The following is a 225,666-nucleotide window of genomic DNA, read 5'->3' as shown; positions in this document are numbered from 1 at the left end:
GTGGTTGAAGTGCATGGCACTGGGTTGCCGAGCAGCCTCCCAATAAACAGGTTATCCACGATGTTGATGTGAGCTAGATGCCAGAGAGCATCTGCCAGATTTGGCGCAGTGAACGTACTGGGCGACTCGGCCAAGATTTTGAACAGTTCAGATTCAGACCAAGCTTTGTACTGGAACAGTGAGTGGAAAGCGCCTGCTGCAGTCATTTCTTCTCCTTCGCGCTCACGGGGCTGGGGCCCTTGCCGTCCTGGCAAAGGCTGGATGGTGAGGCGACGGTCAGTATATTGACTTTTTCGGTCGATGGCACGAAGCTGTGGCGGTGACCGATGAGCAACGCCGGGTGCTGCGCATCCTGGCTGCCCGTTGGTTCCTACGCTCCAAGGGTCACCCTTGTCGTGATTGCTGGTTTGCCTCAGTCGATCTCTAGGGATGAAGCTTTGAGGCATCTGAATAAAAATTATGTGTGAGTGATTGCTTTACGCGATCCGGAGGTGGCGATGAAACGCACTTTGGACAAAGTCGATGAAAAAATAATCGAAGAACTTACTAGGAATTCGCGTTTAGCACACAATGATATCGCGATGAAAGTTAATCTTTCTCGAAATGCTGTTCGACTCAGAATTGAGCGTTTGGAACGAGATGGGTATATCAAGGGGTACACTATTGTAAAAGGATCTGCTTCATCAGAACATCCCCCGATTAGGGCTTTGGTATTTGTATACAGACAAGATCGTATGAGGGGGGCTGAGGTGGTTCGCTCTGTGGCAGCTATTCCTGAAGTTGTTGCCTGCAATGTGATGAGTGGTGATCTTGATATTGTTCTGACTGTTGAGGCGTCCTCTCCGGATAGAATAAACAAGGTCTGGACTGATATTTCAAGTTTGCCCGGTGTCGTGAATACGGTTACTTCTTTTGTTTTGTCGAACACGAAATAACTCACAGGCAAATTGGCATGCAAGGCGAGCGTTTTGCCAGCAAAATCAGTCTGTTTGGCATATTCGGTAAAGCACGGTTGCGGCTTACGATTTCCTCCAGTGGTGAACAACAAAATGAGGCCGTTGCTGTGACTGAATATAAAATTGCTTTGCTGGGTTTCGGCGGTGTAAACCGTGCTCTGGCTCAACTGGTTGCTGAAAAGAATGAGCTGTGGGCTGAAGAGCTGGGCTTCACCTTGAAAATCGTTGGCGTCAGCGACATCTTCTTGGGCTCTGTAATTGGCAAGGACGGCCTGGATCCCAGAAAACTGGTAGCTGTGCCTGCAGCCAAAGGCGCCTTTGCAGCCCTGGAAAATGGTAGCGCTGAGCCGGCCAACGAGACGGTCATTCGTTTTTCTGGCGCAGATATTGTTGCTGAGGCCACCTTCACTAATCCGGTTGATGGTGAGCCAGCAACCACTTTCTGTCGCTGGGCTCTGGAAAAGGGCATTAGCGTTGTGACTACAAACAAAGGCCCAGTGGCTCTCCACTCGGCTGCGCTGAAGAAGCTGGCTGCGACGAATGGTGCAGCCTTTGAGTTTGAAGGTGCCGTGATGAGCGGTACTCCAGTGATCCGTCTGGCACAGGAAACATTGGCCGGTTCGGAAATCACTGGCTTCAAGGGCATTCTGAACGGCACTTCCAATTTCATTCTCAGCAGCATGCAAGCCGGTCTCGACTTCGGTGACGCATTGTCGGAGGCTCAGGAGCTGGGCTATGCCGAAGCAGATCCAACTGCAGACGTTGAAGGTCATGATGTACGTCTGAAGGTAGTGATCCTGGCAAATGAACTGCTGGGTGCGAAGCTGACTCCGAACGATGTGGGCTGTGAAGGCATCTCGAACATCACTGCCCAAGACATTCAGAAGGCTGCTCAAAATGATTCCCGCTGGAAGCTGATTGGCAGTGCACAGCGCACCCCGGCTGGTACTGTGACTGCTTCGGTCAGCCCGCAACTTCTCCCGAACACTGATGCATTGGCCGGGGTAAGTGGCGCCACGAATGCTGTGAGCTTCGAAACCAACCTCCTGGGCCCGGTCACTGTTGTAGGTGCTGGGGCTGGCCGTATTGAAACCGCCTACGCACTGCTGTCCGACATCATCAGCATCCACAAGAACAAAATCAAACAGGCGATCTGAATATGAATAGCTTGAGTATTGCTCTGTCTACAGATTACGAAGAGATCACAGTATTCAACCCGTTTGATGGTTCTGTGGTTGGTGAAGTGGCTAAGGTACCAGCGACCTCTGCTCACCTGGTGATCGATGCTGCCAAGCACGGTGCTGTGACCGCTCGCAGCCTTTCTCGCGCCGAGCGTTCTCGTATACTGGAGCACGCAGCTGCACTGGTGGAGAAGGATAAGGATGATTTCGCGAAACTCATTTCAGCGGAGTCTGGTAAAACAATTCGCCAAGCGCGCAAAGAAGTCCTCCGCTGTGTAAACACGCTCAAGCTTTCGGCTGAAGAGGCCAAGCGTAACGCGGGAGAGGTGATTCCATTCGACTCCTATGTTGGCTCCGAATCTCGCCAAGGGTGGTTTACTCGCGAGCCACTGGGCGTGATCCTGGCTATTACTCCTTATAACGACCCACTGAACTTGGTTGCTCATAAGCTGGGCCCGGCCATCGCCGGCGGCAACTCGGTAGTGCTGAAGCCTTCCGAGCTCGCTCCGCTGTCCGCCGTCAAGCTGGTTAGTTACCTGAACAAGGCTGGTTTGCCTACTGAAGTTGTTTCGGTGGCTACCGGTGATGCTGACCTGGGTAAGGCGCTGGTTGCTCACCGTGCAGTGCGAATGATTTCGTTCACTGGTGGCTTCGCTACAGGCGAGCAGATCACTAAGACTGCCGGTTTGAAAAAAATGGCCATGGATCTAGGCGGTAATGCGCCAGTGATCGTAATGGGCGATTGTGACCTTGAGTCTACTGTGGAGTCCTGTGTGTCCGGTGCTTACTGGGCTGCAGGGCAAAACTGTATTGGTACTCAACGAATTCTGATTGATAGCAAAATCTATCAGTCCTTCAAGGAGAAATTCGTAGAGCAGTCGCGCGCGTTGGTAGTGGGTAACCAGGCAAACGAGGCGACTGACGTCGGCCCAATGATCTCTGAGGCAGCGGCCAAACGTGCAGAAGAATCTGTGCAGGAGGCCGTCAGCAAGGGTGCCAAGGTTCTGCTCGGTAACAAGCGGGAGGGTACCCTGTTCTACCCAACTGTCCTGGAAGACGTGAGCTTTGAGTGCAAGGTCTGGCAGGAAGAGGTGTTCAGTCCGATCGTCATCTTGCAGGAGATCGACACACTTGAAGATGCTCTGGCGCTTGCCAACCAGCCAGAGTACAGCCTGCATGCTGGCATCTTCACCAGCAATCTGAACACCGCCATGAAGGCCGCGAAGCTGCTTGAGGCGGGTGGCGTGATGATTAACGACTCGTCTGATTATCGTTTCGATGCGATGCCATTCGGTGGCTTCAAATACGGCAGCATGGGACGTGAAGGTGTGCGTTTCGCCTACGAAGACATGACCCAGCCTAAGGTCATTTGTCTTAACGGCCCTAGCGAATAAGGCCTAAGATTCTCTAAGGCTCTGATATTCGATAGGTAGGGAAGAGGGGGGCGTCAGCTCCCCTTCATTCAGGATCAGGGGGTGAAAATGAGCGGTCTTATTCAACGATACCCTAGTCAGGCACCTCTGCCTCTTTCCAGGGCTGTTAGGGCGGGTGGTTTTCTGTTCCTTTCAGGTCAAATTCCTGTCAGTCCGACTGGTGAAGTAATTAGAGGTGACATCCGAGTTCAAACCAGAGCCGTATGCCAGCGAATTGGTGAAAGTCTCGCTGCTTGCGGGGCCAGTTTTGAGCAAGTAGTAAAGGCAACTGTTTGGCTTTCGGACTTGAATCATTTTGATGGTTTAAATGAAGTCTATAAGGAGTTTTTTGGCTCCCACCTTCCTGCACGTTCTACGGTAGTCTCGGAGCTGGTTTTGGGTGTTGATGTGGAAATTGAAGTTCAAGTCTTTTTTGGGCAGCCTTAGGAATATTGTTGGATCTCTCAAGGCTTTTCGCTCCTGTGAATGAGGCGCATTCTAGCCTTGGTGGAGTAGAAAGCTGAAGAAATTTATATGTGAGTATGCTGCTTATGTAAGGCGTGCATTAGCTTCGTCTTGCCGTAATACAATAACAAGGTGTTGGCGTATGAGCTTTAAAGAAGTTGTATCTGCTGGCTCGGCTACTGAGAGTACCGGTAGGGCTAAATATGTGGGTGCAGAGGATGTAGGTTACAAAAAGACCTTACGTGCTCGCCAAATACAGATGATTGCCATTGGTGGTGCTGTTGGCAGTGGTTTATTCCTAGGTGCGGGTGCTCGGCTTTCTGAGGCAGGCCCATCGCTTGTTTTCGCATTTGCTGTGTGCGGTGTGTTCGCATGGTTCATCATTCGCGCTCTCGGTGAGTTGGTTCTCCACAGACCGTCCACCGGGTCATTTGTGTCTTATGCCCGAGAGTTCTATGGTGAAAAACTGGCTTATGCAGCGGGTTGGATGTATTGGACAAACTGGGTAACGGTGGCGATTGCTGAGCTCACTGCGACGGCGCTTTACCTGAATTTCTTCAAAGCGTATGTTCCATTCCTCGGAGACGTCCCACAATGGGCCTCTGCACTGGGTGTGCTAGCGATTATTACTGGTATTAACCTGGTATCTGTGAAAATTTTCGGCGAGCTGGAATTCTGGTTTGCCTTTTTTAAAGTAGCAGCCTTGGTTACATTCCTCTGCGTGGGGGTTTACATGGTTGTCTTTGGTACACCCATTGACGGTCATGTTCCGGGATTCCAGTTGATTTCAGATCATGGGGGGTGGTTCCCTTATGGCGTGATGCCGGCTGTAATTTTGATACAGGGTGTGGTGTTTGCTTACGGTAGTATTGAACTTGTTGGCACAGCAGCAGGGGAGGCCAAAGATGTTGAAAAGGTCATGCCTAAAGCCATTCGTGCAGTTGTCTTCCGTATTGTTGTTTTCTATGTTGGCACTATATTGCTGCTTTCATTGCTTATGCCGAGCTCCTCTTATATCCCAGGAGTGAGCCCACTGGTGACCTTCTTCGGTGCCATAGGGGTGCGCGGTGCTGATGCAATCATGAACATGGTGTTGTTCACTGCGGCCATTTCATCCCTCAATGCTGGGATTTACACCACCGGACGTATTCTTCGCTCGCTTGCTGTAACAGGGTCTGCGCCGCCATTCCTTGTGAAAATGAACAGCAATGGGGTGCCGTTTGCAGGGATTATGTTCACGACAATTGCTTCCTTGGTTGGCGTTGCAATGAACGCATTTCTGCCCGGCCAGGCTTTTGAAATTGCCATGTCGTTGACGGCGATTTTGATGCTTGGTGCCTGGGGGGTGATTATTCTCTGTCAGCTCAAGCTCTTCAAGCTTTCCCAACAAGGCCTTATTGAACGACCTAAATTCAGGATGATGTTCGCGCCTTATAGCGGTTACGCAACGCTGGCATTTTTCGTTCTGGTCTTCATTCTGATTGCTTGCGACTATCCAGTGGGTACGTACTCCGCAGCTTCTATTCCCTTCTATGCAGCGGTTCTTGTGATTGGCTGGTATGTGGTTCGAGGTCGAGTTTACGGGATCGCAAACGGTAAATTGAGGTTTGATGAAAATCAGGAGTTAGTTTCAACCACTGCTGCTGAACCAAACGATGAGTCGGCTGTTAAGTCCACACTAAAAGAAGCTCAATAAGCAAGAGGGTATTAAGATGCGTCCTGATAAAGAAAACCTGGCCACGTTGGGCGTTAGCAGCCAGGCAGTTCATGGTGGCAACGTCATGGATGTCACCACCGGCGCCGTGCGCACCCCGCTGGTCATGGCAAACTCTTATCGTCTTCCTGATGACCCAGAAGACATGGACTGGTCGAGCCCTGATGGCTTGGTTTACACCCGTAACGCAGGCCACAACCAGGTGTGCCTGGAGAAGAAACTCGCAGCTATCGAGGGCGGTGAGGCTGCAGCTGCGTTTGCGACCGGTGTTGCTGCCCTGCACTCGGTGTTCTTCACATTTCTGAAAAGTGGAGATCACATTGTTGTCGGCGACGTGACCTACGAAGCGGTGTGGCGTCTGTTCGCAGAGCTGCTTCCTGAGCGCTATGGCATTCAAGCGACCTTCGTCAACATGGGTGATTTGGACGCGGTGAATAAGGCGATGAAGCCTAACACCAAGCTGATCCACACCGAGTCCATTGGGAATCCGACCACCAAGGTCGCTGATATCGAAGGCTTGGCAGAAATTGCCAAAGCCCATGGTGCTCTGCTGTCGGTCGACGCAACCTTCACTCCGCCGCCGTTCTTCCACGCCTTGAGCAAAGGGGCTGATCTGGTTGTTCACTCCCTGACCAAGTACATCAATGGTCATGGTGACGCCATGGGGGGGGTTGTGATTGGCAGCAAAGAATTGATCGGCAAGATCAAGCATGATGCTTTGGTTGACCTGGGTGCTGTCATCTCCCCATTCAATGCCTGGCTGATCATGCGTGGTTCAGTAACCTTGCCCCTGCGCATCCGTCAGCATCTCGCGACGGCTGAGAAGGTGGCTGCGTTCCTGGATTCCGATGACCGCATTGCCTACGTTTACTACCCGGGTCTGCCGTCCCATCCTCAGCACGAGCTGGCCCGTCGTCAGTTCGAAGGCAAAGGGTTTGGCGGTGTGATGGCGTTTGCTGTGAAAGGCAATTCTGACAAGCAGAACCGCTTCGTGGCGAAGCTGAGGGTTATTACTTCAGCCGTTTCCATCGGTCATGATGAATCGCTCATCGTTCATGTGGGCCCTGAAGCCCGTGGTGGCTCCGAGCACTATCCAAAAGAGTTCCTTGAGTATGGTCACCTGCGTCTTTCGATTGGTCTCGAAGATGCTGACGACCTGATCAAGGACATTTCGGCGGCCCTGGACGAGACCTTCAGTAACTGAAATTCATTCGGGAGACCTCATGCAATCTCCCGAATCACTGATCTTCGTAGGTAACCCTCTTTGCCTCCCTACCCGGGAGGCTTTTTTTTCTTAAGAAAAAATTACTGATGAAGCTCGGCTACGGTCATGGCGAAAACGACGGCCTTTTTTCCATTGTTGATGTAGCGGTGTGGGACATCTGTTTTCGCAATTGCTGAGCAACCCTGCTCAATGATAAGCGTTGTTTCGCTGATCTCCAGGGTCAACGTACCTTGTTCAACATGAAACAGCTCGAAGGTGCCAGTGGGATGGCCGCTGGACTCGAAAACTTCACCAGGTTTGATTTCCCACTTCCACAGCTCAATCATGTTAGGCCCACTGGTGCCTGCGAGTAAGCGGGCTGTGCCACCTTCAGGCCCATTCCAGAGCGTCGGGATCTCCTGCGCCTCAATTAGGCGGGCCGTGGGGGTACTCGCCACATTCACGACGTCAGCGACGGACAACCCAAGGGCTGCTGAGATCTTGCACAGGATGCCAATACTTGGGTTCGCTTTGCAGTTTTCAATCTCCACTACCATTCCCTTGCTGACGCCAGAGCGACGGGCAAGCTCATCAAGAGAGATTTTCTGCTGCTTGCGTACCTCCCTAAGCCGCTTGGCCACTGCCTCGCTGACCTGTTGGACGTGGATTTCTGGATCGGTCGTTATATTGACTTTTTTGGTCATCGGTCAGTAAAATGCTCTAAATTGGTCAGTTTAGGAGATTCTCTGATGCTTTCTGTACATCCGTCAATTGACCCAAGGATTGCCGAGCTCACTCCAGGATTTCGAGCCGTCAGCGTCGTCGTAGAGGCGGCTCCTATCATCAATCCTGGTGTAGCTGCTGAAGCGATGGAGCGTGCGTATCAGGTTGTTGAGGCAGGCACTGCACATTGGGCTGATGCTCATCTCGCTGCTTGGGGTGATGCGTTCCGTAAGTTTGGTGTGAAGCCGCAGCGCACCCCGTGCTCTGCCGAGGCGCTCCTGAAGCGGGTCAAAAAAGATGGGAAGCTTCCAACAATTGATCCGGTTGTCGACCTTTACAATGCAATCAGCATTCAATATGCCATTCCAGTGGGTGGCGAGAATTTTGCCGCCTACGTTGGCATGCCCCGGTTGACCATCGCTGATGGTAGTGAAGAGTTTGACACGATGAAAAGTGGCGAGCCTGCGAATGAACCACCTGATGCTGGTGAGGTCATTTGGCGCGATGATCGGGGTGTCACCTGTCGTCGTTGGAACTGGCGTCAAGGTGTCCGAACCCGTCTGGATGCCGAGGCGAAGCAGATGTGGTTCATTCTCGAAAGCTTGCCTGAAATGCCAATTGAGGCACTGAACGCAGCAGCAGATGATCTTGTCACCGGCTTGTCGAAAATGATGCCGGGCGCTGTAATTACTAGTGAGCTCATCGAAGCTTGAGTTAACTTCAGAGTTCTGGTGCCCAGGGGACGACCCCTTGAAATTGGGTTAATCTTGCCGGGACGACCCGGCTTCTTAATGGAACCGTCGATGGCTTGGGTTAGTTTGATAATTGCAGGAATTCTCGAGGTTGTGTGGGCCTTTTCGATGAAACAATCAGAAGGCTTCACAAAGGTCGGAGCTTCAGTTGTAACTATCATTACAGTTGTTGCAAGCTTTGTTTTGCTTTCCTATTCGATGAAGAGTTTGCCATTAGGTACGGCCTATACTATCTGGACAGGGATAGGCGCTGTTGGCGCTTTCGCTGTAGGTATTGCATTTCTTGGCGAGCCGGCAGGCTCGCTCAGGATCCTAGCTGCCATTATGATTATAGGTGGCTTGTTGCTTATGAAATTTTCGTCGGCAGCATGAGCTAGATTAATGACAAAAGGCCGCCATTGGGCGGCCTTTTTTGTATCCAAAACGAGCATGCTTTTTCGATTTGCATGGTTCGCCATCAAAATGCTCTTATTTTGGTGTTTTTACCATGAAATAATACGATTTGTTCTATTCAGTTGCGAATGCTTCGTGCATAAAGTGGTTTTAGGGCTGCTTGACAAATTCTCTTGCAGCACGGAATGGTCGCTTGATTATTATTTGGAGTAAATATGGACTACGTAAGCACTCGTGGTTCTGCTGAGCCTGCCAATTTTCGTAGCGTTGTTCTCTCAGGCATGGCATCTGATGGAGGGCTCTACGTGCCGGAGAGCCTCCCACACTTTGATAGTGAAGCCATTGCCAGCTGGTCATGGCTTCCCTTTGATGAGCTCGCGTTTCGTGTAATTTCCCCATTTGTTGGCGGTGAAATTGAAAGCTCTGCCTTGAGGACGATACTGAAGGACTGCTACCAATGCTTTGACCACCGAGCGGTAGCTCCTCTTCAGCAGATTGGCCCAAATGAATGGGTTTTGCAGCTGCACCATGGGCCCACGCAGGCTTCCAAGGATTTCGCAGCCCAACTCCAATCTCGGCTTGTTACATATTTTCTGACCCCGCCCAGCCAAGCATTCGTTATTGGGGCGACCAATGGTGATACGGGGCTTGCAGCTGTCGAAGCCTTCAAAGATGTGCCCAATGTAAAGGTGTTGGCCCTCTATCCCCAGGACGGTGTGCCTGCCGATCGGTTGGCTGGTTTGATGGGATCCAGCTCAGATCATGTTCGGTTGATTGAGGTTAGCGGTAGCTTCGATGATTGCCAGACACTGGTTTCCAAAGTGCTCAGAGCCTGGCCGGTGAAAGATGTCCTTCCAATCAGTTTCAACTCTACGAATTGGGTGGGGGTCTTAGCTCAGATCGTCTTCTTTTTCCACAGTGCCTTGCAGCTTGGTGGAGGCGTGCGCCCGGTTGGTTTCAGCATACCGGGTGCGAGCTTCGCCGAGATCTATGCTTGCTTCATTGCCCAAAAAATGGGTCTGGCAATCAATCAGGTCATTGTGTCAACCAACACCAATGACTCTCTGCATCGCTTCATCAATCAAAACAGCTACTCTACCCGAGAGGTCAGCCATTCGCTGTCCCCCTCTATGGACTTTTCACTCTTTTCAAACCTCGAGCGCTTTATCTGGGAACTCTATGATCATGACGGCAGTACCGTGCAGCGCCTGATGGCTGCTTTCGAGGACTCCGGTAAGCTGAGTATTGGGAACAAGCAGTGGCTGCAGGCACGGATGTTGTTTGACTCGTATGCCGTTGCTGATGAGCAAGTCAAAGCGGAGATGGTCACCTTGTACAAAGAGGCGGGAACAGCTGTCGATCCGCAGACTGCAACGGGCGCCCTCGCAGCAAGGCTGCATCGTCGGAGCATTGCGAGCCCAATGGTCACCCTGGCGCAGCTTGCTCCCAGCAAGTCTTCGCAACTTTTGGCGGAGCTGGACATGTGGAAAGGTGAAGTGACTGAGACGGCCAGTCTGTCTGTGGATCATCTTGTGCTGAGCAAAGGAGATATCGATGGCCTTTCCAGCTTTATTCGAGGCATATAGGGATACTGCATGAAAAAACGTCTGCTCGACCCACAAGGTGAGCGGATCCTGATTGAGCTCATCGCCAACGCCAAAATTGCCCATGCAGAGCTAGGTATCAAGGTAACTTTTTGCGCAACGCAGTCCGTCAGTGTATTGAACACATGTAGCGCGATGGAGTAATTCACTGATACACAGTTAGGGTGGGGGATGGACTTAAGCCTCCAGCACCCATAAGCCCCATCATCTTCTTGTATCGGCATGACCGGATACATGGAGGTGACGTGGTGACGGGGGTGAAGGGTATTCCCGAAGTCACCATTCGTGAAGTCATGAGCGGTGAGTTCGATTTGATGGTGGGGATTAAAGCGGCCCACTCCGCGGGTTCACACGGTTTGGAAGCTAATTGCAGCCATGCCTAGCGTTGAAAATACAGTCCTACATTTTTGCTGAGCAAGCTCATCTAGCAAAACACTGAAAGTAAAGGGGCTACCGGAGCATGACCTGGTAGCTCCTTTATGTTAGGAGGCGGAGGGCTCGTTAGCCAGCTGCGGTGCCTGACGTTTTCGACGGTAGGCTATAGCCAGGATGGCAAACCAGATTGGCATGCAGAGCATGGCGTGTGCCGTGTTTGGGTCTATGGCCAGAAACATAGTCACAAAGGCGAAGGCGGCGATAGGCACTGCAAAGCCAAAGCATAGCTCGGTTGGAGCATCCGTATGACCTTATCCTGGCCCTACCAGCTTGTAAGCTGAGAAGCATGAACTCTTTCTGCATATGGAATTCGCAATGAACAGGTCTAAATTTTGGGCGTTTGCTCTAGTGCTTGTCACAGCTATTTGGGGCTGGAGCTTTGTCGCAAAGCATAATCTCCAAGGCATGGCGGCCTCGTGCCTCAATAGCTGGTTATTTTTGCTTGGAGGGGCCAGTCTGTTGCCGTTCGCTTTGAACTCGTTGCTCAGAATAGGACGAAAGGATTGGTTAGTCGGCGTGGCGGCGGGCGTTGTGCTGTTCGTTGCGTTTGCATTTCAAACGACAGGCATCCAGCTCACGTCGCCCTCGAATGCTGGATTCATAACCGGGCTTGCAGTGGTTTTCACTCCTTTGATCCTGTATTTCGTGAGTGGTGAAAAGACCAGTAGCATCCAGCTGACAGGAGCTGTCATTGCCTTGGCGGGCTTGGGCCTATTGAGCGCCAGAGGGTTTGAGTTTCACGTGGGTGATCTGCTGATCCTGTTGTGTGCTGTCTTCTTTGCGGCTCACATTGTGGTTCTCGCTAAAGGACGCTTTTCGGGCTCGCCACAGGCTTTCGCGGTGATCCAGTTGTTCACGGTTGGCGTGCTTTCCTTGGCTTGGAGCTTGGGAGCGGGTGAGTTCTCAGTGCCTGCTGACGTGGAGAGTCAGATGGTTGTGGTGCTGCTTGCATTACTGAGCACGGCCCTCGCGTACGTAGTCCAAACCAAAGCACAAACAGTGATTCCAGCCCAGAAGGTTGCATTGATTCTTTTAGCTGAACCGGTGTTTGGTGGTGTATTCGGCTATTTCCTTGCAGGAGATAGGTTAACCAGCGTTAACTTGCTCGGAGGGGCTCTCATCGTCTTTGGGATGTTGATCAGTGAGTTACGTTCGGCCAATCAGCTCAAATCGTTGATATTTAGAGTAATAAGTAGAAAGCCCCACTTGAAAAACGAGCAGAATGCCAGTTGACGCTTGCGTTCGTGAGCGGCGATTATTCTCCAAGACTTACGCAACGAGCATTTACAATGACTCAATTCAATCACGCAGGAATTGCTTTTGGCCTAAAGGCCTTCGCACGTCTGTGCGTTGCCGTTGCTAAGAAATCCAAGAAACAGCCGCTCATCTGACTGAGGCGCGCTGTCTCGTCAGGTGGGCTGACGAGACAGATGGCGCTAGGTATCCCTACCAGACCTCTTTCGACTCTTACCCCTCTGACGGTCACTTTCTGTCAGTAATAGGAGTTTTGCATGTCGAGTTTTCGTGGAATCTGGATTGCCCTGGTTACGCCATTCCGGTCATCTGAGATTGATTTTGATGCTTTAGAGCGTCTGGTAAAGAAGCTCATCGCTGATGGCATTGCCGGGTTTGTGGTCTGCGGCACCACGGGAGAGGCAGCTGCACTTTCAAAAGCTGAGCAGTTATCGGTGCTCGATGCTGTGCTCACTTGGGTGCGGCCATCGCAGGTCGTGATGGGGCTTTCGGGCAACAACATGCGCGAGATGCTGGCATTCCAGTTGGAAATTCAGAAGCGTGAGATCGCAGGCCTACTGGTACCGGCACCGTATTACATCAGACCCTCGCAAATAGGTATTGAATCCTTTTTTACCGCGATTGCGGATGCAGCTTCCGTTCCGGTCATTGTTTACGACATCCCTTACAGGACTGGAGCTCGGATCGAACGGGAAACGCTTAGAAGGATCGTCCTGCATCCACGTATCAACGCGGTCAAGGATTGCGGCGGCGATAGCGAAACCACGATGGCCTTGATCCAGGATGGCCATGCTCAAGTGCTGGCTGGTGAAGACTCACAGCTGTTCAACAGTCTGTGTCTGGGCGGGGCGGGAGCTATATCCGCCTCGGCCCATGTCAGGGCTGATCTCTACGTAAAAATGCAGGAGCAACTGGAGGAGGGCGATGTGTTTGGAGGTCGAGAGACGTTCTATCGCCTTTTGCCTTGGATGCAGATGGCCTTTGCCGAGCCAAATCCGGCTGTTGTAAAGGCTGCTCTTGAGGTTCAGGGAATACTGAATGGCGAGCTGCGCGAGCCGATGCAGCGTTGTACTGCCGTTACACGGCAGAGACTGGTTCACATACTGAGCGAGCTTGAAATCTAGGACAGCACGCGGGTCTCTATTCGGAGCATCGGTGGCCGTCGTGATGGCGAGCCCCCGATGTAACAGGTGTAAGCTTTTTACAACGGCTGCATTAATGGCTTTTGTAGCCGCAAGGGTACAGGCTTGGTCGTTGTTGCTGGCTTCGGCTGAGCACACCCTTTGCTGAGTGCGAAGAGCTAAATTGTGGCGCATGAAGCCAAGGCAATTTAGATATGGAAAGACCTCAGAAACGAGTAAACAGCAACTTTAGCCCTGCAGCGCCAAACACCATAGCCAGAGAGCCTTCAATGAGGCGACGGGCACGCTGGTAGGCACGAATCATTGGTACCGTCGAAAAAACAATCGCATAACCACAGAAAATCGTGACACTTAGGAATGCGCACCCTGTAAGGATGATAGCTACGGTTGATTGTGAGGCCTCTGCACCCAGGCCTAGGCTCATGGTTGCGATCCAACCCAGGAGAGCTTTGGGGTTGGTCAAGTGCATCAGGAGGCCTCGTTGATAAAGCAGGAGTCCAGATGCTCTCCGTGGGACGCTAGCCCCATTAGCAAGCTGCTCATCGGTCTTCAACGCGGATCGAGCTGCTTTGAACCCCAGGTACAACAGATAAGCCCCGCCCAAAATCTTCATGATCACTAGGGCCTGGGCATATTTTGCCAGCACTGCTGATATCCCAGTGGCTGCCAGGCTTCCCCAGAACAGTGATCCGCTTACCACGCCGACAGCAAGGCACAGCGCTGATTTGCGCCCATCCTGCATAGCGACCCCCATTATCCGCATGTTGCTTGGCCCTGGACTCGCAGCACCAATGATGTAGACCAAGAAAACTAGCAACATGTGATGGAGATCAGCTTGCATGATGGGCTCGCGTGGGGCGGTTAGGTCTGTAACTATAGATTTCATTGACCGATACGGTCAATATAACGACCTTGACGCTGACGGGGAATGGGCAGCCAGTTGAATCAGGCGGTATCAAGACGCGCAGGATCCCTAGCTGTCTTGGTGACTTCTTGGTGCAGCACATTTCCTAAGGCGCCTCAGCCTTGTGGTGAGGGAGGCTGGCTGCCGTGCCCAAGGGTCGGCCTGCGTGCGCCGTTGTTGGTGGGCGTAGGAATGGCTGCGCTGGGTCATGCGAGCCTTGTGCTGCCCATTTTGAAGCGGCGCTCAGAGAAACTTCGAAGATAGGCCGGATCTGGTAGCTGTAGCATTGCCGAGTAGAAATTTGCCAATCCAGTGCGGCATAGAGGTTAACTCTTGAAACCGCGGTGTGATTTGGGATCAATGAGAGGTAATTGGTATGTTTACTGGCTTGTGTGCTTTTCCATTAACCCCAATGAACGAGGATCAAGTCGATGAAGCATCATATGTTCATTTGATCTCACGCCTCGTCAAGGCTGGTGTCGACTCGATTGGCGCACTTGGTTCGACTGGTAGCTATGCCTACTTATCGAGAGCTGAAAGGGCGCGCTTAGCACAATTGGCTGTTGAGCATGCCGAGTCCACGCCTGTCATGGTCAGCATTGGCTCTTTGCGTACGAAGCTCGTCTTGGAGCTCGCTGAGGATGCTCAGAAGGCAGGGGTTACCGCTGTCCTACTGCCTCCTTTGTCATACCAAGCGCTGAATGAAACTGAGGTTTTTGACTTTTACAAAACAGTCACATCAAATTTGTCCGTGCCACTTTGTGTATACGACAACCCAGGCACTAATCATTTTACGTTCTCGGATGAATTGCACGGTCGCATTGCTCATCTCCCTAACGTGCGTTCGATCAAGATTCCAGGTGTGCCAGCTTCGCTCCCTGAGGCGAAGGCTCGCGTGGATCGGCTTAGGGCGCTGATTCCGGCACACGTGAGTATTGGTGTGAGTGGAGATGCCTCTGCCGCTACCGGCCTCAATGCTGGATGTGAGGCTTGGTACTCGGTGATCGGGGGGGTGTTCCCTGAAATATCGCTGGCCATCACACGAGCAGCCCTGCGCGGTGATGCTGAGGAGGCCGAGAAACTTTCAAATCGTCTGCTGCCGCTTTGGCAAATTTTTGGCCGTAGCGGTGGGAGCTTGAGGGTGGTTGCCGCAGCGGCGGAGCTCCTATCATTGGTGTCTGCCCCAAGTCTTCCTCAGCCACTCAGAAGTGTCGAAGGCCAGGCAAGGGAAGAACTCAATGCACTACTCGAAGCGCTTGAACTGAGCTAGGTTGCCCACTGGCTCAGCGCCCCGCAATGTGCGGGGCGCTGAAGGTCGAATTGTGTAGACCCTTGCGGACAAGGGTCTATTAATGACGTGGGTACTGCGTTTAGGCGTTATACCAAGTCTACTGGCTGCATCGTCAGAATGATCTTGCCGACGTTTTCAGATGACTCCATTCGGCGGTGGGCATCTGCCGCACGCGACAGCGGGAAGGTGCTATCAACGACCGGCTCCAGGCTGCCCCCTCCCTCGAAACGCTTCAGCCAGCTTTCCCGGAAACGCCGGATCATGTCGTGCTTCTCGGGCTGAGTCCGTGACTTCATGACGGTGCCAATGATCTGCACATGTCGGTACAGAATATCTTCCAGCTTCAAATTCACGTTCCCGCCGCCTCCAAGGATCCCGACCTGAACGAGACGACCTCCTTTAGCCAACGACGCCAAGTTACGCGTAAAATAAGGCTCACCCACAAAATCGATGATGACATCTACACCACGACCATTTGTAGTGGTCGCGATCACATCGGCAAAATCCTGTGTTTTGTAATCAATGGCGTAATCGGCTCCGAGGTGTTCGATCCGGGACAGCTTGCTGGAGTCGGTAGTGGCAAACACCGTTGCACCCGACGCATAAGCCAACTGGACTGCCGCCGAGCCAACGCCCCCCGCAGCCGCGTGGATCAGCACCGAATCGCCGGCTTTTAACTGCCCTAGGTGCAGCATCGCCTCATGAGCGGTGACGAACACCTCAGGAATAGCTGCCGCATGCACGTAATCCAACTGCGCCGGGATGGGCATAGCCATGCGGTAATCGATACGTGCCAGCTCTGCATAAGCACCACCGCCGACGACACCCATGACCCGATCACCGACCGTATAACCGGTGACGGCGCTGCCTAGTTCGATAACCTCTCCAGCGATCTCCAGCCCAATGATGGGAGAGTCACCGAAGTTTGGGCGTCCGTAGCCACCGGTTCGATGAGTCAGATCAGCTCGATTGACCCCAGCTGCGTATACCCTCACAAGCAGATCGCTGGGTCGCACTTCGGGCTTGGGAGCATCTCCCAGTTGCAGCACATCGGCACCACCAAACGTTTCGAATTGAATGGCTTTCATGGTTGGATACTCTCTCCGGAATTCAGGGTAGCGTTGGCAATAGCGGACGCCGTGATAGCGCCTGGAAATCCGACGTAAAACGCCAAGTGAGTGATGGCGGCAGCGATTTCCTCATGGGTGACGCCATTTGCCACCGCACGACGCAGATGCGCAGGCAGCTCGTCTGCGTGTCCGCCAGTAATCAGAGCCGTGATGGTGATCAGGCTACGGTCACGTGGGGATAGCGCCGGATCGCTCCAGACCTGCGGATACAGCGTTGAATCCACGAATTGAGAGAGTTTTGGGGTAAAGGCCCGGGCAGCCTCACGTGGACTGCTGAAGTTGATGCTCGACATGGAATCGCCTTCAGATCTGGCTGATGAATTTGTTGGTGAGATAATGCTCGATACCCTCAATACCGCCCTCGGAGCCATGGCCGCTTTCCTTCAGGCCTCCAAACGGCAGTTCAGTTGCGACGATGCGGTATTGGTTGATGCCGATCATTCCGGCCTCCAGACCATCGGCTACATCGATTGCCGTGCGTGCGCTGGAGGTGAAGGCGTAGGCGGACAATCCGTATGGCAGCCGGTTGGCTTCCGCCAGGCCGTCGGCGAGTTCGTCAAAGGGCATCAGGATCGCGATAGGCCCGAAAGGCTCCTCCTGCATAACCCGAGCATCCATGGGCACATCGATCAGCACCGTGGGCTCGAAGAAGAAACCCTGCCCCGGTAAACGCTCACCACCGGCCAAAACGCGTGCGCCTTTTGCCATGGCGTCAGCAATCAGATCTTCCATTTTTGCCAACTGTCGTGGGTTTGCGAGTGGCCCTACTTGAGTGTGAGGGTGCAGGCCATTACCAATTCGCAGCGCCTTGGTCGCCTTAACGAAGGATTCGACAAAGCGGTCGTAGGCCGCTCGCTGAATAAGAAAGCGAGTAGATGAAATGCAGACCTGACCTGTACCCCGGAACCGGTTAGCAACACCTTCGACGGCAGCCTTTTCGATGTCGGCGTCATCGAACACAAGTACCGGGCCGTGCCCACCTAACTCGAGCGTGATGGGCTTAACACCCTCAGCCGCTCGGGCAGATAGCAGGCGACCAATGGGTACAGAGCCGGTGAATGTCACCTTGCGAATGACCGGCGAGGCGATCAGGTGGCTGGAGACTTGGTCAGGCACACCGAACACCACCTGGAGCACCCCCTTGGGCAGCCCAGCGTCGTCGAGCGCCCGCGCTAAGGCCAGTGCGGTAGAAGGGCTTTCTTCGCCCGGTTTGAGGATCACACTGCATCCTGCCGCGAGAGCGGCTGACAACTTACGAGCTGGCGTGATGGCCGGGAAGTTCCAAGGCGTAAACGCCGCCACTGGGCCGATCGCTTGGCGCTTCACCATTTGCAGCACACCTGGTCGGTTGGCCGGGACGACGCGGCCATCAATACGCCGAGCGCTCTCTGCAAACCACTCGAAATACTCGGCGGCACGAGTGACTTCGTCCATCGCCTCGCTGATAGGCTTACCCTCTTCCAGAGTCATCTGGGCGGCAATGTGGGGAGCGCGCTCCAGGATCAGATCAGCAGCACGCTTCAGGATTTTCGCACGCTGGTCGGGTACCGTCTGACGCCACTGCTGGAAGCTGTGCTCAGCCACGTCAAGGGCGTGATCAAGATCCTCAGCAGTAGCAAGAGGGACACGCCCGATCTCGTTCTCGGTGGCCGGGTTGATGACCGCAGCGGTATCGCGCCCTTGTGTACCAATCCACTCACCGCCGATAAACAGGTAAAGCGAATCGTAGAATGCGTTCATTTGTGCCTCTCATTGATTGTCAGGAATTTCATTACCGCTGAGGCGGGTGTCGCTTGTGGCGAGTCCGCTTCAGTCGGCCTGTGCAATCAAGTCTATGGAGGGCAGCAGCTTTGATTTAGTCCGAAGAATGGGAAGCAATGTTGTGCACAGAGGAAATATCGTGAAGCTGTTTTGAGGTACGCTCTGGCCTAACCTTGCTGCCCAGCTCTTACATCAGGCGTGCGCAAAGCACGCATAGGAAATGCCCTGAGGACTGTTAAATTGGACAAGCTTGCCAACATGTCTGTGTACGTAAAAGTCGTCGAAATGGGGAGCTTCACTGCCGTTGCCAATCACCTCGACTCGACCGTGGGCAATGTGTCGCGCGCCGTTTCAGCGCTGGAAACGATGCTCAATACCCGCCTGCTGCAACGTTCAACCAGACGGCTATCAGTGACCGACGCTGGTCGTAGATTCTACGAGCGCTGCCGTACCATCCTGGCTGACCTTGAACATGCCGAAGCTGAAGCGAGCGATACGCTCCAAGAGCCAAAAGGTATGTTGCGGGTGCACTGTGTCCCTGGCCTCGCGCGCCACCTGATCACACGCGCTGTACTTGATTACCGGAAGGAATATCCGGAGGTTTCAGTCAATCTTGTGCTGTCCCAACGGATGCCCAACCTGCTGGAAGATCAGTTGGATCTTTCGATTCTGATTGCCCGGACACTGCCTGACTCTGCGTACGTCAGCCAGAAAATCGGAGTCAGCCACTGCGTTCTGGTCGCTTCGCCTGAGTACCTCGCGCAGTATCCTATTCCGACTCATCCCGACGACCTGAGCGATCATCAATGCCTGCTACTGAGTACGGTTGATTACGCCCGGGATGAATGGCAGTTGATGAGCAAGTCAGGCTCCGTGACATTCGCACCCACCGGGCCCAGTTTCAGCGTGAACGATATGGAAGCCATGGCCGTCGCCGTGCGTGACGGTGCCGGGATTGGATTGCTGGCGGGTTTTTCGGCAATCGACGATCTGCGGTCTGGAACACTTGTGCGAGTGCTACCGGACTACTACACCCAAGAGCGCAACGTATATGCCGTGTACTCATCGCGCCAGTTTGTGGACGCAAAAATTTCCCGATTTGTCGAAGCTCTGAAAGTGCAGGCCGGTGGTCAGCTGTCTGCCATCACAACCGAACTCGTTAAGTAAGATCCTGGATAACCTAACGGCTCTTACAACCGCTTTGCCGATGGCCACTTCCTTACTCGCGGTATGATGAAATGGTTCTGGGACAACTACACCACCGACTCCAAACAGCGACGTGACATACACGCCTCACCACTGCGCGCTACCTTGGAGCAGCTGCAAGGCCTACCACCAGCTTTGGTACAGACTGCCGAAATGGATGTACTGCGGGACGAGGGTGAAGCTTACGCCCGTAAGCTCAATGCGGCAGGCGTGCCGGTTACTGCCGTTCGATACAACGGCATGATTCACGACTACGGCTTACTCAATGTACTCGCCCCGGTTCCCAGCGTCCGTGATGCGATGAGTCAAGCCGCTCAGGCGGTCAAGCAGCACCTGAAGTAATCGCAAAAATCAGTCGAAGACAGCCAGTCAGATAGCGAATGCTGCTGCTCCGCTTGGCTTCCATATGTGAACTAGGCAGCAAGCGGAGCGCACCGGCCCCGGAGGGGCCAGAGGCGTGCGGAGGGAAGCCCGGAGGGCCGCAACCTAGCAAGGCCAGGCTCCGGTTTTCGACAGCCGCCTCATCACGAGCACGTCCAGTTCTCGTCTTCCTGTTCATTGGCTGGATCGGCTATTCGCTTTCTCAGGTGTCGATGTGGCGGGCTGATGCAGATGAGCACCGGTTGGATCGGTGATCTGAATGACGTTGCCGTGCTGCCAACCATCCGCCTTCGGATCAGCCGCAGGGATTTGAATGTCAGCCCGCTGAGCTTTGGTCTTTGCCGCATCCACTCTCAGACGCCGATTCCGCTGCTCGACCATCGTTGGATCAGCCTGGCCATCCGCTGTGAACCCCATCATCAACTGCGGAACGCCCACCGGTAGGGCTTTGTCCTGGTCGGTGTGCCACGTGTGCCATGTCTTCCCGTAGGTATGGGCAAGCCGCTCCATCAGCGCATGTTCTGCAGCTGCAGGGATACCCGGCGCGATCAACTGCCCGGATGAAACCTCATAGCCATGGCTGTGCCACATCGCCTTCTCCTTGGCCGGCAGACCAGCAAACAGCTGCACGTCGATGATGTACTCGACACCCATGATCTTCGCTTCCTTGGTGTTACCGTCGAAGATGACGCACTGGATGACATCCTCATTCAGGATGGAGCAGTAGTGATGCGCTTCCATCTGCACATCAGGATGTCCGTTGTAAAAGTGGAAGCCACCCAGGTAGGCGTTAATAGCCTCAATGGGCGGCTTGGCCTGCAAGGTCGCGGCTCCGGCTTCCAGCAGCTGAGTCTTTGCTGATTCGGGCCTACCAGGTGTCTCCACTGGCGAATTTGTCTCAGGGGCAGAGCAAGCCCACAGAAAACTACAGGCCAGGGGAAGGGTTATGAATCTGATGAGTTGTGGCATGAGATTGGCTCTAGCTAGTGTCCTTGAGGGACAGCCTGGGCCAGCAGAACGGACAATTCAGAAGACAAACGGCCTGGGTCGGACTAATTTCAGGCAAAAGAAAGCCCGCTGCTAGGCGGGCTAATGGGAGCTGCTATCACACGTAGGGATAGGGCAAGTGTTGCCTAGGTGTCGTGAAAATTGAGTGAAAGAAGAGTCCCGACAATGTCATCAGCGGATTCTCCTAACACAAAGCCAGCCATATGCGCGTGATCTGCGGCTGAGATTTGCGACGGTTCACGTGGTTGAATCTTGTGGTCAAAAAGGCAAGCGGAGCGCGCCGGCCCAAAGGGCCAGAGGCGTGAGGATGGAAGCCCGTTAGGGCCGATCCCTGGCGACGCCAGGGATCGGTTCTCGACAGCCGTATTAGGGGCACGCTCACATCCAGCAGATTCAGATAGGCACCTGGTTACTGCGGGGAGGGTCGGTTAAGAGCTCAACGGATACCCCCAAATTTTGGGCAGTGGGGCAATCGCCGGGCCCGGGAAGATTGAAGGGAGTAGTGCGTGACGTACGGCACGGCTGTCGTGAACCGAGCCTAGGTTTACTTAATCTCGGCCCTGCGGGGCTTCCATCCTCACGGCTGCGCGCACCGCTTACTCAGCCGCTTCGCGGAAAATGCGACGCTCTGAATTGATTGAGCGTGATGAGCCTGCCATCGATGAGATTTGACAGATAGGGCAGCACAGAGCCATTCCGGTTTCTCAACTGAATTTTTCTCGCATTCGACACCTCCATAGGGCATGACCTATAGGAAGGGATTCTTGTGTCAGCACTACAACTGTACGTGATCGAGTATGAACTGCACGGCGATCACCGGACATTCATCATCCGTCTCGAGAAGATGGATAACGCTACTGCTTGGCACTGGGCGAGCTGCGATGCTGGTGTCGGCATTATTCCGAGGTTTGGTCAGCACAACGTCAAGCTGGTGAGCCGGCCTTTGGCCGAGCGCTATGGCATTTCCGAAGTGCGATGGAGGTTAGCGGGGCAGGGGCCGGAGTTCATACCTACCCCTGTTGATTTTAAGAAGTTTTCGGAAGGGGCAGGTGGCGCGTAGCGCCAGGGAGATCAAACTGGAGGTAGCTATGCAACCTATGATTGAGGGCCCGGAAGAAAAAGGGCCAAGCGATGTCCCATTTATCAACGACCCGGAAAAGCCCACGTCGCCGCCTTTGAATGATGCCGATGCTACGGACGCAGCAGAGGCGGAGGAAGACATTCAAGACGACGCAGAGTCGATCTAGATCCGAGGAGCTACGCATGGATACCTATCACCTGAGCCCAACCGCCGATGGCTGGGAACTCAAAAAAGCCGGCGCTGAACGTGCTTCGAAGCGTGCAGCCACCAAGCAAGAACTGGTTAGCTCACTGTCCGACTTCTTTAACGGCACAACAGTATCGGTGAAGATCCACAAGGCGGATGGCACCATCGAAGAAGAACGCACCTACCCGCGTTCTGCTGATCCGAGGCGTTCAAAGGGGTGATCCCAGTCACCGCTAGTGACCTTGGAATTGAGCTCAGCGACACGAGCAGTCACGGTTTGTACAAGTGGCTGCTCGCAAGCTTTCTTATCGGTAAAAGGATTCGCTCAACTGTCGCGGTGGAGACCTATCGGAGCTTGGTTGATCGGCATGGCCTGGACACCCCCGCCAAGCTCGCCCGATGCTCTCACCAACAGCTGGTCGTATGGCTTGGCCAAGCGGGTTATGCCAGATATGACCAGTCCACTGCGAGACGACTGCATGCGTTGGGGACGGGGCTGTCCAGTGATTTGGATGCTCAGCTCAGCTTTTTACGCCAGGGTCTCATTGACCTGCCCACATTCCAACGCTGGCTTTTAAGTTTTGAGGGAATTGGCATTAAAACTTTGGAGATTTTCATGCGAGAAGCTGCCGCACTGCTCGATAACGAGAAGCTGTAAGGACTCTTGGAAGGGCACGACTGAGACCGCCGCCCTAGGCTATCAGTGCGAGCCTAAGTGCATGCCAGCGTTGGAACTTTACGCAATCAACTGCCACCTCCAGGGCGAGCCCGGCCGATACTATCCTCAAGGTGAACAGACCCAACGGCAGAGCACTACGGCGTTTCCGCAGTGCGGAGGTGCGTTTCGAGCGGCGTATGCTCCTGATTGTGTGCGGATGGCCATATGCCTTCATCGACCCGATGCCTTTAGCATGGAACACTGGAAGATCTCAGGACGGGAGGTTCCATGAAGCTCGAGGCCGAAGGACTATCGCTACGCGGACACACAGTGCTGGTCGTTGAAGACGATGTAACACTCAGAACGCTGCTCGTAGACATCCTGATTGAGCTCGGTGCTCATGCGTGTGGTTTTGGTAATGCGGAGGATGCCCTCATCCATCTTCTTGAAAACCACGGCAACTGTTCGTTGATAATCGCCGACCACGGTGTGCCTGGCACACTGAAGGGAGTGGAGTTCCTGCAGATGGTGGGGGGAAAGTGGCCCGACATTCCCACTATTCTGACTTCCGGTTTCCAGTTGGAGAGCTTAGGTGAAGGTCTATCCAGTGAATTCTTATTCAAACCATGGTCGGTCGAAGAGCTGACTGCGACAATCGCCAAGGCCTTGGTTCGCAAGCCCGGTATTACGCAGCAGGACGTTGATCAACATCCTGCATGAGATAAGGCTTCACGCACTCTATGAAACGTTCTAGCGGCCAGGGTTTTTGGAGGAAGTGGATGCCTTGAGGTAGTGCCTCACTCATTTCAGGATGATAGCCGCTGGATACGATGACGTCGGTGTCTGGCAGTTCCTTACGTGCGATCCAAGCCAGGTTCAATCCTGTCGAGACTCCCGGAGTCCGGACATCGGTAATCACCAGTGACCATGGTTGCAGTCTCAGCATCGCAATGCCTTCATCGGCAGTCGCCAGCGCAGTCACGGCTGCGCCTAGATCTTCCAGCAGCATCGTGATCATTTCTCGGAGGGCGGGTTCATCCTCCACCAGAAGAACTGAGGGAGGCATATCGGGGAGTTTTGGCTCAATCATCAGGGTACTCTCATCCAAGCGCACGTGAATAAAGCCATCCAACCTTGAACCGCCGCAACGGCATGGCGACGCGCGATATCATTCCGACATCGCTTTCGCCGGGAAAATTCACTCGCACTATCTGAAAGAAATTTCACATCATTTTATAGCGGCTTCGCTGGGGGCTTGAGCGGGATCGGCGTCGGCCGTAGGTAATTCCTGATCACATTTCTCGCCCATCGCCCGGTACTCCTTTCGCAGCGCATGCAACTGCTTGTTGTCCAGTGCTTCGAGGTCAAGGACGGATCGCTCGGCAGACTTTGTCGCCCGGATCAGCTCGTCCAGCTTGAGATGGATGATGTCGTTGTCCCGGTTTTGAGTGTTCTGAATTAGGAAGACCATCAGGAATGTGATGATCGTGGTAGAAGTGTTGATAATCAGCTGCCACGTATCGTTGTAATGAAACCAAGGCCCGGAGGCTGCCCACATCGTGATTAGTACGATGGCGATGAGAAAGGTGCTTGGCCTGCCTGCTTGGTCTGACAGCCGTTGGCAGAATTGCGCGAATTTCATGATGCTCTCCCTCTGATACGTTGCGCTTACTCAGTTGACCGCCCGCGTGATCAGAAATCATTTTTTACATTTGGCGGATGCTGCGAAAGGTGGGCACGATCACTTTGAACAGCAGCGGCGCAAGCAGGGTCAACCGCTACGACTTTGCTTTGGAGGGTAGTCATGGAAGTCGAGCCGCTGTTGACAGAGCTCTTGATGGCGCGTGGCCCAGGTGGGCAGGAAGATGAGGTACGTTCGATTTGTCTGCGAGAGCTCACTGCATTCTGTGATGACTTGAAAGTCGACAGGGCGGGGAACGTCATAGGCCTGATCAAGGCTGCGCATGACAGTGATCCTGACGAGGCAATCAGGGTTATGGCGCACCTGGATGAGATCGCCATGATCGTAAAAGCGGTCGAGGCTGACGGGACGCTTAAGGTTGTCGCGCTTGGTGGAGCTCAGCCGATCTGCTTTGGTGCCTGTCCAGTCGACATGCTGGGCGACCGAACGACACTTCCGGGCGTTCTGTCCTACGGCTCGATGCACAACAGTGGCAGCACCCCCACGGGCCGAGACGTATTGGCCGGCGACGTCCACTGGAATGATGTTCATGTGGTTACTCGCCTAACCAAAGCCGCCTTGGAAGAAGCGGGTGTTCGACCAGGGTCGCGCGTGGTGCTGAGTCAGCACTGGCGCAGGCCATTCATCGTCAACGACTGCATTGCCGCGCATTTCCTTGATGATCGAGCGCCTGTCACCGCCGTGATTCATTCCGCTGCCTTGCTCAGCAAGCGTCGGCATTTGCTCAAGCAGGATGTCTGGGTGGTGTTGACCACACTCGAGGAGGAGTCCAACGCTGGGGCAATGTATGCAGCCCGTACGTTACCGGGAGATACCACCATCGCGGTTGAAGTAGGGCCCGTACTAACTGAGTACGACACGCGGCTATGCGCAGACCCGATTATCAATACCGGCGATCAGAAGGGCTACTACAGCCGGACGGTGATCCACGGTTTGCTCGAGGCTTCCCGTCGTGCCGGTTACGAACCCCAGGCAGCTTTACTGTTGGACTTCGCCTCGGATGCCAGTGCTGTAATGAGCGCAGGAGTCTGCGCGCGCGCGGGCTGCATTGCCATTCCAACTGAAAACACGCATGGGTTCGAGTTGATCCATTCGCAGGGGATTTCAGCCTGCGCCGCGACGCTCGTCGAGTATCTGATCGACCCTTAGACTACCTGTTTCAAGCTGGTCATGACCGCAGTTCGGCTGCTGTGTTCTTCCTCCAACCCCTGAGGTTCATAAGACACAGCACTACCTGAAGCACAATCAATGCCCACGCTTGTGCATGCCATCCCCAGACCGTCCATAAAATGTTGCTTGCGATAAAGCAACAGAAGCCCACTTTGCGCCGCCCAGGGCGATGCGATCCAATACACCAGGCTGCCAGCACTGTGACCGCCATCGCTGGCCATTCCAGCAGAACAACCCAACTTTCCATCAAATCATTCCAGACCGTTTCCATAAACCTAGAGCCATTTTCCGTCGGTCAAGCCGCTTGTGAGTAATCCGGATCCCTTTGGATTTGGAGTTCACCCTAAAGGACTGGGTTCCGCACACGATAGGGCAGGTGAGCCGGCCCATTTAACGCTCTGGGCCGTAACCGCTGATTGCCAGGGTGGCGCGCATCGCAGCAAGATGCGTAAGCCCTTGCGGCAGGTTTCCGAGGAAGTTTCCTGTACTAGGATCGATCATTTCTGAGTAGATCCCCACGCCATGTTCGAGGCCTTTCACGGCGGCGTGGAGCGCTGACTCGCTCCGCTCGCACTCCCCAAGAAGCGCCCAAGCTTCAATGATCCAGAACGTACAAGCCAGGAAGCAGCCTTCTTCCTCGTAGGCTTGGCTATATCGGTAGTGGAAAGCCCCCGCGCCGAGCTCGACCTGGACAGCTTCCAGGGTGCTACGCAGTCGTTTTGGTGAGGGATAGCCTATGCGCACGGCAAGTGCTACTGACGCATCGAGTCGATCTGTCCCAGGATAAAAAACGTAGGCCTGACGTCGTTCACTCCAACAGTGTTGCTCGATCCAAGCCTGGATGCGTTGCCGTTCTCGATCCCACCGTTCTCGGCATGTGGTTGGGAGGTGACCACCATCAGCAAGTTCGATGGCGCAACTCAAAGCCTGCCAGCAACTGATCTTGGACATCGTGTAGTGACGCGTATCCTGCGATTCCCATATCCCTGCGTCAGCCTGCCTCCAGCAATCGGCGCATTGATCAGCAAGACCCGCTAGGAGCATTGCGCTGGGGGAGTCGAGGATATTGCCGCTGTCGATGAAACAGCGAGCGGTCTCGAAGATGTCGCCGAAGACACCATGTTGGAGTTGGTCACGCGCGTCGTTTCCCACTACTGGAGGTGAATTCTTGTAGCCAGGGAGGTTAACCCTGCGCGCGCAATCACCGAGCGCCCCATCCAGCGTATAAAACACCCTTGGGCCATGCTCGCCCAGTCGATTCAAAAGCCAGGTGAAAGCTGCCTTGGCTTCTGGCTGTGCCCCGATAGCCAGGAATGCCTCGATGGTATATCCAGCGTCCCGGATCCAGGCGAAGCGGTAGTCGAAGTTCTTTGTACCACCTATCCGCTCGGGCAGGGACGAGGTGCCTGCAGCCATGATCGCGCCGCTCGGTGAGGATAAAAGAAGCTTTAGGGCGAGTGCATTGCGCACAACCAGTGGTTTGAGTGGGCCGTCATAGATGAGGCTCTTCGACCATTGGCACCACTCTCGATGCGAACCGTCAATACGCTCGTCGATGAGCTCCAGTGGTGGGAGCACCAGTGGCTCATCTCGCCCAGCCACGATCGCCAAAACAGTCCGTTGCCCCCGGCCTATCCTGATGAATGCCCGGACGCCCATGTCATCCTTGCGATCAATCCGCAACTGGGCGTCGTGCATAAACATTCCTAGGATGCGACCGGCATGAAACACGCAGCCGTTGTCATTCGGCGTCAGATAAGGGCTTACGGTATCGGCCTGTGTACCGAAATCAATGGCGATGTCGAAATCGACAAAACCGTCCATCCCCTCTATACGCCTGGCGAGTTCTGCCCAAGGTAAACGACCAGCTGGGCCACTGTTGAGCGATTCGGTCACTCGCGCTTTCCCGCTTGAAGTGACAAAGCACGTCTCCAGTACGTTGCTGCCTGGGAGATAACGACGTTCAGCACGATACTTTTCGCGAGGGGTGATGGAAAAGAAGCCACCTGAGTGAGGTGCCAACAACCGGTCGAACAGTGGTGGAGAGTCCATCTGCGGAACGCACCACCAATCAATAGAGCCGTCCAAACCTATCAACGCCACCGAGCGCCCATCACCCAGAGCACCGTATTGCTCCAGCAGCAACCATCCGCCGTCGTCGCGTTGGGGTTCAGCGTGCTGCATGCCATCGGCGAATTGGTTTTCCACGAGACGTTACCCTGCTGGAGTGTCCAGTTGGGACAGGCTTGTCGAGCTGATGGTTCGCTCCGACTTTCAGCTGGAAGTCTTTTCTCAGATGATTTAACAATCGGAATTTCGAGTTGCCGCTGAACTCTCAGTCGACGGTAGGTGCATCTTTTTCTCGGCTCCAATCCTCCCAACCAACAAGACCAACAGAGGGTTTTATGACTTGTCTGATTTGCGCAGGGCATGCGCACTCCGTGGAATGTGCGACGGGGTGGGAAGAGCGGCATCGTTCGGAGTGCGGAGGCTATCGCATCTCCCAATCACTCATTTTGGCGATGATGGATCAGGGGCAGATCTTTGACACCAGTAAAATGTGAGAATGGCTGACCACCCAGCGGAGTCTGATGCCTACTCCAATAATTGAGCCTCACCACGCCATTCTCCTTAGTTAAATAGGCGGGGCGCCGTGGCCTGCCCGAGGCTCCTAGAGAATGTCACTTGTTGGGAATGATCGAGATCTTGCCGTTGCGCTCGACAATGGCAAATTTGATCTGCTCCACTTTTTCGATTCCCTGGCTATCGCGTGCAGATTCAAGAATATCGTCTTCAGTGAGTCGCGCTCGGTGCATACGGTGGTGCAGAAAACGGCCATGCTCAACGACCAGCGTAGCGTGGCCGTCCAGCAGTCGCGCCAAAGGCTTGGAATTGAGTTTCGCGAGCGACAGTCCGACATCCAGGACGATCAGCGTCGCGATGACCAACATGGCATTGGTGAAGGAAAAATCATCGCCCAGCAAAGCCTGTTGGGTCGCTTCGCCGATGATTAACAGCAGCACAAAATCAAAGGTCGTCAAGTCAGCTAAGGAACGTCTGCCTGCAACGCGAAACAACAGCATGAGGGCGATGTACATGCCGGCTGCGCGAAGGATTGAATCCATTGCTCGCTCCTAAGGGAATAGGAAGGTAGAGAAGCGGACTGCACTGGATGGGCCTGCGCGCACCGCGCATTCCAGTGTTCCAACATACTCGCTGCGTAAGGTCAGATAGAGCGTGGCAATGCCATCCTCGCTGGTTCCCAGTTGCAGCAAGATGGCCTTGCCCTGTGAGAGCGAGGCTTGTGGTTGAGGTTGTATAGTTTCGATGCTGGCTTCGCGCAGTAGTGAACCATCGAGCTGCACCATGATGGGTTCTCGGGCGCTGCCGCGTACCGTGATGCGCAAGCTGTCAGTTGTGCCACTGCGGCTGAGGCGTTGATACTCAACATGCAGACGGCCATCAGCGCTCGTGACCTGAGCATTGCTGAGTGGGCCATTACCGAATACGCCGGCCAATCCAAGTAAGACAATGACGACCAACAGGTACCAACCCACGCGTTCGAAGCGCCAGACGCGCTGCTGCATGGTCATGTCTTCCTGGACAGGCTGCTGTCTCGACACCAGTTCATCATCCGCCATAGCCCTAAACCTCAGGCGCGCTCCCCACGAAGCCAGCGCTCGTGATAATGGATCAGGCGGGTCAGTCCGTAGACAGCCCCGTCATGCATGACTTGCGCTCGCTCTCCAAAAAAACGCTGGGTACCGGTAAATACGGCAATTGGTTCCCCGGCAAATGCCCACGCAAAGCACAGCGTGCCGGGTAGAACTCCAGATGCTGGGCTAGGCCCGGCTACACCGGTAGTTGCAATAACGACATTGGCATCGCTGTCCTTCAAAGCCCCTAGAGCCATCTCCCAGGCGACTGGTTCGCTAGTCAGCCCGTACCGTTCGATGGTCTCCGCGCTTACACCTAGCAGACGCTTCTTGGCGGAGGGGGAATACACTACGTAGCCGCTTTCGAGCACCTCACCCGTACCTGGGAAGGCCGCTAGCAGAGCGACCATGCAGCCTGCTGTGCAGGACTCGGCAGTGGTAAGTACCAGATGGTGGTCTTTGAGGTATCCAAGCACGGCCAATACGGGTTCACTTGCCATTTTGATGTCGACTCGTTGTTCTTTTGTGGTGGACGTGTCAGCTATGTTAATGGTTCACCGGTTCAGCGTAGGTTCGCTTGGGTTCTTGACTTGAACTTCATTCCCCGCGTCAGCATCAATCTAGGTAGCACGGAGCCGGGCTCCGAAGTGTTATTTGAATGACAGAGATAAGGATAGGGTAGCCATGAAAAAGCACACCGACACGGGGCATAGGCCAAAGGCCCCGTCAAAATCCCAGGGTGAAGAAGAACGCGACAACGATGCTCATCGACCGGATGGCTCATCAGGCACCGATCATGATTCGACCGCACAGAAAGCAGCGCGTAATGAAGGGGAGAAGAAGCACTGAGGCCAGCAACAGCTGGCCTCAGTGCTTTCATCAGAGGATGGGTTTGCCGCCGGTTATCCCGTAGCGTGAACCCGAGATGTAGCTGGCCTCATCAGAACCCAGCAAGACATAAATCGGCGCGACCTCCACCGGTTGCCCTGGTCGCCCCATTGGGTAGCTCGAACCGAAGTTCTTCACGGCTTCATCCGGCATGGTGGCAGGAATCAGCGGCGTCCAGATCGGGCCGGGTGCTACGCTGTTGACCCGAATGCCTTTCTTGCCCAACAGTTGGGCAAGGCCTGCGGTGAAATTGGCAATGGCCCCTTTGGTGGCGGCATACGCCAGCAGGCTGGGTGACGGGTCGTCAGAGTTGACCGAGCTGGTGTTGATGATCGAACCGCCTTTTGGCATCGAGGGCAACGCGCGCTGGCAGATGCGGAAAATGGCGGTGATGTTGGTATCGAAGGTCTTCACCCATTCATCATCGTCAATCTCGTCCAAGCCCTCATGAGCCATCTGGAACGCGGCGTTGTTGACCAGAATATCGATACGACCGAACTGCGCCACGGTCTTGTCGACGATGTCGTAGCAGTGCTGTTTCTGCGCCAGGTCACCTGGTAGCAGCAGGCACTGCCGGCCAGCAGCTTCCACCCAACGCGCCGTTTCCTGCGCATCTTCGTGCTCATTCAGGTAGGAAATCGCAACGTCGGCGCCCTCGCGGGCGTAGGCAATGGCCACTGCGCGCCCGATGCCGCTGTCGGCGCCGGTGATCAGGGCGATTTTGCCTTCGAGCCGGTTGTTGCCGCTGTAGGTCTGCTCACCGCAGTCTGGATACGGCTCCATCTTGCGTTGTGAGCCTGGCACGCTTTGCGGCTGAGAGGGAAACGGGGGGTGGGGTAGTCGCTCATGGGGGAAGCTCCTGCAGTTAAGAACGCTCATTACCGTTCGAAACGTACGAGAGGCTGGTGTTGAGGTGAATTCAGGAATAGTACGACGGACGGTCAGCTTGCCATCGCCGATGACTCACGAGGATTGAATCTAACAATCGCTATCAGTCTCACCGAGTCACGGGCAGGGCTTAACTAGGAACAGCCCTCCGGTAGGACTCAACCTATGAACTCAAAGTACCCCGTCATCATCGTCATATGAGTCTGGGATATTGGTGGTGAGCGACCCAGTCCAAACCCGGAACAATCAGCAGACCTCTGATCCTAACGTCACAGAGTGCCCAATCATCTTTACCCATTCGTCTCGAGAACCTCGTCCAGGCCACTGACACTGCTGCTCTGAACCTTTGAGGCATTGACGACTCAACCGGGCATCCGACGTGAGAGGGCTATTGATGCGCACCTTTGAGAAAGACCTCTCTGCACCTCAACTGTTAAAGCTCAACTGTTTGGCCGGATGGTTTCGGGTGCTAGAGGACAGAGCATTGCGTATGGATTCGCCGGACGACTATCACGAGGAACTGCTTCGCCGGGCGGATGAGATGGATCGTCAAGGAATCATCTCTTGGCAGGAGTGGCGTGATTTACGTCGAGAGGCTGACGCTGCTTACCTTAGAGCCGTAGCAGGGGACGATTATCCCTCAGGGTTTCTCAGGAGCTGAGTTAGGGAATGCCGCTACGCTGCGCCCTGAGGCAGGGCAGGGCCCCATAGGCGCCGCGCAGGTATCCGTGCAGCTCGGTTTGAATGAGAATGTCAGCCCTTGCTGTGTTCGTCTGACGTCGGCCCAGTCCCGCGTTTAATCCCACGCGGCCCAGCTATTCCCCAAACGGCCAGTCCAACCAGCGGTAGAGCCAGGATCAGCAAGGCCCACATGGCTTTGGTCGCATCGGTCTTGTCGCTTCGGAACACGCTGACAATTGCCCACAGGTCGATCAACAAAAGAATGGTTGCTACCGCGATCCAGAAGTACGTACCAAGGTCGTTCATGAGTTTGTCCTCCGGTGGCTTACACGTAATCACTCCCTAACGTTCCAGAGGCCGCCCCTGGAACGAGGATGACTTTCCGGCAGTTATCCTGTTTTTGATCGAACATTTTGTAGCCCATGGCAGCCTCTTCCAGGGCTAGGCGGTGAGTAACGATCAGTTCCGGTTGCAGACGCCCGGCTTCTATGTGTTCGAGCAATTCCGGTAGGTATTTCTGCACATGGGTCTGGCCCATCTTGAACGTCAGCCCCTTGTCGAACGCATCGCCAAACATGAAGGCGTGAATGAAGCCGGCATACACGCCCGGCACACTGACTACGCCCCCGCGCCGCACGGCGGCAATGCTTTGGCGCAGGGCCTTGCCGCTGCTGCCTTCGATCTTGAGTGCCGTCATGACTGTTTCTGCAGTGCTGCCCTTGGCCTCGAAGCCAACGGCGTCGATAACGGCGTCGACGCCCCGCATACCCGATGTTTGTCGGATGATGCTGTCGGCGGGATCATCATCCTGCTCAAAGTTGATTGGAATTACGCCGTAGGCGTCGCGGGCGTAGGCTAGGCGGTAGTCGTTGTCATCCACCATGAAGATGGTCTGCGCGCCGAGCATTCGCGCGCACGCCGCGCTGAGTAGACCCACTGGCCCCGCGCCGTAAATGGCGACTGAGGAACCTTGGCCGATCTCGGCGTTGGTGACGGCCTGCCAGGCGGTCGGCAATATGTCGGAAAGAAAAAGCACTTTATCGTCAGCTAGGGCGGTGGGCACCTTGAAGGGGCCAACATTGGCTTTGGGTACACGCACGTAATCGGCCTGGCCGCCTGGAATGCCACCATACAAATGGCTGTAGCCAAACAATGCGGCGCCTGGCGGAATGCCTTTCTTGTTAATGATGGAACCGCGTCCAGTGTTAGTGGTTTCGCAGGCGGCGAACAGATCGTGCTGGCAGAAGAAGCAACTGCCGCAAGCGATGACAAAGGGGATCACTACACGGTCGCCTACCTGCAGATTGGTTACGTCCTTCCCTATGTCTTCGACGATGCCCATAAACTCGTGGCCGAAGATATCGCCCGACTCTGTTTCCGGAATCTTTCCTCGGTACAGATGAAGATCAGAGCCACAAATGGCAGTCGCGGTGACCCTGAGGATGATGTCGTCGGGGTCTTTAATAATGGGGTCGGGGACGGTATCGACTCTGACATCGTTAGCTCCGTGGTAAGTCAATGCTCTCATTGTCTCAAGCTCCTGCAACCGTGGATTTCGATAGAGGTATGCAGGGGAAGCCTCATTGAGGGCCAAAGTTCAGCTGAACCTGTCGAGTGGTGCTGCCCTTAATTACCTGAGCTCTCACGGAGCCCCGATTCTGGTCTGAACGATAATCCGGTTGCTTGAATCAAATCAGGAAGGCTAATCCCGGGGAGTGAAACTCAAGTGGACGACACTTCGCTTGCTTTCATGATCTTTGCAGCTGACCACCCAGATGCGCTTCAGCAAATTCGTGCATTAGGCGAAGCCGAGGCCCTGGAGGCAGGTGAACCGTTGCCAGAGCTTCGCAATACGATGGTCAATCAGATCCTTACCGGGGAAGCCACCCATCGAGGCATTTCGCTAGAAGCCCTTGTAGAGGAGCTTATTGGAAGGCTTGACGAATCAGTTCACGACTCAACCCTGCCTGGCCTTGAAAAATACAACCAAATGCGGAATTTCGATGCCACACCCGAACCATCAGGTGAGCCAAGAATTTCGAGGCGTTCAAAGCGTGCCGCTCCTCAAGCCTTACAGTTCTGTGTTCAGAAACATGATGCCACCCGGCTGCACTACGATTTCCGTCTGGAGCTTGATGGCACCCTTAAAAGCTGGGCCATACCCAAGGGGCCTTGCTTCGATCCAAAAGTGAAGCGCCTCTCGGTGCATGTCGAAGATCACCCACTCGATTACGCCTCGTTCGAAGGCACCATCCCCGAAGGGCACTACGGCGCTGGGGATGTGATCGTTTGGGATCGCGGTGTCTGGCTTCCTCGAGGTGATCCAGCGGAGGCCTATAAGAACGGCCGCATGAAGTTCGAGTTGCAGGGTGAAAAGCTATGTGGTGAGTGGAACCTCGTTCGAACGAACATAGAGGGAAAGCAGGAGCAGTGGTTTCTGATCAAGCACCAAGACGAGGCCGCTAAACCGCTTGCCGATTTCGACGTTGTGGTCGATCTGCCCAACAGTGTGCTGAGCGACCGTACCATCATCCCCAAGAAGCGCGGTCGGGTGAAAGCAACGTCATCCAATCCGACCCCTCCTACAACCGTCACCGGGCCGAGCACAGAAGACGCTGTGGCTGCAGCACTGCCAGAGAAGCTGTCTCCGCAGCTAGCGACCTTGGTGGACTCCAGCCCTCGAAGCGAAGAGTGGCGCTACGAAATCAAGTTCGATGGTTACCGCATGCTGTGCCGCGTCGATGGAGATGAAGTCCGGCTGTTCACCCGCAATGGTCACGATTGGACTATGAAGTTGCCCAAGCAGGCGGCTGCAATTGCCTCGCTTGGGCTTGCAACGGCTTGGCTGGACGGCGAGATCGTCATCCTAGATGAGAACGGCGTGCCGAATTTCCAACTGCTACAAAATGCTTTCGACGCCGGTAGGAGTCAAGGAATTGTCTACTACCTGTTCGACTTGCCGTACCTCAATGGCGCGGATCTTCGGCAGGTGCCGGTAGAGAATCGTCGAGGTTTGTTGAAGCAGATTTTCGATGACTCGACCGACCCGCTGCTGAGGTTCTCCGAAGACTTCACCGAAGACGTCGACGCATTGATGAACAGTGCCTGCCAGATGCGCATGGAGGGGTTGATTGGCAAACGCTTGGGCAGTCCCTACGTCTCCCGGCGCAGTGATACGTGGGTCAAGCTCAAGTGCCAACATCGCCAAGAGTTTGTGATCGTCGGCTACACCGACCCGAAAGGTGCAAGGAGTGGCTTTGGCGCCCTCGTCCTTGCCCTCAATGATGAAGACAGTGGGAAGTTGCGGTACGCCGGCAAGGTCGGCACTGGTTTTACTGAATCGACTCTCGCCACCATCCTGGAAACGCTACTGCCGCTGGAGCAGAAACAGGTGCCGGTGATGAACCCACCGAAAGGTGTCGACGGCAAAGGCATTCACTGGTTGCGGCCTACCCTGCTGGCCGAGGTCACCTTCGCCGAGATCACCTCGGACGGTGTGGTCAGGCACGCGGTGTTCCAAGGTATCCGGACGGACAAGCCTGTCCAGGAGATTACGGAGGAGAAGCCGGCGCCTGCGCCGAAGGGGGGAGGGTCAGCTAAAGCGAAGTCGGAAGACAAAACCTCCGCGACCAAGGTGCGGATCACCCATCCTGAGCGTGTTATTGATCCCAGCAGCGGCCTCACCAAACGAGACCTGGCCGAATACTACGCGCAGGTTTCACCTTGGCTCCTGCCTCACCTGAAAGACCGGCCAATTGCTCTGGTCAGGACACCAGAGGGGATCACCGGAGAGCTGTTTTTCCAGAAGAATGCAGATCGCCTGGCCATCCCGAATATCACCACGGTGCCCAAGGCCGAAGCCGGCAAAGCGGGCATGGTCATCAACAACGTCGAGGCTCTTGTCGGTGCTGTGCAAATGAGCACCATTGAACTGCATTCCTGGAACGGTACGACTGACCACATCGACAAGCCAGACCGCTTCGTGTTGGATCTCGATCCTGATCCCGCGCTGCCTTGGAAGGCCATGGTCGAAGCCACTCAGCTGACCTTGGTAGTGCTCGATGAGTTGGGTCTGCAGTCGTTTCTCAAAACCAGTGGAGGAAAGGGTATCCACATCATGGTGCCGCTCACGCCTAAGGCTTCGTGGGAAGAGGTGAAAGCCTTCAGCCAGGCCATCGTAAAGTACATCGCGAAGCTTATCCCGAATCGGTTCGCGGCCGTAATGGGCCCTAAGAACCGCATTGGCAAGATCTTCATCGATTACCTGCGGAACGGTAAGGGAGCTACGACCGCCAACGTCTTTTCGGCGCGGGCGAGGGAAGGGCTGCCCGTGTCAGTGCCGATCTTCCGGGAGGAAATCATAGAGCTGCAGTCGGCAGCCAGATGGAACATCAAAAATTTGCAGGAGCGTCTGGATGAGCTTGGTGGCGATGATCCATGGGGTGATATGGTTGAGGTTGACCAGCGCATCACGATGGAGATGCAACAGCAAATCGGGATGAAATCATGAGCGCGTGACAGGATTCAGCGGCATGCGGCGCCGGGCGATATACGAAGAACGTAAGGGAATGCGATGCCAAGACAAAACAAGGAACAAGCCGAGCTTAGCCGAGGTACTGACTGCGGCTTGCTTAGTGATTAGGGGAAGACGAGCTCTTCGCAAGATAAAAGCTTCGCGAGACGGGTTTTGCAGCGGGCCGATGAGGCGCTATGTCTCCTGCAAATCTCGGTGTACAGCCATGTAGTTCGTGAAGCGCTGCTTATCCAGCTGCCGTGCAAAGAATTGTGATGAGGAAAAGTAGGCGACAGAGGGTTCTGGTTTGCCTCGGCTCCTATGCTATGGGGCAATCATACGGATAGAGACGTGGGTAAGTCGGCACTCAGAACCAACCTACTGAAGGCTTATAAAATCCATAACTGGCCGGTACTTGGCTAGTCTCAGCTCAACACCATCCCTCGTCATGTCCTGTCATATTGAACCCCATAATCCGCCAAGCGGCGATTGCATTGCCGCTTCGCTGCGCTATGGTGAGAGCACCCCACTAATAAGACTAAAGTCGTAGGAGGTCGGCATGCGGATTCGCGGTGATGTTTTCTGGAGATGGGCAGATCCAACGCTTCACCACAGGTCTCACGATGAGACGCTCGACGATGGGACGACCATGGACATCCAGGTGCGACTGTCGCGCACGGGCAGTACCCAATTGTTCATCGGGGTATATGCCGGGACGGGGATGGCGCTGCATGAAGAGGCTTTCTACTCGCGTCCAGGTGAGTCGATGACTCGGGCCCTGGCATGGGGCGTCGCACGTGCACGATGCCTTGCGACCAATCAGCAGCCTGCTGAACGGCAAGTGGCATAAGAATTATGTAAGGCTGGTGGCGGCCATTGCTGGCCGCCATCCTGGTGATCCCATACCCTGAGGCAGGGCGATACAGCTGCATTCCGTGGGACTACAGCGCCCACCAGCCTCGGAGCGCTTTACTACCCGTGATAGATCAAGCCTTCTCGCTTCAGCAGCTTGATGTTGGTTTGTTTCACCATCGCTCCTGTCAGTTCATGACCACTGAACCAGCGGCATTCCACGATTTCGTGACCCGCGCTCGGCAGCATCGTGGGTTCGATAGACATTTGATAGAGGTAGTGTTCTTCGTCATCGAAGATGTAATGGCCCAGAAACCGAGCGCCAGTGAAGGGCAGGCTTGTCTCCTCCTTCAGCTCTCGTTTTGCCGCGTCAACATGCCCTTCGCCAGGATCAATCTTGCCGCCTGGGAGTGACCATTCAGGAGCGTCTTTGCGGACAAGAAGAATCTTCCCCTCCTGCAAGCAGATTACTGTCGAATGCATCTCTCGTAGGTTGGTCATGTTCAGTCCTCCTCTATGTACGGAGGGCTTGAAAATCAGGGGGAAAGTTCACGTTAAACGACGGTGTGAGCATTGGCGCCTGCCAGCATTTGTCAGACCAGCACGCCGATGCATGGATCTTGAGTTAAATTTATAGGTCTCCCCCCGTGGTGCTTTGTCCTATGGATTACGGTGATCAACGCTCAGCAATCGAATCGTTCGTGACGAACGACGGCCAGATTGGTACCCAGATGCGTCGAGTAGATTGGGCCAGTACTACCCTAGGTGATCCAGGGTGCTGGCCAGTTCAGCTGCAGCACGCCGTGAATTTCTTGCTCAGCTCGGATCTGCCCACTGCGCTTCTTTGGGGTGCCGACAGAACACTGCTCTACAACGACACCTGGATCCCTGCCATGGGACACCGTCATCCCCTAGGGCTGGGCAGGCCCGCGCACGAGGTCTGGACGGCGGTGTGGGGGCGGGTCGGTCTGCAGCTCGAAGCGGTAATGGATAAGGCAAGCCTGTTATTACTTTCCGATTCGGAGTTTCCGGTTCGCCTGGATCGAGAAAAGGCGTGGGCGTTCAGCTTGAGTCCTTTGAGAGCCCCTGAGGGGCACATCGTTGCTGTCCTGGTGCAAGGGCAAGAAGTACAGCCGTCAGCCCTTGAACCCGTACCGTCGCACATTATGCTGGGTCGGGATCGCCGTATGTTCGACCAGGCACCGGGGTTCATCACCATCTTCCGAGGCCCTGACCACATCTTTGAATTCGTCAACGAGGCCTTCAGGCGGAGCTTTGGTGATCGAGGCTATCTCAACCGCTCTGTACGTGATGTATTCCCCGATCTTGAAGGGCAGGGTTATTTTTCCTGGCTGGATGAGGTGTTCAAGTCGGGCGAGCGGTTTGTCGCTACCGGCACACCTATTTCGCTGCTCTGGCAATCAGAGGGGGCCGAGATCCGCTACCTCGATTTCGTGTATGAGCCTGTATTCGACGATGCCGGTGTAGTGACCGGTATTTTCTGCGAAGGCTTCGATGTCACGAAACGGGTGGAAACCGAGCGAGCGCTTAAAGAGGAAAGCCGCACGCTTGAGATCCTTCGAGACATTAACGCGGCGTTCGCCAGTGACCTGAACCTTGAACGGATCGTGCAGAACCTGACGGATGCAGCAACGTCGCTCACAGGAGCAGCTTTTGGCTCTTACTTTGCCAACGAGGTCGACGATGCCGGCGCGCATCTGAAGCTTTATACCTTGTCAGGGGCTGATCGCTCGGCATTTGAAAAGTTGGGTCATCCTCGCGCCACTCCGGTGTTTGCACCCACTTTCCGGAATGAAGGTGTCGTTCGATCCTTGGACATCCTGGCTGACCCTCGCTATGGCCAGTTCGAGCCCCATCATGGAATGCCTAAGGGGCATCTGCCCGTACGCAGTTACTTGGCGATCTCAGTGGTATCGAGAACAGGCGATGTCCTGGGAGGGTTGTTTTTCGGTCATCCTGAACCGGGAAAATTCACTGAGCGGCACGAACGGCTGGTAGTTGCCCTGGCCGCCCAGGCAGCAGTGGCCATCGATAACGCCCAGCTTTATCGGCAGGTACAGCAGGCGAAAGCCACACTTGAAGAGCGGGTCGCTCAACGCACAGATGAGCTTTCACAGGCCAACGAAGCCCTTCGCCAAGCTCAAAAAATGGAAGCTCTTGGGCAGTTAACGGGCGGAATTGCGCACGACTTCAACAACATCCTGGCGGCGATTCTGGGAAGCGCCGATTTACTATCACGGCGATTGAAACAGGGGAAAGGGGAAGCTACGGCGCGGCTGTTGGAGGGAATTCAAGTCAGCGCCAAGCGAGCAGCATCGCTGACTCAGCGCCTGCTCGCATTCTCTCGACGGCAGACCCTCGATCCCCGGCCTACGGACGTCAACATACTTATCGATGGTCTGGTCGACCTGATCAATCGCTCGGTGGGGCCGGCAATTGCTGTCATCACGCATCTGGAGCCGGATCTCGGGTTGTCCCGGATTGACCCTGCCCAGCTGGAGAGTTCGCTGCTCAACCTGGCGATCAACTCGCGAGATGCCATGCCCGAGGGGCGCGGTGCGATCTCCATCACCACGCAGACAATCGAACTCGACGACCTGGTGGCAGCTCGTGCCGACCTGCCTGCAGGCGAGTACATCGCGATTTCTGTCACTGACTCGGGAAGCGGCATCTCTCCCGAGAACATCCAGCGGATATTTGACCCGTTCTTCACCACTAAGCCACTTGGCCAGGGCACCGGACTGGGGCTATCCATGGTGCACGGTTTTGTACTGCAGTCCGGTGGCCAGATTGATGTGCATTCCCAAGAGGGTGTGGGCACGACGATCCGCCTCTTGCTGCCAAAATTCGAAGGGCAACTGGAATTACTCGAGGGCGAGGCCAGGCAGAGTGCGCTTAGCGGTCAAGGGGGCGGGAGAATTCTAGTAGTCGATGACGAACCAATCGTGCGCATGTCCATAGTGGAAGCCTTGATGGAGGCCGGATATGAAGTTGATGAGGCTGAAGATGGATCTAGCGCCATGCATACGCTTCGTTCGTGCCCGCCTTATGATCTGCTCGTCACCGATGTCGGGCTTCCAGGTGCGCTGAATGGACGGCAGGTGGCAGATGCCGCTCGTGAGGCTTTTCCAGACCTTCTGGTTCTATTCGTGACCGGTTTTGCAGAGGCATCGGTTTTGAAAGGTGGATTCCTGACACCTAGCACGGCAGTGATCACAAAACCGTTCGACATTCAGGTACTCCTGAACAAGGTGACTGTAATGCTGCACCAGCCCCAGACTTGAGCAGGGTGCCGGAACTCAGCTTGCACCCCGGCAGTCATCAGCATAAGGAAGTTCGTCCCAGCGTTCAGGATGTCGCGCGTTCTTTAGGTGCGATCCCTCATGAGCGTCATCAAGCATCGTCCAGCAAGGGCAAAAGTAACGATCATCTGTACTCGAAATGACCAGGTTCTTCTTGTTCGCAGGAAGGGTGCCAAATGGAAGTTTCCAAACGGTCTCCTTGAGAGAGGAGAGGCCCCAACCGTGGCTGCCGCTAGAGAGCTTTGGAATGCCCTATCGTTGCACTGCTCAGGCTTGCATCTCGTGGGCACCATTGAGGTAGGCAATGTGCTCCACCATATCTTCACCACTGACTTCACTGATGGCTGCAGCGTTGCGCTGGGGAGAGGCATTGTCGCGTGTAAGTGGAACGGCTGGGAGGAGCTGAGTTCCACCATGCTAAAGCCTACAGCCGCGGCCTTGCTTTCCCGGGGCCTGCCACAACTTATCCATCTCGATGAAGTGGAAGCGCTGACATCGGAACCCGCTGAAATTTGAACGGACGTATGGAGTTTGCGGTGGCTCTAACGTAAGCGTCCGCCCAACAGGCCATGCGCGAGCACGACCGGAATCCAGGTACGTGTAGCAGCCGCTCATCACTGGTCTTTTGTCGGCACCGATTCCCTATCGAGACTGCACTGCTTGTTGAAGGGAGGTCGTTGCAGCACACTGAGCATCCATCGTAAGGAAACGGCCGCATATGAAGGCTACGCCTCACACCCCCCTGATTATCCTAGATGTTCAAGATGCTATTGATCAGCCTATCTGGAATGGCAAGAGCCACCCTGGTTATTTGTCTGTCATCCAGCGCCTTTTGCGGCACTGGCGATCAAATGGCTGGCCTGTCCTTCATGTGAAGCATGATGAAAAGAATCCTACCTCTAGCTATCACGTGCACGGCCCCTGGAATGGAATCAAGAAAGAAGTGGCTCCGATAGAGGGCGAGGCTGTCATCATCAAGCATGAGAACTGTGCATTCATAGCAACCCGATTGGATGCCATTCTGAGAAGCATGCAAGTAAAACGTATTGTTCTGGCTGGCGTTGTGATTCATAACAGCATGGATGCGACTATCCGAGCGGGGAAGGCACTTGGATACGAAATTATTCTCCCAGCGGATGCCACAACTGCCGTACCCGTCAACAGGTCAAACGGAACGTGTTGGGACGCCTTTACCGTTTATGAGCTGACCTTAGCAATATTGGGCACTGAATATGCCCAAGTTATGTCATCAGAAGATGTGATCGCACAGTTCTGCTTGTGAAGCAGTTCCTGGCACCCACTCATTCGACAGCACGACTGCAGTGGCCAGTTCGCCTTGAGCGCGGCTAAACTGCCCAAAACCTGTGAGGATGGAAGCCCGGAGGGCCGCAACTTAGCGAAGCCAGGTTGCGGTTTACGACAGCGTCCCTGATAGGGGCACGTTCAGTCTTTCCTGCCGGTGCCTCGAGGCGAAGCTCTAAGGCTACTGGCTTGATCAGCTGTTCGCTTTCTCAGGTGTCGATGTAGCGGGCTGATGGAAATGAGCGCCGGTCGGATCGGTGATTTGAATGACATTGCCATGCTGCCAACCATCCGCCTTGGGATCAGCCGCAGGGATTTGAATGTCAGCCCGCTGAGCTTTCGTTTTTGCCGCATCCACTCTCAGACGCTGATTCCGCTGCTTGACCATCGTTGGATCAGCCTGGCCATCCACTGTGAACCCCATCATCAACTGCGGAACGCCCACCGGTAGGGCTTTGTCCTGGTCGGTGTGCCACGTGTGCCATGTCTTCCCGTAGGTATGGGCAAGCCGCTCCATCAGCGCATGTTCTGCAGGTGCAGGGATACCCGGCGCGATCAACTGCCCGGATGAAACCTCATAGCCATGGCTGTGCCACATCGCCTTCTCCTTGGCAGGCAGACCAGCAAACAGCTTTTCGTCGATGATGTACTCGACACCCATAATCTTCGCTTCTTTGGTATTACCGTCGAAGATAACGCACTGGATGACATCCTCATTCAGGATGGAGCAGTAGTGATGCGCTTCCATCTGCACATCAGGATGTCCATTGTAAAAGTGGAAGCCATCCAGGTACGCGTTAATAGCCTCAATGGGCGGCTTGGCCTGCAAGGTCGCGGCTCCGGCTTCCAGCAGCTGAGTCTTTGCTGATTCGGGCCTACCAGGTGTCTCCACTGGCGACTTTGTCTCAGGAGCAGCGCAAGCCCACAGCAGACTACAGGCCAGGGGAAGGGTTATGAATCTGATGAGTTGTGGCATGAGATTGGCTCTAGCTAGTGTCCTTGAGGGACAGCCTGGGCCAGCAGAACGGACAATTCAGAAGACAAACGGCCTGTGTTGATGACGGATTCCAGGCAAAAGAAAGCCCGCTGCTAGGCGGGCTAATGGGAGCTGCTATCACACGTAGGGATAGGGCAAGTGTTGCCTAGGTGTCGTGAAAATTGGGTGAAAGAAAAGTACCGACAATGTCATCACCAAACTCTACCAACGCGGCCAGCCATGTGCACGTGATCTGCGACAGAGATTTTGCGACGGTTCACGTCGTTCAATCTTGTGGTCAAATGGCAAGCGGAGCGCGCCGGCCCAATGGGCCAGAGGCGTGAGCATGGAAGCCCGGTAGGGCCGCCCCAGGGCGACGTCAGGGGTCGGTTCACGACAGCCGTCCCCGATTAGGGGCACGCCCAGGAGCATGATTGGATCAAGCAGTTTCAGGCAGGCCTGAGGCTATGAGGCTACCGCCTGAATCGCATTTAAGATGCCAAGCGGATGCCACTAGAGTGGGGGACTTCTTGCAAGCGAGGTAAGCCACCATCACGCTCCAGGCTCTCAATTTCCAAGCGAAGATCATCGATGAGCTCCGCTGAGGATTTCCCAGATTCCAAGCTCAAGGTCAGTGTCAGCAGTGTCAGTGAGCTCACCTCCAGTCGCTGACTTACCTGTTCGAACTTATCTAGCGTCAGGCTGGACTTGCCGCCTTCGAGCTTTGAAAGAAACGTCCGACTCGTGTCACCAAAGTCCCGCTGCGTGATTTTTCGCTGACTGCGTAGCGCCCGAAGGACGATGGCGAAAGACGAATTCAGTGACATATGCGATATCTCCACTTGAGCGTGTCTCCGGTGAAGTCCACGTGGGATTTCCGCGCAGCCTCGAAGCCTGTGGGCTGGGCTAGCCCTGCGGACAGGAGGAGCTACCGTTCCGTCGAAACACTGTTGATGCATCCAGTATATCTCGCTAAGCTCGTCAGGAGAACATTTGTACTACTCTCGGTGATAAGTGCTATGAACAAGCCCGACCAGACCCCTGATGATCGCTTTACGTTTTTCTCGCGCGAGGAGCTGCTCGAGCAGCAGTGCCTGTTGCTTGAGAGCGAGTTGGCGGTGATGGGCGAGGAATTGACGGCCTCTCGCGAAAAGATCGCGACGTTGGTTTTGATGTGGACGGGCGTCAAAGCTGAGCTGCAGCAAGCGGAGTCAGAATTGACACAAGCGAGGTATGAGCTTCAGGTCAGCAGCTTGGCTCATTGAGCATACCGCACCCCTAAATATCGCTCCGCACGTTACCCGGGTTTAGGGCGGATTCAGGCTGCCCCGGTGCAGGTCAAGCTCACGGTGTCCAAGCAAGGGATATGGGAAGGGCAACTGCGTGCTGGTCGAGTCCCCCGGCAAATCAGTCATAGGTGAACGCGCCATACCGAACTGACGATACGCGTTTGCTGACAAAGGCGGCGAAGGAGGGCGTGGAGCGGGTGCACCGGGAGGGCTTCCGTTACAGCAAGCCAGAGCTTCGGCTGCTCGGCCTCAGCCAACTGAACGAAATCACGGGTGATTTGTTTGCGGCGGCTCAGCCGGTGGCAAGTGAGAAGCGGGTAGGGGGACGATACGTTTAGCGTGTGTCGGTCGATCCTAGCTGGGGCATGCGCCGGGAGATGATGAGCCAAAGCTTTACTACCCGGGTGGATGAGCTTTGGACTGTTTACTGTAAATGATGCTGTTCCAATCTTTTAGCGCGAAGCGATCAAAAAAATGCGCGTAGGCGACGGAGACTCACCATCTGGCTCGCGAATTAGTCAATGACCTGTCGCGCAGCTCGGAGCGCCTCAGCTGATGCAGGAACGTCAGCAGATCGCGCATAGCAGCTGCACCTCACGAATTGTGGCCTGGACGGCCAGCATGATTTCACTGGTAACCTTTAACGCCAGCCCAGCCCTGACCGACACGCTGACTTTCCGAGTGGTAAGGATCAAGGCGTGCTAGGAGTAATGGCGGTGGCATTTGACCGCAGCTCTGCAATATCGCGTTTGGGAGGCGTCCCGAATTGACGCCCGTATTCGCGACTGAACTGAGAAGGGCTTTCGTAACCAACCTTGAAGGCCGCTGTAGCAGCATCCAGATGCTCGTTGAGCATCAGTCGTTTAGCCTCGTTCAACCTTAACCATTTCTGATACTGCAGTGGACTCATTGCGGTCAGCTGTCGGAAATGCTGATGGAATGTAGATAGCCCCATCTGAACTTGAGAGGCGAGTTCTTCTACCCGCAAAGGGGCGGCGTAGTTCAGCTTCATCCAGTCGATCGCCTTGGCAATCCGATGACCCTTGCTGCCCACGGAGGCTATATGCCTCAGTAAAGGGGCCTGGTCACTCAACAGTAACCGATAGTGGATCTCTCGCTGCAGCAGGGGCCATAACACAGGTATCGCTTCCGGCTCCTCCAGTAGTTGGATCAGCCGTGCGAAGCTTTCCATTAATTTCGAGTTCAGTTGACCTACTCCAGCGCTTGTGCGGAAAGACTGTCCACTCACAGGAAGACGCCCATCTTGCGCTATTAGCTCTGCAAGTGTGCGAAGGTCGAGCTTGAACACAAGGCCAAGGCAGGGCGAGGCATCGCTTGCGACCGTCACCGCTGAGTTAGCGGGAATTTTCAGCGAGGTGACCAGGAAGCGCGTCGTGTCGTAAGGGAAAACATTGCTGCCGATGACCATTTCCTTGGCGCCTTGCACCACCAGCACGATGCTTGGTTCGACAATACACATCATTGGGGGAGCTGGGGCAATACGCCTGTACACGCAGAGGTCGGCAATGGCTGTCGCGAAATCTCCAGCAGTGGGCGCGTGGGCGCTAATCACCCTGCACAGCGTGGTCATCTGGTTCGTGTTTGCAGGTAGTGGTGTGGTGGCGACCATGGCGAGGATTCCGATCATCGTGTAGCTAACACTACTTGCTCGTCGATTTAGCTGTCCATGTCCGATGAGTAGGGGCTGGACATTTAGGCAAGAAAACTAGCGGTTTGCTCTACTGATGCACCCCTTTACGCGAAGAAGATTAGGGCCAGGCGAGATGGCCAGTGTTCTCAGCGACGAAGGCCGCTCGTTTCACTTCCATTTTGAGCAGACAGGAAGATGTGCATGAAGTCTTTGTTCGTTGCGTTTGCCTTGATGGCCAGTTCAATCACTGCTGGAGCCGCCGACATGTCCCATGGGGCCGACAATTTCTACAAGAGTGATCAGGTTTCACTGCAACGGGTTTCCTTCAAAAACCAGTTCCAGATGAGCACGGTCGGGAACCTGTTTGTACCTAAGAATCTCAACCGCAATACCCGCTATCCCGCCATCATCGTCGGCCACCCAATGGGGGCAGTGAAAGAGCAAAGCTCGAATCTCTATGCCCAGAAACTGGCAGAGCAGGGATTCGTCACACTGGCCATCGATCTGTCCTTTTGGGGTGAAAGCGAGGGGCGTCCCCGCAACCTGGTATCGCCGGACATCTATGCCGAAGATTTCAATGCTGCGGTCGATTATCTCGGCGCCCAAGGCTTTATTGATCGTGACCGTATTGGCGTGTTGGGCATCTGCGGCAGCGGTAGCTTTGCCATCAGTGCCGCGAAGATCGATCCACGCATGAAAGCCATTGCCACGGTTAGCATGTACGACATGGGTGCTGCGAATCGTGATGGACTCAAACATGGTGTCACGGTCGAGAAACGCAAGCAGATTATTGCCGAAGCGGCCGCTCAGCGTGATGTTGAGTTTGCCGGCGGGGACACACTCCACACCAGCGGCACGGTCGATCAGTTGACAGAGCATTCCAACGCTATCGAGCGAGAATTCTACGACTTCTACCGCACGCCACGTGGTGAGTTCACCCCACAGGGGCTGTCGCCGCTTCTGACGACACACCCCACACTGACCAGTAATGTCAGGTTCATGAACTTCTATCCGTTCAATGATATCGAGACGATTTCGCCCCGTCCCATGCTGTTCATCGCCGGGGAGGATGCTCATTCCCGTGAGTTTAGCGAAGAGGCGTATCGCCTGGCTGGCGAACCCAAAGAGCTAATGATCGTTCCAGGCGCCGGCCATGTGGATTTGTATGACCGCGTGGAGCTAATCCCCTTCAGCAAACTGGCGACGTTCTTCCGCGAAAACCTCAAGTAGCTGCTGCTGTTTCCAGGCCCTGCTCCTGCTAGCTGGGCCTGGGCACCCGTGTGTTTTGAAATTGATTCAACGAGAAGCGCCATGACAAGCCCTGCAATACCCATTCGACATTCCAGCCGTCAGGTGTGGAGCGCTGTCCTAGCGATGTCGCTCTGTGCTTTCGCCCTGGTGGCATCAGAGTTCGTGCCGGTGAGTTTACTCACGCCCATTGCATCCGATCTCTCACTTACTGAGGGCCAAGCAGGACAGGCAATTTCCATCTCAGGTTTCTTTGCCGTAATCACCAGTTTGCTGCTCTCCACTTTGACTCAGGGTATAGACCGCAAGCCCATTCTCTTGACCACAACGGCACTCATGCTGGTTTCCGGAGGCATGGTGGCCTTCGCTCCGAACTATCTGACGTTGATGGTTGGGCGAGCCATACTCGGAATCGCTATAGGCGGATACTGGTCAATGTCCACCGCCGTGATGATACGCATCGCCCCCGAGGGACTTGTACCGAAGGCTATCGCTGTGATGCAGGGCGGTACTGCGTTGGCTACGGCAATCGCAGCACCTGTGGGGAGCTACTTGGGTGGCATGATTGGCTGGAGAGGAGCATTTTTTTGCGTAGTGCCCTTAGCCGCATTAGCGTTGATCTGGCAATTCTTCACCCTGTCGGCAATGCCGAGTGAGCGCACTCGAGTCTCGGCCAGCGGATCGTTGCGCTTGCTTGGGAACAAAAAAATTGCCCTTGGCATGGCAGCTGTAGCGTTTCTCTTCATGGGGCAGTTCACGCTCTTTACTTATCTTCGACCCTTCCTGGAGGCAGTCACCTATGTCGATGTGCCCACGCTCTCGCTCCTGCTCTTGATTATCGGTGTGGCAGGATTGGTGGGCACAATGTTGGCTGGCTCTCTCGTCAGCCAGAGCATGAACAAGGTTCTGGTTGGGATACCCTTGATCATGACGGCCATAGCATTCGCCGTGATCGTGGTGGGTAGCTGGGTTGTTCCTGTTGCTGCGCTGCTAGGCGTGTGGGGGCTAGTCGCGACTTGTGCGCCTGTAGGGTGGTTCACCTGGTTGGCCAGAGTGCTGCCGCATAACGCAGAAGCCGGTGGTGGTTTGATGGTCGCGGTGATTCAGTTGGCTATCACCGCTGGTGCAACAATAGGCGGTGTGCTGTACGACGGGATAGGTTACCAAGCGACTTTCATCGCCAGCGGCGTATGTTTACTCATTGCAACCGCGCTGAGTGTGATAACAAGTCGGAGTTAGCCTGGGAAAGGCTGCGGCAGGCAGTTCGGTGGTTATCTAGCGCAGGCGTGCGGGCTCAGATCATTATCCGTAAGACCCGATGAAAAGGTTTTGCGAGCTACCTCAACTGGCTTCACCACGGGGAGTCTAAGTTGACCTTTTCGCAGGCGATTGTCCTGGGTTACGGCAATACGAGCGCCAGAACGCCGGCTCGAGCAGGCCATCGAAGACTACAGCAGGTGGTTTCTGTCATGGTTGCGCGCGGTGGAGATTCGCTCGGTGGACAGGACTCACCTCTGTGGGAACAAGCTCACCATGGCCCACATTTCCGTGGGTATGCCCTGTCTCCAGAAAATCCTACGGTAGAACTCGGTATTGAATGATTGACGGTTCAGAGGCAAGCAGATGAAACGAACACTGCTGGGAATGGCGGAAGCAGGTGAGCCTCTACTGAAGCAGGCGCTGGAGGCCATCAGGGCCTATAACGAGGCAATGGCCGAAGGCAGACCTGACACTGAGATCGAGCGCCTTCGCATCGAGGCGGATCACTTGTACCAGACCGTGATCGACTACCAACTGCACAAAGCCGGTGCTCTCGGCGAACCAGTACACTAATTCGAAAAGTGCCGTAGTCAGGCCGTTTGCGTAGAAATCCTGATTCAAAGACTGTTTCTGTTTAGCTCTCACCTCCGAGTTCCCATACCGCCACTGCCGAAGCTAGCGTATTTGAGGTTATGGTTGAGCTAATCCCATAGACCAGAGGACAATCATGATGGCGAAGGATCTCAACAGCGTTCTGCCTCCTGATCATCCAATGTACTCGGACGCTGTAGAGGCTATGAAGCGGTATCACCAGGCACAAACTGAAGGGATCATCGGGGCCGAGCTCGAGCGTTTGCGGATGCTGGCTGAACATCAGTTTCAGGCTGTTACTGACTATCAGCTTCGCGTCCTTGGCGGCCCAGCCAAGCCCAATCATTAGCAATAGGTTAAACGCCATAGCGTTTGTTTCCCCCAGATGTGATGCAGTAGCGGCCGCCTCTTGGGCCTATGCAGACACGACCAGAAGAGCAGGGGCACGATGATCCATATTCAGGTGTTGAGCTTCGAACTGGCTGCGGAGCAGGGCGCTCCCTTTTGGGCTGCGGGGTGACAAAGCAGTTCGAGCCGCTGCACAGGTTTTTGTAGGAGATCCATCGTTCTGGTTGGCCGTCGAGGCTGATGCGCCCATTCCGCTTTCTGCTCATAGACCTGAACCTTCTCACCGCGCTTGAGGCTGGAGATCACTGTCCCACCCGGTTGAGCGCGCAGATTCAGCTTGTCCGCGTTGACGAAATGCTCGGGTGCTGAGGCTTGTGAAGGTTCTGGTGCTGGTGATGAGGTTGAGGCCAAAGTGCTAACCGGCGCCTGGATAACTGGTGGCTCAGTTTTCGGCGAATCCTTCCTGCCAATGGCCCAGACCATTACGAAGAGAACTAGAAGCGGCAGAAACCATGATTGACCTTTCTTGCGCATATCCTTTGCACCCTCGAAATGATTTCTGTCCTTTTTAGCAGTGGCCAGCTGGGGCCTAGCGAGCAATTTTCCATCTGCCACCGCCGATGCTATAGAGGTTAGCCGAGTGAGGCGGGTGTGAGCGGCAGCAGCCTTAGCGGCATCAAGCCGTCTTCGAGATATCACTAAATGAGAGACACCCAGCGGAGCGCGCCGGGCTGATGGAAGGTCGCCCGAGAGGCGAGACTTCAGCTTACGACGTGGCTCGATTCACGAAAGCCGGGCCTTGCCCTACAGAGCGTTCAACATCCGCTTCAGAGTCTGATGTTTCCACATGGATAACAGAGCAACCGGATCTGCCCGACTACCTGGATCGAATTCCCAGCGCAGCCCATCGGGACTCTCACAGCTCGCGCAGTAGTCCGGCTCATCTCCGTCGTTGTAAATCGTGATCAGCCAGCCCTCTACATCGACCTGGCAATGACTGGCGTACAGCTGCTCTGTGAACAGGCGGCCTACCTTCCTCATTGTCCGACGCCCGAGCACAACCTCTCGCAACACCTGGCTGACGTCCCGGGCCGTTAACTCGTCGGATGATATGTCGTGCCGGCTATTCAGCCATACGCTGCCCGAGCCTCTCAGTGATCAGACATCCGAAATACCCTGTGTCAAAGGTGTTCCAAAAAGCACGCCGGGTCTGGCAGGTTGTTGGTTGCGGCGTTAGGAAGAGGTTTGAGTACAAATGTGCTCCGTGGCGCTAGTGAAAGCTGATTTGTTTCATGGTGCAGCCGGCAGGTTGCGCTGCCTGCCCGAATGACAGTTCCGGTCATGTGACGATCTGTCTCTCCTACATGCAGCCAATGAGTCATCTCTGGTGTCTTTGATGTATCGCTCACGAGATCAGCGCTATGCATCCAACGACGCCAGACGTACGCTATTTTGTTGTCAAAGGTCAGCTCTGGCGCTGCACGAACCCTTCATTGAATGAGCAGGAGCGGGAACGCCTTGTACGTGACCTGATGGATGCTCGACGAGATGTCAAAAAGGCCAAGCGCGCTGACGATTCGAGGATGCTCAGCTCTGCGCGTGCGCGAGTGGATGCTGCCAAAGTGGGTCTGGGCGAGCGGGGGCCTGTTTGGTGGGGCGACGGCAGCCGTGACTACAATCGTTGTCGAGTAGACCTCTCGCCATACGCTGATTGGTACAACGCTTTGGATACCACAAAGGATGAGTGATGTACGTCGAAAAGACCTTCACACCTCAACAGCTATTTGAAATGGTGTGGGAGCGACCTGTTCTCATCATCGCAAAGGAAATAGGTGTCTCGGATGTGGGCTTGTCGAAGGCCTGCCGCAAAGCGGGAATCACATTGCCTGCCCGGGGCCACTGGGCCAAGCCGGTCTCGGAGCGCCCGCGTCGTCCAAAGCCTCCAGCCTCTACCACGCCTGTCACGTTTCACGTTCTGAATGTCGAGAAGGCTGCCAGGCTGAGGCCAGAAAATGTAATCAAAGACCCTAAAATCTTGATCGTGCCAACGGAGTTATCTGACCCTCATCCGTTGGTAAAAAAATGGCTAAGTGCAGCGAGGAAGGCCAAGGAGCTCAACAGTGCACTGGTATTGGACAAAACCAAGGTATTGAACTCGCACATATCCCGGAATGAGGTGGATCGCTGCGCGCGTCTCTACGACGGCTTGATCAAAGCCAGTGAGTCGTTGGGGTACACCTGGGGCGTAGGTAGTAAAGGTAGTTTCGTGCGAGTCGACCGGGAAGAGCTACTGATCACGATCCAGGAGCGGATAAAACGCTTCGATATTCCACCGCCCCCTCCGAAACCTTTTAAGCCTGGGCAGCAATGGAGGCCTGACGTTACTGCGATGAGAGCGGCTCGCTTTGGGTGGGAGCCCACTGGTGTATTTTCCCTCATCGTCGACGCACGATCCGAGGTTCTCACTCAAAAAACTTGGACTGACAGCAAGACAGGAAAACTTGAGTCGAAGCTCGGTCAGATCCTCGCAGGTTTCGCTCGTATCGCCCTATCTGTGAAAGCCCAACGATCATCCGAAGAAGCTAGTCATCGTCGACGGGCTGATGAGGAGCGAGTGCGCAAAGAGAGGATTGAACAGCAGCATCGTCTGGACAAGCTGCGTCAGAATTTGACGGAAAATCTAGAAAGCTGGGAGCGCGCTCAGCGGCTGCAAGCATTCATCCAGGCGACGGTCAAAGCTTCGTCTAAGGATGAAGCAACTCAAATGACATTGGCGATGTGGGTTAGCTGGGCTAGACAACAAGTTGAGCTCCTTGATCCATTAAAAGTGGATATTTATAAAGTTATTGAGATGTCCGTGGATTTGCCGAACTCAGAATACGGCTACTGGAGCAGCAGTAAGCAAGGCGATGACTGGTGGCCATGAATTTTTCATTTGGTTTTGAACTTCAATTGCGCTAATCTTATCTTAAGACTATCTACACATTACGGAGTATGCACATGTCGCGTTTGGCAGAGTTTCGTCAGCTTGAGCAAAAATTGGCAGCCCAGTTGGCTGAGCTAGAAGCTATGAAGGGCAGCAGTGAGCTTCAGAAAGAGATCGAGTTTGAGACAAAACTGCGTGATCTGTTGAGTAAGTACGGCTTTAGCCTTCGTGACATCATCAACCTGCTCGATCCGCAGTCGGGTCGCCGCGCCGCCGCTCCTGCGGCTGTGGAAAAGGCGCCGCGTCGTGCTCGTCAGGTGAAGCAGTACAAAAACCCACACAACGGGGAAATCATCGAGACTAAGGGCGGCAATCATAAGCTGCTGAAAGAGTGGAAAGCCCAGTACGGCGCCGATGAGGTTGAAGGCTGGGTAGCCAAGTAAGATCAAGGCTGGCCATCAAAAGCCCCTGAGAGCAGGGGCTTTTGGGCGAGGTTAGATTTCTTGCCCGGTGAGTTTGCTCGATGCACCTGCTGACACGCGTTACTGCAGCTGATCTGGACATGCTTTGGGTTCTGCGTCGACCTAACGAGTGTCGCCAATTTCTCATTCTTGAAGTAGCAAGTCTGACTGAGTTGATTGCGCTCCAGTCGAAAGCCTGCGTGGAGCGGATGAAGTTGGGGGCGCAATTATCCGGCGCATTTCTTTCAGGCTAATGGATCCACTATGGCAGTCAAACCGACCATTGCAGACCATTCCAATGCACATCGTTATTGATGACATGTGCCAAGAACTCGAGGTGATTTAGGGCCAGCCCCGGGGAGACAATACTCATTTCTTTATCTGGCGTGAGGATCCCGAAGTAGAAGGCGGATGTTGTATTGATCATATGACCAAATGGCGGCATCTTGCGCTCAAATTCCTCTTTCCATCGCTTGTTCATGATCGACTTCATCAGCGATCTAGCTGCTTCCGGACGAACCAGCCAATAGCATTCCACCCCATACCGAGCGTAGCGCTCTTGCCGACGGACATAATCGCGCAGGTGTTGGTACGATCGCTGAAGCTCAATCGCTATCTTTCGCTCCCCAACCTCAAAATAGATGTCTGCCCTCCATCGATCTTTAGCTGTACCGCCAGGCACCTCACTTCTTGGGTTCACCCCAAAAAACCTCAGGGCGCCAAAAACTAAATCCTTGCCTTCAATGTGCCAGACCGTTTCGGGGGCGGTGGCGCACTCGTCAGAATAGTGTGCGAAGAACTGGAGACCATTGATGCTGGTTTTGAGCACCGCTCTGGCGCTGCAGCAGGCCATCTTGAAAGCAAAAGGGTCAGCAAGGCTCCGGGCTTTCAGGCCTTCCCATTCCTCATGGCTGAATTCGCCAGCCCAGACGGGCTCCTCGTTACGATTTAATGCATCTGGAAGCACTGTTGATATCCTGTTCCGTGGAGCATTGGCGTAGCTGGGCATTCCAAGGTAGCGTGTGTCGTTCAATGAGGCGCTTGGCCACCATTAGAGGCCGTAGTCAGACAGTTTTGGGGAGTCGTCCTGGATCAGCGCGCCGATCAATTCCGGGCAACCTACAGGGCCTATTTGTGCTCTTATAACAGGAGATGAAGGTACATGGATATGATGAAGTTTCACGACCTTTATCTGCGTCTGTACACCGAAGACCTTCAGGCTAAAGGCGAGGAATTGTTAGACCAGTTCCTTGCCCTCTGGGGCGAAGCAGAGGAGAGCGGGATTGACCTCGACACCCTCAATGAAGAGGCCGACAACTGCTTCCATCGCATCGCCGAGACGAGGCTCTTTCCTCTGGCAGCTTGTAGATGGATCGGGGAGCTGGGGCGCGTGGAGATCAGTAGGCAATTGCTGCATCATGTCAGTGTCCGCTACCTGCAGCACCCAGAATTGCTGAGGTTTCAGTTGCCTAAGGGGCTGGAGCTATCCGCCTTAAGTGCAGCCAGCCGCATGTGCGTAATGAATGTGCCGGTGCCTGTGTCGCTCGGCTGGATTCTCAGTCTGAATGAAGATCTACCCACTAGCTCGCGGCTCACAAGCACAACCGCAAAGATTGTCGGTCTCCTGACTACGGAGTATCCAGGCACATGCATGCGCCTTCTTAAGTCGGAAAACTCACCGTTCGCTCATTCACAGATCGCGCAGGACGCGTTGAAGCGACTTGTCGCTGCCGGTACCGCACTGGAAGACCTTCCTTATCTAACCGAGCTTGAGATGCCCCCTGCGATGGAGCGCAGCTTCCGATATTTACGCCGCAACGAAAGCCGCACGGTGACAGACCATGCGCATGAGCATTCGTTGATCGGTACGGTCACTGCTCAGCACTTCAAATACGCATCCAGCATCGCCATGGAGTGCGTGGCGAATGGCGAGGCTACTGACATGACAGTCCCCATGTTCACTCATGAGATGAGTCTTGAGTTGCCGCAAACCTGGATCGCCGACCCACTGCGCTACGCGCTGATGATGAACTCACTCTGGAACGGATCTGACGAATGAGCATCCAGCTAGTCCTCTCTCATTACCTATCAGGCCTACGCGAACGAGAAGAACTGGACGCGCTTCTGCCCGATCTACTGCTGGCCATGGGGCACGCGGTGGAAAGCCGCCCACAGGTGGGCGTCAATCAAGGCGGCGTAGACGTTCTGTCTACACTTACCGACGCTGACGGAACAGTGGAAGCATTCCTGTACGTGATCAAATTTGGCAACGTAAGCCGGAATGACTTTTACAGTGGGCAGCAGGCTATCCAGCCCAGCGTTCGCCAGGCTGCCTCGGAATACATTCAGAATCGATTGCCGGCGAACCTGCGCAGGTGCAAGAAAACGATCGTCGTGGTTTCAAACGGTGAGCTTAAGCAAGACGCACAGTCAGATTATGCCGCGCTCACCAAAGAGGTTTCGGAGATCAACCCGCTGTGCTCGCTGGATTTTTGGGGCATGGATCGACTAAGTCCGCTCATAGAGCAGCATTTGTTTGATGATGCCTTACTCCTAGAGAAGGGCAAATCGGATCTCAGAGCTGCCTTGGCGGGCCTGGAAGATACGCAAGCGTCCTTCAGTCGCTTCATCAGGTTTGTGGAGGACTGTGTAGCAGCACCTGAAGGAGCCGCTGACGGTTCCGTGAACACCAGAAAAAAACGCTTTCTCAAACGTGCTGCCGCAGCGGCAATGGGTTGGGCTGTGCTTTTGGTGTGGGGCCAGTCCGAAAATAATCAGAAGCCTGGTGTGCTCGCCGGCGAATACCTGCTGTTAAGACTGTGGAGCGAAGCGATAACGCTCGGCGTCCAGCAGGATAAACAGTTTCTCAAGCGCTTTGAGACCCTGGCGAGGCTTCACTTAAGCGCGCTAAACCGGTATTACGAACGGATATTCTCCTCACTCCTTAACCTTCGGAAGGTTCTTCGGTACCGCCCTGATCATGTGCTGTATATGGACTTGGCGTGCGAGGAGCTTGGACGTTTGAGTACAGCCTTACTCCTGGCCCAGGCAATCGATGCCGACGAATCGGAGCGTGCATTACTCCATGTACAGCTGATCAGCTTCATGAGCGTACATCCATCGTGCCAATTGCCTGTCTACGACGGTCAAGCTATCGACATGTCCCTCGCGATGGCCGCCTTGTTCGCAGAAGGCGATACAGCCAACACAAGGACGATCTTGGGCGAGTGCGTCGACCGATTCAGCACGGCGCTCCGAAATAATCACTACATGCCCGTGGACACAGACGATATGGAAGACGCAATGGGGCTCCACACTGGCAAGGAAGGGCGTCACGGTCGCTTCTTTAAAACCACGACCTGGATACCGCTTTTGGGCACCGTCGCAGCAATGCTGGGCGACCGGGAAACCCTTCACAAGCTATCGAACCGCATCGTGCCCCAGCTCAAAGGGGTGACCATGGAGCGCTGGTACCCCCGTACCGGGTTGCAAACACTCACGGGCTCGAGAACGGTACTGAATACGGTTGGCGTATCCAGGGCCATTTCGGATTATCGCGAAACGCCGGAGGAGGAGGTGATCGCATCGTTGCACCTGCCAACACACAGCGCGGCGGCGAATGAGTTTGAGTGGAACAACACGCCATGGGATGTGCTGGTCGCTATTTCCGCCAGGATGCATCGTCATCCGCTGCCAACGTGGTATCTCCAGCAGTGCGCTACCAACCAGGCTATTCCCTGAGTCGACCAAAAAACTAGGAAAGTTGACGGGGGTAATCTAGGCGCGAGGGCCTGACTTGAGAAATTACTCAGGCTCGAGGTGAGCTCTCAGCGCTTCCGCCAAGGTGAGGAGGGCATTCTCCAAACGACGGTCTTCCCGAGCGTCGTCCGATTGAGGGATGAATTGCTCGCAATGGCGGAGCAGGGCCTCGGTGTCGTTTGTGTTCGAATCGAAAGTGATCATGGTTAGTTCTCGACGTCCCGGAAGATATAAAGTGAGTTGTGGGTATCGGTTGAGTCGTTTTCGGCGCAATGTTTCGAGTGCGCGCTGACATAACCCGCATTATGCATCCAGGGTGACTCAGGAGGCGGTCGCGGCATTGAACAGCAGCGCGATCTGCGAGATCAACTCTAAATGGATTGCTGGGGCTCGATGGGGCTCAGGTTTTGATGCACGAAGGACTTGGGAATGAACAAGAACATGTTCACGATTTTGGAGCCGGATAATCCGCTGATGACCCAGGCATTGGATGCGATGAAGCGCTACTACGAGGCTCAGGCTGCGAAGGCTTCGGAGGTCGAGCTTGAACGTCTGCGCCTAGAGGCTGAAAGTCTCTTTCAGGCGGTCTCTGAATTCCAGCCGCGAGTGATGGAGCGGTGCGACGACACTCTTCATTGATGGCTCAGCAGGTAATTGGATGCTTACGGATCAGCTGTATGAGCGCGATATGAAAATTGGCGAGAAGAGAATTGGAAGGAATCGCTTGGTCAAACGAGAATATTGTACTTTTCACAATAGTCTACTCAAGATGGATGCTTCTATTACTTATCACTTAATCAAGAGTCCTACGATTGCTGCTGATTGGGCGCGCCTTCATATGGAAGTTGAGCGAGCCAAAGGATAGTCGGAGTAGGAGGCTTCATCCTTGTACTGGTTGCTCAACAGGGGGCTTTTATGGGAATGGCCAGAAGGGCAAGGCCATTCCCATATCATTTCATTTGCCTGCTCGATTGTTTTTTGGCGTTGTTTTTTTGATCAATCCGGTGATTTGGTCGATTTGGTGGTTAAGCTTTTCTTTAGCTTCAATGATTGCGCACTTTTTCTTCTTTTTGTATTCTTCAAATAAAGCATTGCCAAGTCGCTGAAATTTTATGATCTCTATTGGTTTTACTGCGGTGCTGAATGGCCCGCCTGGAAAAGATCTTTTAAAATGCCAGTGATTAAAAGTGACAAATCCAAAGTACTCCCCAATGGTCTCTTCAGTAAACAACGATTCGGTAGAATTTGAGCGGATTCGGGTGAGCTGTTCGACGTACAAGTCTGGTGTTGTTGTAAGTTTGCTATACGCCCACTCATGTAAATCATCAGTGACAAAGTTACGTTCACCGAGGGCGTATTCGTACCGGACTCCGGCGTTTAAAGGGCTGCACTCTTCCTCCCACCATTTAGTGAAAAGCCTAGGGTAGAGGTCGATCTCTAAAAGCGTGTTAATATAGTTGTGCTCGCTCAGATCCATGTGGAAACTAAAATCGAATTTTATATTGCGAAGGCTAGCATAACTATGACAGACATGATCCAACAACGCAGCGGAAAAACCAGATGCCAATTCATAGACGTCCGTCATTTCCGGCTCGTTGTTTTTCCCCACTTTGCTAGGTAAATTAAAATACCACTTGCGAGTGATGCCTAAGCACTCTGAGAGGGCGGAGTGCTCCAAATCCATATACATCAGGCTGGAGAGTGCTAACATCTCGTGAAATATTTCAGAAGTGTCTTTTAGAGCGATCTCTGTGATGTACTTTGCGGGCTTGTCGTGATCGCCGATACCTATTTTAAGTTTGTATTCTGTTGATGATTTTATTCGAAATAAGCCAGTGACTAATGATTCCTCAGGAATAATAAGTTTCTGGTGGGAGCTGGCGTTTCTTAGCCATAAGAGTTTGTTAAATCGTTCTTGGTTTTCAGATATGAAGCTCGTTACTGATTCTTTTAGCCACTGAGCTGGTGGGTTCTTTTTTGAGAATTCAACAAAAAAACCAAGGCTTCTGAGTAGATTGTTTAGGTGTAAGATAAAGTGCTTTGGTGAGTGGAAGGATATATCAAGGGCTTTGGAGTTTTCAAATACGATTTCAATATTTTGGACGATAGAGCTGTGCTCTTGATCCATTTGTTCGAAGAATAAAGAGGAGCGCTGTAGCTGAAACATGTTATTTGCTCATGTTGAAGTGGGTGGCCTCGTTGTTAGTGAGGTCTAGTAGAAAATTAGATTTCCGGATTCTTTTTGACGTTATAGATAATTCGAGTGCTTGGCATCTTAGCGGCTTGATTCTCGTGCTTCAGAGATAATAAAGCCCTGAGAAGCGCTCGAGTGTTAATGCATTTTCCTCACCCCAAAGAGTATTTGGCATCAGGTGTAGGAGAAAGGACCAGAATTTATTGGCTGAGTTGGATGAATCCAGCAGCCAGGGCTTTCGCAATCAAAAAAATCAACGAGGACGGGCCCCAAATATTGTTGAATAAGTTCGTAGGCTCGATTGCAATACCCTTGATCCTTTTTGAATACCGATACGGCGACCCTATAAATACCAGTCCCTTGTAGTCTCTGCAATAGATGAATATCTTGATCGCCCATGGCCCACCCCAAAATTGTGAGTTTTATTCGGGGGGTCTTCAAGATTTCTCTGTAAACCGTGGAAAGGTAGAAGCTGCTGTGAATGGATCTAATTTTTTGCCGCAGCGTTCCCTCGCTCACGAACAACGGTACGCGGGTTCCGCTTACCCATGAATTCAAGATCTCGTCAAGGAGATTGTTTCCTTTACCCTTGATCTTGAACTCCTGCTCGGTGATATCACGACACAGGGCCAGATTTCCGTGTGGATAGAACACAAGCGTGTTAGATGTTTCACCTATTCGCTCACGATAAATTCGCCAGTTCTCAGCGAATGAACCATCTTTGAAGCAGTCTTTGAAGGCGTGTGAACGCTGCATTTCAAAACCATACATCATGGCCCAGTAAACCAGCAGGTCATAGTTCAGCGAAAAGACAGTATTGAATTCTTTCAGGAAGCTGTGCATTTGTGGCAGGTGCTTGACGACATCCTCATGCAGAGGGTGGATGGCGCGCACAGCCTGGATCAGACAGTCGCGGACATTTAAATAGGCCTTGCGTGTTCGTAGATCTTGTATTGCAAGAGTTTTGTTCACCCTTGCTGCTTGCCAAACTAGGCGGAGAATCAGCTCGAAGTCATCGGTCTCAAAGTGTCGGAAAAGCGTCTGCACGTCGTCGTCGAAAAGGCCATTCTCACGGGCATGGCCCAGTAGCGAGCTGTATCCGAAACTTCCTGAAATTGCCATGCTTGCCCCATTACCCATCAGTAATGCGCCATGGCGGTAGTTGCTAACGATGCTTTGCCATTGATGAATGACGTGAGCCACTGATGAACTCCTTCTCTGAAAGTGCGTGTGGCGAGAAGAATACAACTGTAGCGGGGCATAATGCCATCATTCAGGGCACCTGCTTTCATCGCAACAATGTATGAAGGCCGTTCGTCTATTAGGTGGCATGACGACAATCCACTTCGTTAGAGATCAGGGAGCCTTGGAGGACTTGATGAGGTGTTGACAAAGATCGGGCATGGGTACGCTTGCTGACGTCAGGGCCTTCCATAGGCGAATGCGGTGTGAGGGAGCGTGTGCAGCTTGCTTGGCATGCGGCCCTGTTAGGACATACAGTAGTCCTGATCGAGTCGTGAGTCCTGGGGGATTACAATGAAGGTGTTTGTTAGCTCCGTCGTCAGTGGGTTTGAGCACTATCGAGCCGCAGCCAGGAAGGCCATCACACTCCTGGGCCACACCCCCGTGATGTGCGAAGACTTTGGCGCTCGTCCGTATTCATCGCAGCATGCGTGCATGACTGAGGTCGACCAGGCTGATGTAGTAGTGCTGATGTTAGGTGCCAATTTCGGCTATCAGACTGAGACGGGGGAGTCCGTTACCCAGCAGGAGTTTCGGCGTGCAAAGGCATTAGGTAAACCCATCCTGGCCTTCCTCGAAACCGTGGAAATGGAGGAGCGCCAGAAGGCATTTTCATGGGAAGTATCGGACTACCTCGATGGCCTATTTCGAGTGACATTCTCCGATCAGTACCAACTCTCGGATGGCATCGTGCAGAGCCTGAATCAGATGTCCGTGAACCGTAAGGCCATCTCTGAGCAAGAATTTGTGCAGCGTCTGCAGCAAAGGAATGGCAATGGTCGGTGGGGCGGATATGATCATGAAGCCCGCTTGGAGGTGGCCTTCCTTCCGCAGCCGGAAACCCTGGGCACACTGCGCATAGCACATACTCAGCATGAGCCTTTTTTTCTCAAGCTGTGCCAGGCTGGGTTGGGTTCGATCAAGGACGGCTACAAGGATTTTGACTCTGCTGACCAGACCGGGATTGATACCGCAGAGGTGAAATGGCGGCATCATGAGAGCGGGCTGAGTTGGTTGACGGTATCTCTAGCAAACACTTCCAGTTCGCGAAACATCATGGACTCCTTCTACCTTTCGCCCTCCAGAGTCAGGCAGGGAGCGGAGGCCGCTTTCAGTTTGTTGAGCGAAGGGAAGAGTGGATGGTTCCAGATAGGTCTCTATGGTGTCGGCCACAAGCTTTTTGCTGAGCCTCCAACGACTCCGGTCAACAGCATCTCGGCTCCATTCCGCTCAACCGAGAACCTGGAAGAGCGAAGCCTCTTGATTCCTGCCACGCCGGCGGCTTTTCGGCACTGGCTGGATGAGGTTGTGTTCCGTTTTGAGCGCAAAATGTCCATGTGAGGGAGCACTGGGCTACGGGTCAGCTTGATAGGCTGGCTCGTCCCCTTGCAGACTAGCAGGACTTGAATGTTCTCTGGGATGCTTGGTTTGAGTGTTTTTGGGGGTGAGAGTAAGCTGCGATCAGCGACCTGATGAAGCCCTGCCATGTGGGACTGCCTGGGCGAGCAGTTTTAGGTGACTCGCGCAAGTGAGTCCGCAGGTGAGCTGCAGTGGCTTGGTACCGCGAGCGCCGCCCAGGTCGTGTTTGCCTTGAGCGTGATGCAGCTCGTGAATGGGGCGCGCGGCGTCGCGTATCCTGCCGCCGGGAAAGCTCGCGAAGCTCTGTACAATAGGCTAACTCCAGGGGGCGTTGCCTGTCGGCTGCATCTCAAGAGCAGGCATCAGGACTGCCACGGCTCGCTGTGCCTATTTGAGGCCCAGCAGTGTATGAAGCCGAGCCATTGTTTCAGGGATCACGGCTGTCGCACGCAAAGCCGAGTAGGTGATTTGTCGGTTCAACCCTGCCATCGGGCCCCACGTGCTGACCAACCTGCAAATCAAATGTGCGGGCACAGGTAAATTCTGATCTCGCTTAGATGGAAAGAGATATGAGCCAGGCTGTAAGCATCCGGCGCGTGTGTACGCCGACACATCTGGAGACATTAGATTACGGTAGCGGGCGCGTGAAGTTTTCAAGCTCACAGGAATCTTGACTCCTCCTTCAATCACCAGGCTGCGCTCTACTTCGCTCAGTCGTACCCCGCACATCACTAAACTAAAAAGGGCGAGGTGGCGTAAGTCGCCTGACTTTTCCAAGGCTTTCTTGATGGCCAGTATCTCGTCTGGTGTCACTAGTTTTATCTTGTCGGGCCACGCGACATTGCCCTCATTTCCTTTTTCCCGCTCGAGAAAGCCTAAACGCCGTCTTTTAGGCTCGGTAAATGTAGGGCTGGGCGCAGAAAGAGCCTCGGGAGAGGGTTTAGCATCGGAGAGATGCCTTAGTGCCGTTAGGACATTGAGTGGCAACGAGCTCAAGGCCGATTCCACGTTGATCGGTTCATAACCATCGGCCTCATCATGCGAGATCGCTTTACGAACAGCTTCTGCCAGATTGAGAAGAACTTCAGACTGGCTGAGCTCTAGGAATTTGCATGGAGCTACATGGATCGACTGCCGGACATCGTGGTAATTCCGGTACCCCAGACCCTTCGCGAGAACCTCATAGGATTGCGAAAGCGAGATCGGCGGATTGCCTGGCCAGTTGCGCTTAAGGTTTTTGGCAAGCCGCTTGAAGCCGCTTTGGGATTCCAGATCGGCGGGATAAAGCGGGACGCGCATCGCAATTCTCCAATAATCGTCAGGGTGCTGGCTGTCCGCTGACTATTGTCGAATGCGTACAAGGGGGGAGGGTAAAGCGCCTGTGACACCGTCTTCGCGAGCCAGCCGCACGATCCAGGCAAATCGTTAACCGAGTTTATCATTTGCGGTAGGGGCCTGTCTAACAAACTAGGAGAAGCTCGCAGCCCTAGTTGACAAAGTGCCGAGAAGCTACGGGCGTCATGCTTCATTTAGCGGATTACGTTGACTTGTGGCACAGTGCTATTGCATGGGTTTGGCCTGCGATTAAGTCCTGTGCTGGGTAGGAGTTTGTGCCAGCAATACAATTCGAGTTAGAGCTCAGAAAGGAGGTTGTCTTGCTTGATGCTTCGCAGTTGCGAATAGAGGCCGCACACAAGAAAGTCGCGGAGGTTTTTTCCAAAGAGTACGCGTTCACTATCCCGGCATATCAGCGCCCTTATGCTTGGGAAGCGACCCAGGCTGAGGAGTTGCTGGCAGACTTAAAGGATGCCATGGCGCGGGATTCCGCGGCGGGTGGCTTTTACTTTTTGGGTAGCATCGTTCTGGTCAAAAGCCATGGAAATCCGGCATCGCGCGTGGTCGATGGTCAGCAGCGCCTAACCACGCTGACACTCCTGTTTAGCGTTATTCGCGACTTGACGACAGGCGCTGAGAGGCAAGCGCAGCGCGAACGATACATCAAGCAGGTAGCCAATGATGATGAAGGCATTCCGGAGGCGCTGCGTCTGCAGCTGCGGCCTAAGGATCAAGGCTTCTTTGAAAAACAAATTCAGAAGCGTGGCGCGACTGATCAACTGCCGTCGCTGGATAGCCTGACAGATTCCAAGGCACGAATCGTTGAGAACGCTAAGCTCATTCGCGACAGGTTAATCGCGATGGGTGAGGAAGCACGCGATGAGCTGCTGCGCTTCCTGCTGCAAAACTGCTATCTCGTGGTTGTTGAGGTACCCTCTGATACAGCTGCCCGACGTATTTTCACGGTTTTGAATGCACGAGGTCTCGATCTCTCAGCCACTGACATACTCAAAGCCGATCTGCTGGAGAGAGCAGGTGTGGAAAAAGAGTCGTACCTATCCCAGCGCTGGGAAGAGGTAGAAACAGCACTGGGTCGCGACAGGTTCAGTGCGTTGTTCACTCAAATCCGCATGATCCATGAGCGTGACAAGCCTCGCTCTGCGCTTGAAAGCGGCTTTGCCATGCATGTTCCCGTGTTTCGTGACAACCCGAGCGAATTCATCGATTCGGTGCTGGAGCCCTATGCTGACGCTCTCATGTTGGCGATGGATGAACAGGAGCTGCGCAAGCGCTTCGGTGCCAAGTGTGCCGACCTGGTGCGATCCTTGGAGCGATTGGATAATAGGGACTGGTTACCACCCTTGCTGCTCTGCCTGCGCCAGTGCAATGGCGGAGTTGAAATCAACGTACCAGAGCTTGTATTTAAACTCGAAAGGCTTGCCTACTTCCTCTTCGTTACTCGCGCTGATGTAAACTCACGCATGTCGCGCTATGTCGACGTGATAGACGATCTCGACCCGCCTACCGATCCGAAAGCTCGCTACACCCATCGAGGGCGCTCCACTGGGCTAGAAATTGAGCAGGCTGAGGCTTCGATGCTGTTCGATGCACTGGATGGCAACGTGTACTTGGTCTCGAAGGTAGTTAAACCGCTTTTGCTTCGCCTGGAACAAGCTTCCACCGATGGCACGGCGAATTACGACTATCCAGTGATTTCTGTTGAGCACGTATGCCCTCAAACGATGGCACCTGGATCACAGTGGGCGCAGTGGTTTTCCGATGTCGATGACCATGCGGCATGGGTGCATACCCTAGCGAATCTCGTACTGCTCAACTCGCGTAAAAACTCTGCCGCGCAGAACTACGACTTCGACAAGAAGAAGACCAAGTATTTCACATCTGGCGATACCTGCGCCTTCACGCTCACCAACGAAGTGCGCAGTTACCCCCGGTGGACACTTGAGGAGCTAGAGGCTCGAAGAGTCGAATTGCTTCAGCGATTCGCCAAGGCCTGGCGCTTGGAGTCGAACCTTGAGAAGTGGTGGAGAGAGTAATGACGAGGGCGTGACCCGCGCCTTGTAGTAAGCTGTCGGTCATGCACGCGTCAGTTCAGGGTGTCCCTATCGACGAGTAGAAGCTTTCACGGGTGATTGATTGCACGCGACTGCGGCCTGACAGAGTCCAGATGACGGCAGTAGGAACGTTATGATCGATCTCCCGAAGGACATCCTCGCAGCTTCGACCTTGGTCTGCGTGATTCTCTGTGTATCGAGCTGATCGATGAGATGGTCGTGCTAACACCTCTCCGTGACAGGGACGAAGAACATTGAGAATACTGGGTGCCTGTGAGCAGGGGCCGTCAGTCGGCTTCCCACAGGTTGCATAGGTCTGACGGCTGTTTCGCATCGTACGAGGTCTCGCCTCGGGCCATTGGAAGCAATAGGAAAACATGTATCAACCCATATCCGAATCTCAATTTGAGACGCTTTTTGACCGTTACATAGATGTCCTTGTGGGCTACCTGGATGACCTGTCTGAGGGCGCAGGAAGCGCTGACGCCTATCCCTGGTTTTCCTGTTTTGTACCTGATGCCATCTATGAACTGGTGAGCGTAGCGGGGATAAGGGACAAGCTCTCGATACAATTAGTCGAGAAGCTGTGGCACCTCGCCGCACGGAACTACTCGCGTTTGGAAATCTCTCAGTTCTTCTACGAGACCATAGGCACTCGGGGCCTAAGTGAATTGCACGCCCCGATCATGGTGAAGATTGCCAGGAAAAGCCCTGAGCTGGATGCTGGATCCAGTCTGTTCGACCTTTTCTCTGTCCTGGGAAGCCTTCTTTATTCAGCGTCACTCAGGGCAGAAGAGGTGGGATGCAGGAGGCAGGCGGTTGCGCCGTTGTTATGGGGTGATTTTAACCAAGCGCTGCTCCGAAAGCTGGTGTTCGATGGCCATCTTGGCGAGCCAGAGCAAGATCTTCTGCTGTCACGTGATCTTGGGCTTTGATCATCTGGAAGGGCTGGAGGGTTCTTACTGCCTGATCAACCTCTGCGGTCGTATCCTGACAGTCTCGATTCAATGGGGGGTGGATCATGCCAAGTCCTCTTCGAAATACGTTTTACGCATCTCCTCAAGGGACTCTTCCCGCTCATCGCTTTGCGCTTTCAAATCCTCCTGGCGCTGACGCTTCAGCTCTTGGAGGCGCATGGCATACTCCGAGGTCGGGAGACCCTTTTGCAGTTCATCGAGAAGCTCTTCTTCAGCACGGTCGTAGATCCTATTGACGCGGATCATATGCACGGAGGCGACCGTCTCTTCATAGCCATCCAAGCGCGCAAACGCTAGATGAATGTAGCCTTCGACTGATGATGGCTCTTTGTGGCCCGTCCACATCATAACTTCAGCAATAAATTTCCCGCTGCTTAGTAGGGCATTGCGAAATTCGTCCTGATTCTTAAACTTGTGACGCTTGATGAGCAGCACAAAGAGATTTGTGATGAAGGCGTGGCGGAACATGTGCCCGCAGGTCTGGTGGTCAATGCCGGCCTCTAAACGAAGTACTCTAATTTCACTCGTGAGAGATGCATGGCTGAGCGGTTTGCCCGTAGTCTCTTGCACGAAAAGCATTCCATGATCCGGGCCACCCTTGTAGCGACGCATCGTTTTGGCGCGCGCCATTTTTATGTACTTACTGGCTTCCGTGAGCACGGCTCGAGAGATGGGAATTTGTCTGTCCTCAGGATCTCCGAGCTTGAGCGTATCAAGGCGAAGCAATGGCTTCTGCATGGCCAGTGCATTTTTGATATCTTCCACACGGATGTCTCCGATTTCGCCACGTCTGGCGCCCGTATGCTCATACAGTGACAACATGAGATTCCTCCGTAACTGCAGATGCCTGGATGAGCCAACGCTGTTAACTGCCGCTCGTAGCAATTTCACGTCGTGTGCCGTGATTGGATCCCTTGTGTGGTGCCTAAGTCCCGCCATGGTCAAGGAATGGTGATGCAGGTAAAACCGCTTGATGCTTTTCCCAGATCTGTTCGCTACCAGAAATTCCTTTTCTTGAACCCGTATGCTCCCTTCTGCAGAAACGAATTCTGGTTCGCCATAGAGTCGACCAACAAACTGTAAGAAATCGATGCAGGCACGCCCGATGCCCAGCAAGGATGTCTCGGTACGTGCGCGAACTGCAGGGTTGGTCGCAGAGCTTTCCGTGCGTAGCTCTTGAATCATGGCCGTGAACAACTGATCGTTGAGTTCGATGAAGTCCAACTTATGAGCAAAGCAAAACCGAATAAGGGGGCTTATTTTCGCGGCATAGGAGCCAATTGTTCCGCCATGGGTCACGTTGCGTGACAACCCGCGGCTGCGTCCTCGCCCTGGTCTGTCACGAAGGGAAAGCATGTAAATGTTCGCAACTGAACAAGGAGCCCCGTTCGGCCAAGTCATGAAAGGTAACCCGGCAGCATCCTTCGTCTCTACCCGGCCCAATAATCCAACCCCGAACAGCTTCAGGCCGGGTAGGGGGGAGTAGAGTTGTCGCGTATTTGCGTTTTTCATATCGGATACTGCCTGACTAATGGTTGCCGTGCTTTCGAATGTACTGCTTTCAGAGTGTTGCCTTGTTCAAGAGCGCCTGAGACAATACATAACGTCAGGAATGTTCATTTCCTGTAGTCCTCCATATCTGCCACCTTGCCATGGGTTTCAGTCGCGCCTTCCTCAGTCATCGGGAGCGGGTTGGGTGAGGGGCCGTCAAACGGAGGAGGGTTGATACTGAGAAGTGCCAAGAGTGTTTCTACCGCGTCCTTCGCTCGCTTCTCCAAGACGGCGGGCTTGACGCTCTGCCGAATTGTGCGGAGTTCTGAGATTGCTATGGACAAGCCCTGCAAAAGCACCATGTTGATCTTCTGGTGATGTTCCAGTTGCGCTTCGAGTTCTTCGGTACGCTTAGCAAGCCCTATCTTTGTGCGCTTATTGGACGAGGTCTTGCGCGCGTTGAAGGTTTGAATTGCATCTGAAGCGCCTTTGCGCAGCGCATCAAGCCCTTCAAAACCACGTTCAAAGACGTTTTCCGAATGAGCCTTCAGTGTGTTGACGCTCATTCGCTCCTTAGTCTTAGTTTCGCCATCATCTTCAAAGCTTAATTCCAAGCTTGCAACGCCCCCTTGACTGTTGAGGGCTTTGAGTAGCTCTGTATTCTCAGCAAAACGCGCTGGTTGGCGAACAACGAGATGCAGCAAGTCCCGCAAGGCTTGTAACGACTTCGCATTCTTTTCATAAGCGATCTTGACTTTGCTCATGCCGCATCCTCAAAAATTTTCACAACGATACGCATTTGTTCGCCGTTTTCGTCTTCGAAAAATTCAGGCTCAATTGCCACTTTGCCTTCCTTCATCAATTCTGTGATTTCATCTTCCAGTTCGTCAATATCCACCAGTGCGAAATTTTCAGTGCCATAACGGTCTTTCAATAATTTGGCCAAGTGTTCATAACTCTTCGAGCCTTTATGGTGGAGGTATTCCGCCACGAACTGGGCTTTCGGCCCCATTAGCGTCGCACCGCTTTGGCTTTCAGTGATATAATACCAGACATGACGCCGGTTGGTGTGCGCCAGCATCCACTGCAGGGTTTCCAGCCCGCCAAAGGTGCTGGAATGGAAAAAAAGCATTGCAAAAAAACGCCTGAGTTGGTGTTGGCGGATATAGTAACGATGGCCGTCCTTGTTGGTAGTGATCTCAAAGTAGTCGCAGAAAAAATCCATGTTCCTGTTGAACAAGCCTTTAGTGCATTTCGAGAATTTCCGAGTTCCAGCTAGGCAAGGGCTGGCAAACAAACTTGTTTCTTCTGAGATATAACCAATCCGCTTGAGGATTTTCTGCATCCTGATCAAATTTTTAATCATTTGTACGGCGATGGGCTCAATGGGCCGCGCTTGAGGGTGACGGATGCCAAAGGTGTGGGTGGTGCTCTTCCTGTTGAGGAACAGCAACCATTGCTCAGTTGAATCTAGGCAGGTAAGTGCTTGCAAATCGATCATTTCACCTGAGCGCCGCGCCATTAACGCACCCACGACAATTTGTACGCCACCGATGTAGACTCGGACAAGCTCCATCAGCGAAGCGTTGCTCCTCATGTCCGTAAAGTATTCCAGCTTCACTCGTTCAGTGTTTTTCAATGCCATAGTCACTTGCTTCACTCCTGCAGCAATCGTTTCTTTACGAAGGATTGTCTGCAGTTCATCGTGATCAAACTGCCCGGGTGGCTTGTTTTTGTGCATGCTATGGAGCGCTAGTAGGCAAAAGCTGCTAATTAGGTGCTCGCCATGCTTCAGATGGAATTCTATGGAGTCTTTAACCGCGCCAAGTACCGCGGGGCTAGGAAGGCTGCGATACCTGCCGCTTTTGGCTGTCTCAGGCTCATACAGCAAAATGCCCTTTAGATTCGGAATGTCTGGAGCCGGCACTCCTGTCTCATGAAGAGCCCCAAGTCGGTACAGTGCTGTCTGATAATTGAAAAAACGATCAATCAGGACGTGTTCTTGGGAGTTGGTGGTCAGTCGTACTGCAGGGAACTCCCTCCACTGCTTCGTATCGTCCACAGGCACGGACAGGGATTTGATCGAGCGCCGATAGCCATTTTTCGCGAACAAACTATGGCTGTATACGATTGACGTGAGCTTACGTGTCCTGATGTGCCATCCGCTCGCCTGTCGCTCGAAAAGTTCGTGAGCGTAAAGAGCTGCACGTGCATAGGGAATCTCCTCTAGGGTAATGCCGAGGCCATTCTCGTCCTCCTGCTCTGGTGTGATTTCCTTCAGTTCTGGGAATTTTGTTAGAATCTCCTCAAGCAACATGCGGGGCGTCACATTGATCAAGTGTTTGCAATGGTCACCCACCAACGCTTCCCAGTCCAAAAAACCTTCAAGATCAAAGGAGATCGCGATTTTCCTCAGAATTTCGGTCAGATTTTTGGTGCTAAGCCCCTCCAGCCCGCAATCTGCAAGCTGAAAATGGGCTGCATTCATAATCAGGTGATCAACAATGTGGCTGGCAAGGAGGAAGGACTGGTATTGTGTTCCAATCGCATTCGTTTCGGATAATTGGTCTGACGCATTCCGTGTTGAGACGACAAGGTACTGCTTCAATCCTTCCAGGAGATCCTTGTGCTTAGGGTGAAGTAGACTCTCGCCGTCATCCAGTATTACATTCCAGTCCAGGAAGTGGTTGTTCGCTGTCCCGAAGTTGTACTCCCAAACGGGCGCCTCAAAACTACTCAGCAGCCACTGAGCGCTACGGTAAATCGTCGCGCTATCACTGAGGTAACTTTCAAGGAACTCAAGTTCCGGCGGGAGGCTGTAGGGTTGCATTGTTTGCATCGCTCATGAGTGTATGGTTGGAGGCCGCGATCGGGGTGCTTTGGTCGCGCTAGGCAAGTTTTTGCGCAGGCTCATGTGACATGATGCTCTTGCGCGGCTGTGTTTCGTTAGTGGTGTTTAGATGCTCCTGGCGCTTCGGGTGCACCTGCTGCACCTGTTGCGATAAGGGTTCATCTGGGCCTGAGTTCGGGCCTTAGTGCATCCCGATAGCATGAGCATAGTCAGGGCGCTGAAAGTTAGGCGGCGTCATAGATGAGCTTTTCCATGCGCGATGGGTCGCAATGCTGGCGAGCGGTCGCTAAGTGCTCGTGGAGCAATCCGTCGTTATCGCGCTCAATCTCTGCGACCATGAGGTTGGTAAGATCAGCCCAGTACCTCGCCTTGCCACTTACTGCCGTCGGCGCGGTGGCTTGATTGACTGCGGACTCAAGAGACAGGAGCGTCGTGAGTACCCCGACGCCCACAGCCAAATAAACTTGGCTGGGAGTATTGGGGTTTACGGGTTTGACGCTGTCTCTGCCTTCGGGGTCTACCAGGTGAGATGGGATCTCTTTGATTGCATGGTTCTGCAAGAACATATGCAACTCGGCCATACCCCCAAAGGATGTCGCTTCCAGAAGAAAAGGGCTGTCCTTCATCGCTAGGCAAATCACTCCTCGCTGGAAGATGCGAATCCATCGTGACTGAAAGAAAGCGAGGAGCGACTGAGGAAGATAATGGGCCAGTAGTTGTGGGTCGTACTCCGCGTGACCGAGTGCCTTCGCCATTTCACGGACATCACGGGTTTTTAGGTAGACAGATACCCCGCAAGACGCGCGCAGGCGTGACAGCGACACTCGCTCAATAAAGCTCAAGAGAGCGGTGTCTCGCAGAGGCGTACACGCTTCGAACTGCCGCATAAGGCGTGCAGTCAGGGAGGGTTTCTTGCGCAGTTCCATCGGCGTCCAAGCCTTTTTAGATGATGGCGAAGGATTGGTGAACGATGCGCCGCACGTTAAGAACAGCTTCCTCCAGCGGTCGTCATTCTGCTCCCGGAGCCACCGGCGCAGTGGCTCTGTAATTTCGATCACTTGTCTGATCCAATTAGTAGAACGCTCTGTGAGATCTATTTTCATTTCGCTTAGGGCTGCCCCTCTGCGGTCTTTGTAACCGATCAATTGACAGCCGGTGTCGGTGGCTAAGAAGCCGCTGAGATCCCCCTTCGTGTTGTATAGATCTAGGCCATGTAGAAAGTGGGGTGTGATCCTCGGATGTTCAGTTACTAATAAACACTGATGCGGAAAAAATGCGCAAACGGTCGGGATTCCCATTTCGAACGCAAGTTCGACCTTGTTTTTGATCGAGCCATACTGTCGCGCGAAATTGTGTTTATCTGGAATAAGACCGTACTGTTCAAACGTTGCGCAATGATTCTCGAGCGTTGGAGTTATGTAAGATCTGTCGTTGGGGTTTGACTTTTCATCGGGTGCGTCTGAGGATATTTGGCTATGGGGTTTGCCTACTTTAGCGAGTTCTTTGCGCCGGCATGCTCTGCGGTAAAGATCATTCGCTTCGGCTTCAGCCCAAGAGGTGACCGTTGCAATATCCGCGTCTACCTCCTTGAAGAGGAGCTCAATAGCTTGGTCATCCGTTACATGGAGTGGGATTTCAGTGAGAAGTTGGTCTTGGACTTCAATGCCATCGTTATTGGATTTGATTTTTCCGGCTGGCGCGCCAAGTACGTTTCTAGATGGCAAGCGAGGGAGTGGGGTGAAGGGGCGCGCCCAATAGCCAGGGGCAATAAACGCTTGTTCAACATTGCTGAGAAAAGCGTTCCAGTGATCAATCAAGTTTTTTCGTTTGGCCGCAGTGCCCTCGATGAAGTACACCCTCATCCAGGCAGTAAATATTTTTTTGATTTTGAGTGGGTCTTTGAATGACTCTGGTGTCCACTCGTCTTTTGAATCGACAAGGAATCTGAGAAAGCGTTTTAGTTCTGTGCTCGTGGCGTTAGCCCCTTTTGCGATGAAATTCTCCCAGGCTAAGTAAAGCTCTTCTGTAAATTCAGGGCCGAAAGCGTGCCACACATTACCTAGGGAGAGGAAAGCCGTCGCTCCTTTTGCTGATGTTATCTTCCAACCTGACCAGTAGCGCAAGGCAGCTCGATCCAAGTCCGCATAATCATTTTTGGAGATTTCACTCCAAATCAAAGTGCATTGCGAGATGTCGGCAATAATTTCTTCGGGGCTAGGCATCGCTGGGATGCGCTCACGAAGATGGGTTAGCACTTTTGTGATTTTATCCAGCCAAGCCATTCTTGTCTCAAGAGTGCCCGCGACGAAGTTATTGGAATGTAAGGCTCCGGCAAATCCCTGTAAAACCTTCGTGAATAATTTTCTTCTAGATATGGATGTGTAGCTAAGCTGTACGCCAGTCACATCGCAATAGCATTCAAACAGTTTTATAGGTGTTTCAAATGCCGGGATCCTTAGATCCTCCGCCTGCGAATACGCTGCCTTCACAAAGCTGGCTGGTAGCGTGCGGTGTGCATATGCAGTCAGGTAGGCAGGAGACGAAATAATCATATCAATGTTTTCTAAGCCTGGTCGGGTGTTCACGTATGAGTCACGGAGCTAGATAAACCCCTGTCCGAGAATGCCTGGGAGGCGCCTGGATCGGTCATCGCGCGTACAAGGTTCCCATCCGAGACTGAAATTCGCAGAAGACAGAGGGGAAGTTGCGCGTCGTCACGTTCCGGGCGCAATTGCAATCACGGAACTTCAGGCGTACGTGTTCGATAGCTCGTTTGCCCTACTGAGAGTTCGTCATCGCTTGGTCTTCATGTGTAGCTACTGGGCGTATTCGTGGAGAGGAGGTGTGGAAGCATGCGGGCGCTGAGGAGCGGTATGGGGCTTTGGGAAGGTCGTTGGCACCTATTGTCCCCCGTTTGTGCTGCGAGAGGGCTTAAAAAGCTAGTATTGATGATTGTCAGCATTATTATTTGAGGTTCTGATAGGATTTTATCAATCTACTATAGGCCATACGGTCGATGGTGACAAGATTGTGCATTATGCAATTCACAGCAAGTAGTCGTAGTCGATGGGGGCCGGCAGGCCGGGCAGCAGCGCGAAGCCCGGTGTGCCGGGGACGCAGTGGCTGACCCAGGTCAGGTCGGCGTTGGCCAGTTGCAGGGGTTGCAGCATGTGCGCAGGGTCGGCGACCACCCAGGCGGCGTTGGCCGGGTGCGCGTCCTTGCTGCCCAGGCGCAGGTCGGCGCGCAAGGCCATGGCGTTCAGGTCAGCCGCAATTTCGTCGCCTTCGGGCACGGGCAGCTCCAGCGGGGCGTTGGCAGTGAAGCCGTTTTGCGCGTCGACATCGAAACTGGCGATCTTCATGGCAGTTCTCCTTGCTGGAATGACTATATAATTCACCTGGTGTATTAAGTATGTCAAGTGGCAAACGATATGGGGTTGGCGGTTGCCTTACTTAGATGCTCTGGTGGATTATTGTGCTACTGAACAAGGAGCTGCACGGTGAGTACAGTCGAAGTCCTGGCCAGTGTCGACATTGTCGCCCTGCGCCTGGCCCCTGATGCCCAGCATCTGCAAGTGTTGTTGCACCGTCGTGAGCGCGAGCCGCATGCCGGGCAATGGGCCTTGCCCGGGGTCATCGTGAATGGGCGTACCCCCGACACCAGTCTGGAAGATGCCGCCAGCCGGGCCCTGCACGAGAAGGCCCGGGTGCAACCCTGCTACATGGAGCAGGTGGGTACCGAGGGCAATGCATTCCGCGATCCACGAGGGTGGTCGTTGAGCACCTATTACCTAGCGTTGCTCGACCCCGCGCAGGCCGTCGAAGGCGAGCAACTGGCGTTTTTCGATCTGGACAGTGTGCTGGGGCGCAAGGTGCTGTTGCCCTTTGACCACAACTTGCTGGTGGAGCGGGCCCGCGAACGCCTGGCGGCAAAGACGGTGTACAGCAGCCTGCCGCTTTACCTATTGGCGCAGAAGTTTACTGTGCAGGATGCGCTCGGGGCGGTGCAGGCCTGCCTGGGACAGGGGGTGAACGGTACCTCTGTGCGCAAACGCCTGGAGCGTTTACGCGAGCTGGGTTGGGTAAGGGATACCGGCGAGAAGCACCAGCCAAAGCTGGGCAGGCCGCAGCAGTTGTATCAGTACACGCCGCAAGGGGAGCGGGCATTCATGTTTGACCGCAGTTTGTTACCTGAAGGCGGATAAGTGAGGCGCTAGCTGACCTGGCAGAAGTGCCAATGTCTAAACACTTGCCTTAGGCGATAGCTGCCACTCAACAGCGTTCAGTAACTGGTCAACCGTCCAGGGTTTGGACAGGAACGTTGAACACTCAGGCAGGCGAACGCCGGGATCAAGTTGGCCGGCCGACATCACGATCACGGCGGTAGCAGGCCAACGATCAATGATCAGGTGGGCAAGATCCACTCCATCGAGTTGGCCAGGCATCTGGATATCGGTCAAGACGAGGTCCAGGTGGGGCATTGTTTCCAGCACCGTTATCGCCTCATCAACACAACTGCAGCTGTGCACGTCGAGTTCGAGCGATTCCAGCGCCTCACAGGCGAGCATTCGGATCAACTCGTCGTCCTCTACTACCAATACACTGCGAGCCATAATAAAAACCCCGATCATGTAGCCATACGGCCAGCGGCCATGACCAGTGGTTTCACGCGGCTGACGGGTGGCGCTTGGGTTGCTGGCAAGCACAGCGATCTATACTTGCCCATTACCGTCGGGCTTAGATGGTTTTTGTCATTGCCATCGATCCAGGATCGTTGGTAAATGAAGCCACGAAACTTTTTCGATCCCGGTCCGGCACGTGCGCAGGGGCCACGGTGTCAAAAGGCACGCTCGAAAATAATCTTCCATATTGGCCAGCTGTGGATGAGAACCCATGCATCAACTGCCTCCCGATGAAATGATCAGGCTTGCACTACAGAAGTCACAGGCCCGTTTACACAAGCAGCATCAGTTGGTGGTGGAGTATGGCGTGTCGTCGCTCAGGTCGACGAACCTCGATACTTTGCTCACGCAGGCTTGTACCGTGGTGGCCAACGGCATGAACACGCGTTTTGCCAAAGTGTTGATGCCTTTGCCGGGGAGTGACGATTTTTTGCTGACCCACGGCGTCGGTTGGGATCCCTCGGATATCGGCCACGCCAAGGTCGGTGGGGATGTGGCCAGTCCGGCGGGTTATGCCATTTCCACCTACCGGCCGGTGCTTTCCAACCATCTGGGCCAGGAGCAACGCTTCCGCACGCCGGACCTGTTGAAAAAATACGGTATCGAACGCGCCATCAACGTGCCTATCCGGGGGGCGCTCAGGCCCTTTGGTGTACTGGAGGCGGATAGCACCGACGGTGACGACTTCATCGAAAGCGACCTGGTCTTCCTCGAGGGTATCTCCAACGTCATCTCCATGGCCGTGGAGCGCCTGGCCAATGCGGCGGATGATCAGTTACCGGATCGCTATTCCGAGAGCATGCTCAATGCCAGTCCGGACTGCGTAAAGATCCTCACCACCCACGGCGACATCGAATTCATGAATGATGCCGGCATGTGCCTCATGCACATCGGCGAGCTGGCAGAGGTGCGGGGCAAACCATGGGCCCAGCTGTGGCCTGATGACTCCAAGGCGGTGGTGCGTGATGCCATGGCGCGTTCCGTGGCCGGCGAGTCGGCAAGGTTTGAAGCCTATTGCCCTACGGCCACCGATGAGCCGAGATGGTGGGACGTCACCATCGCCCCCATTCTGACTACCGAGGGCAAGGTGGACAGACTGATTGCGGTGTCGCGGGACATCACCGAGCGGCACCAGCATGAGGCTCAGTTGCTGTCGCTGATTGCCGTGCAGAATACCAAGCTGAGCGACAGCGATCTCTATCTCGAAGAGATTCACCATCGGGTGAAGAACAGCCTGCACCTGGTGAACACCCTGCTGCAGCTTCAGGCCAACTTGTCGGCGGATGAGGCGGTCAAGATCCAGCTGCAGACGGCGGCGAGCCGTGTGCTGACGATAGCCAGTGTGCATGAACGCCTCTATCAGACCGCAGAAACCCAGGGTGTCCTGGCATCAGAGTATCTTGGCGCCTTGTTGAGTGACCTGGGGTCGGCGCTGGCTGAGCGAAAGATCGTTCTCGATGCCGACGCTTTCATTCTTCCTCCACAGCGGATGGCGCCGTTGGGCCTGGTCATTTCCGAGCTGATTACCAATGCCCTCAAGTACGGCAAGGGCACCATAGGCGTGAGCGTCCAGGATGCAGGCGACCATGCTGTCATTACGGTCAGGGACGAGGGGGAGGGCTTTCCGGAGTCTTATCCCGAACCAAGCGGAACAGGCCTGGGCATGCGGCTGGTGAAAAGCTATTCAGGGTATGGGGCCAATGCAATTACGCTGGACCGGCTAGCCGAGAACAGTACGATTTGTGTGAAGTTCAAGCTGTAGGGGCCACTTGGATCCGCCTTGGCCCGCACCGCGCTCCCCGAGTGGTCAGTCGATTTCCCCTTCACTGCTGCCGGAAAGACGCTCCATAAGCAGATGATGGCAGTCGGCTCGAGCGGTCATCTCTGAGGCGAGACCGGAAGGTGCCGGTTTGCGCTTGCGTGCGATAAAGCCCGCGTTTTTGGAGTTCAGGCACAATCAGCTCGACGAAGTCCTCCAAAGTGCCAGGACTGGTGAGCGGGTTCAGCATGTAACCACTGGTTCCCGAAATGCGGGCGTGCTCCTCGATACGATCGGCGACTTGCTCAGGCGTTCCTACCAGTATCAAATCTGTACCGCGTGTGACGTTGGCAAAACGCTTCCTGACGTCACCTGCCGTCAACGGCTTGCCGCTGCCGTCTGGTCGCATCATGTAGGAGGTCAAACCTTCGGTATGGGTCGAGAGCGCATCGCCGTCCGCGTAGCGGCTAAGGTCGATGCCTGTATCGCCGGCATAGCTGACCAATTGTGCTTCCAGGTGATAGTTGCTCTGAAGCTCGTCGTACTTTCTCTGGGCCTCAATCTCGGTTTTCGCCGTGACGATCCGCAGCACCGTAAGCGATTTCACGTCATCCCGATCACGTCCACGAGCCTGTGCCATCGTCCAGATTTCTTCCAGACCCTGGCGGATTTCATGTGGGTTGGATTTGGCGATGAAAATCAGCTCTGCATGCTTGGCTGCGAACTCGCGGCCCCGGCCTGACCAACCTGCCTGGATAAGCAGCGGGGTTCGTTGCGGGGAAGGCGCTGTCAGGTGAGGGCCTGCCACGCGGTAGCGCTCCCCGCAGTGATTGATCGCTTTCACTCGCTCGCCATGGGCGTAGCGCTGACCCGCTTTGTCCTGCACCACTGCGTCGTCTGCCCAGCTGCCCTCCCAGAGCTTGTAGGCCACGTCCATGAACTCTTCGGCGCGTTCGTAGCGGTCGGCATGCTTGACCATCTCTTCCAGGCCGAAGTTGCGAGCAGCACTGGAAAGGTAGGACGTGACGATGTTCCAGGCGATCCGGCCATTGGTCATGTGATCGAGCGTGCTGAAGCGCCGGGCATGGGTGAAGGGATGCTCGTAGGTCGTGGTAACGGTAGCGCCGAATGCCAGATTCCTGGTGATCGCAGCTAGCCCCGGAATGATCATCAACGGGTCGTTCGCAGGCGCTTCTACCGCCCACTTCACTGCTGCTTCAGCGCTCCCGCCGAAGACGTCGTAGAAGCCCAGGACATCTGCGAAGAAGAGCATGTCGAGGTTAGCCTGTTCGGCGATACGGGCTTGGTTCGACCAGAAATCAAACGTGTTGGCGGCCAGGCGCTCATCCGCTGGATGAGTCCATAGGCTGGGTGCGCCACCGCAGCCAACGCTCGCTTGTTCGTATAGCGCAAACAACAGGGGTTTGGGGTCGGACATCATTTTTCCTGTCTTCATTGATATCAGCTGGCAGCTCACCGCTGATGCTGGAACCCTTTGCCGAAGTGGCGTTCAAGCCGGTGCTGAATAAGCTCCAGCCCAATGGACAGCAGCCAGTAGATGAGCGCGGCAGTGGCGAGCATTTCGATATAACGGTACGAGGAGCGCCCGTAGGACTGCGCCAGGAACATTACTTCCCAGACCCCCATTACCGAAATGAGCGACGAGTCCTTCAGCATCGAGATGAACTGGCTGGTGGTCGGGGGGATAATCGTCCTCATCGCCTGCGGGAGCACAACATGGAGGAACGCCGAGGTCGGCCTCAAGCCAAGCGCAGCAGCCGCTTCTCGCTGCCCGGGTGGGACAGCCATGATGCCGGCACGAAAAATTTCGCTGAGGTAGGCGCCGTAGTTGAGCGACAGTGCGATGATCCCTGCGCTAATCGCTCCCGGCACCACACCCAGTTGCGGCAAGCCCAGGTAAATGAGCAGGATCTGGATCAGCAGCGGCGTACCGCGAAAAAACGATGCATAGAAGCTCGCCACGCCGAACGCCACAGCACTGCGGGATAACCGCGCCAGCGCCGTAACAAAGCCCAGCAGCAACGAAAACCCTATCGAGCAAATGCAGAGAAACAGCGTCAGTGCTGCACCCTGAAGGAAGCCGTTTGGTCCCAGTCGCAGGCCTACAAGGTTGGGCCATTTATCCAGGATGATCGAGAACTTCAGGTCAAAGCTCAGGAAGAAGAAGACGCAAAGGCCAAGCAACGCCCCCCAGGTCAGGTACAGGCGGGTCTTGAACCCAAAGGTTCGACCCAGCAGGCTCGATTTCACCTTGGGTGCGATAACGGACTTTGCGGGGTGTGGGTTAAGGACTGTCATTTACTGATATCGGCGCCGATCCACTTCTGGGAAATCTTGGCCAGTGTTCCATCGGCCTTGAGTGCTGTGATGACCTCAGTGACCTTTTCATTCCACTGCGGATCGCCTTTCTCAATAGCGATTACGTTGGGTTCGGCGTACAAAGTCTCGCCTGTGATTTTGAAGCGTGGATCCTGGGCAATACGCTCCTTGGCAGTGATCAGATTGGTGACCATTGCGTCCAGGCGCACGCCGGCACCCAGTGCCAGATCCTGGAAGGCGACAGTTTCGTTGTCATAGGGCGCAGCCTGGGCATTATCAAACGGGTAGATGAGAGGTTTGTCTTCTGCCCCTTCGATGGTGAGATCTTTGTTCAGGTAAGCCTCGTAGGTCGAGGCGCTGATGACGCCAACTTTCTTGCCCGACAGATCTTTTCCCGAGGTGATGGCGGTGTCCTTGGCGTTGACCACGATTACCGCTGGCGACTGGTAATACTCGACCGGGAAGTCGAACACCTCAGCACGCGCCTTGCTCGGTGTCATCGAGCAGACACAGATATCGTAACGGCCCCCCCAGCGGCCTGCGGCGATCACATCCCAAGAGGGCGTTTCGAGCTTGAGCTTCACCCCAAGACGCTCGGCTACGGCCTTGGCGACATCCACGTCAAAGCCATCCAGCTGGTTTTGCTCATTCAAGAACGAGAATGGCGGGTAGTTCTCCATCAGCACCCCGGTAAGCTCACCCTTGCCCTGGACACGATCAAGCGTTGAGCCCGCAAGGGCCGTTGAGCAAGCCACCAGTAAGGCAATGCCCAAAGGTAAAAGTGGGAAGGCTTTCAACGGCTGCTACTCCATAGGAATTGATTTTTAATATTAAAACGCAATATAAAATCAGTTGATACAAACATTATGGAATATGCTTGGTTCCGGGCGCTATATCTACCGTGCTTTGATCAATGCGCGCAGCGGCTGGGATCGCCTTGCTCGGCCGGTGCCTTGCGCGCCGCAGCCAGAAGGGTAGCCAGCACGATGAGCGCAGCACCAGCGGCCATGCGCAGGCTCGGCTGATCACCAAACAGCCACCACGCGCCGATGATCGCGTACACCGGCTCCAGCGCGATGATCATGCCGGCCGTGCGCGCTTCCAGCCCTTCCAGGCTTTTGACGAAAAGAAATTGCGAGAGCCCGGTGCAGAACACGCCCAGCAGCGCCAGGTTGACCCAGTCACTGCCCGCCAGGCTGGTGCTGCCCAAGTGGGCGAAGGCAAACGGCGCCACCAGCGCGGCCACCACCACGTTCTGCCAGAAGGCCACCTGCATGGCGTTCATGCTTGATGCATTGCGGCGGTTGGCCACGGTCAGCAGGGCGAATGCCAGGCCCGAGCCCAGGCCCCAGAGCAGGCCGATGGTGCCGTTGTCCAGCAGGTCGAAAGTCGGCACCACCAACACCAGGCCGGCGGTAACCATCAGCAGAAGCAAACCTTGCACGGCCCCGATACGCTGGCCAAATACACCGCGCTCGAGCATGGCAATGAACGCCGGGAAGCTGGCGAAGCCCAAGGTGGCCACCGCCACGCCGCCGACTTTGACGGCAATGAAGAAGGTCACCCAGTGGGCTGCCAGCAGGGCGCCGGTCAGGCCCAGCACCGGCAGGTTGCGCAGCGTAAGCGCATCGAGCAGGCGGGTGCCCTTGAGGCCGGCGACAAAGCCCAGGGCAATGAAGGCAAAGGTGGCGCGACCGAAGGTGATGATGCTGGCATCGGCGCTGATCAAGTGACCAAGGATGCCGGTCAGGCCGAACAGTACAGCGGCGATATGGGCAACGCACAGGGCGTTACGGTGGCCGGTGGCAGCACCGGCTACGGGGATTGAAGTCGCGATCATGGCAGTCAAGTCTTCACACTGTGGCGCGCGCAAACACTCCCGGCTGGCGCTGCGCAGGTCTGTGATACTGGGAGTTTTATCGTTATGAGCCCGGACGAATTGCCCGGTGCAAAAAGGCGCCACAGCGTTGGAATTGTGAAGCGAGGCTGTTTTACTCGCGGCTACCACGTCGGCCAGCCCACGGCGCGGGGCTGGTCGATGTGTGTATTATTTTTGTATACAGGGTTTTGCAGCCGATTGCGGGCGACGTGTGCTTGTCTGATCGCGACATCGGCGGTTGCCTTGCAGCGCCGCGTCATTCGTCGCCGTAGTTCATGATCGACAGCAGGCGTATGGGCACCTGCACCAGCTGCTCCGGGCCGTGCGGGGTTTCGCCGTCGAAGGTCAGGCTGTCGCCGGCGTGCATGTGGTAGAGCTGGTTGCCATGGCGGTACACCAGCTCGCCCTCCAGCAAATGGAGGAACTCGGTACCGGGGTGGGCGAAGGTCGGGAACTCCTCGCTGGCGTCGTCCATGCTCACCATATAGGCCTCGAAGTTCTTCTTCGGCCCCCTGGCGTGATTGAGCAAGTGGTAGGTGTGGCCCTTCTCGGTGCCGCGGCGTACCACTTCCAGCCCTTCACCGGCCTTCACCAGCAGGGCATTGCCGTCGGGCTGGTCGTATTGGCTGAACAGCTTGGCCATCGGCATGCCCAGTACGTCGCACAGGCGGCTGAGGGTGTCGAGGCTGGTCGACACCTGGGCGTTCTCGATCTTGCTCAGCATGCCCTGGCTGATGCCGGCGATGCGTGCCACATCGGCGAGCTTGAGGGACTGGGCCTGGCGCTGGCGCTTGATCTGCAGGCCCAGGTACTGCTCCAGGCGAAGGCGCGGTTCGGTTTCGGTCGACATCGAATGTCCTGCACGGTTTCAGTTCAAGAATAAAGTTTTCGCACTGGGAAAGTGCGAAATGCAGCTGCGCTGGCCGCTTCTTTCCTCAGGTGAAAACAAGTTTCCCATAAATAGAACAGAAAAACCTGACTGGGTTTTGTCTTGCCTGTGCCGGCCTCTTCGCGGGCAAGTCCACTCCCACAAGGCTTTGCGGCGAATCCTGTGGGAGCGAGCTTGCCCGCGGAGGGGCCCAACAGACACCCCAAGGTCGCACCCTGAACAAACTTGGCAAGCGCATTGCATTCCTGAGAGGAAAGTAAGTTTCCCTTGCGGAATCATTGCCCCTTGCCCAGGAGTGTTCAACCCATGTTGCCAGCAGAAACCCAGCGCACCCTCGACCAGCACGGCATCAAGTACGTACTGGCGCAGTTCGTCGATATCCATGGTTCGGCGAAGACCAAATCGGTGCCGGTCTCGGGCCTGAAGATGGTAGCCGAGGAGGGCGCCGGCTTTGCCGGGTTCGCCATCTGCGGCATGGGCATGGAGCCCCACGGCCCGGACTTCATGGCCCGCGGCGACCTGTCCACGCTGGTGCCGGTGCCTTGGCAGCCGGGCTATGGCCGGGTGGTGTGCGTGGGCCATGTCAACGGCCAGCCTTGGCCCTATGACACCCGCTACGTGTTGCAGCAACAGGTGCAGCGCCTGGCCGACAAAGGCTGGACCCTGAACACCGGCCTCGAGCCTGAGTTCAGCCTGTTCCGCCGCGACGATGGGGGCAAGCTGCAACTGGTGGACGCCTCCGACAACCTCGACAAGCCATGCTATGACTACAAGGGCCTGTCGCGCTCGCGGCTGTTCCTCGAGCGCCTGACCGAAGCGCTGCAGCCGGTGGGCTTCGACATCTACCAGATCGACCACGAAGACGCCAACGGCCAGTTCGAGATCAACTACACCTACAGCGACGCCATGGAATCGGCCGACCGCTTCACCTTCTTTCGCATGGCTGCCGGTGAGATCGCCAACGATCTGGGCATGATTTGCTCGTTCATGCCCAAGCCCGACCCCAAACGCGCCGGCAACGGCATGCACTTTCACCTGTCGCTGGCCAGCAGCACCCACAAGAACCTGTTCCACGACCCGTCCGACACCAGCGGGATGGGCCTGTCGAAGCTGGCCTACCACTTTGCCGCAGGGCTGATGGCACACGGCCCGGCGCTGTGTGCCTTTGCGGCGCCGACGGTCAACTCCTACAAGCGTCTGGTGGTGGGCCGGTCGTTGTCGGGTTCGACGTGGGCCCCGGCCTTCGTAGCCTGGGGGGCCAACAACCGTTCGGCGATGGTGCGGATTCCTTATGGTCGCCTGGAGTTCCGCCTGCCGGACGCCGGTTGCAACCCCTACCTGGTCACCGCGGCGATCATTGCTGCCGGCCTCGACGGCATCGACCGCCAGCTGGAACCGGGCGAGATGTGCAATGAAAACCTCTACACCCTCAGCCTTGAAGAAATTGCCGCACGCGGCATCAAGACCCTGCCGCAATCGCTGAAGGAGGCCGCCGACGCGCTCGAAGCCGACCCGTTGTTCCGCGAGGTGCTGGGCGCCGAGATCGTCGACGAGTTCATCAAGCTCAAGCGCATGGAGTGGGTGGAGTACTGCCGCCACGTCTCCGACTGGGAAATCCAGCGTTACACCGAGTTCTTCTGACCGCCCCCAATCCCCTGGGCGGCCAACACGAGAGCGGTCGCCCACTGCCTAGTAAGGAGCATCACCATGTGTGGAATTGTAGGCCTGTACCTGAAAAAGCCCGAGCTGGAAGCCCAGCTTGGCAAGCTGTTCGAACCCATGCTCCAAGCCATGACCGACCGCGGCCCGGACAGCGCCGGCTTCGCCATCTACGGCGATGAAGTGGCCGAAGGCTGGGTCAAGCTGACCCTGCAAGCGACTGACACAAATTACCCCTGGACCACCTTGATGGGCCAGCTGGAAGGGCATCTGGGCTGCTCGCTGGACTGGTTCCAGAATGCCAGCGCCGCGGTGCTCAAGGTGCACACCGATGAAGCCGCTGCCCGCGCCGCGTTGGCGGAGCTGGCGCCCGACGTGCGCATCATGAGCGCCGGGCAGAGCATCGAAATCCTCAAGGGCATGGGCTTGCCAGCAGAAATTTCCAGCCGCTTCGGCCTGGCCAGCATGAAGGGCAGCCACATCATCGGCCACACCCGCATGGCCACCGAAAGCGCCGTGACCATGGAAGGCAGCCACCCGTTCTCCACCGGCGCCGACCTGTGCCTGGTGCACAACGGCTCACTGTCCAACCACTTTCGCCTGCGCCAGGAGCTCAAGCGCGAAGGCGTCAGTTTCGAAACCGACAACGACACCGAAGTGGCCGCCGGCTACCTGACCTGGCGCCTGCAGCAGGGTGACAGCCTGGCCCAGGCCCTGGATGGCGCACTGGAAGACCTGGACGGCTTCTTCACCTTTGCCATCGGCACCCGCAACGGCTTTGCAGTGATCCGCGACCCGATTGCCTGCAAACCGGCGGTACTGGCCGAGACCGAAGACTACGTGGCCATGGCCTCGGAATACCAGGCACTGGCCGGCCTGCCAGGCATCGAGCACGCCAAGGTCTGGGAACCGGCCCCGGCCACGCTGTACGTCTGGGAACGCGAAAGCGCCTGACCTGCCACCGAACCCCTGGAGAACCTTATGAAGACGATCGACCTTTCCAGCACTTCGGTGCGTGTGCTCAACCAGTCCCTGCACGGCGAGGTGCAGGACCTTGAATGGCAAGTGACCCACCCTGGCGGCAAGCACAACCTGGCTGTGGGCATCAACGCTGCCGTGGCGGTGGATATCGAAGGCCACGCCGGCTACTACTGCGCCGGCATGAACCAGCAGGCCAGTGTCACCGTGCACGGCAACGTCGGTGTGGGTGTGGCCGAGAACATGATGTCCGGCTTGGTGCGGGTCAAGGGCAGTGCTTCCCAGGCAGCCGGTGCCACCGCCCATGGCGGGCTGCTGGTGATCGAAGGTGACGCCGGTGCCCGTTGCGGTATTTCCATGAAAGGCGTGGACATTGTGGTCGGCGGCAGCATCGGCCACATGAGCTGCTTCATGGGCCAGGCCGGGCGCCTGGTGGTGTGTGGTGACGCCGGCGACGCGCTGGGCGACTCGCTGTATGAGGTGCGCATCTACGTCAAGGGCTCGGTGCAGTCACTGGGCTCGGACTGCATCGAAAAGGACATGCGCGCCGAACACCTGCAAGAGCTGCAGGAGCTGCTGAACAAGGCTGGCCTGGACCACAGGGCCGCCGATTTCAAACGCTACGGCTCGGCCCGCCAGCTGTACAACTTCAAAGTCGACAACGCCAGCGCGTACTGATCCAGGAGCATTCCCATGAGCGAGCAATTCCCCCCGGTACTGCGTGAGTCGGCCACCTTCGATCGCCTGACCATCCAGGAAATCCAGCGTGCCGCCGAAACCGGCATCTACGACATTCGCGGTGGTGGCACCAAGCGCCGTGTGCCGCATTTCGACGACCTGCTGCTGCTGGGCGCCAGCGTGTCGCGTTACCCCCTGGAAGGCTACCGCGAGAAGTGCGGCACCGACGTGGTGCTGGGCAACCGCTTTGCGAAAAAGCCGATTCACCTGAAAATCCCGGTGACCATAGCCGGCATGAGCTTCGGCGCGCTGTCGGCCAATGCCAAGGAAGCGCTGGGCCGTGGGGCGACCATCGCGGGCACCAGCACCACCACCGGCGACGGCGGCATGACCCCGGAAGAGCGCGGCCAGTCGCAGCATCTGGTGTATCAGTATCTGCCATCGCGCTACGGTATGAACCCCGATGACCTGCGCAAGGCCGACGCCATCGAGATCGTCCTCGGTCAGGGCGCCAAGCCGGGCGGTGGCGGCATGCTGCTGGGCATGAAGGTGACCGAGCGGGTAGCCGGCATGCGCACCTTGCCGATCGGCGTCGACCAGCGCAGTGCCTGCCGCCACCCGGACTGGACTGGCCCTGATGACCTGGCGATCAAGATTGCCGAGATCCGCGAGATCACCGACTGGGAAAAACCCATCTACGTGAAGATCGGTGCCAGCCGCCCGTACTACGACGTCAAGCTGGCGGTGAAGGCCGGTGCGGATGTGATCGTGCTCGACGGCATGCAGGGTGGTACCGCAGCGACTCAGGAGGTGTTCATCGAGCACGTCGGCATCCCGATCTTGCCGGCCATCCCGCAGGCGGTACAGGCGCTTCAGGAAATGGGCATGCACCGCAAGGTGCAGCTGATTGTCTCTGGCGGTATCCGCAACGGTGCCGACGTGGCCAAGGCCATGGCCCTGGGGGCTGACGCGGTGGCCATTGGTACGGCGGCGCTGATCGCCCTGGGTGACAACCACCCCCGCCTGGACAGCGAGCTGAAGAAGATTGGCTCGGCCGCCGGCTTCTATGACGACTGGCAAAACGGCCGCGACCCGGCCGGCATCACCACCCAGGACCCGGAGCTGGCCAAGCGCCTGAACCCGGAAGAGGCGGGGCGACGGCTGGCGAATTACCTGCGGGTGCTGGTGCTGGAGGCGCAGACCATGGCGCGGGCGTGTGGCAAGTCGCACCTGCACAACCTTGACCCGGAGGACCTGGTGGCCTTGACCGTGGAGGCGGCGGCGATGGCGCGGGTGCCCCTGGCGGGGACGGCCTGGGTGCCGGGGCAGGCGCAGTACTGATCCATTGGTTAATGGGGCCGCTTTGCGGCCCATTCGCGGCACAAGGCCGCCCCTACAGGGGGATCGCATTGCCTGAGCTTGCGCGCTCCCCTGTAGGAGCGGCCTTGTGTCGCGATGGGCTGCAAAGCAGCCCCAAGGCCCCCCATTCCCACAGGAGTGACTCCATGAAGCACCTCACCCTAGCTGTAATGTTGTTAGCCCTGGCCACCCAGGCCACTGCCGCCGAAACCACCCTGGACACCGGCAACACTGCCTGGATGATCTGCGCCGCGATGTTCGTGCTGATGATGTGCATCCCTGGCCTGGCGCTGTTCTACGGCGGCATGGTGCGTGCCAAGAACTTCCTCTCCGTGTTCACCCAGCTGTTCGCCGTGGCCGGGGTTATCGGCATTCTCTGGGTACTGTTCGGTTACAGCCTGGTGGTCGATACCACCGGCATGGTCGAGGGCCAGCTCAGCGTCAACAGTTTCATCGGCGGGCTGGACAAGGCTCTGATGCTGGATATCGGCCATGACAGCCTGGTCGGCACCATCCCCGAAGGCGTGTTTGCGGTGTTCCAGCTGACGTTCGCCATCATCACCCCGGCGCTGATTGCCGGCGGCTTTGCCGAGCGCATGAAGTTCAGCGCTTCGTTGCTGTTCATGGCAGCGTGGTTCGTGCTGGTGTACGCGCCAATCGCCCATATGGTGTGGGGCGGGCCGGGGGCGTTGATGGTCAACTGGGGCGTGCTGGATTTCGCCGGTGGTACTGCGGTGCATATCAACTCTGGCGTGGCTGCCTTGGCTGCGGCGTTGATGCTGGGCAAGCGCAAGGGCTACCCGCAGGTGGCAATGCCGCCGCACAACCTCGGCTTTACCCTGGTGGGTGCGGGGTTGCTGTGGGTGGGCTGGTTCGGCTTCAACGTGGGGTCGGGGCTGGCGGCCAACGAGGGGGCCGGGGTGGTGATGCTGGCGACCATGGTGGCGGCCTGTGCGGGGATTGTCGGTTGGTTGCTGACCGAGAAGGTGATGCATGGCCGGCCGACTGCCTTGGGTGCAGCGTCGGGGGCATTGGCCGGGTTGGTGGGCATCACACCGGCTTGCGCGTTCGTCGGGCCGCTGGGGGCGCTGGTGATCGGTGTGCTGACGGGGGCCATCTGCTTCTTTGCCGTGACCCGGCTCAAGCAGGCGCTGGGGTATGACGACAGCCTCGATGTGTTCGGGCTGCATGGCGTTGGCGGGATGGTCGGGGCGGTGCTGACCGGGGTGTTCGCAGCGCCATCGCTGGGGGGCTATGTCGAGGGCGTATCGCCCATTGGGCAGGCACTGGTGCAGCTCAAGGGGGTGGCGTTCACCTTCGTGTACTGCTTCGTGGTGAGCTGGGCGATTCTCGGCGCGATCAAGCTGACTGTCGGGCTAAGGGCCAGCCGGGAGGAGGAAGAGCAGGGGCTGGACCTGGCGGAGCACAATGAGCGGGCTTACAACCTCTGATGGATTTGCCTCCTGCCTGGCATCGCCTTCAAGCCATGTACAGGAGTTGTAGGAGCAGCCTTGTGCTGCGAAGAGGCCATTTCTGCTGAAGAAGATCTTGTTCCTTACTGGCCTCTTCGCAGCACAAGGCTGCTCCTACAGGTACTGAACTAGCCTGGGGAGGGAGCGGGCTTGCCCGCGAAGAGGCCGGTACAGGTTGAATCAGTGCCCCATGGCCAACTTGGCACTCGTCTGCCGGCGACGGTAGGCACTGTCACGGCTGGCCAGCCACCAGTACAGCGGCGAGGTGATTGCCAGCCCTACCAGCCACGACAGGTCAGCCCCGTTGATGTGCTCGGAAATCGGCCCGACATACAGCGGCGTGTTCATGAACGGGATCTGCACCACGATACCTACCGCATAGGCAATCAACGCCTGTGGGTTGTAACGCCCGTAGATACCGCCATCGACCTGGAAGATCGACTGGATGTCGTAGTCACCTTTGTGGATGACATAAAAGTCGATCAGGTTGATCGCTGTCCACGGCACCAGCACCACCAGCAGCACCAGCACCATGTCGACGAAGTGGCCGATGAAGTCTGCCGAGGCGAACACCGCCACCACGCAGCAGGCCGACAGCACGATCAGCGACAGCACCGCACGGCTCTTGGCAGTAGGAATCCAGCGATAAGCGAAGGTTTGCACCAGGGTGATGATCGACAGCACCGCGCCATACAGGTTGAGGGCGTTGTGGCTGATGACGCTGAGCAGGAACAGCACCAGCATGATCGGGCCCAGGGTGCCGGTGGCCAGCTTGACCGCATCCATGGTGTCCATGCCTGCCGGGATCGCCAGTACCGCCACGGCACCGAAGATGAACGACAGGCTCGAGCCCAGGGCAGAGCCCAGGTAGGTGGTCCAGAACGTCGAGCTGACTTTCACATCCGCAGGCAGGTAGCGCGAGTAGTCCGACACGTAGGGCGCAAAGGCGATCTGCCACAGCGCCGCCAGCGACACGGTGGCCAGCCAGCCGGCCAGGTTGAAGCTGCCACGGGTCAGGAAGTCGTCGCTTTGCACGTGGGTGAAGATGTAGCCGAAGCCGACCACGATGCCGATGCCCAGCACCCAGGTGCCGATACGGTTGAGCACGTGGATGAAGCGGTAGCCGATGATGCCGATGATGCCCGACCCCAGCGCACCGATGACGATGCCCACCGGTACCGGCACGGTGTCTACCACACCATGTAGCGACTTGCCGGCGAGCACGATGTTGGAAGCGAAGAAGCCGATATACATGACGCCGGCGATCACTACCACCAGCAGCGCGCCGAGGGTGCCGAACTGGGCGCGGCTCTGGATCATCTGCGGGATGCCCATTTGCGGGCCCTGGGCCGAGTGCAGGGCCATCAGTACCCCGCCGACCAGGTGGCCGACCAGGATGGCGACGATGCCCCATATCAGGTTCAGGTGAAACAGCTGCACGCCCAGCGCGCCGGTGACGATGGGCAGCGGCGCGATATTGCCGCCGAACCACAGTGTGAACAGATCCCTTACCTTTCCATGGCGGTCTTGCGGGGGCACGTAGCCGATTGTGTGTTTTTCTATCAGGGGTGCCGAATTGGCTGCACTGGTCATGACTGACTCCAAGGCAAGGTAGGGCATCGGGAGCTGCCCGGGGGCGTGCCGGCGATGGGCGACGCGTTCTTGTTGGAGGGATGATGCGGGGCGCGGGGATAACGAGAAATTAGTAAATATGTACCCATAAACCTTAAAAAACCTAAGGCTGACAAAAGCTTAAGCGGGTGACGGTAGCAAGGACGGTGCCAGTGGGCGGCAGGGCCTGGGATAGAGGGGTTGAGCCCTGTATCGGTAGAAAGCGGTGGGCTTTGATGGTGCGTGATGCACGTTTTCAGGGCGGCTGAATGGTTGCCTGTATAGGCCCTTTCCCACAGGTATGGCGCAGCTTTCAGTACCTGTGGTGAACCTGTGGGAGCGGGCGAGCCCACGAAAGGGCCAGTACAGGCAATAGAGCTACATCGGCAGCAACCGGTCCTGAATCACTTCTTTCATTACCAGGGTCGAGCTCAGGCGCTTCACGTTGGGAATGCTGGTCAGTTTCTCGTCGTACAGCTTCTGAAATGCCGGCAGGTCCTTGGCCACCACATGCAGCAGGTAATCCGGGTCACCGAACAACCGCTGCGCTTCGACAATCTGCGGGATCTCCGAAAGTGCCGCTTCAAAATCCGCCACTGGCTGGCGGGTGACCTCGCGCAGGGTCACGAACACCAGCGCAGCAAAGTTCAGCCCCAGGGCGCTCGGCGCCAGGCGGGCGTGGTAGCCGAGTATCGCCCCGGACTCCTCCAGTGCCTTCAAGCGCCGATGGCACGGCGACAGGCTGAGCCCCACACGCTCGGCCAGCTCGGTTACCGACAGCCGACCGTCTTTTTGCAGCTCGGCAAGTATTTTCCTATCCGTCCTGTCCATTGAGAAGGATTTTCCAGTAATTGAACGATTGCAGGGAATATACGAAAGAAAATCCCCGAGCGGAATCCGTAATCTTTCGACATCCCAAGGCAGTAGATAAGGAAGATTCAAGTGGCTATCAGTGTGCTGACGGCATTTTGGGCCGTGTCGATGCTGTTTGTGATTACCCCGGGTGCAGACTGGGCTTACGCCATTTCGGCAGGCATGCGCGGGCGCTGGGTAATGCCCGCAGTGGCGGGGATGTTGTCGGGGCATTTCCTGGCGACACTGGTGGTGGCTGCGGGTGTCGGTAGCCTGTTGGCAGGCCACCCGCTGGCGCTGACCCTGCTGACCTTGGCAGGGTGCAGCTACCTGCTGTGGCTGGGCGGCAACCTGTTGCTGAGCCCGGCATTGCCCGAAGCCGGGCAGGGTGGTGAGGGGGAGTCGGGTTCGCGTTGGGCGTTGAAAGGGTTTTGCGTCAGCGGGTTGAATCCCAAGGTTTTCCTGCTGTTCCTGGCCTTGCTGCCGCAGTTCACCGACCCGCAGTCGAGCTGGCCGGTGCCTTTGCAGATCTTGCTGCTGGGCCTGGTGCACCTGTGCAGTTCGCTGGTGATCTATTCGCTGGTCGGCTATGGCGCCAAAGCCGTGCTGAGCACCCGACCGGGCGCGGCGAAGCTGGTCGGGCGGGTGTCGGGGGTGGCGATGATTACCGTTGCCCTTGGTTTGATAGCGGGGCAAATCAACTGATTTCACCCGTGACAAATGGCTTCAGATACACTCGCCGCAAACCCACGCACAACCAGGATGTGCCCCATGCCTGAAACCACCCAACTGCTCACCTTCGCCCTGATCTGCCTCGGCATGGTGCTGACCCCGGGGCCGAACATGATCTACCTGATATCCCGTTCGATCTGCCAGGGCCGCAAGGCCGGGTTGATTTCCCTGGGGGGTGTGGCTCTGGGCTTTGTCATCTACATGTTTTGCGCGGCCCTGGGCATCACGGCGCTGGTAATGGCAGTTCCCTTTGCCTACGACGCTCTGCGTATCGGTGGCGCGCTGTACCTGCTGTACCTGGCCTGGCAGGCGCTGCGGCCCGGTGGCCGTTCACCCTTCCAGGTCCGTGAGCTGCCCGCCGACAGCCCGCGGCGGCTGTTCACCATGGGGTTTGCCACCAGCCTGCTCAACCCCAAGATCGCCGTCATGTACCTGTCGCTGATGCCGCAGTTCATTGAGCCGGGCCATGGCAGCGTGCTGGTGCAGTCGCTGGTGCTGGGTTCGACACAGATCGCCATCAGCGTCACGGTGAATGCATTGATTGCGGTCATGGCTGGGTCCATCGCCGTGTTTCTGGCTGGCAGGCCGCTGTGGCAACAGGTTCAGCGGTGGTTGATGGGTACCGTGCTGGCAGGGCTTGCGCTGCGCATGCTGGCAGAAGGGCGCCGTTGATCGTTCATTGCGTTGCAAGGTATCAGTGGCTGCTGGCCGAGGCGTCTTCGGCCGGGGCTGCAGGCGGATCCTCCTGTGGCAGGTAAAGGGTGAAGGTGGTGCCCTGGCCGGGGATGCTTGCTACCTGTACATCGCCCCCGGACTGTTTGGCAAAACCGAACACCTGCGACAACCCCAGCCCCGTACCTTCACCCGGGGCTTTTGTGGTGAAAAACGGGTCGAAGATACGTTCCAGCAGTTCGGCGGCAATACCCACACCGCTGTCGCTCACCGATATCGCCGCGAACCGGGCTGGCGGTGAAGGCTGGTCGCGCAGGGCAGGCAGGCGCCGGTCAGCCTGCAGGCGCAGCAGCAAGGTGCCTTCGCCGGCCATGGCGTCGCGCCCGTTGAGCATCAGGTTGATCACCGCGGTTTCCAGCTGACTGACGTCGGCGCGGATGTGGCACGCCGTCTGCGGTAGTTGCAGCTCGACCTGGATGCGCGCCCCGGTGGCGGTGTCGAGCATGTCGGCCATGGCCTCCAGCCGTGGCCCGGCCTCGAACACTTCGGGGCTGAGGGCCTGGCGGCGGGCGAAGGCCAGTAGCTGGCCGGTCAGTTTGGCACCACGGTGGACCGTATCAGATATGGTCTTGATGTAGCGCTCGCGGCGTTTTTCATCAAGGTTGGGGCGCTGCAGAAAGTGCAACGACGAGCGAATGATGGTCAGCAGGTTGTTGAAGTCGTGTGCCACACCACCGGTCAGCTGGCCGATGGCTTCCAGCTTCTGGGCCTGGCGCAACGCTGCCTCGGTGTGCACCAACTGGGTGGTGCGCTCGTCGACGCGGTGTTCGAGGGTGGCATTCAGCGCCTCCAGTGCGGCCATGGCCTCACGCACTTCGGCATGGGCCTGAACCCGCTGAATATGCGCCCAGCAACGCTCGGTCACTTCGCTGATCAGCGCCTGTTCGTAGTCTGTCCATGTGCGCGGTGCGTTGTCATGGATCGCCATCAGTGCGATGAGGCGGCCGCCTTTGATCAGCGGCATGCAGATGGTGGCGGTAATGCCGATGGCCTGGAAGGTGGCGGCTTCGTCGGCGGCCAGTTCACTGAGGTTGTCGTTGATCACCAGTGGCAGGCCGCTGCGCAGGCGGCTGAGTGCCAGGCGGCCAAAGTCGTGCAGTTGGTACTGGCCCACCAGCCTCGGCGAGCCGGGGGCCACCGCGTCGCCACAGATGGTAAAACCGTCCTCGTCAGCGTCCATCACCGCATACGCGCAACTGGAAAGGCTCAGGTGCTCCACCATCATGCGCGTGGTGGTGTCCAGGATCTGGTCCGCGGCGGTGGCGTCGGCTATGGCACGGCCGAGTGCGTCGAGAAAGTTGAGGCGCCTGTTGGCGAGCACGCTGGTGGTGGTTTCGGTGACCGTGTCGAGCATGCCCAGCACCTCGCCATCAAGGCCGCGAATCGGGCTGTAGCAGAAGGTGAAATAGGCCCGCTCCGGGCCGCCGTTGCGTTCGATGATCAGCGGAAAGTCTTCTATATACACCGCTTCGCCAGCCAGGGCACGGTCAGCCATGCTGCCAATGTCAGCCCATGCTTCCTGCCACACGTCGCGGAAGGGGATGCCAAGGGCCAAGGGCTTGCGCCCGAGAATCGGGGTGAAGGCATCGTTGTGCAGGGTGAGCAGGTCAGGGCCCCAGAGTACGGCCTGCGGGAAGCGCGAGGCCAGGCACAGGGCCATGGTGGTCTTCAGCGCATCGGGCCAATGTTCCAGTGGGCCCAAGGGGGTGTCTGCCCAGTCGTGGTTGCGGATGCGTTCGGCCATCAGCCCGCCGCCGTCTAGCCATTTCGCCATGTGCTCTTTCGGTCCTTTAACTCAAGGCTTTTAGGGTGCACCGAGAATAGACGGTTGGCGAGGATTTTGTGGTGGTCTGTGCTAGCGAATGAAGTGCACCTTGCCGGTGTCATCATTGCCCATGTAGATGCCATACACCCCAGCCTGCCGCTCAAGGATGTAGCGCTCGAGAATTTGCCGGATCGCCGGGTAGTAGATCTCGTCCCACGGAATCTCGTCGGGTTCGAAGAACTTGTACGCCAGGGTCTCCGGCCCGTACTGCCCGGTTTCTTCGGTGACGCTGGCGCGGAAGATGATGTACACCTCGCTGATTTTCGGCACGCTGAAGATGGAGTAGGGCGAGACGATGTCGGCGCGCACGCCGCTTTCTTCCCAGACCTCGCGCAGCGCCGCCTGCTCGGTGGTTTCGCCAGCCTCCATGAATCCGGCCGGCAAGGTCCAGGTGCCGGGGCGCGGCGGGATGGCGCGCTGGCACAACAGGTACTTGCCATCGCGCTCGATGATGCAGCCGGCGATGATCTTCGGGTTGATGTAGTGGATGTAGCCGCAGCCGGTGCAGTGCAGGCGTTCGTGGGTGTCGCCTGTGGGAACGCCCCGGGCCAGTTCCGTGGTGCAGTGCGGGCAATAGCGCGGGGCGGTAGGCATGATCAGCGACCTATGCGGGGTTCCTTCAGGGCCAGGGGCTCGACGATGTCGCGCACCTTGGGGTTGTCATCCTGCTTCTGGCGCAGGTAGTCCAGGGCCACCTTGGCGGCAGCGCGGACGTGGTCGACCGAAGCCTGATGGGCCACCAGCGGGTCGCCACCCTTGATCGCTTCGACGATCTTTTCCATTTCGCGGTTGCTGGCGCCACGGCGGTTTTCCTGCGAGACCGAGGTGGCGCGCAGGTAGCTGATACGCGCCTGCAACTGGCGCAGCTGCTGAGCGGCCACCTGGTTGCCGGAGCCTTCCAGCAGCACATCGTAGAAACCTTGTACCGAATCCAGCACCTGCTGCAGCTCGCCTTCTTCCAGGGCTTCGCGGTTCACCTCCAGCGCGCGTTCCAGGGCACGGATGTCCTTGGCCTTGGCGTTGAGGGTGAACAGCTGCACGATCAGGCCTTCGAGCACGCAACGCAGCTCGTAGATGTCGCGGGCGTCTTCCAGGGTGATGATGGCCACGCGTGGGCCCTTGGCGTCGGCGAACTCCACCAGGCCTTCAGACTCCAGATGACGCAGGGCTTCGCGCACCGAGGTGCGGCTGACGCCAAGGCGGTCACAGAGGTCGCGCTCGACCAGGCGGTCGCCCGGGAGCAGGTGGAAGTTCATGATCGCCGCGCGCAGCTTGTCTAGCACGATTTCGCGCAGGGTAACGGGGTTGCGGTTGACCTTGAAGCTGTCGTCGAGTGGCTGGCGTTTCATCAGGTGCGCTCTTTATGAGGCTGTTGCGCCAACATCGCGGAACGCCCCGAACCGAGGCTTTCCATGCAGTGGTTCGAACAGCCCGTTGTTAACGGGTTGACTCCGCATCGGCTTCGGCAAACGCTTCACGGGCCAGGCGGAAACTGTCCACCGCCGCGGGTACGCCGCAATAAATGCCGACCTGGAGCAGAATTTCGCGAATCTGTTCACGGCTCAGGCCATTGCGCAATGCGCCGCGAATGTGCAGCTTGAGCTCGTGGGGCCGGTTGAGCGCGGAAATCATGGCCAAGTTTATCATGCTGCGCTCTTTGAGCGACAAGCCTTCGCGGCCCCAGACGTGGCCCCAGCAGTATTCAGTGACCAGTTCCTGCAACGGCTTGGTGAACTCGTCGGCGTTCTGGATCGAGCGGTTGACGTAATCCTCGCCCAGCACCTGGGTGCGGATCTTCAGGCCTTTTTCGTACTTTTCGTTGCTCATTGCCTGGCTCCGAATCAAAACAGGGGCCGCAACCAAGGGTGAGAGGGTCGCGCGACCCCTAAAAAGGGGTTATTGGGGCCGCTTTGCGACCCTTTCGCGACACAAGGCCGCTCCTACAGAAGACCGCGATCCTTTGTAGGAGCGGCCTTGTGTCGCGAAAGGGTCGCGCAGCGGCCCCAGCATTTTCAAAATTCAGCCAAGCGGCGGCAGGGCGCCGAGCTTGCCTTTGTGGTAAACCATCGGCGTCACCGGCTCGGCCGGCAGCACCAGGTTCTTCACCGCGCCGACGATGATCGCGTGGTCTCCGCCGTCATACTCGCGCCACAGTTCGCATTCGATGATCGCCGTCGCCTTGGCCAGCAGCGGGTTGCCCAGCTCGCTCAAGTGCCACTCGACGCCCTTGGCCTTGTCCTTGCCCTTGCCGGCGAAGGCATAGGCCTCGGCGGTCTGTTCGGCGGACAGCAGGTGAATCGCGAACTGCTTGCTGTCACGCAGGATCGGGTAGGTGTCTGAGGCGTAGTTGGGGCAGAACAGTACCAGCGCCGGGTCGATCGACAGCGCGCTGAAGGCGCTGGCGGTGATGCCGACAATGGCGCCGTCGGCGTCCAGGGTGGTGACTACCGTGACGCCGGACGGGAAAGAGCCCATCACGTCTTTGTAGATGCCGGGTTCGATCATCTCGTGTTCCTCCTAGCGCATCACGAACGGGTCGGGCATCGGCGCGGTGGACAGGTTGATCCACACGGTCTTCAGCTCGGTATAGGCCAGCACCGAATCGATGCCGCTCTCACGGCCGTAGCCGCTGTTCTTGAAACCACCGATCGGCGCCATGGCCGAAACGGCGCGGTAAGTGTTGACCCAGATGATCCCCGAACGCACGTCGCGGGCCAGGCGATGGGCACGGCCCAGGTCGCGCGTCCAGATGCCGGCTGCCAGGCCGAACTGCGAGTCGTTGGCGATGGCCAGGGCTTCCTCTTCGGTCTTGAAGCGGATGACCGCAGCGACCGGGCCGAACACTTCTTCCTGCATGATGGTCATCGAGTTGCTGTCGCACTCGAACAGGGTCGGTTCGTAGAACCAGCCGTCACCCTCGACCTCGGCACGCTTGCCGCCCATGTGCAATTTGGCGCCTTCGGCCTTGGCCGCAGCCACCAGGCCTTCGACCACGGCCAGCTGCTGTGCGGTGGCCATGGGGCCCATTTCGCTGGCGTCGTCTTGCGGGTTACCGATGCGGATGCGCTTGGCGCGGGTAATCAGGCGCTCTACGAATTCGTCGAAGATCTCGTCCTGCACCAGCAGGCGCGAACCGGCCACGCAGCTTTGCCCGGAGGCGGCATAGATGCCGGCCACGGCACCGTTGATGGCGCTGTCCAGGTCGGCGTCGGCAAAGATGATGTTCGGCGACTTGCCGCCCAGCTCCAGCGACAGCTTGGCGAAGTTCTCGGCACTGCTGCGTACCACGTGGCGGGCGGTGGCAGCGCCGCCGGTGAAGGCAATTTTGCGCACCAGTGGGTGGCGGGTGAGTGCTGCGCCGGTGGTTGGGCCGTAGCCGGTGATCACGTTGACCACACCGGCCGGGAAGCCGGCTTCAAGCGCCAGGCGGGCCAGCTCGAGGATGGTCGCCGAGGCGTGCTCGGAAGGTTTGAGCACGATGGTGTTGCCGGCGGCCAGGGCTGGGGCCAGCTTGATCGCGGTGAGGTACAGCGGGCTGTTCCACGGGATGATCCCGGCAACCACGCCGATGGGCTCGTGCACGGTGTAGGCGAACAGGTCGGGCTTGTCCAGCGGCAGGGTGCCGCCTTCAAGTTTGTCGGCCAGGCCTGCGGTGTAGTGGAAGAATTCTGGCAGGTAGCCGACCTGGCCGCGGGTTTCGCGGATCAGCTTGCCGTTGTCACGGCTTTCCAGCTGGGCCAGGTGTTCCTTGTTCTCGGTAATCAGGTCACCCAGGCGACGCAGCAGCTTGCCACGCGCAGTGGCGGTTATGCTGCGCCATTCCTTGCTTTCGAAGGCACGCTGGGCGGCCTGCACGGCCAGCTCGACGTCGGTTTCATCAGCGTCGGGTAGCTGCGCCCAGGCTTGGGCGGTGGCCGGGTTGAGGCTGTCGAAGGTCTTGCCGCTCTGGGCATCGCGCCATTGGCCGTCGATGCACATCTGGAAACGAACGAGGGTCATGCAACAATCCCCTTGGCGGATTCGGTGAGGGTGCGGGCTTGCGCGAGGAAGTCCAGCAGCATCTTGTTGACTTCACGGGGTGCTTCTACCGGCATCATATGCCGTTGCTCGGCGAGGACCACACTGTGCGCACCCGGAATGCTGGCGGCGAGCTGGCGGGTCATGGCCGGGGTGGAGCCCGAGTCGAGTTCGCCCGTGGCGATCAGCGTCGGCACCTGAATGCTGCCCAGGTCGCCGGCGCGGTACATGTCCTGGGTGGCAAACAGCGAATACGTGGTGTGGTAGCCCTGCGGGTCGTTGCTCGCCAGCACCTGGCGAATGGCGGCGACCTGCGCCGGGTTGGCAGCCTTGTACTCACGGCTGAACCAGCGGTCGAGGGCAGCATCGACGTTGGCGTCGGGGCCCAGCTCTGCCGCCTGGGCAGCGCGGGCGATCACGCCGGCACTCTGCTCGGGGGTGCGGTTGAACACGCTGTTGAGCACGACCAGTGCAGCCAGGCGCTGCGGGTAGTTAAGGGCAAAGGCACGGGCAACCAGCCCGCCCATGGAGAAGCCGATCACGGTCGCTTGTTGAATTTGCAGGTGGTCGAGCAGTTCGGCGAGCTGGTCGGCGTAGCCTTCCAGCGGCGTGTCGGCAGCCGGTACGCGGCTTTGACCATGGCCGAGCATGTCGTAGGCGATGACACGGTAGTCGTTGGCCAGGCCAACGATCTGACCGCCCCACATTTCCTTGTTCAGGCCCACGCCGTGGATCAGTACCACGGGTTGGCCCTGGCCTACGGACAGGTAGCTGGTGCCGGCAGGTGTACGTTCAGCGACAGGCTGAATCATGGAGGGCGCTCCTTGAAGGTCGGGCACGGCGGGAAAGCACGCCACGCCCCGGCCCGTCTTGGTTGTTGTTATTGAGCGTTGGCTTTTTCGGCAGCCAGTTCTTCCAGGTCGATGTAGCGGTTGCCGATGCGCGGGTGCAGGCGGCCGCCGTCGGCAGCGCCCAGCACCACGACGATTTCATCGGCGCGCGGGGCGTCTTCGATCTGCATTTCCAGGGTGATGTAGTGCGAACGCAGGCCTTCGTCGTCCTTTTGCATCATCGGGATCTGGATCGAGGTGCCAGGGCCGCCGCGCTTGTTGGTGAAGCTCAGGTAGCTCTTGGCCTGTACCGCTTCGCGGTAGTGGTTGCCGAAGCGCAAGGTGTGGATCACGGCCGAGGCGTGCTCGATTTCGCCGTCGGCGCCGACCACGGCAGCTTTACCGTAGGCTTCGATCTTGTCGGCACCGCCGATGGCAGCGGTGAGGCGCTCGACCATCAATGCACCCAGCTCCGAGCAGTTGGCGCGGATTTCCGGCTTCAGATCTTCAACAAAACCGCGACCGGCCCATGGGTTCTTGATCACCACGGCCAGGCCGACCATGGTCACCGGTTTGTCGGTGGCCTTGCCGCCTTCGATGCGGGTCTCTTCGGAGTAGGTGACGATCTTGCGGATTTCGAAACTCATGGGTGGCTCCTGGTGAGGGTTATCAGCTCTTGTTGTCTGATGGTATACCATAATATTTGTTGTGCAAGAGGTGTCTGGAAATTTCTCTTGATGGGGGGACGAAAGGTGGCCTGATGCCTTGATTTCTCTGCTGTCTGTACTGGCCTCTTCGCGGGCTTGCCCGCTCCCACAGGGACTGCACAGGTTTCAAAAAAAAGCCCGCTCACGCAGGCCGAAGGGGCCCACGGGAGCGGGCGCGTCCCGCAATGATTCAGGCAATGGGAATTCAGGCGAACGCCGGCACCACTTCCTTGATGAACAGCTCCAGCGACTTCTTCTTCTCGGCGTGGGGCAGGCTGTTGTCGCACCAGAAGCTGAACTCGTCGACGCCGAGCTCCTGGTAGTACTTGATGCGTGCGATGATTTCTTCCGGGGTGCCGATCATGGTGTTCTTGCGGATGTTCTCCAGCTGGAACGCCGGCACCTCGGCAAACTTCGATTCCGGGCTCGGCTCCAGAAAGCCGTTGACCGGAACGGTCTTGTTGCCGAACCAGGCATCGAACGTCCGGTAGAAGCGCGATATGGCCTGGGCGCCGATTTTCCAGCCTTCAGGTTCCGCCGGGCTGTGCACGTGGGTGTGGCGCAGCACCATCAGTTGTGGGCGCGGCACGTCCGGGTTGTTGTCCAGGGCGGCCTGGAACTTGTTCTTCAGGTCCAGCACTTCTTCGTCACCCTTCATCAGCGGGGTGACCATGACATTGCAGCCGTTGGCCACGGCGAAGTTGTGCGAGTCCGGGTCGCGGGCAGCGATCCACATCGGCGGCGTTGCGTTGAACGGTTTCGGCACGCTGGTGGAGGTGGGGAACTTGTAGACTTCGCCGTCATGGGCGTAGTCGCCTTCCCACAACTTGCGTACCACCGGCACCATCTCGCGCAGCGCCTTGCCGCCGTCGGTGGCCGGCATGCCATTGGCCATGCGGTCGAACTCGAACTGGTAGGCGCCACGGGCCAGGCCCACTTCCATGCGGCCGTTGCTGATCACGTCGAGCAGGGCGCATTCGCCGGCGACGCGGATCGGGTTCCAGAACGGTGCAATGATGGTGCCGGCACCCAGGCGGATCTTCTCGGTGCGTGCGGCCAGGTAGGCCAGCAGCGGCATCGGGCTTGGCGAAATGGTGTACTCCATGGCGTGGTGTTCGCCAATCCACACGGTGCTGAAACCGCCGTCTTCGGCCATCAGGGTCAGTTCGGTCAGGTCTTCGAACAACTGGCGGTGGCTGACCTGTTCATCCCAACGTTCCATGTGTACGAACAACGAAAATTTCATGGGGCTTTCCTCAACGCTTGAAAGGGGCTGGCGCCTGGCAGGGTGGGCACCAGTGGTCTCGATTCAGAATAGGCTTCAGGCAAAGGCCGGCAGGCTGGCCATCTTGCCGCGGCAGTACACCATCGGCCGGGGCGCTTCTTCGGGCACGATCAGGTTGTGCACCTTGCCGACCATGATGGCGTGGTCGCCACCTTCATATTCACGCCACAGTTCGCATTCGATAACGGCGGTGGCGCCGGCCAGGATCGGGTTGCCCAATTGGCTCATGGACCACTCGATACCGCTGGCCTTGTCCTTGCCCTTCTTGGCAAACGCATAGGCTTCGGCTTGCTGTTCACCGGACAGCAGGTGAATGGCAAAGCGCTTTTGCTTGATCAGCACCGGGTAGGAGTCGGAGGTGTAGTTGGGGCAGAACAGCACCAGCGGCGGGTCCATCGACAGGGAGGAGAAGGCGCTGGCGGTCAGGCCGACAACCGAGCCGTCGTCGTCCAGGGTGGTGATGACGGTAACGCCGGACGGGAAGGAGCCCAGGACGTTCTTGTAGACGGTTGCGTCGATCATCGGGAGTACCTCTAAAAGGCTGCGGTGGTCCGCGGTTTTTATCGTTGATGTGTCTGATGGTATACCGTAATACCTATTTTGCAAGCGGAATTTTCAAGCATGGGTATTGCGCGATGAACGGCTCTAAGCCACGTGGAACGTGGCTTAGAGCGGTGAGGCGGTTTGTCGCAGGGGTTTCCAAAGCAGATCAGTGGACGCTTTTTCATGCGGATCAGTGTTGTCAAAAGTTTGGAATACCATAATATGGTCCGCAGCTGAGAGGCCGCCTAGATGCGGTTTCCTTACAAAGATAAAAACGACCTTTCGAGCTGAATCCTATGTCCCAACCGTCATCGCAACACCAGTTTGTCGAGAATCACACGGTCGATTACGTTCCACCTGCCGAGCGCCACGGGAAGGCGCGCGACCTGTTCACCCTCTGGTTCAGTACCAACATTGCGCCACTGCCTATCGTTACCGGCGCCATGGTGGTCCAGGTGTTCCACCTGAACCTGCTGTGGGGGCTGATCGCCATTGTGCTGGGCCATCTGGTCGGGGGCGTGGTCATCGCCCTGGCCTCTGCGCAGGGACCGCAGCTGGGCATTCCACAGATGGTGCAAAGCCGTGGCCAGTTCGGCCGCTATGGCGCCTTGCTGATCGTGTTCTTCACTGCGCTGATCTATGTCGGCTTCTTTATTTCCAACATCGTGCTGGCGGGCAAGACCATTCACGGCATTGCCCCGAGCATGCCGATGCCGGGCGCTATCGTGATCGGTGCCCTGAGCGCCACGGCCATTGGCGTGATCGGCTACCGCTTCATCCATGTCCTGAACCGCATCGGTACCTGGGTGATGGGCTCTGCGCTGCTGGCGGGGTTCATCATGATGTTCGCCCAGGAGCTGCCGGCCGACTTCTTCAGCCGTGGTGCATTCAATCTGTCGGGCTTTATCGCCACGGTGTCGCTGGGCACCATCTGGCAGATCAGCTTCTCGCCGTACACGTCCGACTATTCGCGTTACCTGCCGCGTGAAGTGGGCATTGCCAGGCCGTTCTGGGCCACTTACTTCGGCGCGACCCTGGGCACTATCCTGTGCTTCAGCTTTGGTACGGTGGCGGTGCTGTGCGTGCCGGAAGGTACCGACGCCATGGACGCGGTGAAGCAGGCTACGGGCTGGCTGGGCCCGATCCTGATGGTGCTGTTCCTGCTCAACATCATCAGCCACAATGCCCTCAACCTGTATGGCGCAGTGCTGTCGATCGTTACCGCGATCCAGACCTTCATCGCCGAATGGACGCCGAGCATCAAGGTGCGGGTGATTCTGGCCACGGTGATTCTGGTGGGCTGCGGGATGGTTGCCCTGAACGCCTCTGCGGACTTCATCGGCCACTTCATCGGCCTGATCCTGGCGCTGCTGCTGGTGCTGGTGCCGTGGGCTTCGATCAACCTGATCGACTTCTACCTGATCAAGAAGGGCCAGTACGACATCGCTTCGATCTTCAGTGCGGACGGCGGCATCTATGGCCGCTTCAACCACCACGCGATCATTGCTTATGCTTGCGGCATCGTGGTGCAGCTGCCGTTTGCCAATACGGCGCTTTATGTGGGGCCGTATTCGAACATTGTCGAAGGGGCGGACTTGTCCTGGCTGTTCGGGCTGATTGTTACGGTGCCGTTGTATTACTGCCTGGCGACCCGCGGCAAGGCTGCCGAGCAGGCGGGGCGGGTTGTGAGTGTCAACGACTGATAGATTGAGGTTGCGGTAACAGGGGCCGCTTTGCGGCCCTTTCGCGACACGAGGCCGCTCCTACAGGGCGTACGCGGTTCTTTGTAGGAGCAGCCTTGTGCTGCGAATGGGCCGCAAGGCGGCCCCAGCTGTGTTGGATCAAACCTTGAACTGCGCCACCATGCCGTTCAAATCTACCGCCAACCGCGACAGATCCTGCGCCGCCGCACTGGTCTGGTTAGCCCCTGCCGATGTCTGCATCGCCAAGTCGCGAATGTTCACCAAATTGCGGTCCACTTCGCGCGCCACCTGCGCCTGCTCCTCCGAAGCGCTGGCAATCACCAGGTTGCGCTGGTTGATCGAAGCAATCGCCTCGGCAATCACTTCCAATGCCTGACCGGCGCCCTGTGCCACTTCCAGCGTGCCCGTCGCACGCCCCTGGCTGCTGTGCATCGCCGTCACGGCCCGCTCCGTACCGTTCTGGATGCCGGCAATCATCTGCTCGATCTCGGCGGTCGACTGCTGGGTGCGGTGGGCGAGGGCGCGGACTTCGTCGGCGACCACGGCAAAGCCACGGCCTGCCTCGCCAGCGCGGGCTGCCTCGATGGCGGCGTTCAGTGCCAGTAGGTTGGTCTGCCCGGCAATCGCGCCGATCACATCCAGCACACGGCTGATCTCATTGGCATTATTGGCCAGCTGTTCGATCTCGGCCGAGGTGCCGGTCACATCGGCCACCAGGTGCTGGATGGACGCCAGTGCCTGGTTGACCCGGTCGCGGCCGTCGCGGGTGGTCTGGTCGGCGCCTTTCGAGGCATCGGCGGTGCTGACCGCATTGTTCGCCACTTCCTCGACCGCTGCGGTCATCTGGTTGACAGCCGTGGCGGCCTGGTCGATTTCGGCGCTCTGCTGGTGCAGGCCGCGGCTGGTGTCTTCGGTGACGGTGTGCAGTTCTTCCGAGGCTGAGGCCAACTGGTCGGACGAGGCGGCGATCTTGCGGATGGTGTCGCGCAGGCTGCCTTGCATGCGGCTCAGGGCACGCAGCAGCAACGCGGGCTCGTCGCGGCCGGTAACGCGTATTTCCTGGGTAAGGTCGCCGGTGGCCACACGCTCGGCGACGGCCACCGCATCGGCCAGGGGCACCACGATGCTGCGAGTCAGCACGGTAGCCACCGCGGCCAGGGCAAGCATGATCACAAGCAACGAGAAGATGATGGCGTTGAAAGCTTCGTCTGCTACATCGCTGCTGCGCTGTGAGGCATCTTCGGCTCCCTTGCTGTTGTAGTCGATCAGCGCCGTCAAGGCCTTCATCATACTGTCGGCGCGCTGGGTGAGCGGGCCGCTGATCTGCTGCTTCGCTTCATCCATGCGGCCTGCGGCAATGTCCTGCAGCACTTCTACTTGCAGTTTGAGGTACTGCTGATACGCGTCATTGAAGGTGTTGAACAGGGCGCGGTCGTCGGCGGCGATGATGGTGTCGGCGTAGTCTTTCAAACCGTCCTTGAGCTCGGCATTAATGCCATCGAGCATCTGCAGGTTGCGAGAACGTTCGGCGGGGTTGTCGTCCAGCGCGGCGCGCAGGGTAACGGCGCGGGCGCGCCCCAGGTTGCTGCTGATGTCACCCAGTGCTACCACGGCTGGCATCCAGGTGACCCGGATTTCGTCGGTGGCCTTGTCCATCTGGCGGGTTTCGTAGAGTGCGATAAGGCCCATGACCAGGACCAGGATGCCCAACAGGGCGAATACGCCGGCAGCGCGAATGCCGATCTTCAAATTCCTTAACTGCATGGAATGCTCCTTGACGGTGGCGTGCAGGCGTCAGGAGCTGGCTGCAAAGCCATGACACCGAGGTGGCGCCAGGCTCTTGATGCACTGCGGGTTAGTAGATTTTTCTCACCCTCTTGCATGGTTTTTCTTTGAATGATGCCATATGGCCATCATTGTTGAACAGTCATTCAATGTAACGAAATAATTGACAAAACCGCCATTTTTGACGGTTTTGTCAGGTTTTTCACATCAAGCGATCGGAATCATCGGGTCGGCGGCAGCCAGCGCCAAGCTCCGGTCGGCTGCCGGCGGGTAGATCCACACCGAGTTGATCTGACGCTTCAGTTCCTTGCCTTCCTGGCCCTGCAGTTTCAATTCTCGCTCCCAACCTTCGCTGTACGCCGCGCCCCACTCACCCAGGTCGAGGCAGGTGACGTACTTGGGCTGGCGGTACACCACAGGTGCCACCCCAAGCAGGTCGGCCATGGCGTTGTTGCCACTGTGGCGACCCATCGGGATGGCGTGCTGGCAGGTCATCAGGGCGTGGTTGCCAACGTCGTCGACAGCAGCCCAGGCGGTATCGCCGGTCGCATAGATGTGGTCCTGGCCAATTACCTTGAGGTGCCCGTCGACCTTGAGCCGGCCGAAGTTGTCACGCTCGCCGGCAACCTGCGCGGTCAGCGGGCTGGCCTTGACGCCGACGGTCCAGATCACGGTGTTGCTGGCGATGTATTCGCCGTTGTCCAGGGTTACGCCACCGGCATCGACAGCCACCACCGAGGTGCCAGTCAACCACTGCACGCCAGCAACCTGCGAGGCGGCAACAATCGACGGCTTGATGCCTGCACCCAGTGCCGCGCCGATGCTGGCGCCACGGTCTACCAGCAGCACCCGCACATCGGCGTCTGCGAGGATGGCGCGCAGCCGGGCGGGCATTTCGGTGGCCGTTTCGATGCCGGTGAAACCACCGCCGCATACCACCACGGTATTACGGGCAGGTGAAGCGGGCAGGGCGGCCAGGCCCGTCAGATGCTGCTCGAGGCGTACGGCCGACTCCATCTTGTCGACGTCGAAGGTGTGCTCTGCAAGGCCCGGGACTGCCGGGCGCGCTACCTGACTGCCAGCGGCGAGGATGAGGCGGTCGTAGCTGATCTGCTGGCGCTGGCCTTGGCTGTCGATGTAGCTCACGGTGCGCGCATCGGCGTCGATGGCTTCGGCGTTACCGGTGATGAAGTGCACGCCCACCGCACTGAACAGCTCACCTACGGGGGCCTTCAACGTGTGTGCGTTGGCCTCGTAGAAGCGCGGGCGAATGTGCAGTTCCGCTTGCGGCGCGAGCACGCTGATGCTCAGGTCGTCGCGCTGGGCCTGGTCGAGGAGCCGGGCGGCGCTCAGGGCGCTCCACACACCGGCAAAGCCGGCACCGATGATCAGGATGTTGGATTTCATGCAGGTGCTCCGCAGAGGTCGGGGATGAAAAGGTGGCTTCGATCACACGATAGGTGCTGCTCGAATAACTACGACTCTATTGGTCGCAGTTTGTCTCTGCAAGTTTTTTTTCATCATTGCGATGAGGCGAGCCCGAGGACGGGCGTACGCAAAGGCCCTATTTCATGCTGCCGTGACTGCCGCGGCCAGGGCCGCAAACCTTGCTATCCCCACCCCCATCCGTTATAGATAAAAAAGAAACCATAAAGAAAAGAGGCCATTTCAGCCCCCCATGCACGAGATCACACGTATCTTCCGCCCCTCAGGCCCCCATTTCGCGCCCTGCGCAGATGGATACGGGCCCGCCCCCATGACCCACTCTCCGCTTTCGAGCCTGTACCACGTGTTGTCGATCCCACCGGTCAAGCTCTTGCTGACCCAGATGCGCAAACGCCCCGTCCCTCCACCTGCACCGTAGCGCCTGAATTCCATCACCCCCGGTCTTTTGCCGTTCGGGGTTGGGGGGCCTTTGCATTTTTCAGCGTTCAACTGTTCAGGAATCACTATGACTCTTCGTGTCGCTATCATCGGTGCCGGCCCGTCCGGCCTTGCGCAACTGCGTGCCTTCCAATCCGCCCATGCCCAGGGCGCACCCATGCCCGAAATCGTATGCTTCGAAAAGCAGGCCGACTGGGGCGGTATGTGGAACTACACCTGGCGCACCGGCCTCGACCAGCATGGCGAGCCGGTGCACGGCAGCATGTACCGCTACCTGTGGTCCAACGGCCCCAAGGAATGCCTGGAGTTCGCCGACTACAGCTTCGATGAGCACTTTGGTCGACCGATTTCCTCGTACCCGCCGCGCGAGGTGCTGTGGGACTACATTCAGGGCCGCGTGAAGAAGGCCGGGGTGCGCGACTACATCCGCTTCAATACTGCGGTCAAAAACGTCAGCTTCGATGAAAACACCCGCGAGTTCACCGTCAGCGCCCACGACTACAGCGCGGGGCTTGGCATCGAGCAGGTGTTTGATTATGTGGTGGTGGCCAGCGGGCACTTCTCTACCCCGCACGTGCCGGAGTTCGAAGGCTTCGAGCGTTTCACCGGGCGTATCCTGCACGCTCACGACTTTCGCGAAGCGATGGAATTCAACGGCCAGGACCTGCTCATCGTCGGCAGCAGCTACTCGGCCGAAGACATCGGCTCGCAGTGTTACAAGTACGGCGCGCGCTCGATCACCACGGCTTACCGTACCCAACCGATGGGCTACAAATGGCCAAAGGGCTGGGAAGAGCGCCCGCAACTGGTGCGCGTTGAAAACGACCTGGCGTTTTTCGCCGATGGGTCGAGCAAGCGGGTAGATGCGATCATCCTGTGCACGGGCTACCAGCATCACTTCCCGTTCCTGCCGGATGAACTCACCCTCAAGACCAACAACCGCCTGTGGCCTGCCGGGTTGTACCAAGGCGTGGTGTGGGAGCAAAACCCGCAACTGCTTTACCTGGGCATGCAGGACCTGTGGTACAGCTTCAACCTGTTCGATGCACAGGCCTGGTTTGCTCGCGACTACATGCTGGGGCGCATCAAGCTGCCGACCAAGGCTGGCATGCAGGCCGACAGTGCGCGCTGGCGCGAGGATGAGGAGCAGCTGGCAACCACTGCTTCGATGTATGAATTCCAGGGCCGATACATCAAGCACCTGATCGAGCAGACGGATTACCCGCGCTTCGACATCGATGCGGTGAACCGCATCTTCCTGCAATGGAAGACCGACAAGAAGCACGACATCATGGGCTACCGTGACAAATCTTACCGCTCGGTGATCACCGGCACCAAAGCGGTACCTCACCATACCCGCTGGATGCAGGCCATGGACGACTCGCTGCAGGAGTACCTGCGCGAAACGGATGGCAAGCAAGGCGAGGTGAAGGTGCTGCGCGGGTAGCTGCCGGACCGGCCAGCACGATCAGGATGCGTGCAAGCGGGGAAGTGTTTTGCCGTACCGACGCTCCCCGCGTATCATTTGCGATATGGTTGGTCGGAGATTGATATGTCGCTTTACAGTGCTGGCGTCGAATACGGCATCCATTGCCTGCTGTTTCTGGTAGGCGAGGGCGGTGACAGCCGTGATTCCAGTGTGCGCGACCTGGCCGAGTTGCAGGGCGTGCCGCAGGAATACCTGGCCAAGGTCTTCACCAAGCTGGCGCGTGCCGGGTTGGTGGCCGCCACCGAAGGCGTGCGCGGTGGCTTCCGCCTGGCACGACCGGCGGCTGAAATCAACGTGCTGGATATCGTCAACGCCATCGACGGGCCGAAGAAGATTTTCGATTGCCGCGAGATTCGTGAGCGCTGCACGCTGTTCGAAGGCTCGCCGCCCGCTTGGGCGACGGAGGGCACCTGTGCGATTCATGCCGTGATGCTGGGGGCGCAGAAGCGCATGGAAGAGGCGTTGGCGCAGCAGACCATCCTCGATCTGGCGCGGCGTTTCGGGCGCAAGGCCCCGGCCGAGTTCGGCCAACAGGTGAACAGCTGGATGGGGGAGCGGCGCGAGGGTAAAGGGGGCGGGGACATACCCGTCAGCCAGGTCTGAATGTGTTATCTGTACCGGCCTATTCGCGGGTGAACCCGCTCCCACAGGTACTTCACAGGCCTTGAAAGCTGTGGTGACCCTGTGAGAGCGGGTTCACCCGCGAATAGGCCGGTACAGGAGTCACGCTTTCAGCGCCCTTCATGCTGGCGCCGATAGGCCCCCGGCTGCACCCCCACCGCCTTGGCAAACGCCCTGGTAAACGCTGCCACCGACTGATACCCCACCTGCGCACCCACTTGCTCCACGGTATTCCCCGCCCGCAGCAACTGGCTGGCATGGCGCATGCGCAGCGCCAGCAGCACTTGCCCCGGCGATTGCCCGGCCAGTTCATTGAAGCGCTTGAAAAATGCCGACCGCGACAAGCCGGTGCAGGCGGCCATGCTCTCCAGTGTCCAGGCTCGCCCCGGTTGTTCGATCAACTGTTCCAGCAGCCCGGCAAACGCTGGCTGGCGGGCGAGGGCGACCAGCCCGCCCAATGGCTGCCCGGCAATGACCTGCTGGCGCAGCACGTAGAGGAACAACAGGTGCGTCAGGCGCTCCAGCAACGTCTGTGAAGGGCCAGCGGCACGCCGGCATTCTTCCAGAATCAGCTCGAACAGCGCCCGCGCCGCACTGCCAGCGGGATCTTCGGCGCGCAGCAGGATCCAGTCAGCCAAGCCCTCGACAATCAGCGAGGACAGGCCGGACTGGAAATGAAAGAAGCCACAAACCAGCCCGACACCGTCGCTGGCTTCGCTATCCAGCGCCTGCATGGCCTGGCGGGGTTGCGCACAGGCGTCGACCGGGTCCTGATCGCTGGACAAACGATAGGCAAGGTCGCGCAACAGGAACACGGCATCTCCCTTTTCCAGGCGCACCGCTTGCGGCTGGCCATCGATGTGCAGCCAGCAATGGCCCTGCACCACCAGGTGGAAACTGGCGCGGCCCATGCCCTGGGTGCTGGCGTGCCAGCCACCGCAGTAGCGGCCGACATGAAACAGGCTGGCATCAAGCTCCAGGCCCTCTAATAACCAATCGACAAGGTGGCTGGACGAAATCATCTAATACAAAGACTCAGGAACAAGGAAAGGCGACTGATGAATATGGAGGGTAATTCTTATAACCAACAGACTGTAGTGACACCCATCAAAGGAGACCACTCCATGTCCTCGCGCATTACTTTACACACGCTGCAGAGTGCTCCGGAAGCGGCCCGGCCGTTTCTCGAGAATGCCCAGAAGAATTCCGGTTTCATCCCCAATCTGCTGGGCGTGCTGGCCAACGCCCCGGCGGCGCTGGAAACCTACGTGACCGTTTCGGCACTCAATGGCAAGTCCGACCTGAGCCTGGCCGAGCGTGAAGTGGTACAGCTGATTGCCGCCACCCGGCATGGCTGCGACTTCTGTGTGGCCGGCCACACCGCCGTGGCGCTGAACAAGGCCAAGCTACCGCAGGAAGTAGTCGATGCCCTGCGTGCCCGCGGCGAACTGCCCGATGCCCGTTACGAAACCCTGGCCGCCTTCGCCCGTGAAGTGATCGACACTCGCGGCAACGTCGGCGAAGCCACCTACCAGGCCTTCCGTGAAGCTGGCTTCAGCGAAGGCAACGCGCTGGAAGTGATTTTGGGGGTTAGCCTCGCAACCCTGTGCAACTTTGCTAATGTTTTCGCCCAGACGCCGCTCAACGAAGAGCTTGGCAAGTACCGCTGGCAGCCTTCTGCATAGCCCACGTGTGAGCGCGGCCCTGACGCGGCCGTTGTAGGAGCGGCCTTGTGCCGCGAATGGGCCGCCAGGCGGCCCCGGCGTTCAAAAGGAGCAAGACCATGCAAGATTGTGCATTTCGACACTGGCTGGATGCCAATGCCGAGGCCATCGACCGGGGCCTGTGCGAACCGCAGCAGGTGCTGGCGCAGATCGCCGAATCACAGCTGTTGCGCATTGGTGTCGACCCGGCCCTGGGCGGCACGGGCGGGCAGGTGACCGACGCGGTCGAGGCGATTGCCGCCATCGCCAGCCGCTCGTTGGCCGCAGCCTTCGTCTGCTGGGGCCAGCGTGCCTTTATCGAATACCTGCTGCACAGCCCCAACCAGCCCCTGCGCGAGCGCCTGCTGCCGCGCTTGCTGACAGGCGAGCTGGCCGGCGCCACCGGGCTGTCCAACGCCATGAAGTTCCTTTCCGGCATTGAAGCGTTGCAGGTGCGTGGCCGGCCGGCAGCCGATGGCTGGCACCTGGAAGGGCGCCTGCACTGGGTGACCAACCTGCGTAAAAGTGGTTTCGTGGTGGCAGCGGCCATCGAGGATGAGAACGGCGGGGCACCGTTTGTGCTGGCCATTCCTTCTGACGCCCAAGGGTTGGAACGCTCCGACGACTTGCAACTGATGGGCCTGCAGTCGAGCAACACGGCGGCACTGGCCTTCCACCAGGTGCCGTTGGCGCGGGACTGGCTGCTGCACGAGAATGCGCGCGAGTTCCTGCCACGGGTACGCCCGGCCTTCCTGGCGCTGCAGTGCGGTATGGCCATCGGCCTGGCGCGACGGGCGCTGGACGAGGTTCAGGCGCACCTGCACGGCCGCGCCTCTTTCCTCGACGAAGCCCGACAGGTGCTCAGCGAGCGGCTGGAAAACACCGTCAGCGAGCTCAAGCAGGGCCTGCTCGAAGGCCGCTTCCAGCAACAGCCGGCCGCCCTGTTCAAGCTGCGCATCACCCTGGCTGAAAGTGCCGCCGACGCGGTGCAGCTGGAGCTGCAGGCCAGTGGTGGCAAGGCCTACCTCAGCGAGTATGGCGAAGGCTTCGCCCGCCGCTGGCGCGAGTCGGCGTTCGTGCCGATCGTGACGCCGAGCCTGGTGCAACTGCGCGCCGAACTGCAACGCCAGGCGGGCGCGGCATGAGTGAAGTGTTGCTCGAAGCTCGCGACATCAGCCTGGGCTACCCGCGCGAGGGTGGCTGGCAGCAGGTGCTGGCGCAATTCGACCTGCAGTTGGCGCCAGGCGAAGTGGTGAGCATTCTTGGCCCAAGTGGCGTCGGCAAGTCCAGCCTGCTGCGGGTGCTGGCCGGCCTGCAACAACCCGGGGGCGGCAGCGTGAGCCTGCACGGCCAGCCGCTGCAAGGGCCGCACCCGCGCCTGGCGGTGGCCTTTCAGGACCCGAGCCTGCTGCCCTGGCTTAACCTGGAAAAGAACGTCGCCTTCGGCCTCGACTTTGCCCGCCAGCCCAAGCTGGCCGCTGACGAGCGGCGCGCGCGCATCGACCATGCGATTGCCGCCGTGGGCCTGGCCCACGCCCGTGGCCAGTACCCGGCGCAGTTGTCCGGTGGCATGGCCCAGCGCACCGCACTGGCCCGCTGCCTGGCCCGCCAGCCCGAGGTGCTGCTGCTGGACGAGCCGTTCGGAGCGCTGGATGAAGTGACCCGGGCCGACATGCAGCAACTGCTGCTGCAACTGATCGCCACCCACAACACGGCGGCGGTACTGATCACCCACGATATTGACGAAGCCCTGCTGCTGTCCGACCGGGTCCTGCTACTGGGCAACCACCCAGCGCACATCCTCGGCCAGTGGCACATCGACCTGCCGCAACCGCGCACGCAACGGGTCGAAGAACTGGGCGCCCTGCGCATCGAGATCCTCAAAACCCTTCGGCGGGCAAGCCGCACAGTCGAACCTACCTCAACCCCGTTGCCCTCGGAGGCTGTCCATGTGCATGGATGACTGCTGTTCCTCTTCATCGCGTCGTGATTTTCTCAAGCTCGGTGCCATGCTCACGGCCGCTGGTGCGCTGCCATTGCTCTCGAGCCTGCAAGCCCGTGCCGCTTCCGAGCCCGACGCGCCAGTGCGTATCGGCTACCTGCCAATCACCGACGCCACGCCATTGCTGGTGGCGCATAACAACGGCCTGTTCGAGGCCGAAGGCATCAAGGCCGAGCGCCCGGTGTTGCTGCGCAGCTGGGCGCAGGTGATCGAGGCGTTCATCTCCGGGCAGGTCAACGTCATCCACCTGCTGTCGCCGATGACCGTATGGGCGCGCTACGGCAGCAAGGTGCCAGCCAAGGTAGTGGCCTGGAACCATGTGGGCGGCTCGGGCCTGACCGTGGCGCCCGACATAAGCGACATGAAACAGCTCGGGGGCAAGACCGTGGCCATCCCGTTCTGGTATTCGATCCATAACGTGGTGTTGCAGCAGATGCTCAACGACAATGGCCTGACGCCTGTGTCGAAGCCTGCCAATGCGCAGTTGGCCGCCAACGAAGTCAACCTGCTGGTGCTGCCACCATCCGACATGCCGCCAGCCTTGGCCAGCAAGCGCATTGCCGGCTACATCGTCGCCGAGCCGTTTAACGCCCTGGCCGAGAACCTCAAGGTTGGCCGCGTGCAGCGCTTTACCGGCGATGTGTGGCGCAACCACGCGTGCTGCGTGGTGTTCATGCATGAGCATGACCTGAACAACCGCCCCGAATGGTCGCAGAAGGTGGTCAATGCCATCGTCAAGGCCCAGCACTGGACCCGCGACAACCGCGCCAAAGCCGCTGCGTTGCTGTCCAAGGCCGGCCCCAACAAGTACACCCCGCACGAGCTCGCGGTGCTGGCCAAGGTGCTGGCGCCGGACGCCAAGGACCGTGACGGCTACGTTGCCAGTGGCGCCATTCGCCATCAGCAGTGGGACGAAAAGCGCATCGACTTCCAGCCATACCCGTTCCCCAGTTACACCGAAGAGCTGGTCAAGCGCCTGAAAACCACCCTGATCGAAGGTGATAACGCGTTCCTTGCCGGGCTTGATCCGGCGCAGACCGCCCGCGACCTGGTCGACGATCGCTTCGTGCGCAATGCCATCGCGGCGGTCGGGGGGCCGTCGGTGTTTGGCATCGCTGACAACTTCGAGCGCAGCGAGGAGTTCGCGGTCTGATGCGCACGCATGTCGTACATGCCGGCCTTGGGCTGGCCGGGTTGCTGGGTTTGTTGCTGTTGTGGTGGGCTGGCGTTGCCGTGTTCGGCCAGGCGGACGGCCTGTCGGCGCGCTTTTCACCGGCGGCAACCTTGGCCAGCCTGGTCGAGCTGTTGGGGCAGGGCGAGGTTTACGGGCACATCTGGGTCAGCCTCAAGCGCATCCTGGTCGGGTTGCTGCTGGCGCTGCTGATCGGCGTGCCGCTGGGCTTGCTGGTGGGCAGCTACCGGCACCTGGAGGCGGCAACCACCCCGGCGTTCCAGTTTCTGCGCATGATCTCGCCGTTGTCGTGGATGCCGGTGGTGGTGATGCTGATGGGCGTGGGTGACCAGCCGATCTACTTCCTGCTGGCGTTTGCCGCCTTGTGGCCGATCTTGCTGAACACGGCGGCAGGAGTGCGGCAACTGGACCCACGCTGGCTGCAACTGAGCCGCAGCTTGAGCGCCACGCGCTGGGAAACCTTGTGCAAGGTGATCGTGCCGGGGGTGATCGGCCACGTGCTGACCGGCGTGCGCCTGGCCATCGGCATTCTGTGGATCGTGCTGGTGCCGTGCGAAATGCTCGGGGTGAGTGCGGGATTGGGGTATTTCATCCTCGATACCCGCGACCGGCTGGCGTATTCCGAACTGATGGCGATGGTGCTGCTGATTGGCGTGCTGGGGTTTGTGCTGGACGCGTTGGCGCGTGCGCTGCATCGGCGCTGGGTGCATGGCTGAGGGGCCAGTGAGGCGCCTTCGCGGGTGAACCCGCTCCCACAGGGATAACGCAGGTTTTGAAGACTGTGGTGTACCTGTGGGAGCGGGTTTACCCGCGAATAGGCCCTTGGATCAATGCACGGTCTTGCGCTGCCGTACACATTCGAGCGCCTGGGCGGCCAGCTCATCCAGCCGCTCATCGCGCATCTGCTCCGCTTCGATCATTGCATCCTCACCCTGCTGGTTAAGCAGGTAGGTGTGAATCTGCATCACTTCAGCGGTCTGATAAATCGGCGCAATGTCCAGGCGCCCGATCAGCGCACCACTGGCATGGCCGGTACTGCTCATCAGCACCTGCGGCCCATTGGCGGCCACCACCTGCATGCCCATCGCCTCGAACCACGGCACCTGGCTGGCAAAGGCGTTCAGTTCCACGCAGGCATGGCGAGCCTGCAGGTCGCCCAGCAGGGCGCGGGCGATGCCCTGGCGGCGATGGCTGGCGCGCACGGCAAGAAATGCCAATGAACACGCCTGCTCATCGTCCTCGGCCGGCAGCGACAGGGCAAAGCCCAGCAACTGGTCCGGCGCCTCGGCATCCAGTGCAAGGGTCAGCGCCACGGCAAGGCCGCGGGTGCCATCCAGCGCTTGCAGGTACTGGTGCACCTCCATGCCGACGCCGTACTGGTACAGCGGGTACAGCGGGTTGTCGGCGGTAATGGCGACGCTGCTCAGTTCGCCGACATGGTGGATCACCAGCTCGCGGATCTGGTTCTGGAAAGATTCGGGCGGCACGCTGTCGAGGCGGCTCAGGATGAACATCTGGGGGCGGGCTCCGGCGGGTGGGAATACAGCCCGGGCTAGGTTGGCGCGGGCTGTACAGTTTAACCGGTTTTGCCGTGTCAGCCTTGCTGCTCTATTGCACCCAGCATCAGATCGAGGTTTTGCACTGCCGCGCCGGAGGCGCCTTTGCCCAGGTTGTCGAATACCGCAGTCAGCAGTACCTGGCCATGCTCGGGGTTGGCATACAGCGCCAGGCGCAGGTCATTGCTGTCGTTCAATGCCTCGGGGTCAAGGTTTGCTGCTGCACCTTGCTGATGCAGCGGCATTACCTGCACGTGGCGAGCCCCCTGGTAATGCTGTTCCAGGCTGGCCTGCAGCTGTTCGGCGCTGACCTGGCCGGGCAGCAGGCGCAATTGCAGCGGGATACTCAAAACGATGCCCTGGCGGTAGGCACCGTAGCCGGGCATGAACACCGGCCGCGCCGACAGCCCTGCGTGTTGCTGGATTTCGGGTACGTGCTTGTGCGCCAGCTCCAGCCCATAAAGTTGCAAGACCGGGGCATTACCGGCACCGGGTTGTTCGTGGCGCTCGACCGACGCGCGGCCACCGCCGGAGTAGCCGGAGATGGCATGGATGCCCAGCGGGTAGTCGGCTGGCAGTAACCCGGCCTTGACCAGCGGGCGTAGCAGGGCGATGGCGCCAGTGGGGTAGCAGCCCGGGTTGCTGACGCGCTTGCTTTGGGCAATGCGTTCGGCCTGCTGGTCGTCCAGTTCTGGCAGGCCATAGACCCAGCCCGGGGTGGTGCGGTGCGCCGAACTGGCGTCGATCACCCGAACCTGCGGGTTGTGGATCGCTGCCACGGCCTCACGAGCGGCGTCGTCGGGCAGACACAGCAGGGCGATGTCGGCGCTGTTGATGGCCTCGCGGCGGCGCTGCGGGTCTTTGCGCTCGGCCTCGGGCAGGGTGAGCAGGCGCAGGTCGCTGCGGCCTTGCAGGCGGGCATGGATTTGCAGGCCGGTGGTGCCTTGGTCGCCGTCGATGAAGACAACAGGAGTGTGCATGTTCGGGTCCGGTTTGGGAAAGATGGCCTATGCTCGCCTGTGGCTTTGGTAATGAAAATTTGAATATGATGATCGATGTATTCAGGTTTTCTGAACAAGCCAGTCAGTGCCGGCCTATTCGCGGGTAAACCCGCTCCCACAAGGTTGGTGCTGGTGTTGATAAAAGTGGTGAACCTGTGGGTTTACCCGCGAATAGGCCGGCACTGACCATGCGCGAAATCAGCCTCGACCGCCTCCGCACCCTGGTGGTCATCGCCGACCTGGGTTCTTTTGCCGAGGCCGCCCGCCAGCTCAACCTGGCACCGCCGACCATCAGCCTGCATGTGGCCGAACTGGAGGCACGTATCGGCGCCCCCTTGCTCAGCCGCACCCGTGGCCAGGTGCGCCCCACGGCCATTGGTGAAACGCTGCTGGCCCGTGCCCGCCGCCTGCTGGCCGACGCCGACCTGGCGCTGGACGAAGTACGCCGTCAGGTCGAGGGGCTGACCGGCCGGGTACGCCTTGGCGCGTCTACCGGTGCTATCGCCCACTTGCTACCGCAGGCACTGGAGCACCTGCGTGTGGACCATCCGGGGATCGACGTGCAGGTGCAGGTGCTGACCTCCCAGGCGTCGCTGGGGCGATTGCGTGAAGGGACGCTGGATATCGGCCTGGTGGCCTTGCCGCAGGTGGCCGGCAAAGGACTGACCGTTACCCCCTGGCGGCGCGACCCGATCCTGGCCTACGTACCGGCCGACTGGCAGCCGCCGGCGAAGGTGACACCGGCCTGGCTGGCGCAGCGGGCGTTGATTCTCAACGACAGCAGTACCCAGCTGTCACGGGTTACCGGCGAGTGGTTCGCGGCAGCAGGGTTGTACCCCGAGCCGCGGATCGAGCTGAATTACAACGATGCTATCAAGAGCCTGGTCGGGGCCGGGTACGGCGCGACGTTGTTACCGCAGGAAGGCGAGGCCGCCGAACTGGACCGGCGCATCGCGCGCCGGCCGCTGCGACCAGGGTTATGGCGGCAGTTGGGTATCGCCTGCCGGGAGGGCCAGGTGGAACGGGCCACGGGGTATGTGTTGCAGGCGTTGGAGCGGTTACGGCAGTGAGGGCACAGGGGGCTGCAAGGCAGCCCCTTGGTTCATCGCCGTTCTCGCACCCGGACCGCGGTCACCGTCTCCCCACCTACACCCCAGTTGTCGGTGGGCACCTCTTCGATCACCACAAAAGTACTGGCCGGTGGCTTGCCCAGCACTTCTTGGAGCAGGCGTGTCGTGCCTTCGATGAGCTGGCGCTTGTGCTCGGCGCTCACCCCTTCATCGGTCACGCGGATATGTACATAAGGCATGGCTGCGCGCTCCTCTGATCAGTGCCAGGTGCCAGCGGTGCTACCGCCATCCACAGGCAGAATCACACCGCTGACAAAGCGTGAGTCGGCCAGATAAAGTACCGCGTCAACCACGTCCTGGGGCGAGCCGGTGCGGCCACTGGGCGACAACGCGCCCATCCCCTGAATATTGCCGCCATGCAGCGGTGTTTCGATGATCCCCGGTGCCACGGCATTCACCTGCACGCCACTGGCCGCCAGCTCCAGTGCCAGGCCTTTAACCGCCTGGTTGAGGCCTCCCTTGACCAGTACCGGCAGCAGGGCGGGCACGCGGGTGTCCGGTTGCAGGGCGATGGAGGCAGTGATGGCGATGATCTGCCCATACCCTTGCCGGGTCATGATCCGCGCCGCTTCCTGGGCCGGGTAAAAGAAGCCCTTGAGGTTGGTGCCGACCAGGGCGTCGACATCAGCCTCGCTGTACTCGACAAACGGTTTGGCAATGAAGATGCCGGCGTTGTTGATCAGGATGTCTACGCCGCCAAAGGTTTGCAGGGCGGTAGCGAACAGCCGCTGCGCCGTGTCGGCCTCGGCAATGTCGCCCGCCACGCCAATGAAGCGCGAGGCGTTGCCCAGGCGTGCGGCGGCCTGCTCCAGGCGCGCCTGGCTGCGGGCATTACCGATCACGTTGTCGCCGCGTTCGAGGAAGGCCTCGGCCATGGCGAAACCCAGGCCGCTGGAAGCTCCAGTGATAATGACGGTGCTTGGCTTGTTCATGTGCGTGTTCTCCAGTGATGTGAGCCATGGGCTCGGTGTGGCGTCACTGTAGGCCGCTACCAGTGCTTGAAAAATGAGGCGCAAAGCATTTCAATCGATACATCATGTAATCAATAAGGCTGTTATGAGCCGCCATTTCGATGACCTGCAACTGGGCAGCCTGGAGCTGTTCTGCCTTGCCGCTGACAGCGGCAGCTTCACTGCCGCAGCCACCGAGGCCGGCGTCACCCCGGCGGCGGTCAGCCGCAGCGTGGCGCGTCTGGAGGAGCGCCTGGGGGTACGCCTGTTCGTCCGGACAACGCGGCAGATGCGCCTGTCGAGCGCAGGCCAGGCCTATTACCAGCAATGCCGACAGGCGCTTGGGCAACTGGTCGAGGCCGAGCGCCAGGTGACCGGCGGGCAGGTCGAGCCGAGCGGCCGCCTGCGCATCAGCGTGCCCACGCCTTATGCCCACCACCGGCTTTTGCCACTGCTGCCGACATTTCGCCAACGTTACCCGAAGGTGCAGGTGGACGTGCATGTCAGCAACCGCAACGTAGACTTTGCCGAGGAACCGTTCGACCTGGCCGTCCGTGGCCGCGAACCGGCCGATTCACGTTTGGTGGCACGCCGCCTGGAGGATGCTGAACTGGTGGTAGTGGCCACGCCAGGCTATCTGGCCAGGGCAGGTGTGCCTCGGGTACCGGAAGATTTGCTGCGGCACGAATGCATCCAGTTTGAAATGCCCAGCAGTGGCCGCCGCCCGCCGTGGAGCTTTCGCCAGAATGGCCGCCAGGTGGAACTCGAAACCCAGGGCGCGTTCACCTGCCAGGGCGATTTTCTCGCCACTGCCACGCTGGTGCGCCATGGCGGTGGGCTGATGCAGGCCTACCGGTTTACCGTGCAAGATGCATTGGCCAAGGGTGAACTGGTGGAGGTGCTCACCGAGTTTGGCGGGACTTCGCGGCCGTTCCTGCTGATCTACCCACAGGCGCGGCACATGCCGCAACGGGTGCGGGTTTTCATCGATTTCCTGTTTGCCGAGACCGGGCGGCCGCTCCCATGAGGGGGCGGGGCAGGCAAGGGCCTACTATGCTTTTGGCTGCGTCGAGCCAACGCGCCTCGACAAACCCTATGGTTTCCAGGAGAACGCTCCATGAAATCCACGAAATGCATACCCTTGTTGGTGATTGCGTCCGTCCTCAGCTTTGCCGTGCACGCAGACCCTGCGAGCAACTGTGAGGCCAAGATCAAGGAACTTGAAGATTTCCACAAGGCCAGTGGCCAGGCGATGCATGGCGGCATGGCCCATGACTTCAAAGTCCACCTGCAAAATGCCAAGGATGCTCAGATCAAGGGTGATTTTACCCAGTGCCAGGCCTCGGCGGACCAAGCCAAGACCATCTATAACAAGGCGCGTAGCAAGTAAGCCTTGGTCGGCCCCTTCGCGGCGTTACCCGCGAAGGGGCCGGTGCAGGACAGCCCTGCTGTCAGAACCAGCGATCGTTCTTCTTCCGCCCACGGGTCAACGCCGGCAAGATCAGCCCGGCCAGCAAGCCCGCACCGGCAATGCTGCCGCCATACACCATGTAGCGCATCATCACCTGCTTGTTCTCGTCACCCAGGCGCGCCTGGGTGTCGCGCAGCTCCGACTGGCTCTGGTCGAACTGTTCATTCAGCGCCTTGTTGCGCGCCTCCAGTTCGTCGATCAGCTTTTTCCGTGAGTCGAGGGTTTCCTGCATGCCCTGCACGCGGCTCTTCCAGCTGTCGTCGATGGTCTTCAACTGCCCGGTCAGCTCCGAGACCTGGGCGTCGAGTTGCGGCAGGCGCTCGTTCTGGCCCGGCACCGCTTGCAAGTCGTTGCTGAGTATCCACACCACATCGCCATTCTGCCCACGCACCTGGCTGTAATTGCCCTGGGTGCCGAGCAGGGTCAGCTGTTGCCCCGACTTCAGGGTACCGACGATGCGGTGGCCGTCGGTGGGGCCGCTGCGCACATAGGTACTCAGGCTGTCGCTGACCCAGCGTGCATCGCTGGCGGGCTCTTCGGCGTGCACCGGCGCGGCAAGGGCCACCAAGGCGGCAATCAGGCCGCCGCGCAGGGCAGGGAGGACGGAAGCGGTTGGGCGGGATTCGGGCATGTTGGGTCTTCGCTGAAACAGGACAAAAGTAGGCCCGGTGACTGGGCCGATGAACCGGTCGCTGAGTTGACCGTCAGCCAAAGACCGTTTTTTTGTCAGCAGGTTCACTACCTCATATCGGAAATGTCTGCAGGATATTGCAGAACTCGCCCCTGAGCGCTTCACCGCCGATCATCCTGTGAATTCAACCGGGCGGCCGTTTTTCATGCACAACGGTGGGGCTAGACTCAAAGGTCCATACCCTTCATGGAGCAAGGCCATGACTGCCAAAAACACCATCTGCCTCTGGTACGACAACGATGCCGAAGAAGCCGCCAACTTCTACGCCAGCCTCTTCCCGGACAGCAAGGTGGTCGCACTGCACCAGGCGCCAGCTGACTACCCATCGGGCAAGGAGGGCGATGTGATTACCGTCGAATTCACTGTCATGGGCATACCCTGTGTGGGGCTAAATGGCGGCTCGACGTTCAAGCACTGTGAGGCGTTTTCGTTCCAGGTCAGTACCGAAGACCAGGCCGAAACCGACCGCTTGTGGGATGCGATCATCGCGAATGGCGGCGAGGCCAGCGTATGCGGCTGGTGCAAGGACAAATGGGGGATTTCCTGGCAGATCACCCCCCGTATCCTGATCGAGGCCATCGGCCACAGCGACCGCGCGGCGGCCAAGCGGGCGTTCGAGGCCATGATGCAGATGGGCAAGATCGATGTGGCCAAGATAGCGGCGGCATTGAAGGGATAACCCCTCAGGTGTGTCATACGGTGTGGCTATCGATTTGCCCTGGAAAATATCGCTTATCGAGGGCCCGCCGTTCCTAAACTCAGGTGGAGGGCCCCGAACCAAACGCTGTAACAGCCCGCTCCTGCAAGGGACCGCACAGACCTGGCGGGTCAGGTTTCGGACACTTCGCCCGCTGCTGCCGCCACCTTCACCGCAGCCTTCTTCTCCTGCACCACGATGTAGAACTCCTCGCCATGCTTCACCGCCCCATACAACACGGCCTTCTCGATCAGCTCGTTGCCGCGCAGGTGACGCAGCATCATCGGGTCTTTGCGCAGGTCGCGGTACAGCGCCAGGCACAGCAGCACCATCACCACCACAAAGGGCAGGGCCACGACGATGGTCAGGTTCTGCAAGCCGGTCAGCGCCTCGCCCGGGTCACGCGGGTCGCCGATCGCCAGCATGATCGCCGCCACCGTCCCGGTCAGCGCGCCCCAGAAAATCACCGTGCGCCGCGATGGCGCGGTGGTGCCGTGCTCCGACAGCGTGCCCATCACCAGTGACGCCGCATCGGCACCGGAAACGAAGAAGATGCCCACCAGGATCATCACCAGCACCGAGGAAGCCGACGCCAGCGGGTAGCTGTCCAGCAACTGGTACAGCGCGTGATTGCTGTTGACCGCACCGTTGGCCAACTGGAAGGCGCCCTCGCGCAGGGCATCGATGGATGCACCGCCGAAAATGGTGAACCACACCAGGCTGACCAGGCTCGGCACCAGCAGCACACCGGTGACAAACTGGCGGATGGTGCGGCCGCGGCTGATGCGGGCGATGAACATGCCCACGAACGGTGTCCAGGAAATCCACCAGGCCCAGTAGAACACGGTCCAGCCGGCCAGCCAGCTGTTCATCTGATCGCCGCCACTGGCGTTGGTGCGGGCCATCATTTCCGGCAGCATCTTGATGTAGATACCGATCGAGGTCGGCAGCAGGTTGAGCATGAGCAGGGTAGGGCCGACCATGAACACGAACGCCGCCAGCATCAGTGCCAGCACCATGTTGGTGTTAGACAGCCACTGGATGCCCTTGCCGATGCCTGACACCGCCGAGGTGACGAAGGCAATGGTCAGCAGGGTGATGATGGCGATGTAGAACAGCTTGCCGGGGCTTTCGACCCAGCCATTGTATTCCAGCCCGCCGGCAATCTGCAGTGCACCCAGGCCAAGCGAGGCCGCCGAGCCGAACAGCGTGGCAAAGATTGCCATCATGTCGATCAGGCGGCCGAGCGGGCCGTTGGCGTGCTTGCCGATAAGCGGCCGGAATGCGGCGGATATCAGCTGCGAGCGGCCTCGGCGGTAGGTGCCGTAGGCAATCACCAGGCCGACGATGGCGTACATGGCCCAGGGGTGCAGGGTCCAGTGGAACAGGGTGGTGGCCATAGCCACCTGCATCGCTTCGCTCGTCTGCGCGGTGGCCGAGCCGGGTGGCGGCGTCACATAGTGCGACAGCGGCTCGGCAACGCCGAAGAACATCAGGCCGATGCCCATGCCGGCGCTGAACATCATTGCCACCCAGGACACCGTGCGGAATTCTGGCTGTTCGCCATCACGGCCCAGTGGCACCCGGCCATAACGGCTGGCGGCCAGCCACAGCACGAACACCACGAAAAGCGTGGAGGTGAGCACGAAGAACCAGCCAAAGTTGAGAATGACCCAGGATTGCGCGCTGGAGGCGCTGCTGGCGAGGCTGGCCTGGTTGAGGAAGCCCCAGAGGACGAACGCGATGGCCAGGAGGCTGGTGAAACCAAATACGATCCAGTCAAGCTTACCCTCGAAGTGCCGGTCCTGGCGGGCTTCTGCGGTTTTCGAGGGGTCCGTCACGCCAAGGTCGAGTGTTTCGGTGATGTGTTCCTTTGCCATGAATTAGAGGCCCTTGCAGGATTACCTGCACGCGCAGGCTTGTTGTTGTGTGGGCTACCGAGTTCGATGACGGCCTCGGCGGGGAGAATGCCGGGCGATTATCCTGTGCCCGAAACCGCTGAGCCTGTCCCGTAAACGCCCTGGGGCGTCCATTGCGCGACTTGCCAAATACTTTTAGTTCTGGGGGCGATGGCCCTTTCTGCCTCGCGTTCTGGTACCCTGTGGGCATTACCCTGGCCTGCACATCCGGGCACCGTAGAAGCGTTGCTGCTTGTGGGCCAGGCCGCACCAGGAAACGGAGATTCGTCAATGGCCACTGACCGTGTGAGCCTGATTCATTTCGATAAATTGAGCATGAGCCCTGCCGCCGCCGATCGGTTCCAGAAAGCCCTCGATGCGCTGGCAGCGCTCAAGCTGCAGGACCGTTACGTGTACCTCATCGCTCCTTATCTGGGTGATATCGCTGACGCCTCTGACGCTGAGCAACTGGACACCGCCCTGGGCCAGTGCATTCGTGTGGTCGATGAACTGCTGGCCGCCAGGTCGGTCACCAAAGCCAAGTCTGAAGAAGTACGCCAGGTGTTCCAGAGCGCTGCCGAACGTGCACGGGCAGAAATGCCCGGCTGAGTGGTGGCATGGCCAAAGATATCGACAACCCCTGCGTCTCGTTATGCCAGCTCAACAGCGAGCTGTGCGTGAGCTGTGGCCGTACCCGTGACGAAATTCGCAAATGGCGGGGCATGAAACGCCCGGAAAAGATGGCCACCGTGCAGCGCGCGGCAACGCGCATGAAAGCTATCGCCAAGAAGGCAGCCAAGCGGCAGAATGCTGGCTGATCCTGCGTGCCCTGCACGCGGCCTAGCCTGATTTGCCTGACGAGCCTGAAATGGATTCTCACTCGCTGTTTGCGTTTACCCTGGTCGCCGCCATCGCGATCGCCAGCCCTGGCCCCGCCACGCTGATGGCCATCAACAACAGCCTGGCCCACGGCCAACGCAGCGCGGTCTGGTCGTCGCTGGGCAATGGCTCTGGCCTGTTCTGCCTGTCGGCTGCGGCCATGCTTGGGCTGGGCGCGTTGCTGGCCAGTTCCGAAGTACTGTTCAACGCCGTGAAGATCCTGGGGGCAGGCTATCTGTTCTACCTCGGTGCGCGGCAGTTGCTGAAAAAGAGCCCGATGCTGGAGCAGGGCGCTGCTGAGGGTGCTGTCAAGGTACGGCCCACACCGCTGAAGTTGTACAAATCGGCTTTCCTCACAGCGGTGACCAACCCCAAGGCAACCATGTTCTTCACTGCGCTGTTCCCGCAGTTCATCGACCAGGGGGCGGCACTGTTGCCGCAGTTCCTGACCCTGACCGGCATTTTCGTGGGCTTGTCGCTTGCTTCGCTGAGCTTGTATGCCGCACTGGCGGCACGGGCCAAGGGTGTGTTGACCCGGCCGTCGATGTCACGCTGGGTGAGCCGCGTGGTGGGCACCACCTTTATCGGCTTTGGCGCGGCGATTCTGGCAATGCGTCGGCAGGGCGCCTAGGCCCTGGGGCCACAACGCGGCCCCGTTCTCAAGCCTTGGTACGCATCTGCAGCAAACACCCCGAATCTGGTGCACTACCCAGCACCTCCAGCTTCAATGCCTGCCGCGCACTGGTAATGAAAAGTGTGGTGCCATCTTCCCCGCCAAAACACAGGTCGGTCGGGCAGGGCACCGGCAGGCCGATCATGCGCTCCAGGTTGCCGTCGGCATCGAAGCGGGCCACGCTCCAGCCGTCCAGCTGGGTAGTCCACACGCCGCCTGTGGCATCCAGCGCCAAGCCGCCCAGCCGGCCACCACCACGCGGCAGCGAGGCCAGCCTGCGTACGCTGCTGCTGCCAGGCTGCAGCAACAGGATGTCGCCAGACTCCGGTGCCAAGGCATACACCGCGCTGCCCTTGGCGTCCCAGCGAAAGGCACTGACCTGCTCTGGTAACATCCAGCCATGGCGTAGTTCGCCTTCGGCGCTCAGCTCGCCGATCAGGCAGCCACTGGCCGTTTTCCCACACGCCCACAGCGCGCCCGAAGGGTGTGTGGCCAAGGCCAGCAGGCGACTGCCGAGCAAATCCTGCCGGGGGTGTTCGTGGCCGTCCCAGCCGATCAGCGACCAACCGCCAGCCTGGGCCACCAGCAAACCGTCGGGGTGCAGTTCCATACCGCGTACGGGCAGGTCCAGGCGGGTCAACAGCCGGCTGCTGTGGCCATCCCAGCAATGGATGGCCGGTGCTAGGGTGTCTGCCCAGTACAACAGCCGCTGACCGGCATGCCAGCGCGGGAACGCCCCGTGGAATGCCCAGGGCCCAGGTAGCACGCTGATTTCGCCCCCAGCTTGTGGTGCGTTGTCCGGGCGTAGCTGTTCACCCACCCGGCGTGCGGCCTCGGCCAGCTCCGGGCCGAGCAAGGTCAGGCGCTCCAGAGTCAGGCGGTACGCCGGCCCGGCGACGCTCAGGGCGCCACGTACCTGGCCTTGCTTGTCGATGATCGGCGCGGCGACGCAGCGAATGCCCAGGCGGATTTCTTCATCGTCCAGCGCGTAGCCGCGGGCCTGGGTGATCTGCAATTCGGCCAGCAGCCTGCGGCGGTCGGTGATGGTCAGTGGCGTCAGCGGGGCCAGCACCAGGCCTTTGAGGATTTCGTCGCGTGCCGAGGGCGCCAATGCCGAGAGAATTGCCTTGCCTTGCCCCGTGCAGTACACCGGCTTGCCTTGGCCCAGGCTGGCTGCCGAGCGTTGTGTGTGGGCGCCTTCACAGCGCTCCAGTGACAACACCTGGTTACCGTCGAGCACTGCCAGGTATGAGGTTTCGCCGGTCAGGTCGCGCAAGGCGCGCAGTTCTTCGCTGGCTGCCGCCACCAGGTCGGGCTCCAGGTAGGCATTGCGCACCATTTCCAGATAGTTGAAGCCCAGCCGATAGACCTTGCGGGTCGGGTCGCGGCGGATCATGCCTCGCTCCACCAGCGTGGCGATGATGCGGTACAGCGTGGTGCGTGGTAGCCGCACCTGTTCGGCCAGTCCGGTCTGGCTGACGCCGCTCGCGCTTGCACCAATGGCCTGGAGCACGTCCAGGGCTTTTTCAAGTGCTGCGGTGCCTTCACCCGTTTTCATTGTTTTCCCACCCCTTGGAACATGGCCGCGTACGCGTACAGAATGCCCCTTTCTCGTGGGAAATTCCGCCATAGAATCGCCCTCAGCAGGGCTTGCAATGAACATGAGTCCCACATCGTGGGAATTCACGCTTGCAGCCCATCGGATGAACCCGCGAGGAGAACCTACAACAATGTCCGTCATCCACAACTACGCCGATGCCCACGAGAGCGTCTCCGGCAAGCAGGTCGAAGTCAGCGACGAAGTGCTGGCCAAGCTCGCCACCTGCAGCAGCGGCTCGCTGACCACCCAGTTGTTCAAGCGCGGTTTCCGCCAACCGGCGCTGGTCGGCCTGCGTGCCATGACCCATGACGTCAAACCGTTCGCCGGCCGTGCCTTCACCATGCGTTTCATCCCGGCCCGGGAAGACATCGACACCTATTCGACCATGACCACCAAGCCCAACGACGACAACCTGCAATGGGTGGGCGTGGAGCAGATCAAACCCGGCGATGTATTGGTCATCGACAGCCGCAATGACCCGGCAGCCGCCTCGGCTGGCAACATCCTGGTAACCCGCCTGCTGGCCCGTGGTGCCAAGGCCATCGTTACGGATGGCGCCCTGCGCGACGGCAGTGAGATCGCCAGCATGAGCCTACCGGCCTATGCCCGCGAAATCACTGCCACCACACGTATTTCCTACCACCACGTGGCCGACTTGCAGGTGCCGATTGGTTGCGCCGGTGTGGCTGTGTACCCGGGTGACATCATCGTCGGCGACGCAGATGGCCTCACCGTGGTACCGGCGAACCTGGCTGAAGAACTGGCCGAGGTGTGCAGCGTGCAGGACGACATCGAAAACTACCTGGCCATGCGCATCGCCTCCGGGGAAGCGCTGTGGGGCGTGTACCCGCCGAGCCCGGCGTCGGTGTCCGACTATCACGCCTGGGTCGCGGCCGGGCGCCCGACGATACCTTCGATCATCGACAAACAGGAGGGCTGAGGCATGGCCGAGCACAAGCATGCGCAACTGATTCGTCGCTATTTCGAAGCGTGCAACGAAGGCGACTACGACAAGCTGGTGTCCTGCTTCACCCCGGACGCGGTGCATTACTTCCCGTCCGGGCTGCCGGAAATTCCGTGGCGCACGGCCGACACCATCGCCCGCAAGTGGGTGTGGTGCGTGGAGAACCTGGGGTCGCAGTGGACCATCGAGAAGATTCTGGTCAGCCACGACAGCAACGAAGCGGTGATCGAGTGGACCCACTGGAAAAGCAAGCTGGGCACCGCGCTGCGCGGGGATGAGTGGTACGTGTTCGATGAGCAGAGCGGGTTGATCAAGGAGATCCGTGCCTACTACGCGTCACCTGCTGATAAAGACGTGGCGATCAACGAACTGGTCGATTTCGACTATGTCGGCCGCGGGTATCACCTCGAGCCGAAGGCGCGTTAACGCCACTGGCCTCTTCGCGGGTAAACCCGCTCCTACAAGGCCCGCGCTGTAACTGTGGGAGCGGGTTCACCCGCGAATGGCCGCACCGCAATGTTGAAGGAGATACCCATGACCACCTCGCAAAACCCAGACTTCATAGCTATCGACGCAGTCGTCGCCCAAGCGTCCGCCGCCGCCGACTTTTGGGCCGACTCCAGTGCCACCCAGCGCGCAACTCTGCTGCGCGGCCTGGCCGATGCCCTGGAACAGCAGCAAGCCGAACTGGTCGCAATCGCCGACCGCGAAAGCGGCCTCGGTGAAACTCGCCTGAACGGTGAAGTGGCGCGCACCGCCTTCCAGCTACGCGGCTTCGCCAGCGAAGTGGAAGCCGGAGTGCCGTATCGCCAGATCGATGACCAGGCCATTGCCGGCGCTCCGCCCGCCGGCCGCCCCCGCCTGACCCGGGTGCAGCGCGCACTGGGCCCGGTGGCGATGTTCTCGGCCAGCAACTTCCCCTTCGCCTTCTCGGTGCTGGGCGGTGATACTGCCTCGGCCTTGGCTGCCGGTTGCCCGGTGGTGGTCAAGCCGCATTCGGGTCACCCCGAGCTGTCCCGCGCCGTATTCGCCCTGGCCGCTGGCGTGGTCCGCGCCCAGGGCCTGCCGGAAGGCCTGCTGACCCTGGCCGAAGCGCCTGACCGCGCCACCGGCACCTACCTGGTGCAGCACCCGATGATTGCAGCGGTGGCTTTCACCGGATCCTACCAGGGCGGTAAAGCCCTGTGGCAGGCGGCCAATGCGCGCGCTCGCCCTGTGCCGTTCTTTGGCGAGCTGGGTTCGATCAACCCGCTGGTGGCCTTGCCTGCCGCGCTGGAAAAAGACAGCGAAAACCTGGCCAGGACCCTGGCGGCGTCGATCACCCTCGGTTGCGGGCAGTTTTGCACCAGCCCAGGCGTGATCGTGCTGCTCGATTCGCCGCACAGCCAGCGCTTCGTCGCCCAACTGGGCGAAGCCATTGCGCCGATCGCCACGCACCGTATGCTCACCCCGGGCATCCAGCAGGGGTTCGAAGCCGCTGCCGCCACGGTGGCCGCCAACGCCACGCCGGTGTTCACCGCGCATGCCGATGCCGCCGGTCCGGCACCGCGCCTGTTCGCCACCGGCGCCGCTGCGTTCATCGCCAATGCGCACCTGCGTGAAGAGATGTTCGGCCCGGCCGCGCTCATTGTCACTGCGCAGTCAGTAGCCCAGATCGCCGAAGTACTCGACGCCGTGGGAGGCACGCTGACTACCACGCTGTGGGGCCTGGACGCCGAAAGCGAAGACAACCGCCAACTGCTGCGTGCTGCCCAGCGTGTGTCCGGACGCGTGCTGTTCACGGGTGTGCCGACTGGTGTTGCCGTGTGCCACGCCCAGCAGCACGGTGGCCCGTGGCCGTCGTCCACCGCCCCGCAGACCACCTCGGTTGGCTATGCCGCCATCGAGCGATTCCTGCGCCCGGTGGCCCTGCAGGACGCGCCGGCCTGGGTGCTGGGCTGAGGAGGGCAGGGCGATGATGCGACATATCGTGCTGTTCCGCCGCCTGCCTGGCGTCGACGCGCAGCCTGAACGGGAAGCGGCACTGGTGGCGCAGATGCGCGACCTTGCGCAGCAAATTGACTTCATCCGCGACTGGAGGGTCGCCGCTAACGAGCTGGACCGGCCGATATGCTGGGACTACATCCTCGAGTCCGCCTTTGACGATGCCGATGCGGTACAGCGCTACCTGCCACACCCGGCGCACCAGGCCTTGGTCGCCGACCTCAAGCAGTACTTCGAGTGGGTGGCGGTGGATTACAGCGTCTAGCCCCCTGATCAGCGCCTGGCCCGCTGGCTGGGGCCAGGCGCTATAACAAAAAAGATCCGGCATCACAGGTGCCGGGCGGAGTCGTACATGAACAAGAAAAAGAATTACCGCTGGACGATCCTGACCATGTTGTTTCTGGCCATGATCATCAACTATGTGGATCGCGCTGCCTTGTCGATCGCCATGCCCTTCATTACCCAGGAATACCACCTCACGCCCGCCGAAAAGGGCATGATCTTCAGCAGCTTCTTCTTCGGTTATGCCTTGTTCTGCTTCGTCGGTGGTTACCTGGCGGACCGCTTCGGCCCCAAGCGCGTGCTGACCTGGTCGATGGGATTCTGGTCGGTGCTGTGCGGTTCTACCGCACTGGCGTTCAACTTCTGGTCGTTGTTGATCGTGCGTGCACTGTTTGGCGTGGGCGAAGGGCCGGTGTCCACTACCGCCAACAAGACCGTAAACAGTTGGTTCCCGATCAAGGAGCGTGCGCGCGCCATCGGCATCAACCAGGCCGGTGGCCCGCTGGGTGGCGCCCTGGCCGGCCCGATCGTAGGCTTTCTCGCCCTCTGGCTGGGCTGGCGCGTGGCCTTCGTGGTGATCGCCGTGATCGGCGTGCTGTGGGCCATCGCCTGGTGGCGCATGGCAGCGTCAACGCCCAAGGAGCACCCGCTGGTGTCGGCCGAAGAGCTGGCGCTGATCAACGAGGGCCGCGAGGTACCGGTCACTGCGGTGGCGGACGCGCCACGCACCCCAGTGCTGCAGATCGTCCTGCAGCGTTCGGTGCTGGTCACCGGTGTGTCGCTGTTCTGCTACAACTACATCCTCTATTTCTTCATGACCTGGTTCCCCAGCTACCTGATTGACGCCAAGGGCATCGACCTGAAGGCCATGAGCATCGTCACCGCGCTGCCCTGGCTGGTGGGTACCGTGGGCTTCATCTGTGGTGGCCTGCTGATCGACTGGGTGTTCAAGCGCACCGGCAAGCAGTTGTTCTCGCGCAAGGTGGTGCTGGTGACCTGCCTGCTGATCGCCGCCGTGTGCATCGGGTTGACCGGCCAGGTGCAGAGCGTGACCAGCACCGTGACAGTGATGACCGTGGCCATCGGCTTCCTGATGCTGACCGCACCGGCCTACTGGTCGCTGATCCAGGATGCCGTACCGGATCACCAGGTGGGCACCGCAGGTGGCTTCATGCATGGGCTGGCCAACCTCAGCGGCATCGTCGCGCCCACCGTAACCGGCTTCATCATCCAGTCCACCGGCACTTACGCCAGCGGCTTCGGCCTGGCGGCGGCCCTGGGTATCCTGGGGGCGCTAATCGTTGCCTTGTTCGTCGGCCAGAAACCGGCCAAGCAGGCCGCCGTGGTCGCCACCGCCTAAGCTGCGCGCATGCCTGGTGGCGGAATGCTGCCAGGCCTTTGCACTACCTTTGTTTTTCGGGAATTCGCCATGCCTACGCTACTTGTCACCGGCGCCGCCGGTATTGTTGGGACCGCTCTGCGCCCTTACTTGCGCGAACGCTTCAACCTGCGCCTGCTGGACCGTCGCCCCGTCACCGACCTGGCTGCCGGGGAAACCGTGCTGGTCGGCGATTTGACCGACCCGGCCTTTGTCCGCCAGGCAGCCGAAGGAGTCGATGCGGTGCTGCACCTGGCCTGTGCCCACGGCACTGATATCCAGTTCCAGAGCACCGTGGAGCCCAACTACCACGCCACCCTGTACCTGCTGGAAGCTGCCCAGCGCGCCGGTGCCAAGCGTTTTGTGTTCGCCAGCAGCCACCATGTGCTTGGCCAGTACCACAGCGAGGCGGCGACCCACTTCGATGACAGCCCGGTAGCACCGGACAGCTACTACGCCCTGAGCAAAGTGTTTGGCGAGGCGGCTTGCGCGACCTTCTCGCAGCGCAGCGAGCTGGCCACCTTCATCGTGCGTATTGGCAATGCCGATGCCAAGGTGGCCGATGCCCGCCGCCTGCGCTTGTGGACCAGCGCCCGCGACCTGGCCCAGCTGGTGCTGATCGGCCTGGAGCACCCGCAGGTGCGTCACGAGATCGTCTACGGTGTGTCGGAATGCCCAGACGCCTTCTTCCACAACCGCCGCGCGCGCGAATTGGGTTACCGGCCGCAGGACAATGCGGCCGATAACCTGGCAGATAATTTCCTGGCCTATGAGGCCATGGCACCGGTCGGGTCCGGCCGTGATCACGTAGGTGGCGCTTACGCCGGGGTTCCTTTGGCCAGTGTGCTGGAGCAAGCATGAAGATCGTCCGTATCGATACGCAGATCGTCGAAATTCCCTTTCACGATGGCGGCAAAGGGCAAGGCATCACCCCGACCACCTGGCACACCCTGGAAAACGTGCTCATTCGGCTGGAGGACGAACACGGCAATGTCGGGTGGGGTGAAGCTTTCGGCTATTTTGTCGCTGATGCCACCAAGGCCCTGATCGACCGCCTGATCGCACCTTTGCTGGTGGGGCGGCAGGTGGATGATATCGCCGGGTTCAACCGCGAGCTGCAGCTGCGCCTGCACCTGTTTGGGCGCTATGGGGTGACGATGTTCGCCATCTCCGGGGTCGATATTGCCCTGTGGGACCTGGCGGCGCGCCGCGGAGGCGTGCCGTTGCACAAACTGCTGGGCCAGGCCCGGCGCGAGCAGGTGGCAGCCTATGCCAGTCTGGTGCGCTACGCCGACGATGAGGTTGCCCCGGTAATCTGTGAAAAGGCTCTGGCGATGGGCTTTCGCGATATCAAACTGCATGAGGTCACGGTGCCGGAAGTTGCCGCCTGCCGCCGGGCTATTGGCTTCGATGTGCCGTTGGCCACCGATGTGAACTGCAGCTGGAGCGTGGCCGATACGCGCGAATGGTTGCCGGCGTTGGCAGAGCTGCAGCTGGCCTGGCTGGAAGAGCCGATCTTCCCGCCCGAGGACTTCGCCACCCTGGCCAGCCTGCGCGGGCATGGCGTGCCGTTATCGGCGGGCGAGAACTGGTGCACCGCAGTGCAGTTCGAGCAAGCCCTGCTGGCCGGCGCGGTGGATTCGATCCAGCCCAGCGTGACCAAGGTCGGCGGTATTTCCGAATGCCTGCGCATTGCTGCACTGGCCGAGCGGCATGACGCGGTAGTGCTGCCGCATTGTCCGTATTTCGGCCCCGGGCTGGTCGCCACCTTGCACCTGGCTGCGGTACAGCCACGGGTCCCGCAAGTGGAATACCTGTTCGTCGAACCGGCCGGCTGGCTGTACCCGGTGGAGCAGCTGCGTCAGGGCAATCAGCTGCAAATCCCGCAGGGGCCGGGCCTGGGCCTGGACATTGACCTTGCAGTGGCCGAGCGCTTCCGCCGCTAAGCCCTACACCATCACTCGTTGAGCTTCCCTCTGCCGCGCCCCGGCGCGGCGGCAGGGCAATGCCGTGCCCGAAAAAAGGGCACAGGAGGTTCCATGCAACCTTTGCTGCTGAGCAATGCCACCTGGTCACTTGGCCTGCTTCCCGCCTGGGGCGGGCGTATCGCCCACCTGCGTGCCGACGGGCTCGACCTGCTGCTGCCGATTGCTGCCGAGTCGTTCGACCCGCTGGACTGGCCCCGGGCCGGTGCTTATCCGCTGATGCCGTACTCCAACCGTATCCGCAATGCCCACCTGCATTTCGAGGGCTGCGATTACGCTCTGCCAGTGCACCCCGCCGCGCAGCCGCACACCTTGCACGGCGTGGCTCATGCCGTGCCGTGGCAGGTCGTGGAGCAGGGGGATCAATGGCTGACCCTCGCCTGCGACTACCAGGGCGAACACTGGCCCTGGGCATTCCGGGCTGAGCAACGCTTCGTGCTTGACGGCAAGCGCCTGCGTATCGAGCTGGCGCTGGTCAACCGGGGGGAGACACCGATGCCCGCGGGGCTGGGGCTGCACCCTTACTTCCAGCGTCACCCCGGCATGAAAGTCCGCTACCAGGCAGGCCGCGAATGGCAAATCGACGACCAGTACCTAGCCACCGGCGATTTCCGGGAGGTGACCCAAGCGCTGTTGATCGATGCCGACGCCGCCCATGGCCTGGCGCACTACCAGTCGTGCTGGGATGGTCAGCTGCAGCTCGACTACACAAGCGCCACCCTGTGCCTGCAGGCTAGCGAGCCGCTGAGCCATTTTGTTGCCTTCGCCCCAGCTGGCAGCCCCTACCTGTGCCTGGAGCCGGTTTCGCACCTGGCCGATGCCTTCAATCAGCCGCGGGACAGTTGGGAGCAGACCGGTACCCATGAGCTGGCCCCCGGTCAACGCCTGCAGGCATCCCTCGATCTCACCTGGCAACGACGCTGACTTACTGCCCGACCGCTGTACCCGACACAAACCATGAAGAGAACAACAAAAATGAAACACTCCTCGACTGGAGCGGGCTTCGCTCGCGCTGCAAAACCGTTGTCGCTGCTGCTGGGCCTGGGGCCGCTATGTGCCCAGGCGGCCTTTCTGGACGACAGCAAGGCTAACCTGACCTTTCGCAACTTCTACTACAACCACGATCTGCGCGACTCGACCAAGCCGGCCCAGTCCAAGCTGGAGGAGTGGGCCCAGGGCTTCATTCTCAAGGGTGAATCCGGCTACACCGACACCACGGTCGGGGTGGGCGTGGATGTGTACGCGGGGCTTGGGTTGAAGCTTGATTCATCGCCTTCCCGCAGCGGCACTGCCTTGCTGCCCGGTGCCTATGACCGCGCGGGCGGGCCGCGCAATGCCGATCCGCGCTCGGTCGATGAGTACTCCGAAGCCACAGCAGCGCTCAAGCTCAAGTACTCGAAGAGCGAGCTGAAAGTGGGCGGGCTGTTCCCCAAAATTCCGTTGGTCAGCTCAGGTGATGCCCGTTTGCTGCCGCAGTTCTTTGAAGGCGCGATGCTAGATATCCGCGAGCTGGACAACATCGACATCGGCCTGGGCCAGATGCGCAAGGTCAACCAGCGCGAGTTCGCCGGTGCCCGTGATATCCAGGTGGGCAACTACTACAGCGTGTTCAGCGACCGCTTCGACTACCTGGGTGGCACCTGGCGCGCCACTCCGCAGACCTCGCTGGGGTTGTGGAGCGGCCGTTTGCAGGACGTCTACCAGCAGACGCTATACACCGCTACTCAAGGCTTCAAGGCAGGAGACTGGAACCTGTCTGGCACCCTCAACTACCTTGACACTGGCGAGTCTGGCAGCGAGAAGGCCGGCACCCTGGACAGCCGCATGACCTCGGCCATGCTCAGTGCCAATCTGCGGGCGCAGACATTGCGCCTCGGTTATCAGTACAACGCTGGCGACAGTGCCCTGCCGTTCATCCATGACACCGACCTGCCGGGGGTTGCCAATGCCGTGCAGGTGCTGCGGTTCGACCGTGCGCAGGAGCGCTCCTGGCAGCTGCGTTACGATGTGGATTTTGCAGCGTTGGGCGTGCCGGGGCTGACCGCGTTCGCCCGTTATGTGCGTGGGGACAATTTCAAGGTGGCGGGGGAGGATGGCAGTGAGTGGGAGCGTAATCTTGATGTCACGTACGTGATCCAGAGCGGGCCGCTGAAGAACCTGGCGTTACGCTGGCGCAACGTTGAACTGCGCGGGGATGCGACCGGGCGGCGCGACGAGAACCGCGTGATCATTGCCTATACCTTGCCGCTGTTTTGAGTCTTTGGCCTGGGGCTGCGTTGCAGCCCTGTGGGAGCGGTCGTTCACCGCCCAGGTCCGCGGAGAATCATCATCCCCCTACAAAAAACCCAGGAAGACACCAATGCTCCAGCCCTTGGACCCTGCCATGCAGGCCTATATCGACAACAGTAAACGCTTCACCCCGGCCGACAGCAGCCTGGCCGCCCGGCGCTCAGCATTCCTCCAAGCCTGCCGCCATTGCACCCCGCCACCGCCTGAAGGCTGGCGGATCGAGGACATCGACTTGCAGGGCCTGCGCCTTCGCTGCTATCAACCTGCTGGCCCGGCACCCGAAGGTGGCTGGGCAACGCTGCTGTACATCCACGGCGGCGGCTGGGACCTGGGCAATCTCGACACCCACGACTGGTTTGCCTACACCTTGGCGCAACGGGTTCGGTTGGCCATCGTCGCAGTCGAATACCGCCTCGCCCCCGAACATGCCTACCCCGCACCCCTGGAGGATTGCCTGAAGGCGTGGGCGGCACTGCGCACCGGAAAAGTCGACGCCAACCTTAGTCAAACCACGCTTATGGTCGCTGGCGACAGCGCTGGCGGCACCTTGGCAGCGGGGCTGTGCAGGGCACTGCTCAATGCTGGCCAGGCGCAGCCCTTGGGCCAGTTGCTGGCCTACCCGGTGCTCACGGCCAGCCAGCACCTGCCGTCGATGCAGGAGCATGCGCAAGCACCCATGTTGACGGTGGCGGGGCTGATGCAGTCGCTGCAAGGATTTTTGCCCAACCAGGCCGAGCGTACCGACCCCTGTGCCATGCCACTGGAGGCTGATGACTTTGCCGGGTTAGCGCCGGCGCTGGTGGTGGTCGCACGGGTCGATCCACTGTGTGACCACGGCATCGGCTATTGCCAGGCGCTTTCGGCACATGGGGTGCCTGCCGAGCTGTGGGTGGGCGAGGGGATGGTGCATTCCAGCCTGCGTGCGTTCGGCGTGGCCGAGGTCGAGCAGGCCTGGGTGCGCATGGCCGCGCAACTGCAGCGCTGGGCGCAAGGCTGATACATTCAGGTACTTTCGCGCACCACCAGGCGGAATCCGACATCCTCCACGCATTGGCCACGCCCTAGGCTGCCATCCATGCGCTGCAACAGCAACTCAGCAGTACGCAGGCCGATGCGCTCGCCGTCAATGCTCACCGTGCTCAGGCGCGGGTGGGTGTGGGCGGCGAACTCCAGGTCGCCGAAGCCCATCACGGCGATATTCGTCGGGATTTGCAACCCCTGGGCCTGGGCTTCGGCCATGGCGCCCTGCGCCAACAGGTCAATGCTGCAGATCACCGCGTCCATTTTCACATTGGCGGCCAGCAGGCGGGCCATGGCCTGGCGACCGTGGCCCATGTTCACCGGAGCCGACTGCAACTCGCAGGCAACAATCTCTACACCCGCTTGTTGCAAGCAGGCCACACACGCCTGGCGGCGTCGGTTGGCACGGTCGTCGTCGCTCCACACCAGGCCGACCCGACGATGGCCGCGCTCGATGATGTGCTCTGCCATGGCACGGCCAACGGCCTCATGGGAAAACCCCACCACCGTGTCGATCGGCTGCTCGGTCAGTTCCCAGGTCTCAACCACGGGGATGCCCCGGATCAGCAGTTTTTCCCGCGCGGCATCGCTTTGCAGGCGGCGGGTGAGGACGATGCCATCTGGGCGGCGGGCGAGGATCGTGTCGATCAGTTCGTATTCATGGCTTTCGTTGAGATCCGACTGGCTCAGCAGCAGTTGGTAACGCGCCGCTGCCAGGCGCTTGCCCAGTTCGGTGATGGTGTCGACGAACGCGCGATTGGCCAGGTTAGGCACCACCACGATGACCAGCCGGCTGCGCTGCGAGACCAGCGCACCCGCGAGCATGTTGGGCACGTAGCCGGTCTTGCGGATGGCGTTGCGCACTTTTTTCTGGGTTTTTTCCGACACCAGTTCCGGCCGGTTGATCACCCGGGAAACAGTGATCGGCGACACCTTGGCCATTTTCGCCACGTCATCAAGAGTGGCAGGGGTGGCTACAAGGGGCTTGGGATCAGCGACGGTAGCGGGCGTTTCCAGCATCGAGGGCCTCTGCGCAGGAGCTTTGAGCGGGTTGCCAATTCTACCGCAATGGTCGCGCTTTTTTGCATTTCCTGCGTATTCCCAAAGCATGGGAATTCACCTTCATTTGCGATTTGCAAAGCCCGCTAGCTCAGGCCTAGGATAAATGACAGCGCTGTCATTTGATAGCGCTGTCATTGATCGGAGGCAGCCCGGCAAAGGGCTGCCAGCTGACAGAATTCAAGCAGGCGCCGGTGCAAGGCCCTGTACGACGCCAATAAAAACAATGAGGCAACCGCGATGCACAACCACGACACATACGCCGCTGGGCCTGCTCCTGGCGCCGTGGCCGCGTCCAGCACGGCCACCCGTTATCGCTATCTGATCCTGGCTTTGATCACCATGGTCCTCGCGCTTAGCAGCGGGGATCGCGCTGCGCTGTCGGTGGCCGGTTCAGATATGAGCAAGGAGCTTGGCATCAGCTCGGTGGAAATGGGCTACCTGTTTTCCATCTTCAGTTGGGCCTACGTGATCTGCCTGATCCCGTCGGGTTGGCTGGCTGACCGTTTCGGTTCCAAGAAAACCATGGCGCTGGCCATTTGCGTCTGGTCGGTATTCACGGTGTGCATGGGCCTGGTGCATTTCATCGGCATGATCGTGCCGCTGTTGCTGGCCCTGCGTTTTCTCTTGGGCATGGCCGAGGCCCCCGTAGGACCGGCGTCTACACGAGTAATCGCGTCCTGGTTCCCGTCGACGGAGCGGGGTATGGCCGGGGCGATCTTCAACAGCGCGCAGTACATCTCGCTGGCGTTCTTCACGCCCTTCATGGGTTGGCTTTGCTACGCCTTCGGCTGGGAGTACGTGTTCATCGTCATGGGCACCGTCGGTTTCGGCGTTGCCGCGATCTGGTGGAAAAATTATTACCTGCCAGTCAGCCACCCAAAAATGAACGGCGAAGAGCTGGATTACCTGCGCAAAGGCGAAGCACTGGTCGACCTCGAAGCCCAGGCCGCGCTGCCCAAGGAAAAGCGCCGCAGTTCGCTGGCCGAAGTGGGCCTGCTGTTCAAGAGCCGCATGCTGTTGGGCATGTTCATCAGCCAGTACTGCGTCAGCGCGGTCACCTGGTTCTATGTCACCTGGTTCCCCATCTATCTGGTCAAGGAGCGTGGATTCGACATCCTTCAGGCCGGCCTGGTGGCTTCGATCCCGGCCATGTGCGGGCTGATCGGTGCGGTGTCGTCGGGCTTCTTCTCCGACTACCTGTTGCGCCGCACCAAGTCCCTGAGCATCGCCCGTAAGACCCCGATCATCACAGGCGTGCTGCTGAGCTCGACCATGATGCTGTGCAACTACGTCGACGCCCAGTGGTTAGTGATTGCGGTGATGAGCCTAGCGTTCTTCGGCAAGGGCTTCGGCAACCTCGGCTTCAGCGTGGTAGCCGACACCGCCCCGCGGGAAATGATCGGCATGACCGGCGGGGTGTTCAACGCCCTGGGTAACACTGCCGGCATCGTAACCCCCGTGGTCATTGGCTACTTGCTGCACTCAAGCGGCTCGTTCAGCAGCGCACTGATTTACGTCGGCGCACACGGCCTGCTTGCTGCGTTTTCATACCTGGTCATCGTCGGTCGCATACAGCGCCTGCATCTGTCCGACCTGACCGGCAAATCTTCCACTGCCCAGCGATAACAAGGACTACAACATGATCGAAAGTAACGTCTACATCGACCCGAAAATCGCCGCCCTGCAACCCGGGCCAGCGACCACCGACAGCATTGCCTGGATCAAGCTGTCCTACACCGTGCTGCCACTGGGGGCGCCGATCAGCGATGCCAAGGTGCTGACCGGACGGCAGAAGCCGCTGACCGAGATTGCCTTCATCTTCGCCGAGATCCGCACCCGCGAGGGCCATGAAGGCATCGGTTTCGGCTACTCCAAGCGCGCCGGTGGCCCTGGTATGTACTCTCATGCCCAGGAAATCGCCCCGACGCTGCTCGGGGAGGATCCCAACGATATCGCCAAACTCTACAACAAGCTGCTCTGGGCCGGCGCGTCGATGGGCCGCAGCGGTCTCACCACCCAGGCCATCGCGCCGTTCGACATCGCCCTGTGGGACTTGAAAGCCAAACGTGCTGGCCTGCCATTGGCCAAACTGCTCGGTGCTCACCGCGATTCGGTGCAGTGCTACAACACCTCCGGCGGCTACCTGTCGACGCCGCTCGAGAAGGTCCTGGATAACGTCCAGACCTCCCGCGGCAACGGCATCGGCGGCATCAAGATCAAGGTTGGCCAGCCAGACACCAGCATCGATTTCAAACGTGTACAGGCGGTACGCGAGCGGCTGGGCGAAGGCTTCCCGCTGATGGTCGACGCCAACCAACAATGGGACCGGGTGACCGCCCAGCGCTTCTGCCGCAAGCTTGAGCAGTTCGACCTGACCTGGATCGAAGAGCCGCTGGACAGCGCCGATGTGGAAGGCCACGCCGCCCTGGCCGCGTCGCTGGACACCGCGATTGCCACCGGCGAGATGCTCACCAGCTTCAACGAGCACGCCCAGCTGATCAACGCCAACGCCTGCGATTTCGTCCAGCCCGATGCGCCGCGGGTCGGCGGTATTACGCCGTTCCTGCAAATCATGAACCTGGCCAGTTTCAAGGGCCTGAAGCTGGCGCCGCACTTCGCCATGGAGATCCACCTGCACCTGGCCGCGGCCTATCCGGAAGAGCCATGGCTGGAGCACTTCGAATGGCTTGAGCCGATGTTCAATGAGCGCCTGGAGCTCCGTGAAGGGCGCATGTGGGTACCCAATCGTCCAGGGCTGGGTTTCTCGCTCAGTGAACAGGCCCTGGCCTGGACCCAGAACAGCGTCGAATTCGGCAAACGCCCCTGAGCAAGCCTCGGCGGTGGCGCTTCTGTCGCCATCGCCGTGTATGACATACCCATAGGAAAACACCATGAGTCACCGTGAAGTGAGCCCCGTCATTCGCCTCGATGCCGCTGACAACGTGGTTGTCGCGCGCGTCGAAATCCCCGCCGACACCGCCATCCCCGGTGAAGGCGTGACTACTCTGCAGCCGGTGCCGCTGGGGCACAAGGTCGCTGCCCGGCTGATCGCCAAGGGCGAGCCGGTACTCAAGTACAACACAGTGATCGGCTATGCCAGCGAAGACCTGCCGCCAGGCACCTGGATGCACAGCCACAACATCGCCTTTGGTGAAACCGACCGCGACTATCGCTACGGCCTGGACTATGTGCCTACCGAGATGCTCCCGCTAGAGCAGCGTGCCATGTTCCAGGGCATCGTCCGCGACGACGGTCGAGTGGCCACCCGTAACTACCTGGGTGTCTTCGTGGTCGGCAACTGCGGTGCGACCGTGGCGCGCAAGATCGCCAACCACTTCGACGAGCGCCGCCTGGCCGGCTTCCCGCACATCGACGGGGTGGTGCCCTACGTGCACGAAATCGGCTGCGGCATGGAAATGACCGGCGAGCCGATGGACCTGCTGCGCCGCACTATCGGTGGCTACATCAAGCACCCTAACACCGTGGGTGCGGTAGTTATCGCCCTAGGCTGCGAGCGCAACAACATCCACGGCTTCTTCGAGCAGGAAGGGCTGGTGGAAGGCGACATGCTGAAGAAGCTGGTGATCCAGGACGTCGGCGGGGTGAAGAGCGCCACCGACCAGGGTATTGCGCTGATCGAAGGCATGCTGCCCCAGGCCGATCGGGCTCGGCGCCAACCGGTGTCCGCCGAGCACTTGATGATCGGCATGCAGTGCGGCGGTTCTGATGGTTTCTCCGGCCTCTCGGCCAACCCGGCGCTGGGCGCGGCGGTGGATATTCTGGTGCGCCATGGTGGCACCGCGATCCTTTCGGAAACTTCGGAAATCTTCGGCGTCGAGCACACGCTGACCGCCCGCGCCGCCACCCCGGCGGTGGGACGCAAGCTGATCGAGCGCATCGAATGGTGGCTGGAGTACAACCGCGGCCGCGATACCCAGATCAATGGCCGCGTCAGCCCCGGCAACAACGCCGGCGGCCTGGTCAACGTGCTGGAAAAATCCCTGGGTGGCGCGAAGAAGGGCGGTAATGCGCCGCTGATGGATGTGTACGAGTACGCCCACCCGGTGAGAACCCACGGCCTGGTGTTCATGGACACCCCCGGCTACGACCCGGTCTCGGCCACCGGCCAGATCGCCGGCGGCGCCAACCTGATCGCCTTCACCACGGGCCGTGGCTCCTGCTTCGGCTCAGTGCCGGCGCCGACCTTCAAGCTGGCCAGCAACTCGCCCATGTACCAGCGCATGAGCGACGACATGGACATCAACTGCGGGCAGATCATCGACGGCGACAAGACCATTGCCGAAATGGGCCAGGAGATCTTCGAGCGTTTGCTGGCGCATGCTTCGGGAGAGGCGACCAAGAGCGAGCTAAATGGCCTGGGTGAGGATGAGTTCTGCCCATGGCAGATAGGCGTGCTTGCCTGATCGGTTTACCTGTACTGGCCTGTTCGCGGGCTTTTCAGCGAACAGGCCCTCCCAAACGACCACAACAATAACGGCCAGCGCCCAGCTGGTCGAGCGGACCAGCCATGTACAAAAACAACAAAATCCTGCCTGCCGTCTCACTGCTTTGTTTTACCCTTCCGGCCCATGCCGAAAGCTTTCTGGAAGACAGCCAAGCCTCGCTGAAGGCCCAGAATTTCTATCTCAACCGCGACTTTCGTGAAGGCCTGGGCATTTCCAAACGCGAAGAATGGGCTCAGGGCTTTGTCCTTGATTTCCGCTCCGGCTATACACCCGGCATCGTCGGCTTTGGCGTCGATGCCTTGGGTATGCTTGGCCTGAAGCTCGACTCCTCTGCGGGCCGCAGCGGCACCGGCCTCTTGCCGGTTGGCAATGATGGCCGGGCTCCGGACGAATACAGTAAATTCGGCTTCACCGCGAAGGCGCGCCTGTCGAAGACCGAGCTGAAGATTGGTACCCAGCTGCTCAAGTATCCGACCATCGCCTCCAGCTCCGGTCGTATCTTGCCGCAGACCTTCCAAGGCGGCGTTATCTCCTCCAAAGAGCTGGACAGCCTGACCTTCACCTACGCGCAGATCGACCGTACCACCAAGCGTGACTATTCACACAGTGAGGCCATGAGCCTGGTCAACAAGAATGGACGCTTTCGTGGCACGCCCGCAGCCGATGACTTCCGCATGAGCGGGGTGGACTATGTGCTCGACCCACACGTGAGCCTCAGTTACCAGTACGGCGAGCTTGACGAAATCTACGGTCAGCATTACTTCAGCCTGCTTGGCAGTACACCTCTGGGCGCAGGTAAGCTGGCGCTGGATGCGCGCTACTTCATCAGCGACGACAAGGGCCAGGCCGTGGCCGGGCAGGTCGACAATCGCACGCTCAACGTGCTGCTCAGCTACAGCCAGGCCGGGCACACTGTCGGCATCGCCTACCAGGGCCTGTCAGGCAGCACGGCAATGCCGTACCTGATCGGCACCGATGCCTACCTGACCAATTACATGATGGCCGCCGATTTCATGGAAACCGGCGAACGCAGCTGGCAATTGCGCTATGCCTACGACCTCGCGGCCCTGGGTATCCCCGGGCTGACGTTCTCGACCCGCTACAACAATGGCGCGCATGCCAACCCAGCCAACTTCGCAGGGGAAGGGCGTGAGTGGGAGCGGGACACCGACCTGGGCTACACCGTACAGTCCGGCCCGCTGAAGAACGTCAATGTCCTGTGGCGCAATGCGGCGCTGCGCTCCAACTACCAGCGAGATATCGATGAGAACCGGCTGATCGTGACTTATACCCTGCCGTTGTTGTGATAGCTGCCGCTGTTTTAGGGGTCATGTACGAGGAATGATCGCCCATCATTGGCGATAAGGCCGGCAAAGGTTTTTGCCGGCCTGTTTTTTCTGGCCGATGAAAGGACAGCCTGCCATCCGCTTATAGTCCAGACTGTCTACAGCACGCGCAGATGAATGCTGCGGTCGAGCACAGGATGTGGCAGCCTTTGGCCACCACGCCGGGTCGCCGGATGTTATATGTGCCGAGGGTTGTAGATGATCGAGCGTTGCTTGCGCCAAGCCTTGCTGCTGTTGCCTTGCCTGCTGCTGCCTCTGGCGGGCGTAGCCGACGAGCCATGCCGACGGCTGACCGCTACCGGCAACCCCGAATACCCCCCTTACCTGTGGCGCGACCCGCAAAACCCTCAGCAACTGATCGGTGCCAACGCCGACCTGCTCAAGTACCTGGGCAAGCAACTGGGGCTGGACATCGAGTTTGTTTACGTTGGGCCGTGGTCGCGTGCGCAGGAAGAAGTGCGCACTGGGCGGATCGACTTGATGGCCGGGTATTTTCTGACCGAGGCCCGCCGACAGCAGATGGACTTTATCGCCCCGCCATTCCTGCATACCCCCAGCGTGGTATGGGTGCGCCGGGACAATGCCTTTGCCTACCGGCAATGGGCCGACCTCAAAGGCCGCAAGGGCGGCACCCTGGTCAGCAACAGCCATGGCCAGCAGTTCGATGAATACGCCCAGGCCAACCTCACCCTCGAAGCAGTGCCCGGTGCCCGGCAGGCGTTCGAGAAGCTGATGCACAAGCGCAGTGACTACGTGGTCTACGAGCAGTACCCCGGGATGGCGCTGGCGCGTACGTTGGGTATCACCGATACCCTGCAGGTGTTGCAGCCGCCAGTGTCCAGTGAAGGGTTGTACCTGGCGATGTCACATGAATCGCCCTGCAACAAGCCGCAGCTGCGTGAGGCGCTGGCGCGGGAGATGGCGAAAATCGTTGGCGGGGCGTTGCCTGAGCAACTGCTGCAGCAGACCCTGGAGCGGTGGCAGTAACAGCCCTCGTACGCGGTCCCTTGTAGGAGCGGCCTTGTGTCGCGATGGGGCGCGCAGCGGCCCCTGGATCTTTGCCTGACTTCGAGATTGCCGGGGCCGCTGCGCAGCCCATCGCGACACAAGGCCGCTCCTACAGGGACCGTGCCAGTTGTTCGGCTTCCTTGGCCTGGGACACATTGACCGCACGGGGCAGGGTGACGTCGTTTTTTGCCGCGAGGATCTCGGCCATGACACTGACGGCGATCTCGGCCGGCGTCTTGCTACCAATGTAGATGCCAATCGGGCCATGCAGGCGCTGCAGCGAGGTCTCGCTTTCGCCGAAGTGCTCGATGAGGCGCTCGCGGCGCAGCTGGCTGTTACGCCGTGAGCCGATGGCGCCGATGTAGAACGCAGGGCTGTGCAAGGCTTCGAGCAGGGCCAGGTCGTCCAGTTTGGGATCGTGACTGACCGCGACGATGGCAGTGCGAACGTCTGCGGCGAAGGCGCGGACGACGTCGTCCGGCATGCCGGGCAGCAGGTTGACCCCGGCAACATTCCAGCCGGCCGTGTACTCCGGGCGCGGGTCGCACAGCGAAACGTTGAAACCGTTGAACAGTGCCATGGTAGCGAGGTACTCGGCCAAGGCGCCGGCACCGATCAGCAGCAGGCGGTAGCCGGGGCCGAGGGTGCTGAGCATGCGCTGGCCGTCGAAGCTGAACAGTTCGGGTGTCCCGGTGGCACAGAGGCTGGCTTCGCCGCTGCGCAGGTTCAGGTCACGGCGCACCAGGTTTCCGCGGTCGAGGCAGGCCAGCAGTTGGTCCAGGTGCGCCAGTGAGGGGGCGAATTCCAGCATAAGTTCCAGGGTGCCGCCGCAGGGCAGGCCAAAGCGGTGGGCCTCGTCGGCGCTGACGCCATAGCGCACCACCTGGGGCTGGCCATCGGGCATGCCGGGGCCGCCGTACGCGCTGGTGTAGCGGTGGATGAGGTCGTCTTCGATGCAGCCGCCGGAGACACTGCCGGCCACGCGGCCGTCGCTGCGCAAGGCCATCATCGAGCCGACCGGGCGAGGGGAGGAGCCCCAGGTGCGGGCGACCGTGGCCAGCAGGACGCGGTGACCGGTGGCGAGCCAGTCTCGGGTGGTGCGCAGGACCAGCAGGTCGATGCTTTCCATTGGGGTTCCATTAAACCTGATGTTCAAGGGTGGTTATGATGGCCTCTTCGCGGGTAAACCCGCTCCCACAGGTACTGCACAAATTTCCTGAGCGGCGTGTTTCCTGTGGGAGCGGGCGTGCCCGCGAAGAGGCCGGTGCATGAGCCACGTCAACTCAGCGCATATGCAAGATGATCGGGCTGCTGCTGGCCGGGTCGGTATGACCACGCAGTTTGCCTACCGCCTGCGCATCCACCGCACCACCCTGGTTACCCCAGGCCGTACGCACAAAGCTCAGCACCTCGGCAATGTCCTGGTCACTCAACTGCGCGCGGAAAGCCGGCATGCGATAGGCATCCGGCACACCGGCAGCCACCACCCGCTGCGAACCATTGAGGGTGATATTGATCGCCGAGGCGTCCTCCCTGGCCAGTGCCGAGGTGGCGCCTGCCAAGGGCGGCATCCATTCGGCCTGGCCTTTGCCGTCCAGACCGTGGCAAGACGCGCAATGGGTCACATAGGTGTGCGCCCCTGGGCTGTCGAGCCGTGCCGCTGCCGATTCGGCCTGGTACTGCCATGGCGCGCCGTCACGCTGTGGGTCGCCGGGCAGTGATTTCAGGTAGTGGGCAATGGCGGCCAGGTCATCGTCATGCATGAACTGCGTGGAGTTGTTGAACGCCTCGGTCATCGAGCCGAATACCACGGCATGCCGGTTGCGCCCGGTTTTCAGGAACTGCGCGATTTCTGCCTCGCTCCAGCGCCCCAGCCCGGTGTTGTGGTCGGCGCGCAGGCTCGGTGCGTACCAGCCGTCGAGCAGGGCACCGGCCAGGAACGGCTTGCCGCTTTCATCCAGGGCCTTTTCGTTGAAGGCCAGGCCGCGCGGGGTGTGGCAACTGCCGCAGTGGCCGGGGCCCTGGACGAGGTAGGCACCCCGGTTCCACTGCGCATCCTGCCCGGGCTTGTCGGCGTATGGCGTAGTGGCGGCGAACAGGCCATTCCACACGGCAATGGGCCAGCGCAGGTTCAGCGGCCAGGGGATGTCGCTGGCCAGGTTAGCCTGCCGGGCGGGTTGCACGCCGTGCATGAAGAACGCATACAACGCCCTTACATCATCATCGCTGAGCTTGGCGTAGGACGGGTAGGGCATGGCCGGGTACAGCCGCCTGCCACCGGGCGCGACACCCTGGCGTACGGCGCGGTCGAAATCGGCCAGGCTGTAGCTGCCGATACCGCTGTCGCGGTCCGGGGTGATGTTGGTGGCGTGGATGGCCCCAAGCGGGGTGGCCATTTCCAGCCCACCCGCGAACGGTTTGCCTTCTGGCAGGCTGTGGCAGGCCACGCAGTCGCTGAGGCGGGCCACGTACTCGCCGCGGCTGATCAGTGCCGGGTCAGCGGCAGTGGCCTGCGCGTCGGCAAACGGCGAGGCCGGCTCGCGGGTGACATACCAGGCCAGCAGGCCTGCCGCGACCAGGCACGGCAGCGCCAGCCAGCCAGCGGTCCTTGCGAAACGATGGGTCATGGGGCGTCCCTTGTGCAGTCAGCTGAAGGTATGGCGGCTCAGTGGCAAGCTGCGTACGCGCTGGCCGGTAAGCTGCGCGACCGCGTTGGCCACTGCCGGGGCTACGGCGGGTAGCGGTGGTTCCCCGATACCGCCCATCTTCGCCCCGCTTTCGACAATGCGCACATGCACCCGCGCCATGCGCGAGGGCGGCAGGATCGGGTACAGGTCGTAGTTGCGTGCGCGCGGCTTGCCATCCACGTATACGGCTTCTTCCACCAGCGTCTGCGACAGGCCAAGGGCAACCGCGCCGTTAACCTGGTGTTCGATGATCGCCGGGTTGACGATGCTGCCCGGGTCGATGGCCTCCCAGATGTCGTGCACCTTGACCTGGCCGTTCTCTATCGATACCTCGGCGATGACTGCCGCCTCCGAGCCGAACGGTGAGGCCATGGCCACGCCGCGTGCCCGTTTGCTGCCATCCTCGGCGGTGAACGGCCCGCGTTTCCAGCCACCGGACAATTCGGCGACCGCGTTCAGCAGGTTGGTCAGGCGCGGGTTGTCGCGCAGCAGATGCAGGCGCAGCTCGAACGGGTCCTTGCCGCCCTTGTCGGCCAGTTCATCCAGGAATGATTCATAGAAGAAGTCGTTCAACGAGTTGCCCACCGAGCGCCAGTAGCCGAGCATGGCCGGGCCTTTGACGTAGATCTGGGCGATGCGCCTGTTGGCGATGGCGTACGACTTGCCTGATAGCCCCTCAAGCGCGGTCGGGTCGATCTTTTCCCCTTGCTTGCCAGCAAGAGCCTCGGTCGGGCCTTCGGTGGCGCTGACCGCTTCGAGGGCCACTGGCATGCCATCGGCATCCAGCCCGGCGCGGAATTTCACCACTGCGACCGGGCGCAGCACATCACGCAGGAATTCTTCTTCGCGGCTCCAGATGAGTTTTACCGGCCGACCCACCGCTTTGGCCAAGGCAATGGCCTGCGGGTAAGGGTTGGCCGAGTCGTACAGGAAGTGGCGGCCAAAGAAGCCGCCCAGCAGTGGCGAGTGCAGGTTGATGTGCGCAGGCTCCAGGCCGGTACGCTTGGCAATGTCGTCACGGAACATGTCCGGGGCCTGGTTGGGCAGCCAGACGTCCAGGGTGCCATCCGGGTTGAAGCGGGCGAGGGCGGAAGGTGGCTCGAGCTGGGCATGGTTCAGGTACTGGTTGTGGTAGCTGGCTTCGACCTTGGTTTTGGCATTGCTCAAGGCGCCGGCGATATCGCCTTCGTTCTCTTCATCACGGGCCGGGCCCTCGACCGTTGCCAAGTGCTCGCGCCAGGCGTCGCTGGAGAAATCGGCCGGCATCGGCCGCACCTTGCTGTCGGCGGTCGGCTCTTGCCAGTCAACCTGAATCGCCTCCACCGCGCGCTTTGCGTGCCACCAGCGCTCGGCAACCACGGCCACGGCGCCAGGCAGTTGGTGCACTGAATGCACACCTTTCATGGCCTTGACCTGCTCTTCGTTGCGCAGGCTGCCCACGGTCATGCCCAGGCGTGGCGCGTGCTGCACGGCGGCGTGGAGCATGCCGTCGACCTTTATGTCGATGCAGTACTGGGCCTTGCCGGTGGACTTGTCGTAGGCATCCAGGCGCCGCACGGGCTTGCCGATCCAGCGGAACTGGCTGGGATCACGCAGCTTGACGCTGGCCGGGTCGGGTACCGGCAGGTCCATGGCGCGCCCGGCGAGCTCACCGTAGGGTATCGAACGCCCCGTCGTGGTATGTACCACGTTTCCTGGCGTGGTCGAGAGTTCGTCGACCGACACGCCCAGTTGTTGGGCCCCTGCTTGCAGCAACATGGCCCGGGCAAGGGCGCCCAGGCGGCGCATGGTCGGGTAACTCATGCGCACCGACATGCTGCCACCGGTGATGCGCATGCCGTTTTCCATCACTACATAAGCGTCGCCCGGTGGCGCGCTATCGACCACGAAGTTTACGGGGTCGACATCCAGCTCTTCACCCACGATCTGTGCCATGGCGGTGAAGGGGCCTTGCCCGCCTTCCATGAAGGGGCTGAGCAGGCGCACCGTGCCGTCTGGGCGAATCTCCAGAAACGCCGGCACCTGGGTGCCGCGTTCTGCGGTTGCCGCGCCTGCGGCCTGCACGCGGGCCGAGCCCATGGGCAGGCCGAAACCCAGTACCAGGGCGCCGACTGCGGTGCCGGCAAGAAAACGCCGCCGCGACAGGTTGACGGTTTCGCCCAGTTGCAACTTGAGCAGCTCTGCGGGGCTATCGACTGGCGTGTTCATCAGGCCTGCTCCCCTTGGGCCAGGTCATGCACGGCAGCATGGATGGCGTTGTAGGTGCCGCAACGGCACAGGTTGACCATGGCCGCGTCGATCTGCGCATCACTGGGCTTGGGGGTGTGCTTGAGCAGCGCCGTGGCGGCCATGACCTGGCCAGACTGGCAGTAGCCGCACTGGGCCACCTGGTGCTCGACCCAGGCCGCAACCACCCGTTTGCCAACGGCATCGGCTTCGATTGCCTCGATGGTGGTGACCTCGCGCCCCACCACACCGGCCACTGGGGTGACACAAGCGCGGACCACGTTGCCGTCCACCAGCACCGAACAGGCGCCGCACTGGGCTAGGCCGCAGCCGTACTTGGTGCCGGTCAGCCCCAGGTCATCGCGGATCACCCATAGCAAGGGCGTGTCGGCGTCCGCCTCGACCTGGTAGGTCTGCTGGTTAATGCGTAGTTCCATGGTTCACCTGCCAGTCATCGGTTGCTGTCGCTGTGTTTTTCTGTGCGGGAATACGTTGTTCCCCAGAGAAGAAACGCTAGCACAGGGGGATGACCGCTGGTCTGCAGGCCGGGCCAGGTTCAGAGGATCAGGCAAGCAATCCGGTGTAATGCGCAAGCGATGAGGTAAACAGGACTTCCGGGGTGAAAACCCGGATAATGCCGGCCAATTTCGTTTTGCACGCTTAAATCACGGTAATCCCGCATGGAAATCAAGGTCAATTTTCTCGACAATCTCCGTCTCGAAGCCAAGTTCGACGACTTCACGGTGATCGCCGACCAACCGATCCGCTACAAAGGCGATGGTTCGGCCCCAGGCCCGTTCGACTATTTCCTGGCGTCTTCGGCCTTGTGCGCGGCTTACTTCGTTAAGCTGTACTGCCAGGCGCGCGACATCCCCACCGAAAACATTCGCCTGTCGCAGAACAACATCGTTGACCCGGAAAACCGCTACAACCAGATCTTCAAGATCCAGGTCGAGCTGCCCGAGGACATTTCAGACAAGGACCGCCAGGGCATCCTGCGCTCCATCGACCGCTGCACGGTCAAGAAGGTTGTGCAGACCGGCCCCGAATTCGTGATCGAAGTGGTCGACAACCTCGATGCCGATGCCCAAGGCCTGCTGATGCCGGTGGCGGACAGCAGCACCTACATCCCAGGCAAGGACCTGCCGCTGGAGCAGACCATCGCCAACATGTCGGGCATCCTCGCCGGGCTGGGGATGAAGATCGAGATCGCTTCATGGCGCAATATCGTGCCCAACGTATGGTCGCTGCACGTGCGCGATGCGCAGTCGCCGATGTGCTTCACCAACGGCAAGGGCGCAACCAAGGAAGCGGCGCTGGCCTCGGCGCTGGGCGAATTCATCGAGCGCCTGAATTGCAACTTCTTCTACAACGACCAGTTCTGGGGTGAGGAGCTGGCCAACGCGCCGTTCGTGCACTACCCGAACGAGCAGTGGTTCAAGCCTGGCCCGCGTGACGCGCTGCCGGCCGAGATCCTCGACGAGCATTGCCTGGAAATCTACAACCCGGACGGTGAGCTGCGTGGTTCGCACCTTTACGACACCAACTCGGGCAATACCGCCCGGGGCATCTGCTCGCTGCCGTTCGTGCGCCAGTCCGACGGGCAGGTGGTGTACTTCCCGTCCAACCTGATCGAAAACCTGTTCCTCAGCAACGGCATGAGCGCCGGCAACACCCTGGCCGAGGCGCAGGTGCAATGCCTGTCGGAAATCTTCGAGCGCGCCGTGAAGCGCGAAATCCTCGAAGGCGAGCTGTGCCTGCCGGACGTGCCGCAGGAGGTGCTGGCCAAGTACCCGGCGATTGTCGCCGGCATCCAGGGCCTTGAAGAGCAGGGCTTCCCGGTGCTGGTCAAGGATGCCTCGCTGGGTGGCGAGTTCCCGGTTATGTGCGTGACCCTGATGAACCCGCGCACCGGTGGTGTGTTCGCCTCGTTCGGCGCTCACCCGAGCCTTGAAGTGGCGCTGGAGCGCAGCCTCACCGAACTGCTGCAGGGCCGCAGCTTCGAAGGCCTGAACGACCTGCCGCAGCCAACCTTCGAAAGCCACGCGCTGACCGAGCCGAACAACTTCGTCGAGCACTTCATCGACTCCAGCGGCGTGGTGTCGTGGCGCTTCTTCGGCGCCAAGGCCGACTTCGAGTTCGTCGAGTGGGACTTCTCCGGCCATGGCGAGGACTCCAATGTTCAGGAGGCCGCAACCCTGTTCGGTATTCTCGAAGACCTGGGCAAGGAAGTGTACATGGCGGTGTACGACAACCTTGGCGCCACTGCCTGCCGCATCCTGGTGCCGGGCTACTCGGAAATCTACCCGGTCGAGGACCTGATCTGGGACAACACCAACCGCGCCCTGTCGTTCCGCGCCGACATCCTCAACCTGCACAGCCTTGAAAGCCGCCCCCTCAAGCTGCTGCTCAAGCGCCTGGACAACTGCGATGTGGATGACTACACCACCATCACCACGCTGATTGGTGTGGAGTTCGACGAGAACACCGTGTGGGGCCAGTTGACCATTCTCGAGCTGAAACTGCTGATTTGCCTGGCGGTGCAGCGTTTCGAGGATGCCAAGGAGCTGGTCGAGGCATTCCTGCAATTCAACGACAACACCGTCGAGCGTGGGCTGTTCTACCAGGCGCTGAACGTGGTGCTGGAAGTGCAGCTGGATGACGAACTGGAGATGGACGATTACGAAGCCAACTTCCGCCGCATGTTCGGCAATGCGCGCATGGACGCAGTACTGGGTTCGCTGGACGGCAGCGTGCGCTTCCATGGCCTGACCCCGACCAGCATGAAGCTCGAAGGCCTCGACCGCCACCTGCGCCTGATCGAGAGCTACAAGAAACTGCACGCAGCCCGGGCCAAATTCGCCTGATAGCTGCTGTCCCACTCGTTATTGTGTGCTGGCTGTACCGGCCTCATCGCCGGCAAGCCAGCTCCCGCAGGTACTGCACCGTTCTTGAGCGTTTTGCTGAACTTGAGGGAGCTGGCTTGCCGGCGATTGCGCCAGCAGCCCTCATATAGCACTCTGATCTTGGCGCTATCCCCAATGCGTCTTTCCGCTTCACCTGACAGGCGAGTAAATTTTTCTCCCCCAATATATGGCGCGTTAACCGCCAGAAGGACCTCGGCCGCGCACGACAAGAAGGCGCAGACCATGAGCATCCCTTTGGACACCAATGCCCTTAAAGCCCGTCAGCAGGCCGCCTGGGCCAGCGGTGACTACGCGGTAATCGGCACCACCCTTCAACTGGTTGGCGAACGCCTGGCCGAGGCCTGCGACTTGCGCTGGGACGAGCAGGTGCTGGACGTTGCTGCCGGCAACGGCAACGCCACCCTGGCCGCTGCCCGGCGCGGCTGTCGCGTCACCTCCACCGACTATGTGCCCGAATTGCTCAAGCGCGGCGAAGAGCGGGCGCGGGCCGAGCACTTGAATGTGCTGTTCCAGGTGGCCGATGCCGAAGCGTTGCCGTTTGCCGACGGTACCTTCGATGCCGTGCTTTCCACCTTCGGCGTGATGTTCGCCCCTGATCAGGCGCAGGCCGCACGCGAGCTGGCCCGGGTGTGCCGGCCTGGTGGCCGCATCGGCCTGGCCAACTGGACCCCACAAGGCTTTGTCGGGCAGATGTTCAAAATTCTAGGCCGGCATGTGCCGCCACCCCCCGGTGCCTTGCCGCCTTCGCGATGGGGCGATGAGGAGCAGTTGCGCGTGATGTTCGAAGGGGCGCTCGGCGAACTGAAAGTCAACCGGCAGCAGTTCAACTTCCGCTATCGCTCGGCGGCGCATTTCATTGAGGTGTTCCGCACCTGGTATGGGCCGGTACACAAGGCGTTTGCCTCATTGGAGCCGGAGGCGGCCAGTGCGCTGGAGCGGGATCTGACCCAGTTGCTGGATGAAAGCAACGTGGGTGGGTCTTCCTCGTTGGTGGTGCCCAGTGAATACCTTGAGGTGGTGATTAGCCGAGGCTGAGTTCACGGGTGGGTGTCAGTTCTTGCACTTGGCCATCACTACTTGGCAAGTTCGGGGTGCGCCCCCCGAGCGGCCGGCATAGCGTATGCAATTGTTCATGGATTTTTGCCGCGCAATGCTCAGGGTATTGCCCCAGGCCAGGCCGCCTTCGCCAGTTGTGGGTACGGCTTTGGCGAAGCAGTTGGAGCCTACCGCAGGCGTGGCGTAGCGCGCCTTGCTGGCTTTGCTGGAGCAACCTGCGGTAAGCGCCAGGCTGAGGGCGAGCAGGGTGGTCAGGGCCCAGGATGCGTTTGGTCTGCTCACGTGTTCCCCTTCTGCGCTTGGCAGCAAATGCCTTGCAGGATATTTCATTGTAGCGAAGCGGTGAACTATCGCGTCGTGAAGGGGCTCCTTTGCTAAGCGCACCCTGCGCTCACCTGATGGCGCAAGCCCATCAGCCCCCTGGGTCACTGAATGAAAAGGAGGCACTGTGACCGCTACTGACCAAACCCTCTACCGCTGCACGCCCAGCCCGCTGCACGCCCTGTTGCTGGCAGGGAGTGTCCCGTTGTTCCTTGGCGCGCTGCTGAGCGACATCGCCTACTTCAACAGCTACCAGATCCAGTGGAGCAACTTTGCCGCCTGGCTGATCGCCGGCGCCTTGGTGTTCTGCGGGCTGGCACTGCTGTTTGCGCTGGCCAACCTGATCCGCGCCAAACGCAAGGGCGGGCGCGCCACGCTGTACTTCGTGCTGCTGCTGGTGACTTGGGTACTCGGCTTGATCAATGCGTTCGAGCACGCCAAGGACGCCTGGGCGGTGATGCCGTCGGGGCTGGTGTTGTCGGTGATCGTGACCGTGCTCTCGGTAGTGGCTGCGTGGACCGGCTTGAGCAACCTGCGTTCGGGAGGTGCAGCATGAAGCCTTTGCATGCATTGAGCTTGTTGAGCATGGCGGTGTTGCTGAGCGCCTGTGGGGGTGACGGCGAGCCTACCCAGGCCCATGGGCCGGACCCGAAGCTGCCCGATCCGCAGCGCGGGCTGCTGCCGAGCATGAAGATTGCGCAGCCGGTTGCCTGGGGCGAGCAGAAACCGGCCGTGCCTGAGGGCTTCAGCGTCACGGCCATTGCCACTGACCTGAAAATCCCGCGGCAAAGCCTGGTGCTGCCCAATGGCGATATTCTGGTGGCCGAGGGCAGGGGTGGCAGCGCGGCCAAGCTCAAGCCCAAGGATGTGATCGCCAGCCAGATCAAGGCCAAGGGCAATACTCAGGTCAAGGGTGGCAACCGCCTGACCCTGTTGCGCGATGCCGACGGCGATGGCACCTACGAGGTGCAGACCGTTTTCGCGGAAAACCTCAACGCGCCGTATGGCCTGGCCTTTGCCAACGGCAAGCTGTATGTGGCCAACCAGGATGCGCTGGTGCGCTTCGACTACAAGGAAGGCCAGACCCAGGCCGACGGCCCGCCATCCAAGGTCACCGACCTGCCGGCCGAAATCAACCACCACTGGACCAAGGCGCTGACAATCAGCCCCGATGGCCGCTATCTGTATGTGGGCATCGGCTCGAACAGCAACATCACCGAGCGCGGGCTGGAGGTGGAGATCGATCGGGCGATGGTCTGGCAGGTCGATGCCGAAACCGGCGCCCACCGGCCCTACGCCACTGGTTTGCGCAACCCGACAGCATTGACCATTCAGCCGCAGACCGGGCAGTTGTGGACGGTGGTCAACGAGCGCGATGAGCTGGGCCCCGACCTGGTGCCGGACTACCTTACTTCGGTGCGTGAGGGTGGCTTCTATGGTTGGCCTTACAGCTACTGGGGGCAGAACGTGGATGATCGGGTGCGGCCGCAAAACCCGGACAAGGTGGCTACGGCGATCAAGCCGGACTACAGCCTGGGTTCGCATGTGGCTGCATTGGGTGTCGACTTCTCGATCCCGGCCATGGGTGAGCGCTTTGCCGACGGTGTGTTCGTGGGCGAGCACGGTAGCTGGAACCGGCCCGACCCGGTGGGCTACAAGGTGATATTCGTGCCGTTCAGCAATGGCCGGCCTGCTGGGGAACCCATCGACTTCGCCACGGGCTTTCGCGGTGAGGATGGCAAGACGCGTGGGCGGCCGGTGGGGGTGACCGTGGACCCGCGTGGGGCGTTGATCATTGCCGATGACCTGGCCAATACGGTATGGCGGGTGACACGTAACCGTTGAGTATTGCTCTGGCCCAAATCCACTCCCCCATGGGAGTGGGTTCATCCGCAAAAAGCCGGCGAGGTGATGGCGCCGGCAGGGTGGTGGGCAGCGTCTATGCTTGTTGGCGCGTGAACCATTCGCGCCCTTTTTTGGTTGATCACATGGAAGCAGGTCTATGAACCCGATTCGCTCTCTCGCTCGTGCTGTTGCCCTGGCCACGCTGGCATCCGCTGCCAGTTTCACGGTGCACGCTGCCGATATCCCGATTGCCAGCGAGGCACTGGAAAGCCATGTCACCACGCAGGTCACAGCCATCGACCTGGCTAACCGGCAGGTCACGGTGAAAGGCCCTGATAACAAGAAAGATGTGACGTTCCAGCTTACGGAAAACGCGAAGGCACTGCCTAACCTCAAGGTTGGGGACCAGGTCGATATCTTCGTTACCCGCGCTGTGGCTTATGTGCTCAACACCGATGTGGGTGGGGCGCCGAAGGCCAGTGAGGAGTCCGGTACCATTCGCGCCACTGCGCAAAACCCCAACCCGGGCGGCGAGGCATTCCGCCAGGTGCGGGTCACCTCGCAGATCAAGAAGATCGACCTCAAGACGCATGAAGTGAGCCTGCTGCCACCCGAGGGCAAGTTGCAGCTGGTCAAGGTCGAAAACCCGGACTTGCAGGCACGCATGAAGAATCTCAAGGTCGGCCAGACGGTCGATGCGATCTTTACCGAAGTGCTGCGCGTCGAAACGTCGCGCTGAGCATTTACTGAGACAGGCTACGGGTTGCCCATGAATCCGTCGTGATGCCTTGCATGACGGCGGATGCTATAGGCCACCCGAGCACGCAAAAATCCTCATCACGGGCAAATCGCAACCGCTTCAAACATGCGCCTGACGAATAATCTACGTGCATGCTTTCGATTTCCATCAATGGTGGGAATTTTCGATCATTGCCTGAACGTTTTTCAGCAATGAGGGCTGCCATGTCCAGTAAAACCCTGTGCCTGCTGGTACTTCCTTTTGCCTTGGCGTTGCTTGCCGGGGCGGTATTGCCGTTCCAGGCCGCAGGTAATGCCGCCGTTGGCCGTGCCCTGGGGCATTGGTTGTGGGGGGCATTCACGTCGTTGACGGTAAGTTCGCTGGTGGTAATCGCTGCACTGTTGATACTCAGGGTGCCCGTACCAGACCTGGGCAAGGCCCTGCAGGGGCCATGGTGGCTGTGGATTGGCGGGGTGCTGGGGGCGATGTATGTGGCGGGTGCTGCAGCGCTTACGCCCAAACTGGGCGCGGCGGGATTCCTGGTGCTGGTAGTGGCAGGGCAGATCATCACGGCAGTGCTCGCCGACCACTTCGGGGTGATGGGACTGGGCGGCAAGCCGCTTAGCCTGGCGAGGGTGGCAGGCGTAGTGCTGATCCTGTGTGGCGTGCTGTTGGTGCAAGGCACCTGGACGACGGCGCCGGCGACCCCAATGACCACCGTGAAGCAGCCAGAAGGCTGATCACCGCCCCGGTTGGCTGCAGGCCCACACGGTTTCGCGCAGCCAGCGGTGTCCGGGGTCGCTGTCCTTGCGGCTGTGCCAGGCCTGCTGGTAGTCGAACGAGGGAATCGCCAGTGGCGGTGTGAACTGGCGCAGTGTCTTGTGCTGGCGCAAGGAGCCCACTGCGCGGCTGGCTACTGTCAGGATCAGGTCGGTGCCGGCCAGTACCTCTACTGCCGCGCTCCAGTGTGGCAAGGCCAAGGCAATACGGCGGCGCAGGCCCAATGCTGCCAGTGCGCGCTCTATTTCATCGAAGGCATCCGGGCGCATCGCCATCAGCACATGCGGGCGTGCCAGCCAGTCTTCCAAGGCCAGGCTGCCGCTGGCTGGCAACACTTGGCGATCGGCGACACTGATGAAGTGGTCGGCAAACAGCGGCTGGGCAGTGATGTCCTGAGGCAGCTCGGGGAACAGGCCCAGTGCCAGGTCCAGTTCCCCATCGAGCAGTTGCGCCAGCATGGTTTCGCGACTGGCCTGGCTGATGGCCAGGTCCACCCCGGGTGCTACCTGGCGCAGGTGGCGCAGCAGGGGCGGCAGGATGATGCGCGAGGAGTAGTCGGACAGCGACAGCCGGAAACGGCGCTGGGCTTTGGCTGGCTCGAACTGCGGAGTGGCCAGCAGGCCGTTGAGATTGCTAAGGGCATCCTGCAGCGGTTTTACCAGCGACTGGGCACGGGCGGTGAGGGCCATGCCGCCGCCTTGGCGTACCAACAAGGGGTCGTCGAAGTGTTTACGCAGCTGCGCCAACGCGTGGCTGACCGCCGGTTGGCTGCGGTGCAGGCGCAGGGCGGCACGGGTCACGTGCTTTTCGCTGAGCAGGGCATGCAGGGCGAGTAGCAGGTTGAGGTCGATCTTGCGCAGTTCATCCATGGGGTGAATGGCCTTGGTAAATGCTGGCGACTCACATCAGCTTAACAAATGTGTGGGCCTTGCACGGTCGTTGTAGGAGCGGCCTTGTGTCGCGAAGGGCCGCAAAGCGGCCCCAGATTTTCGGCTCCGCAGCAAATATTGTCGGGGGCCGCTTTGCGGCCCTTCGCGACACAAGGCCGCTCCTACAGGGACCGCGTCAGTTGCCGGGGGTATACTCTTCGTCCGTTTTACTGTTATCCGAGTACTCCGATGGGTCTTTCCGTAACTGCCACACCCGAACCGCGTCGCCTGGGCGCCCCTTTGATCGCCATGGCCTTACTGCTGGCTGGCGCATGGTTTCTCAATCTGAATGCCGGCTTCAAGCAGGTGTTGCTGCTGCTGATCGGTGCAGCGCTCGGCCTGACCTTGTATCACGCCGCCTTTGGCTTCACCTCGGCGTGGCGGGTGTTCATCAACGAGCGACGAGGCGCGGGCTTGCGTGCCCAGATGGTCATGCTGGCCCTGGCGGTGCTGCTGTTCTTCCCGGCATTGTCAGCTGGCAGCCTGTTCGGTAACCCGGTCACTGGCCTGGTGGCCCCGGCGGGTGTTTCGGTCGTGTTCGGTGCGTTCATCTTCGGCATCGGCATGCAATTGGGCGGCGGTTGCGCTTCGGGCACGCTGTTCACCGTGGGCGGTGGCAATGCGCGCATGCTGGTGACCCTGCTGTTCTTCATCATCGGTTCTGTAACCGCCACCCATCACGCTGACTGGTGGTTTGCCTTGCCGTCGCTCCCGGCAACCTCGATCGTGCAAGCCTGGGGTGTGGGGCCGGCCCTGCTGGTGAGCCTGGCAGTGTTCGGGCTGATCGCCTGGGCTACCGTGCTGCTGGAAAAGCGCCGACACGGCACGCTGGAAGCGCCAGTTGCCAGCGAACACCAGGGCCTGCGGCGTTTCCTGCGTGGCCCATGGCCGCTGTTGTGGGGCGCCATTGCCCTGGCACTGCTCAACTACGCGACCCTGGCGCTGGCGGGGCGGCCATGGGGTATTACTTCGGCCTTCGCCTTGTGGGGTGCCAAAACCCTCAACGGCCTGGGCGTGGATGTCGGCAGCTGGGTGTTCTGGCAGGCGCCGGCCAATGCCAAGGCGTTGGCCTCGCCGCTGTGGCAGGACATCACCACGGTGATGGACCTGGGCATCGTGCTGGGGGCGCTGCTGGCTGCTGGCCTGGCCGGGCGCTTTGCGCCAAGCTTGAAAATCCCGCTGCCGTCGCTGGTTGCCGCAGTCATCGGTGGCCTCCTGTTGGGCTACGGTTCGCGCCTGGCCTATGGCTGCAATATTGGCGCGTACTTCAGTGGCATTGCCTCGGGCAGCGTGCATGGCTGGCTGTGGCTGGTGGCGGCTTATGCGGGCAACCTGATCGGCGTTCGCCTTCGCCCGTTGTTTTTCGCCGGTGAGCGGCGCCAAGCGGTGCTGACGGGCTGCTGAGGCAGTGCGTAGATTGCTGCAAGAGGTGCAGAAATCATCTGCACCTCGCCTGATTGTTCAACTTTTCCTGCCCCATTAGCCTGACCCGAACACCATCCAACAGGATTCGATCATGGCTACCCGTATCACGCTCAATGGCACCGGCAGCGCCGATGTGATGCAACCTGAACACGTACAGGCACAATCCCCAGGGCCCGGCCAGGTCTGGCTGGAGCAGACAGCCATGGGTGTGAACCCGCTCGACCTGTTGCAGCGCAAAGGCGCTGCGCCCCTGGCTTTGCCCTCCGGGCTGGGGCTGGAAGGGGCAGGCCGGGTCACTGCCGTCGGTGATGGGGTACACAACGTGCAGGTGGGGGACCGGGTCGCCTATGCCATGGGGCCGGTCGGGGCCTATGCCAGCGGCCGATTGTTTCCGGCCGAGCGGCTGGTCAAGCTGCCGTCGCAGCTGGCTGACGAGGCCGCCGCAGCGGTGCTGTTCAAAGGCATCACGGCGCAGTACTTGCTGAAAACCACCTACGCGGTGGGACCAGGTACCCAGGTGCTGCTGTACGGTGCCGCCGGTGCCTTGGGCCAGCTGATGGTGCCTTGGGCGCGACATCTCGGGGCGACGGTGATTGGCGTGGTATCACGCCCGCAAAGTGTGGCCAGGGCCCAGGCGGCCGGTTGCCACCATGTGCTGGTGTTCGACGCGGCAACGCTGGCCAGCGAAGTGCGCAAGCTGACCCAGGGGCAGGGCGTGGATGTGGCCTATGACTGTGTCGGCAAGGTGTCGCTGGAAGCTTCGCTGGACAGCCTGCGGGTGCGCGGCCTGCTGGTGTCGTTCGGGGGCACTTCCGGTGCGCCGGCGGCGATCGAGGTGGCCACGCTCAATGCCAAGGGCTCGCTGTACCTGACCCGGCCGTCACTGGCGGCACATACACGCACGGTCGAGGAGTACCAGCAACGCGCAACCGATGTGCTGGCAGCCGTCGCCGAGGGTATCATCCAGCCTCGGGTCTGGCGTCGCTACCCGCTGGCCGAAGTGGCCAGGGCCCACCGGGACCTGGAGCAAGGGCTGTCGGAGGGCGCGCTGGTCCTTACTCCCTGAAGCCCGAACCCTGCCACCGAGCCTAGCCATGGATGCCTTCGCCAGTCGCCGCGCCGATGAACTTGCCACCTTGCTGGCCCTGCACGAGCAGGGCTCGTTTGCCGCTGCCGGGCGGCAGCTGGAGCGCCACCCCACGGTGCTGTCGAAGCGCCTGAGTGCGCTGGAGGCGCGGTTGGGCATTCGCCTCGTGGAGCGCAGCACGCGTCAGCTGCGTTTTACCGATGAAGGCGAGCGGCTGGTGGCCAAGGTACGCGAGGCCAACCGGCTTATTGCCGAGGCAGAGCAGGAAGCGGCCGAGGGGGCGGCAACGGTACGCGGGCGCTTGCGCCTGGCATTGCCGGCGGCCATGGGGCGGCGCTGGTTGAGTGGGATGCTAGCGGACTTCGTGCTGGCCTATCCGCAGGTGACGGTGGAGGCCGAGTATGCCGACCGTTTCGTCGACCTAATCGGCGAGGGCTTCGATGCCGCCATCCGCATTGGCGAACTGGCGGACAATCGCCTGGTGGCAAGGAGATTGTGCGATCACGTGCGCATCCTCTGCGCATCGCCCGATTACCTTGGTCGGCATGGCACGCCTGCACAACCGGAACAATTGTCTGAGCATAATTGTTTATGTTTCAGTGGCTTACGTTCATTTCCTGAATGGCGCCTGATGAGCGGTGAGCGGCAGGTGAATGTGAAGGTCGCCGGCAGCCTGCGCAGCAACGACAATGAGGCATTGCTGGAGGCGGCGCGGCGTGGCGTGGGCATTCTTGCCGGCGGGGACTGGCTGATGGGTGAGGACCTGGTCAGCGGCCGCCTGGTACGGGTGCTGCCGCAATGGCAGCTGGACGTGGCGGCGGGCATTTACCTGGTACGCCCGACCGCTCGGCTGAACACTGCGGCCCTCGGCGCCTTCAAGGCCTGGCTGGAAGATCGCTTCCAGGCCGGGGCACCGTGGCGGTGTTGATGCTTTTCCGCAGGTTTAACGCATAATCGTCTGATAAATAATAGATTATCGTTTGGCTACCGCATGCTGAACACACTGCTCATAGTAAGTTTGCTTGATCGCTGCAGGCTTCAACCGCGAGCGGCTGTTGTAAGTCTGCTCGGTAATGCCGAAGGCGGTCATGCGCATCCAGGGTTTGGGGAATTTGCGTACCTGCAGCTTCTTGCGCGTGGCATACAGGGTCACCCCGGAAAGCTTGGCCTGCTGGGCCTCGGCGGCTATCTGCGCACCCCAGCCGCAGGTGTGGCGATCGTTCTGGCTCAGCGCCCGGGCTTGGGCGCCGAACGCCAGCGTGGCCAGCAGGCAACCGGCCATCGTTGCTAGAATTACTCGCATGTTGCTGTCCTAAGCATCTGAAGAAAAACGGAGTTTGCCTTCGCTTTCCGATGCTGGGGGCCAGCAATTTGCCGTCAGATCATCGCCATGCGCAGCGGGCTGTCCGCTGGTGTGCGCAGGCTTGCCCAGGCCAGGCTGGCAACCCAGATCACCGACACACCATAGTTCAGGCGTTGATACAGGCCGAATAGCTGGCCGTTTTGCGCTGCCTGGCCCATCAGCGCGACGGTGATGATCGCCAGTACCACACAGGCCAGGGAGAACAACGCCAGGGCCCGCGAGCCGGCAATGCGATTGCCTAGCCACGCCCACAGGGCACTGGCCAGGGTCAGCGAGAGGAACATCAGCAGGCCGGACAGGTTATGCAGTTGCTGTGACGTGGACGGCTGCGCCGGTGCGCAACCCTGGTCACAGGGGAACCAGCCGGTGCCCAGGCTGCCGACACCATGCAGAAGCACCAGGGCAGCACTCAGCATTGCCAGTTTCGAGCCACGCCAGCGCCGCACCAACCCCCAGGCAAACAGCGCGAACAGCGCGGCCAGTGGGAAGTTGTTTACCAGTGGCGACCAGCTGTGGGTTGGCGCGCCCACGGCGCCGAGCTGGCTCATGGCCTGTTGCAGGTGGTCATAGCCGGGGTAAGCCTGGGCGGTGAGCCAAACACCTGCCAGCAACCAGAGGGGTATCAGCAGGCCGCTGGCGAGCAATAGGCGGTCGAGGGGTTTCATGCGGCATTTTCCTTCCATGGATGAGTGAGCGCAAAGGCGCACAGTACAGGCTTGCGCGGCCTTTGGGCCAGCACTTGCGCCGGCTTTCTCATAGGCGTGGCTTGCGAGGGAGCGCAAGAAATACCGCATCGGGTGTATGTGATCGTACAACTGCTTGCGCTATGATGAGCGCTGTCTTTCTAGGTGAAATACAGGGCAATGACAGAGCAACAGGTACAGGCAAGGACCCGGCGCAAGCCGCGTAGTCTGGCCCAGGAACTGGTCACAGTGCTGACCGAACGCATTCGCAGTGGCCAGCTCAAGCGTGGCGACAAGCTGCCGACCGAGTCGCAGATCATGGTCGAAGAGGGCGTCAGCCGCACCGTGGTGCGTGAGGCAATCTCGCGGCTGCAGGCCGCCGGGCAGGTCGAGACCCGCCATGGCATCGGCACGTTCGTGCTGGACGCGCCAGCGTCGGGGGGCTTTCGCATCGACCCGGCGACTGTGGTCACCCTGCGTGAAGTGCTGGCGGTGCTGGAGTTGCGTATTGCCCTGGAGATCGAGTCGGCGGGCCTGGCGGCGCAGCGGCGCAGTGACGAAGAGCTGGCGGACATGCGTGCGGCGCTGGACGAACTCAACGAAGGGGCGGCCCATGCCAATGATGCGGTGTCGGCGGACTTCCAGTTCCACCTGCGCATTGCCCAGGCCAGCGGCAACCACTACTTCGCCGACATCATCAACCACTTGGGCACCAGCATCATCCCGCGTACCCGGGTGAATTCGGCGCGGCTGGCCCGTGATGACCAAGCGCATTACATGAGCCGGTTGATGCATGAGCACGAGGCGATCTATGAGGCAATCGCCCGGCGTGACAGCGAAGGGGCAAAGATGGCCATGCGCATGCACCTGAGCAATAGCCGGGAGCGCTTGCGCCAGGTACACGAAGAGGCTGAGGCGCAAGGGGTCTGAGGCATTTGTGACCTGTACCGGCCTCTTCGCGGGCACGCCCGCTCCCACAGAATCACCACAATGCCTGAAAATTGTGCAAACCCTGTGGGAGCGGGTTTACCCGCGAAGAGGCCGCCAACAGAAAGCCCCGCCATGTGCGGGGCTTTCTTGTTTCAGGCCATCAGTCAGATCGCCTCATCACTCCATTGCCCGTTCACAAGTCGGCGCAGCCCCAGCGGGTTGCCATCGCGCAGCGCCTCAGGCAGCAGGGCCTGCGGGTAGTTCTGGTAGCACACCGGGCGCAGGAAGCGGTCGATGGCCAAGGTACCCACCGAGGTACCGCGGGCGTCCGAGGTCGCAGGGTAAGGCCCGCCGTGGACCATGGCATCACAGACTTCGACACCGGTCGGGTAGCCATTGATCAGGATGCGCCCGACCTTCTCCTCCAGCAGCGGCACCAGCCAGGCGTACGCCTCGAAATCTTCCGCTTCGCCGATCAGGGTAGCGGTCAGTTGGCCACGCAGGCCCAGCAGGGCAGCGCGCAATTGTTGGTCGTCCTGCACTTCCACGGCCACAGTGGTGGGGCCGAACACTTCTTCCTGCAGCAGTGGGTCAGACTCGACCAGCAGGCGGGCATCGGCCTTGAACAGCTGGGCGCGGGCCTGGCTGCCTTCCTGCGCCTGGCCGGCCAGGTGCTCGATACCGGTATGTGCCTGCAGGTGCTCAAGGCCGCCAACGTAGCTGCGCAGGCCACCCGCGTTGAGCATGGTTTGCCCGGCCTGCTGATCCAGGTGCTGGCCAAGGTCGGCCAGTAGCTGGCTGTACTGTGGCGATTGCAGGCCGATCACCAACCCCGGGTTGGTGCAGAACTGCCCGGCGCCCATGCATACCGAACCGGCCAGTTCGCGGGCAATGGCCTCGCCACGTTTGGCCAGGGCGGCTGGCAGGATGATGACCGGGTTGATGCTGGACATCTCGGCGAACACTGGAATCGGCTGCGGGCGTTCGGCGGCCATGCGGCACAGGGCGTCGCCGCCTTTGAGCGAGCCGGTGAAACCGACGGCCTGGATGGCCGGGTGCTTGACCAGCCATTCGCCCACACCACCACCGAACACCATGTTGAATACGCCCTTGGGCATGCCGGTGCGCTCGGCGGCGCGCACGATGGCGCATCCCACCAGGTCGGCGGTGGCCATGTGGCCGCTGTGCGCCTTGAACACTACCGGGCAGCCAGCGGCCAGTGCAGCAGCGGTGTCGCCACCGGCGGTGGAGAAGGCCAGCGGGAAGTTGCTGGCGCCGAACACGGCGACCGGGCCGACGCCAATGCGCATCTGGCGCAGGTCCACGCGCGGGAGCGGCTGGCGCTCGGGCAAGGCCAGATCGATACGCGCACCGAGGAAGTCACCACGGCGCAGCACCTGGGCGAACAGGCGCATCTGGCCGCTGGTACGGCCACGCTCGCCTTGAATGCGGGCAGCGGGCAAGGCGGTCTCGCGGCAGACGATGGCGACGAAGGCGTCGTCCAGCTCATCCAGTTCAGCGGCGATGGCGTCGAGGAATTCGGCGCGGCGAGCCGGGGCCAGTTGGCGGAATTCAGCGAAGGCGGCAGCGGCGGCCTTGGCGGCCTGGTCTACTTCGGCTTCGCTGGCTTGAGCAAAGCTGTAGGGCAGGGCTTCGCCAGTGCTGGCGTCCAGGCTCTGCAGGCGCTGTGGGCCAGCGGCGCTGCGCTGGCCGGCGATGAAGTTGTGGCCGAGGATTTCAGGCATTGGGGTGCTCCTGTTGGCTGAAAAAAATCTGGGGGGTAGTCGCATGGGCTGTGGGAGCGGGTTTACCCGCGAAGAATCCAACGCGGTGTATGGCACCGGCCTTGCCGGTGTTCGCGGGTAAACCCGCTCCTACAGGGGACGCGAAATACCGGGAAAAAGAGTGAATCCTTGGCATCAGGTAATCGGTGCCGGGTTGAACAGGGTGATGTCGTTGTGCAGCCGGTGCTGTTCGGCCCAGGTCTGCTTGCGGCCGCTGGCCACGTCCAGGTAGTAATGGAACAGTTCCCAACCCAGTTCTTCGATGCTCGAACGGCCTGTGGCGATGCGCCCGGCGTCGATGTCGATCAGGTCGGGCCAACGCTGGGCCAGTTCGCTGCGCGTGCACACCTTGACCACCGGCGCCATGGCCAGCCCGTAGGGAGTGCCTCGGCCCGTGGTGAACACATGCAGGTTCATGCCGGCGGCCAGCTGCAGGGTGCCGCAGACAAAGTCGCTGGCCGGGGTGGCGCAGAAGATCAGGCCCTTGCGCATTACCCGCTCGCCCGGGCCAAGCACGCCCTGGATGGCGCCGCTGCCGGACTTGACGATCGAGCCCAGCGACTTCTCGACGATATTGGACAGGCCGCCTTTCTTGTTGCCCGGCGTCGTGTTGGCGCTGCGGTCGGCGGCGCCTTGCTGCAGGTAGCGGTCGTACCAGTCCATTTCGCGTATCAAGGCACCGGCCACCTCCTGGTTTTCGGCGCGCGAGGTCAGCATGTAGATGGCATCGCGCACCTCGGTCACTTCCGAGAACAGCACGGTGGCGCCGGCGCGTACCAGCAAGTCGGCGGCGTAGCCCAGCGCCGGGTTGGCAGTGATGCCCGAGAACGCATCGCTGCCACCGCATTGCATGCCAAGGATCAATTCGCTGGCCGGTACGGTTTCGCGGCGGCGCTGGTCGAGCTTTTTCAGGCGGGTTTCGGCCAGTTCCATGATCTGCTCGATCATTTCCACGAAGCCCAGGCTGGCGTCCTGCAGGCGGTACAGCCACGGCTCGCTCAGGTCTACCGAGGGGTCGTTGTCGTGCATCACCTGGCCGGCTTGCAGCTTTTCACAGCCGAGGCTGATGACCAGCGCCTCGCCACCCAGGTTGGGGTTGCGCGCCAGGTTGCGCACGGTGCGGATCGGAATGTAGGCATCGCGGGCGTTGATGGCCACGCCACAGCCATAACTGTGGGTGATGGCCACCACGTCATCGACGTTGGGGTACTTGGGCAGCAGTTCGCTGCGAATGCGCTTTACCGCATGCTCCAGCACGCCGGTCACGCACTGCACGGTGGTGGTGATACCGAGAATGTTGCGGGTGCCGACGGTGCCGTCGGCATTGCGGTAGCCTTCGAACGTGAAGCCTTCGAGCGGCGGCAGCGGTTGTGGGACGGCGTCGCAGCGCGGCAGGCTGTCCAGCTCTGGGGCGGCCGGCATGGCCAGCTGGCTTTCCTGCACCCAGCTGCCTTGGCGCAGGTTTTCCAGCGCGTAGCCAATGATTTGCCCATAGCGGCGCACGGGCTCGCCTTTGGCGATGGCCACGGTGGCCACCTTGTGGCTTTGTGGCACGCCTTCGACCAGGGTCAGGCCGTCGGCAAAGCGGGCGCCTTCGCCCAGGCCGCCGTCGTTGACCACTACCACGACGTTATCGTCGTCGTGCAGGCGGACGTAGCGGGGCGAGTCGGAATGTTCGATCAACTGCATGTTTGGGCCCTACTTGTCAGGTTCTCAGGCTTTTTTGTACATCCGCCCGCACCGGTTGCCCCGGCGCGGGCGTGTTCATTCAGTGACGCGAGCTGGCCAGTTCGCCGTTGGCGGCAGGCTCAGCCTGTGGCTTTGGGTCATCATCGCGCAGCTCGATACGCTTGATCGGGCCGACGATCACCAGGTAGCTGAACACCGCTACCAGGGCGTTGGCACCCACGTACACCAGCGCCCACTTGAACGAGCCGGTGGCGCTGATGATGTAGCCGATCACGATTGGGGTGGTGATCGAGGCGATGTTGCCGAAGGTGTTGAACAGGCCACCGGACAGCCCGGCGATCTGCTTCGGCGAGGTGTCGGCCACCACCGCCCAGCCCAGCGCGCCAATGCCTTTGCCGAAGAACGCCAGGGTCATGAAACCAACCACCATCCACTCGGCATCGACATAGTTGCAGAACACCATGGTGGTCGACAGCAGCAGGCCGCACACAATCGGCAGTTTGCGCGAGAACGTCAGCGAGTTGCCACGGCGCAGCAGCCAGTCGGAGATCACGCCACCCAGCACGCCACCAATGAAACCGCAGACCGCCGGCAGCGAAGCGATGAAGCCGGCCTTGAGGATGGTCATGCCCCGTTCCTGCACAAGGTAAACGGGGAACCAGGTGAGGAAGAAGTAGGTGATGGCGTTGATGCAGTACTGGCCCAGGTACACGCCCAGGAGCATGCGGCTAGTCAGCAGTTGCTTGATGTAGCCCCATTTCGGGCCAGCGTTGCCGCGCTTCTGGTCCATGTCCACCAGGCCGCCGTTCTGCTCGATGTGTTCAAGCTCGCTTTGGCTGATGCGTGGGTGCTGGCGCGGGTTGTGGATGGTTTTCAGCCACACCATGGAGAACACGATGCCCAGTGCACCCATGACCACGAATACGTGCTCCCAACCGAAGCTGAACACGATCCAGCCCATGATCGGGGCGAACAGCGCCGTGGCGAAGTACTGCGCCGAGTTGAATATGGCTGAGGCGGTGCCGCGCTCCTGAGTCGGGAACCAGGCGGCGACGATGCGCGCGTTGCCCGGGAACGATGGGGCTTCAGCGAAGCCGACCAGAAAGCGCAGGGTGAAGAGAGTGACGACGGCCCAGGCAACCGGCAGGCCACCGACAAAACCCTGCAACAGGGTGAACAGCGACCAGGTGAAGATGCTGAAGGCGTAGACGTTTTTTGAACCGAAGCGATCGAGCAGCCAGCCACCAGGAATCTGGCCAGCCACGTAAGCCCATCCAAAGGCGGAGAAGATATAACCGAGGGTAACGGCGTCAATGCCGAGGTCTTTCTGCAGGCTGGAACCTGCGATGGCAATGGTGGCGCGGTCGGCATAGTTGATCGTGGTCACCAGGAACAGCATGAACAGGATCAGGTAGCGCACATGCGTCTTTTTAGTCGCTTGCATGCTGGCAGTACTCCCACTAGTTATTTTTGTGCGGGCTCACGAATTGTAACCGGAGCGGGGCTGGCCCACTCCGGGCGCGGCATGTGGCAGGCCGCGGGCGACGCTTACTGCGGGCCCATCTTGTCCATCAGCGCGGCGAGCATCTCGTACTCTTCTGCGGTGAGGTCGGTCAGCGGGGTGCGCACCGGGCCGGCGTCGTAACCGGCAATCTTGGCACCGGCCTTGACGATGCTCACGGCGTAGCCGGCCTTGCGGTTGCGGATGTCCAGGTACGGCAGGAAGAAATCATCGATCAACTTGGCCACGGCTGCGTGGTCGTCGCGGGCGATGGCGTTGTAGAAGTCCATGGCGGTCTTCGGCACGAAGTTGAACACGGCGGAGGAGTACACCGGCACGCCCAGGGCTTTGTAGGCAGCAGCATACACTTCGGCGGTCGGCAGGCCACCCAGGTAGCTGAAACGGTCGCCCAGGCGGCGCCGGATCGACACCATCAGCTCGATATCACCCAGGCCATCCTTGTAGCCGATCAGGTTCGGGCAGCGCTCGGCCAGTTTTTCCAGCAGGTCGGCATTCAGGCGGCAGACGTTGCGGTTGTAGACCACTACGCCGATCTTCACCGATTTGCAGACTGCTTCAACGTGGGCGGCAACGCCGTCCTGGCTGGCTTCGGTCAGGTAATGCGGCAGCAGCAGCAGGCCCTTGGCACCCAGGCGCTCGGCTTCCTGTGCGTATTCGATGGCCTGGCGGGTGGAACCGCCCACGCCAGCGAGGATAGGTACCGAAGTAGCGCAGGTGTCGACGGCAGTCTTGATCACCTGGCTGTATTCGCTGGCGGCCAGGGAGAAGAACTCACCGGTGCCACCGGCGGCGAACAGGGCGCTGGCGCCATACGGGGCCAGCCATTCCAGGCGCTTGATGTAGCCAGCCTGGTGGAAATCGCCCTGGGCGTTGAAGTCGGTGACCGGGAAAGACAGCAGGCCGTGAGAGAGGATGGATTTAAGTTCTTGTGGATTCATTGTTGTAGGCATCCTGTGGCGCTTGGGTGAAGGGTGTTGTTTTGCGTTGGAGGTAAGTTATCGTACAACTTGTACGATGACTAGTCCTTTTTGCGAGATTTTTTGCAGTGGCCAAGGAGGAGGATCTGTTTCCTGTGCTGGCCTCTTCGCGGGTGAACCCGCTCCCACAGGCACGGCGCAGCGGTCCAGAGAGCTATGCAGATCAGTGTGGGAGCGGGTTTACCCGCGAAGAGGCCGGTGCAGGCGAAACATAACGGAAGGAAAAGACACCGATGGCAGACTATTCGCAATCAGTCATCGTATCTCTTGTCGGGGAAGGAAAAAAACGATCGCGGAGACAGGCACAAGGCCGCCGCCCGATTCCACGGGAAGGGTTCTGGGACCAGCAGAGGGTGACCGGGGAAACGGGGGCGGCCTTGCGCCGCCCCGCGATCAAAGCAGAGGAAACTGAAGGTCAGGCAGCGTGCTGGCGCTTGATCTGCGCCTTGCGTACCTGGGCACGGCAAGCATCGCCGAAGGCCTGGAACATCTTGATCGAATCTGGGTTTTTCGCAGCTTGCCACTCCGGGTGCCATTGCACCGCGAACAGGAAGGGCGAAATGCTCGGGGCGTGAATGGCCTCGACCAGGCCGTCTTCGGCCAGGGCGATGGCTTCGATGCCGGCGCCGAGCGTGCGCAGGCCTTGGCCATGCAGCGAGTTGACGCGAATTTCGTCGGTACCCAGAGTGTCACGCAGCCAGCTGCCTGGCTTGATCTTCACCCCATGTACTTGGGCGTACTGCACTTCAACCGGGTCTTCCGGGTTTTCCCGGTGGTCGTTGAAGCCAGGCTCGGCGTATACCTTCTGGTAGATGTCGCCACCCAGGGCCACGTTGATTTCCTGCATGCCACGGCAGATGCCGAAAATCGGCAGGCCACGCTTGATCGCCGCTTTCACCAGCGGGATGTCGAACAGGTCGCGGTTCTGGTCCTGGCCTTTGCCTGGGGTTTCGTTCTCCTGGCCGTACAGGGCCGGGTCGATGTTGCTGCCGGCGCCGGTCAGGTACACGCCGTCGGCCATGTCCAGATAGGTGTCGAGGTCTTCAGTGCCGCAGCAAGTGGGCACCAGTACCGGGACGCAATCAGAGAACTCGACCAACGGGGTGATGTATTTGTGTGTCATGACCTGATAGTCATGGCCTTTGCGCTCTTGGCTGCCCATGGTCATCAGGACGACGGGTTTGCGCAGGGAAGGTTGCTTGTTGCCAATGTTGCTGTTGGACATATGTCACCTTGGGACAGGTTCAGCCTGTCGTTGTTGTGCAGGTGCACGGCGCGGGGCCCTGAGTGCAGCCTGAAGCTCCGAGCACTGCCGGCTCGTCAGAGGCGACGATTCCGGTCGGGGCTTGTAGATAGCTTGCCAGAGCCGTTCGATATGTCAAACGACGGAAGAGGGCTTTAACGCGGGGAATGCACCGGTTTTAGGGGGCTGAAACCGATGCGGGCCTGTGGCGGCGTGGGTTTGGCGGGGGGGTTGGTCAATAATATTTAACGACGCAGTTGGGTCTTTGCAGCGGTGCAATGAAGCGTTGCTTGTGCCGGCCCCTTCGCGGGTGAACCCGCTCCCACAGGATTACCTTTGCCTTCAGAGGCAGTGATTGACCTGTGGGAGCGGGTTCACCCGCGAAGGGGCCGGTACAGGTATCAGTGCAGTATCTGCGCAAGGAACGCCTTGGCGCGCTCGGTACGCGGCTGGTTGAAGAACACCTGCGGCGGGCTGTCTTCGATGATCTGCCCACCCTCAAGGAACAGCACCCGCTCGGCTACCTGCCTGGCAAAGCCCATTTCATGGGTGACGCAGAGCATGGTCATGCCAGTGCCGGCCAGTTGCACCAGCACATCCAGCACTTCGGCGACCATTTCCGGGTCCAGTGCTGACGTAGGCTCGTCAAACAGCATGATCCGCGGCTTCATGCACAGGGCCCGGGCAATCGCCACGCGCTGCTGCTGGCCGCCCGACAGCTGGCTGGGGTATTTGTGCGCCTGGCTTTCGATACCCACCTTGCTCAGGTACATGCGCGCCCGTTCTTCGGCGTCCTTGCGCGACAGCCCGCGCACGCTGGTGGGTGCCAGCAGGCAGTTGTCGAGCACGCTCATGTGCGGGAACAGGTTGAAATGCTGGAACACCATGCCGATGTCGCTGCGCACCTGCGCCGCTTCGCGGGTGGTGGCCGCCAGGTCGATGCCGTCCACCTGGATGTTGCCCTGCTGGGCCACCTCCAGGCGGTTGATGCAGCGGATCAAGGTCGACTTGCCCGAGCCAGACGGCCCGCACAGCACGATGCGTTCGCCTTCGCGCACCTGCAGGTCGATGTTGTGTAGTACGTGGAAAGCGCCGTAGTGCTTGTTCAGGCCTTCGATGCGGATCAGCACCGGGCGTGGGTCGGGCTCGGGGGCAAGGCTTGCAAGGCTCAGTGGTGCGGTCATGTTGTTGTTCTCCCGCGTGGGTTCAGTCGAAACGAGTCGCGCTGTAGGGCGCGGGGTCGGTGAAAGGGCGCTCGCCGGTGATCAGCTCGGCCACCAGCCGGCCGCTGACCGGGCCCAGGGTAAGGCCGTGGTGGGCGTGGCCAAAGTTGAACCACAGCCCCGGGTGGCGGGCTGCCGGGCCGATGACCGGGCGCATGTCGGGCAGGCATGGGCGGCGGCCCAGCCAAGGGGTGTCGTCCAGGCGTTCACCCAAGGCCGGGAACAGCTTGCGCGCCAGGGCCTCGCAGCGGCCCAGCTGGATCTGGTTGCCCGGCGCGCTGCTGGCGTCGAACTCGATCCCGGTGGTCAAGCGCACACCGCGCGCCATTGGCGCCAGCACGTAGCCGCCCTGGGTGTCGCAGATTGAATGCTCAAGCGTTGCGCCGTCACGGGTGCTGTAGTGCATGTGGTAGCCGCGCTTGATCGCCAGCGGAATCTGGTAGCCCAGGCCGCTGAACAGGTCGGCCGACTGCGGGCCGAGGCAGGCCACCACCTCGTCGGCGGTAATCGGGCCACGGCGGCTCTCTACCCGCCATTTGCCGTTGGCCTGGCGCAGGCTGCGCGCATCACCATGCAGGAACTGCCCACCGCGCTGCTGGAACAGCGCCGCATAGCCGCGGGTGAGGGCGCCGGGGTTGTTCACGGTCTTCGGGTCGAGCCAGTGGATGCCGCCTACAACGGTGGCGTCCAGCTGATGCTCGCGGGCCTGCAACTGCCCGCATTCGAGGATTTCAAATTGCAGGCCATAGCGGCTCAGGCCTTTGGCGTCGGCCTTGGCCTGCTCGAACAGGGCCGGGTCGCGGAACACTTCGATCCAGCCTTTGGCCTGCACCAACCCTTCAAGGCCGGCGGCTTTGATCAGCGCGTCGTGTTCTTCGACGCACCGCTGCACCAGCGGCAGCATGTCGGCGGCGGCCCCGGCCAGGCGCCCGGGGGCCGACTGGCGCCAGTAGCGCCATAGCCACGGCGCAGCCTTGGGCAGGTGCGCCAGGCTGTAGCGCACGTCGGGCTGGCGGTTCAGGCCGTAGCGCAGCAAGGCGCCCAGCTGCCGGGGGAAGGCGTAGGGGATGACGCTGGAGCGCTCGATCAGCCCGGCGTTGCCGTGGCTGGTACCGCTGCCGGGTTCGTCGCGGTCTATCAGGACGACCTGGCGCCCGCGGGCCTGCAAGTGCAGGGCGGTACTGACGCCGACGATGCCGGCGCCGAGAACAAGGGTCTGGCAATGCATGGAACGTATCCTTCGGTCAGTTCAGGTGGCGGCCCAGGCGGCCTTCCAGGTGTTTCAGCAGGCGCCGCACCAGTTCGACGATCACCAGGTAGAGCACGGCGGCCCACAGGTAGATCTGGAAGTCGAAACTGCGCGAGAACGCCAGTTTGGTTACGCCCATCAGGTCGTAGATGGTCACCAGCGAGGCAATTGCGCTGGCCTTGATCATCAGGATCAGTTCGTTGCCCAGCGGGCCGATCGCCACCAGCAACGACTGCGGCAGAATCACCTTGAAAAAGGTGGTCGAGCGCTTCAGGTTCAGTGCCCGCGCCGCCTCATGCTGCCCCGGCGCGACGGCCATCAGGCTGCCGCGGAAGATCTCCGCCTGGTAGGCAGCGGTGTTCAGGGTGAAGGCCAGCAAAGTGCAAAACCACGCTTCACGGAAAAACCACCACAGGCCGACGTCCTGCCAGAAGCCCTTGAGCGAACCCAGGCCGTAGTACAGCAGGAACAGCTGGGCCAGCAGCGGCGAGCCGCGGAAGAAGTACACGTAGCCGGCGGCCATGCGTTGCAGCAGCAGGCTGCGCGACATGCGCGCCAGGGCTAGCAACAGGCCGAGTACGGCGCCCAGGGTGAAGGAAATGACCACCAGTTTGGCGGTTACCAGCAGGCCGTCGAGGAAGCGCGGGCCGTAGCGTTCCAGCAGGTCGGGGTCCACCACCAGTGCCAGCAGTTGTTCAAAGCTCATGCCCGTGCTCCTAGCAGGTGGCGGTTACTGCGCCGTTCGATGAAGGCGAACACGCGCCCGGAAAGCGCTGCGAACAGCAGGTAACCCAGGCAGGCGACGCCATAGAAGAACATCGGCTCCTTGGTCACGCTGACGGCCAGGTTGGTCTGGCGCATCAGGTCGACCAGCGAAATGGTCGACACCAGCGAAGTGTCCTTGAGCAGCGACAGCCAGTTGTTCGACAGGCCGGGCAGGGCGATGCGGGTCAGTTGTGGCAGCAGCACCTTGAAGAAGGCGGTGCGCTTGCTCAGGCCCAATGCGGAGCAGGCCTCCAGCTGGCCCTTGGGCAGGGTCTTGAAGGCGGCCAGCCAGATCTCGCTTGAGAACGCGGCGAACACCAGGCTGAAGGCGATCATCGCGGCGAGGAAGGTGTTGATCAGGAATTCACCCTGATAGCCCATGGCCGCGAGGATTTTCTGCGCGGCGATCTGGCAGCCGTAATAGATGATCAGCAGTGTCAGCAGTTCGGGCAGGCCGCGGAAAACAGTGGAGAAGGTGGTGGCCCAGGCCCGTGGCAGGCGTTTGCGCGAGCGCGCCGCCAGGGCGACTACCAGGCCCAGCGGCAGGCCGATGGGCAGGCAGGCCAGTGCCAGTGAAACAGTCACCAGGGCGCCGGCCAGCAGCGCCTGGCCCCAGCCTCCGCTGGCGAAGGACAGCAAGGACAATTGATCGAGCATGACGAACCCCTAAGGTGGGCAACGCGGTCTCTGTGTAGGAGCGGCCTTGTGTCGCGAAAGGGCTGCGGAGCAGACCCGGGATGTGTGCCACGGCCGAGATTGCTGGGGCCGCTTTGCGGCCCATCGCGACACAAGGCCGCTCCTACAGCGATTGCGCGGTTTCCAGAAGATCAGTTGTAGATATCGAAAGCAAAGTACTTGCTGGCGATCTTCTGGTACGTGCCGTTGGCCACGATCTGTTGCAGCGCGGTGTTCAGGCGCTGGCGCAGGGCTTCGTCGTCCTTGCGCACGGCAATGGCGGCATCGGCCTTGGTGTCGGCCACGTCGCCGAGGATCTTGCAGCAATCCCCGCCGTTCTTGGTCATCCACTCGTGCAGCGGGAATTTATCGGCAATTACCCCGTCCAGCCGCCCGGCGGCCAGGTCGGCGTTGGCTTCATCCATGGTCGGGTACAGCTTCACATCGGCCCCGGCCTTGCCATACACGTCTTCGGCGTAAATAGCCTGGGTGGACGACGACTGGGCACCGACGGTGTAGCCGACGAAGTCGGTCTGGGCGCTGTCGATCTTGCTGTCCTTGGCGACTGCGACGGTCAGCGGGGTGCGGTAGTAGTGGTCGGTGAAGGCAATTTTCTTGCGCCGCTCTTCGGTGTTGATCATCGACGCGACGACGGCGTCGTACTTGCGCGCCATCAGGGCGGGGATGATGCCTTCCCAGTCCTGGGCCACCAGCGTGCACTCGACTTTCATCTGTTCGCACAGGGCATGGGTGATGTCGATATCGAAGCCGTGCAGCTTGTTATCGGCGTCTACATAGTTGAAGGGCGGGTAGGCACCCTCGGTGGCGAAGCGCAGGGTTTCGGCACTGGCGGCACCCGTCAGCAGCAGGGCACACGCACCCACCAAGGCCATGGTCTTGTTCATCTCGCACCTCATTGCACTCTTGCTATTGTTGTTTGCCCGTCGGCCACGAGGTGTAGCCGACGAATTCGTTATGTAGAGCGGCAGTCGCTTCCAAGCGTTTTTCCACATCAGGCCCGAGTTTCTTGCAGACCTCGTTGACCATCAGGTGTACCCACGACAGCATCGTCGAGGTGGATTCCCAGAACAGATTGAACTCGGTGGGGATGCGGAACACCTCGTCGGCGTTGGCATCGGCCCAGTCACAGAAGGTGTCGGTCACCAGGGTGACCGCAATGCCCGCCTCGCGTGCCTTCTGGCACAGCAGCAGGGCGTGGCGGGAATAACGGCGCGCCTCGAACACCACCAGGGCGCTGTCTTCGGCGCGGCCCAGCAGCACATCACCGAAGTGCCCGGCGCTGATGTCCACCAGTTGCACGCCATCGCGCAGGTACTGCAGCAGGTGGCTCATGCACATGGCGATGCCGCGCTCGGTCTGGAAACCGGCGATGAATACCCGCGGCTTGCTCGCCAGGCGTTGCGCTACGCTGTGCCAGGTGGGGCTTTGGCGGTACTCGTGCACGCGCATCAAGGCGGCGATTTCCAGCTCCAGGCTGCCGGCGTTGTCACTGGCATCCTGATTCTGGCGGTAATCTTGCAGGCGGTCGCCCACCAGCCACGGGCCATCGCCCAGGTCGTTCTGCAGGTCTTGCTTAAGCGCCTTGAGGTGGGCATAACCGAGTGAGCGGCAGAAGCGCCCGACGCTGGATTCGCTGACGTCCAGCTTGGCGGCGATGCTGGCCGAGGTCTGGAACGGCAGTTCGTGCAGGTTGGCGAGCATGTAGGTGGCGATCTTGCGGCCCGAGGCAGCGGCCCCTTCGAGGCTGTTTTCCAGGCGTTGCTTGATCGGTTGGCTCATGCTGCGGCTCCAGGGGTAAGGCTTGGGAAGAAAATGAATGTTTTCTGTCATCAAGTCAACATTTGACAGATTGCTGTCACATGCCGGAAAGTTTTTGTCGTTGCAACGCTGTAGCCATTCCAATACCAACAAGGAGCTTCAGATGTCCGCACCTTCTACCAGCACCGTCGTGCGTGTGCCTTTTACCGAGCTGCAGGGTCTGTTGCAGGCCATTTTTCAGCGCCATGACTGCAGCGAGAGCGTGGCCCGGGTGCTGGCTTACAACTGCGCCAGCGCCCAGCGCGATGGTGCTCACAGCCACGGCGTATTCCGTATGCCTGGCTACGTCTCGACGTTGGCCAGCGGTTGGGTCGATGGCCAGGCCACGCCGAAGGTCAGCGACGTAGCGGCCGGTTATGTACGTGTCGATGCAGCGGGCGGCTTTGCCCAGCCGGCGTTGGCAGCGGCCCGTGAGCTGTTGGTAGCCAAAGCGCGCAACGCGGGTATTGCCGTGCTGGCGATCCACAACTCGCACCACTTCGCCGCGCTGTGGCCGGATGTCGAACCGTTCGCCGAAGAGGGCCTGGTGGCCCTGAGCGTGGTCAACAGCATGACCTGCGTGGTGCCGCATGGCGCACGTAAGCCCCTGTTCGGTACCAACCCCATCGCTTTTGCGGCGCCATGTGCCGAACACGATCCGATCGTCTTCGACATGGCAACCAGCGCCATGGCCCACGGTGACGTGCAGATTGCCGCGCGTGCCGGCCAGCAACTGCCGGAAGGCATGGGCGTGGACGCCAATGGCGCACCGACCACCGACCCCTTGGCCATTCTCGAAGGCGGTGCCTTGCTGCCGTTTGGCGGGCACAAGGGTTCGGCGTTGTCGATGATGGTCGAATTGCTGGCGGCGGCGCTGACCGGGGGTAATTTCTCCTGGGAATTCGACTGGTCGGGCCACCCGGGGGCGAAGACACCCTGGACCGGGCAGCTGATTATCGTCATCGACCCCGGCAAGGCAGAAGGCGAGCAATTTGCCCAGCGCAGCCGCGAACTGGTGGAGCAGATGCAGGCGGTGGGCCTGACGCGCATGCCGGGTGAGCGGCGCTATCGTGAGCGCGAGGTGGCCGAGGAGGAGGGGGTGGCGCTAACCGAGCAGGAGTTGCAGGGCCTGAAAGCGCTGCTTGCCTGACCCGCCCTCTTCGCGGGTAAACCCGCTCCCACAGGTACTGCACAGGTTTCAAAGGCAGTGGTATCCGTGTGGGAGCGGGTTTACCCGCGAAGAATCCAGCACAAATCCCAAGCCATGCAATGTTGCATAGACAACCTTGCACAATAGTGGATGTTCCTGAGCCCACACACCGGGTATGCTCAGGTCTGCCTTTTCGAACTGTCCTGATCCAAGGAGCTGCACGCTGTGTTCAAACATGTCGATGCCTATGCCGGCGACCCGATCCTCTCGCTGATGGAAACCTTCAAGGCCGACCCGCGCGCCGACAAGGTCAACCTGAGTATCGGCCTGTATTACGATGAGGCCGGCGTGGTGCCGCAACTGGCGGCTGTGGATGCGGTGGAAAAACGCATGGCCGGCCAGGACCACGAAGCATCCCTTTACCTGCCAATGGAGGGCCTGGCCAGCTACCGCCAGGCGATCCAGGCGCTGCTGTTCGGTGCCGATCACCCGGCCGTGACCGGCGGTCGCGTGGCCACTGTGCAGACCGTGGGTGGCTCCGGCGCCCTGAAAGTCGGTGCCGACTTCCTCAAGCGCTACTTCCCGCAGGCCGAAGTCTGGGTGAGCAACCCGACCTGGGACAACCACCGCGCCATCTTCGAAGGTGCCGGCTTCAAGGTGCACACCTACCCGTACTTCGACCAGGCCACCCGTGGCGTGGACTTCGACGGCATGCTGGCCACCTTGCAGACCCTGCCGGCCAACAGCGTGGTACTGCTGCACCCTTGCTGCCACAACCCCACCGGTGCCGACCTTACGCAAAACCAGTGGCAACAAGTGGTCGAAGTGGTCAAGGCACGCCAGCTGATCCCGTTCCTCGACATCGCCTACCAGGGCTTTGCCGAAGGCCTGGTGGAAGACGCCTACGCCATCCGCGAAATGGCCCGCGCCGGTGTGCCGTGCCTGGTCAGCAACTCGTTCTCGAAAATCTTCTCGCTGTACGGCGAGCGGGTAGGCGGCCTGTCGGTGGTCTGCGACGACGACGCCACTGCCCAGAGCGTGCTCGGCCAGCTCAAGGCGACCGTGCGCCGCAACTACTCCAGCCCGCCCAATTTTGGCGCCCAGCTGGTTGCAGGCGTGCTCAGCGATGCAGCCCTCAATGCCCAGTGGGCCGAAGAAGTTGAAGTGATGCGCAAGCGTATCCTCGACATGCGTCAGGCGCTGGTCGATGCCCTGGCCGTGTTGCTGCCAGGCCAGGACTTCCAGTTCTTCCTGCGCCAGCGTGGCATGTTCAGCTACACCGGCTTCAGCGTCGAGCAAGTGCGCCGCCTGCGTGACGAGTTCGGCGTGTACCTGATCGACAGCGGTCGTGTGTGCATGTCCGGCTTGCGCCCGGCCAACCTGCAACGGGTTGCCGAAGCGTTCGCTGCTGTTCAGAAATAATGCCGTACGGGGCGCCCCGCGCCCCTTTCGCTACGCAAAAGCGCTCCCAGAAAACGCCCCTCTTGCATCTTCCTGCATAGATAAAAATCGCTGTCCTCGGATAGGTTCGCATGGTCAAGTGTACCTGTTAGTTCTGACAGTTGTGGCCTGAGTCTGATCTGCCAATACTAGTGCAGCAGTAAATGAACTCAGGTGCGAGGGCTAAGAGTGAAGCTATTCTATTGCGCAGGAAAAGTGCATAGCCTGAAGTCGGAGGATGGCGTTCGGCAGGTCATTCGACATGATAGAGAAGTGCTGGTAGAGCGGGGCGCTAGTAGCTACATAGCCTGGGGGGATAAGCAGGCTTCAGTTTTTGGGGGCATGGGGCCAGTCGCGGTTCATGGAAAAAGCTATAACGTCTACGGCGTTCATGAATTTGCTGCTGAAACAGTCGGCCTCATCGGCTTTTCAGGATATTACTTCGACGCATTGTCCACTTGTTATCTGCTGGGCAACGGTTATCGTAGCTACAGCCCGAGGATGATGCGTTTCTTGTCACCCGATAGCCTGAGCCCGTTTGATTTGGGAGGTCTGAACGCTTATGGCTATTGTTCCGGAGACCCGATTAATCGTGTAGATGACAATGGCCGATTCTGGGACAAGGCATTGAGCGTGAAAGTTGTAAGATTCAAGGTTCGTAGAAGTAACAGGTTTGAGGTCAAGAACCAAATTACGTCTGCTGGGGGGGAGTGGGGGGAGGTCAAGGTTGCCAAGCTTGACCAAGGCTTCAAAGTAGAATTTGATAGGGCGCGCATAAATAAACTAAGCATTGATGATATGGCTCCTATTAAGTCGTTCGTTCTATACCGATCTGTGCAGAATGCTAAGCGTGCCTATGTGGCCGGGGCCGTATATGGGTTAGATGTCCCGCGAAAGGGCATGTTTAAAATGCAGTATGATAAAGTAAATGAAATGATCAGAAAGGTACGCGAAACCGGAAGCATTGAAGAGTACCAGCGTGCCCACACAGCGAACATGGCGAAAATAGATTATTGGATGGCGGAAATGAAAAAAAATCGCGATGCGGAGGCTATTCGGCTAGGCGGCCTTCTGAAGCAACCTGAGTAGATTTGCTGGACAAGATGTGTGACCCCCCCATGTGTGGTGCCGCTGCAACACTGCTGCTACTTGAGCGCGACCGTGCCAAGTTGGGCCGCTGGTGCCACCCTTGTCATGACAAGTGCAACCGCCCCTCGGAAAAGGGCTTCGCAAGTGCAACCTTTCCGTGCACAATCGCGCCCCTCTCTTCCGGTTGAGTTGGGCGATAGCACTATTTCGCCATTCTCAGCCTGTTACAGTCTTGCGAGTGGAGCTTCACCCGGAATGAATGAGCAGGCCCCAAGCGTTGAACAACGCTTTGCAGAATCGACCCCCGCCACCCTCGGCAGCTGGGCGCGTCACGACACCACCTGGATGCTGGGCCTATTCGGCACAGCCATTGGCGCCGGAACCCTGTTCCTGCCGATCAACGCCGGCCTTGGCGGTTTCTGGCCGCTGCTGATCCTGGCTGTACTGGCCTTCCCAATGACCTACTTCGCCCACCGCGGGTTGACCCGCTTCGTGCTCTCCGGGCGCAATGGTGGCGACATCACCGAAGTGGTCAAAGAGCACTTCGGCAGCAACGCCGGTGCCGCGATCACCGTGCTGTACTTCTTCGCGATCTTCCCCATCCTGCTTATCTATAGCGTGGCACTGACCAACACCGTGTCCAGCTTCATGGAGCACCAGCTGCACATGGCGCCGCCACCACGGGCCATCCTGTCGTTTGTGCTGATCCTCGGCCTGCTGGCCATCGTGCGCTGCGGCGAGCAGGCCACGGTCAAGGTCATGAGCCTGCTGGTGTACCCGTTCATCGTCGCCCTGGCGCTGCTGGGCCTGTACCTGGTGCCGCATTGGACCGGTGGCATCCTCGACAGCGCCACCCAGGTGCCGCCGGCCTCGGCCTTCCTGCACACCTTGTGGCTGGCTATTCCGGTGATGGTGTTCTCGTTCAACCACTCGCCGATCATTTCGGCCTTCGCCGTCGACCAGAAGCGCCGCTACGGCGAGCATGCCGACGAGCGCAGCGGCCAGATCCTGCGCCGCGCCCACCTGCTGATGGTGGTGATGGTGCTGTTCTTCGTGTTCAGCTGCGTGCTCACCCTGAGCAGCGCCCAACTGGCCGAAGCCAAGGCACAGAACCTGTCGATCCTGTCGTACCTGGCCAACCACTTCAGCAACCCGACCATCGCGTTCGCTGCGCCGCTGATCGCCTTCGTGGCCATCGCCAAGTCGTTCCTGGGCCATTACATCGGTGCTAGCGAAGGCCTGAAAGGTATTATCGCCAAGACCGGTGCACGCCCAGGTGCCAAGACCCTGGACCGCGTGGTAGCCGCGTTGATGCTGGTGGTGTGCTGGATCGTTGCCACCCTTAACCCGAGCATCCTCGGCATGATCGAATCGCTCGGCGGCCCGATCCTTGCGGTGCTGTTGTTCCTGATGCCGATGTACGCCATCCACCGTGTACCGTCGATGCGCAAGTACAGCGGTGCAGCCTCCAACGTGTTCGTTGTAGTGGTCGGCCTGGTTGCGTTGACCTCGGTGGTGTACGGCCTGCTGGGCTGATTCGCTGCCTGAAATAAAGAATGCCCGGGTCGCTTGTCGCAACCTGGGCATTTTTTTGTCCACAAAAATTGTCCGGCAATAGAACAATTTCACCTGCCCCCATAGGCACCCGGCCGCCTTCATGCTTAACTCAGTGTCCTTTTCAAACCCAGCATAAGGATTTCGTCATGGCTCAAGTGACTCTCAAAGGCGGCCCGGTTCAGGTTAACGGCGAACTGCCGAAAATCGGCGCCCAGGCTCCGGCATTCTCCCTGGTCGGTGAAGGCCTGGCTGACAAGTCGCTGAAGGACTACGCCGGCAAGCGCAAGGTGCTGAACATCTTCCCAAGCGTTGACACCCCAACCTGCGCCACCTCCGTGCGCAAGTTCAACGCCCAGGCCAACGATGTGGCCAACACCGTGGTGCTGTGCATCTCCGCCGACCTGCCGTTTGCCCAAGCACGCTTCTGCGGTGCCGAAGGCCTGGAAAACGTGAAGAACCTGTCGACCCTGCGTGGCCGCGAGTTCCTCGAAAACTACGGCGTCGCCATCGCCGACGGCCCGCTGGCCGGCCTGGCGGCCCGCGCCGTGGTGGTGCTGGATGAAAACGACAAAGTGCTGCACAGCGAACTGGTTGGCGAAATTGCTGACGAGCCGAACTACGATGCAGCGCTGGCAGTACTGAAGTAAGGGTTGTGGGGCAGGGCGGCTGAGTCCTGTGTTGGCCTCTTCGCGGGTGAACCCGCTCCCACAGGTAAAGCACAGCTTTTGAAATCTGTGCGGTACCTGTGGGAGCGGGTTCACCCGCGAAAGGGCCAGCTCAGGCAACCGAAACCTTTCAGCCCGCCACCGCTCCAAGCAACACCCTGTAACGGCCCGGAACGCTTTCCGGGCCGTTTTCATTTAAAGTTCAGCGTCTTGGCAACGTCAGCCAAAGGTAAACCTCTGGTAAAGGCCCTTTGCTAAAACGGTGCCATTGCTTATCGTTCACCCTCCCCAAGCCGCCATTCCGAACAAGGTTCGTTCAACCCATGCAAGTGTCCAATTCCCGTTCCCCCCGTCGCTGGCTCGTCGGCCTGCTGATCCTGCTGCTGGTGGCTGCCCTGGCCTGGTGGCTGTGGCCTGCAGCAACGCCTGCGCATAAAGAAGCCGGCGGCGGCGGGCGCGGTGGCAAGGGCATGGGCATGATGGGCGGCCGCCCGGGCTTCGGCGGCTCCAGCGAAGCGGTGCCGGTGCGCGTCGAACCGGTACGCGTGGGCGACTTCCCCCTGTATTACAAAGCCCTGGGCACAGTCACTGCCACCAACACGGTCAATGTGCGCAGCCGCGTGGCTGGCGAACTGGTGAAGATCCATTTCAAGGAAGGCCAGCAGGTCAAGGCCGGCGACCTGCTCGCCGAAATCGACCCACGCTCGTACCGCATCGCCCTGCAGCAGGCCGAAGGTACGCTGGCGCAAAACCAGGCGCAGCTGAAGAACGCCCAGGTGGATGTAGCCCGCTATAAAGGCCTCTACGCCGAAGACAGTATCGCCAAGCAAACCCTCGACACCGCCGAAGCGCAGGTGGCGCAGTTCCAGGGGCTGGTCAAGACCAACCAGGCACAGGTCAACGATGCCCGCCTGAACCTCGACTTCACCCAGATCCGTGCGCCGATCAACGGCCGCGTGGGCCTGCGCCAGCTCGACCTGGGCAACCTCGTTGCGGCCAACGACACCACGGCACTGGTGGTGATTACCCAGACCGAGCCGATCAACGTCGCTTTCACCCTGCCGGAAACCGAGCTGAGCACCGTGCTGGAACGCTACCGCAGCGGCGCCATCCTGCCGGTCGAGGCCTGGGACCGCAGTGACAGCAAGCTGCAGTCCACTGGCGTGCTGGGCAGCATTGACAACCAGATCGACATTACGACCGGTACGCTCAAGTTCAAGGGCCGCTTCGAGAACAAGGACCTCGCCCTGTTCCCCAACCAGTTCGTCAACGTGCGCCTGCTGGCCGATACCCTCAAGCAGGTGGTCATGGCCCCGGCAGCGGCCATCCAGTTTGGTAACGACGGTACCTTTGCCTATGTGGTAAACGCTGAAAACACGGTGAACGTGCGCAAGCTCAAGGTTGGCGCCAGCGATGGCGAGAACAGCGTCATCCTCGAAGGCCTGAAGGCGGGGGACCGCCTGGTGCTGGAAGGCACCGACCGCCTGCGCGAAGGCACCAAGGTGGAAGTGGTCGAAGACAGCTCGCAAGTACCGACCACCCCAGGCCAGCACCTGCAAGGCCAGGAAGCCAAAGGGTCGGCGCACACAGGTGAAGCACAGCCTGGCAACGCAGCAGGCAAGGCGGGCGCATGAACCTCTCGCGCCTGTTCATCCTGCGGCCGGTCGCTACCACGCTGAGCATGCTGGCCATCGTCCTGGCCGGCCTGATCGCCTACAAGCTGCTGCCGGTTTCCGCTTTGCCGCAGGTGGATTACCCGACCATCCGCGTCATGACCCTGTACCCCGGCGCCAGCCCGGAGGTCATGACTAGCGCCGTCACCGCACCCCTGGAGCGCCAGTTCGGCCAGATGCCCGGCCTGGAACAAATGGCTTCGACCAGTTCCGGCGGTGCCTCGGTGCTGACCCTGCGCTTCAACCTCGACATGAACATGGACGTTGCCGAGCAGCAGGTGCAGGCTGCGATCAACGCTGCCAGCAACCTGCTGCCCAGCGACCTGCCTGCGCCGCCGGTGTACAACAAGGTCAACCCGGCCGACACCCCGGTGCTGACCCTGGCCATTTCCAGCAAGACCATGCCGCTGCCCAAGCTCAACGACCTGGTCGATACGCGCGTGGCGCAAAAGCTTGCACAGATCAGCGGCGTGGGCATGGTCAGCATTGCCGGCGGCCAGCGCCAGGCGGTACGCATCAAGGTCAACGTCGACGCCCTGGCTGCCAACGGCCTGAACCTGGATGACGTGCGCACGCTGATCGGCGCGTCGAACGTGAACCAGCCCAAGGGCAACTTCGATGGCCCCACCCGGGTTTCGATGCTCGATGCCAATGACCAGCTGCGTTCCCCCGAGGAATACGCCAACCTGATCCTGGCCTACACCAACGGTGCACCGCTGCGTCTGAAAGATGTGGCCGAAATCGTCGATGGCGCAGAAAACGAGCGCCTGGCCGCCTGGGCCAACGAAAACCACGCGGTGCTGCTGAACATCCAGCGCCAGCCAGGCGCCAACGTCATCGAAGTGGTCGACCGCATCAAGGAACTGTTGCCGTCGATCACCGACAACCTGCCGGCGGGCCTCGATGTCTCGGTACTGACCGACCGCACCCAGACCATTCGTGCTGCGGTCAAGGACGTACAGCACGAACTGCTGATCGCCATCGTCCTGGTGGTAATGGTCACCTTCGTCTTCCTGCGCCGGTTCAGCGCCACCCTCATCCCGTCGATTGCCGTACCGCTGTCGCTGATCGGCACGTTCGGCGTGATGTACCTGGCCGGTTTCTCGGTGAACAACCTGACGCTGATGGCCCTGACCATTGCCACCGGCTTTGTGGTCGACGACGCCATCGTCATGCTGGAGAACATCTCCCGGCACATCGAAGAGGGCGAGACGCCCATGCAGGCGGCGCTCAAGGGCGCCCGGCAGATCGGCTTCACCCTGATTTCGCTGACCTTCTCGCTGATCGCTGTACTGATCCCGCTGCTGTTCATGGCTGACGTGGTCGGCCGCCTGTTCCGCGAGTTCGCCATCACCCTGGCGGTGGCCATCCTGATTTCCCTGGTGGTGTCGCTGACCCTGACGCCGATGATGTGCGCGCGCCTGCTCAAGCGCGAGCCCAAGGAAGAAGAACAAGGCCGCTTCTACCGCGCCAGCGGCGCCTGGATCGACTGGCTGATCAAACACTACGGCAACGCCCTGCAGTGGGTGCTCAAGCACCAGCCGCTGACCCTGCTGGTAGCCGTGGCCAGCCTGGTGCTGACCGTGTTCCTGTACATGGTGGTACCCAAGGGCTTCTTCCCGGTGCAGGACACCGGAGTGATCCAGGGCATTTCCGAAGCACCGCAGTCCACTTCGTTCGCCGCCATGAGCGAGCGCCAGCAGGCCCTGAGCAAGGTGATCCTGCAGGACCCAGCCGTGCAGAGCCTGTCGTCCTACATTGGCGTCGATGGCGACAACGCCACGCTCAACAGCGGCCGCCTGCTGATCAACCTCAAGCCACACGGCGAACGCGATGTCACCGCCACTGAAGTGATCAGCCGTTTGCAGCCGCAACTTGACCGGCTGGTGGGCATCCGCCTGTTCATGCAACCGGTGCAGGACCTGAGCATCGAAGACCGGGTCAGCCGTACCCAGTACCAGTTCAGCCTGTCATCGCCGGACGCCGACCTGCTGTCGCAGTGGAGCGGCAAGCTGGTGCAGGCGCTGCAGCAGCGCCCGGAACTGGCCGACGTGGCCAGTGACCTGCAGGACAAGGGCCTGCAGGTGTACCTGGTGATCGACCGTGACATGGCCAGCCGCCTGGGCATCAACGTGGCGCAGATCACCAACGCCCTGTACGACGCCTTCGGCCAGCGGCAGATATCGACCATCTACACCCAGGCCAGCCAGTACCGCGTGGTGTTGCAGTCGAAGGACGCGGCAGTCATCGGCCCACAGGCGCTGGAGTCGATCCACGTCAAGGCTGCCGATGGCGGCCAGGTCAGGCTGTCGGCACTGGCGCGCATCGAGCAGCGCCAGGCCCAGTTGGCCATTTCCCACATCGGCCAGTTCCCGGCGGTGACCCTGTCGTTCAACCTGGCCCATGGCGCGTCGTTGGGCGAAGCCGTGCAGGTGATCGAGCAGGTGCAGAAGGACATCGGCATGCCGCTGGGGGTACAAACCCGCTTCCAGGGCGCCGCAGAGGCTTTCCAGGCGTCGCTGTCGAGCACCCTGCTGCTGATTCTGGCAGCGGTGGTGACCATGTACATCGTGCTGGGCGTGCTGTACGAAAGCTACATCCACCCGGTGACCATCCTCTCGACCCTGCCGTCGGCGGCGGTGGGGGCCTTGCTGGCCTTGCTCCTCAGCGGCAACGACCTGGGCATGATCGCCATCATCGGCATCATCCTGCTGATCGGCATCGTCAAGAAGAACGCGATCATGATGATCGACTTTGCCCTTGAGGCCGAGCGCCACCAGGGCATGAGCCCGCGCGATGCGATTTACCAGGCGGCGCTGCTGCGCTTCCGGCCGATCCTTATGACCACCCTGGCCGCGCTGTTTGGTGCCGTGCCGCTGATGCTCGCCACCGGTTCCGGCGCCGAGCTGCGCCAGCCGCTGGGCCTGGTGATGGTCGGCGGGTTGCTGGTCAGCCAGGTGCTGACGCTGTTCACCACTCCGGTCATCTACCTGTACTTCGACCGCCTGGCCCGCCGCTGGCGCTCAGCCACTGACGTGAAGCAGGCAGAGGCATGAACCTGTCCGGTCCTTTCATCCGTCGCCCGGTAGCGACCATGCTGCTGAGCCTGGCGATCATGCTGCTGGGCGGGGTCAGCTTCGGCCTGTTGCCCGTGTCACCGCTGCCGCAGATGGACTTCCCCGTAATCGTGGTGTCGGCCAACTTGTCCGGCGCCAGCCCGGAGGTCATGGCCTCCACCGTGGCCACGCCACTGGAGCGCAAGCTGGGCAGCATCGCCGGCGTGACCACGTTGACCAGCAGCTCCAACCAGGGCTCCACGCGGGTCATCATCGGCTTCGAGATGGGCCGCGATATCGACGGCGCTGCGCGGGAGGTGCAGGCAGCGATCAACGCCACCCGTAACCTGCTGCCCAGCGGCATGCGCAGCATGCCCACCTACAAGAAGATCAACCCGTCGCAAGCACCGATCATGGTGCTGTCGCTGACGTCGGACGTGCTGCAGAAAGGCCAGCTGTACGACTTGGCCGACACCATCCTGTCGCAGAGCCTGGCCCAGGTATCGGGGGTAGGGGAGGTGCAGATCGGCGGCAGTTCGCTGCCGGCGGTGCGCATTGCCGTCGAGCCGCAATTGCTCAACCAGTACGGCGTGTCGCTGGACGATGTGCGTACGGCCGTGTCCAACGCCAACCAGCGCCGGCCCATGGGCTTTGTCGAGGATGCCGAGCGCAACTGGCAGGTGAGGGCCAACGACCAGCTGGAAAGCGCCAAGGATTACGAGCCGGTGGTGATCCGCCAGCAGAACGGTACCATCTTGCGCCTGTCCGACGTGGCCACCATTACCGATGGCGTGGAAAACCGCTACAACAGTGGTTTTTTCAATGACCAGAGCGCGGTGCTGCTGGTGGTCAACCGCCAGACCGGTGCCAACATCATCGAAACGGTCGACCAGATCAAGGCGCAGTTGCCAGCCCTGCAGTCGTTGCTGCCGGCCAGTGTGCAACTGAACGTGGCGATGGACCGATCGCCGGTGATCAAGGCCACCCTGAAGGAGGCCGAACACACCCTGCTGATCGCTGTGGTGCTGGTGATCCTGGTGGTGTACCTGTTCCTCGGCAGCCTGCGTGCCTCACTCATCCCCAGCCTGGCAGTGCCAGTGTCGCTGGTGGGTACTTTTGCGGTGATGTACCTGTGCGGCTTCTCGCTCAACAACCTGTCGCTGATGGCCTTGATCCTCGCCACTGGCCTGGTGGTGGACGACGCCATCGTGGTCCTGGAGAACATCTCGCGGCACATCGAGGACGGCCAGCCGCCGATGAAGGCGGCCTTCCTGGGGGCCAAGGAAGTGGGCTTCACCTTGCTGTCGATGAACGTGTCGCTGGTGGCGGTATTCGTCTCCATCCTGTTCATGGGCGGCATCGTGCGCAATCTGTTCCAGGAGTTCTCGATCACACTGGCGGCGGCGATCATCGTGTCGCTGGTGGTATCGCTGACCCTCACGCCGATGCTGTGCGCCCGCTGGCTCAAACCACACCAGGCCGAGCAGACCCGCGTGCAGCGCTGGAGCGACAAGGTGCACCAGCGCATGGTCAACGCCTATGACCGTAGCCTGGGCTGGGTCTTGCGGCACAAGGGCCTGACCCTGCTCAGCCTGCTGGCGACCATTGCTATCAACATCGCCCTGTACGTGGTGGTGCCCAAGACGCTGATGCCGCAGCAGGACACTGGCCAGCTGATGGGCTTCATCCGCGGTGATGACGGCCTGTCGTTCAGCGTGATGCAGCCGAAAATGGAGATCTACCGCCGCGCCTTGCTGGCCGACCCGGCAGTGCAGAGCGTTGCCGGTTTCATCGGTGGCAACAGCGGCACCAACAATGCCATGGTGCTGGTGCGCCTGAAGCCGATTAGCGAGCGCAAGATCGATGCGCAGAAGGTGATCGAGCGCCTGCGCAAGGAAATGCCCAAAGTGCCAGGCGGGCGGCTCTTCCTGATGGCCGACCAGGACTTGCAACTGGGTGGCGGCGGGCGTGACCAGAGCTCGTCGCAGTACCTGTATACCCTGCAGAGTGGCGACCTGGCGGCATTGCGCCAGTGGTTCCCCAAGGTGGTCGCGGCGTTGCGTGCACTGCCGGAGCTGACCGCCATCGACGCCCGCGACGGTTCCGGTACCCAGCAGGTGACGCTGGTGGTCGACCGTGACCAGGCCAAGCGCCTGGGCATCGACATGGACATGGTCACCTCGGTGTTGAACAACGCCTACAGCCAGCGTCAGATCTCCACCATCTACGACAGCCTCAACCAGTACCAGGTGGTGCTGGAGATCAACCCCAAATACGCCTGGGACCCGAGCACGCTTGAGCAGGTGCAAGTGATTACCGCCGACGGCGCTCGCGTACCGCTGTCGACCATCGCCCGCTACGAGAACAGCCTGGCCAACGACCGGGTCAGCCACGAAGGCCAGTTCGCCTCGGAAGACATCGCCTTCGACGTCGCCGAAGGCTACAGCCCCGACCAGGCCATGGCGGCGCTGGAACGCGCGGTGGCCAAGGTGGGCTTGCCCGAAGAGGTAATTGCCAAGCTGGGTGGTACGGCCGATGCCTTCGCCAAGACCCAGCAGGGCCAGCCGTTCATGATCCTTGGCGCACTGCTGCTGGTGTATCTGGTGCTGGGCATTCTTTATGAAAGCTACATCCACCCGCTGACCATTCTCTCGACGCTGCCTTCGGCAGGCGTTGGTGCCTTGCTGACGTTGTACGTCACCGGTGGCGAATTCAGCTTGATATCGCTGTTGGGGTTGTTTCTGCTGATCGGTGTGGTGAAGAAGAACGCCATTTTGATGATCGACCTGGCCTTGCAGCTGGAGCGCCATCAGGGCATGTCGCCGGAAGAGTCGATCCGCCGGGCTTGCCTGCTGCGCCTGCGACCGATCCTGATGACCACCCTGGCTGCCATCCTTGGCGCCTTGCCGCTGCTGCTGAGCCATGCCGAAGGCGCGGAAATGCGCCAGCCGCTGGGCCTGACCATCATCGGTGGCCTGGTGTTCAGCCAGGTCCTCACCCTTTACACGACGCCGGTTGTCTACCTGTACCTGGACCGCCTGCGCCACCGTTTCAACCGTTGGCGCGGCGTGCGCACCGACGCCGCCCTGGAAACCCCGCTATGACTTTTGCCCAGACCCCACTTCACCGTGCGCTGCAAGCGCTGACCCGTGGGCGTGGCTCGCGCCTGCTCGGCGCCGGGTTGTGCGTGGCCTTGCTCAGTGCCTGTACCCTGAGCCCGGACTACCACCGCCCCGAGCTGAACAGCCCGGCGGCGCAGTTCAAACACGCCGAAGGCTGGAGCCAGGCCACGCCATCCGATGCCATCGCCCGCGGCGCCTGGTGGGAAATCTACGGCGATGCCGGGCTGAATGCGTTGGCCGAGGAGCTTAACCGCAGCAACCAGACCGTGGCGCAGTCAGAAGCGCAGTACCGCCAGGCCCAGGCGCTGGTGCGCAGCAGCCGTGCGGCGCTGTTCCCCAGCCTGGACCTGAGCGCCGGCAAGAACCGCTCGGCGCAAGGTACCGGCAGCTCCAGTTCCAGCCTGTCCAACAACAGTAGCGGCATTCGCAATACCTACAACGCCCAGCTCGGTGTCAGCTGGGAGATCGACCTGTGGGGCAAGCTGCGCGAAACCATGAATGCCAACGAGGCCAGCGCCGAAGCCAGCCTCGCCGACCTCGCCTCAATCCGTCTGAGCCAGCAGTCGGAGTTGGTGCAGAACTACCTGCAATTGCGGGTCATCGATGAGCAGAAACGCTTGCTGGAAGCCACCGTGGCGGCCTATGAGCGCTCGCTGCGAATGACCGAAAACCAGTACCGGGCGGGTGTCTCCGGGCCGGATGCCGTGGCCCAGGCCCGCACCCAGCTCAAAAGCACCCAGGCTGACCTGATCGACCTGATCTGGCAGCGTGCGCAGTTCGAAAACGCCATCGCTGTGCTGCTGGGCAAGACCCCGGCCGACTTCGCCCTGGCTGACAGCAAGGCTATCCCGGCATTGCCGCAAATTCCGGTTTCGCTGCCTTCGCAACTGCTGGAACGTCGCCCGGACATCGCTGCTGCCGAACGCAACGTGATGGCGGCCAACGCTAATATTGGCGTGTCGCGAGCTGCGTACTTCCCCGATCTCAGCCTGAGCATGAGTGGTGGTTATTCCAGCAGCAGCTTCAGCAACTGGATCGAACTGCCCAACCGCTACTGGTCGGTAGGCCCGCAGCTGGCGCTGACCCTGTTCGACGCCGGCAAGCGCAGCGCCGAGGTGGACCGCACGGTGGCGGTGTATGACCAGACCGTGGCGCAGTACCGCCAGACCGTGCTGGATGGCTTCAAGGAAGTGGAAAACCTGCTGGTGCAGTTGAAGGTGTACGGCGATGAAGCGGTGGTGCGCCAGGAGGCGCTGGACGCTGCACGCGAGTCGCTGCGCCTGACCGAGAACCAGTACCGCGCCGGGTTGATCGGCTACCTGGATGTAGTCAACGTGCAGACCACGGCACTGAGCAACGAGCGCAGCGTGTTGAACCTGCTGCAAGGGCGCCTGGTGGCCAGTGTGCAGTTGGTGGCCGCATTGGGTGGCGGCTGGGATGCAGAACAAGCCTTTGCCGAGCAGGATTGACCTTACCCATAAACGTGTACCCCTGTAGGAGCGGCCTTGTGTCGCGATCGGGGCGCAAAGCGGCCCCAATTTTGTGTGAAAACATAGATTGCTGGGGCCGCTCTGCGGCCCGATCGCGACACAAGGTCGCTCCTACAGAGATCGCGTGCAGGTTGGGGCGTGGCGTGTATTGGATCCATTCCCATTCGCAAAAACCCCGTGCGTTTCGCATAAGCTTGAGTACAATCGTCAGCTTTTGCCGGGCCCCCCTGTCCCGTCGCTGGAATTCCCAATGCTGACCGGTAGCTACTCCTCTTCGCTGGTGTTGATTTCGCTGTGCGTGGCGATTCTGGCGTCCTATACCGCCCTTGACCTGACCGGCCGCATTGCCACGGCCAAGGGGCGGGCGTCGTACTTGTGGATGGGAGGCGGCGCGCTGGCCATGGGCATCGGCGTGTGGTCGATGCACTTCATCGGCATGCTCGCGTTCAGCCTGCCCATCGACCTGGGCTATGACCTGGCCCTTACCGCGTTCTCGCTGCTGATCGCCGTCCTGTCCTCGGGTTTTGCCCTGTGGCTGGTGAGCCAGCCGAGCTTGCCGTGCCTGCAACTGGGTTTTGGCGCGCTGATCATGGGCGCCGGCATTGCCTGCATGCACTACACCGGCATGGCCGCAATGCGCATGCTGCCGGGCATCGATTACGACCCGACATTGTTCGGGGCCTCGCTGCTGATTGCCGTGGGTGCCTCGGCGGCGGCGTTGTGGATCGCCTTCCGTCTGCGCCGGCACACCCCCTATGTGCGGCAGATCCGTGGCCTGGCGGCGGTGGTGATGGGCATCGCTATCGTTGGCATGCACTACACCGGCATGGCGGCGGCGAATTTCCCCGAGGGCAGCTTCTGCGGTGCTCTGGGCGGCGGGCTGCAGGGCGACGGCCTGGTCTATCTGGTGCTGATCACCACCCTGGCGGTGCTGGCGGTGGCCTTGCTGACCTCGGTGCTGGATGCCCGCCTGGAGGCGCGCACTGCCGAGCTGGCCCGTTCGCTGACACTGGCCAACCAGGAACTGACCCAGCTGGCCCTGCACGACACCCTTACAGATCTGCCCAACCGTACCCTGCTGGCCGACCGCATCGAGCAGGCCATCGCCAAGGTGGCGGAGCAGGGCGGCTGTTTTGCCCTGATGTTCATCGACCTGGACGGCTTCAAGCCGGTCAATGATGCCTTTGGCCATCACATCGGTGACCTGCTGCTCAAGGCCGTGGCGTCCCGCCTGCGCGGTCACCTGCACAGTCAGGACACCCTGGCGCGCATCGGCGGCGACGAATTCGTGCTGCTGGTAGAGCTGCAGGAACCTGATGATGCCATGGACGTGGCGGTCAAGCAGGTGAACCTGGTGTCGCGGCCATTCCGCGTGGCCGAGCATGACTTGCAGCTGTCGGCGAGCCTGGGCATTGTCCTGTACCCCGGCAACGGCCAGGACCAGCACGAGCTGCTGCGCAATGCCGATGCTGCCATGTACCACGCCAAAAGCGCTGGCAAGAACGGCTACAGTTTCTTTGATGTGTCGATGAACAGCAACGCACGCCAGCAACTGCAACTGCTGCAGGACCTGCGCCAGGCCCTGGAGCAACGCCAGTTCCGCTTGCATTACCAGCCCAAGTTCGACGCCCAGGCCTGCCTGCCGATCGGTGCCGAGGCGTTGTTGCGTTGGGAACACCCGCAGCACGGCCTGTTGCTGCCCGACCGCTTCATCGGCCTGGCGGAAAAGACCGGCCTGATCATCCCGATCGGTGAGTGGGTGCTTGACGAAGCCTGCCGGCAGATGCGGCATTGGCTGGATCAGGGGCACCAAGGCTGGCGCATGGCGGTGAACCTGTCGGCCATCCAGTTCTGCCATGCCGGGCTGGTCGAGAGCGTGGCCCGGGCCCTGCAGGAGAACGGCCTGCCGGCCAACTGCCTGACCCTGGAAATTACCGAAACCACTGCGATGCACGACGCCGATGCCAGCCTGACCGTGCTGCAACGGCTGTCCGACATGGGCGTGGACCTGTCCATCGATGATTTTGGCACCGGCTACTCCAGCCTGATGTACCTCAAGCGCCTGCCGGCCAACGAGCTGAAGATCGACCGTGGCTTCGTGCGAGACCTGGAGCAGGACAGTGACGATGCAGCGATTGTCTCGGCAATCGTCGCATTGGGCCAGGCACTGGGCCTGCGCATCGTTGCCGAAGGGGTGGAGACCGACAAGCAGCAAGACTTCCTGACCCGTCTGGGTTGTGATTCGCTGCAAGGTTATCTACTGGGGCAGCCGGTACCGGCCGAGCAGTTCATGGGCAAGTTGCAGGCCTTGCGCCAGGACAAGAGCGCTGTAGGCTAGACAGCGCGGCGCAATGAGATGGCGGGTATGAACGCGTCCATTTCCACTTCAACGGCTTCGATGATGCGCTCCACATCGGCTGCGGCCATGATTGCTGAACACGGGATGCCGGCGATGGCCATCAGGGTTTCGCCGGTGGCGCGGTCGAACAGCCGAGCGACCATACTGCGCGGCGCGTCCATGTTGGCTTCGAAGCCCAATGGATGGAAGTGCCAGCGCATCACCTGGCAGGCGTTGGGGAACGTCATCTTGTTCATGCCAGCCTCCCTGTCCGTGCCTGGACGTGGTGAACAGCCAGCCACACCCATGTGGCTGCCGGGAATGTAAACATAGCAGTTGCTACGGGTGATTCTCGGCTGCAAACATGACAAATGTAGCAATCCATGACTTGGATCACACCCGTGGGATCATGCCCATACGCCGGCTGCCTTCAGGCAAACGTTTACCTCACGCGATAGCGCCGGTTATCCGCTTCAATTTGAGCGTTTTATCGGGTTATCGGCGAACCACTTTTCGGACGAGCGGCAGGCTCACCCCAGCAGCCCGGCCGCGATGTTGATGGTGAACCCCAGGATCGCCGTATTGAACACGAAACCCACCAGCGAATGCGCCAGCACCACCCGCCGCAGTTGCCTGCCGGCGACGCCTACGTCGGAGGTTTGCACGGCCACGCTGATGGTGAACGAGAAGTAGTGAAAGTCCCAATAGTCCGGGTTGCGCTCGCCATCGGCGAAACGCAAGGGTGGTTCATGGTTGTGCCCGGTATAGAACAGGCGGGCGTAATGCAGGCCGAAGATGCAGCCGATCAGCAGCCAGGAGCCGGCCACGGTCAGGCCGGTGTAAAGGTAATGCAGCGCCAGTGCCGCGCCCTGCAGCCCTTTGCTGGACACCAGTTGCAGGGTGACCGCAGCGAGGCTGGCGATGGCCGCGATGCACACGGTGAGCAGGACCATGCCGGCGTTTTCGTCTTCGACACGCGCCACCTTGCGGACCTTTTCGGGGCTGGAGCCCCAGGTCAGGTGCAGCACCAGCAGCAGGTACAGCCATACGCCAAGGTTCCAGCCGGCGAGGATGTGCTGCACGGTGTCACTGGCGGGGATCAGCCAGGCGCCGACTAGGCCGACTGCGGCGGCGAAACTCAGGCGGGGGTGCGTTCGGGTCAGGCGGTGGAAAGCCATGGGGCCTCATTTACTGGGGGTTTGGCTACTACTCTAGACCGTTGCGACCGGAGTACTGGTTTACACGGTCTTTGTGGGCGCGTTGCCTGCGGTTTTCTTTGATGTCGCCCATCGCACGGCATTGCAACTCTCAGTACACTGCATGCTCAAACACCAACATCCGTTGAACTCGAGGTTTTTGCATGACGCTCAGTCCTTTGGCAGGCAAGCCGGCTCCGGCCAGCGTGCTGGTCGATATTCCCCGACTGCTCACCGCCTACTACACCGGCCGCCCCGACGCTGCCGTGGCGGCCCAGCGGGTGGCCTTCGGCACCTCGGGGCACCGGGGCACTTCGCTTGAATTGAGTTTCAACGAATACCACGTGCTGGCCATTACCCAGGCCATTTGCCTGTACCGCCAGGAAAAGGGCATCGATGGCCCGCTGTTCATCGGCGCCGACACCCACGCGCTGTCGGCACCGGCCACTGCCAGCGCCCTGGAAGTGCTGGCTGCCAATGGCGTGCAGGTGATGCTGTCCAAGGACGACGAATACACGCCCACGCCGGCCGTGTCCCACGCCATCCTCTGCCATAACCGTGGCCGCCAGCAGGGCCTGGCCGACGGCATCGTCATCACCCCGTCGCACAACCCGCCGCAAAGCGGTGGCTTCAAGTACAACCCGCCCAATGGCGGCCCTGCTGACAGCGACGTGACCAAGTGGGTCGAGGCCAAGGCCAACGAGTTGCTGGCAGCGAACCTGGCAGGCGTCAAGCGCATGGACCATGCCCAGGCGCTGCAGGCGCCGACCACCCAGCGCCACGACTACGTGAGCAGCTATGTGGCGGACCTAGAAAACGTCATCGACTTCGACATCATCCGCAGCGCCAAGCTGCGCCTGGGCGTCGACCCGTTGGGGGGGGCAGGGGTGCGCTACTGGTCGGCCATTGCCGAACACTACAAGCTGGACCTGGAAGTGGTGAACACCGAGGTGGACCCTACCTTCCGCTTCATGACTGTCGACTGGGACGGCCAGATCCGCATGGACCCTTCCTCGCCGTATGCCATGCAAGGCCTGATCGGCCTGCGCGAGCGCTTCGACGTGGCCTTTGCCTGCGACCCGGACCACGACCGCCACGGCATCGTCACCTCGGACGGCCTGCTGGCGCCGAACAACTACCTGGCCGTCGCCATCGACTACCTGTTCCGCCACCGCCCGCAATGGCGCAACGACGCCGCGGTGGGCAAGACCGTGGTGTCCAGCGGCCTGATCGACCGCGTCACCCAGCGCCTGGGTCGTGAACTGTACGAAGTGCCGGTGGGCTTCAAGTACTTTGCCCAAGGGTTGTTCGACGGCTCGCTTGGCTTTGGCGGCGAAGAGAGCGCCGGTGCGTCGTTCCTGCGCCGTGATGGTTCGGTCTGGGCGACCGACAAGGACGGGCTGATCCCGGCCTTGCTGGCCGCCGAGATGACCGCCCGCACCGGGCGCAACCCGAGCCAGGCCTATGCCGACCTGACTGACGCGCTGGGCAAGCCGTTCGCCACCCGTGTCGAGGCCAAGGCCGATGCGCGGCAGAAGGCGTTGCTGAGCAAGCTGGCGCCGGAGCAGGTCAAGTCGACCGAACTGGCCGGCGAGCCGATCGTGCAGATCCTCAGCCACGCGCCGGGCAATGGCCAGGCGATTGGCGGGCTGAAGGTGATGACCGCCAATGGCTGGTTCGCCGCGCGGCCGTCGGGCACCGAGGACATCTACAAGATCTACGCCGAAAGCTTCATCGACGAGGCGCACCTGCAGCGCCTGGTGCAGGAAGCGCAGGTGCTGGTGGATGCGGCGATTGCCTGACCGGTAACAAACCGCTTGGTGCTGCGGCGCAACGTAAATTAGAATTAATCCTATTTACGCCGCCGCAGGGCCATCCCCATGATCGACGCCGCGCCGCCACCGGAGCCTAGCCTGCCTGCCCTGTACCGGGAGCATCGCAGCTGGCTTGAAACCTGGCTACGCCGGCGCCTGGGCAATGCCTGGGATGCCGCCGACCTCAGCCAGGATACCTTCCTGCGGGTACTGACCAGTGCCCAGCCATTGGCAGACATTCGTGAGCCACGCGCCTACCTGCTGACCGTGGGCAAGCGGCTGCTGAGCAACTTCCACCAGCGGCGCAGCTTGGAGCAGGCCTACCTTGATGCCCTGGCGCATCTGCCCGAGCAGCACGTGCCCTCGCCAGAGCAGCGCTGGGTGTTGCTGGAAACCCTGCAAGCCCTGGATGAGCTGCTCGATGGCCTGAAGGCGCCGGTGCGCAAAGCCTTTCTGTGGAGCCAGCTCGAAGGCCTGGGTTATGCCGAAATAGGCAAGCGCCTGGGCGTTTGCGAGCGCTCCGTCAAACGCTACATGGCGCAGGCTTACGAACATTGCCTGCTGGCCGAGTTGCAATGACCACCCACTCCCCCGAAATCCGCGAAGCGGTGCGTGCTGCCGCCCGCTGGCTGGCGTTGCTCGATTCTGGCAACGCCAGCGAGGCCGACTTGCTGCGCCTGGCACAGTGGCGGGCGAGCAGCAGCCTGCATGAAGACGCCTGGCAGAAGGCATCATTGCTGCGCGAGCGATTTTCCGGGTTGCCCGGGGCGTTGGCCATGGCCACCCTGGACCGCCCGGACGCCGGCCGCCGCGCGCTACTCAAGCAAGCCTTGGGTGTGGCGGCGCTGCTACCGGCCGCCTGGCTGGCAAGCCGCGAGCTGCCGCTGGAGGCCTGGACGGCCGACATGCGCACAGGGATAGGGGAGCGCCGGCAGGTGCTGCTGAGCGATGGCACCTTTGTACAGCTGAACACTGACAGTGCGGTGGATATCGACCTGCGCGCGCGCCGGCTGACGCTGTTGCGCGGCGAAGTGGCGCTCAGGGTACCCGATAGCCTGAGCCTGGCCGTTCAGGTGCCTTATGGGCAGGTCGCTCTCAGCGCCGGCGACTTCAATGCGGGTGAAGTGTGTTTGCGCATGGTCGATGAGGCCTGCCGGGTGTCAGTGGTCAAGGGGCTGGCCAACCTGCAGCCCCTGCGTGGTGCGGCCCGGGTGCTTCAGGCAGGGCAGCAGGCCAGCTTGCAGGTGGCTGGCGTCGGCCCGGTTGCCGCCCTGGACGAATGGCTGCTGGGCTGGCGCGAAGGCGTGCTGCGCCTGGATGACCGCCCCTTGGGCGAGCTGTTGCATGAACTGCGACGGTACCGCCCCGGTGTGCTGCGCTGGGCCCCGGAACTGGAACAGCTCAGGGTCACCGGCACTTTCCGCCTTGACGATACTGATCGGGTGCTGGCCTTGCTTGCCGCCAGCCTGCCGTTGCAGGTACAGGCACGCACGCGTTTTTGGGTGAGCCTGGTTGGGCGAGAAAATCGTGCATGAGGCTGTCCCCTTTTTTTCACTCGCCGGTCATTACCGGTAGAAGAAACTAAAGGGGAGCCTTGTTCAATGCCTGCAGTAATGTTTTGCCGCTTGCGCCCACTGGTGCGCGCAGTGCGGCCGTTGTTCGCCATGAGCCTGTTGTTGTCTGCACCCGCCTGGGCCGATGAGGCAGCGCGGCGTGCCTATCAGGTACCGGCCGCCAGCCTGGGCGCCGCACTCACCCGGTTTGCCGACCAGGCCGGCGTCAGCCTTTCGCTGGACCCGGCACTGGTCCAGGGCCGGCAGAGCAATGGCCTGTCGGGTAGCTACAGTGTCGAAGAAGGTTTCTTGCGGCTGCTGAGTGGCAGCGGCCTGCAATTGCTGCCCGTGGGTGAGGGCGCTTTCACTCTGGTGCCGGCGCCCCAGGCGGGCGGGGCGCTGGAAATTGCCCCCACCAGCATTGTCGGCGGCCTGGCGGCGGGCGGTGAAGCACAGCCTTATGCCGGTGGGCAGGTTTCGCGCCAAGGTGCACAGGGCCTGCTTGGCGCACGCGACTTCATGGAAACCCCGTTCAGCATCACCAGCTACACCAGCGAGCTGGTGAAGAACCAGCAAGCGCGAACCTTGGGCGAGCTCATCGCCACCGACCCCTCGGTGCGTGCCACCAACCCGGCGGGTGGGCGTTTCGAGCAGTTCACCATTCGCGGCTTCAGCCTGTTCAACAGTGATGTGGCGTACAACGGCCTGTACGGCATCTTGCCGACCTACTCGATCGACATGGAAATGGCCGACCGGGTCGATATCATCAAAGGCCCCAGCCAGTTGATCAACGGCATTTCGCCGCGTGGCAGCGTAGGCGGCGGCATCAATGTGCAGCCCAAGCGGGCCGGCGACAAGCCGATCACCGAATTTACCGGCAGCTATGCGTCGGCTGGCCAGGCAGGCGGCGCGGTGGACGTTGGCCGGCGCTTTGGCGAAGGCCAGCAGTTTGGCGTGCGCTTCAACGGTGTGAAGCAGGCGGGCGATACCGAATGGGACCACCAGCGCGTCGAGCGCGAAATGGCGGTGCTGGGCCTGGATTTTCGTGGCGAGCGCCTGCGCTTGTCGGCAGACCTCGGCCACACCGAGCGTGACACCGATGCGCCGCAAGAGCGTGTGCTGGTCGGTGCCAACGCCAAAGTGCCGGACGCCAACGATGTACGCCACAACTATGCCCAGGCCTGGAGCAAGGCGCGCACCAACGACACCTTCGGCGCACTGCATGCCGAGTACGACGTCAGCGAGTCGCTGCTGGCCTATGGCGCGGTCGGCGCGCGCAAAAGCAACCACGACTTCCTGCGGCACAACGTGTCCATCACCAACGATGCCGGTGACTTCACCGTGCAGCCGCGTGACTTTACCCGCGATGAAACGGTGCGCACCGCCATGGCGGGTGTACGCAACTGGTTTCACACCGGGCCCGTCAGCCACGAGCTGAACCTGGCCGCCACCTACTTCTACATGGACTTCACCAACGGCGGCGCGCGCTATGCTTCGGCGCCCAGTAACCTCTACAACCCGGTAGCGACGCCTACGCCTGGTACCCCCACCCGCATCGATCCAGAGGTATACACGGAAAACCGCTTTTCTGGCGTCGCCCTGGCCGACACCCTCGGGTTTTTCGATGACCGCCTGCTGCTGACCCTGGGGGCGCGCTGGCAGCGGGTGCAGGTGGATGACTGGAGCGACGGCGTCAAGGGCGACACCGCCTACGACGAAGAAAAGGTCTCGCCTTCTGGCGGTGTGTTGCTCAAGGTTACTGACCAGCTGTCGCTGTACGCCAACTACATGGAAGGCCTGAGCCAGGGCAAGATCGCGCCGTCGACCTCGGTCAATGAAGACCAGATCTTCCCGCCGTTCACCAGCCGCCAGGTCGAGGTGGGGGCCAAGTACGACCTGGGCCAGGTCGCCTTTACCGCCAGTGCCTTCCGTATTCGCCAGCCGGCCTACGAGACCAACGCCACTTCGCGGGTGTTCGGCCCTAATGGCAAACGCGACAACCGCGGTATCGAGCTGAGCGTGTTCGGTGAACCCGTACAAGGGGTGCGGGTGCTGGGTGGGGTGATGTATATCGACAGCGAGCTGACCGATACCGTGGGTGGCGCCGTTGATGGCAACCGTGCGCCGGCCACACCCGAGTACAACGTCAACCTTGGCGCCGAGTGGGACGTGCCGGGGGTGAATGGCCTGACCCTGACGGCGCGCGGCATTCACTCCAGCTCGCAGTACCTGGACCAGAACAACAGCAAGCAGATCGATGGCTGGGAGCGCTACGACCTGGGGGCGCGCTATGCCTTCAAGGTGGACGCTACCGAGGTTACCTTGCGCGCCAGTGTCGAGAACGTGCTGGATGATCGCTACTGGAGCTCGGCAGGTGCCTCCGATGACAGTGAGCCGGGGCTGACCCTTTCCACGCCGCGTACCTACCTGCTATCGGCAACCGTCGGTTTTTAAGCCCAGAACGGCCCCTTGTAGGGACGGCCTGCAGAATCAGGTGGGTGCAATTGCCCGGCCCAGCTTTTGCGCCTGGCCCTGCAACACGCGCATCAGGTGCGCCGCCGCATGGGACGGCGGCTCGAAGCGCGAATAGACAAAGCTGATGTCGAAGTGAATTTCGTCCGCCAGCGGCACCACCGCCAGGCCGCTGTCCTGCGCCACGAATTCGTCGATCACGCTGATGCCCATGCCTTGCTTGACCAGCGCCACAGCCTCGTTGGCATTGGTGAACGACAACAGTGACGGCAATTGCGCGCCGTGGCGCTCGATGTGCTCGGCAAGCAGTTTGCCAAACGGCATGTCGGGCCTGAACAGCAGCAGCGGATGGCCTTCCAGTTGTTGCAAGGTCAGTGAGGTATGCCCGGCCAATGCGTGCGCGGGTGGCATCACCACCACCATGCGCCCGCGCATGAAGGGCTGCGAATGCAGGTGATCGTGTACCACGGGCAGGGCGGCAATCGACAGGTCGACCTTTTTCGACAGGATCTGGTTGGGCATCTCGCCCATCAGCGAGGTTTGCCACTCGATGTTCAGCGAAGGCGCCTCACGCTTGAGCTGGGCCAGGGCAATCGGGATGACCACCGTCGACAGCGAAGCGCTGCACGAGATGCGCAGCTTGCGGTGGCCGCCAGCGCCCAGTGACAGGGCGCATTCGTTGACCTCCAGCGCTGCCTGGTAAACCCGCTCGACTTCGCGGAACAGCACCTGCGCCTCGGCCGTGGGCACCAGGCGATTGTTGATGCGCTCGAACAGGCGGTAGCTCAAACGCCCTTCGATGTACTGGATCAGCTTGCTGACAGCTGGCTGCGATACGTACAGCAGCTTGGCCGCCGCGCTGATCGAGCCGGTCAGCATCACTGCACGGAACACTTCCATGTGCCGCAGCTTGAACACCATTGGGCTTGCGTTTGCGCCTTCGTTGCCAAGCAGCATATCTATTACCTTCGGTTATGGTCTTTGCCATCTGGGTATGAGCGTCAAACCCGGCCACGCAGTATCTTGAACCCAGCCAAATCGCGCTTGCGGCGCACAATAACAAGATCTGAAGGCCAGCGCAGTGGCGCTTGCCGGGAGTGTGTTGCGTGAACATCTTTGACGAACCGAAGATCGATTGCCATAACCATTTGTTTGACCCCGCCCGTTTCCCGTACCACCCCGACGCACCCTATGCGCCCTCCGGCCAGGAAGTCGCCACCCAGGAACAGTTCACCCGGGTGATGGACGCCTACGGCGTGCAACATGCCTTGCTGGTGGGCCCGAACAGCGGCTACCACACCGACAACCGCTGCCTGCTGCATGCCTTGGCCACCGGGCAGGGGCGGTTCAAGGGTGTGGCGGTGGTCGAGGCGGGTATACATCTCGATGCGCTGGCTGCGCTGCAGGCGCAGGGGGTGGTCGGTATCGCTTTCAACCCCGCGCTCTACGGGGTGGCCAGCCTCAAGGACGTAGACGGGCTGTTCGGCAAGCTTGCCGAACTCGACCTGTTCGCCCAGGTGCAGGTCTGCGAAGACCAACTGCTTGAACTGCGTAGCCTGCTTCAGGGCTCGCGTGCACGCTTGTTGATCGACCATTGCGGCCGGCCGGACGTGGCGGCTGGCGTGCAGCAACCGGGCTTCCAGGCCTTGCTGCAACTGGCCGACAGTGGCCGCGCCAGCGTCAAGCTGTCTGGCATGCAGAAGTTCGCGGCGGCCGATGCGTTGCTGGAGCAAAGCCGTGCCTACGTGCACGCGTTGCTCGAAGCCTTCGGTGCGGATGCCTGCGTGTGGGGTTCGGATTGGCCGTTCATTCGCCAGCGCTCGCGGGTGGACTACGGCCCGCTGCTGAAACTGGCCGAGCGCCTGATGCCGGATGCCCGGCTGCGCCAGGCAGTGATGTGGGACACCCCACGACGTCTGTTCGGGTTCGCCTAGAACCTCGTTTTGCCATTCCAATAACAAGAGAGCAACCGTCATGAACACTGAACAGAACGCCAGCCTCGGGGTGTTTGACACCCCGGCACGCGCGCAGCAACGCACCCGCACCCGCTTCATGATCCTGGCGCTGATTTCGGGCGGCACCATGATCAACTACCTCGACCGCAGCGTGATGGGCATTGCCGCGCCTAGCATCAGTGCCGACCTGGGCCTGAACGCGGCAATGATGGGGGTGATCTTTTCTGCCTTCTCGTGGACCTACGCCGCCGCGCAGATCCCGGGCGGCATCCTTATCGACCGGCTGGGCACCAAGCTCACCTACTGGCTGGCGCTAACGTTGTGGTCGCTGTTCACCGGCCTGCAAGGGCTGGCGCAGGGCTTTCTGTCGTTGCTGGGCATGCGCTTTCTGGTGGGCATGACCGAAGCACCGTGCTTCCCTACCAACAGCCGGGTAGTGGCTACCTGGTTCCCGCAGAGTGAGCGGGCCAGGGCGACCGGCATCTACACCTTTGCCGAGTACACCGGGCTGGCGTTCCTGACGCCATTGCTGTTCTGGGTGCTGCATGCCTATGGCTGGCGCTTTCTGCTGCTGGCCGTGGGCCTGCTGGGTATCCTCTATGGCCTGGTGTGGTGGCGCAAGTACCACGAGCCGCACGAGTCGACCACCGCCAACCAGGCCGAACTCGACTATATCGCCGCCGGTGGCGGGGTGGTCGATGGCGGGCAGAAAGCCACCCAGTTCCGCTGGTCGCAGATCCCTGCGCTGCTCAAGCACCGCAACATGCTGGGCATCTGCCTGGGGCAGTTCGCCTGCAACTCCACCAACGTGTTCTTCCTGACCTGGTTCCCCACTTACCTGGTCACCGAGCGGCATATGCCCTGGCTCAAGGTCGGTTGGGTGGCGGTGCTGCCGTTCATTGCCGCTTCGCTGGGCACCCTGGTCGGCGGCTGGCTATCTGACGCCTTGCTGCGCCGTGGCTACTCGCTGAACGTGGCGCGCAAGCTGCCGGTAATCGCCGGGTTGCTGACCGCTTCGGTGATCGTGCTGGCCAACTACGTCGAGTCCGACGCGCTGGTCATCACCATCCTGTGCATCGCCTATTTCGCCCAGGGCATGTCGGCGCTGGCCTGGATGATCGTCTCCGATATCGCCCCCAAAGGTTTGCTGGGCCTCAGTGGTGGCCTGTTCAACCTGTTTGCCAACGCGGCGGGCATCGTTACACCCCTGACCATCGGCATCATCGTTTCGCTGACCGGCTCGTTCGTCTGGGCCCTGGCGTTCGTGTCGTCGATCACCGTGCTGGGGGCGCTGTGCTACCTGTTCATGGTCAGCGACTTGCGTCGCTTGCCGGAAATTCCTTCTGAAGAAAATGGAGCTAACCAATGAGCCAGTACCTGCAAGGCCAGACCGCAATCGTGACCGGTGGCATGCGTGGCATCGGCCTGGCGATCGCCCAGCGCCTGCATGCCGCCGGCGCCCAGGTGGTGATCTGGGACCTCGCTGTCGACGGCTGGGACAGCGTGGAAAACGGCTTTGAGCCGGTGCTGCGCCAGGCGGTCGATGTGTCGTCGCTGGCCTCGGTGGAGGCGGCTTTTGCCGAGACGCTGGGGCGCCTGGGGCAGGTGCAGATCCTGGTCAACAATGCCGGCATCAACGGCCCGGTGGTGGCGTCGTGGGAGTACCCGCCAGAGGCCTGGGACAAGGTCATCGCCATCGACCTGAACGGCGTGTTCTATTGCTGCCGCACCGCCATCCCGCACATGCGTGAACGTGGCTACGGGCGCATCGTCAATATCGCCTCCATGGCCGGCAAGGATGGCGTGCAGTACATCTCGGGCTACTCGGCCGCCAAGGCCGGGGTCATCGCCTTCACCAAGGCAGCGGCCAAGGAGCTGGCCCAGGACGGTGTGCTGCTCAACTGCGTGGCACCGGCCATGGTCGAGACGCCGCTGATGGCCGAGATGACAGCGGAGCATATTGCCGCGAGCAAGGCCAAGATCCCCATGGGGCGCTTCCTCAAGGCCGAGGAGATCGCCAATATGGTCAGCTGGATTGCCGGGCCCGAGTGCAGCTTTACCACCGGCTTTGTCTTCGACCTCAGTGGTGGGAGGGCGACCTATTGACTGGCCTGGGCGTTGCGCACCTGACGGCGCTGCAACTGGCGCCGGCGAGGCTGGTACGCGAGGCGCGCCACGCCGGCTTCAGTGCGGTGGGGCTGCGCCTGCACCCGGTGATGGCGGGTGCACTGGCCTACCCGGTTGCGGCCGGTAGCCAGGCAATGCGTGAGCTGCGCGCGGTGCTGGCTGGGGAAGGCGTGCGGGTGACGGACATCGAGTTCGTGTCGCTGACGGCGCAAACCCGGGTGGCTGATTACCAGGCGCTGTTGGCTGCAGGTGCCGAGCTGGGGGCGGTGAGCCTGACAGTGTCCGGCGACGATGAGGATGTTGCGCGGCTGACCGGCAACTTTGCAGCGCTGTGTGAGATGGCGCGTGGCTATGGCCTGCGCGTGGACCTGGAGTTCATGCGCTGGCGGCCGGTGGCGACTTTGCAACAGGCTTGCACGGTGGTGACGGGGGCGGGGCAGGCCAACAGTGGCGTGCTGGTCGATGCCTTGCACCTGTTCCGCTCCGGTGGCCAGGTGGCCGACATCGGCGCAGTCGACCCGCATTTGCTGCGTGCGGTGCAACTGTGTGATGCACCGATGCTGGCGCCTGCAGAGGCGCTGATCATCGCGGAAGCGCGCGAGGGCCGCTTGCTGCCGGGCGAAGGGCAGCTGCCGCTGGCAACGTTGCTGGCGGCGTTGCCGGGGGACGTGGAGATCAGTGTGGAGGTGCCGTGCGCCGGCTTGCCCGCCGAGCAGCGGCTGCAAGCGGCGGCACAGGTAACCCACGCCTGGCTGCACGGCAGGCGACCTGTGTCACCCGCTGTGCAGGTTGCCGGTCACTGCTGATCCGGTACCACGGCGATCACGTCGATCTCCATCAGCCACTCGGCCTGGGCCAACCCGGCGACCACCAGCCCCGTGGAGATCGGGAATACGCCCTTCAGCCACTTGCCCACTTCCTTGTACACCGGCTCGCGGAAGCGTGGGTCGGTGATGTAGGTGGTGGTCTTGACGATGTGCGACAGGTCCGAGCCCGCTTCTTCAAGCAGTTGCTTGACGTTCTTCATCGCCTGTTCGGTCTGCGCCTGGGGGTTACCCAGGCCCACCAGCTTGCCTTCGAAGTCGGTACCGACCTGGCCGCGCACATAGATGGTGTTACCGGCCCGCACGGCCTGGCACAGGTCGTTGTCCAGGGTCTGGTTGGGGTAGGTTTCCTTGGTGTTGAACATGCGGATGCGAGTATGGGTAGGCATCAGTGGGCTCCGAGGGTGCTGACGTTGCTGATCGTGTTGGTTTGCTGCTCATCCGCCTCGCGCTGTTCGCGGTCGCGGTAGGCCAGGTAGGTGCGTTGCGTGGCGATGTGGCCGGCGACGTGCTTGGCGTCGTGCCACACGCCCCAGATGAACGACGAACCACGGCGCGACAACCACGGCAGGCCAAGGAAGTACACGCCAGGTTCGCGGGCAACGCCGCGCTGGTGCTGGGGCTTGCCGTTGGCATCGAAGGTGTCCACCTGCAGCCAGCTGAAGTCCACGCCGTACCCGGTGGCCCAGATGATGCTGGTAACGCCGGCCTTGGCCAGGTCCAGTTCGCGCAGCGGGTTGCTCATGCAGGCCGGGTCGGCCAGGCGAATGCGGGCTTCGGGTTCTTCCGGCAGGTCCAGGCCGTTGCTTTCGATGTAGGCATCGGCGGCATCCAGCAGGGCCAGGTAGTTTTCATCGCCGCGGTTGATGTTCTCGACCAGGTTGTCCTGGAAGCGCGCCACGCCGTTCTCGAACGACTGGGTAAGGCCGACCAGGGTCATGCCTTGATGGGCGAGGGCACGGAAGTCCACGGTGTGGCCGCCACGGGCGCCGCTGACGGCGATGGTGACGTGCTCGCGACCGGGCTTGGCGATTTCTGCGTCCCACTCACCCAGCACACCCAGCCACCAGCAGAAGTCGCGGTTGCGGTAGGCCCGTGGCGGGCGGTCGTGGGTACCGACCGACAGGTACACCTGGCGGCCTGCGCGCATCAGTTCTTCGGCAATCTGCACCCCGGAGGAGCCTGCGCCCACCACCAGCACTGCGCCCTCAGGCAACTGCTCGGGGTTGAAGTAGGCGGCGGAGTGGATCTGGTGCAGGTTGCTGTCTTTCGGCGCGATGGCCGGGATCACCGGCTTCTGGAACGGGCCGGTGGCAGCCACCACACGGTTTGCGCGAATCACCCCTTCATTGGTTTCGATGGTGAAGCCAGGGCGGTCGCTGTTGCGCACCACGCGCTTCACTTCGATGCCGGTGCGCACTGGCAGGTTGTACTTGCGTACGTACTGCTCGAAGTAGTCGGCCACTTGGTCCTTGCCCGCGAAGGCGTCGGCGTCGAGGTTGAATTCCAGGCCTGGGAAGCGGTCGTGCCAGACCGGGCCGTTGGCCACCAGCGAGTCCCAGCGGCCGGTGCGCCAGGCCTCGGCGATGCGGTTGCGCTCAAGCACCAGGTGCGGCACGCCAAGCTTGTTCAGGTGTTCGCTCATGGCCACGCCGGCCTGGCCGGCGCCGACGACGAGTGTGTCGATTTCGAGGTTGTTCAGTGTCATGTCCGAGCCCTTGTTCAGGCGGTTTTTGTAAGGTCGGTTTGGAGGACCGTTGCCTGGAGCCAGACTAGGGATGCTGCACGAATGGCGAAAATAGTATTTAGCTGGTGCTTGCCGATAAAACGGCGAAGGCCTTGGATTTTGTAGCGTGTAGTGTGTGTTGGCGCAGTGCATGTCTTGGTTTATGGGGTGGTGCAGAAATCGAGCGCCGCCCGCGCGGCGCTTCGCAGCACAAGGCTGCTCCTACATTTGTTTCAGGCCAATGATGCCTGCACCAACGCGCGCGCCCGCCTTGTTTACTCGACACGACATTGAGGTGAACACCAAAGGGCCGCGCGCCTCGACCTCAGGATCAATTGGCCCGAAACAAATGTAGGAGCAGCCTTGTGCTGCGAAGCGCCGCGCGGGCGGCGCGCGATCTCTGCCACAGCAAAGTTTTTTCCTGCCTAACCCCTCGGAAAATGTTGGTTTCGTGGGGTAGAAGGTTACGCCCAGAATGCCCTGCATCGCACAGGACAACAGGAGCATTACCATGACCTTCTCCATCATTGGCCGCTGCCAGGAAACCGGCCAGGTCGGCATCGCCATCAGTTCGTCGAGCATCGCCGTGGGCGCCCGTTGCCCCTGGGTACGTGCGGGTGTTGGCGCTGTTTCCACCCAGAACATTACCTTGCCGGCGCTGGGCCCGCAGATTCTCGATGCCCTGGAGCAGGGCCAGTTGCCGCCCGCCGCTGCGCTGGACCGGGTGCTGAATACCAATGGCTGGAGCGAATACCGCCAGGTCACGGTGATCGACAGCCATGGCCAGGTCGCGCTGTTTACAGGGCGCGAGGCTTTGGGCACGCACAATGCCGTGGCCGGTGAGCAATGCGCGGCGGCGGGTAACCTGTTGTCCTCGACCCAGGTGATCGAAGCGATGGTTGTGGCCTTTGAACAGGCCGGCGGGCACCTGGCCGACCGCTTGCTGGCTGCCATGCATGCGGCGATGGCTGCAGGTGGCGAAGCCGGGCCGGTGCACTCGGCAGCGTTGAAGATCGCTGGCGAGCTGACCTGGCCATTGGTGGACCTGCGCGTGGACTGGGCCGATACCGACCCGATCGGTGTGCTCGATGGCCTGTGGCAGGCGTACCGCCCGCAGATGCAGGATTACGTTACCCGCGCCCTGAACCCGACGGCCGCGCCCAGTTACGGGGTGCCGGGCGATGAGTGATTTTGCCAGCCGCGCGCTGCTGGCCCGGCTGGTCGGCTTTGCAACGGTCAGCCGGGACTCCAACCTTGAGCTGATCGGCTTTATCCGTGATTACCTGGCCGAGCAGGGGGTGGAAAGCGAACTGTTCCATAACCCCGAAGGCACCAAAGCCAACCTGTTCGCCACCATCGGCCCGCAGGGGGCTGGCGGCGTGGTGCTGTCGGGGCACACCGATGTGGTGCCGGTGGACGGCCAGGCCTGGACCGTCGAGCCGTTTGCCCTGAGCGAACGTGACGGGCGCCTGTATGGCCGCGGCACGGCCGACATGAAAGGCTTCATCGCTTCGGTGCTGGCCGCCGTGCCCGCGTTCCTTGCCCAGCCGCTGCAAATGCCGGTGCACTTGGCGTTCTCTTATGACGAGGAAGTGGGTTGCCTGGGTGTGCGCTCGATGCTGGCCGCGCTCGAACAGCGCCCGCACAAGCCACGCCTGTGCCTGATTGGCGAACCCACCGAACTGAAGCCGGTGCTGGGGCACAAAGGCAAGCTGGCGGTGCGTTGCCACGTGCATGGCGCGGCCTGCCATTCGGCGTATGCACCGTATGGGGTGAATGCCATCGAGTATGCGGCGAAGCTGATCGGCAAGTTGGGTGACATCGGTGACGCGCTGGCATTGCCGGTGCATCACGACGTGCGCTTCGACCCACCGTTCTCCACGGTGCAGACCGGGGTGATCAAAGGGGGCAGGGCACTGAATATCGTGCCGGCAGAGTGTGAGTTCGATTTCGAAGTGCGCGCGCTGCCAGGGTTCGAGGCACAGGCAGTGGCCGACCAGTTGCAGACTTATGCAGAGGCCGAGCTGCTGCCGCGTATGCGCAAGGTCAATGCCGCCAGTGACATTCGCCTGCAACCGTTGAGTGCCTACCCAGGGCTGGCGACATCGGCAGACAGCGAGGCTGCGCGGCTGGTGGCGTTGCTCAGTGGCACGGATGAATTCGGTACGGTGGCGTTTGGTACCGAAGGCGGCTTGTTCGACCAGGCAGGGATCCCGACCGTGGTGTGTGGGCCTGGCAGCATGGACCAGGGGCACAAGCCGGATGAATTCGTCAGTGTCGAGCAGTTACGGGGGTGTGATGCCATGCTGCTGAGGTTGGTGGATTACCTGCGGCAGGCTCCAGTCTGACAGGGTAAGAGCGTATGCAGGAGCGGCCTTGTGTCACGATGGGCCGCTCCTTCACGGGTCGGTGTCTGCTTCAGGTTAGAAGCTGGCCTTGACCTGCAGGCCAACCACCAACGCGTTGTCGATCTTCTTCCCCGAGAACGCCCCAGGCTCGATGATGTACTGCACATCCGGGCGCAGGTTCAACCATGGCGTCGCCTGGTAGCCATAGCTCAGTTCGATCAACTGCTCGGCGCTGTCGATGTCGGGGAACTGTTGGCCAGCGTTGAAGGCGGCGTCTTCCAGCACATCGCGGCTACGCGGGTTGGGCACAGCACGGCCGTAACCCAGCGCCACCGTATCTTTCGGGCGGCCTTCGAACGGCTTGTACAGCACCACACCGGCGCCATACCACTTGGTGAACGGCGAGGCGGCCTTGCTGGATGCCGAGTACTGGCCGAAGGCATGCAGGCTGCGGCCTGGCGAGCTTTGGTCGTTCCATACTGCCTGGTCGATCAGCAGGTAGTGGCCGCCGCGGCCGGATACTTCGTCATCGCTGCCGATGCGTTTCACGTCGGAGCTGTCGTAGTAGTAGCCCAGCTTGTACTCGCCGGGCAGTTCACCCTGCAGCTTGTACACCAGCTCCACCGGCACCACGGTGCCGGTGGTGTGCTTGGGGCCCAGGTGCCAGGCGCGGCTGGAGTTGCCATTGCTTTCGGGGTCGACGTTGAACGCCGCCACGCGCAATTGCCAGGCAGGCGACAGGTCGTACTTCACCCGCACGCCCAGGTGAGCGTTGGGGTAGTTGGTCCAGCCGCTGCCACCGGACATGTTCAGCGGGTGGCCGCAGAAGCCGGCGTTCATGAAGTTGCACAGGATGCCGCTGTCCAGGCCGCCCAGGTCGTTACCCATGGCCATGTAGCCCAGCTTGACGTTGAGCGCCGGGGTGAACAGGGTGCGCTCGTAGCTCAGCTCGGTCAGGCGGGTGTACAGGCCACCGAAGTTCTCCTGGATTGGCAGGCGGTTGCCTACCAGGTCTTCCGAGGCACTGTTGCCGCGGCGGTCGTTGATGGTCAGCTGGACCTTGCCGCCGTTGTCCAGGCCATACAGTTTCGACAGGTCGAACTGCACGCCCAGCTTCAGGTTCTGCGAATAGCGCGCCGAGCGGTGCAGGCCGCCGTGGGCGTTATAGGCGGTTTCGCCGCTGTAGTCGCCGGTGAACTTCACGCCGTCGTCTTCAAGCTGGTGACGCAGGCCGCCCCAGTCACCGGTCAGGGTGCTACGGGTCATCAGGTCGCCGTCGGCCAGGGCAGTGGTGCTGGCCAAGGCCAGCAGCAGGGTAGGGGTAATGCGAATTGCGGATGGCATTGCTGTGTCTCGGGTTGTTATTCAGGGCCATTCACGGATGAACCCGCGCCCGCATGGCCAGTGCTGACCTTGTGGGAGCGGGTTCACCCGCGAAGGGGGCGACGCGCTCTTACGGCAAGGCGTAAGAAATCACGTAGTCGCCGCGGTCAGTCGACTGGCGGGCGCCGCCAGCAGTGATGACCACGTACTGCTTGCCGGTCTTCGGCGAAACATAGGTCATCGGGCCGCCCTGGCTGCCCACTGGCAGGCGAGCCTTCCAGATTTCGTTACCGTTGCTGCTGTCGTAGGCGCGCAGGTAGAAGTCCTGGGTGCCGGCGATGAACACCAGGCCGCCTTGGGTCGACAGGGTGCCGCCCAGGGTTGGCAGGCCAATCTTGATCGGCAGGTGCATGCGGATACCGAGCGGGCCGGTGTCTTCAACGGTGCCTACCGGTACTTGCCAGGCCACCTGGCGGGTCTTCATGTCGATGGCGGTCAGGGTGCCGAACGGTGGTGCCTGGCACGGGATGCCGGCTACCGACAGGAAGCGGTTCTTGTTCACCGCATACGGGGTGCCCTTGAGCGGTACTGCGCCCATGCCGGTGTTCAGCGCTTCGCCACCGGAAGCGGCACCGCCTTTGTTCTGCGACGGAATCATCTGGATCCACAGGCCCAGACGCATGTCGTTGACGAAGATGAAGCCATGTACCGGGTCGGTAGAAATGCTGCCCCAGTTCATGCCACCCAGCGAACCCGGGAAGCTCAGCGACAGGTCGGTGCCCGGCGCGGTGTACAGGCCGTCGTAGCGCATTTTCTTGAAGTCGATGCGGCACAGCAGCTGGTCATACGGGGTGGCGCCCCACATGTCCGACTCGGTCAGGGTTTGCGCGCCGATCTGCGGCATGCCCACCGACTTCGGCTGGGTTGGGGAGTATGGCTCGTTCGGGATGTTGCTTGGTTTGACCGGTACTTCGTCGACCTGGGTCAGCGGCTTGCCGGTGGCACGGTCGAGCACGTAGATCTGCCCGGCCTTGGTGCCGATCACCACCGCAGGAACCGACTGGCCGTCGTCCTTGGTAAAGTCGATCAGGCTCGGCTGCATCGGCAGGTCGAAGTCCCACAGGTCGTTGTGCACGGTCTGGAACACCCACTTCTGGTTGCCGGTGGTGGCGTCCAGGGCCAGCACCGAAGCGCCGTAGGTGTGGTCCAGCTTGCTGCGCTCTACACCGTAGATGTCGGTGGACGACGAACCCATCGGCAGGAACACGGTGTTCATCGCCGGGTCGTAGGACATCGGCGCCCAGCTGTTCGGGGTACTGCGCACATAGGTGCCGTCGCCCTGCGGTGCCTGGCGATCTTCCGGATTGCCCGGGTCGAAGGCCCAGCGCATTTCACCGGTGATGACGTCGAAACCACGGATTACGCCGCCTGGCATGTCGGTCTGGACGTTGTCGGCAACACGGCCGCCGACCACCACGGTGGTACCGGCCATCAGCGGTGCGGAGGACAGCTGGTAATAGGAGTCCGGCACATTGCCCAGGCCGGTCATCAGGTTGACCTGGCCGTTGTTGCCAAAGCCCTGGCAGAACTCGCCATTGTCGGCGTCGACGGCAATCAGGCGGCCATCGATGGTGTTGGTCAGCAGACGACGCTGGCAGTTGGCACCGGCCGGCACGCTACCGCCGGCGACCGGCGAGCTGTTCCGCTGGGTCGGCTGGGCGATGGCTGCAGTGGCGTCGAAATAGGCCATGCCACGGCAACGCTGCCAGACCTTGGACTGGGCGTTGATTTCGTTTTTCCACAGCTCTTTGCCGGTATCGGCATCGAGGGCGATCAGGTTGTTGTGCGGGGTGCAGATGAACACCTTGTTGCCGATCTGCAACGGGGTCAGCTGGTCCTCGGCACCGTTGCCGTCGCTGATGGCCACGTCACCGGTGTGGTAGGTCCACGCCACCTTCAGCTTGTTCACGTTGTCGCGGTTGATCTGGTCCAGCGCGGCGAAGCGGCTGCCACCTTCGGTGTTGCCGTAGTGGGCCCAGTCCTTCTGCTCTTTGCCAGCCTCGACCGGGGTCATGCCCGGGCCTTTGCCGGTAGGGGCGACGCTTGGGTGGGCGACGAACATGTTGCCGGCGGCGATCACCAGTGCCACGGCCATCACCCCGGCAATGCCGTAGGCACCGCGGCCGGCACTGGCGCCGTTGGCACGGGCCAGCAGCGGGTAGACCAGTGCCACCACCATGCCGATCGCGGCAAACATGAACAGGCGCGAGAACAGCGGCCAGAACACCAAGCCAGTATCGATCAGCGCCCAGATCGCGGTACCGATCAGAAACGCTGCGTACAGCCAGGCACCGGCCTTCTTGCGGCAGGCGACAAGGACACCGGCGATGGCCATGGCCAAGCCGCCGATCAGGAAGTACAAGGAACCGCCCAGGCCGGCCAGCTTGATGCCGCCAGCAGCCAGGAGGAGGCCGAGCAGGGCGATGATCACGCCCAGGCCGATCAGGATGATGTTTGTGGCGCCAGAAGCGCGCGGTGTTTCGTTCATGCCAGGGATCTCAGCAGGTGGAATGCGCGCAGTCTAAGCCCTTAGCTTGCTAATTAACAAGTTGGTACATAATTTTATGAGGCTGATTGTCGCAGGGCTGATCGCGCGATGGTGTGGCTAAAAGTGTAGATCAGGCGCTGAAAAATGCATTAAACGGGGTGTTCATGCGCGTTATGTAATATGCATCCATACTTTGGTCGAGTACAAAAGTGGCCAGGTATCACGCTGGCCACGGGGTGGAGCTGGTGTAGAACACTGCCAGCCAGATGGTGGCTGTGCCGGGGGCGGTCCACTCCACGCGGTGGCGGTAGTGGGGCGGGATGTCCAGGCAATCGCCCGGCGCCAGCAAACGGGTGTGGTGCTCGTGCTCGAAACGCAGGCCGGCGGCACCGCTGAGCAGCACGATCCACTCGCCTTCGGCCTGGTCGTACCAGAAACCGGGCGGGCTGGCCTGGCCGCTCGAGACAATACGCTCCACACGCACGCCAGGGCGGCTGAGCAGCTCGTCGACACGTTCGGCACGGGTGGGGTCGCAGGGTGGCAGGGCAGTCAGCAGGTTATTTGGTGTCATGGAAAGCCTCGCTTTGAAGGTGTGTTACCACTATGGACGCTATTACCCTGCAGCGCGCTTCTTGACCCGCCCCGCTGTTTGTAAGACCTTTCCGAGATTTGGATGACGGGCAGCAAATGGACAAACTCCTGGCGATGCAGATGTTCGTGGCCACTGTCGATGCCCAAGGCTTTTCTGCCGCTGCGCGCAGGCTTGGGCTGGCGACTTCGTCGGTAACGCGCCTGGTTGATGCGCTGGAAACGGCGCTGGGCACCACGTTGCTCAACCGCTCGACTCGCCAGGTCAGCCTGACCGAAGCCGGCGCCCGTTACTATGAGCGTGCGCGGGGCATTTTCGAGGCGCTGGACGAGGCCGATGCCAGTGTTGCCGACCGTGGCGAGGAGCCTGTCGGCGTGTTGCGCCTGTGCCTGCCGGTGGAGTTCGGCAGGCGGGTCATCGCCCCGCACCTGGGGCCGTTTCTGGCGCGGCACCCGGCGCTGGAGCTGGACATCGACCTCAGCGACCGCCTGGATGACCTGCTGGACGGGCGCTATGACCTGTCGATTCGCCTGGGCGACCCGTCGGCCAATGACGAATTGGTGTGTCGCCAGCTCGGCCGCTTCGAGCGTTGGCTGGTGGCCAGCCCGGCTTACCTGGCCGGGCGAGATACGCTGCAGCACCCCCGGCAGTTGCTGGAGCACGCCTGCCTGCGTTTTCGCTACGGGCAGAAAGCGCGCCCCTGGCGCCTGGTGCTTGGCCAGGAAAGCCTGGAGTTGAACGTAAGCGGGCCGCTGCGCAGCGCCAATGCCGACATGTTGCGCGAAGCCGCACTGGCGGGCACTGGCATCGCGCTGCTGGCCGACTGGCTGGTGCGCGAGGATGTGCTGGCCGGGCGCCTGCTGCGGGTGTTCCCAGGCTGGCGGGCCAGCCCTGGCACGGCCAATGACAGCATCAACGCCCTGTATCTGCCCAACCACCGTGGTTCGCGGCGGGTGAATGCGTTTATCGATTTTTGCGAAGGTTTGTTAGGCCGGCACCGCTAGCGTTGCGCTGTGCGCAAAAGCGCGTTGCGCCAGGGCTGGATTCCCGGCATTGACGCGTCTGGTTAAGGTAGGCGGCATATTCCACCCCTTGTCGAGGAACCTCGCATGAATCCCTCCCTTGCCGCCGCGCAACCTGCAGCCAACGGCCTGAGCCGGGCACTGGTCGTGCTGCTGGCGTTCTGCTGCGGCGCGATCGTGGCCAACATCTACTACGCCCAGCCCATCGTCGGTTTGATCGCACCGGACCTGGGGCTGTCCACCGAGCACGCCAGCCTGATTGTTTCACTCACTCAGTTGGGTTATGCCCTGGGCCTGCTGTTGCTGGTGCCGCTGGCTGATTTGCTGGAGAACCGCCGCTTGATGGTCGCCACCGCTGTGCTGGCGTGTGTCAGCCTGCTGCTGGCAGGGACCAGCAGCAGCGGCCAGGGCCAGCTGTTCCTGGGCTATGCGCTGTTGATCGGGTTCAGCTCGGTGGCTGTGCAGATGCTCATTCCGCTGGCGGCGCACCTGGCGCCTGAGCAGCAGCGGGGCCGGGTGGTCGGCAACATCATGGGCGGGTTGTTGCTGGGTATCCTGCTGGCGCGGCCGTTGTCCAGCCTGGTGGCCGACCACTTCGGCTGGCGGGCGGTGTTCATTGGCGCTGCCGGAGTGATGCTGGCGATCATCATGCTGCTGGCCCTGACCCTGCCGCAGCGGCGGCCTGAGCACAAGGCCAGCTATGCCGGGTTGATGCTGTCGTTGCTCACACTGTTGCGCCGCTATCCGCTGTTGCGCCAGCGCTCGTTGTACCAGGCACTGATGTTCGCAGCGTTCAGCCTTTACTGGACGGCGGTGCCCATGGCGCTGGCGGGTGAGCACAGCCTGTCGCAAAGCCAGATCGCCCTGTTCGCCCTGGTGGGCGCGGTGGGCGCCGTTGCCGCGCCCTTGGCTGGCCGCCTGGCAGATGCCGGGCATGCACGGGCCGGCTCGCTGCTGGCGCTGCTACTGGCCCCGGCGGCCTTGTTGCTGGGCTTGACGGCGCCGGGCTACAGCGTGATCGGCCTGGGCCTGACCGGCGTGCTGCTGGACTTTGCGGTGCAAATGAACATGGTCATCGGCCAGCGCGAAGTGTATGCACTGGACCCGGCCAGCCGCGGGCGGTTGAACGCGGTGTACATGACCAGCATCTTCCTGGGTGGGGCGCTGGGGTCGGCGGTGGCCAGTGCGTTGTTTAGCCAGTTTGGCTGGCAAGGTGTGGCGCTGGTGGGGGCAGGGTTGCCCGGCCTGGCATTGATCGCTTTTATGGCCAAAGCTCCCCGATCCTGACCGGTATGCGGTCCCTGTAGGAGCGGCCTTGCGTCGCGATAGGGCCGCAACGCGGCCCCGGCGATTGTGCATGATGCCGAGAATTTCGGGGGCGCTTCGCACCCCTATCGCGACGCAAGGCCGCTCCTAAAAAGACCGTGCATATCTGTCCAGGTGCTATCGGCCAAGCGGCAGCGCCACGCCAATCAAGGCAAACAGGCTGCCGCAGCAGCGATTGAAGCCTTTACCACCCTTGGCCAGCCACGGCCGGATGCGAAACGCCAGGCGGGCCAGCACATACTCGACCAGAAACTCCACACTGGCAAAGGTCGCCGCCATCACTACGAACTGCAGCATCAGCCCGCGTTGCGGGTCGATGAATTGTGGCAGGAAGGCACCATAGAACAGCAGCACTTTGGGGTTGGCCATGGCCGACAACAAGCCTTGGCGGAACAAACCCGCATTGCCGAGGCGTGCACTGCGCTCGGTCAATTCCAGGTGCAGGCCCGGGCTGCGCCACAGCTGGATACCCAGCCAGACCAGGTAAGCGCCGCCCACCCACTTGAGCACGCTCAACACCGAAGCCGAGGTTTGCAGCAACGCGCTGAGGCCGAACATGGCCAGGGCGATAAGCGCGCTGAAGCCGAACACGCCGCCAACAATGGTGAACAACGTACGGCGGGCGCCATACAGGGCGCCATGGGTCAGTGCCAGGAGGCTGTTGGGGCCTGGTGTCAGCGACAGGCCGATGCTGGCCAGCAGGTAGATGAGCCAGGTGTCGAGTGCCATGGTGCAACGCCTTGTTGATTTGAAGAGTGCCAGTCTAGGGCGCGGCGCCCGGTCAGCAAGGGTATGATCTGGACATTGAATAGTTGTTTCTGGACGCAATGCCATGTTGCCTGATATCCGCCTGCTGATCTTGCCGTTACCGGATTTCGCCCTGCTGCCATTCGGCGGCTTTCTCGACAAATTGCGCTTCAGCGCCGACGACGAAGACTACAGCCAGCAGCGCTATTGCAGCTGGACCGTGGCAGGGCTCACGCTCGACCCGGTACCGTCGAGCAGCGGTGCAGTGGTGCAGGTCGAGGCGGTGGCCGGCCAGCTGGAACTGGCCAGTTTCGACTACCTGGTGGTGTTCGGCGGGCGCAACGCCATGGCTACAGCTGCGCTGGCGCCGCGCTACCAAACCTTGCTCAGGCAGGCCGGCAAAGCCGGGGTCAAGCTTGTAGGGGTCGACAATGGCGCTTTCCTGTTGGCCGCATGTGGGTTGTTACGGGGGCACAAGGTGGTCGTGCACTGGCGTCACGAAGCCGAGTTTCGCGCAGCGTTCCCACAGTTGCAGGTGCTGCGCGATCAACTGTATTGCATCGACGCAAACCGCATCACCTGTGCTGGCGGCACGGCGGCCATCGACCTGGCGGTGGCGCTGTTGTCACAAGCCTGTGGGCGAACCCGGGCGCTCAAAGGGCTGGCCGACATGCTGGTGGACGAAACCCGCGACAGCCGTCATGCCTTGCGCTCGCTGGAGCTGGGCGCCGGCCAGGGGCGCCAGGTGCAGCGGGCACAGGCCCTGATGCGTCACCACCTGGGCACCCCGCTGGCGGTCGAGCAACTGGCCGCTGAACTGGGCATCAGCCGGCGCCAGCTGGACCGGCAGTTCCACGCCAGCCACGGCATGAGTGCCAAGGCCTGGTGGCTGGAAATGCGCCTGCAGCAGGCGCGCTGGCGCTTGCTCAACTCAAGCCACAGCCTGGCGCAGATTGCCGATGAGGTGGGGCTGGGCGATGCCAGTTACCTGGGTAAATGTGTGCGGCGGCGGTTTGGCTGCACGGCCTTGGCGATGCGGGCAGCCAATCACCCAGGCTGAAACTCGGCGCAGCGCTTACTGCGGTGTGCCGAACAAGCCGGTCCAGTAAATCCCTGCATCGCTTTTCGGGTCCACCGCATAGGCGGCACCCAGCTCACGGAAGTCCGGGTTCATCAACGTGGCGCAATGCCCTGGGCTCTGCAGCCAGCCATCAACCACCTTGTGCGCGCTGTCACGCCCGGCGGCAATGTTTTCGCCGATTTGCTGATACAGGTAGCCGGCCAGCTCCGCCCGGTCACCAGGGGTGCGGCCATCCTTGTCGATGTGGTCGAAGAAGTTCTGGTTGGCCATGGCTCGCGTATGGTTGGCGGCGACCCCGGCCAGTGCCGTGCTCCAGTTCAGTGCGGGGGCTGCGGCGAACGGTTGGCCGCCGCATTGGCGCGGCACCTTGCGCGCAGCGTTGATCTCTTGCAATACCTTCTGCCCCTCGGCCTGCCAGTCGCCCAGACGGCCGCTGAGCAGCGGTCGGGCCAGCACGATACGCCAGTCGCGGCCCTCCTGGCTGACGCCGATATCGACGAACTGCGGGTCGAGCACCACCTGGCAAAAGCTTTCTTCGATGGCGTGCATGGCCGCGCGCGCATCGCGAGGGCCAGACAGGCTGATGGCCTGGACGTTGACCATGGGGTAGGCGGCGCGGGTCATGGCCTGCTGCAGGTCACGGGTGCCCTCTGGCGACAGCGCCAGACGGGTGTCGCTGTTAAGCGGTGGCAGCTCCAGCGACGCCTCGCCACCGCAGGGCTGGGCCTTGCTGCGGTAGACATTGATCGAATCGATCAGTTGCGCCTCTTCGCCGGTAACAGCCAGTGCCCCGGTCGAGACAACCAGGCCCAGCGACAAGGCGGCAACGGATGGCAGGACGCGCATGTGGATCTCCCTATGACTGGCAGCGTCGTGGTATGCGCTGCTCATCCTACACAAGCCCGGGGCTTTTGGCCCTAGCTGGTGCAAAGCAATGAAAATGCCGGCAATCGTTACTGCCGGCAAAAGAGGGAGTAGACCAGTGGTCGCCGGAAAAGTGCGATGAGTTGCTAATCATTCGTATCGAGCTGGCGCTTTCAGCTGTTTCGGTATCAACGGGCCAACGCCGGGTTCGGCTTGTAGAACAGGAAGTGCGTGGTCTGCGAAGTCTTGCGGTATGCCTTGGCCCAGTCGGGATGTACCGTGCGATCGTGGAAGTACAGCGCGCCGCCGGTGGGGTCTTTCAATTGTTGGTTGAGCGCCTTGCGGGCAATCTCCTTGGCCACATCGTAGCGTTGCGCTTCCTCGACCTGGTCCGGGCGCCCGTCACACCACCAGGAAAACTGGCAGGCCTTGGTCTCCACGCCCTGCTTGACCACGCCGCAGATGGTGTCGGGGAAGCCATCATGGCCCAGGCGGTTGAGCACCACGCTGGCCACGGCTGACATGTCTTCGGCATCGGCGCCCTTGGCTTCCCAGTAGATGGTACGGGCCAGGCAGGTGATGCTGTCGTCCAGTGGCGCCTGGCCGGCCGGGTCGACTGCCTGGGCTTCGCTGGAGGTCAGTTTTTCTGTCTTTTTCGGCGGTGGGGCATCGTTGGCCACCTTTTCTTCCAACACTTCGGCTTTGTCTTCAGCCACTGCGGCCTTGACCGTGTCGGCAGCCTGCAAGGGGCCTGCGAGCAGGGCCGAGGTCAAGCCAATCACAATCCAGGCAGCGCGCATGGCAAAGCTTCCGAATGGGGGCTAATTGCCAGTCTAGCCAAGCGTAAGCATTAATACCAAAGGCAGGGTCGCAGCGGCGGCTACGGTCTGCAGGGCAATGATGGTGGCCATCAAGGGGGCGTTGCCACCCATTTGCCTGGCCATCACATAGGAGGACGAAGCGGTGGGCAGGGCCTGGAACAGCACCGCAACCACGGCTGCCTGGCCACTCAGGCCCAGCACGCGGCACAGGCCCCAGGTGGTCAAGGGCATGACCAGGAACTTGAATGCCGACGCCGCCATTAGCGGGCGTACCTGCTGGCCCGGGCTGGCCCCACCCAGCGCTGCGCCCACACATAGCAGGCCCATTGGCAGGGCGGCCTGGCCCAGTGCCTTGACCGTGGGTTCGATGCCCGGCGGCAAGCCCAGCCCCGTTACCCGCAGCAGCAGGCCGCCGGCACAGCCGACAATCAATGGGTTGGCGAAGATTGCCCGCACCACGGTGACCGGTGAGCTGTGGCGGGCGCTGAAACGGGCGAACACCAGTACGCAGAGCAGGTTGACCAAGGGCACGATGGCGGCGTTGGCCACCGCTGCAAGGGCGATGCCGGCGCTGCCATAGATGCCGGCGGCCAGGGTAGCGCCTATGTAGTTGTTGAAGCGGATACCGCCCTGAAACACCGAGGTGAAGTCTGCGCCGTCGTGGTTGATCGCGCCCTGGTACAGCACCAGCAGCACGGCGCCGGCCAGGGTCGAGAGCATCAGCACGCCGACCATGCCCATCACCGGTACGCCATCGAGGTTGGCGGTGGCCAGGCCGTGCAGGAACAGCGAGGGCAGCAGTACGTAGTAGCTCAGGCGCTCGGCGCCAGGCCAGAAACTCTCGGCCAGAAAGCCGCGCAGGCGCAGGAAAATACCCAGGGTGATCAGCAGGATGATCGGTAGCAGGGTGGTCAGCAGCAAGTGAAGCATGGTCGACGTTCCGTGGTCGGGTACGGGCACAGACTACGGGTGCGCAATGGTTTGTAAAAACGTTGTTTTCTGCACTGACTGTTGAGAAAAAATGCATGGTTTAGGCATTACGCGGTCTCTGTGGGAGCGGGCGTGCCCGCGAAGAATCCAACGCGATGGATGGCACCGGCTGCGCCGGTGTTCGCGGGCACGCCCGCTCCCACAGAGATCCCGCCAGGACAGTCACTAATTGCAACTACGCATCAAGCGCAGTCTTCAACACCGCACTTAAATGCCGCCGTTGGCTTTTCTCATGCTCCAGCAACACCACCCGCCGGGTCAGTTGCGGTTCGCCAAACGGCAGGCAGGTGGCCGGGGGAAGGCGTTTCAGGTCGTCGTCTGCCATGGGGATGATCGCCACGCCCAGGCCCATGACGGCCATGCTTGCCAGCGCTTCCTGGCTGTCCAGTTCCATCTGCTCGCTCACTTGCAAATGCTGGCGGCGCAGTTCCTGCTCGATCTGCCGCCCGGCCCACGCGCGCTTGTCGAAGCGCAAGAAAGGTTGACTGGCGAGCAGCTCCGGCACGCTGTACCCGGCCAGTTCGGGGCTGGCGATGGCCCAGAAGCGGTCCTCGAACAGCGGCGTGAAATCCAGGCTTTGTGGGTACGGGCTGACCGGCTCGGTGGTGATCGCCGCGTCCAGTTCACCGTCTTCCACCCGGCGTGCCAGCTCCGCCGACATGCCCGAGGCCACGCTGATGTGCAACTGTGGGTGGTTGGCCTTGATCCATACCAGCGCCTTGGGCAAGCGCCGCGCCAGCACGGTATGAATCGCCCCCAGACGCAGGCGGCCGCGCAGGCTCGGGCCGCTGGCCACAGCGTCGGCCAGTTCGTCGTAGGCAGCCAGGATGCTCTCGGCGCGGGCCACCGCCAACTGGCCTGCTTCGGTCAGCACCACCTGCCTGCGGCTGCGGTCGAACAAGGTGACCTGCAACTCGTCTTCAAGGGTCTTGATGTGCAGGCTCACCGCCGAAGGGGTGAGGCTGAGCAGGTCGGCGGCACGCGCGAAGGTGCCGTGGCGGGCGATGGTTACCAGGGTGCGCAAGGCTTTGAGAGACATGCGGAGAAGGTCCGGTTACAAGCTGACAGGGCAGTATTGTCAGGCCCGGCCCTGTCGCCGGCAAGCCAGCTCAGGTACTCCACAGGCAGCGGCCATTGTGCTGACCCTGTGGGAGCTGGCTTGCCGGCGATAGGGCCGGTACAGGCAACATTGTTCAGCGCTCAATACGCCCATACGCCTGGCTGATCCGGTCGATCACCATGGCCAGGGCGACGATCGCCAGCCCGGCCTCCACACCCTGGCCGACATTCAAGGTCTGGATGCCCGCCAGCACATCTTCACCCAACCCGCGGGCGCCGATCATCGACGCCACCACCACCATCGACAAGGCCATCATTACCGACTGGTTGAGCCCGGCCATGATGCTTGGCAGCGCTAGCGGCAGGGCAATGCGCCGCAACCGCTGCCAACGGCTGGCCCCGAGGCCGTGTGCGGCCTGCAGCAGCGAAGGGTCGATCTGGCTCAGGCCCAGTTCGGTCAACCGCACCAGCGGCGGCAGGGCGTAGATCAGCGTGGCGAACACGGCGGGTACTTTGCCCAGGCCGAACAGCATCAGCACCGGGATCAGGTAAACGAAGGCCGGCAGCGTCTGCATCACATCCAGTACCGGTAACAGTAGCCGCCTGGCCAGTGGCCGGGAAGCGAGCAATATGCCCAGCGGCACGCCCACCAGTACGCACAACCCGGTACTCACCAGTACCAGGGCCAGGGTTTGCAGCAGCTTGTCCCACAGCCCGAGCATCCCGATCAAGGCCAGCAGCGCCACCAGCACCGCGCTGCGCAGCAGGCTGCGGCTGGCGTGCCAGGCAAGCAGGCCAACCAGTAGCAACAGCAACCACCAGGGCAGCAGGCGCAGCAGGTTCTCCAGGCCGACCAGCAGTTGCAGCAGCTGATCAGAGACCGCGCGCAAGTGATCGCCGTAATTCAGCACCAGCCAGTCGACCAGCCTGTTTACGCTGTCAGCGAAAGAAAACTGCAGGGCTTGGGGAAAGCCGTTGCTCACAGGCTGCCCTCGACCTTGGTGGCAACCTCGGCAGGCAGCCAGGCTTTCCACACCTCTGGGTTGTCACGCAGGAAGGTGAGGGCGGCCTCGCGCGGTGGCGTGCGTTTTTCGCTCATGACGGCCAGCGCCTTGTTGAGCCGATCGATCGGCAGGTCGACCTGCTCGAACACCGCGACCAGGTCCGGGTAGCCATCACGGAAGGCCTTCGATACACCAATCGACAGCTTCGCGGGCAGTGAGCGGCTACCCTTCGGGCTGGGGTTTCCGGCATCGGTCAGCGTGGCCCACGCCTCGGCATCGAACGCTGGCTCTTGCAGGCGGATGAGTTTGTATCGCCCCATCAGCGGGGTCGGGTTCCAGTAATAGAACAGCACCGGCTGGCCACGGCGGATGGCCGAGCCGATTTCGGCATCCATCGCCGCACCGGAGCCACTGCGGAAGTTGGTGTACAGCTCATCCAGGCCATACGCCTTGAGTTTCTGGCTGTTGACCGTTTCCGATGTCCAGCCGCTGGGGCTGTTCAGAAAACGGCCCTTGTCGGGTGACTCGGGGTCACGAAATACCTGCGGGTAGCGCTTGAGGTCTTCGACGCTGCGTAGGTCGGGCGCCAAAGGCTTCAACTTGCGAGCAGCGTCGCCTTCGATCACGTACGCGGGTACCCACCAGCCTTCTTCTGCATGCTTGACCGTGTCGCCCAGTGCGAATACCTGGCCTGCCTGCTCAGCCTTGACCCAGGCAGGGCTGCGTCCGGCCCACTCTTCGGCGATCACCTGGAGGTCGTTGCGGGCCAGGGCCACTTCCATGCTGACGGTGCTGCCGGGGAGGGTATCGGTGGTGTAGCCATACCCGCGCTCCACGATCAGCCGCAGGATTTCGGTGGTGAGGGCACCGCTTTCCCAGCCGATGGCACCGAAATGGATCGGTGGGCGTTGCTCTGCCGATACAGCGTTGTGGGTGTTGGCCAGGCCTACGGCCAGCATCAGGCCGGCCAGCAGCGTTGAAAACTTGTTCATCCAGACCTCGTCGTTTGCCGCGCCTTGGGGGTGGGGGCAAGTGTAGACGACGAGGTGTTGGCGGGGCTCAGGGCCGCGCGGGGCGGCCCCGTTTGCCTCAGACGCGGAACTGGTCCATCAGCGCCTGCTGCTGGTTGGCCAGGCTGTTCAGGGACTGGCTGACACGCGCCGACTCGTTGGCCTGCCCCGACAGCGATTCGGTGACATCGCGGATGGTTGCCACGTTGCTGTTGATCTCTTCGGCCACCGCGCTTTGCTCTTCGGCGGCCGAGGCGATCTGCAGGTTCATGTCGGTGATCACCGTCACCGCCTGGCCGATACGCTGCAACGCAGTCACAGCCTGGCCAACCTGTTCGACACCGCCCTGGGCCTGACGGTGGCTGTTGTCCATGGCACCGACCACTTCGCGGGTGCCGTCTTGCAAGGCCTCGATCACCTGGCGGGTTTCTTCCACCGACTCCTGGGTGCGTCGGGCCAGGTTGCGTACTTCATCGGCAACCACGGCAAAGCCACGGCCGGCTTCACCCGCGCGGGCTGCCTCGATGGCGGCGTTGAGCGCCAGCAGGTTGGTCTGTTCGGCAATCGAGCGGATCACTTCCAGCACCGAACCGATCTTTTCGCTGTTCTGCGCCAGGCCTTCGACTTCGGCCATGGCGTTGCTCATGTCGGCGGCCAGGGCATCGATGCTTTGGGTGGTGCGGTCGATGACTGCGAGGCCTTCGCGGGTGGCCTGGTCGGCATCACGAGCGGCCTGGGCAGCCTGCGAAGCACTGCGCGCCACGTCCTGGGCCGTAGCGCTCATTTCGTGCGAGGCCGTGGCCACCTGGTCGACCTGGCGGTATTGCTGCTCCATGCCGGCGCTGGTTTGCGTGGCAATTGCCGAGGACTGGTCGGCGGTGCCTCGTGCAGCCTGCACCGAGCGTTTGACCTCGGCGATGGTCGGCTGCAACTTGTCGAGGAAGCGGTTGAACCAGCCGGCCAGTTCACCCAGCTCGTCCTGCTTCTGATAGGTCAGGCGGCGGGTCAGGTCGCCTTCGCCGCTGGCAATGTCCTTGAGCATGGCGGCCACGCCGAGGATCGGCCGGGTAACGCCGCGGGCCATCAGCCACACCATCAGCAGGCCGGCAATGGCTGCCGCCAGGCCCAGGCCCAGCTCCAGCAGGGTACCACTGGTGTTCAGCGCGTCCAGTTCCTGCTTCAGTGTTTCGGCAGGCCCGGTCAGGGCATTTTCCGGCACGTCCAGCAGTACGCCCCAGGGTTGCGCGTCGGGGATCGGCCGGAACGCGGCCAGCACTTTCAGGCGCTGCTGGTCGTGCAGGATGGTCATCTTGCCATCGGCCAGCTTGCGTACCAGTTCGGCGCCCTTGGCCGAGTCCACCTGGTCGAAGTGCTGGGCCAGCTTGCTGGCATCGGCGCTATAGCCCGCCAGCAGGCCGACCGGGCTGAGGATGCCGACCGTGGTGCGGCCCTCGTACAGGCTGCGGCTGGCCTCCTGGCTCAGGGCCTGCAGGCTGTTGAGGTTGATGTCGATGGACAAGGTGGCAATGGTCTTGCCGTTGACCGCCAGCGGGAAGACGATGCTGGTCATCAGCACCTGCTGGCCATCGATGTCATAGAAGTAGGGCTCTACCACGCAGACCTTGCCGGTGGTACGCGGGCACACCCACCAGGTGTTGGCCGGCTGGCCGCTGGGGCCGATCTCGGTGTTGGCCATGTCGTGTTCAGGCAGCGCCATGGCGGTCAGCTGGCCGGCGCGCGGCTGCGACCAGTACAGGGCAAAGCGCCCGGTTTCGTTGCTGCCCAGCTCTGCCTTGCCGGCGAACAGGCTGTCCTTGGTGTCCAGCGCGTTGGGCTCGAACACCAGCGACAGGCCGAGCAGGTCGGGGTTGGCCTGCAGGGCGGTGCGCACCTGGCGGGTCATGTCTTCACGCAGGTCAAACGCGTCGAGGTAGCGCTTTTCTGCCTGTTCGCGCAGGAACAGCACCTGGCGGGCGAAGCCGGCGCCGTACTGGTAGGCGTCCATGAACTGGCGACGGATGTTCAGCGCTTGCACTTCACCCTGCGACTCGATGCGCGATTGCGCCGCTTCGGTCAGCATCTGCATGCTGCTGGCCTTGACCAGGTCCGAGCTGTGGTCCATGCGGTACAACGACAGGCCGACGAGCAAGGTGACGATGCCGGCCAGGCAAAGGCCGGCGAGCAGGGTGATCTTCCACTGGATGGAAAGTTGGCGCAAAGGCATGGGGGCGGATCCCTTTTTTGGGCACTAAGGGTTATGGCTTTGGGGCTGGGTTGGGCGGGGAGCCCAACACCTTATCGGCCCAGTCAATTTTTTCTTTATTCAAGCATTCAATTTAAATCCGGCCTTCTGTGAAACGC

At 60.3% G+C, this 225,666-nt stretch carries 209 protein-coding genes and 4 pseudogenes (1 of these 213 cut by a window edge); 115 read left to right on the top strand and 98 right to left on the bottom strand.

Translation table 11 applies throughout. The annotated features are described in order from the left end of the window. A protein-coding gene (locus ABI582_RS07900) for a DinB family protein (protein WP_442118890.1) crosses the window boundary here: on the bottom strand, window positions 1-206 show its 5' portion. The gene continues 277 nt to the left of window position 1, outside the view; 206 of the gene's 483 nt are visible here — the first part of the coding sequence; the start codon lies at window positions 204-206; its stop codon lies beyond the left edge, outside the window. Between the two features lie 291 nt (window positions 207-497). Here ABI582_RS07900 and ABI582_RS07895 point away from each other — a divergent pair, with 291 nt between their 5' ends. The 6 genes from ABI582_RS07895 (at window position 498) to ABI582_RS07870 (ending at window position 6,932) form a co-directional block, all read left to right on the top strand. After that, window positions 498-935, top strand: coding sequence for an Lrp/AsnC family transcriptional regulator (locus tag ABI582_RS07895; RefSeq protein WP_296233379.1), 438 nt, complete (start codon window positions 498-500; stop codon window positions 933-935). 128 nt (window positions 936-1,063) lie between these two features. After that, window positions 1,064-2,113 carry a homoserine dehydrogenase gene (locus tag ABI582_RS07890; RefSeq protein ID WP_442118916.1) on the top strand — a complete coding sequence of 350 codons (1,050 nt, stop codon included), beginning with the start codon at window positions 1,064-1,066 and terminating at the stop codon, window positions 2,111-2,113. 2 nt (window positions 2,114-2,115) lie between these two features. Continuing rightward, window positions 2,116-3,531 carry an aldehyde dehydrogenase family protein gene (locus tag ABI582_RS07885; protein WP_262109739.1) on the top strand — a complete coding sequence of 472 codons (1,416 nt, stop codon included), beginning with the start codon at window positions 2,116-2,118 and terminating at the stop codon, window positions 3,529-3,531. Between the two features lie 87 nt (window positions 3,532-3,618). Beyond that, window positions 3,619-3,996, top strand: coding sequence for a RidA family protein (locus tag ABI582_RS07880; protein ID WP_325950659.1), 378 nt, complete (start codon window positions 3,619-3,621; stop codon window positions 3,994-3,996). Between the two features lie 160 nt (window positions 3,997-4,156). Beyond that, window positions 4,157-5,710: an amino acid permease gene (locus ABI582_RS07875; protein ID WP_325950661.1), complete on the top strand. Its 1,554-nt coding sequence runs from the start codon at window positions 4,157-4,159 to the stop codon at window positions 5,708-5,710. A 16-nt stretch (window positions 5,711-5,726) separates the two neighbouring features. Then, window positions 5,727-6,932 carry a trans-sulfuration enzyme family protein gene (locus ABI582_RS07870; protein WP_442118889.1) on the top strand — a complete coding sequence of 402 codons (1,206 nt, stop codon included), beginning with the start codon at window positions 5,727-5,729 and terminating at the stop codon, window positions 6,930-6,932. A gap of 101 nt (window positions 6,933-7,033) precedes the next feature. Here ABI582_RS07870 and ABI582_RS07865 read toward each other — a convergent pair whose 3' ends face one another. Further along, on the bottom strand, window positions 7,034-7,636 hold the full coding sequence (locus tag ABI582_RS07865) for an XRE family transcriptional regulator (protein ID WP_442118888.1): 603 nt from the start codon (window positions 7,634-7,636) through the stop codon (window positions 7,034-7,036). A 45-nt stretch (window positions 7,637-7,681) separates the two neighbouring features. On the opposite strand from ABI582_RS07865, the gene ABI582_RS07860 reads away from it, so the two are divergent. The 6 genes and pseudogenes from ABI582_RS07860 to dapA all read left to right on the top strand — a co-directional run bounded on the left by ABI582_RS07860 (window position 7,682) and on the right by dapA (window position 13,217). Continuing rightward, the gene (locus ABI582_RS07860; protein WP_325950665.1) at window positions 7,682-8,368 is read left to right on the top strand and encodes a B3/B4 domain-containing protein; all 687 of its coding nucleotides are present in this window, start codon (window positions 7,682-7,684) and stop codon (window positions 8,366-8,368) included. Window positions 8,369-8,458: 90 nt separating this feature from the next. Further along, window positions 8,459-8,779 (top strand): DMT family transporter, encoded by a 321-nt coding sequence (locus ABI582_RS07855; protein ID WP_262109749.1) that lies wholly within the window; start codon window positions 8,459-8,461, stop codon window positions 8,777-8,779. A 236-nt stretch (window positions 8,780-9,015) separates the two neighbouring features. Then, window positions 9,016-10,386 carry a pyridoxal-phosphate dependent enzyme gene (locus tag ABI582_RS07850; RefSeq protein ID WP_392519048.1) on the top strand — a complete coding sequence of 457 codons (1,371 nt, stop codon included), beginning with the start codon at window positions 9,016-9,018 and terminating at the stop codon, window positions 10,384-10,386. Window positions 10,387-10,395: 9 nt separating this feature from the next. After that, window positions 10,396-10,818: pseudogene (locus tag ABI582_RS07845) on the top strand (Lrp/AsnC family transcriptional regulator). Window positions 10,819-11,154: 336 nt separating this feature from the next. Then, the gene (locus ABI582_RS07840; RefSeq protein WP_442118887.1) at window positions 11,155-12,072 is read left to right on the top strand and encodes a DMT family transporter; all 918 of its coding nucleotides are present in this window, start codon (window positions 11,155-11,157) and stop codon (window positions 12,070-12,072) included. 278 nt (window positions 12,073-12,350) lie between these two features. Continuing rightward, on the top strand, window positions 12,351-13,217 hold the full coding sequence (gene dapA, locus ABI582_RS07835) for a 4-hydroxy-tetrahydrodipicolinate synthase (RefSeq protein WP_442118886.1): 867 nt from the start codon (window positions 12,351-12,353) through the stop codon (window positions 13,215-13,217). A gap of 223 nt (window positions 13,218-13,440) precedes the next feature. Here the strand turns inward: dapA and ABI582_RS07830 are convergent, their stop codons facing one another. Next, a complete protein-coding gene (locus tag ABI582_RS07830; protein ID WP_442118885.1) occupies window positions 13,441-14,076 on the bottom strand; it encodes a LysE family translocator in 636 nt (211 codons plus the stop codon). 439 nt (window positions 14,077-14,515) lie between these two features. Between ABI582_RS07830 and ABI582_RS07825 the strand changes: the two genes are divergently transcribed. Beyond that, complete coding sequence (locus ABI582_RS07825; RefSeq protein WP_442118884.1) at window positions 14,516-15,409, top strand: dihydrodipicolinate synthase family protein; 894 nt, start codon at window positions 14,516-14,518, stop codon at window positions 15,407-15,409. Window positions 15,410-15,516: 107 nt separating this feature from the next. Here the strand turns inward: ABI582_RS07825 and ABI582_RS07820 are convergent, their stop codons facing one another. Genes ABI582_RS07820 through ABI582_RS07810 form a run of 3 tightly spaced genes read right to left on the bottom strand, consistent with a single transcriptional unit; the run spans window position 15,517 to window position 18,300 of the window. Further along, on the bottom strand, window positions 15,517-16,518 hold the full coding sequence (locus ABI582_RS07820) for an NAD(P)H-quinone oxidoreductase (RefSeq protein WP_325950687.1): 1,002 nt from the start codon (window positions 16,516-16,518) through the stop codon (window positions 15,517-15,519). After that, entirely contained in the window at window positions 16,515-16,853 is a 339-nt protein-coding gene (locus ABI582_RS07815) for a carboxymuconolactone decarboxylase family protein (RefSeq protein WP_325950689.1), read from the bottom strand. The genes ABI582_RS07820 and ABI582_RS07815 overlap by 4 nt, the downstream gene beginning before the upstream one ends. 10 nt (window positions 16,854-16,863) lie before the next feature. Further along, window positions 16,864-18,300 (bottom strand): NAD-dependent succinate-semialdehyde dehydrogenase, encoded by a 1,437-nt coding sequence (locus tag ABI582_RS07810; RefSeq protein ID WP_442118883.1) that lies wholly within the window; start codon window positions 18,298-18,300, stop codon window positions 16,864-16,866. Window positions 18,301-18,561: 261 nt separating this feature from the next. Between ABI582_RS07810 and ABI582_RS07805 the strand changes: the two genes are divergently transcribed. After that, a complete protein-coding gene (locus ABI582_RS07805) occupies window positions 18,562-19,488 on the top strand; it encodes a LysR family transcriptional regulator (RefSeq protein ID WP_442118882.1) in 927 nt (308 codons plus the stop codon). Between the two features lie 15 nt (window positions 19,489-19,503). Continuing rightward, a pseudogene (locus ABI582_RS07800) lies at window positions 19,504-19,869 on the top strand (alpha/beta hydrolase fold domain-containing protein); the annotation flags it as partial. 213 nt (window positions 19,870-20,082) lie between these two features. On the opposite strand, the gene ABI582_RS07795 reads toward ABI582_RS07800, so the two are convergent. Next, entirely contained in the window at window positions 20,083-20,877 is a 795-nt protein-coding gene (locus tag ABI582_RS07795; RefSeq protein ID WP_442118881.1) for an OBAP family protein, read from the bottom strand. Between the two features lie 805 nt (window positions 20,878-21,682). On the opposite strand from ABI582_RS07795, the gene ABI582_RS07790 reads away from it, so the two are divergent. From ABI582_RS07790 to ABI582_RS07770, 5 genes are all read left to right on the top strand, one after another. Beyond that, complete coding sequence (locus tag ABI582_RS07790; RefSeq protein WP_008091005.1) at window positions 21,683-21,976, top strand: DUF6555 family protein; 294 nt, start codon at window positions 21,683-21,685, stop codon at window positions 21,974-21,976. Between the two features lie 28 nt (window positions 21,977-22,004). Beyond that, on the top strand, window positions 22,005-22,163 hold the full coding sequence (locus ABI582_RS07785) for a hypothetical protein (protein WP_442118880.1): 159 nt from the start codon (window positions 22,005-22,007) through the stop codon (window positions 22,161-22,163). Window positions 22,164-22,179: 16 nt separating this feature from the next. Then, complete coding sequence (locus ABI582_RS07780) at window positions 22,180-22,404, top strand: DUF2188 domain-containing protein (RefSeq protein WP_008091008.1); 225 nt, start codon at window positions 22,180-22,182, stop codon at window positions 22,402-22,404. Beyond that, on the top strand, window positions 22,401-22,841 hold the full coding sequence (locus ABI582_RS07775) for a DNA methylase (RefSeq protein WP_442118879.1): 441 nt from the start codon (window positions 22,401-22,403) through the stop codon (window positions 22,839-22,841). Before ABI582_RS07780 ends, ABI582_RS07775 begins: the two co-directional genes overlap by 4 nt. Before the next feature lie 288 nt (window positions 22,842-23,129). Beyond that, window positions 23,130-23,561 carry a response regulator gene (locus ABI582_RS07770; protein ID WP_442118878.1) on the top strand — a complete coding sequence of 144 codons (432 nt, stop codon included), beginning with the start codon at window positions 23,130-23,132 and terminating at the stop codon, window positions 23,559-23,561. Here ABI582_RS07770 and ABI582_RS07765 read toward each other — a convergent pair. Continuing rightward, window positions 23,527-23,931 (bottom strand): response regulator, encoded by a 405-nt coding sequence (locus ABI582_RS07765; RefSeq protein ID WP_161990102.1) that lies wholly within the window; start codon window positions 23,929-23,931, stop codon window positions 23,527-23,529. The two genes, ABI582_RS07770 and ABI582_RS07765, sit on opposite strands and share 35 nt — an antisense overlap. Window positions 23,932-24,069: 138 nt before the next feature. Then, window positions 24,070-24,483: a low affinity iron permease family protein gene (locus ABI582_RS07760; RefSeq protein WP_442118877.1), complete on the bottom strand. Its 414-nt coding sequence runs from the start codon at window positions 24,481-24,483 to the stop codon at window positions 24,070-24,072. 162 nt (window positions 24,484-24,645) lie between these two features. Here ABI582_RS07760 and ABI582_RS07755 point away from each other — a divergent pair, with 162 nt between their 5' ends. Further along, entirely contained in the window at window positions 24,646-25,692 is a 1,047-nt protein-coding gene (locus ABI582_RS07755; RefSeq protein WP_442118876.1) for a M42 family peptidase, read from the top strand. 19 nt (window positions 25,693-25,711) lie between these two features. On the opposite strand, the gene ABI582_RS07750 is transcribed toward ABI582_RS07755, so the two are convergent. The 5 genes from ABI582_RS07750 to ABI582_RS07730 form a co-directional block, all read right to left on the bottom strand. After that, window positions 25,712-25,960, bottom strand: coding sequence for a hypothetical protein (locus ABI582_RS07750; RefSeq protein ID WP_442118915.1), 249 nt, complete (start codon window positions 25,958-25,960; stop codon window positions 25,712-25,714). A 143-nt stretch (window positions 25,961-26,103) separates the two neighbouring features. After that, window positions 26,104-27,858: a glycoside hydrolase family 15 protein gene (locus tag ABI582_RS07745; protein ID WP_442118914.1), complete on the bottom strand. Its 1,755-nt coding sequence runs from the start codon at window positions 27,856-27,858 to the stop codon at window positions 26,104-26,106. Window positions 27,859-28,394: 536 nt separating this feature from the next. After that, window positions 28,395-28,838, bottom strand: coding sequence for a DUF421 domain-containing protein (locus ABI582_RS07740; RefSeq protein WP_442118875.1), 444 nt, complete (start codon window positions 28,836-28,838; stop codon window positions 28,395-28,397). Window positions 28,839-28,847: 9 nt separating this feature from the next. After that, complete coding sequence (locus ABI582_RS07735) at window positions 28,848-29,354, bottom strand: hypothetical protein (RefSeq protein ID WP_442118874.1); 507 nt, start codon at window positions 29,352-29,354, stop codon at window positions 28,848-28,850. Between the two features lie 11 nt (window positions 29,355-29,365). After that, window positions 29,366-29,869 carry a CinA family protein gene (locus ABI582_RS07730; protein WP_442118873.1) on the bottom strand — a complete coding sequence of 168 codons (504 nt, stop codon included), beginning with the start codon at window positions 29,867-29,869 and terminating at the stop codon, window positions 29,366-29,368. Between the two features lie 184 nt (window positions 29,870-30,053). On the opposite strand from ABI582_RS07730, the gene ABI582_RS07725 reads away from it, so the two are divergent. Further along, window positions 30,054-30,218, top strand: coding sequence for a hypothetical protein (locus ABI582_RS07725; protein WP_177324898.1), 165 nt, complete (start codon window positions 30,054-30,056; stop codon window positions 30,216-30,218). A gap of 30 nt (window positions 30,219-30,248) precedes the next feature. Here ABI582_RS07725 and ABI582_RS07720 read toward each other — a convergent pair whose 3' ends face one another. Then, window positions 30,249-31,136, bottom strand: a complete 888-nt coding sequence (locus ABI582_RS07720; protein ID WP_442118872.1) for an SDR family oxidoreductase — start codon at window positions 31,134-31,136, stop codon at window positions 30,249-30,251. Between the two features lie 403 nt (window positions 31,137-31,539). On the opposite strand from ABI582_RS07720, the gene ABI582_RS07715 reads away from it, so the two are divergent. Beyond that, window positions 31,540-31,806, top strand: coding sequence for a hypothetical protein (locus ABI582_RS07715; protein WP_280344850.1), 267 nt, complete (start codon window positions 31,540-31,542; stop codon window positions 31,804-31,806). Between the two features lie 92 nt (window positions 31,807-31,898). On the opposite strand, the gene ABI582_RS07710 is transcribed toward ABI582_RS07715, so the two are convergent. Together ABI582_RS07710 and ABI582_RS07705 are read right to left on the bottom strand one after the other, a co-directional pair. Continuing rightward, window positions 31,899-32,132 (bottom strand): PLD nuclease N-terminal domain-containing protein, encoded by a 234-nt coding sequence (locus ABI582_RS07710; RefSeq protein WP_008091025.1) that lies wholly within the window; start codon window positions 32,130-32,132, stop codon window positions 31,899-31,901. Window positions 32,133-32,151: 19 nt separating this feature from the next. Continuing rightward, window positions 32,152-33,354: a zinc-dependent alcohol dehydrogenase gene (locus tag ABI582_RS07705; RefSeq protein WP_442118871.1), complete on the bottom strand. Its 1,203-nt coding sequence runs from the start codon at window positions 33,352-33,354 to the stop codon at window positions 32,152-32,154. 198 nt (window positions 33,355-33,552) lie between these two features. Between ABI582_RS07705 and ligD the strand changes: the two genes are divergently transcribed. After that, window positions 33,553-36,336 carry a DNA ligase D gene (ligD, locus tag ABI582_RS07700; RefSeq protein ID WP_442118870.1) on the top strand — a complete coding sequence of 928 codons (2,784 nt, stop codon included), beginning with the start codon at window positions 33,553-33,555 and terminating at the stop codon, window positions 36,334-36,336. Between the two features lie 562 nt (window positions 36,337-36,898). Further along, window positions 36,899-37,189 carry a hypothetical protein gene (locus tag ABI582_RS07695; protein WP_442118869.1) on the top strand — a complete coding sequence of 97 codons (291 nt, stop codon included), beginning with the start codon at window positions 36,899-36,901 and terminating at the stop codon, window positions 37,187-37,189. 122 nt (window positions 37,190-37,311) lie between these two features. Here ABI582_RS07695 and ABI582_RS07690 read toward each other — a convergent pair whose 3' ends face one another. Further along, window positions 37,312-37,692, bottom strand: a complete 381-nt coding sequence (locus tag ABI582_RS07690) for an NUDIX domain-containing protein (RefSeq protein ID WP_008091030.1) — start codon at window positions 37,690-37,692, stop codon at window positions 37,312-37,314. A 161-nt stretch (window positions 37,693-37,853) separates the two neighbouring features. Between ABI582_RS07690 and ABI582_RS07685 the strand changes: the two genes are divergently transcribed. The 3 genes from ABI582_RS07685 (at window position 37,854) to ABI582_RS07675 (ending at window position 41,796) form a co-directional block, all read left to right on the top strand. Further along, a complete protein-coding gene (locus ABI582_RS07685) occupies window positions 37,854-40,496 on the top strand; it encodes an ATP-binding protein (RefSeq protein ID WP_442118868.1) in 2,643 nt (880 codons plus the stop codon). 99 nt (window positions 40,497-40,595) lie between these two features. Continuing rightward, a complete protein-coding gene (locus ABI582_RS07680) occupies window positions 40,596-41,030 on the top strand; it encodes an NUDIX domain-containing protein (protein WP_442118867.1) in 435 nt (144 codons plus the stop codon). 202 nt (window positions 41,031-41,232) lie between these two features. Further along, window positions 41,233-41,796 (top strand): isochorismatase family protein, encoded by a 564-nt coding sequence (locus tag ABI582_RS07675; RefSeq protein WP_229608980.1) that lies wholly within the window; start codon window positions 41,233-41,235, stop codon window positions 41,794-41,796. A 213-nt stretch (window positions 41,797-42,009) separates the two neighbouring features. Here the strand turns inward: ABI582_RS07675 and ABI582_RS07670 are convergent, their stop codons facing one another. Then, complete coding sequence (locus ABI582_RS07670; protein WP_442118866.1) at window positions 42,010-42,792, bottom strand: OBAP family protein; 783 nt, start codon at window positions 42,790-42,792, stop codon at window positions 42,010-42,012. 491 nt (window positions 42,793-43,283) lie between these two features. Continuing rightward, entirely contained in the window at window positions 43,284-43,619 is a 336-nt protein-coding gene (locus tag ABI582_RS07665; RefSeq protein ID WP_442118865.1) for a helix-turn-helix domain-containing protein, read from the bottom strand. A gap of 192 nt (window positions 43,620-43,811) precedes the next feature. On the opposite strand from ABI582_RS07665, the gene ABI582_RS07660 reads away from it, so the two are divergent. Both ABI582_RS07660 and ABI582_RS07655 read left to right on the top strand, forming a co-directional pair. Continuing rightward, window positions 43,812-44,057, top strand: coding sequence for a hypothetical protein (locus tag ABI582_RS07660; protein ID WP_442118864.1), 246 nt, complete (start codon window positions 43,812-43,814; stop codon window positions 44,055-44,057). Window positions 44,058-44,422: 365 nt separating this feature from the next. Further along, window positions 44,423-44,518, top strand: coding sequence for a DUF4113 domain-containing protein (locus ABI582_RS07655; RefSeq protein ID WP_442118863.1), 96 nt, complete (start codon window positions 44,423-44,425; stop codon window positions 44,516-44,518). A 254-nt stretch (window positions 44,519-44,772) separates the two neighbouring features. On the opposite strand, the gene ABI582_RS07650 is transcribed toward ABI582_RS07655, so the two are convergent. Continuing rightward, window positions 44,773-45,711, bottom strand: a complete 939-nt coding sequence (locus ABI582_RS07650; RefSeq protein ID WP_442118862.1) for an AraC family transcriptional regulator N-terminal domain-containing protein — start codon at window positions 45,709-45,711, stop codon at window positions 44,773-44,775. A 222-nt stretch (window positions 45,712-45,933) separates the two neighbouring features. Between ABI582_RS07650 and ABI582_RS07645 the strand changes: the two genes are divergently transcribed. The 4 genes from ABI582_RS07645 to ABI582_RS07630 all read left to right on the top strand — a co-directional run bounded on the left by ABI582_RS07645 (window position 45,934) and on the right by ABI582_RS07630 (window position 49,180). After that, window positions 45,934-46,962, top strand: a complete 1,029-nt coding sequence (locus ABI582_RS07645) for an alpha/beta hydrolase (protein WP_442118861.1) — start codon at window positions 45,934-45,936, stop codon at window positions 46,960-46,962. 81 nt (window positions 46,963-47,043) lie between these two features. After that, window positions 47,044-48,219, top strand: a complete 1,176-nt coding sequence (locus ABI582_RS07640) for an MFS transporter (RefSeq protein ID WP_442118860.1) — start codon at window positions 47,044-47,046, stop codon at window positions 48,217-48,219. Between the two features lie 384 nt (window positions 48,220-48,603). Next, the gene (locus ABI582_RS07635; RefSeq protein WP_442118859.1) at window positions 48,604-48,813 is read left to right on the top strand and encodes a hypothetical protein; all 210 of its coding nucleotides are present in this window, start codon (window positions 48,604-48,606) and stop codon (window positions 48,811-48,813) included. Window positions 48,814-48,970: 157 nt separating this feature from the next. Then, window positions 48,971-49,180 carry a hypothetical protein gene (locus ABI582_RS07630; RefSeq protein WP_442118858.1) on the top strand — a complete coding sequence of 70 codons (210 nt, stop codon included), beginning with the start codon at window positions 48,971-48,973 and terminating at the stop codon, window positions 49,178-49,180. A 110-nt stretch (window positions 49,181-49,290) separates the two neighbouring features. Here ABI582_RS07630 and ABI582_RS07625 read toward each other — a convergent pair whose 3' ends face one another. Both ABI582_RS07625 and ABI582_RS07620 read right to left on the bottom strand, forming a co-directional pair. Next, the gene (locus ABI582_RS07625; protein ID WP_442118857.1) at window positions 49,291-49,713 is read right to left on the bottom strand and encodes a hypothetical protein; all 423 of its coding nucleotides are present in this window, start codon (window positions 49,711-49,713) and stop codon (window positions 49,291-49,293) included. Window positions 49,714-49,983: 270 nt separating this feature from the next. Beyond that, window positions 49,984-50,292, bottom strand: coding sequence for a DUF7693 family protein (locus ABI582_RS07620; RefSeq protein WP_442118913.1), 309 nt, complete (start codon window positions 50,290-50,292; stop codon window positions 49,984-49,986). A 308-nt stretch (window positions 50,293-50,600) separates the two neighbouring features. On the opposite strand from ABI582_RS07620, the gene ABI582_RS07615 reads away from it, so the two are divergent. The 3 genes from ABI582_RS07615 (at window position 50,601) to ABI582_RS07605 (ending at window position 52,548) form a co-directional block, all read left to right on the top strand. Then, entirely contained in the window at window positions 50,601-50,927 is a 327-nt protein-coding gene (locus ABI582_RS07615; protein WP_442118856.1) for a hypothetical protein, read from the top strand. Continuing rightward, window positions 50,927-52,105: a hypothetical protein gene (locus ABI582_RS07610; RefSeq protein WP_442118855.1), complete on the top strand. Its 1,179-nt coding sequence runs from the start codon at window positions 50,927-50,929 to the stop codon at window positions 52,103-52,105. The genes ABI582_RS07615 and ABI582_RS07610 overlap by 1 nt, the downstream gene beginning before the upstream one ends. Before the next feature lie 74 nt (window positions 52,106-52,179). Further along, window positions 52,180-52,548, top strand: coding sequence for a histone-like nucleoid-structuring protein, MvaT/MvaU family (locus ABI582_RS07605; RefSeq protein WP_442118854.1), 369 nt, complete (start codon window positions 52,180-52,182; stop codon window positions 52,546-52,548). A 289-nt stretch (window positions 52,549-52,837) separates the two neighbouring features. Here the strand turns inward: ABI582_RS07605 and ABI582_RS07600 are convergent, their stop codons facing one another. Next, window positions 52,838-53,533 carry a competence protein CoiA family protein gene (locus ABI582_RS07600; RefSeq protein WP_442118853.1) on the bottom strand — a complete coding sequence of 232 codons (696 nt, stop codon included), beginning with the start codon at window positions 53,531-53,533 and terminating at the stop codon, window positions 52,838-52,840. Window positions 53,534-53,728: 195 nt separating this feature from the next. On the opposite strand from ABI582_RS07600, the gene ABI582_RS07595 reads away from it, so the two are divergent. From ABI582_RS07595 to ABI582_RS07585, 3 genes are all read left to right on the top strand, one after another. Next, the gene (locus ABI582_RS07595; protein ID WP_442118852.1) at window positions 53,729-54,625 is read left to right on the top strand and encodes a hypothetical protein; all 897 of its coding nucleotides are present in this window, start codon (window positions 53,729-53,731) and stop codon (window positions 54,623-54,625) included. Continuing rightward, on the top strand, window positions 54,622-56,307 hold the full coding sequence (locus ABI582_RS07590; protein ID WP_442118851.1) for a hypothetical protein: 1,686 nt from the start codon (window positions 54,622-54,624) through the stop codon (window positions 56,305-56,307). Before ABI582_RS07595 ends, ABI582_RS07590 begins: the two co-directional genes overlap by 4 nt. A gap of 447 nt (window positions 56,308-56,754) precedes the next feature. Continuing rightward, window positions 56,755-56,964, top strand: a complete 210-nt coding sequence (locus ABI582_RS07585; RefSeq protein WP_442118850.1) for a hypothetical protein — start codon at window positions 56,755-56,757, stop codon at window positions 56,962-56,964. A 316-nt stretch (window positions 56,965-57,280) separates the two neighbouring features. Here the strand turns inward: ABI582_RS07585 and ABI582_RS07580 are convergent, their stop codons facing one another. Together ABI582_RS07580 and ABI582_RS07575 are read right to left on the bottom strand one after the other, a co-directional pair. Next, a complete protein-coding gene (locus ABI582_RS07580; protein ID WP_442118849.1) occupies window positions 57,281-58,492 on the bottom strand; it encodes a hypothetical protein in 1,212 nt (403 codons plus the stop codon). A gap of 201 nt (window positions 58,493-58,693) precedes the next feature. Continuing rightward, a complete protein-coding gene (locus ABI582_RS07575) occupies window positions 58,694-59,722 on the bottom strand; it encodes a DUF4917 family protein (protein WP_442118848.1) in 1,029 nt (342 codons plus the stop codon). Window positions 59,723-60,055: 333 nt separating this feature from the next. On the opposite strand from ABI582_RS07575, the gene ABI582_RS07570 reads away from it, so the two are divergent. Further along, complete coding sequence (locus ABI582_RS07570; RefSeq protein WP_442118847.1) at window positions 60,056-61,102, top strand: DUF4062 domain-containing protein; 1,047 nt, start codon at window positions 60,056-60,058, stop codon at window positions 61,100-61,102. A 405-nt stretch (window positions 61,103-61,507) separates the two neighbouring features. On the opposite strand, the gene ABI582_RS07565 is transcribed toward ABI582_RS07570, so the two are convergent. Further along, window positions 61,508-62,419, bottom strand: coding sequence for a hypothetical protein (locus tag ABI582_RS07565; protein WP_442118846.1), 912 nt, complete (start codon window positions 62,417-62,419; stop codon window positions 61,508-61,510). A 356-nt stretch (window positions 62,420-62,775) separates the two neighbouring features. Here ABI582_RS07565 and ABI582_RS07560 point away from each other — a divergent pair, with 356 nt between their 5' ends. Both ABI582_RS07560 and ABI582_RS07555 read left to right on the top strand, forming a co-directional pair. After that, a complete protein-coding gene (locus tag ABI582_RS07560) occupies window positions 62,776-64,509 on the top strand; it encodes a DUF262 domain-containing protein (protein WP_442118845.1) in 1,734 nt (577 codons plus the stop codon). Window positions 64,510-64,904: 395 nt separating this feature from the next. Further along, entirely contained in the window at window positions 64,905-65,462 is a 558-nt protein-coding gene (locus ABI582_RS07555) for a hypothetical protein (protein WP_442118844.1), read from the top strand. An 84-nt stretch (window positions 65,463-65,546) separates the two neighbouring features. Here ABI582_RS07555 and ABI582_RS07550 read toward each other — a convergent pair whose 3' ends face one another. The 5 genes and pseudogenes from ABI582_RS07550 to ABI582_RS07530 all read right to left on the bottom strand — a co-directional run. After that, window positions 65,547-67,016 carry a tyrosine-type recombinase/integrase gene (locus ABI582_RS07550; RefSeq protein WP_442118843.1) on the bottom strand — a complete coding sequence of 490 codons (1,470 nt, stop codon included), beginning with the start codon at window positions 67,014-67,016 and terminating at the stop codon, window positions 65,547-65,549. 104 nt (window positions 67,017-67,120) lie between these two features. Next, complete coding sequence (locus tag ABI582_RS07545) at window positions 67,121-67,759, bottom strand: hypothetical protein (RefSeq protein ID WP_442118842.1); 639 nt, start codon at window positions 67,757-67,759, stop codon at window positions 67,121-67,123. After that, window positions 67,756-69,825, bottom strand: a complete 2,070-nt coding sequence (locus tag ABI582_RS07540) for an integrase (protein ID WP_442118841.1) — start codon at window positions 69,823-69,825, stop codon at window positions 67,756-67,758. The genes ABI582_RS07545 and ABI582_RS07540 overlap by 4 nt, the downstream gene beginning before the upstream one ends. Before the next feature lie 245 nt (window positions 69,826-70,070). Then, on the bottom strand, window positions 70,071-72,431 hold the full coding sequence (locus ABI582_RS07535; RefSeq protein WP_442118840.1) for a hypothetical protein: 2,361 nt from the start codon (window positions 72,429-72,431) through the stop codon (window positions 70,071-70,073). Window positions 72,432-72,893: 462 nt separating this feature from the next. Further along, window positions 72,894-73,208, bottom strand: a pseudogene (locus tag ABI582_RS07530) (nicotinamidase); the annotation flags it as partial. A gap of 138 nt (window positions 73,209-73,346) precedes the next feature. Here ABI582_RS07530 and ABI582_RS07525 point away from each other — a divergent pair. Beyond that, the gene (locus tag ABI582_RS07525; protein ID WP_442118839.1) at window positions 73,347-74,051 is read left to right on the top strand and encodes an NUDIX domain-containing protein; all 705 of its coding nucleotides are present in this window, start codon (window positions 73,347-73,349) and stop codon (window positions 74,049-74,051) included. Between the two features lie 36 nt (window positions 74,052-74,087). Here ABI582_RS07525 and ABI582_RS07520 read toward each other — a convergent pair whose 3' ends face one another. Beyond that, window positions 74,088-74,552 carry a response regulator gene (locus ABI582_RS07520; protein WP_442118838.1) on the bottom strand — a complete coding sequence of 155 codons (465 nt, stop codon included), beginning with the start codon at window positions 74,550-74,552 and terminating at the stop codon, window positions 74,088-74,090. A 187-nt stretch (window positions 74,553-74,739) separates the two neighbouring features. Between ABI582_RS07520 and ABI582_RS07515 the strand changes: the two genes are divergently transcribed. Beyond that, window positions 74,740-76,290 carry a PAS domain-containing protein gene (locus ABI582_RS07515; protein ID WP_442118837.1) on the top strand — a complete coding sequence of 517 codons (1,551 nt, stop codon included), beginning with the start codon at window positions 74,740-74,742 and terminating at the stop codon, window positions 76,288-76,290. Between the two features lie 61 nt (window positions 76,291-76,351). On the opposite strand, the gene ABI582_RS07510 is transcribed toward ABI582_RS07515, so the two are convergent. From ABI582_RS07510 to ABI582_RS07490, 5 genes are all read right to left on the bottom strand, one after another. Then, complete coding sequence (locus ABI582_RS07510; protein WP_442118836.1) at window positions 76,352-77,725, bottom strand: LLM class flavin-dependent oxidoreductase; 1,374 nt, start codon at window positions 77,723-77,725, stop codon at window positions 76,352-76,354. Between the two features lie 35 nt (window positions 77,726-77,760). Beyond that, complete coding sequence (locus ABI582_RS07505) at window positions 77,761-78,606, bottom strand: amino acid ABC transporter permease (protein WP_442118835.1); 846 nt, start codon at window positions 78,604-78,606, stop codon at window positions 77,761-77,763. Beyond that, on the bottom strand, window positions 78,603-79,424 hold the full coding sequence (locus ABI582_RS07500; RefSeq protein ID WP_442118834.1) for an ABC transporter substrate-binding protein: 822 nt from the start codon (window positions 79,422-79,424) through the stop codon (window positions 78,603-78,605). Before ABI582_RS07500 ends, ABI582_RS07505 begins: the two co-directional genes overlap by 4 nt. A 113-nt stretch (window positions 79,425-79,537) precedes the next feature. Further along, the gene (locus ABI582_RS07495) at window positions 79,538-80,467 is read right to left on the bottom strand and encodes a DMT family transporter (RefSeq protein WP_442118833.1); all 930 of its coding nucleotides are present in this window, start codon (window positions 80,465-80,467) and stop codon (window positions 79,538-79,540) included. A gap of 295 nt (window positions 80,468-80,762) precedes the next feature. Then, window positions 80,763-81,356, bottom strand: coding sequence for a helix-turn-helix domain-containing protein (locus ABI582_RS07490; protein ID WP_258652312.1), 594 nt, complete (start codon window positions 81,354-81,356; stop codon window positions 80,763-80,765). A gap of 345 nt (window positions 81,357-81,701) precedes the next feature. Here ABI582_RS07490 and glnT point away from each other — a divergent pair, with 345 nt between their 5' ends. The 5 genes from glnT (at window position 81,702) to ABI582_RS07465 (ending at window position 87,520) form a co-directional block, all read left to right on the top strand. Further along, window positions 81,702-83,036 carry a type III glutamate--ammonia ligase gene (gene glnT / locus ABI582_RS07485; RefSeq protein ID WP_442118832.1) on the top strand — a complete coding sequence of 445 codons (1,335 nt, stop codon included), beginning with the start codon at window positions 81,702-81,704 and terminating at the stop codon, window positions 83,034-83,036. A 66-nt stretch (window positions 83,037-83,102) separates the two neighbouring features. Beyond that, window positions 83,103-84,008: a class II glutamine amidotransferase gene (locus ABI582_RS07480; RefSeq protein WP_442118831.1), complete on the top strand. Its 906-nt coding sequence runs from the start codon at window positions 83,103-83,105 to the stop codon at window positions 84,006-84,008. 27 nt (window positions 84,009-84,035) lie between these two features. Then, a complete protein-coding gene (locus ABI582_RS07475; RefSeq protein ID WP_442118830.1) occupies window positions 84,036-84,710 on the top strand; it encodes a protein glxC in 675 nt (224 codons plus the stop codon). Between the two features lie 15 nt (window positions 84,711-84,725). Beyond that, window positions 84,726-86,051, top strand: a complete 1,326-nt coding sequence (locus tag ABI582_RS07470) for an FMN-binding glutamate synthase family protein (protein ID WP_016715698.1) — start codon at window positions 84,726-84,728, stop codon at window positions 86,049-86,051. Between the two features lie 164 nt (window positions 86,052-86,215). After that, window positions 86,216-87,520: an ammonium transporter gene (locus ABI582_RS07465; protein WP_442118829.1), complete on the top strand. Its 1,305-nt coding sequence runs from the start codon at window positions 86,216-86,218 to the stop codon at window positions 87,518-87,520. A gap of 201 nt (window positions 87,521-87,721) precedes the next feature. On the opposite strand, the gene ABI582_RS07460 is transcribed toward ABI582_RS07465, so the two are convergent. Both ABI582_RS07460 and ABI582_RS07455 read right to left on the bottom strand, forming a co-directional pair. Further along, window positions 87,722-89,134 carry a purine-cytosine permease family protein gene (locus ABI582_RS07460; protein WP_016499253.1) on the bottom strand — a complete coding sequence of 471 codons (1,413 nt, stop codon included), beginning with the start codon at window positions 89,132-89,134 and terminating at the stop codon, window positions 87,722-87,724. Between the two features lie 396 nt (window positions 89,135-89,530). Continuing rightward, a complete protein-coding gene (locus ABI582_RS07455) occupies window positions 89,531-89,983 on the bottom strand; it encodes an Lrp/AsnC family transcriptional regulator (protein ID WP_016499254.1) in 453 nt (150 codons plus the stop codon). 111 nt (window positions 89,984-90,094) lie between these two features. Here ABI582_RS07455 and ABI582_RS07450 point away from each other — a divergent pair, with 111 nt between their 5' ends. Beyond that, window positions 90,095-90,709 carry a LysE family translocator gene (locus ABI582_RS07450; RefSeq protein ID WP_016499255.1) on the top strand — a complete coding sequence of 205 codons (615 nt, stop codon included), beginning with the start codon at window positions 90,095-90,097 and terminating at the stop codon, window positions 90,707-90,709. 66 nt (window positions 90,710-90,775) lie between these two features. Further along, window positions 90,776-91,408, top strand: a complete 633-nt coding sequence (locus tag ABI582_RS07445; RefSeq protein WP_338744278.1) for a LysE family translocator — start codon at window positions 90,776-90,778, stop codon at window positions 91,406-91,408. Window positions 91,409-91,430: 22 nt separating this feature from the next. Here ABI582_RS07445 and ABI582_RS07440 read toward each other — a convergent pair whose 3' ends face one another. The 10 genes from ABI582_RS07440 to ABI582_RS07395 all read right to left on the bottom strand — a co-directional run bounded on the left by ABI582_RS07440 (window position 91,431) and on the right by ABI582_RS07395 (window position 100,654). Then, window positions 91,431-93,242 carry an ATP-binding protein gene (locus tag ABI582_RS07440; protein WP_442118828.1) on the bottom strand — a complete coding sequence of 604 codons (1,812 nt, stop codon included), beginning with the start codon at window positions 93,240-93,242 and terminating at the stop codon, window positions 91,431-91,433. A gap of 81 nt (window positions 93,243-93,323) precedes the next feature. Next, window positions 93,324-93,887 (bottom strand): NUDIX hydrolase, encoded by a 564-nt coding sequence (locus ABI582_RS07435; protein WP_049275823.1) that lies wholly within the window; start codon window positions 93,885-93,887, stop codon window positions 93,324-93,326. Between the two features lie 2 nt (window positions 93,888-93,889). Continuing rightward, window positions 93,890-94,642 (bottom strand): GntR family transcriptional regulator, encoded by a 753-nt coding sequence (locus tag ABI582_RS07430; protein ID WP_016499259.1) that lies wholly within the window; start codon window positions 94,640-94,642, stop codon window positions 93,890-93,892. An 88-nt stretch (window positions 94,643-94,730) separates the two neighbouring features. Further along, entirely contained in the window at window positions 94,731-95,120 is a 390-nt protein-coding gene (locus ABI582_RS07425; RefSeq protein ID WP_234228000.1) for a carboxymuconolactone decarboxylase family protein, read from the bottom strand. A 192-nt stretch (window positions 95,121-95,312) separates the two neighbouring features. Beyond that, the gene (locus tag ABI582_RS07420; protein ID WP_016487520.1) at window positions 95,313-95,798 is read right to left on the bottom strand and encodes a flavin reductase family protein; all 486 of its coding nucleotides are present in this window, start codon (window positions 95,796-95,798) and stop codon (window positions 95,313-95,315) included. Between the two features lie 12 nt (window positions 95,799-95,810). Then, the gene (locus ABI582_RS07415; protein WP_442118827.1) at window positions 95,811-97,292 is read right to left on the bottom strand and encodes an aldehyde dehydrogenase; all 1,482 of its coding nucleotides are present in this window, start codon (window positions 97,290-97,292) and stop codon (window positions 95,811-95,813) included. Next, window positions 97,289-98,122, bottom strand: coding sequence for an alpha/beta fold hydrolase (locus ABI582_RS07410; protein ID WP_028613140.1), 834 nt, complete (start codon window positions 98,120-98,122; stop codon window positions 97,289-97,291). Before ABI582_RS07410 ends, ABI582_RS07415 begins: the two co-directional genes overlap by 4 nt. Window positions 98,123-98,190: 68 nt before the next feature. Continuing rightward, window positions 98,191-98,787: an amino acid synthesis family protein gene (locus tag ABI582_RS07405; protein ID WP_003256068.1), complete on the bottom strand. Its 597-nt coding sequence runs from the start codon at window positions 98,785-98,787 to the stop codon at window positions 98,191-98,193. A gap of 265 nt (window positions 98,788-99,052) precedes the next feature. Then, a complete protein-coding gene (locus ABI582_RS07400) occupies window positions 99,053-100,093 on the bottom strand; it encodes an LLM class flavin-dependent oxidoreductase (RefSeq protein WP_049275827.1) in 1,041 nt (346 codons plus the stop codon). Between the two features lie 75 nt (window positions 100,094-100,168). Beyond that, on the bottom strand, window positions 100,169-100,654 hold the full coding sequence (locus ABI582_RS07395; RefSeq protein WP_016499264.1) for a flavin reductase family protein: 486 nt from the start codon (window positions 100,652-100,654) through the stop codon (window positions 100,169-100,171). 317 nt (window positions 100,655-100,971) lie between these two features. On the opposite strand from ABI582_RS07395, the gene ABI582_RS07390 reads away from it, so the two are divergent. After that, window positions 100,972-102,378, top strand: coding sequence for a purine-cytosine permease family protein (locus ABI582_RS07390; protein ID WP_442118826.1), 1,407 nt, complete (start codon window positions 100,972-100,974; stop codon window positions 102,376-102,378). A 138-nt stretch (window positions 102,379-102,516) separates the two neighbouring features. On the opposite strand, the gene ABI582_RS07385 is transcribed toward ABI582_RS07390, so the two are convergent. Together ABI582_RS07385 and ABI582_RS07380 are read right to left on the bottom strand one after the other, a co-directional pair. After that, window positions 102,517-104,142, bottom strand: a complete 1,626-nt coding sequence (locus tag ABI582_RS07385) for a methyl-accepting chemotaxis protein (protein WP_442118825.1) — start codon at window positions 104,140-104,142, stop codon at window positions 102,517-102,519. Window positions 104,143-104,370: 228 nt separating this feature from the next. Continuing rightward, window positions 104,371-105,570 carry an NAD(P)/FAD-dependent oxidoreductase gene (locus ABI582_RS07380; protein WP_442118824.1) on the bottom strand — a complete coding sequence of 400 codons (1,200 nt, stop codon included), beginning with the start codon at window positions 105,568-105,570 and terminating at the stop codon, window positions 104,371-104,373. A 544-nt stretch (window positions 105,571-106,114) separates the two neighbouring features. Here ABI582_RS07380 and ABI582_RS07375 point away from each other — a divergent pair. Continuing rightward, window positions 106,115-107,494 carry an NAD(P)-binding domain-containing protein gene (locus ABI582_RS07375; RefSeq protein ID WP_442118823.1) on the top strand — a complete coding sequence of 460 codons (1,380 nt, stop codon included), beginning with the start codon at window positions 106,115-106,117 and terminating at the stop codon, window positions 107,492-107,494. Window positions 107,495-107,599: 105 nt separating this feature from the next. Continuing rightward, window positions 107,600-108,139 carry an RrF2 family transcriptional regulator gene (locus ABI582_RS07370; RefSeq protein ID WP_442118822.1) on the top strand — a complete coding sequence of 180 codons (540 nt, stop codon included), beginning with the start codon at window positions 107,600-107,602 and terminating at the stop codon, window positions 108,137-108,139. Window positions 108,140-108,267: 128 nt separating this feature from the next. Here the strand turns inward: ABI582_RS07370 and ABI582_RS07365 are convergent, their stop codons facing one another. Further along, a complete protein-coding gene (locus tag ABI582_RS07365) occupies window positions 108,268-109,179 on the bottom strand; it encodes an AraC family transcriptional regulator (RefSeq protein ID WP_442118821.1) in 912 nt (303 codons plus the stop codon). Between the two features lie 102 nt (window positions 109,180-109,281). Between ABI582_RS07365 and ABI582_RS07360 the strand changes: the two genes are divergently transcribed. The 5 genes from ABI582_RS07360 to ABI582_RS07340 all read left to right on the top strand — a co-directional run bounded on the left by ABI582_RS07360 (window position 109,282) and on the right by ABI582_RS07340 (window position 113,770). Next, window positions 109,282-109,842, top strand: a complete 561-nt coding sequence (locus ABI582_RS07360) for a carboxymuconolactone decarboxylase family protein (protein WP_442118820.1) — start codon at window positions 109,282-109,284, stop codon at window positions 109,840-109,842. A gap of 98 nt (window positions 109,843-109,940) precedes the next feature. Then, window positions 109,941-111,005 carry an acyl-CoA dehydrogenase family protein gene (locus tag ABI582_RS07355; RefSeq protein WP_258652221.1) on the top strand — a complete coding sequence of 355 codons (1,065 nt, stop codon included), beginning with the start codon at window positions 109,941-109,943 and terminating at the stop codon, window positions 111,003-111,005. After that, window positions 111,002-111,823, top strand: coding sequence for an ABC transporter ATP-binding protein (locus tag ABI582_RS07350; RefSeq protein WP_258652210.1), 822 nt, complete (start codon window positions 111,002-111,004; stop codon window positions 111,821-111,823). Before ABI582_RS07355 ends, ABI582_RS07350 begins: the two co-directional genes overlap by 4 nt. Beyond that, window positions 111,810-113,015: an ABC transporter substrate-binding protein gene (locus ABI582_RS07345; RefSeq protein WP_442118819.1), complete on the top strand. Its 1,206-nt coding sequence runs from the start codon at window positions 111,810-111,812 to the stop codon at window positions 113,013-113,015. The genes ABI582_RS07350 and ABI582_RS07345 overlap by 14 nt, the downstream gene beginning before the upstream one ends. Next, on the top strand, window positions 113,015-113,770 hold the full coding sequence (locus ABI582_RS07340; RefSeq protein ID WP_138737040.1) for an ABC transporter permease: 756 nt from the start codon (window positions 113,015-113,017) through the stop codon (window positions 113,768-113,770). Before ABI582_RS07345 ends, ABI582_RS07340 begins: the two co-directional genes overlap by 1 nt. A 111-nt stretch (window positions 113,771-113,881) precedes the next feature. Here ABI582_RS07340 and ABI582_RS07335 read toward each other — a convergent pair whose 3' ends face one another. Both ABI582_RS07335 and argC read right to left on the bottom strand, forming a co-directional pair. Continuing rightward, window positions 113,882-114,568, bottom strand: a complete 687-nt coding sequence (locus ABI582_RS07335) for a GNAT family N-acetyltransferase (RefSeq protein ID WP_442118818.1) — start codon at window positions 114,566-114,568, stop codon at window positions 113,882-113,884. A gap of 80 nt (window positions 114,569-114,648) precedes the next feature. Then, complete coding sequence (gene argC, locus ABI582_RS07330; protein ID WP_442118817.1) at window positions 114,649-115,590, bottom strand: N-acetyl-gamma-glutamyl-phosphate reductase; 942 nt, start codon at window positions 115,588-115,590, stop codon at window positions 114,649-114,651. Between the two features lie 209 nt (window positions 115,591-115,799). Here argC and ABI582_RS07325 point away from each other — a divergent pair, with 209 nt between their 5' ends. Beyond that, a complete protein-coding gene (locus ABI582_RS07325) occupies window positions 115,800-116,681 on the top strand; it encodes a LysR family transcriptional regulator (protein ID WP_043204199.1) in 882 nt (293 codons plus the stop codon). 32 nt (window positions 116,682-116,713) lie between these two features. Here the strand turns inward: ABI582_RS07325 and ABI582_RS07320 are convergent, their stop codons facing one another. After that, window positions 116,714-116,920 (bottom strand): tautomerase family protein, encoded by a 207-nt coding sequence (locus tag ABI582_RS07320; protein WP_028613122.1) that lies wholly within the window; start codon window positions 116,918-116,920, stop codon window positions 116,714-116,716. An 18-nt stretch (window positions 116,921-116,938) separates the two neighbouring features. Next, the gene (locus tag ABI582_RS07315) at window positions 116,939-117,673 is read right to left on the bottom strand and encodes an SDR family NAD(P)-dependent oxidoreductase (protein ID WP_442118816.1); all 735 of its coding nucleotides are present in this window, start codon (window positions 117,671-117,673) and stop codon (window positions 116,939-116,941) included. A 124-nt stretch (window positions 117,674-117,797) separates the two neighbouring features. Here ABI582_RS07315 and ABI582_RS07310 point away from each other — a divergent pair, with 124 nt between their 5' ends. Both ABI582_RS07310 and ABI582_RS07305 read left to right on the top strand, forming a co-directional pair. After that, window positions 117,798-118,718: a LysR family transcriptional regulator gene (locus ABI582_RS07310; RefSeq protein WP_442118815.1), complete on the top strand. Its 921-nt coding sequence runs from the start codon at window positions 117,798-117,800 to the stop codon at window positions 118,716-118,718. Between the two features lie 90 nt (window positions 118,719-118,808). Further along, window positions 118,809-119,081: a hypothetical protein gene (locus tag ABI582_RS07305; RefSeq protein ID WP_442118814.1), complete on the top strand. Its 273-nt coding sequence runs from the start codon at window positions 118,809-118,811 to the stop codon at window positions 119,079-119,081. Window positions 119,082-119,142: 61 nt separating this feature from the next. On the opposite strand, the gene ABI582_RS07300 is transcribed toward ABI582_RS07305, so the two are convergent. Then, window positions 119,143-119,793, bottom strand: a complete 651-nt coding sequence (locus ABI582_RS07300) for a TIGR04211 family SH3 domain-containing protein (protein WP_338744261.1) — start codon at window positions 119,791-119,793, stop codon at window positions 119,143-119,145. A gap of 259 nt (window positions 119,794-120,052) precedes the next feature. Here ABI582_RS07300 and ABI582_RS07295 point away from each other — a divergent pair, with 259 nt between their 5' ends. Next, on the top strand, window positions 120,053-120,532 hold the full coding sequence (locus ABI582_RS07295) for a VOC family protein (RefSeq protein ID WP_338744260.1): 480 nt from the start codon (window positions 120,053-120,055) through the stop codon (window positions 120,530-120,532). Window positions 120,533-120,681: 149 nt separating this feature from the next. Here ABI582_RS07295 and ABI582_RS07290 read toward each other — a convergent pair whose 3' ends face one another. Then, a complete protein-coding gene (locus ABI582_RS07290) occupies window positions 120,682-122,430 on the bottom strand; it encodes a BCCT family transporter (protein WP_442118813.1) in 1,749 nt (582 codons plus the stop codon). Between the two features lie 309 nt (window positions 122,431-122,739). Between ABI582_RS07290 and ABI582_RS07285 the strand changes: the two genes are divergently transcribed. Genes ABI582_RS07285 through ABI582_RS07275 form a run of 3 tightly spaced genes read left to right on the top strand, consistent with a single transcriptional unit; the run spans window position 122,740 to window position 123,958 of the window. Beyond that, entirely contained in the window at window positions 122,740-123,057 is a 318-nt protein-coding gene (locus ABI582_RS07285; protein WP_028613116.1) for a hypothetical protein, read from the top strand. Between the two features lie 8 nt (window positions 123,058-123,065). Further along, window positions 123,066-123,266 (top strand): DUF1289 domain-containing protein, encoded by a 201-nt coding sequence (locus tag ABI582_RS07280; protein ID WP_010954468.1) that lies wholly within the window; start codon window positions 123,066-123,068, stop codon window positions 123,264-123,266. 50 nt (window positions 123,267-123,316) lie between these two features. Beyond that, window positions 123,317-123,958 carry a LysE family translocator gene (locus ABI582_RS07275; RefSeq protein ID WP_258652161.1) on the top strand — a complete coding sequence of 214 codons (642 nt, stop codon included), beginning with the start codon at window positions 123,317-123,319 and terminating at the stop codon, window positions 123,956-123,958. Between the two features lie 28 nt (window positions 123,959-123,986). Here ABI582_RS07275 and ABI582_RS07270 read toward each other — a convergent pair whose 3' ends face one another. After that, complete coding sequence (locus ABI582_RS07270) at window positions 123,987-125,558, bottom strand: IclR family transcriptional regulator domain-containing protein (RefSeq protein ID WP_442118812.1); 1,572 nt, start codon at window positions 125,556-125,558, stop codon at window positions 123,987-123,989. A 172-nt stretch (window positions 125,559-125,730) separates the two neighbouring features. Here ABI582_RS07270 and ABI582_RS07265 point away from each other — a divergent pair, with 172 nt between their 5' ends. The 10 genes from ABI582_RS07265 (at window position 125,731) to ABI582_RS07220 (ending at window position 135,478) form a co-directional block, all read left to right on the top strand. Next, window positions 125,731-126,540, top strand: coding sequence for a ribonuclease activity regulator RraA (locus ABI582_RS07265; RefSeq protein ID WP_442118811.1), 810 nt, complete (start codon window positions 125,731-125,733; stop codon window positions 126,538-126,540). A 3-nt stretch (window positions 126,541-126,543) separates the two neighbouring features. After that, entirely contained in the window at window positions 126,544-126,990 is a 447-nt protein-coding gene (locus tag ABI582_RS07260) for a nuclear transport factor 2 family protein (protein WP_368975722.1), read from the top strand. A 108-nt stretch (window positions 126,991-127,098) separates the two neighbouring features. Then, entirely contained in the window at window positions 127,099-128,505 is a 1,407-nt protein-coding gene (locus ABI582_RS07255; protein WP_442118810.1) for an aldehyde dehydrogenase (NADP(+)), read from the top strand. Between the two features lie 13 nt (window positions 128,506-128,518). Next, window positions 128,519-128,812: a Dabb family protein gene (locus tag ABI582_RS07250; protein WP_442118809.1), complete on the top strand. Its 294-nt coding sequence runs from the start codon at window positions 128,519-128,521 to the stop codon at window positions 128,810-128,812. A gap of 87 nt (window positions 128,813-128,899) precedes the next feature. Continuing rightward, window positions 128,900-130,189, top strand: coding sequence for an MFS transporter (locus ABI582_RS07245; protein ID WP_442118808.1), 1,290 nt, complete (start codon window positions 128,900-128,902; stop codon window positions 130,187-130,189). Between the two features lie 69 nt (window positions 130,190-130,258). Continuing rightward, window positions 130,259-131,068, top strand: coding sequence for an NAD-dependent epimerase/dehydratase family protein (locus ABI582_RS07240; protein WP_442118807.1), 810 nt, complete (start codon window positions 130,259-130,261; stop codon window positions 131,066-131,068). Continuing rightward, a complete protein-coding gene (locus ABI582_RS07235; protein WP_442118806.1) occupies window positions 131,065-132,153 on the top strand; it encodes a mandelate racemase/muconate lactonizing enzyme family protein in 1,089 nt (362 codons plus the stop codon). The genes ABI582_RS07240 and ABI582_RS07235 overlap by 4 nt, the downstream gene beginning before the upstream one ends. A 93-nt stretch (window positions 132,154-132,246) precedes the next feature. After that, window positions 132,247-133,116 carry an aldose 1-epimerase gene (locus ABI582_RS07230; protein ID WP_442118805.1) on the top strand — a complete coding sequence of 290 codons (870 nt, stop codon included), beginning with the start codon at window positions 132,247-132,249 and terminating at the stop codon, window positions 133,114-133,116. A 51-nt stretch (window positions 133,117-133,167) separates the two neighbouring features. Next, window positions 133,168-134,448 carry an OprD family porin gene (locus ABI582_RS07225; RefSeq protein WP_442118804.1) on the top strand — a complete coding sequence of 427 codons (1,281 nt, stop codon included), beginning with the start codon at window positions 133,168-133,170 and terminating at the stop codon, window positions 134,446-134,448. A gap of 103 nt (window positions 134,449-134,551) precedes the next feature. Further along, entirely contained in the window at window positions 134,552-135,478 is a 927-nt protein-coding gene (locus ABI582_RS07220; protein ID WP_442118803.1) for an alpha/beta hydrolase, read from the top strand. Window positions 135,479-135,483: 5 nt separating this feature from the next. Here ABI582_RS07220 and ABI582_RS07215 read toward each other — a convergent pair whose 3' ends face one another. Continuing rightward, window positions 135,484-136,521, bottom strand: coding sequence for a LacI family DNA-binding transcriptional regulator (locus ABI582_RS07215; RefSeq protein ID WP_442118802.1), 1,038 nt, complete (start codon window positions 136,519-136,521; stop codon window positions 135,484-135,486). 279 nt (window positions 136,522-136,800) lie between these two features. Between ABI582_RS07215 and ABI582_RS07210 the strand changes: the two genes are divergently transcribed. The 5 genes from ABI582_RS07210 (at window position 136,801) to ABI582_RS07190 (ending at window position 143,362) form a co-directional block, all read left to right on the top strand. After that, complete coding sequence (locus tag ABI582_RS07210; RefSeq protein WP_442118801.1) at window positions 136,801-138,189, top strand: MFS transporter; 1,389 nt, start codon at window positions 136,801-136,803, stop codon at window positions 138,187-138,189. Window positions 138,190-138,202: 13 nt separating this feature from the next. Next, a complete protein-coding gene (locus ABI582_RS07205; protein ID WP_442118800.1) occupies window positions 138,203-139,390 on the top strand; it encodes an L-talarate/galactarate dehydratase in 1,188 nt (395 codons plus the stop codon). A gap of 64 nt (window positions 139,391-139,454) precedes the next feature. After that, window positions 139,455-140,987, top strand: a complete 1,533-nt coding sequence (locus ABI582_RS07200; protein ID WP_442118799.1) for a UxaA family hydrolase — start codon at window positions 139,455-139,457, stop codon at window positions 140,985-140,987. Window positions 140,988-141,091: 104 nt separating this feature from the next. Next, on the top strand, window positions 141,092-142,336 hold the full coding sequence (locus tag ABI582_RS07195; RefSeq protein WP_442118798.1) for an OprD family porin: 1,245 nt from the start codon (window positions 141,092-141,094) through the stop codon (window positions 142,334-142,336). A 237-nt stretch (window positions 142,337-142,573) separates the two neighbouring features. Next, complete coding sequence (locus tag ABI582_RS07190; RefSeq protein ID WP_442118797.1) at window positions 142,574-143,362, top strand: substrate-binding periplasmic protein; 789 nt, start codon at window positions 142,574-142,576, stop codon at window positions 143,360-143,362. A 130-nt stretch (window positions 143,363-143,492) separates the two neighbouring features. Here the strand turns inward: ABI582_RS07190 and ABI582_RS07185 are convergent, their stop codons facing one another. The 4 genes from ABI582_RS07185 to ABI582_RS07170 form a co-directional block, all read right to left on the bottom strand. After that, window positions 143,493-144,512 (bottom strand): XdhC family protein, encoded by a 1,020-nt coding sequence (locus tag ABI582_RS07185; protein WP_442118796.1) that lies wholly within the window; start codon window positions 144,510-144,512, stop codon window positions 143,493-143,495. A 154-nt stretch (window positions 144,513-144,666) separates the two neighbouring features. Further along, complete coding sequence (locus ABI582_RS07180) at window positions 144,667-146,010, bottom strand: c-type cytochrome (protein ID WP_442118795.1); 1,344 nt, start codon at window positions 146,008-146,010, stop codon at window positions 144,667-144,669. A gap of 18 nt (window positions 146,011-146,028) precedes the next feature. Continuing rightward, window positions 146,029-148,278 carry a molybdopterin cofactor-binding domain-containing protein gene (locus ABI582_RS07175; RefSeq protein WP_442118794.1) on the bottom strand — a complete coding sequence of 750 codons (2,250 nt, stop codon included), beginning with the start codon at window positions 148,276-148,278 and terminating at the stop codon, window positions 146,029-146,031. Next, entirely contained in the window at window positions 148,278-148,733 is a 456-nt protein-coding gene (locus ABI582_RS07170; RefSeq protein WP_016487486.1) for a (2Fe-2S)-binding protein, read from the bottom strand. Before ABI582_RS07170 ends, ABI582_RS07175 begins: the two co-directional genes overlap by 1 nt. Window positions 148,734-148,976: 243 nt before the next feature. On the opposite strand from ABI582_RS07170, the gene ABI582_RS07165 reads away from it, so the two are divergent. Beyond that, complete coding sequence (locus ABI582_RS07165; protein ID WP_442118793.1) at window positions 148,977-151,163, top strand: OsmC domain/YcaO domain-containing protein; 2,187 nt, start codon at window positions 148,977-148,979, stop codon at window positions 151,161-151,163. A 282-nt stretch (window positions 151,164-151,445) separates the two neighbouring features. Further along, window positions 151,446-152,258: a class I SAM-dependent methyltransferase gene (locus ABI582_RS07160; protein ID WP_442118792.1), complete on the top strand. Its 813-nt coding sequence runs from the start codon at window positions 151,446-151,448 to the stop codon at window positions 152,256-152,258. 15 nt (window positions 152,259-152,273) lie between these two features. Here ABI582_RS07160 and ABI582_RS07155 read toward each other — a convergent pair whose 3' ends face one another. After that, entirely contained in the window at window positions 152,274-152,561 is a 288-nt protein-coding gene (locus ABI582_RS07155; RefSeq protein WP_081237966.1) for a hypothetical protein, read from the bottom strand. A 166-nt stretch (window positions 152,562-152,727) separates the two neighbouring features. Between ABI582_RS07155 and ABI582_RS07150 the strand changes: the two genes are divergently transcribed. The 4 genes from ABI582_RS07150 to ABI582_RS07135 all read left to right on the top strand — a co-directional run bounded on the left by ABI582_RS07150 (window position 152,728) and on the right by ABI582_RS07135 (window position 155,924). Beyond that, entirely contained in the window at window positions 152,728-153,156 is a 429-nt protein-coding gene (locus ABI582_RS07150; RefSeq protein WP_442118791.1) for a DUF2231 domain-containing protein, read from the top strand. Next, the gene (locus ABI582_RS07145) at window positions 153,153-154,445 is read left to right on the top strand and encodes a PQQ-dependent sugar dehydrogenase (RefSeq protein ID WP_442118790.1); all 1,293 of its coding nucleotides are present in this window, start codon (window positions 153,153-153,155) and stop codon (window positions 154,443-154,445) included. Before ABI582_RS07150 ends, ABI582_RS07145 begins: the two co-directional genes overlap by 4 nt. A 157-nt stretch (window positions 154,446-154,602) precedes the next feature. Next, window positions 154,603-155,184 (top strand): hypothetical protein, encoded by a 582-nt coding sequence (locus ABI582_RS07140; RefSeq protein ID WP_442118789.1) that lies wholly within the window; start codon window positions 154,603-154,605, stop codon window positions 155,182-155,184. Between the two features lie 224 nt (window positions 155,185-155,408). Beyond that, window positions 155,409-155,924 (top strand): DMT family transporter, encoded by a 516-nt coding sequence (locus ABI582_RS07135; protein ID WP_442118788.1) that lies wholly within the window; start codon window positions 155,409-155,411, stop codon window positions 155,922-155,924. Here ABI582_RS07135 and ABI582_RS07130 read toward each other — a convergent pair whose 3' ends face one another. Next, window positions 155,925-156,833, bottom strand: a complete 909-nt coding sequence (locus ABI582_RS07130; RefSeq protein WP_442118787.1) for a LysR family transcriptional regulator — start codon at window positions 156,831-156,833, stop codon at window positions 155,925-155,927. Window positions 156,834-157,082: 249 nt separating this feature from the next. On the opposite strand from ABI582_RS07130, the gene ABI582_RS07125 reads away from it, so the two are divergent. The 3 genes from ABI582_RS07125 to ABI582_RS07115 all read left to right on the top strand — a co-directional run bounded on the left by ABI582_RS07125 (window position 157,083) and on the right by ABI582_RS07115 (window position 160,333). Then, the gene (locus ABI582_RS07125; protein WP_442118786.1) at window positions 157,083-158,297 is read left to right on the top strand and encodes a YeeE/YedE family protein; all 1,215 of its coding nucleotides are present in this window, start codon (window positions 157,083-157,085) and stop codon (window positions 158,295-158,297) included. A gap of 112 nt (window positions 158,298-158,409) precedes the next feature. Next, window positions 158,410-159,384: a quinone oxidoreductase family protein gene (locus tag ABI582_RS07120; RefSeq protein ID WP_442118785.1), complete on the top strand. Its 975-nt coding sequence runs from the start codon at window positions 158,410-158,412 to the stop codon at window positions 159,382-159,384. A gap of 28 nt (window positions 159,385-159,412) precedes the next feature. Continuing rightward, the gene (locus ABI582_RS07115; protein WP_442118784.1) at window positions 159,413-160,333 is read left to right on the top strand and encodes a LysR family transcriptional regulator; all 921 of its coding nucleotides are present in this window, start codon (window positions 159,413-159,415) and stop codon (window positions 160,331-160,333) included. 45 nt (window positions 160,334-160,378) lie between these two features. Here ABI582_RS07115 and ABI582_RS07110 read toward each other — a convergent pair whose 3' ends face one another. Together ABI582_RS07110 and ABI582_RS07105 are read right to left on the bottom strand one after the other, a co-directional pair. Then, a complete protein-coding gene (locus ABI582_RS07110; protein WP_368976930.1) occupies window positions 160,379-160,708 on the bottom strand; it encodes a hypothetical protein in 330 nt (109 codons plus the stop codon). Between the two features lie 74 nt (window positions 160,709-160,782). Continuing rightward, window positions 160,783-161,433: a DUF998 domain-containing protein gene (locus tag ABI582_RS07105; RefSeq protein ID WP_442118783.1), complete on the bottom strand. Its 651-nt coding sequence runs from the start codon at window positions 161,431-161,433 to the stop codon at window positions 160,783-160,785. Window positions 161,434-161,631: 198 nt separating this feature from the next. Between ABI582_RS07105 and ABI582_RS07100 the strand changes: the two genes are divergently transcribed. Next, window positions 161,632-162,381 (top strand): FadR/GntR family transcriptional regulator, encoded by a 750-nt coding sequence (locus ABI582_RS07100; protein ID WP_132843566.1) that lies wholly within the window; start codon window positions 161,632-161,634, stop codon window positions 162,379-162,381. A gap of 164 nt (window positions 162,382-162,545) precedes the next feature. On the opposite strand, the gene ABI582_RS07095 is transcribed toward ABI582_RS07100, so the two are convergent. The 11 genes from ABI582_RS07095 to ABI582_RS07045 form a co-directional block, all read right to left on the bottom strand. Then, a complete protein-coding gene (locus ABI582_RS07095; protein ID WP_442118782.1) occupies window positions 162,546-164,126 on the bottom strand; it encodes an aldehyde dehydrogenase (NADP(+)) in 1,581 nt (526 codons plus the stop codon). A gap of 174 nt (window positions 164,127-164,300) precedes the next feature. Next, complete coding sequence (gene garD, locus ABI582_RS07090) at window positions 164,301-165,854, bottom strand: galactarate dehydratase (protein WP_442118781.1); 1,554 nt, start codon at window positions 165,852-165,854, stop codon at window positions 164,301-164,303. A gap of 79 nt (window positions 165,855-165,933) precedes the next feature. Then, entirely contained in the window at window positions 165,934-167,298 is a 1,365-nt protein-coding gene (locus ABI582_RS07085) for an MFS transporter (RefSeq protein ID WP_258652065.1), read from the bottom strand. 104 nt (window positions 167,299-167,402) lie between these two features. Next, entirely contained in the window at window positions 167,403-168,314 is a 912-nt protein-coding gene (gene kdgD, locus ABI582_RS07080) for a 5-dehydro-4-deoxyglucarate dehydratase (RefSeq protein WP_016499309.1), read from the bottom strand. 454 nt (window positions 168,315-168,768) lie between these two features. Beyond that, complete coding sequence (locus tag ABI582_RS07075) at window positions 168,769-169,578, bottom strand: gamma-glutamyl-gamma-aminobutyrate hydrolase family protein (protein ID WP_016487465.1); 810 nt, start codon at window positions 169,576-169,578, stop codon at window positions 168,769-168,771. Window positions 169,579-169,997: 419 nt separating this feature from the next. After that, window positions 169,998-170,780 (bottom strand): amino acid ABC transporter ATP-binding protein, encoded by a 783-nt coding sequence (locus tag ABI582_RS07070; RefSeq protein WP_338744241.1) that lies wholly within the window; start codon window positions 170,778-170,780, stop codon window positions 169,998-170,000. A 22-nt stretch (window positions 170,781-170,802) separates the two neighbouring features. Then, a complete protein-coding gene (locus ABI582_RS07065) occupies window positions 170,803-172,047 on the bottom strand; it encodes an FAD-binding oxidoreductase (RefSeq protein ID WP_338744240.1) in 1,245 nt (414 codons plus the stop codon). 16 nt (window positions 172,048-172,063) lie between these two features. Next, complete coding sequence (locus tag ABI582_RS07060; RefSeq protein WP_442118780.1) at window positions 172,064-172,774, bottom strand: ABC transporter permease; 711 nt, start codon at window positions 172,772-172,774, stop codon at window positions 172,064-172,066. After that, window positions 172,771-173,490 (bottom strand): ABC transporter permease, encoded by a 720-nt coding sequence (locus ABI582_RS07055; RefSeq protein WP_442118779.1) that lies wholly within the window; start codon window positions 173,488-173,490, stop codon window positions 172,771-172,773. Before ABI582_RS07055 ends, ABI582_RS07060 begins: the two co-directional genes overlap by 4 nt. A 170-nt stretch (window positions 173,491-173,660) precedes the next feature. After that, window positions 173,661-174,413, bottom strand: a complete 753-nt coding sequence (locus tag ABI582_RS07050) for a transporter substrate-binding domain-containing protein (protein WP_016499314.1) — start codon at window positions 174,411-174,413, stop codon at window positions 173,661-173,663. A 22-nt stretch (window positions 174,414-174,435) separates the two neighbouring features. Beyond that, complete coding sequence (locus tag ABI582_RS07045) at window positions 174,436-175,308, bottom strand: MurR/RpiR family transcriptional regulator (RefSeq protein WP_442118778.1); 873 nt, start codon at window positions 175,306-175,308, stop codon at window positions 174,436-174,438. A 142-nt stretch (window positions 175,309-175,450) separates the two neighbouring features. Here ABI582_RS07045 and ABI582_RS07040 point away from each other — a divergent pair, with 142 nt between their 5' ends. The 10 genes from ABI582_RS07040 to ABI582_RS06995 all read left to right on the top strand — a co-directional run bounded on the left by ABI582_RS07040 (window position 175,451) and on the right by ABI582_RS06995 (window position 192,906). Next, the gene (locus ABI582_RS07040) at window positions 175,451-176,476 is read left to right on the top strand and encodes an Ldh family oxidoreductase (RefSeq protein WP_442118777.1); all 1,026 of its coding nucleotides are present in this window, start codon (window positions 175,451-175,453) and stop codon (window positions 176,474-176,476) included. Between the two features lie 225 nt (window positions 176,477-176,701). Then, window positions 176,702-177,898 carry an amino acid aminotransferase gene (locus ABI582_RS07035; protein WP_442118776.1) on the top strand — a complete coding sequence of 399 codons (1,197 nt, stop codon included), beginning with the start codon at window positions 176,702-176,704 and terminating at the stop codon, window positions 177,896-177,898. A 207-nt stretch (window positions 177,899-178,105) separates the two neighbouring features. Further along, window positions 178,106-179,005 (top strand): RHS repeat-associated core domain-containing protein, encoded by a 900-nt coding sequence (locus ABI582_RS07030; protein WP_338744235.1) that lies wholly within the window; start codon window positions 178,106-178,108, stop codon window positions 179,003-179,005. Between the two features lie 255 nt (window positions 179,006-179,260). Further along, window positions 179,261-180,541 (top strand): serine/threonine transporter, encoded by a 1,281-nt coding sequence (locus ABI582_RS07025; RefSeq protein WP_019473823.1) that lies wholly within the window; start codon window positions 179,261-179,263, stop codon window positions 180,539-180,541. A gap of 167 nt (window positions 180,542-180,708) precedes the next feature. Then, window positions 180,709-181,209 carry a thiol peroxidase gene (gene tpx / locus ABI582_RS07020; RefSeq protein ID WP_016499320.1) on the top strand — a complete coding sequence of 167 codons (501 nt, stop codon included), beginning with the start codon at window positions 180,709-180,711 and terminating at the stop codon, window positions 181,207-181,209. Window positions 181,210-181,550: 341 nt separating this feature from the next. Further along, a complete protein-coding gene (locus tag ABI582_RS07015; protein ID WP_341798637.1) occupies window positions 181,551-182,861 on the top strand; it encodes an MdtA/MuxA family multidrug efflux RND transporter periplasmic adaptor subunit in 1,311 nt (436 codons plus the stop codon). Further along, a complete protein-coding gene (locus ABI582_RS07010) occupies window positions 182,858-185,956 on the top strand; it encodes an MdtB/MuxB family multidrug efflux RND transporter permease subunit (RefSeq protein ID WP_442118775.1) in 3,099 nt (1,032 codons plus the stop codon). The genes ABI582_RS07015 and ABI582_RS07010 overlap by 4 nt, the downstream gene beginning before the upstream one ends. Beyond that, a complete protein-coding gene (locus ABI582_RS07005; protein WP_169725139.1) occupies window positions 185,953-189,060 on the top strand; it encodes an efflux RND transporter permease subunit in 3,108 nt (1,035 codons plus the stop codon). The genes ABI582_RS07010 and ABI582_RS07005 overlap by 4 nt, the downstream gene beginning before the upstream one ends. Beyond that, on the top strand, window positions 189,057-190,547 hold the full coding sequence (locus tag ABI582_RS07000) for an efflux transporter outer membrane subunit (protein WP_442118774.1): 1,491 nt from the start codon (window positions 189,057-189,059) through the stop codon (window positions 190,545-190,547). The genes ABI582_RS07005 and ABI582_RS07000 overlap by 4 nt, the downstream gene beginning before the upstream one ends. A 271-nt stretch (window positions 190,548-190,818) precedes the next feature. Next, complete coding sequence (locus ABI582_RS06995; RefSeq protein ID WP_338744229.1) at window positions 190,819-192,906, top strand: putative bifunctional diguanylate cyclase/phosphodiesterase; 2,088 nt, start codon at window positions 190,819-190,821, stop codon at window positions 192,904-192,906. Here the strand turns inward: ABI582_RS06995 and ABI582_RS06990 are convergent. After that, entirely contained in the window at window positions 192,903-193,163 is a 261-nt protein-coding gene (locus ABI582_RS06990) for a DUF1652 domain-containing protein (protein ID WP_338744228.1), read from the bottom strand. The two genes, ABI582_RS06995 and ABI582_RS06990, sit on opposite strands and share 4 nt — an antisense overlap. 273 nt (window positions 193,164-193,436) lie before the next feature. Then, window positions 193,437-194,084: a DUF1345 domain-containing protein gene (locus ABI582_RS06985; protein ID WP_442118773.1), complete on the bottom strand. Its 648-nt coding sequence runs from the start codon at window positions 194,082-194,084 to the stop codon at window positions 193,437-193,439. A 182-nt stretch (window positions 194,085-194,266) separates the two neighbouring features. Between ABI582_RS06985 and pgm the strand changes: the two genes are divergently transcribed. The 4 genes from pgm (at window position 194,267) to ABI582_RS06965 (ending at window position 199,923) form a co-directional block, all read left to right on the top strand. Beyond that, the gene (gene pgm / locus ABI582_RS06980; protein WP_442118772.1) at window positions 194,267-195,904 is read left to right on the top strand and encodes a phosphoglucomutase (alpha-D-glucose-1,6-bisphosphate-dependent); all 1,638 of its coding nucleotides are present in this window, start codon (window positions 194,267-194,269) and stop codon (window positions 195,902-195,904) included. Between the two features lie 78 nt (window positions 195,905-195,982). After that, window positions 195,983-196,495 carry a sigma-70 family RNA polymerase sigma factor gene (locus tag ABI582_RS06975; RefSeq protein ID WP_063424624.1) on the top strand — a complete coding sequence of 171 codons (513 nt, stop codon included), beginning with the start codon at window positions 195,983-195,985 and terminating at the stop codon, window positions 196,493-196,495. After that, the gene (locus tag ABI582_RS06970; protein WP_442118771.1) at window positions 196,492-197,451 is read left to right on the top strand and encodes a FecR domain-containing protein; all 960 of its coding nucleotides are present in this window, start codon (window positions 196,492-196,494) and stop codon (window positions 197,449-197,451) included. Before ABI582_RS06975 ends, ABI582_RS06970 begins: the two co-directional genes overlap by 4 nt. A gap of 66 nt (window positions 197,452-197,517) precedes the next feature. Beyond that, a complete protein-coding gene (locus tag ABI582_RS06965; protein WP_442118770.1) occupies window positions 197,518-199,923 on the top strand; it encodes a TonB-dependent siderophore receptor in 2,406 nt (801 codons plus the stop codon). A gap of 36 nt (window positions 199,924-199,959) precedes the next feature. On the opposite strand, the gene ABI582_RS06960 is transcribed toward ABI582_RS06965, so the two are convergent. Continuing rightward, window positions 199,960-200,898: a LysR family transcriptional regulator gene (locus tag ABI582_RS06960; RefSeq protein WP_442118769.1), complete on the bottom strand. Its 939-nt coding sequence runs from the start codon at window positions 200,896-200,898 to the stop codon at window positions 199,960-199,962. A gap of 149 nt (window positions 200,899-201,047) precedes the next feature. Here ABI582_RS06960 and ABI582_RS06955 point away from each other — a divergent pair, with 149 nt between their 5' ends. Genes ABI582_RS06955 through ABI582_RS06940 form a run of 4 tightly spaced genes read left to right on the top strand, consistent with a single transcriptional unit; the run spans window position 201,048 to window position 204,829 of the window. Continuing rightward, window positions 201,048-201,875 carry an amidohydrolase family protein gene (locus ABI582_RS06955; protein ID WP_442118768.1) on the top strand — a complete coding sequence of 276 codons (828 nt, stop codon included), beginning with the start codon at window positions 201,048-201,050 and terminating at the stop codon, window positions 201,873-201,875. 40 nt (window positions 201,876-201,915) lie between these two features. Beyond that, window positions 201,916-203,265 (top strand): MFS transporter, encoded by a 1,350-nt coding sequence (locus tag ABI582_RS06950; RefSeq protein ID WP_442118767.1) that lies wholly within the window; start codon window positions 201,916-201,918, stop codon window positions 203,263-203,265. Beyond that, entirely contained in the window at window positions 203,262-204,002 is a 741-nt protein-coding gene (locus ABI582_RS06945; RefSeq protein WP_442118766.1) for an SDR family NAD(P)-dependent oxidoreductase, read from the top strand. Before ABI582_RS06950 ends, ABI582_RS06945 begins: the two co-directional genes overlap by 4 nt. Next, window positions 203,999-204,829, top strand: coding sequence for a sugar phosphate isomerase/epimerase family protein (locus ABI582_RS06940; protein WP_442118765.1), 831 nt, complete (start codon window positions 203,999-204,001; stop codon window positions 204,827-204,829). Before ABI582_RS06945 ends, ABI582_RS06940 begins: the two co-directional genes overlap by 4 nt. On the opposite strand, the gene ABI582_RS06935 is transcribed toward ABI582_RS06940, so the two are convergent. The 3 genes from ABI582_RS06935 to ABI582_RS06925 all read right to left on the bottom strand — a co-directional run bounded on the left by ABI582_RS06935 (window position 204,820) and on the right by ABI582_RS06925 (window position 207,086). Next, window positions 204,820-205,236, bottom strand: coding sequence for a RidA family protein (locus ABI582_RS06935; protein WP_016499337.1), 417 nt, complete (start codon window positions 205,234-205,236; stop codon window positions 204,820-204,822). The genes ABI582_RS06940 and ABI582_RS06935 overlap by 10 nt on opposite strands. Continuing rightward, on the bottom strand, window positions 205,236-206,555 hold the full coding sequence (locus tag ABI582_RS06930; RefSeq protein WP_442118764.1) for a flavin-containing monooxygenase: 1,320 nt from the start codon (window positions 206,553-206,555) through the stop codon (window positions 205,236-205,238). The genes ABI582_RS06935 and ABI582_RS06930 overlap by 1 nt, the downstream gene beginning before the upstream one ends. Before the next feature lie 240 nt (window positions 206,556-206,795). After that, complete coding sequence (locus ABI582_RS06925; RefSeq protein WP_442118763.1) at window positions 206,796-207,086, bottom strand: hypothetical protein; 291 nt, start codon at window positions 207,084-207,086, stop codon at window positions 206,796-206,798. Between ABI582_RS06925 and ABI582_RS06920 the strand changes: the two genes are divergently transcribed. After that, entirely contained in the window at window positions 207,085-207,762 is a 678-nt protein-coding gene (locus tag ABI582_RS06920; protein ID WP_442118762.1) for a DUF1028 domain-containing protein, read from the top strand. The genes ABI582_RS06925 and ABI582_RS06920 overlap by 2 nt on opposite strands. Continuing rightward, window positions 207,755-208,921, top strand: coding sequence for an acetylornithine deacetylase (gene argE, locus ABI582_RS06915; protein ID WP_442118761.1), 1,167 nt, complete (start codon window positions 207,755-207,757; stop codon window positions 208,919-208,921). The genes ABI582_RS06920 and argE overlap by 8 nt, the downstream gene beginning before the upstream one ends. A 75-nt stretch (window positions 208,922-208,996) precedes the next feature. Here argE and ABI582_RS06910 read toward each other — a convergent pair whose 3' ends face one another. The 3 genes from ABI582_RS06910 to ABI582_RS06900 form a co-directional block, all read right to left on the bottom strand. Next, window positions 208,997-210,265, bottom strand: a complete 1,269-nt coding sequence (locus ABI582_RS06910; RefSeq protein ID WP_016499341.1) for a carbohydrate porin — start codon at window positions 210,263-210,265, stop codon at window positions 208,997-208,999. 109 nt (window positions 210,266-210,374) lie between these two features. Next, complete coding sequence (locus tag ABI582_RS06905; RefSeq protein WP_442118760.1) at window positions 210,375-212,792, bottom strand: glucose/quinate/shikimate family membrane-bound PQQ-dependent dehydrogenase; 2,418 nt, start codon at window positions 212,790-212,792, stop codon at window positions 210,375-210,377. Between the two features lie 220 nt (window positions 212,793-213,012). Next, window positions 213,013-213,363: a cupin gene (locus tag ABI582_RS06900; protein ID WP_258651917.1), complete on the bottom strand. Its 351-nt coding sequence runs from the start codon at window positions 213,361-213,363 to the stop codon at window positions 213,013-213,015. A 116-nt stretch (window positions 213,364-213,479) separates the two neighbouring features. On the opposite strand from ABI582_RS06900, the gene ABI582_RS06895 reads away from it, so the two are divergent. Together ABI582_RS06895 and ABI582_RS06890 are read left to right on the top strand one after the other, a co-directional pair. Next, complete coding sequence (locus ABI582_RS06895) at window positions 213,480-214,385, top strand: LysR family transcriptional regulator (RefSeq protein ID WP_442118759.1); 906 nt, start codon at window positions 213,480-213,482, stop codon at window positions 214,383-214,385. Between the two features lie 105 nt (window positions 214,386-214,490). Next, window positions 214,491-215,690 (top strand): MFS transporter, encoded by a 1,200-nt coding sequence (locus ABI582_RS06890; RefSeq protein ID WP_442118758.1) that lies wholly within the window; start codon window positions 214,491-214,493, stop codon window positions 215,688-215,690. A 156-nt stretch (window positions 215,691-215,846) separates the two neighbouring features. Here ABI582_RS06890 and ABI582_RS06885 read toward each other — a convergent pair whose 3' ends face one another. Beyond that, a complete protein-coding gene (locus tag ABI582_RS06885) occupies window positions 215,847-216,458 on the bottom strand; it encodes a LysE family translocator (RefSeq protein WP_049272822.1) in 612 nt (203 codons plus the stop codon). Between the two features lie 103 nt (window positions 216,459-216,561). On the opposite strand from ABI582_RS06885, the gene ABI582_RS06880 reads away from it, so the two are divergent. Continuing rightward, entirely contained in the window at window positions 216,562-217,536 is a 975-nt protein-coding gene (locus tag ABI582_RS06880) for a GlxA family transcriptional regulator (RefSeq protein WP_442118757.1), read from the top strand. A gap of 15 nt (window positions 217,537-217,551) precedes the next feature. Here the strand turns inward: ABI582_RS06880 and ABI582_RS06875 are convergent, their stop codons facing one another. The 8 genes and pseudogenes from ABI582_RS06875 to ABI582_RS06840 form a co-directional block, all read right to left on the bottom strand. Next, complete coding sequence (locus tag ABI582_RS06875; RefSeq protein WP_442118756.1) at window positions 217,552-218,403, bottom strand: CAP domain-containing protein; 852 nt, start codon at window positions 218,401-218,403, stop codon at window positions 217,552-217,554. Window positions 218,404-218,609: 206 nt separating this feature from the next. Then, window positions 218,610-219,221, bottom strand: a complete 612-nt coding sequence (locus ABI582_RS06870) for a cell wall hydrolase (RefSeq protein ID WP_442118755.1) — start codon at window positions 219,219-219,221, stop codon at window positions 218,610-218,612. Between the two features lie 33 nt (window positions 219,222-219,254). Next, window positions 219,255-220,172, bottom strand: a complete 918-nt coding sequence (locus ABI582_RS06865) for an AEC family transporter (protein ID WP_442118754.1) — start codon at window positions 220,170-220,172, stop codon at window positions 219,255-219,257. 235 nt (window positions 220,173-220,407) lie between these two features. After that, window positions 220,408-221,271 (bottom strand): LysR family transcriptional regulator, encoded by an 864-nt coding sequence (locus tag ABI582_RS06860; RefSeq protein ID WP_442118753.1) that lies wholly within the window; start codon window positions 221,269-221,271, stop codon window positions 220,408-220,410. Window positions 221,272-221,425: 154 nt separating this feature from the next. Beyond that, complete coding sequence (locus tag ABI582_RS06855; RefSeq protein ID WP_442118752.1) at window positions 221,426-222,274, bottom strand: ABC transporter permease; 849 nt, start codon at window positions 222,272-222,274, stop codon at window positions 221,426-221,428. Further along, window positions 222,271-223,287, bottom strand: a complete 1,017-nt coding sequence (locus ABI582_RS06850; RefSeq protein ID WP_442118751.1) for an ABC transporter substrate-binding protein — start codon at window positions 223,285-223,287, stop codon at window positions 222,271-222,273. Before ABI582_RS06850 ends, ABI582_RS06855 begins: the two co-directional genes overlap by 4 nt. Window positions 223,288-223,384: 97 nt before the next feature. Then, on the bottom strand, window positions 223,385-224,140 hold the full coding sequence (locus ABI582_RS06845; RefSeq protein ID WP_370453613.1) for a methyl-accepting chemotaxis protein: 756 nt from the start codon (window positions 224,138-224,140) through the stop codon (window positions 223,385-223,387). A 102-nt stretch (window positions 224,141-224,242) separates the two neighbouring features. Then, window positions 224,243-225,208 (bottom strand): annotated as a pseudogene (locus tag ABI582_RS06840) (HAMP domain-containing protein); the annotation flags it as partial. Window positions 225,209-225,666: the final 458 nt, after the last annotated feature.

The organism is Pseudomonas sp. SAS7 (genome assembly GCF_052112345.1).
GTDB lineage: Bacteria > Pseudomonadota > Gammaproteobacteria > Pseudomonadales > Pseudomonadaceae > Aquipseudomonas > Aquipseudomonas putida_Q.
This window is presented reverse-complemented; position numbering and strand designations above follow the sequence as displayed.

Bases quoted from the DNA above. Each gene is read 5' to 3' on its own strand.
- ABI582_RS07895 (WP_296233379.1), top strand. From the start codon at position 498: ATGAAACGCACTTTGGACAAAGTCGATGAAAAAATAATCGAAGAACTT.
- ABI582_RS07885 (WP_262109739.1), top strand. From the start codon at position 2,116: ATGAATAGCTTGAGTATTGCTCTGTCTACAGATTACGAAGAGATCACA.
- ABI582_RS07880 (WP_325950659.1), top strand. From the start codon at position 3,619: ATGAGCGGTCTTATTCAACGATACCCTAGTCAGGCACCTCTGCCTCTT.
- ABI582_RS07875 (WP_325950661.1), top strand. From the start codon at position 4,157: ATGAGCTTTAAAGAAGTTGTATCTGCTGGCTCGGCTACTGAGAGTACC.
- ABI582_RS07870 (WP_442118889.1), top strand. From the start codon at position 5,727: ATGCGTCCTGATAAAGAAAACCTGGCCACGTTGGGCGTTAGCAGCCAG.
- ABI582_RS07865 (WP_442118888.1), bottom strand. From the start codon at position 7,636: ATGACCAAAAAAGTCAATATAACGACCGATCCAGAAATCCACGTCCAA.
- ABI582_RS07860 (WP_325950665.1), top strand. From the start codon at position 7,682: ATGCTTTCTGTACATCCGTCAATTGACCCAAGGATTGCCGAGCTCACT.
- ABI582_RS07855 (WP_262109749.1), top strand. From the start codon at position 8,459: ATGGCTTGGGTTAGTTTGATAATTGCAGGAATTCTCGAGGTTGTGTGG.
- ABI582_RS07850 (WP_392519048.1), top strand. From the start codon at position 9,016: ATGGACTACGTAAGCACTCGTGGTTCTGCTGAGCCTGCCAATTTTCGT.
- ABI582_RS07840 (WP_442118887.1), top strand. From the start codon at position 11,155: ATGAACAGGTCTAAATTTTGGGCGTTTGCTCTAGTGCTTGTCACAGCT.
- dapA (WP_442118886.1), top strand. From the start codon at position 12,351: ATGTCGAGTTTTCGTGGAATCTGGATTGCCCTGGTTACGCCATTCCGG.
- ABI582_RS07830 (WP_442118885.1), bottom strand. From the start codon at position 14,076: ATGCAAGCTGATCTCCATCACATGTTGCTAGTTTTCTTGGTCTACATC.
- ABI582_RS07825 (WP_442118884.1), top strand. From the start codon at position 14,516: ATGTTTACTGGCTTGTGTGCTTTTCCATTAACCCCAATGAACGAGGAT.
- ABI582_RS07820 (WP_325950687.1), bottom strand. From the start codon at position 16,518: ATGAAAGCCATTCAATTCGAAACGTTTGGTGGTGCCGATGTGCTGCAA.
- ABI582_RS07815 (WP_325950689.1), bottom strand. From the start codon at position 16,853: ATGTCGAGCATCAACTTCAGCAGTCCACGTGAGGCTGCCCGGGCCTTT.
- ABI582_RS07810 (WP_442118883.1), bottom strand. From the start codon at position 18,300: ATGAACGCATTCTACGATTCGCTTTACCTGTTTATCGGCGGTGAGTGG.
- ABI582_RS07795 (WP_442118881.1), bottom strand. From the start codon at position 20,877: ATGCCACAACTCATCAGATTCATAACCCTTCCCCTGGCCTGTAGTTTT.
- ABI582_RS07785 (WP_442118880.1), top strand. From the start codon at position 22,005: ATGCAACCTATGATTGAGGGCCCGGAAGAAAAAGGGCCAAGCGATGTC.
- ABI582_RS07780 (WP_008091008.1), top strand. From the start codon at position 22,180: ATGGATACCTATCACCTGAGCCCAACCGCCGATGGCTGGGAACTCAAA.
- ABI582_RS07770 (WP_442118878.1), top strand. From the start codon at position 23,130: ATGAAGCTCGAGGCCGAAGGACTATCGCTACGCGGACACACAGTGCTG.
- ABI582_RS07765 (WP_161990102.1), bottom strand. From the start codon at position 23,931: ATGATTGAGCCAAAACTCCCCGATATGCCTCCCTCAGTTCTTCTGGTG.
- ABI582_RS07760 (WP_442118877.1), bottom strand. From the start codon at position 24,483: ATGAAATTCGCGCAATTCTGCCAACGGCTGTCAGACCAAGCAGGCAGG.
- ABI582_RS07755 (WP_442118876.1), top strand. From the start codon at position 24,646: ATGGAAGTCGAGCCGCTGTTGACAGAGCTCTTGATGGCGCGTGGCCCA.
- ABI582_RS07750 (WP_442118915.1), bottom strand. From the start codon at position 25,960: ATGGAAAGTTGGGTTGTTCTGCTGGAATGGCCAGCGATGGCGGTCACA.
- ABI582_RS07740 (WP_442118875.1), bottom strand. From the start codon at position 28,838: ATGGATTCAATCCTTCGCGCAGCCGGCATGTACATCGCCCTCATGCTG.
- ABI582_RS07735 (WP_442118874.1), bottom strand. From the start codon at position 29,354: ATGGCGGATGATGAACTGGTGTCGAGACAGCAGCCTGTCCAGGAAGAC.
- ABI582_RS07730 (WP_442118873.1), bottom strand. From the start codon at position 29,869: ATGGCAAGTGAACCCGTATTGGCCGTGCTTGGATACCTCAAAGACCAC.
- ABI582_RS07725 (WP_177324898.1), top strand. From the start codon at position 30,054: ATGAAAAAGCACACCGACACGGGGCATAGGCCAAAGGCCCCGTCAAAA.
- ABI582_RS07720 (WP_442118872.1), bottom strand. From the start codon at position 31,136: ATGAGCGTTCTTAACTGCAGGAGCTTCCCCCATGAGCGACTACCCCAC.
- ABI582_RS07715 (WP_280344850.1), top strand. From the start codon at position 31,540: ATGCGCACCTTTGAGAAAGACCTCTCTGCACCTCAACTGTTAAAGCTC.
- ABI582_RS07710 (WP_008091025.1), bottom strand. From the start codon at position 32,132: ATGAACGACCTTGGTACGTACTTCTGGATCGCGGTAGCAACCATTCTT.
- ABI582_RS07705 (WP_442118871.1), bottom strand. From the start codon at position 33,354: ATGAGAGCATTGACTTACCACGGAGCTAACGATGTCAGAGTCGATACC.
- ABI582_RS07695 (WP_442118869.1), top strand. From the start codon at position 36,899: ATGCGGATTCGCGGTGATGTTTTCTGGAGATGGGCAGATCCAACGCTT.
- ABI582_RS07690 (WP_008091030.1), bottom strand. From the start codon at position 37,692: ATGACCAACCTACGAGAGATGCATTCGACAGTAATCTGCTTGCAGGAG.
- ABI582_RS07685 (WP_442118868.1), top strand. From the start codon at position 37,854: ATGGATTACGGTGATCAACGCTCAGCAATCGAATCGTTCGTGACGAAC.
- ABI582_RS07680 (WP_442118867.1), top strand. From the start codon at position 40,596: ATGAGCGTCATCAAGCATCGTCCAGCAAGGGCAAAAGTAACGATCATC.
- ABI582_RS07675 (WP_229608980.1), top strand. From the start codon at position 41,233: ATGAAGGCTACGCCTCACACCCCCCTGATTATCCTAGATGTTCAAGAT.
- ABI582_RS07670 (WP_442118866.1), bottom strand. From the start codon at position 42,792: ATGCCACAACTCATCAGATTCATAACCCTTCCCCTGGCCTGTAGTCTG.
- ABI582_RS07665 (WP_442118865.1), bottom strand. From the start codon at position 43,619: ATGTCACTGAATTCGTCTTTCGCCATCGTCCTTCGGGCGCTACGCAGT.
- ABI582_RS07660 (WP_442118864.1), top strand. From the start codon at position 43,812: ATGAACAAGCCCGACCAGACCCCTGATGATCGCTTTACGTTTTTCTCG.
- ABI582_RS07650 (WP_442118862.1), bottom strand. From the start codon at position 45,711: ATGGTCGCCACCACACCACTACCTGCAAACACGAACCAGATGACCACG.
- ABI582_RS07645 (WP_442118861.1), top strand. From the start codon at position 45,934: ATGAAGTCTTTGTTCGTTGCGTTTGCCTTGATGGCCAGTTCAATCACT.
- ABI582_RS07640 (WP_442118860.1), top strand. From the start codon at position 47,044: ATGACAAGCCCTGCAATACCCATTCGACATTCCAGCCGTCAGGTGTGG.
- ABI582_RS07635 (WP_442118859.1), top strand. From the start codon at position 48,604: ATGAAACGAACACTGCTGGGAATGGCGGAAGCAGGTGAGCCTCTACTG.
- ABI582_RS07630 (WP_442118858.1), top strand. From the start codon at position 48,971: ATGGCGAAGGATCTCAACAGCGTTCTGCCTCCTGATCATCCAATGTAC.
- ABI582_RS07625 (WP_442118857.1), bottom strand. From the start codon at position 49,713: ATGCGCAAGAAAGGTCAATCATGGTTTCTGCCGCTTCTAGTTCTCTTC.
- ABI582_RS07615 (WP_442118856.1), top strand. From the start codon at position 50,601: ATGCATCCAACGACGCCAGACGTACGCTATTTTGTTGTCAAAGGTCAG.
- ABI582_RS07610 (WP_442118855.1), top strand. From the start codon at position 50,927: ATGTACGTCGAAAAGACCTTCACACCTCAACAGCTATTTGAAATGGTG.
- ABI582_RS07605 (WP_442118854.1), top strand. From the start codon at position 52,180: ATGTCGCGTTTGGCAGAGTTTCGTCAGCTTGAGCAAAAATTGGCAGCC.
- ABI582_RS07595 (WP_442118852.1), top strand. From the start codon at position 53,729: ATGGATATGATGAAGTTTCACGACCTTTATCTGCGTCTGTACACCGAA.
- ABI582_RS07590 (WP_442118851.1), top strand. From the start codon at position 54,622: ATGAGCATCCAGCTAGTCCTCTCTCATTACCTATCAGGCCTACGCGAA.
- ABI582_RS07585 (WP_442118850.1), top strand. From the start codon at position 56,755: ATGAACAAGAACATGTTCACGATTTTGGAGCCGGATAATCCGCTGATG.
- ABI582_RS07580 (WP_442118849.1), bottom strand. From the start codon at position 58,492: ATGTTTCAGCTACAGCGCTCCTCTTTATTCTTCGAACAAATGGATCAA.
- ABI582_RS07570 (WP_442118847.1), top strand. From the start codon at position 60,056: ATGAAGGTGTTTGTTAGCTCCGTCGTCAGTGGGTTTGAGCACTATCGA.
- ABI582_RS07565 (WP_442118846.1), bottom strand. From the start codon at position 62,419: ATGCGCGTCCCGCTTTATCCCGCCGATCTGGAATCCCAAAGCGGCTTC.
- ABI582_RS07555 (WP_442118844.1), top strand. From the start codon at position 64,905: ATGTATCAACCCATATCCGAATCTCAATTTGAGACGCTTTTTGACCGT.
- ABI582_RS07550 (WP_442118843.1), bottom strand. From the start codon at position 67,016: ATGAAAAACGCAAATACGCGACAACTCTACTCCCCCCTACCCGGCCTG.
- ABI582_RS07545 (WP_442118842.1), bottom strand. From the start codon at position 67,759: ATGAGCAAAGTCAAGATCGCTTATGAAAAGAATGCGAAGTCGTTACAA.
- ABI582_RS07540 (WP_442118841.1), bottom strand. From the start codon at position 69,825: ATGCAACCCTACAGCCTCCCGCCGGAACTTGAGTTCCTTGAAAGTTAC.
- ABI582_RS07515 (WP_442118837.1), top strand. From the start codon at position 74,740: ATGCATCAACTGCCTCCCGATGAAATGATCAGGCTTGCACTACAGAAG.
- ABI582_RS07510 (WP_442118836.1), bottom strand. From the start codon at position 77,725: ATGTCCGACCCCAAACCCCTGTTGTTTGCGCTATACGAACAAGCGAGC.
- ABI582_RS07505 (WP_442118835.1), bottom strand. From the start codon at position 78,606: ATGACAGTCCTTAACCCACACCCCGCAAAGTCCGTTATCGCACCCAAG.
- ABI582_RS07495 (WP_442118833.1), bottom strand. From the start codon at position 80,467: ATGATCGCGACTTCAATCCCCGTAGCCGGTGCTGCCACCGGCCACCGT.
- ABI582_RS07490 (WP_258652312.1), bottom strand. From the start codon at position 81,356: ATGTCGACCGAAACCGAACCGCGCCTTCGCCTGGAGCAGTACCTGGGC.
- glnT (WP_442118832.1), top strand. From the start codon at position 81,702: ATGTTGCCAGCAGAAACCCAGCGCACCCTCGACCAGCACGGCATCAAG.
- ABI582_RS07480 (WP_442118831.1), top strand. From the start codon at position 83,103: ATGTGTGGAATTGTAGGCCTGTACCTGAAAAAGCCCGAGCTGGAAGCC.
- ABI582_RS07475 (WP_442118830.1), top strand. From the start codon at position 84,036: ATGAAGACGATCGACCTTTCCAGCACTTCGGTGCGTGTGCTCAACCAG.
- ABI582_RS07470 (WP_016715698.1), top strand. From the start codon at position 84,726: ATGAGCGAGCAATTCCCCCCGGTACTGCGTGAGTCGGCCACCTTCGAT.
- ABI582_RS07465 (WP_442118829.1), top strand. From the start codon at position 86,216: ATGAAGCACCTCACCCTAGCTGTAATGTTGTTAGCCCTGGCCACCCAG.
- ABI582_RS07460 (WP_016499253.1), bottom strand. From the start codon at position 89,134: ATGACCAGTGCAGCCAATTCGGCACCCCTGATAGAAAAACACACAATC.
- ABI582_RS07455 (WP_016499254.1), bottom strand. From the start codon at position 89,983: ATGGACAGGACGGATAGGAAAATACTTGCCGAGCTGCAAAAAGACGGT.
- ABI582_RS07445 (WP_338744278.1), top strand. From the start codon at position 90,776: ATGCCTGAAACCACCCAACTGCTCACCTTCGCCCTGATCTGCCTCGGC.
- ABI582_RS07440 (WP_442118828.1), bottom strand. From the start codon at position 93,242: ATGGCGAAATGGCTAGACGGCGGCGGGCTGATGGCCGAACGCATCCGC.
- ABI582_RS07435 (WP_049275823.1), bottom strand. From the start codon at position 93,887: ATGCCTACCGCCCCGCGCTATTGCCCGCACTGCACCACGGAACTGGCC.
- ABI582_RS07430 (WP_016499259.1), bottom strand. From the start codon at position 94,642: ATGAAACGCCAGCCACTCGACGACAGCTTCAAGGTCAACCGCAACCCC.
- ABI582_RS07425 (WP_234228000.1), bottom strand. From the start codon at position 95,120: ATGAGCAACGAAAAGTACGAAAAAGGCCTGAAGATCCGCACCCAGGTG.
- ABI582_RS07420 (WP_016487520.1), bottom strand. From the start codon at position 95,798: ATGATCGAACCCGGCATCTACAAAGACGTGATGGGCTCTTTCCCGTCC.
- ABI582_RS07415 (WP_442118827.1), bottom strand. From the start codon at position 97,292: ATGACCCTCGTTCGTTTCCAGATGTGCATCGACGGCCAATGGCGCGAT.
- ABI582_RS07410 (WP_028613140.1), bottom strand. From the start codon at position 98,122: ATGATTCAGCCTGTCGCTGAACGTACACCTGCCGGCACCAGCTACCTG.
- ABI582_RS07405 (WP_003256068.1), bottom strand. From the start codon at position 98,787: ATGAGTTTCGAAATCCGCAAGATCGTCACCTACTCCGAAGAGACCCGC.
- ABI582_RS07400 (WP_049275827.1), bottom strand. From the start codon at position 100,093: ATGAAATTTTCGTTGTTCGTACACATGGAACGTTGGGATGAACAGGTC.
- ABI582_RS07395 (WP_016499264.1), bottom strand. From the start codon at position 100,654: ATGATCGACGCAACCGTCTACAAGAACGTCCTGGGCTCCTTCCCGTCC.
- ABI582_RS07390 (WP_442118826.1), top strand. From the start codon at position 100,972: ATGTCCCAACCGTCATCGCAACACCAGTTTGTCGAGAATCACACGGTC.
- ABI582_RS07385 (WP_442118825.1), bottom strand. From the start codon at position 104,142: ATGCAGTTAAGGAATTTGAAGATCGGCATTCGCGCTGCCGGCGTATTC.
- ABI582_RS07380 (WP_442118824.1), bottom strand. From the start codon at position 105,570: ATGAAATCCAACATCCTGATCATCGGTGCCGGCTTTGCCGGTGTGTGG.
- ABI582_RS07375 (WP_442118823.1), top strand. From the start codon at position 106,115: ATGACTCTTCGTGTCGCTATCATCGGTGCCGGCCCGTCCGGCCTTGCG.
- ABI582_RS07370 (WP_442118822.1), top strand. From the start codon at position 107,600: ATGTCGCTTTACAGTGCTGGCGTCGAATACGGCATCCATTGCCTGCTG.
- ABI582_RS07365 (WP_442118821.1), bottom strand. From the start codon at position 109,179: ATGATTTCGTCCAGCCACCTTGTCGATTGGTTATTAGAGGGCCTGGAG.
- ABI582_RS07360 (WP_442118820.1), top strand. From the start codon at position 109,282: ATGTCCTCGCGCATTACTTTACACACGCTGCAGAGTGCTCCGGAAGCG.
- ABI582_RS07355 (WP_258652221.1), top strand. From the start codon at position 109,941: ATGCAAGATTGTGCATTTCGACACTGGCTGGATGCCAATGCCGAGGCC.
- ABI582_RS07350 (WP_258652210.1), top strand. From the start codon at position 111,002: ATGAGTGAAGTGTTGCTCGAAGCTCGCGACATCAGCCTGGGCTACCCG.
- ABI582_RS07345 (WP_442118819.1), top strand. From the start codon at position 111,810: ATGTGCATGGATGACTGCTGTTCCTCTTCATCGCGTCGTGATTTTCTC.
- ABI582_RS07340 (WP_138737040.1), top strand. From the start codon at position 113,015: ATGCGCACGCATGTCGTACATGCCGGCCTTGGGCTGGCCGGGTTGCTG.
- ABI582_RS07335 (WP_442118818.1), bottom strand. From the start codon at position 114,568: ATGTTCATCCTGAGCCGCCTCGACAGCGTGCCGCCCGAATCTTTCCAG.
- argC (WP_442118817.1), bottom strand. From the start codon at position 115,590: ATGCACACTCCTGTTGTCTTCATCGACGGCGACCAAGGCACCACCGGC.
- ABI582_RS07325 (WP_043204199.1), top strand. From the start codon at position 115,800: ATGCGCGAAATCAGCCTCGACCGCCTCCGCACCCTGGTGGTCATCGCC.
- ABI582_RS07320 (WP_028613122.1), bottom strand. From the start codon at position 116,920: ATGCCTTATGTACATATCCGCGTGACCGATGAAGGGGTGAGCGCCGAG.
- ABI582_RS07315 (WP_442118816.1), bottom strand. From the start codon at position 117,673: ATGAACAAGCCAAGCACCGTCATTATCACTGGAGCTTCCAGCGGCCTG.
- ABI582_RS07310 (WP_442118815.1), top strand. From the start codon at position 117,798: ATGAGCCGCCATTTCGATGACCTGCAACTGGGCAGCCTGGAGCTGTTC.
- ABI582_RS07305 (WP_442118814.1), top strand. From the start codon at position 118,809: ATGAAATCCACGAAATGCATACCCTTGTTGGTGATTGCGTCCGTCCTC.
- ABI582_RS07300 (WP_338744261.1), bottom strand. From the start codon at position 119,793: ATGCCCGAATCCCGCCCAACCGCTTCCGTCCTCCCTGCCCTGCGCGGC.
- ABI582_RS07295 (WP_338744260.1), top strand. From the start codon at position 120,053: ATGACTGCCAAAAACACCATCTGCCTCTGGTACGACAACGATGCCGAA.
- ABI582_RS07290 (WP_442118813.1), bottom strand. From the start codon at position 122,430: ATGGCAAAGGAACACATCACCGAAACACTCGACCTTGGCGTGACGGAC.
- ABI582_RS07285 (WP_028613116.1), top strand. From the start codon at position 122,740: ATGGCCACTGACCGTGTGAGCCTGATTCATTTCGATAAATTGAGCATG.
- ABI582_RS07280 (WP_010954468.1), top strand. From the start codon at position 123,066: ATGGCCAAAGATATCGACAACCCCTGCGTCTCGTTATGCCAGCTCAAC.
- ABI582_RS07275 (WP_258652161.1), top strand. From the start codon at position 123,317: ATGGATTCTCACTCGCTGTTTGCGTTTACCCTGGTCGCCGCCATCGCG.
- ABI582_RS07270 (WP_442118812.1), bottom strand. From the start codon at position 125,558: ATGAAAACGGGTGAAGGCACCGCAGCACTTGAAAAAGCCCTGGACGTG.
- ABI582_RS07265 (WP_442118811.1), top strand. From the start codon at position 125,731: ATGTCCGTCATCCACAACTACGCCGATGCCCACGAGAGCGTCTCCGGC.
- ABI582_RS07260 (WP_368975722.1), top strand. From the start codon at position 126,544: ATGGCCGAGCACAAGCATGCGCAACTGATTCGTCGCTATTTCGAAGCG.
- ABI582_RS07255 (WP_442118810.1), top strand. From the start codon at position 127,099: ATGACCACCTCGCAAAACCCAGACTTCATAGCTATCGACGCAGTCGTC.
- ABI582_RS07250 (WP_442118809.1), top strand. From the start codon at position 128,519: ATGATGCGACATATCGTGCTGTTCCGCCGCCTGCCTGGCGTCGACGCG.
- ABI582_RS07245 (WP_442118808.1), top strand. From the start codon at position 128,900: ATGAACAAGAAAAAGAATTACCGCTGGACGATCCTGACCATGTTGTTT.
- ABI582_RS07240 (WP_442118807.1), top strand. From the start codon at position 130,259: ATGCCTACGCTACTTGTCACCGGCGCCGCCGGTATTGTTGGGACCGCT.
- ABI582_RS07235 (WP_442118806.1), top strand. From the start codon at position 131,065: ATGAAGATCGTCCGTATCGATACGCAGATCGTCGAAATTCCCTTTCAC.
- ABI582_RS07230 (WP_442118805.1), top strand. From the start codon at position 132,247: ATGCAACCTTTGCTGCTGAGCAATGCCACCTGGTCACTTGGCCTGCTT.
- ABI582_RS07225 (WP_442118804.1), top strand. From the start codon at position 133,168: ATGAAACACTCCTCGACTGGAGCGGGCTTCGCTCGCGCTGCAAAACCG.
- ABI582_RS07220 (WP_442118803.1), top strand. From the start codon at position 134,552: ATGCTCCAGCCCTTGGACCCTGCCATGCAGGCCTATATCGACAACAGT.
- ABI582_RS07215 (WP_442118802.1), bottom strand. From the start codon at position 136,521: ATGCTGGAAACGCCCGCTACCGTCGCTGATCCCAAGCCCCTTGTAGCC.
- ABI582_RS07210 (WP_442118801.1), top strand. From the start codon at position 136,801: ATGCACAACCACGACACATACGCCGCTGGGCCTGCTCCTGGCGCCGTG.
- ABI582_RS07205 (WP_442118800.1), top strand. From the start codon at position 138,203: ATGATCGAAAGTAACGTCTACATCGACCCGAAAATCGCCGCCCTGCAA.
- ABI582_RS07200 (WP_442118799.1), top strand. From the start codon at position 139,455: ATGAGTCACCGTGAAGTGAGCCCCGTCATTCGCCTCGATGCCGCTGAC.
- ABI582_RS07195 (WP_442118798.1), top strand. From the start codon at position 141,092: ATGTACAAAAACAACAAAATCCTGCCTGCCGTCTCACTGCTTTGTTTT.
- ABI582_RS07190 (WP_442118797.1), top strand. From the start codon at position 142,574: ATGATCGAGCGTTGCTTGCGCCAAGCCTTGCTGCTGTTGCCTTGCCTG.
- ABI582_RS07185 (WP_442118796.1), bottom strand. From the start codon at position 144,512: ATGGAAAGCATCGACCTGCTGGTCCTGCGCACCACCCGAGACTGGCTC.
- ABI582_RS07180 (WP_442118795.1), bottom strand. From the start codon at position 146,010: ATGACCCATCGTTTCGCAAGGACCGCTGGCTGGCTGGCGCTGCCGTGC.
- ABI582_RS07175 (WP_442118794.1), bottom strand. From the start codon at position 148,278: ATGAACACGCCAGTCGATAGCCCCGCAGAGCTGCTCAAGTTGCAACTG.
- ABI582_RS07170 (WP_016487486.1), bottom strand. From the start codon at position 148,733: ATGGAACTACGCATTAACCAGCAGACCTACCAGGTCGAGGCGGACGCC.
- ABI582_RS07165 (WP_442118793.1), top strand. From the start codon at position 148,977: ATGGAAATCAAGGTCAATTTTCTCGACAATCTCCGTCTCGAAGCCAAG.
- ABI582_RS07160 (WP_442118792.1), top strand. From the start codon at position 151,446: ATGAGCATCCCTTTGGACACCAATGCCCTTAAAGCCCGTCAGCAGGCC.
- ABI582_RS07145 (WP_442118790.1), top strand. From the start codon at position 153,153: ATGAAGCCTTTGCATGCATTGAGCTTGTTGAGCATGGCGGTGTTGCTG.
- ABI582_RS07140 (WP_442118789.1), top strand. From the start codon at position 154,603: ATGAACCCGATTCGCTCTCTCGCTCGTGCTGTTGCCCTGGCCACGCTG.
- ABI582_RS07135 (WP_442118788.1), top strand. From the start codon at position 155,409: ATGTCCAGTAAAACCCTGTGCCTGCTGGTACTTCCTTTTGCCTTGGCG.
- ABI582_RS07130 (WP_442118787.1), bottom strand. From the start codon at position 156,833: ATGGATGAACTGCGCAAGATCGACCTCAACCTGCTACTCGCCCTGCAT.
- ABI582_RS07125 (WP_442118786.1), top strand. From the start codon at position 157,083: ATGGGTCTTTCCGTAACTGCCACACCCGAACCGCGTCGCCTGGGCGCC.
- ABI582_RS07120 (WP_442118785.1), top strand. From the start codon at position 158,410: ATGGCTACCCGTATCACGCTCAATGGCACCGGCAGCGCCGATGTGATG.
- ABI582_RS07115 (WP_442118784.1), top strand. From the start codon at position 159,413: ATGGATGCCTTCGCCAGTCGCCGCGCCGATGAACTTGCCACCTTGCTG.
- ABI582_RS07110 (WP_368976930.1), bottom strand. From the start codon at position 160,708: ATGCGAGTAATTCTAGCAACGATGGCCGGTTGCCTGCTGGCCACGCTG.
- ABI582_RS07105 (WP_442118783.1), bottom strand. From the start codon at position 161,433: ATGAAACCCCTCGACCGCCTATTGCTCGCCAGCGGCCTGCTGATACCC.
- ABI582_RS07100 (WP_132843566.1), top strand. From the start codon at position 161,632: ATGACAGAGCAACAGGTACAGGCAAGGACCCGGCGCAAGCCGCGTAGT.
- ABI582_RS07095 (WP_442118782.1), bottom strand. From the start codon at position 164,126: ATGCCTGAAATCCTCGGCCACAACTTCATCGCCGGCCAGCGCAGCGCC.
- garD (WP_442118781.1), bottom strand. From the start codon at position 165,854: ATGCAGTTGATCGAACATTCCGACTCGCCCCGCTACGTCCGCCTGCAC.
- ABI582_RS07085 (WP_258652065.1), bottom strand. From the start codon at position 167,298: ATGCAAGCGACTAAAAAGACGCATGTGCGCTACCTGATCCTGTTCATG.
- kdgD (WP_016499309.1), bottom strand. From the start codon at position 168,314: ATGAATCCACAAGAACTTAAATCCATCCTCTCTCACGGCCTGCTGTCT.
- ABI582_RS07075 (WP_016487465.1), bottom strand. From the start codon at position 169,578: ATGTCCAACAGCAACATTGGCAACAAGCAACCTTCCCTGCGCAAACCC.
- ABI582_RS07070 (WP_338744241.1), bottom strand. From the start codon at position 170,780: ATGACCGCACCACTGAGCCTTGCAAGCCTTGCCCCCGAGCCCGACCCA.
- ABI582_RS07065 (WP_338744240.1), bottom strand. From the start codon at position 172,047: ATGCATTGCCAGACCCTTGTTCTCGGCGCCGGCATCGTCGGCGTCAGT.
- ABI582_RS07060 (WP_442118780.1), bottom strand. From the start codon at position 172,774: ATGAGCTTTGAACAACTGCTGGCACTGGTGGTGGACCCCGACCTGCTG.
- ABI582_RS07055 (WP_442118779.1), bottom strand. From the start codon at position 173,490: ATGCTCGATCAATTGTCCTTGCTGTCCTTCGCCAGCGGAGGCTGGGGC.
- ABI582_RS07050 (WP_016499314.1), bottom strand. From the start codon at position 174,413: ATGAACAAGACCATGGCCTTGGTGGGTGCGTGTGCCCTGCTGCTGACG.
- ABI582_RS07045 (WP_442118778.1), bottom strand. From the start codon at position 175,308: ATGAGCCAACCGATCAAGCAACGCCTGGAAAACAGCCTCGAAGGGGCC.
- ABI582_RS07040 (WP_442118777.1), top strand. From the start codon at position 175,451: ATGTCCGCACCTTCTACCAGCACCGTCGTGCGTGTGCCTTTTACCGAG.
- ABI582_RS07025 (WP_019473823.1), top strand. From the start codon at position 179,261: ATGAATGAGCAGGCCCCAAGCGTTGAACAACGCTTTGCAGAATCGACC.
- tpx (WP_016499320.1), top strand. From the start codon at position 180,709: ATGGCTCAAGTGACTCTCAAAGGCGGCCCGGTTCAGGTTAACGGCGAA.
- ABI582_RS07015 (WP_341798637.1), top strand. From the start codon at position 181,551: ATGCAAGTGTCCAATTCCCGTTCCCCCCGTCGCTGGCTCGTCGGCCTG.
- ABI582_RS07010 (WP_442118775.1), top strand. From the start codon at position 182,858: ATGAACCTCTCGCGCCTGTTCATCCTGCGGCCGGTCGCTACCACGCTG.
- ABI582_RS07005 (WP_169725139.1), top strand. From the start codon at position 185,953: ATGAACCTGTCCGGTCCTTTCATCCGTCGCCCGGTAGCGACCATGCTG.
- ABI582_RS07000 (WP_442118774.1), top strand. From the start codon at position 189,057: ATGACTTTTGCCCAGACCCCACTTCACCGTGCGCTGCAAGCGCTGACC.
- ABI582_RS06995 (WP_338744229.1), top strand. From the start codon at position 190,819: ATGCTGACCGGTAGCTACTCCTCTTCGCTGGTGTTGATTTCGCTGTGC.
- ABI582_RS06990 (WP_338744228.1), bottom strand. From the start codon at position 193,163: ATGAACAAGATGACGTTCCCCAACGCCTGCCAGGTGATGCGCTGGCAC.
- ABI582_RS06985 (WP_442118773.1), bottom strand. From the start codon at position 194,084: ATGGCTTTCCACCGCCTGACCCGAACGCACCCCCGCCTGAGTTTCGCC.
- pgm (WP_442118772.1), top strand. From the start codon at position 194,267: ATGACGCTCAGTCCTTTGGCAGGCAAGCCGGCTCCGGCCAGCGTGCTG.
- ABI582_RS06975 (WP_063424624.1), top strand. From the start codon at position 195,983: ATGATCGACGCCGCGCCGCCACCGGAGCCTAGCCTGCCTGCCCTGTAC.
- ABI582_RS06970 (WP_442118771.1), top strand. From the start codon at position 196,492: ATGACCACCCACTCCCCCGAAATCCGCGAAGCGGTGCGTGCTGCCGCC.
- ABI582_RS06965 (WP_442118770.1), top strand. From the start codon at position 197,518: ATGCCTGCAGTAATGTTTTGCCGCTTGCGCCCACTGGTGCGCGCAGTG.
- ABI582_RS06960 (WP_442118769.1), bottom strand. From the start codon at position 200,898: ATGCTGCTTGGCAACGAAGGCGCAAACGCAAGCCCAATGGTGTTCAAG.
- ABI582_RS06950 (WP_442118767.1), top strand. From the start codon at position 201,916: ATGAACACTGAACAGAACGCCAGCCTCGGGGTGTTTGACACCCCGGCA.
- ABI582_RS06945 (WP_442118766.1), top strand. From the start codon at position 203,262: ATGAGCCAGTACCTGCAAGGCCAGACCGCAATCGTGACCGGTGGCATG.
- ABI582_RS06935 (WP_016499337.1), bottom strand. From the start codon at position 205,236: ATGCCTACCCATACTCGCATCCGCATGTTCAACACCAAGGAAACCTAC.
- ABI582_RS06930 (WP_442118764.1), bottom strand. From the start codon at position 206,555: ATGACACTGAACAACCTCGAAATCGACACACTCGTCGTCGGCGCCGGC.
- ABI582_RS06920 (WP_442118762.1), top strand. From the start codon at position 207,085: ATGACCTTCTCCATCATTGGCCGCTGCCAGGAAACCGGCCAGGTCGGC.
- ABI582_RS06925 (WP_442118763.1), bottom strand. From the start codon at position 207,086: ATGGTAATGCTCCTGTTGTCCTGTGCGATGCAGGGCATTCTGGGCGTA.
- argE (WP_442118761.1), top strand. From the start codon at position 207,755: ATGAGTGATTTTGCCAGCCGCGCGCTGCTGGCCCGGCTGGTCGGCTTT.
- ABI582_RS06910 (WP_016499341.1), bottom strand. From the start codon at position 210,265: ATGCCATCCGCAATTCGCATTACCCCTACCCTGCTGCTGGCCTTGGCC.
- ABI582_RS06905 (WP_442118760.1), bottom strand. From the start codon at position 212,792: ATGAACGAAACACCGCGCGCTTCTGGCGCCACAAACATCATCCTGATC.
- ABI582_RS06900 (WP_258651917.1), bottom strand. From the start codon at position 213,363: ATGACACCAAATAACCTGCTGACTGCCCTGCCACCCTGCGACCCCACC.
- ABI582_RS06895 (WP_442118759.1), top strand. From the start codon at position 213,480: ATGGACAAACTCCTGGCGATGCAGATGTTCGTGGCCACTGTCGATGCC.
- ABI582_RS06890 (WP_442118758.1), top strand. From the start codon at position 214,491: ATGAATCCCTCCCTTGCCGCCGCGCAACCTGCAGCCAACGGCCTGAGC.
- ABI582_RS06885 (WP_049272822.1), bottom strand. From the start codon at position 216,458: ATGGCACTCGACACCTGGCTCATCTACCTGCTGGCCAGCATCGGCCTG.
- ABI582_RS06880 (WP_442118757.1), top strand. From the start codon at position 216,562: ATGTTGCCTGATATCCGCCTGCTGATCTTGCCGTTACCGGATTTCGCC.
- ABI582_RS06875 (WP_442118756.1), bottom strand. From the start codon at position 218,403: ATGCGCGTCCTGCCATCCGTTGCCGCCTTGTCGCTGGGCCTGGTTGTC.
- ABI582_RS06870 (WP_442118755.1), bottom strand. From the start codon at position 219,221: ATGCGCGCTGCCTGGATTGTGATTGGCTTGACCTCGGCCCTGCTCGCA.
- ABI582_RS06865 (WP_442118754.1), bottom strand. From the start codon at position 220,172: ATGCTTCACTTGCTGCTGACCACCCTGCTACCGATCATCCTGCTGATC.
- ABI582_RS06860 (WP_442118753.1), bottom strand. From the start codon at position 221,271: ATGTCTCTCAAAGCCTTGCGCACCCTGGTAACCATCGCCCGCCACGGC.
- ABI582_RS06850 (WP_442118751.1), bottom strand. From the start codon at position 223,287: ATGAACAAGTTTTCAACGCTGCTGGCCGGCCTGATGCTGGCCGTAGGC.
- ABI582_RS06845 (WP_370453613.1), bottom strand. From the start codon at position 224,140: ATGGAGCAGCAATACCGCCAGGTCGACCAGGTGGCCACGGCCTCGCAC.